We start from the raw sequence: 224,497 nt of genomic DNA on the forward strand, positions 1-224,497 counted from the left end.
TGGTCTCCGAGGTCGCGCAGCGCGTGGCGGTGATGTACGCGGGCGAGATCATCGAAACCAACCGCGTGCCGGATATCTTTGCGCGTGCGCATCATCCGTACACGGAAGCGCTGCTCGCGGCGATTCCCGAGCACAACCAGGGTGCGGCGCGTCTGGCCGCGCTGCCGGGCATGGTGCCGGGCCGCGACGATCGTCCCACAGGCTGCCTGTTCGCGCCGCGCTGCAAATACGTGGTGGACGACTGCAACCGCAAGCGCCCGACGCTCGACGCGGTGGCGGACGCGAGCGGCTGTGCGCTCGTGCGCTGCATCAAGCCGCTGAACGTGGCGACTGAAACCCTGAACGGAGGCGCGCGATGAACGCAGTCCAGCAATCCGCGGCTCAACCGGGCCGGCACGATGAAGAAAAAGTGCTCGTTGCGCACGATCTGAAGAAGCACTACACGGTCAGGCGCGGCATGTTCGGCACGGGCACCGTGAAGGCGCTCAACGGCGTGTCGTTCTCGCTCACGCGCGGGCGCACGCTCGCGGTGGTGGGCGAGTCGGGCTGCGGCAAGTCCACGCTCGCGCGCCAGCTCACGATGATCGAGCCGCCCACGTCCGGCACGCTCACCATCGACGGCGAAGATGTGGCGAGCGCGGGCAGCGCGCAGATCTCAGCACTGCGCCGACGCGTGCAGATGGTGTTCCAGAACCCGTTCGCCTCGCTCAATCCGCGCAAGACCGTCGAGCAGACGCTGGGCGAGCCGCTCGCGATCAACACCAAGCTCACGGCCAGCGAGCGCGCGGACCGCATCGCGCACATGATGCGCATCGTCGGCTTGAGGCCGGAGCATGCGAAGCGTTATCCGCATATGTTCTCGGGCGGCCAGCGTCAGCGTGTGGCGATTGCGCGCGCGATGATTCTCGATCCGCAGATCGTGGTGGCGGACGAACCGGTGTCCGCGCTCGACGTGTCGATCCAGGCGCAGATCCTGAATCTGTTCATGGATCTGCAGGAGCAGTTCCGCACGAGCTATGTGTTCATCTCGCACAACCTGGCCGTGGTCGAGCATATCGCTGATGACGTGATGGTGATGTATCTGGGCGGTGTCGCGGAGCTGGGCGACAAGGCCACGGTGATCGGGCGGCCGCGCCATCCGTACACGCGCTCGCTGCTGTCGGCGACGCCTGCGATCTTCGAGGCAGATCGCCGCGTGAAGATCAAGCTCGAAGGGGAATTGCCTTCGCCGCTGAATCCGCCTTCGGGTTGCACGTTCCATCAGCGCTGCCCGTATGCGGTCGAGCGATGCCGCCAGGAAGTGCCGCAACTTCGCGAAGTCGATGGCCGTCAGGTATCCTGCCATCGTGCAGAGGAGGTGGGGGAATCGGATGCTTGAAGCGACGGCGGCGCGTCGTTTTGCGCGCCGCCAACGTCCTGGGCTTTCGCGGGGCCCAGGACGATGCAGAATGGCTGCGCGATGAACCGCTAGCTGCAACGGACTGCATATCTAAGCGTATTCGCGCGCAGTGTCAAAGATAAGGTATGCCAAGGAATAAGTCCTGCGAAGCTCGCGCTGGGCTTTTGAGTCCCATGATGTGGTGGCTCTCAGAAGAGGTTATCTCCGGGGATCATGCCGTATTGACTGTGTGCGAAATGGCGGTCGGCTTGATTACGGGCTGCGGTGTGGACGTTCTGACTAGATCAGCGGGTGCGTACCCGGCTGGGGAGCGCACATCAGCAAGTGTTTTCCCGTTTGCGCAGATTGGAAAAGCACCTGTACGTAGCTGTTTGCCTGAGCGTAAGGCGCAAAGAACTGGTCCAGAATCCGGGAAAACAGACTTAATGCATTGTTGCGCATTGCGTTTTCGTCAAGCGTGATGTGAATCTCCACGCCGCGCACGAACGATGGAAACCGGCAGGCAAGCGACATCCATCGAAGCGCAGGCCGATATTCCAGTCCAACGATCGCATCGATAGTGCGTTGCGAACTGCTCGTGCGAGGTGCGTGCAGCTTCAGGAATTCCTTGAGCGCCGCGAGTCCGGTTTGAGGTCGATCGAATGGGCGTTGGGCCAGGCCTGCAATAACACGCCATAAGGCGTCTTGCCCTTGTGGCAGCGCGCCAGGCAAGGTTGGTCGCGTGAGCAGGCGGATCGGGCAGGTTAGCGCTGCGCCCTCATGCAAGAGATCGCTAGCCGGGGTGCCAATCGACATATGTGATGGCTGATCGCCATTGGTTGCCGTGACCTCGACGTCCATTTGCTGCTGGCTTACGCGCGCGATTTCTCCGTTCAAGTCGACGAGCGATATCAGTAGCTGAGCCCTTGATGCGTCGCCGGGATGGTCGGGATCGCGAAACGCGGTCCAGTAGGTCGTGCTTCGATGGAGAGATTCGCCGTGGGTCAAGGTTCGGTAGGGGCTGACTTCGACTCGCTGCGTCGGTTGCGCATTTTCGCGTTCCGATTGCATTCGATCATTCAGATGGACGGCGTCGATCGAATACACGTCGAGTGCAGATTCGCTTTGCAACGGCACAGGCGTCACGGGATAAGCCGTGTCGGAACCCGTCAACGGGATGGGCGACGCATCGCACCTGAACAGATTCACAATGGGCGAGCAGAACAATTTAAAGGCCGATGCATCCAGACCGTTCAGTGCTTGTGCGGCGATCGAATCCATCGGTATATCGCGAAGCGCAACGTGTAAAGTCAGTAACCTCGCTTCTGGAGAATTGGCCGCACGTCGAATTCGCCCGAGATCGATGTTCAGGAAATTAAACTTCTCGGGAAACGCGAAATATTCACGCAAGCTTCGCGGGGCACCCGATGTACGGGCTGCTTCCGGCGGCAGCAGGTGCTCGTCTTCGCTGAAGCCAGCCATGTCGACTGGGACTTCGTCGAGTGCGAGCCAGTGGCCGCAATGATCGACTTCTACAAATGCAGCACTCGCATGTAGCAGCAGGGCATCCATTGTTGAATTCACGAGCGCTCGTTCGCCGAAGATGTGAGTGCGTATGGAGCCCGCGGGTATCGTAGCGTCGAATATTCCGGAAGCCGTTGCACTGGCGAACGTGACCGAAAGTGTGCCCGTGGTATCGGTTGGCAGGCGGACTGCCGACGGTGCGAGTGTCGCCGGTGCATAGCGGGCGGAATGAATGAGCAGAGGTGACAGCGCGATGTCGTACACCGTGCGGAACCGGCACGGTACAGCGATCCCATCGAGCGTGGTTCCGCGCGGCACAACCAGCGGAGCCGTCAACTGGCCAGAGATCGCGGTGGGATCGAATTGAGCGATCGCACAGGCCGGTACGGTGCGAAGGAACTCCGGGTAGAGCACTTCGAGTAGCGCCTGCGTGAATTCTGGAAAGCTGTCCTCGATTTTTGCCTCGACGCGCGCGGCCAGCAGGGCAAACGTCTGGATCATCCTGTCCACATGCAGATCGTCCATGCCGTTCGAGATTCCGAGCCTGGCGCCGATCTTCGGGTGACGCTGGGCGAATTCGTTCAAGCCGCGCGATAGCAGGCCGATCTCGTATTCGTAGTGAGGCAGCAGATTATTCATTCATCTTCCGCTTATATTTAATTCGATATGCGAAGCGAAGTATCTGAAAATCAAAAAGCCGATTTATCCAGATGCGATGCAGATTCAAAATCCGCCGACGAATAATATCCTGTCACTCTGAATACGAGGTTTTTAGGCTGTCATAAAAATGTTAGATATCGCAAGTTTTTGAAATTAAAAAGTGACGCGTGTGCTACTCGCGGCGTCGGCAATGTCATCGACGGTAGTGGCCACGTAGCCGTGCGAAACAGACAATTCGCGTCTCCTCCTTCTGGCGTTGTCGTTGGTTTTGACGCATGGCCGCAACGATAACGCCATCGTGTGTGTACCAGAGAACGAGCGCTCTAGACCTGAACCAGAAATGCTGGAATTTGTGCCGAATCGATATATTCGTCGATACGGGTGATCCGGTTGTCTTTCACCTCGGCGATCAGCGCAGCGGTGAGGCTGACCCGAACTCCATCCTTGCGCACACCGCTCAGAAGATGCTGCTGCACAAAGCCGCCTGAAAACGGCACGAGCCGCCGGTTCGAGTAACGTCGATCGCTAATTCGTTCGATCATCCCCGCCAACGTGGGGACAATTTTCGTCCAGTGTTGTTCGAGGTCGTCGAAGTTGTGCCACACAACGGCATCATGCGAAAAACATGCTTCGACATCCTGAACGTTGCCTGTTTCGATCGCGTCGAAAAAACGCGTGGCCAGTTCGCAGATAGCAGTGGCTTCGGACATAAACGGCTCCTCAAGGTTTGCATGGAAAGAAGACGCCAGTATTCGCCATGGCGTACGACGCGACTCAAACCGTCGCGACCGGCGTGACCGGCGAACCCATCGCACCGGGCAGGCGCAGTGGCGGAGCGGTCAACATGAAGCGCGTTCGACGGTTGTCTCGCAGCCAGTCGGCCAACTCGCGCAGATACCAGAGTTCACCCAGCGGCAGGCCGAGCTTGAACAGACAATGATGGTGCAACGGGAGCAACGGATACTGCTTTTCGTCCCGCGGCGCGGGGCGGGCAGGGAAGCGCTCGACAGCGTTGTTATCCGCGATCAGCGCGGCGATACCCGAATCGCTGATCCAGTTCAGTAGCCGCTCGTCGCGCCCGTCGAGTGCGCAGCAGCTTTGGTGCAGGCGCTCGGGATCGGGATTGCGCTGCATCGAAAGAACGACTTCGGCAAAACCGGTGCGCAACAGCAACATATCGCCGGGCTCGATCTGGACGCGCTGCGTCTCGCAAGCGCGCATCAGTTCGTCGTAGCCGATGTCGCTCGCGCCGAACCCATAGGCATGCGCGAGATCGACGAGTACGCCACGACCCTGCATGCCTTTAACCGCGAGATTCTCGATGCCGAGCGCACGTGCCTCGCTGGTGCCCGTGCCGCAGCACGCGTGTGGCGTGAACGGCGGGGCGTCGTCGTAGGTGACCGAACCGATGATGTGCTCGTTGGCGCGATAGCCGTTGTAATAGACGCGCTCGGCCAGCCCGTCACCGTCGGCGTCGAACAGCGCGCCCACGTGCGCGAGCGAATCCCATTGCGTCGAGTATTGCAGTGACAGCACAACCTGATCGTCACAGACTACGTCGGTGGCGTGCGGGTCCATGCGCGCCACCGGAAAGTTCACGAACGGCTCGCCTTCGCGATAAAAATTCGGGCGCAGAACGGGTGCGTGTCGCGGCGGGTTGAGCTTGTTTTCGCCCGGATAGTCGAGTGGCAAGGACAGACAGAAACTCTTGCCGGCGAGAATTTCGCGCGCGCCTTTCACAACCTGTTCGGGGCCGATCAGATTGACCCGGCCGAGTTGATCGTCGGGACCGAAATCCCCCCAGTTGGAACCCTGCGGACGTTGCTGCCAGCGCATGGTGTTGTCTCCGTGTTGTGTTGTCAGTCGAGAGCGATGCGAATGACGCCTTTTATCGCGCCCCTTCACGCCTGGGCGTTTCGCGAATGCTCATCACGGCCAGCACCGTCACGACGCAACACACCAGCATGTACCAGGCGGGCGACATCGGATTGCCGGTTCGCGCCAGCAACCACGTCACGATGAACTGCGACGAGCCGCCGATCACCGCGATTCCCACGCTGGAAATCACTGAAATGCCGCTAGTGCGCACCTCGATCGGCAGCGTCTCCATGATGCCGAGAAAGAGCGGCGTCATGCCGAGGTTGATGCAGGCGGTGAGCAGCGTGGCAAGGCAGATGACGAGCGGCACGCTGGGATACGTAGTAATGAGCCAGAAGGCCGGATAGACCGCGAGCATGCTCAGCGTCAGCGATGTCAGCACCAGCGGTTTGCGGCGCGCGAGACGATCCGTGAGACGACCCGAGACGAGCGCGGCCACGGTCACGGTCGCGCCGGTCACGCAGCCGGAGAGCAGGGAGAGCGCCGGCGGCAGATGCAGCACGCGAATCATGTACGTGGGCATGAAGAACACCACGAGATACATGGTCGCGGTGCCGGCCGCCGTCGCCATGATGCCCTTGATCACGAGGCCGCGATGATCGCGCCATAGCATGCGCAGCGGGCTCGGCCCCTGCTCGCGCGGCTGGTGTGTCTCATCCAGATGCGAGCGGATGTAGATGCCTACCGGCGCAATCAGCAAGCCGATCAGGAACGGCAGGCGCCAGCCCCAGCTTTCCAGCGCGGCCGTGGGGAGCGCAGCGTGCAGTGCCGCTGCGCAAAGCGCGCCCACCACCGACGCGATGCCCTGGGTGGCGAGCGTCCAGCTCACGCGCCAGCCACGACCTTGCTGATGACCCGATTCCATCAGCAGCACGGCGGCAGCGGCAAATTCGCCGCCGACGGAAAAGCCCTGTAGCAAGCGGCCGGCGAGCACCATGAGCGTGCCCAGCACACCGGCGCTCGCGTAGGACGGCGCGACGGCGATGCACAGCGTCCCGGCCACCATCAGCGAAAGCGTGAGCGTGAGGGCGGCTTTACGGCCGCGCCGGTCCGCATAGTTGCCGATCACGAAGCCGCCGAGCGGTCGCATCGCAAAGCCGATACCGAACGTCGCCACCGATAGCAGCAGCGAGATATAAGGATTGCTCGACGGGAAGAACAGCTTGCCGATCAGCAGCGCAAAGAAGCTATAGATCGTGAAGTCGAAAATCTCCAGCGCGTTGCCAAGCGAACAAGCGGCAATCAGGCGAAACTGGCCGCGCGTTCGCGGCGCATTCGTGGCCTCGGCCGAGTGGGGTGCGGAACTGAAGGCGGTATCGTTCATCGGGAAGTCTGCGCGAGAAGAGGGATTCGGGGGCGCTCGATCGAAAGGCGCCCGTTCAGAGGCGTTACATGGGCCTTGCACGCGAGAGCGGTCAACCCGCCGCACGCGCGATCTTGTTCGGGCCCATATAGCCGAACAGAAAGCCCGCGACCTTGCGCTTCTGGATTTCCTCTGCGCCTTCCGTGATGCGGTAGCGGCGATGGTGGCGATAGATATGCTCGAAAGGCTTGTGCCGCGAATAACCCAATCCGCCGTGCACCTGCATGGCCGTATCCGCAGCTTCGCAACACAGCCGGTTCGCCCAGAAGTTGCACATGGAGACTTTGTCGGAGAGCTGGCGCTCGACTTCGGGCTTGGGCATCTGATCCATTTCCCAGGCGGTTTTGCGGATCAGCAGACGCAGCATTTCGATCTGCGTCGCCAGTTCGACCAGCGGAAACTGGATGCCCTGGTTTTGCGCGAGTTCCTGACCGAAGGGGCGTCGTGCGCGCGCATATTTCACGCTTTCGCGGACGCAGTAATCGGCGGCGCCCAGGCTCGACGCTGCCTGACGGATGCGGTTCTCATGCACGAAGTGCTGCGCGATTGCGAGCCCGCCGTCCAGCGGCCCGAGCAACGTATCCTGTGCGACCCAGACATCGGTGAAACTCACGCGGGGGTGATCCGTGGGCATGTTGAAAGTCCACAGATACTCTTCGATCTTCACGCCGCTGGCTTGTGCGGGCACGAGAAACGCGCTGATGCCCGCGGCGTCGCCGTCGTTGCCGCTGGTACGGGCGAAGACCAGACAATGCGTGGCCACGTGCATGCCGGTGGTCCACATCTTTTCGCCGTCGATACGCCAGCCGGCCAGGCCGTTGCGGGTTTCGCGCACCGCGCGCGTTTCCATATGCGTGGCATCCGAACCGTGCTCGGGCTCCGTGAGGCCGAAAGCCAGCTTCACACGTTCGTCGAGCATGCCGGCGATCAACTGGTCGCATTGCTTCGGCGTGCCGAAGTCGCGAATCACCAGCACGAAGGGATTATTCGCGACGATCGAGTGCTCGTTCTGCAGATCGTTGTGCAGCCCCAGCCCTTTGGCCGCCAGATGCTCGCGGATCACCGCCATCCAGAGATTGCCGCCGTCCTTGCCGCCGAATTCGCGCGGCAGCGCAAAGCGCAGATGCCCGGCGCGATCGGCCCTGCGGCGCGCCTGGGCAAGCAGTTCTTCCCACTCGTGACGCGGCAGCCCGCCATTGTCGAAGTCGGTGCGCGCCCATTCGCGGCGATGGTCGAAGAAGCGTTCGTTGTCGTCCTGCGCCTGCAGCGGCACGATTTCATCGGCGATAAAGGCATCGAGCTCGGCCAGATAGGCCGTGAGCGCATCGGGTAGATTGAAGTTCATTTCAGGCTTCCTGTTATTCGGTGTCGTTGCGGGCGAGGGCAGCGCGGTAGGTGTCGTAGCCGGGCTGGTCCACGGCCAGCTTGTCCAGCGTGATTTGCCACAGGAACGTGGCGACGCCCGGTGTGTCGAGATCGATCGCATCGTTGGCGATGCGCTCGCAGAGCGTGCGTGTCAAAGCGTCTGTCGTGCCGCTGCGTTCGCCAAGCAGCTCGCGCAACGCCTGTTCTTCGCGGACTCGCGCATCCGGAGCGAGCACGAGTTCGCGTCGCACGATGTCGAGCATGCTTGCGGCCACGCGCGCCTTGTAAGCGGCCGCGCCCTGGAGTGCGGGCAGCGCTTCGTCGCGCAGAAAAGCGCTGACCGCTTCGAGCAGCTGCCCGGCGCTGGGGGGATTCACCATGAGGCGGCTCCGGTGTGGGTGAGCATGGCGAGCAAATCGATTTCCGCCTCCGAGGTACGGCGGCCAATTGCGGCTTTTTCGATTTCGCGTTCCGTACCGTCGAGCCAGCCGTAGACCATGCCTTCGCAGACGATGCCCCACTTCAGCGTGCCGAACACTTCCCAGAAGCGAACCCGTTGCAAATCGACCTGACCGCCGCCCGCTTCATATGCGGCGAACAATTGCTCGCGCGTGCCGAAACCGCCGACTGGTTTGTCCGCATTGCCGAAGCGCCAGGCGTTCACGCAAAGCCAGCCGAGATCCTCCATCGGGTCGCCGATATGGGCGAGTTCCCAGTCGAGCACGGCGCGCAAGCCTGCTTCGGTGACGATCAGGTTGCCGTTGCGAAAATCGCCATGCACGAGGGTGCAGACGCGCGGCGCGGGCGGTAGATGACGGCGCAACCATTGGAACGCGCACTCGAATACCGGGTTCGCCATGCCGTAGGCCCGATGCTGACCGAGCCAGTAGGCCATTTCCACGTCGGCGGGGGCGACGCGCAAACGCGGCAAGGTGCTCGGCTCGATCGCGTGGATGCGTGCGAGCGCTTCGCCGCACTGCGCCGCGAGCCGCGTGCGGGCGTGTGCGAGGCGCGCGTCGCGCACGATGCGCTTGCCAAGCGTCTCGCCTTCGACGTGCTCCATCACGAAGCCATCGCCGAGTCCGTCCTGCGGTCGCAGCACATGGACCACATGCGGAACGGGGACACCCGCTGCGGCAGCCAGTTCGAACAACAGTGCCTCCGCCGCGAAGCCCACGTTGGCGCTGCCGCGATGCCCGGCGTCAGGCTGGCCGCGCCGCAGAATGCGTGCGTGTTCCCCGTGTTGTCCAGCAACGGTGAACGCCCACGTTTGCTGGCTTGCGCCACCGGATAGACGCCGCAGATTCGCCACGCGCGCGCCACCGCTCGCAAGACGCGAGACGATGGCCTGCAACCCGTCAAGCAGGCGCGCGCTTTCGTTCGCAGACGCCGCGTGCGCGCCTGCTGAATCCCCTGTTAATGCATTGTCCGTGCGCGCCAAGGCGGCCTCCTTTTTCATGACGGAGTCGCGCTCACAGCGGCGCGCGTTCTTTCAGCCAGGGCACGACTTTCGCGGCCTGGGCGAGGGCGCCTGCGTTGTCGTCCTGACCTTCGTCCGGCTCGAAGTAGTGAAGCTGGTCCGCAAACTCCACGAAGGTTTTGTCGTCGCTGCCGAACGCGTCGAAGATGGGCCGCGAGTGCGTATTCAGGTAGCAGTCCAGATCGCGTCCCGCATGAACGAAGATCATCGGCACCTTGATGGACGGCGCGTTCTTCAGCAGGTTGGCGTTGCTCGACAGGCCCGACCAGGTCGAGAGCCACGCATCGGGCGTCAGCACACGCGCAAAACCCAGCAGCTGAAAATTCATGAGATCCGGGCGGTCGCTCAGCAGGCTGCCGTAGCCGCGATTGCTCGGATCGATGGAGTTGTCCGTGTAGTGCAGATTCGCCATCGTGCGGTAGATCGTCATCACCGGCTGGAACGCCGCGCGCTGCAGGATCGTGCGTTGCTGGGCGGGCGCCAGCGAGGAGAAGCCCGGCGCGGCGGACGTCAATTCGGCTTCGCGCTGGTCGGCGATCATCGCGCGCGCCTGCGCATCGAGGCGTGCCACACGGGCGAGCTGCGCCGCCCGATAGCGCTGCTGGAACTCCGGCGTATAGCGCGACCACTCGGGCGCCGGCCGGAAGCCATTGGCGGGGTCGTACATGTCGAGGCTTGCGTCGGTGAGCAGCGGGGCATGTTCGTCGACCACGGAAGGATCGATCGTCTCGTTCAGGATCAGCCCCTGGCCGCTGTGAGCGGCGAGCACGATCATCGCGTCGAAGGTCGGCATGACGGCGCTGCGCAAGGTCGTGGGACGCCCGCCCGGCGTCAGGGCGAGACGTTCGGCAGGCGGCAGTTGGGCTTGCGCCTGGTAGAAGCCGCCGAGCGATCCGCCGCCCGAATTGCCCAGCCAGATCACCTGTTCGACGCCGCACTCCTCCTTGAGCCACTGCACCTGGGCGGCGATGTCGAGGATGATCTGCTCGTGTATGCAGGTCATGTCGTTGCCGGTGGTGCGCACGTTTGCGCCAAGACACGCGTAACCCGCGCGCAGCAGTTGCGGGAACAGATAGTGACGGCTGAAGTCCACACGCGGATGTCCCGCCACCACCGCGACGCGCGGGCGTGGATTGCTTTTGGGCGTCCAGTACAGGCCGCGGCTTTGTCCGCCGTCGTTCGCGTAGGCGGTGACCTGCTGGCAATCGGCAAAGTCTTCCACGGGTTCCCGGAACTTGATCCAGGTGCCATTCCAGTAGGTTTTCGCGATCAGGCGCATGTCGATGATTCCTTGGTTGGTTGCCGGTTCCGGCATTGCATTAAAAATTGACCTGCAGACCCACGGTCGCGCCCACCTGACTTTTCTGGCCATCGGCAAGACCATTGGCCGTGCTGGCGTTGCCGTAGCCGAGCGCCGTGCCGGTCTGCAGCAAGGTGTCGTCGTCGAGCGGACCGTTGTGCGCATAGGCCGCCGCCGCGTAGAGCGTGGTGGTCTTGGATAGGCTGTACGTCGCCATCAGGCTCACCTGGCTGAAGTTCGCAAGGTTCATGTTGGCGCTGGTCGAGGTGAGTGCCGCGCGTTTTGCGCGGTCGTAGTAGTAACCGCCGATCAGATTGACCGCCGGCGTAAGCGAGACCTTCACGCCCGCCCAGTAGAAGTCGTCGCGAATCTGCGTGACGCCGTTTCCGAACGTCGAATTGCGCCACCGGTAGCCGCCCATGAGACGCACACGTTCGAACTGATAGCTCGCGGCCAGATAGGCGAGGCGCGCGACCCCGGTTGGCGCGGTGGCGCTCGCGGTGGGGTTGGTCTGGTCGTAGCCCGTGCCGATCCCGAACGAATTGCCCAGGTAGAACACGCCCGCGCCAATACCCGACTGCGCGCGTAAATTGCCCGGCACACCGCCATCGGGAATGCTCGACACCTGCGATCCCTGATACGCGAAGCCCGTGCCGAACGAGTAGTGCGCCGCGACGTTGATACCGCTGAATTTTCCGGTGTACTGAATCGTGTTGTCTTCCGTGTAGCTGCCACCGCCCGCCACGATGCCAGGTTCGTACGCGATGCCGGTCACGAACGGCATGAAGCGGTACATGCCCCAGTAGAGGCTGGTGTACTGGCGGCCGAACGCAAGCTGGCCCCAGTCGGTCTGCCGCAAGCCGACTGCCGACTGGCGCGAGAACTGCAAGCCGCCCGCGAGCGAGCCGTTGCCGAGCTGGAAGCCGCTTTCGAGCCAGAAGAACGCCTGCAAACCGCCGCCGAGGTCTTCCTGACCCATCAAGCCCCAGCGCGACGCCGAAAGGCTGCCGTAGTTCTGCATGCCAAATTTGCTCCCCGCGCTGCTTGCGCTGGAAACACGGTTGACGAACTCGATGCCGGTATCGGCAATGCCGTACAAGGTCACGCTCGATAGCGCGTGGGCTGGGGTGCTTGCCATGCCGAGCGCGCAAGCGGCTACGGCTGAAGCGATGAGAGCTTCTTTCATTGACGTTTTGTCTCCGGGATTTTTTATTTTTGTGGTTTAGCGATCTGATGCCGCAATGAAACCAGGAACCTCTTACGCCCGATCAACTGGGCGCATGTGCGCTCGCGCTTGTTTCGTAGCTCACGTCCTGCGCATTGAGCTCGCGCGTCCAGCACGCGAATTCGAGGCACACGCCGTCGGGATCGAAGAAGTACACCGAGCGCAGAAACACGTCCTTGTTCATCGTCGCGCTGATCTGCGCGGGCGAGTTGTCGTGATTCATCACGCGGGAAATCTGCACGCCTTTTTCGACAAGACGTTCGACATAGGCGTCGAATTTATCGGCGGGAATATTGAAGGCGATATGGTTGAGCGAACCGTGCGCCGAAGTGATCGAGCCGTGGCCGGGCAGATGCGCCGGCGCCGCAATGCCAGGATGCGCCTGCGGCGCGTTGGGAAACCAGAAGAAGGCGATGGCGTCCCCATTGCCGATGCCGAAAAAGAAGTGCTGTCCCATGCCCGCCGGAAGATCGATGGTCTTGATCAGCGGCATGCCGAGTACGTCGCGATAAAACGCCACCGTCTTCGCCATATCCTTGCAGACGATGGCCATATGGTTGACACCGAGGATGTCGAATTCGGTGTTCGTCTCTCTGGTCATGCTGACGTCTCCTTGTCTGTGTGATTTTTGTCCAGTGCGCTAGAAAATCAAAGGGCTTCGCGACGTTTGGCGCGCTCGCGCCGCAGCCATGCGCTCGAGCGCCCGCCAAGCGGTTTCTGCAACTGCGTTTCGGCGAAATCGACGGCGTCGAGCAGGGGATCGAGTGAAATGCCGCTTGCGAGGCCGCATCGTTGCGCCATCAGCACGAGGTCTTCCGTGGCCAGGTTGCCCGCCGCGCCCGGTGCGAACGGACAACCGCCGATGCCGCCCACGCTGCTGTCGAAGCGGCGCACGCCGGCTTCCAACGCGGCCCACGCATTGGCGGCGCCCAGACCGCGCGTGTCGTGCAGATGGACCGCGAGGCGTTCGAGCGGCACCGCGTCCCGCAGCGCGCTCAAGCGTTGCTTGACCTGTAGAGGCGCAGCGGAACCGATGGTGTCGGCGATAACGATTTCGCCGGCGTGCGCCTCGGCCATGCGCGAGGCAAGACGCAGCACGACCGCAAGCGGCGTTTCGCCTTCGAACGGACAGTCGAAGGCCACGGCCACATAGGCGCGCGTGCGCAGACCGAGCGCGCGAGCCTGCGCGAGCGTCTGCTCGCACACGTCCAGCGCGGCATCGAGTCCCATGTTGATGTTCTTGCGGTTCATGGTTTCGGTGGCGCAGAGTACGACGGCGATTTCCCGGGCGCCAGCCGCGTGAGCACGCTCCAGTCCCTTGAGATTGGGCACCAGCACCGAATTGCGCAGTTGCGGCCAGCGCGCCTGCACGTGGCCGGTGAGGTCGCTGGCGTCGGCCATCTGGGGCACGGCCTTCGGCGAGACGAAGCTCGTCGTTTCCACGCTGGTCACGCCTGCCTGCACGAGATGCCAGATCAGGCCGAGCTTCTCATCGGTCGACAGATGCACGGCCTGATTCTGCAAGCCGTCGCGCGGGGCGACGTCGGTGATATGAATCGTGTCGGCTGTCATCGTCGGCGGCCTCAGGCGATCGTGCCGGCGGCGCGCAATGCGGCGATGCGGGCTTCGGTGTAGCCCAGCCAGCCGCTGAGAACTTCAGTGGTCTGTTCGCCCACTTGCGGCGGCGTGCCGTAGGCGCGCGGCGCGGCGCCGGAGAGCTTGATCGGATTGCCGGGCATGCGCAGACGCTCGCCCTGCGGCAGCGTTACCTCGACCACCATCTCGCGCGCGAGCACCTGCGGGTCCTGCAGCGCCTGCGCGAAGTTGTTGACCGGACCGCAGGGAATGCGCGCCGCGTTGAGCCGGTCGAGCCAGTAAGCCGTCGAATGGCCGCGCAGCGTTTCGGCCACGAGCGCGTCGATCTCGGCGCGCGCCGCGTAGCGCACCGGTTGGGCGAGATATTCGGGCTTGCGCAGCGCGGGCAGGTCGATGCATTCGACAAAGCGCTCGAAGAACGGATCGCCGATGCAGGCGATGATGATGTGGCCGTCGGCAGTCGGAAAGCAGTTGTAAGGCACATGCACGAAATGTCCGTTGCCGATGCCTTGCGGCACGTCGCCCGACATGAAGTACATCGTCGCCATGTAGTTGAGCAGCGAGATCTGCACGTCGAGCATCGACACATCGACATGCTGGCCGCGCCCCGTGTGCTCCCGTTCGACCAGCGCGGCGAGCACGCCCATCGAGCCGAACACGCCGCCGCCCAGATCGCCGATGGGGATGCCGCTGCGCGTCGGCCCCGATGCGGGCGTGCCGGTAATCGACATGCCGCCGCCCATGGCCTGCACGACCTGATCGAAAGCCGGACGTTGCGTTTGCGGGCCGGTCTGGCCGAAACCCGTCACCGAGCACGTGATGATGCGCGGATTGATCTGCGAAAGCGTGTCGAAATCGATGCCCAGGCGCTGCGTGACGCCCACGCTGAAGTTGTCGTAAATGACATCGGCGCGACGCACGAGATCGAGGAAGACTTCGCGCCCGGCTTCGGTCTTCAGATCCACGCAGACGCTTTCCTTGTTGCGGTTGAGCGTGAGGAAGTAGGCGCCCATGCCGTCGCGCGAATAGTCGGGATCATGTTCGAGCAGGCGTCGCGTGCCTTCGCCGCGACCCGGCGGTTCGACTTTGATGGTGCGTGCGCCCAGGTCGGCCAGCAACATGGTGCCGTAAGGGCCGGACAACATGTGGGTCAGATCGAGGACAGTAATGTGTTCGAGGGCCAAGGTCGATGTCTCCAGTGTCTTTGACTTCTGCGTAGATAAAGGCAAGACATATGCCAGTCACGAAACCCTGCGTAAGCGCTTGATTTGATTCGATGTCGATGGAGCGGCTCGAAAATGCCTTGTTTCATGGCACAATCGTGAAACGTCGGCCACGTTTCAATGAGACAACGTTATGCATCCGAATGCTGCTGCGTACTTCCGGACGGGACGTCCTCGTCTGTGCTTTCTCGGCTACCGGCAGATACGCGAACTGGCGATGCCGGTGGTCGCCGAATACACGGGACGCGCCGACATCGAACTGGTCGACGGTTCGTTCGACGAAGCGCTGGCGATCGCGCGCGATCGTATCGAGCGTGGCGCGGTGGACGCCTTCGTGAGCGCGGGCTCGAACGCGAGCATCCTGCGCGCGGGGCTGCAAACGCCGGTCGCCACGATCCAGGTCACGGGTTTCGATCTCTTGCAGGCCTTGATCAAGGCGCGCGAGGTGGCGGCGCGGGTGGGCGTCGTCATGTACGGCACGACGATTCCCGAACTGGACGCCGTGAAAGATCTGCTGAATATCGAAGTTCGTCAGCATGCCTATCGAACGCCGGACGATGCGCGCATCCATTTCGAAGCGCTGCGCCGCGCGGGTTATGAGGCCATCGTCGGATCGAGTCTCGTGGTGGAACTGGCGCAGGAGGCCGGTTTGCACGGCTTGCTGGCGTATTCGCCTGCGAGCATCCGCAAGGGCTTCGACGACGCGCTCGAATTGGCGCGCGTCGCACGGCTGGAGGCAGGACGCTACGAACAGTTGCACAGCGTCCTGCACAACCTGCAGGAAGCCGTGATCGCGGTGGACCGGCAGGAACGCATCATCGCGGTGAATCCGCCTATGCAGCAGTTGCTGGGCGGGCAGGGAGAGCGGCTCGAGGGCCGGGTGCTGCAGAGCGTGGAGCCTGCGCTGTCGCTGCGTGCCACACTCGACAGCGGCCAGCAGGAGCGCGCCGTGGCGCAGCGGTTCGCGCAGCGCAACTGGGTTGCGCATCGCACGCCGATTCGCGAGCACGGCGAAATCGTCGGCGCGGCGCTGACGCTCTACGACGCGCGCAACATCGAAGCCGCCGATACGAGCCTGCGCGCCATGCAGCGCCGCCAGCAGCACGCGGCCCGGCACAGCTTCGACAGCATTATCGGCACGAGCCAGGCGCTGCGCGATGTGATCGCCAGCGCGCGCCGCTTTGCGCGTACCGACCTGAACGTGCTGATCACCGGCGAAAGCGGCGTGGGCAAGGAAGTGTTCGCCCAGGCGATGCACAACGAGAGCGACCGTGCGGGACAGCCGTTCGTTGCGGTGAATTGCGCGTCGTTTCCCGAGTCGCTGCTCGAAAGCGAATTGTTCGGCTATGACGAAGGGGCGTTCACCGGCTCGCGCCGCGGCGGCAAGCGTGGACTGTTCGAGGCCGCACACACCGGCACGCTTTTTCTCGACGAGATCGGCGATATGCCTTTGCCGTTGCAGACGCGTCTTTTGCGCGTGTTGCAGGAGCGCGAAATCATGCGGCTCGGCGGCACGGCGCCGATTCCCATCGACATCCGCGTGATCGCCGCAACGCATCAGCCGTTGACCGAGTTGATTGCCGAACGGCGCTTTCGCCAGGATCTCTATTACCGGCTCAACACCTTGCGTCTCGCGCTCGCGCCGCTGCGCCAGCGCCGCGAGGATATCGCCGCGCTCGTTCTGCCCATCGTGATGCGTTGTCTGGCGCGCTTTGGTTCGACGCTCGACGCCCGCCTTGCGCTCGCGCCGCTCATGCAGCGTCTCACGGCTTACGAATGGCCGGGCAACGTGCGCGAACTGGAAAATCTTTCGGAGCGCATCGCGGTTTTTCTGCTGCAGTTTGCGACACTGGACGAGGTGCCGTACGACGCTTTGAGGCACGACTGCCCGGAACTCTTCCCGGACGGCGAGCCGACTGCCGACGCCAGCGACGTCGATCCTGCCCGTCGTGCAGAACGCGTGCGCGATGCGATCCGCCGCGCCGGCGGCAGTCCGACCGCAGCGGCGCGCGAACTCGGCATCAGCCGCTCCACGCTCTGGCGCTGGCTGAAGGAACTGGAGCAGCCGGAGGCGCTTTCAGGCGACGCGTGAGCGCAGCGACGGCGGCGGCGAAAAGCGCGCACCGTGCGCGGCCGCCAGCGTTTCGCAGGTGGCGATGAAGCGCGCCACGCCCACCGTCTCGATCAACGAGAGCGGGCCGCCCGTCCAGGACGGAAAGCCCAGCCCGAGGATCGCCCCGATATCAGCGTCGGCGGGCGACGTGATCACACCTTCGTCGAGACATCGCACGCTTTCCAGCGCCTGGATATACAGCAGGCGCTGCTTGACGACCTCCACGTCGGGCTGATCGGCCTTGAGCGGATATTCGCCCGCGAGTCCGCTCCACAGGTGTTTTCGCCCGCCTTCCGGGTAGACGTAGAAGCCCGCTGCGCACTTGCGGCCGGTGCGGCCAAGCGCGTTCATCCGCGCGATCACGGGGCGTGCGTGGCTGCGCAGAAAGCGTTCGTCCAGGCCGTCTTCGATCGCCTGGTTCACCACGCGCAACTGGAGATCGAGCGAGACTTCGTCGAGCACCGCAAGCGGGCTCGCGGCCATGCCGGTCATGCGGGCGGCGTTCTCGACAAGCGCTGGCGCCACGCCCTCGGCGAGCATCGCCATCGCTTCGTCGACATAGCTGCAAAAGATGCGGCTCGTGAAGAAGCCGGGGCTGTCGTTCACCACGATCGGCGTCTTGCGCAGCGTGCGCGCGAGATCCATCGCGCGGGCCAGCGTTTCCTGCGAAGTTTGCTCGCCCACGATGATTTCCAGCAGCGGCATGCGCTCGACCGGCGAGAAGAAATGCATGCCGATAAAACGGGCAGGGCGATCGCTGAGCGTCGCGAGGCCGCTGATCGGTAGCGTCGACGTATTGGACGCGAGGATCGCATTGCCATCGAGCACTTCGGAAACACGTCCCAGCACCTCCGACTTCACCGCGCGAGTTTCGAAAACCGCCTCGATCACGAAATCGCATTCACTTAGATCCTCGTAGCGCGCGGTCGCCGCAATGCGCGCGTCGCACTGCGCTGCGGCCGCTTCACCGCCCGCTTCGCCGCCCATGCGACGCGCGCTCTCCACGGCGCGCGTCTTGCCTGCGCGGGCCTGCCCGGACGAAGCATCGAGCAGCACCACGGCCAATCCCGCCTGCGCGGCGCTGCACGCAATCCCGACGCCCATCATGCCCGCGCCCAGCACGCCGAGCTTCATCACCTTCGAAGACGGCACCGCGGCCGGGCGCGAAGCCAGCCGTTCGCAACGTGCGCGATTGACGAAGAGCGTGCGCACGAGGTTGCGCGTCACGGGATCGACGGCCAGTTGCGCGGCGTAACGCGCGTCGACTGCCGTGCCTCGCTCCAGCGGCAATTGCGTGCCTTCGTAGACCGCCGAGAGCAGCGCAAGCGGTGCCGGATAGTTGTCGTGCGTGCGGCTGCGCACCTGCGCCATGCCCGCGTAGAAGCTGCGCGGCGCGTGTTCCGCCAGCGCGCCTGCGCCGCCCGGAATGCGCCAGCCTTTGCGGTCCCAGGGCTGGCTTGCATCGGGATGCGCGAGCACCCAGGCATGCGCATGAGCGAGCAGATCGGCGCGCGGCACGATGGCATCGACGATACCGAGTTCGCGGGCACGCGTTTGCGGTACGGCGTGGCCGTCCAGCAAGATCGGCAGCGCGGCCTCGATGCCGATCAGGCGCGGCAGACGCTGCGTGCCGCCGCTCGCGGGCAGAAGGCCGGTCTGGATGGCGGGCAGCGAGACGGCGCTTTCTTCGGCATCGGCAATCACGCGGTAGTGGCAGGCGAGGCACAGTTCCAGCGCGCCGCCGCTCACTGCGCCATGCATCGCTGCCGCAACCGGCTTGCCAGCGGTTTCCAGTGAGCGCATCAACTGGTTTTGCGCGAGGAATGCGGCGACCGGCGGGCGGCCTTGCGTGCTGGCGGCTTCGATGAACTGACCGAGGGCTTCGATATCGCCATCGGGCGTGCCGTGCCCGTCGTCCCATGTGATGACGGCGCCCACGATGGCCGGGTCCTGGCGGATGCGCTCGACGACCTGCTGCATGTCGGCCATGAACGCGTCGGAAGGCACATGAGCAGGCAGGCACGGGCGGCGCAGCGTGACGAGCGCCACGCCCGCCGGGTCCACTGCAAGGGAGAGTGTGTTCATAGTCGGAGAAGATGAGGTTGAATTCACGCGGCAATCAGGCGGGTTCAAACGCGCTCGATCAAGGTGGCCGTGGCCTGGCCCGCGGCCGCACAGAGCGTGACGATGCCGCGCCGAAGACCGCGGCGTTCGAGTTCGTCGATCATCGTGCCGACCAGCATCGCGCCGGTGGCGCCGAGCGGATGCCCGAGCGCAATCGCGCCGCCATTCACGTTGACCCGTTCGGGGTCGATATCGAAGGCCCGCTGGTAGGCCAGCGGCACGACGGCAAACGCCTCGTTGACCTCGAACAGATCGATGTCGGCGATAGTCAGACCGGCGCGCGCGAGCAGCTTGCGCGTGACGGGAACCGGGCCGCCCAGGCTCATCACCGGGTCGCTCGCCAGCGACGCGAAATGGCGCAGCCGCGCGCGCGGCTGGAGGCCGTTGAGCTGGCCAAAGCGCTCGCTGCCGATCAGCACGGCGGCCGCGCCGTCGACGATCGCACTGGCATTGCCGCTCGTATGCACATGCGCGACGCCTTCGAGCGCGGGATGCCCGCGCAGTGCGATCGCATCGAAGCCCAGCTTGCCCGCAGCGGCAAACGCGGGCGCGAGCTTCGCGAGTTCGGCCGGGGTCGTTTCCGCACGAATGGCTTCGTCCTGAGCCAGCACGATTTCGCCGAGCGTGTTGCGCACGGGCACCAGCGAGCGGGAGAACAGCCCTTGCGCGCGGGCCTGGGCGGCCCGGTGCTGACTCTGCGCCGCGTAGGCGTCGATAGCCTCGCGCGTGAAACCTTCGAGCGTGGCGATCAGATCGGCGGCGACGCCGTTGGGCATGTACGGGTAATGGCGAGTGATGGCCGGGTCCGTATAGATCGCGCCGCCGTCCGAGCCGATCGGCACGCGCGACATCGACTCGACGCCGCCGCCGATCGCGGCCTCCGTGAGGCCCGCCATGACGCTCGCGGCGGCCTGATTGACGGTATCGAGGCCGGAGACGCAGTAACGATTGAGCTGGTAGCCCGGCACCGTGTCGCCGAAGCCGGCCGCCAGTACCGCCGTGCGCGCGAGATCGGCGCCTTGCTCGCCGCAGGGCATCACGACGCCCAGGCCGACGTCTTCGATCGCGCGAGGATCGAAGCCATTGCGCTCGCGCAGCGCCTGCAGCGTTTGCGCGGCCAGCGAGACCGGCGTGATCTCGTGCAGTGCGCCGCTGGGGCGTCCTTTGCCGCGCGGCGTGCGCACGGCGTCGTACAGATAAGCGTCGTTCATGGTGATCGAAAGGGATGTGGGGTTCGCAGGCCAGTATGGTCAGCCGCCGCCGCGCGCGCCTCATTCGATGGGATGAATTCGCAGCATCTCGCGGCGCTTCATCAAGCAGGCAGCCGTATTTCATCCCAACGAATGAGGCGCGATGCCTGGCTTGCTACCCATAATCGGTGAGCCGATCCGGCAAGCACGGCATGAGCACATCAGCGCATCACCACATCACGATGAGAGGGAAGGCAATGTTCGAAGACCTGCGCGGCAAGCGGGCCCTGGTCACGGGCGCGTTCGGCGGACTGGGCAGTCATTTCGCCACGGTGCTGGCGGCCGCCGGCGTGCATGTCGCGCTTGCCGGGCGACGCCTGGAAGCGGGCGACGCCCTCGCCGCGCGTATCGCGCAAGCGGGCGGCAAGGCGTGTGTGGTGTCGATGGACGTGACGCAGGCCGCTTCGGTGAGCGGCGCTTTCGATGCGGCGCGGATGCAACTCGGCGGCGAGGTGCAGATCGTCGTGAACAACGCGGGTGTTGCGCTGACGCGTCCCGCCGTGGCGTGTAGCGAAGACGACTGGAGCCAGGTCATCGACGTCAATCTGAACGGCGCGTGGCGGGTCGCGCAGACGGCCGGGCAGCGCATGGTGGAGCGCGGCGCGGGCACCATCATCAACATCGCGTCGATCCTGGGCCTGCGCGTGGCGCAACAGGTGCCCGCTTACGCGGCCGCCAAGGCGGGGCTCATCCATCTCACCCAGGCGCTTGCGCTCGAATGGGCGCGTCATGGGGTGCGCGTCAATGCGCTTGCACCCGGCTATATCGAAACCGAACTCAACGCGGCGTTTTTCGCTACCGATGCGGGCCAGGCGCTGATTCGCCGCGTGCCGCAACGCCGGCTCGGGCAGGCACGCGAGCTGGATGCGCCGCTGCTGTTGCTGGCCTCCGATGCCTCGACCTTCATGACCGGCTCGATACTCGCCGTCGACGGCGGGCATCTCGTCTCTTCTCTTTGACTGGCTGACCTTGCTGCGAGCGGCTGATATGTCCTCTTCGTCCTGCGTTTCCAACGCACTATCGACTTCCTCGAGCGCTGCCGGGCGCGGCGTGCCGGACCTCGAACGACTCGCCGCCTGGATGCATCAGGCCGGCATCGACGCGCAGGATCTGGCCGTGCGCCCCTTGTCGGGCGGCCAGTCCAATCCGACCTTTCTGCTGGAGACCGCCAGCGCCGCGTTCGTGCTGCGCAAACAGCCGCCTGGCGCGTTGCTGCCGTCCGCGCACGCCATCGACCGCGAGTACCGGGTGATGCAGGCGCTGGCCGGGACCGGCGTGCCGGTGCCGCGCATGGTGACCTGGTGCGACGACGCAGCGTGGCTGGGCACGCCGTTTTTCCTGATGGAATTCGTGCGTGGGCGCAGCTTTATCGATCCGACCTTGCCGGGGCTGTGCGCAGCAGAGCGCAAGGCGATCTACGCCGATATCAATCGCGTGCTGGTCGCGCTGCATGGCGTGGATTACCGTGCGGTGGGACTCGACACGTTTGGTCGGTCAGGCAATTATTTCGTACGCCAGATCGATCGCTGGAGCCGGCAGTACCGCGCCTCGCAAAGCACGCCGATCGACGCGATGGACGCGCTCATGGCCTGGCTGCCCGCACACGTGCCCGAAGGCGACGAGACCCGCATCGTCCACGGCGACATGCGCATGGACAACCTGATCATCCATCCGACCGAAGCGCGGGTCGTGGCCGTGCTCGACTGGGAGCTTTCCACGCTGGGGCATCCGCTGGCGGATCTTTCGTACTTCTGCATGTCGTGGTGCGTGCCGCCCGATCTGTGGCGCGGCGTGGCGGGCGTGGATCTGATGGCGCTGGGCATTCCGCAGGAACATGCCTTCGTCGAGGACTATTGCCGCGCACGCGGCATCGACGACATCCGCCATTGGGACTTCTACCTTGCCTATAACCTGTTTCGCATGGCGGCAATCCTGCAGGGTGTGGCGGCGCGCGCGGCCGGCGGCAACGCCTCCGCGGCAGACGCGGCGAGCATGGCCGACAAGGTCAAGCCGCTGGCCGAACTGGGCTGGCGGTGTGCCCGCCGCAGCAGGACCGGTTAAGCGCGATCAGCCGCCAGGCGCAGAAAAGCGGGGCCGTAGAACAGCCCCGTCCAGGCACTGACGATGCGGTTCAAGTGCCCGCGAGCAGCTTGCGGCCGAGACTGAAGCGGTGCACTTCGCTCGGGCCGTCGTAGATGCGGAACGCCCGCATATCGGCGAAGATGCGCGCGACGATCGTTTCGCCCGTCACGCCCTGGCCGCCGAGAATCTGCACGCTGCGGTCGACCACGCGCCATTCGGCTTCCGAACAGACCACCTTGGCGCGGCTCGATTCGAAATTGCAGCGCTCGCCCTGATCGAGCAGCCACGCCGTATGCCAGATATGCAGGCGCGCGGTGTGCAGGTCCATCTCGTTGTCGGCGAGCATGAAACTCACGCCTTCGTGCTGGCCGAGCATCTGCCCGAAGGCCTGGCGGTTGCGCGCGTGTTCGAGGCAGATCTCGTGAGCGCGTCGCGCCTGGCCGAGCCAGCGCATGCAGTGCGTGAGCCGTGCCGGGGCGAGCCGCACCTGAGCATAGCGAAAGCCTTTACCGGGTTCGCCCAGCACATCGCTGGCGGGCACGCGCAGATCGTGAAAGCGCAAAACGCCGTGGCCGCCCGTGAAGCAGGTATCGAGCGCGTCCATGGTGCGCACATGCTCGATGCCGGGCTGGTTCATATCGGCGAGAAACATGGAGGCCGAGCCGTCTTCCATCTTCGCCATGACGATGACGAACGCCGCGCCCTGCGCGCCGGTGATGAACCACTTGGCGCCGTTGATCACGTAGCTGTCGCCGTCGCGCACCGCCGTGGTGGCGAGCATGGCCGGGTCCGAGCCCGCGCCGGGCGGCGGCTCTGTCATGGCAAAGCACGAGCGGATGCGGCCCTGTACGAGCGGCACGAGCCAGCGCGCTTTCTGCGCCTCGGTGGCGACCGCTTCGAGCAGGTGGATATTGCCTTCGTCGGGTGCGTGGATGTTCATCGCGGTGGGACCGAGCGTCGAATAACCGGCCTCCTCGAACACGATGGCCTTGTCGACATGCGAGAGGCCAAGACCACCCAGCTCGCGTGACGCGTGCGGCGTCAGCAGACCCGCCGCGCGCGCTTTTTCGACGAGTTCTTCGCGCAGCGCCTCGCTGGGTCCGTGGGGCGTGATCCGCGGGTCTTTCTCCAGCGGAATGATCTGCTCCGCGATGAAGCCGCGGACCTTGTGCTGCAGCGCCTGTTGCGCGGAAGTCAGGGAAAAATCCATAAAGAGTCGATATGAGCGGATGAGAGGCGGGACAGCGGCCTACTTGCGTGCGTTCGCGGCCAGCAGGGGCGTGGTGACTTCCCGCGCGTAGCTGAAGGTATGCGTGACGTCGAGTTGCTGGATGCGCCAGGCGTGATCGTCTTCGCGCTTGAATTCGCAGGTGACGTCCACCATCAGGAAAGGCGTGGAACCCGGCACCGGCAGGCTCGGCTGGGAGCCGTCGTCATAGAGATGCAGAACCAGACAATACACCGCGGTAGCGCTCGTTGCGTCCTGCCTGAGCACGGCAAAATTATTGACGACGTGGCGCGCGACCTGGGTGGGCGACTTCCTGCGCACCGACGCCTCGATCTGCTCGCGGCCCTGCAGCAGCACGCCGCCGCGCTCCCAGAGGCAGCCCGGCGTCACCTGCTCCATCGCGAGCGGATAATTGTTTCGGTCGAGCGCGTAGTAGAAGCGCAGCACGGCTTGCTGGCAGGCGACGAGGCTTGCAGCGGATTCGGTCGGGGTCATGGCGGTGGTGTCGTAAGGAGTAGAAACGAAGCCCGCGCGGGTGTTCGCACCCGCTGCGCGGTCAAAAAAATTATGTGGCTCGCCATCCCGCGCTGCGCCGTTCGAACGGATGAAATCCCGCCGCGCCGGGTCAATACCGGCTCGCTTGCGTCTCGCAATTTCATCACTTCGAATGAGGCCTGCCTGCCCACGCATGGCGATAATCGATCGCAGGCTGCCATGCGCAGCATCACTCTCACGATGACGAGCCGGAGCACGTATGAGCACCCGACGCAGGATCTTCGAAGCCGAACACGAGCTGTTTCGCGAATCCGTGGTTCGCTTTATCCAGAAAGAAGTCGCGCCCCAGGTCGACGCGTGGCGCGCTGCAGGCTGTTGTGACCGTTCGGTGTTCGAAGCGGCGGGCGCGCAGGGTTTGTTGCTGATGTGGGCCGACGAGGCGTACGGCGGAGCGGGCGTGAACGATTTCCGCTTCGAGCAGATCGTGTACGAGGAAATGATCCGCCACGGCGATATCGGCGTGTATCTGACCTTGCATTCGCGGCTGGTTGCGCCGTACATCGCGCGCCTGGGCACCGACGCGCAGAAGGCGCGGCTCTTACCCGAGGCCGCGCGTGGCGAGCGTATCCTCGCCATCGCCATGACGGAACCCGGCACCGGTTCCGATCTCGCGGGTATCCGCACGCACGCGCGCAAGGTCGAAGGCGGCTGGCGGCTGAGCGGCGCCAAGACCTACATCTCGAACGGCATCAACGCGGACACGGTCATCGTGGTCGCGCGTACCGACCCGCAGCAGCCGCGCGCATTCGGGCTCTTTCTGGTCGAGCGCGGCATGGCGGGTTTCGAGCGCGGCCGCCGCCTGAATAAACTGGGCCTCGACGCCCAGGACACCGCCGAGCTGTTCTTCGACGAGGTGTTCGTGCCGCATGCCAATCTGCTCGGCGAGCCGGACAAGGCGCTCGCCTATCTCGCCGAAGGGCTCGCCGAAGAGCGCCTGTTGAGCGCCTGCCAGTCGGTTGCGCATGCGCAGGTGGCGCTGGACCTTACGCTCGACTACGTGAAAGAGCGCCGCGCGTTTGGGCGGCCGGTCGGCGCGTTCCAGAACACACGCTTCGTGCTGGCGCGCCAGCACGCGGAACTCGACGCCATGCAGACGTGGATCGACACGCTCGTGATGGAGCACAACGCCGGGGGGCTCGATGCGGCAACGGCGGCTTCGGCAAAGCTGCTGACGTCGGAGCTCGAAGGCCGGCTCATCGACGCCTGCCTGCAGTTGCACGGCGGCGCGGGCTATATGGAGGAGTACCGCATCAGCCGGATGTATCGCGACGCGCGGGTTTCGCGCATTTTTGCCGGGACGTCCGAAATCATGCTGGAGATCATCGGGCGTTCGCTGGGCCTGCGCGAGCACATGGACTGACGCGCGCGTAGGGCAGAGGCGCAGGCGCGCGGCGCTTCAGGGCAGCAGCCCCGCCTTGCGCGCCAGCGAGACCGCATGCGTGCGCGAGGTGGCATTCAGCTTCAGGTTGATGCCGCGCAGATGGCTTTTGACCGTCGTCTCCGAAACAAACAGCTTTTCGGCCATCGCCTTGTTGCTGAGGCCTTCCGCGAGCAGCACGAGTACCTTGCGCTCGGAACGGGTCAGCGATTCGAGCAAGTGGGCCTCATTCGTCTGCGCCGGCGATGCGGCGGCGACTGTGCCCGCGCTTGCGTAACGCGCTTCGAGTGCGTCCAGCAACTGATACATGAACGCGGCCGCCGTCACGCTGCCGGTGACAGCGTGCCCCGGATACTGCGCAACGGTTTTCAGGAGACGAAGCATCGGCGTACCTTCGTCGAGGACCATGCTGACGAAGCCTTCGCTGGCGGCAATTTCGAGCGCTTCGAGACACTCGCGTCGCGCCGGCTCGATCTCGCCGTGTGCATGCAGGGCGAGCGCGAGCATGAGGCGCAGTTTCAGGGCGCGGCGCCAGCGCATTGCGCTTTGTGCCTGCGCGAGCGCAGCGCGGAGTTCTTGCGCCGCCTGGCCAGCGTTGCCGCAGGCAATATCAAGCCGCCAGCGCGCGAGGTCGAGGGTTTCGACGTCGTTGGCATGCGGCGTGAACGCGGCGCCGAACGACCACGCATTGAGCGCCTGCGCGGCGTCGAGTTCGGCGCGTGCGCCGGCGTGATCGCCTCGCAGCAGGGCAATGCGCGATCGCTCGAGCCGCGCGCAGGCCACCATGCGCAATTGACCGGTGCGGTAGCCCATCTGCTCGCAGTCGTGCAGCCACAGCATGGCGTCTTCGTCGCGCGCTTGTGCGAGTGCGCAGCGGCACAGCAGCATGAACGCGACGATGAGCGGATCGTTGTGCGCCGCCGCGCGAATCAGCGGCAGATAGGACGTGAGCAGATGCTGGGTTTCGGCGAGCTGGCCGCTTTCGTACAGCGCTTCCGCCAGATAGGCGCCGGCGATTTCCTGACCGTCGAAGCGCGCGTCCTGCAAACCGGGGTCCGGCCGGTGCGCGCCGCGATAGCGCGCCAGCGCCTGGCGCAGGCGCCCCTGGGTGAGGTCGATCAGCCCTTCGAGGCAATGCGCGACGCGCATGTTCGCCCCCGCGCCGTTCGCGCCGTGGACTTGCCGCCCACGATCGAGCATCTTGCGCGCTTCGTCGAAATGGCCGAGGTAGATGTGACAGCACGCATGCGAATTGAGCTGAATGCCGTACGGAAATGCGTGGGCCGGGGACAGCGTCGGCGCGCACGATTGCCAGGCCGCAAAAGCGCGGTCGAGCTTGTCGGTGAGCGCGAGAATGAAGGCATGCAGGGCGAGCATGTGAGCGGCGATTTCCGCGTCGCGCTCGCCCGCTTCCTGCATCCCTTCCAGCATTTGCAGCGCCTTGTCGCTGCGATGCAGAAAGGTCAGGGCCCATGCGTGGATCAGGCGCAGGCGCGGGCGGTTCGACAGGCTTTGCTCGGGCAACGCGTCGAACCAGCGCGCGAGCAGACGCACGCGCCCCTGCCAGAGAATTGCTTCGGCGTGCTGTTGCAGGCGGTCGAGCGCGCGGGGCGTATCGGCGCGCAGTGCGTGTTCGATGGCGCGAACCGGCTCGTTGTTATCGGCATACCAGTTGCCCGCCGTGCGGTGCATCTCGTCGATTTCATCGGCCTTGTATTCGAGCGCGAGGCGCGCCTGCAGAAAGCCCGCAAAGAGACTGTGATAGCGATAAGACTCGCTGGCAGCATCGACGCGCACGAGGAACAGATTTTCGTCGGCCAGTTGCGCGAGCATGCGCGTGCTGTCGCGGCGTGACGTCATCGCATCGCACAGGCTGGCGTTGAACGAGCGCAGCAACGAAGTGCGCAGCAGGAACTCGCGCACTTCGGGCGGCTGCCTGGCCAGCACGTCTTCGGCAAGATACTCGGCCACGGCCGCGTGGGAGCCGGAGAACGCTTCGATGAACTGCGCCGTATCCTGGCTGCGGGACATGGCGAGCACGCCCAGGCGGATAGCCGCCACCCAGCCTTCGGTGCGCGCGTGGAGCTTGCCGAGTGCCTGCGCGTGCAGCGGCTGGCTGACGTAGCGCGACCAGTACGCCGAGGTTTCTTCGAGCGTGAAGCGCAGGTCCTCGGCGCGGATCTCCAGCAGTTCTCCCTGCGCGCGCAGGCGCCCCAGACCGAGCGCCGGCACCACCCGCGAGCCGACGACCAGTTTGCCGTGAGCCGGCATCTGCGCCAGCAACTCACGCAGGTATTCGGACGATTCCGGATTGAGCAACGCTTCGAAATCGTCCAGAAAGATCGCGAACGGATCAGGCAGACGACCGAGACGGCTCGCGAGCGTATCCGCGACGTCTTGCGCCTCGATCGCGTGCGCCTCTGCGCCGCTCGTCTCCAGCAGATCGACTGCGCCATTGAGGGCTTTGAGGAACACCGGAAAATCGTTGTCCCCGGCGCCCAGCCGTATCCAGACGGTGCGCATGCCTTCGTGTGTCCAGGCGGCGTGAAGATCGAGCATTGCACCGGTCTTGCCGAAGCCCGCTGGCGCATGCATCACGACGAGGCGGATACCCTCGGCGCGACTGGCGGGCGTGATCAGGCGTTCGCGTCTCAGGTGCGAGGACTGCAACGGCGGCGGCTGGAATTTCGGCGGCGAGTACACGGTAGGCAAACGCGCAAAGGAATGGGTTGGGGATAACACGGATAAAGCGCGCAGAATCAGTAAGCGCTCGCAACGCCGTTGCGCTTTCTATCGCGAAGGAGCGTCAGCATTGTGGCATAGCGCGTGGGCTTTACGGGCGGGCAAAATCGTTCGACGCCACCGCGCGCATCTCGTAAAGTTCACGGTATTCACGCGCGCACGACGCACAACACAGTGAAGGAGACAAGATGCAACGCAAGCCGAATACGGAGTTTGAGTTTCGTGGCGTTCACCACGTGGCCATGGTCTGCAAGGATATGACCCGAACGGTGGCGTTCTATCGCGACCTGCTCGGCATGCCCTTGATCAAGACCATCGATCTTCCCGGCGGCATGGGGCAGCACTTCTTTTTCGATATCGGCAATGGCGATTCGCTGGCGTTTTTCTGGTTTCGCGATGCACCCGATGCGGCGCCAGGCGTCGCCGCGCCGGCCACGCTGCCGGGCGGCGGCGGGCTCGTTTCCGCGCATGGGTCGATGAATCATCTGGCCTTGAGCGTGCCGCCCGAGAAGTTCGATGCCTATGTCGCGCGACTCGTCGAGAAAGGCATCGAGATTTCGCGCGTCCTGAATCACGACGATTCGGCCTCCCAGATCAGCGAAACGGTCAGCGCCCACGTGTATGTGCGATCCGTCTATTTTTTCGATCCCGACGGCGTTTGTCTGGAGTTCGCGTGCTGGACTCGCGAACTCGACACGCGCGACGTCAACCGCAAATACGCCGCGCGCGTCAGTCGATGATTGCGGCTGACGCGCATCGATGACCGGGTGATCAGCCGAAAACTGGCGCGCGCTTTTCGCGGAAGGCAGTGACGCCTTCGCGAAACGCCGCAGATTCGATCAGCGTGCATTGCCGTTCGCGCTCGTAGTCAAGTTGCGCGCTCAACGAATTCGATTGCGAGTGTTTGAGCGCGCGCCTGAGTTCGAGCGCGATGCCGGTCGGCAGGCGCGCGAGCGTGCGGGCCATCTCCATCGCCGTATCGAGCAACTGCGTATCGTCGACGCATTGTGCGATCAGCCCCCACTGCGCGGCCTCCTGCGCGTCGAGCCGGTTGCCGAGCAGCGCAAGCGCCGTCGCGCGCGCGAGGCCGATGCGGCGCGGCAGATACCAGGTCGTGCCGACATCGGGAATCAGGCCGAGCTTCGGGCAGAAGCTGAGGATGAAGGACGCGGAGCGCGCCGCCACGGTGATATCCGCTGCGAGCGCGAGGCCCACGCCTGCGCCTGCCGCCACGCCATTGACCGCCGCAATGACGGGAATGCGCAGCTGGTCCAGATCGGTGACCCACGGGTTGAAGTCGTCGCGCATGGTGACGTCGAGTTGCTCGCCGGCCGACTGATTGGCGCTGCCGTTCAGGAACGCGTCCTTGAGTTCCGCGCCCGCACAGAAAGCGCGGCCAGCGCCGGTGATCAGCAGCGCACGGGCGCTGGGCGTTTCGTTGACCTGCGCAATGGCTGCGCGCGCATCGCGTGCCAGCGCCGGCGTCATGCTGTTCAACACGTCGGGGCGATTGAGTGTGAGGACGGCGACCGCGCCGTCAAATTCGAGTTCGACGTTGGTTTCGGTCATGTTGATGGTCTCGCTTCAGGCTGGGGTGTTGGGTGCCGGTGCAGGGTTGTTCACCAAGGCTTCGCGCAGCTTGTACTTGAGCAGCTTGCCTGCCGCCGAGAGCGGAAGCTCAGCGCGAAACGCGACGCTGCGCGGACACTTGTAGCCCGCAATCAGCTGGCGGCAATGGTCCCTGATTTCCTCCAGCGTCAGCTGGTGGCCCGCGCGCAGGACGATCACGGCATGAACGGCTTCGCCCCACTTTTCGTCCGGGATGCCGATCACGGCGCACGCCTCGACCGCTGGGTGCGCGAGCAGGGCGTTTTCGACTTCGGTCGAGTAGACGTTTTCGCCGCCGCTGATGATCATGTCCTTGATGCGGTCGGTGATGAACAGATAGCCGTCTTCGTCCATATAGCCGCCATCGCCTGTGTGCATCCAGCCGTTGCGCAGCGCCTTGGCGGTTTCCTCTGGCTTGTTCCAGTAGCCCATCATCACGCTGGGGCCGCGCACCGCGACCTCGCCGACCTGTCCCGTCGGCAGCGGCTCACCGGATGCCGGGTCCACGATACGGATCTCGCAGATGGGCGCGGGCCGCCCGGCGGATTTGAGCTTCTGGCTATCGGGCGTGTGACAGTGCGCAGGCAGGACGGCGGCCACTGGCGCAATTTCGGTCATGCCGTAAAGCTGCACGAACTGGCTCGCCGGCAGCTTGCCCAGCGCGCGCTGCAAGAGCGTGGAGTCGATCGGCGCAGCACCGTAGAGCACGCTTGTCAGGCTGCTGAGCTTATGAGTGGCGAAGCCCGGATGATCGAGCATCGCCTTGATCATGGTGGGCACTACGAAGGTCTCGTTCACGTGCTCTGCGGCAATGGTCTCGATGACGGTGCCAGGATCGAAGCCGCCCAGTACGACGTGCTTTGCGCCGCGCAGCGCGGCCTGGAACACCAGCGCCATCGCGCCGATGTGAAAGAGCGGCGCGGTATGGAGCACGGCCTGCACGACCGGACGCGACGCGGCGGCCAGGGCGCACAGCGCATTGCTGACCAGGTTGGCGTGCGAGAGCATGACGCCCTTCGGTACGCCGGTGGTGCCGCCGGTATAGAGGATGGCCGCGAGGTCGTTGCCCGAGCGCTGGGCGTCGGCGGCCGGGGTGGCACGGCCTAGCCAACCCTCGTAATCGTCGCCGTGCATCCCGGCGGGCGGCACGCCTTCGCCGCACCAGATCACGTGCCGCAGGACCGGGCAGCGCTCGCGAAGCGGCTGGGCAAGATGGGCAAACGTTTCGTCGATGAACAGGATCGCGGTGCCGCAATCGTTCAGCGAATAGGCGATTTCACTGACGCTCCAGCGCGTGTTGACCGGGTTGACGACGGCGCCGGCCCAGAGCGTACCGAAGACGTACTCGAGATAGCGATCCGAATTGAGCGCCAGGATGCCGATCCGGTCGCCATGCGCTACGTCCAATGCGTGCAAGGCCCCGGCAACACGCGACACCCGCTCGACGAACTGCGCGAACGTGGTCTTGCGCTGTCGAAATACGGTGGCGTAGGCATCGGGCTGCTCAAGCGCGGCCTTGTGGAAGCTCTGCGTCAGTTGCAAGTTCGTCTCCGGTTATGGCGCTGATGTGACTCTAATGGTCATGGCCTGTGCGTCGCCAGCGGCCCGGCATGGGGTCCTGCTGCGATCTTCTAGCATAAGGTACTGCTGTCCGGCCGCCGCCGATTCATCCGAAGGGATGAAATCGCGCGACGTCGGCGCAGTGCGGCTGGTCGCTCGCGCCTCGAAAGTCGCCGGACCTGCAAATTCATCACTTCGAATGAGGCACGCGTGCCGCCCTGTTCCGATAATCGGCAACATGGGCGGCCAGGCCGTGAGGCTTGTGTCCGCAGCCCCGCACCGGTATCCGGTGTGCCACTGCGATAAAACGATGAAGGAGAGAGGCATTGTTCCAGGGAGACACTATCGCCGTCACGGCGCTTGGCGACGGTTTCGTCGAGCTGACGTTCGAGCGCAAAGGGGACGCGATCAACAAGCTGGACCGGCGCACGATAGACGAGCTGGCCGACGCCACCTCGTCGATCGCGAATGACGCGTCGATCCGCGGCGTGCTGGTGACGAGCGCGAAAGACAGCTTTATCGTCGGCGCGGATATCAAGGAATTCGGCGAGTTCTTCGCGTTGTCCGCGCCCGATCTGATGGCGCGCACGGCTGCGTCGAACCGTGTTTTTTCGGCGTTCGAAGATATCGGTGTGCCCAGTGTGATCGCCATTAACGGCATCGCGCTGGGCGGCGGCCTGGAAATGGCGCTGTCCGGCGCGTTGCGGGTGATGGCGTCGACGGCAAAAATCGGCCTGCCGGAAGTGAACCTCGGATTGATTCCAGGCTTTGGCGGAACCGTACGCTTGCCCCGTGTCGCCAGCGTGGCGGTGGCGCTGGAATGGATCGTCAGCGGGAAGCCGGTGTCCGCAACCGCGGCGCGCGAAGCCGGTGTGGTCGATGCAGTCTGCGAGGCGGGCTCGCTGCGCGAAACTGCGTTGGGACTGCTGCGGCGCGCGGCCAATGGCGAGATCGACTGGCGCGCGGCGCAAGCGCGCAAACGCCTGCCGCTGGCCGTCGACGCGCAGTCGAACATGCAAGCCGAAACCCAGCTCGCCGCGCGCGCAGCACAGGCGAGCAAGCGTCATCTTCCTGCTGCGCTCACTGCCGTCGAACTGCTGCGCGAATCCATCCATGTGGCACGTGACGCCGCCATCAAACTGGAAACCGAGGCATTCGCACGCGTTGCGAAGACGCAGGCCGCCGCATCGCTGGTGCAGGCTTTTTTGAACGATCAGCAACTGAAAAAGCGCTACCGCGACATTGCAGGCACGACCGGAAAAGTGCGGCAGGCAGCGGTACTCGGTGCAGGCGTGATGGGCGGCGGCATCGCCTGTACCAGTGCGCTTGCCGGGGTTCCGGTCGCGCTCAAGGATATTCATCCGGCGCCGCTGGAAACCGGTGTGCAGGAAGCGGCCAATGTGCTCGCACGCCAGGTCAAGGCCGGGCGCATGAAGGACGAGGATGCCGCGCGCACACTCGCGACAATCTCGCCCCAGCTCGACTTCGCAGGGTTTCGTCACGTCGACATCGTCGTGGAAGCCGTGGTCGAAAACCTCGAGGTCAAGCGGCGCGTATTGAGTGAACTCGAAGCCCAGGTGCGCGAGGACACGGTGATCGCTTCGAACACGTCGAGTTTGCGCATCGACGATATTGCGGCGCCGCTGGCGCGCCCGCGCAACTTCGTGGGCATGCACTTCTTCAACCCGGTTCCGGTCATGACGCTCGTGGAGATCGTTCGCGGCGAGCAGACGAGCGATGCCGCGGTGGCGGCCGTGGTGAGCTATGCGCTGGCAATGCGCAAAACGCCGATCGTTGTCAAAGACTGCCCCGGCTTTCTCGTCAACCGCATTCTGACGCCCTATGTCCGTGCGTTTGTGCAACTGATCGAACAGGGCGCCGACTTCGAACAGATCGATCGCGTGATGGAGGCGTTCGGCTGGCCGATGGGGCCGGCCTGTTTGCAGGATGTGATCGGCATGGACGTGAGCAGCCATGTAGTGGATGTGATCTCGGCGGGCTACCCGGCGCGCATGCCCGCGATGCAACATGACGCCCTCGGATTGATGGCGAGTCGCGGACGGCTGGGACAAAAGAGCGGGCTGGGCTTCTATGCCTATACGCGCGATGACAATGGCAGGCTATGCAAGCGCGCGGCGGACGATACACGTGCGCTGCTATCGACCCTGCAAGCGGACGGAACGCGCGAATTCTCCGATCAGGAGATCGTCGAGCGCATGATGCTGCCGGTGCTCGTCGAAGCGGCTATCGCGCTGGAAGAGGGCGTCGTGGCATCGGCGGCGGAACTGGATACGGCACTGTTGCTGGGTATCGGCTTTCCGGCGTGGCTGGGCGGAGCGCTTAAATACGCCGACTGGCTCGGCGCGCAAGAGGTCGTCCGGCTGTGCGACCAGTATGCCTGCCACGGCGCGGCGTACCGGCCCACCGCAAAAATGAGAGCGATGGCAGCGAGTGGCGCGCGCTACCATGCCGCCGCTCATGCAGCTTGACTAAACCATCATGGAGACGCGCATGTCAGAAGCCTATATCGTTGCCGCCACCCGCACGGCGGGCGCCCGAAGGAATGGACGGCTTTCCGGATGGCATCCGGCGGATCTCGCCGCCGAGGTCTTGAACGCATTGCTCGAACGCACCGGCGCGGATCCGGCAATGATCGACGACGTGATCATGGGATGTGTCGGGCAAGCCGGCGAACAGGCGATGAACATCGCCCGCAACGCCGTGCTGTCCTCGCGTTTGCCGGAAACCGTACCGGGCACGACGGTGGATCGTCAGTGCGGCTCGTCCCAGCAGGCACTGCATTTCGCGGCGCAAGCGGTCATGTCCGGCACGATGGACATCGTCATGGCCGCCGGCGTGGAAAGCATGTCGCGCGTGCCCATGGGATTACCGACCACGTTGCCGTTGAAAAACAATCTCGGCTTTTACGTGAGCCCCGGCATGCAGCGGCGCTACCCGGATGTCGAATTCAGTCAGTTCATCGGCGCGGAGATGATCGCCGCGAAATGCGGCTTTTCGCGCGATATGCTCGACGCGTTTGCCTTCGAGAGTCATCGGCGCGCAATTGCTGCGACGAAAGCCGGCCGATTCGAGCGTGAAATCGTGCCCGTCGCGGTTCGAACGGCAGAGGGCGAAGGCGCAGCGTTGCCGCATACGATCGACGAAGGTATCCGCTTTGATGTCACGCTGGACGGTATCCGCGGCGTCAAGCCAATTCGCGAGGACGGCGTGATCAGTGCCGCATCGGCCAGCCAGATCTGCGATGGGGCGAGCGGTGTGATGGTCGTCAACGAAAGAGGTCTGAAATTGCTGGGTGTGACGCCGCTTGCACGCGTGCATCACATGTCCGTGACCGGACACGACCCGGTGATTATGCTGGAAGCGCCGATTCCCGCTACGCAGCGCGCGTTGAAAAAAGCCGGCATGTCGATTGCCGATATCGATCTTTACGAGGTGAATGAAGCATTCGCGCCCGTTCCGCTCGCGTGGCTGAATGCACTCGAAGCCGATCCCGCGCGTTTGAACGTCAACGGTGGCGCGATTGCATTGGGGCACCCGCTCGGCGCATCGGGCACCAAACTGGCAACGACGCTCATTCACGCACTGCACGCGGGCAATAAGCGCTTTGGCTTGCAGACCATGTGCGAGGGGGGCGGTCTCGCCAACGTGACGGTGTTCGAAAGGCTTTGACCTGCTGACGCGATAGTCAGATTTCTGCGCGCAACTTCTGTGGGTTCGGTGCTGGATTTGCTTCGCGCACGCGGCGGTGGTATTGCGATGAACGATTTCGGCACCGGTTAGTCGTTGTTTAGCCTGCGCTCGCGCGCGTGAGGGATGTACCGGTCATTGAAGAGCAGTTCGCGGATTGGCTTGTTTAATGGCGGGGCATTGGGCGTTTAACCACGTCTGGCTCTGGAGCGCGATGTCAATCTTTGTCGTGGGAATGCTTGTCGTACTGATCCAACAAGGCATTCAGTTTTTCATGAGCGCCGATATTCTCAAGTTTGCCATCGTGCCCGGACTCGCTTTCTGGCTGCTGATTTCCGGGCTGATCGCATTGCGCATTTCACGGAAATTCATGGGCTTCGTGAAAATCGCCGAGACCGTATTAAGACTTTTGGTTGGCCCGACGTCGAGAATATCGATCTGCGCAAGACGTCCAGGGAGGCACGCGGCGAGAACAAGCTGCCTGACTTTGGCGTTCTGTATTTCCGCTACAAATAATACCGAATCATTTTCGAAGAGCTGAAAATTGATCAATCTGCTTCGTGTCGACGACGACACCGACCACGGCGGAGAAGTCATCACCGGCTCTTCGAGCATGCATGTTGAAGGACGTAACGTGGCACATAAAGGCGATCAAGCAATCACCAACGACAAACTACGCAATACTTTCGCTTTTTGACGGCGATAAGCGAGCTCAGGCGGTGGTCGACGCCACATTCGATCGACTGGACGCGATTTACGATCAGATCGAACGCCTGAAGGCATCCGTGCCCAGGTCGAACACCCATCCCGAGTCCTCAGGCAGCAAGTTTGACGACACAAAGACCCGGTATCGTGGCTTGATGAAGAACACCGCCCAGATCATGACGCTGTTCGCTCTGGGAAATCTGTGGATGATGAACCGAGCTCTGCGGAAAGCCTGAAACACCTGAAGTTGGAAGCTCTGAATCTCAGCGAGCGTCGCCTTGCACGCCAAAAACGGGTTATGCAGACCTTCCCTGAATCCGGTAATTCATTCCTGATAATCGACGGCACGCTATTCGAATTGCTGTTAATTTTTCCGAAGTTAATCGTCTCTGCCACCGCTTACCCGTGCGTGGCGGCGCACGGCGATTTTTCCAATGCAAATTGAATTAATGCCCTTGTGTTGTAACAATTGTTGCATTTAATCGTGCTTCCATAGGTTTTTAACCGCGCTATTTTCGCCTACAGTAGCGAGGCCCCTGACCAGGGATCCGGTTAATCGGATAAAAACTTGAGATGAACAAGGAAGAACGATGAGTTTCGCCTTTAATGGCGGCTTGCCTGGCGACCTGAGCGGTGGATCCTCAGGCGCATTCAGCATGCTCGGCGGGCTGACGAATTCGGCCGCATCGGCCATCTCCGGCAGCGCCGGACCGCTTGCCGGCCTCGCTGGCCACCTCGACACGATCCAGCGCGCGCAGCAACTCGCGCAGACCGGTTTTTCGCTGCTCGGCAAGACGCCGGGCGCGGTCGCGCAGGCGATCAACAGCGCCGCGGGTGATTCCGCGCTGCTCACGCAGATGAACCGCTACGTGACGATCGAGACGCCGCTTGGCAGCGATGTGCTGCTGGTGAGCACGCTGGTCGTCGACGAGCACGTGAACCGTCTGCCCGAGATCCATCTGGATCTGCTCTCGCATCGCCACGATCTGAAGCCCAGCGATCTGATCGGCCAGCAGGTAAAAATCCAGCTCGACCAGAATGCCTCGGCGTTTTCGATCGAGCGCGTGGTGGCGAGCGCGGCGGGCGCGGACAACACGCGCTATTTCGACGGCTATGTCGCGTCGTTCGACCGCGCAAGCAATCCGGGGCGCGTCACGCAGTATCAGATGACGATCGTGCCGTGGTTCTGGTTCCTCACGCGCTCCACCGACTGCCGCATCTTCCAGAACAAATCCGCCCAGGACATTCTCACCGAGGTGTTCCAGGAGCACGGTTTCGCAGATTTCGTGTTCGACATTCACGGTGCTCAGGCGCCGCTCGAATACGTCGTGATGTACCAGGAATCGTATTTCAACTTCTGCGCGCGGCTGATGGAGCAGGAAGGCTTGATCTGGACGCATCGCTACCAGAAGGACAAGCATCTGCTGGCGATCGGCGATTCGAATCTCATGTTCCGTCCGATCGATGGACTGTCTGTTGTGCCGTTCGCGGACAGCGTGTCGAGCGAGTTCAACGGCATCGACCAGTTGCACGAGGGCGGAAATTTTGGCCTGGGCAAGGTCACGTATCGCGACTTCAATTACCACAACCCGACTTCACCGCTGATGCTGGTGGAAGCCGAATCGCAGACGATCAAGCACGCGCGGCTCGACTCGACGGAACGCTTCGAGCATCAGTCGCTCTACGACCGCAGCGACGACGGCAACCGCTACGCGCGCTACGCGATGGAAGCGGAAGAAGCGCAAGCGCAGCGCTATACCGGTGCGGGCTTCGCGTGGCGCATGACCACTGCGGGTAACGTGACGGTCACCGGCCATCCCGTGATGGCGATGAATCGCGAATACGTGATCCTGCGGGTGCGCCATGAAGCGGTGAACGATTACGCGCAGCACGAGGTCAAGCTGCCGTACCGCAACTCGTTTGCGCTGCTGCCCAACAAGGTGCCGTATCGCGCGATGCGCACCACGCCCAAACCGCTGATTCAAGGCACCCAATCGGCGATCGTGGTGGGGCCGAAGGGCGAGGAAATCTACACCAACGGCAGCGCCGTGAAAGTCCACTTTCTGTGGGACCGGCGCGGCAAGATGGACGGTTCGGATTCGATGTGGATCCGCGTTTCGCAGCCCTGGGCCGGTGCGGGCTGGGGCGCGGCGGCGATTCCCCGCATCAACCAGGAAGTGCTGGTGGCGTTCAATCAGGGCGATCCGGACAATCCCGTGATCGTCGGGCGCGTGTATAACGGCGACAACGGCAATCCGTATCACGGCGCGGCCGGGCAGACCATGGGGATCAAGAGCCAGACCTTCAAGGGACAAGGCTCGAATGAAATCCGCATGACCGATACGAACGGCCAGCAGGAATTCTTCCTGCACGCCCAGAAGGATCTGAATACGGTCATTCAGGATACCGAAACGCATCGCGTGGTGGGCGGCGCCCGCATCGTCACGCTCGACGCGGGCGACGAAACCAAATGGATCGCCAAGGGCAACCTGACCGAAACCATCGCCCAGAAGCGCGGCACCACGGCCACTACCGTCGAAGTGCTCACGCCCGCGAAGGACGGCGGCGGTGGCACGCAGCAATACGAAGCCGAACTCGGACTGATGCTCAAGGTGCAGAACAGCTTCATCGTGCTCGCGCCCGAAGGCATCACGCTGCAGCACAACGGCTCCGTGATCCGCATGGATGATTCCGGCGTGACGATCAACGGCCAGCGCATCGACCTGAACAAATAAACGACCATCCGCCATGCACTACGCGATTCACGAAGGCAGCTTCGTGCTGCCTGATACGGCGCTCGACCGCACCGTCAATATTCTCATGCTCAACGAAGGCCCCGGCGGCCTGAATCTTGTCATCTCGCGCGGGCGGGTGCGCGAGGGCGAGAATCTCGATGGGTTCATCGCGCGCGAATGGGCGCTGGCGACGCGCGAAGCACCGCAACTGACCGAACGCTCGCGCACGGCGGTGACGGTGGGCGGCCGCGCTGGCGTGCAGATCGAAGCGACGCACGAACAGGAAGGGCGTCTGCGTCATCAGATCCAGACGGTGTTTCCGGGCGACGATAGCGGGCGCGTGCTCGTAATGACGCTCACCAGCGCCGCGCCGTTTACGGACGAACAGCGCGCGATGTCGGCGCGCATGATCGACAGCTACCAGCCGCGCGTGGCGCGGCCAACCTTGATCGAGTCGCCGGACGGCGCATCGTGAGCAGCGAACAATTCGCGGCCGCGCGCAAGGACGATCCAATCAGTCATACGAGCCTGCTCGGCGATTTGCTGAGCATGGGGGGCTCGCTGCTCGGTGGCGCGGCGATCGGCTGGGCCTTGACGACGCTCGTGGAAGGCGCTGTTTTCGCGGGACTGGGCGCGCTCGAAGTGGCGACGGCGGGGATTGCGACGCCGCTGGTGATCGGCATTGGTATCGGCGTGGCGGCGGCGATGGAAGGCTCGGGCCTGAACGAGAAGATCGATGACACCGCCCATGCGCTGGGCAACGCCATCGCGCCGCCCGAGATCAAAGGCGCGATCACGAGCGGATCGGGCAACGTCTACGTCAACAACCAGCCGGCGGCGCGCGCGGCGAGCCCCGGCGATAGCGACACGGTGACCTGCCACAATCATTCTGGCCCGCAGATGATTGCTCAGGGCTCGGGCAACGTCTACATCAACAACCAGCCCGCCGCGCGCGTGGGCGACAAGACGACCTGCGACGGCAGCATCGCCGTGGGATCGGATAACGTCTTTATCGGCGGCGGCACGCAGCAGGTGCGCGACATCACCCCAGCCCGCAAGTGGGTGGCGTGGCTGGGCAGCGCGATTGGCATTGCGCTTGCCTCGTGCGGGCGCGGCAAGATGAACTGGGGCGCGTTCAGGTCCGCGTTGCCGTGTCTGGCGGTCAACCTGGCGGGCGGGCTGGTCGGTACGGCGCTTGGACACCTGTTCCGGGTGTCGATGGGCCACCCGGTCAACGTGATCACGGGTGGCAAGATTCTCGACGGCGCGGACGACACCGACTTCGTGCTGCCGGGACCGCTGCCGCTCGTCTGGCAACGCTTCTACAGCAGCCACGACGATCGCGCGGACAGCCTCTTTGGGCGCGGCTGGAGCGTGCCGATCAGCGTCGAGATCAAGATCGCACGCGACGCGGCCGGCAAGATCGCATCGATCACGTACTGGGACGAACAAGGGCGCGATATCGTGTTCCCCGCTGTCGCGCCTGGCGAGAGTCACTTCAGCGTGCCAGAAGGTCTCTATCTGATTTGCACGGCTGGCGGCCACTACGTGGTCGAATCGGTGGACGGCATCTATCGCGACTTCGGCATGCCGATTAATTCGGATGCCGAAATAGAAGTGCTGAAACTCTGGCGACTCGAAGACCGTAACGGCAACTGGATCGAAGTCGCACGCGACCATGCCGACGGAAAACCGCAGCGCCTGCTGGATGCCACGGGCCGCGTGCTCGCGCTGAATTACGCTGAAGCGCATCCATCACGTGTCGCCAGCATCGACCTCGTGTGCGGTGTGGACGGCGAGCAGGCGGACACGCTGGTGCGCTACGCCTATAGCGCGGATGGCGAACTGGCCTCGGTCACGGATCGCAGCGGCCATGTGGTGCGCAACTTCGCGTACACCGACGGCCTGATGACGATGCACACGCTGCCCGGCGGCCTGCGATGCTTCTACGCATGGCAGGGCGCGGGCCGCGACGCGCGCGTGGTGCGCCACTGGACCGACGACGGCGAAGCCTATACCTTCGCTGCCGATCCTGAACAGCGCGTCGTCACGATCACCGATCAACTGGGCCGCGTCACGCACTGGAGCTGGAACGAAGACCAGCAGCCGCTGAGCTACACGGACGCCGAAGGGCATAGCTGGCGCTTCGAATGGAACGCGCTGCGCCAACTGCTGAGCGCCACGGATCCGGCAGGACACACAACGCGATTCGAATACGACGACCGTGGCCGCCAGATCGCCCGCACCGATGCACTGGGACAGAGCGAGCGCACGGAATGGAACGGCTACTACGACCTGCCCGTCGCAGAAACCGATGCCGCGAATGCCCGCTGGACCTATCGCTACGACGCGCGCGGCAACCTGACGATGACGCGCGATCCCGCAGGCTTCGCAACCGAGTACCACCGCGACGAACGCGGACTCGTACACACCGTGCGCGACGCGCGTGGCGGCTACAAACACCTCGAATGGAACGCGCGCGCGCAACTGACGGCGTACACGGATTGCTCCGGCAAGACCACGCGCTTTGCGTACGACACGCGCGGCGCGCTCGCACGTGTGACGGACGCGGCGGGCCAGCAGACTGTCTATGAAGCCGATGCGATGGGGCGCGTCACGGCCGTCGTGAGCGCCGATGGTGCGCGCCAGGCGTTCCGTTACGACGACGCGGGCCGTCTTGTCGAAGTCGTCGATCCGAATGCACGCAGCACGCGCTACGAACTGAATCCGCGTGGCCTGCTGCTGGCGCGCACGGATGCAGCGGGGCGCGTCGTCCGGTTCAGCTACGACGAAGCATTCCGTCTGGGCACGCTGACCAACGAAAACCGCGAACGCTACAGCTTCCGTTACGACCGCCGCGATCAGCTGGTCGAAGAGATCCGCCTCGACGGCAGCCGCCGCGCGTACGAGTACGACGCCTGCGGCTTCGGCGTGGCGCTGCATGAAGGGCGACTGCATACGCGCTACGAGCGCGACGCGGTCGGCCGACTCATCGCCAAGGAGGCGGGCCGCGAACGTTGCGCGTATCTCTATGACAAGGGCGGGCGGATTGCATCGGCGGAGCTGTATGCCGTCAACGCGAACGGCCCGGCGTTGAAGAATCGCGTGAGCCTGAAATATGGAGCGCGCGGTGAAGTGCTCGAAGAATTCACGCCTACCGGCTGGCTAACGCACCTCTACGACGAACTTGGCAACCGCACGCAGACGACGATCTCGGGTGAACGCACGGTTGACTGGCTCCACTACGGCTCCGGCCATGTGCACCAGATTCGCATGGATGGCGCGGAAATCGCCGATATCGAACGCGATGATCTGCACCGTGAAGTGCTGCGCACGCAGGGCAAACTGACGAGCCACATCGGCTACGACAGCGTGGGGCGGCGCGCGCGCCAGAGCGCGATGCGCGGGGCCGCGCCGGATCCGCTGCTGGCCAAGCAATGGCATTACGACCTGGCCGGCGACATGATCCGCAAGCAGGATCTGCGCTACGGAGCGACTTCGTATCGCTACGATCCGACCGGGCGCATCGAACAGGCGATGGGGCCGGGACTGCCTTCGGAAGTGTTCCGCTGGGACGCGGCGGCGAACCTTGTTTCGGGCGATCATCCGGGTGGTTATGTCGAGCACAACCGGCTGAGGATGTTCGAGGACAAGCGCTTCGAGTATGACGCGTATGGGCGTTTATCGCGCAAGCTGAGCGGGCATGGGCCGACGAAAGAGCAGACTTTCGAGTATGACGACTGGCATCAGTTGACGACGGTGGTGACGAAGGATCGGTTGAATCTTTCGACAACGCATTTTGAGTATGACGCGTTTGGACGGCGTATTCGCAAGCTGAATGGCGGTTATGCGAGCACGGATTTTCTGTGGGACGGCATGCGTCTGGTGCAGGAGACGTATCACGACCGGCGCGGTGTGGAGGCGCTGACGTATCTCTACGAGCCGGATAGTTATGTGCCGCTGGCGCGTGTCGATCATCGTGCGCCGGCTGCGAATGATGCGAGCGGTGGTGCGGGGCGCGATGCGGTTTATTATTTTCATAATGACGTATCGGGGATGCCGGAAGAGCTGACCGATGCGCAAGGCGATCTGGTCTGGCAGGCGCGTTACAAGGTGTGGGGCAATGCGGTGCAGGAGGAGTGGGTGCAGCGCGAGGCGCCGCGTCCGCAGAATCTGCGCTATCAAGGGCAGTATTTGGATCGCGAGACGGGGCTGCATTACAACACGTTCCGGTTTTATGATCCGGATGTGGGGAGGTTCATCAACCAGGACCCGATTGGGTTGAATGGTGGGTTGAATCTTTATGGGTATGCGCCGAATCCCATTTCGTGGGTTGATCCGTGGGGGTGGGAAACGTGCCGACTAACGGCAGCGCAGAAGCGGGACATGGGCCCAGCCCCAGCTGCGATGGAGAATCCGCACTATCACCATATTGTTCGTGAAAATGCGCCTGGTAACTGGAATGCTACGAGTCGTCAACATATCCTCGATTCGCAAGCAATACTATCCAAGCATGGCATCGGTCTAAATGATGATCCGAGGAATTTCACATGGGCGCAGAATGGTGGCGGTAATCATAGCAAAGCGGCTGCGGAAAAAGTCTTTAACACCCTAAGCGCTGCCGATATATCGGGGGGGAAGGCTGCCGTCGAAAGTGCCCTCAAGAATATGGGTGAATTGATGAAGCAAGGGAATTTCTAAGTTCATGGAACAGAAAACTGCATACTATTCAGACACTGGAAGCATCGGCGATCTAGTGAACTTTATTGCTAAGAATCCAGAGCTGTTTCGGATTCCTGAGCACGGCATGGAAGGCGGCCGTACGCTTCTGCATATCGCAGCATCGTACGGAAGTTTAGAGGTATGTGAGGATTTAATCGGGCGTGGAATCTCAATTAATGCGTCTGCGAGGTCATCCGGCGGTAAGCTGCCAATTGGCGAAGCTGCAGCAAAGGGGCACGTCAATTTGGTTAGATGGCTGCTTGAGAATGGCTCCGCGGTAGATGGCCCACCAGAGGCAGTTACTACGCCGCTGATGGATAGTGCTATCAATGGTCATGAAAGCGTCGTCGCACTACTACTTGAACGCGGTGCTGATGTAAATAGATTACATTTGAGGTTAAACCAGACGCCACTTGATCTTGCGCTCATCTATAAACAAGAGGGGGCGGCGCATGTCTTGCGGAGCGCGGGCGGAAAACTCTCGATTGAGCCGATTGATTTTTCGACCGAGGGGGCGGGGATACTGGAACACATCGAAGAGCGAGTTGGTAGCATTCTCTCTGGGAAACCTAAACACGAATTTGCTTCCTTGAAAATTGAATATCTAACCGCACTCATTCGTGGAGCGAAAGACTGCAAGTTATTCTTCTCGTATGGGGTTCATCAAGTTGCGCCACGCGTTGAATTTGTATTCTGTCTTCAATCCGATTGGCCACTGAGTAATGCTGGGTTATCTAGTGAGAATTTTGTCTCCTTTCCGTTTCGAATTTTGCTTGAGCTTACAAAACGTCGGTTAGGTGGTAGCTCTATAGAGGAGGGGGATGTTTTCGATCGTAGTACGCTATCTGGCGGTGAGGTATTCTGGCCGGACGGAATCGACGCAGTCGTCGCAATCGACTATCAGTTTGATCATGTCGAGTCCAAAGAACGAGTGGAAGGTGACGTGAAAATACTAGCGCTTGTGCCGATTAAATATACAAAATCGGGGCGGCCCGTTGGCAAAAAAATGACGGATTTAGTTGCTAAGCTTCGTACGTCTTCGTGGAAAAAAATATCTCTGCGAACATCAGTCGGAGGCAAGAGCTGAGGCGTTTTGGCTTGATGTGGTTAGTCGAGTGAATCACGTGAGCCACGAAATACAGAGCGCGCGATGAATCGCTCGAAGAATACGTGCCGATTGACTGGCTCACGCACACCAGCGATGAACTTGGTAACTGCACGCAGACGACCGACCATCTCGCGCGAACACGCGGTTGACTGGAATCGGCGGCAGATATCCGCAAGCTGAATGGCGGTTATGCGAGCACGGATTTTCTGTGGGACGGCATGCGTCTGGTGCAGGAGACGTATCACGACCGGCGCGGCAAGGAGGCGCTGACGTATCTCTACGAGCCGGAAAGGTGACCGCAGTGCAGGTTCCAGTATCGGTAACGCGTTGTCAGACCGCCAGATCGTATTCGAATTAAGGTGGAGGGCTATGATGAATGAATCTACGACTCAAACCGTTGACCTACTGATATCGCATAGCCAGATACTTCTCAGATCTCGTGCATACAATGAGACCATTGAGCCAATGGGGGCGGATAACACGACGATTTGAGCAACTTTTGCGACCCACCTCTCGAACCCTATAGCCCGCCAAAGCGCCCACTCGTATCTCCATTGGAGCGCAACAAAAACCGATCGTCATTAGTCGGCGCATGGTGCAAACGCGCCGGCGCGAACGGCATCGCAACGCAATTGCGTTCCAGGCCGAGTTTGTACGCGACCGGCGCATTCAGGTTCCTAGCCGAGATTTTTCCAGAACGTTTCGGCCAGGCTCGAACCCGTACTCAGGAAATTATCGGTTTTGGCCTGATCCAGATTCCCATCTGCGTCTCGTGTATAAGAATCCAGAAGATCGTTGAACACCTGGTTTCCGCTCGAAATGCTCTTGTTCACGCCCGTCACGAATTCGGTAAGCGAAACCAGACCGTCGTCCGACGTGTCGAAGCTGCGGAAAAGCTGCTTGGCGTCGTCGGCGCCTACACCGGCGCGCGAGAGTTGAGCCTGGAATTCGTCGAGCGACAATGCATCGTCGTTGTTCTTGTCCCCTTGCACGAACATCTGGGGCGCCCATGCAACCGCGAGCGGCGTCGCGCGCAGTGTCTGCGTTTCGGCGGCGCCGGTACTCGTATTGATGGCCGTTACCGTTTTCTGGGTCGAAAAGCTGTTGAGCGTGTCGCGATCGGGCGAATCCGACGAAGAGGACTGCTTTTGCGCGAAGTTGAAATAGGCCTCGTAAGCAGAGTTCGAACCGTTCACTGAGGATATGGACATCACAGAATCCTTTGACGAAATGTGTAGTAGGGGGCCGCAAAATAACTGACGGCCGTGCAGACATTCACTCGGGATTACGGATGCATTTCATCTGACTTTAGGTGTTGTACAAAACTCTACAAATCCATGCCGCATCCCACCGCTACCGGCGCGGATGCAACTATACGAACGTATGCCCCATCTATACGAAATCACTAAAGAAATCACGCGACCGTAGAATTCTCATCATTTTTTATGCGAGTTAATCTGGAACTCAATTCCAATAAGAAGCTGCGATATGGAAATCACCCGGATTGACGACCAGAAAAATCGCAACAAGCACGAAACGCCGTGGACACATACCGTACGCGGTCTGGTTCATTCATCCGCGTCGCGAGCGGTCAAGCCTGAGCGCGCGCGGCACGGCGTCACCCAGTGGGAGGACAACGCGTTTGGGCGATGCACGGTCAAGGTGGAAGAGCGATTGACCGAAGCCGCTTTCGCGCTGTCGTGGAGCGATTCGACGCGCTGCCATTACCGCGAACAGATCTGGAAACGCGCCACTGCGCGGCGATCTGGCATCTGCGTCCTGTCCGGCGAGGCCATCAGACGGGGCGACGCGGTGTTCCGTCCGCTCGCTACGCGCTTCAAGATCCCATTGAATTCACGCGCGATGATCCTCGCCGTTTCACTCGAAACACGCGCCGATTGTCCGATTGAAGCGTGGTCGTGAAACACCGTCTCCACTGTATTCAGCGAAATCGTTTAAAGCTCATTATTTGGGATTTTCGGCATTAAATGCTAATGTTCCAAAGATTGGCGCGACAAGCCGCGCGGAGTCGCCTATGCTCCGTTAGCGCGCGGCGTGAACGACCTCGTTCAGCATGCTGCCAATCCGCACACCGTAATCCGCGAAACAAATATTCCCAGATGTCAAACATAGAGACGGCCCGATCGATTTGCCCTGATACCCATCGCATTACGGGAGTCGTCTATATCGTCGATGATGACGAATCGGTGCGCAGCGCGCTGGTGAGTCTGCTGCGCACGGTCGATCTGGAGGTCGAAGCGTTCCATTCGGCGGAAGAGTTCCTGGCCGCGCCAAAAGGCAACGGCCCGGCGTGTCTGGTGCTGGACGTGCGTTTGCGCGGGCAGAGCGGGCTGGCACTGCAAAAATCGTTATTGACGACGGCACGCGATGCCATGCCCGTGATTTTCATGACGGGTTATGGTGACATTGCCATGACAGTTGAGGCGATGAAGGCCGGTGCCATCGACTTCCTCACCAAGCCGTTTCGCGATCAGGACATGATCGATGCCGTAGTGGCAGCGTTGCAGCGCGACGCAGAGCGCCTCGAAGCGACTCGCTCGCTCGTCGAAACGCGCGAGCGCTGGAATGCACTGACGCCCCGTGAAAGGGAGGTGCTGTCCAACGTCGCGGCAGGGCTGATGAACAAGCAGATTGCAGCCCGTATGTGTATTGCGGAAGTCACGGTCAAGATTCACCGTGGTCAGGCCATGCGCAAAATGAACGTGCGCACCGTGGCGGATCTCGTGCGCAGCGTCGTTGCACTCGGTATCGAAACCCGCGCACGTTAACGCGTAAGGGCGATCGCTGTGGGTCTCCAGCCTGGTCTCACGCTCTCACGTGAGATTCGATGCGCCCGCAACCAGATTGCAGGATGTCCGGAAACGTCCGTGCTGTTGCGACGTTTATTTTCACATGGGATAATTTCCCAATTCCCTGTTTAAATCGCTTAAACCACCTTCAATGCAGGCTTTTACGAATCCTCGCGAGTTCGGTGCCTGCTCACAAATATCAGAACGATGATGGCGATGATGGGATTGGCAATGGATCTAGGCGTCATGCTGGATGGGCTCTTGACCATTGCCTGGACCGCTCGTCCCGACGGTTCGGTCGATTTCGTGAACCGCAAATGGGTCGATTACACCGGCCTCGGTATTGACGCGTCATCGGGCGGGCAATGGCAGGACGCCGTCAGTCAGGACGATCTCGCGCCATTACTCGAAGGCTTCGGCGCTATTCGGGTTTCCGGGCAGGGCGGTGAAATTCAGGCACGTTTGCGACGCGCGGATGGCGAGTATCGCTGGTTCGTCATGCAATTCAACCCGGTTCGCGACGCTGAAAACCAGATCGTGCGCTGGTGCGCCTTGTGCAACGATGTCGACGATTTACACCAGGCAAAAGACGCACTGAAACGCCGCGAGCTCGATCTGCAGTTGATTGTCGAGAGCATTCCCGTGCCTGTTACGGTCACGTCGCCCACCGGCGAAGTCGAAAGTCAAAACCAGCTGACGCGTGACTATTTCGGCAAATCGGTCGAAGAACTCAAGGCGTGGCGGGGCGACGAAGTCGTGCACCCGGAGGATCTCGGTCCTGCGGTGGCGGGTCTGGAGGCATCGCTCGCCAACGGCACGACGTACAACGTCGAGAGCCGGCATCGCCGCGCCGACGGCACGTATCGATGGACCAATGTGCGCGGTTTTCCGCTGCGTGACCGTGACGGCAGCATCTTGCACTGGTTCCTGTTGTCGATCGATATCGAGGATCGCAAGCGGGCGGAAATCACGCTCGCGGAGAGCGAGCGCCACCTCAACGAGACCATCAGCGCGCTTCCCGCCTTGATCTGGTCGGCGCGCCCGGACGGCACCGGCGAGTTCTATAACCGTTATTACCTCGACTATCTCGGCCGCACCTTCGAGCAGGTGCGCGACCACGAATGGACCAAGGCCGTGCATCCCGAGGATCTTCCCGGCCTGATGAGCGTCTGGAGCGACATTATGGCGAGCCGGATGCCGGGCGCTGCAGAAGCGCGTATGAAGCGCTACGACGGCCAATACCGATGGTTTCTGTTTCGCACGAGTCCCTTGCGGGATCAGGACGGCAACGTCATCAAATGGTATGGCATCAATATCGATATCGACGACCGCAAGCGTGCGGAAGAAGAGTTGCGTCGCAGCGAGGCGTTTCTCGCCGAAGGCCAGGCGCTGGCCAGAATGGGCAATTTCTCGTGGCAGGTCGATACGAACGAGATCGCGTGGTCGGAGCAGCTCTATCACATCTTCGGCATGGAGCCGAATGCGCAGGTGACGCTCGAACAGATTATTGCTCGCTGTCATCCCGAGGATTTGCGCTTCGTTTCGCAATTCGTCGAACAGGGACAACGCGGCGATACCGATATTGAATGTCAGCATCGGATTGTGATGCCGGACCAGTCTATCAAGCATCTTCATCTGATCGCGCATCGGGCAATCGATCAACCCGGGCGGCACGAATATATCGGCACGACGCTCGATATCAGCCAGCGTCGTGCTTCGGAAGAGGCGCTCGACAAGGCGCGCTCGGAGCTTCAGCACGTTTCGAGAGTCATGAGTCTGGGCGCATTGACCGCTTCGATCGCGCACGAAGTCAACCAGCCGCTGGCCGGCATCGTGACGAATGCCAGCACCTGTTTGCGCCTGTTGGCGGCGGTGCCGCCCAATATCGAGGTCGCGCAGGAAACCGCGCGACGCACGATCCGCGACGGCCATCGCGCTGCGGATGTCATTGCGCGGCTACGCGCGCTCTTCAGCAAACGGAGTGCCACGATCGAGGCGGTCGATCTGGCGCATACCGCGCGGGAGGTTATCGCGCTGACGCAAAACGATCTCGATCGCGCCCGCGTCATCGTGCGCACGGATTTTGCCGTCGATGCAGCGCTTGCGGGATGCGATCGCGTTCAGGTTCAGCAGGTCATCATGAATCTTTTGCGCAATGGCGCGGATGCCATGCGCGAAGTGAATGACCGGTTGCGCGTCATGTGGGTCAAGACCACAGCCGGTCAGGATGGCATGGTGCGTTTGACGGTCTGCGATTCGGGCATCGGTTTCGATCCCGACGATGCGGAACGGCTGTTCGACGCGTTCTATACGACCAAGGAGGACGGCATGGGTGTGGGCCTCGCAATCAGCCGCTCCATCATCGAAAACCAGGGCGGCCGCCTGTGGGCCGAAATGCCCGCGGATGGCGGCGGCGCTATTTTCTCCTTCGACCTTCCTGTCTACGCCGCCGGTTAGCCGCCGCAGTCGCACTGATGGAAAGCCACGCAAACATACTTCTGTATGCTGGACGCCGCCGGTGGAATCGGGCATCGTTCGGTGTTTGATCCAGGGTCAAACGGCGTCGCCATTGAATGATTGAGCGACGCCGCCTGTCTCAGGCAGTTTCCGCGGGGCAAAGATGCTGGTTACGTTGGTCGATGATGACGAAGCAGTGCGGGAGTCGCTTCCCGATCTGGTAAGCGTGTTCGGATATACCGTGAGCGTATTTGCGTCCGCGGAGGCGTTTCTTGCGTCCGATATTCCCGATCAAACCGATTGCCTGATTCTCGATCTCAACATGCCGGGTATGGGCGGCGCGGGACTATTCCGCGAATTGAAACGGCTCGGTAAAGGCATTCCGGTGATTTTCATCACGGCACATCAGGATGAGGTGCAGCGTGAGCGCCTGCTCAACCAGGGCGCGATCGATTGCCTGTACAAGCCATTCAGCGATACGGCACTTCTTGCTGCACTCAAGACCGCGTTAGGCGAAAGCTGAAGCACTGATTTCAGCGCGCTTTCCGCGTGCGCTTATACCTGCGTATAGGGTTCTAAACCGACCGTTGTATGGTGCGGCGTGCACGCGCAATGCTACGCTCGGGCTGCATGCTATTTTTCGGGTGCTTCCGCGCAAAGTGGATCCCATCAAAAATATTTTGCATTACGAATTAGACATCCCCAGAGAAATTAAACGCGAGAATAAACGAATGAATTGCTTTCGACCTGGCGCACGGTTCTTTGCTCCGATGGTGCTGCTCCTGAGCGCTGCGAGTCAGGCTGCCATAGCGGGAGGCGAGTCGCCCATTTACGGCGTGACCATACCGCAAGGCTACCGCGAATGGCAGATGATTGCGCCCGCAGCAGAAGCCGCGCCGCTAGACGAATTGCGCGTCGTGCTGGGCAATCCGCTTGCCATCAAGGCGATCAAAAACGCCACGCAGCCGTTCCCGGACGGCACGATTCTGGTGAAGCTGGCGTATAAAAAGAAGCAGTCCGACGACTTCGCACCTGCAACTGTGCCGGGCGAGCCCACCACCGTGCAGGTCATGGTGAAGGACTCGCGCCGTTACGCGTCGACGGGAGGTTGGGGGTTCGGCCGGTTCATCAACGGTGTGCCCGCCGACCTCGCGCAGCATCAGACATGCTTCGCCTGTCACGCCGCGCGCGTGAAGGATCGCGATTACGTATTCACGCGATACGCGCCCTGAAGCGCGAAAACGGCGTCAACGCGTCCCGCTGCGTACCGGCAGGCTCGTGACGCCGCGCAGATTGTTGCGGCGGTGCCAGACCAATCCCTCCAGATCCACAGCTTGCATCGCCGGGAAGCGCGTCAGCAGGCATTGAATGGCGATCTCCATTTCGAGCATCGCGAGCCTTGCGCCCAGGCAATAGTGAATCCCGGCGCCAAACGACAACGAAGGCGCACTCGTCGCGCGTGCGAAATCCAGCGAATCGGGTTGCGGGAACATCGCCGGATCGCGGTTGGCCGCGCCGATCAGCATGAATACCACGGAGCCGCGTGCGAGCGTCACATCTGCCACGCTCAGATCTTCGAAAGCGGTGCGCACCAGCATTTGGACTGCGCCGTCGTATCGGATGCACTCGGCAATCGCGCGCGGCAACAGGCTCGCGTCCTGCTTCAATGCCTCTAGCTGCGACGGGTGCCGGAACAGCGCAATCATCATATTGCCGATCATATTCGACGTCGTTTCATGCCCTGCAATGAAAAGCAGAACGGCGTTCGAGACGATTTCTTCGTCGCTCAATCGCGATCCTTCATCCTCGACGCCCAGCATCGCCGAAACCAGGTCGTCGCCGGGATGGCGGCGGCGCTGCTCCACGATTTCGCCAAAGTAGCGCTCGAGTTCTAGCGCGGCTTCGTCCGCAGCGCGCAGGGCGTTGGCGTCCAGCGGCGCGAGATCGAATGCGGCAACGAGCCGCCCTGCCGCTTCGCCCAGTATGGTGGCCTGAGCAATGGGGATATCGAGCAGACGGCAGATAATCCGCACCGGCAGCGGATACGCGAAGTCGGCAACCAGATCGAATTCGTCGCGCGAATCAATCCGATCGAGCAACTCATGCGCGGTCGCTTCGACAATCGAAGTCATTTTTTCGATTTGCCGCGCATTGAAGGTCTTCATCAACAACGCACGCAAGCGCGTATGCGTTGGGGGATTCATCATCAGCAGCGTGCGGTTCAGCGACTGGAAAACCGGTTGCGCCGTTGCCTCCGTGCCGTAGCGGGCGCTGACGCTTTGCAGGTAGGTCTTTCCCATTCGCGGATCGCGAAGCAGGGCGTCGACCACGTCGAAGCGACCGGTCACAAAAGCATTCGGGGCCACGGGCAGCAAAGTCCCCGCCGCGCGAATCTTTTCGTAAAGCGGGTAAGGGTTGGCGAAAAATTCGGGCGAGGAGAAGTCTGAGAATTGCATGATGACAATGAAGTAGTAATCGCGTCAGGAGAGAGAATGGGGCTGAGCGGTCGCTTGTGCCTTTCCCTGGAACACGCGGGACCGCGAGATTATTCCACGAAGGTTTCGTGACAGACCGTGACTGTTGCCGAAAGCACATAGCCTTCGTTGCGCAGCGTCTTGATGTAGCGCGATGCGCGCGCGGTGTCATTGAGTTTTTGCCTGAGCCTGCTGACCAGCAGATCAATCGAACGGTCGAACGAATCGGCGTCGCGGCCCTGGGTGAGATTCAGCAACTGGTCGCGCGTCAACACACGTTGCGCATGGTCGAGAAACACGCGCAACAAGCGATATTCCGCGCCGCTGAGCGTCACGACCGTATCGTCGGATTCGAGCAGTTGACGCGTACTCGTGTCGAGACGCCACTCTCCAAAGCCTAGAATGCAGGCATCCTCGAGCGAAGGTGACGCAGGCGGCAGCGCACGCGTGCGGCGCAGCACCGCACGGATGCGGGCGAGCAGTTCGCGCGCCTGGAACGGCTTGGCCATATAGTCGTCCGCGCCCATTTCCAGCCCGATGATGCGGTCAGTGACGTCGCTGCGGCCCGTCAGCATCAGAACGGGCACCGAGCGATAGCGACTCTCGCGCAGTCTGCGGTAGAGCGTGAGTCCGTCCTCGCCGGGCAGGATCAGATCGAGAAGAATCAGATCGGGCACGTGCCTGTCCAGACTATGGTGCATTTCCCGTCCATTCGCCGCGCTGGAAACCAGCATGCCGCTACGTTCAAGATAGGTCGTCACCACCTCTCGTAATCCGCGGTCGTCGTCGACGACCAGTATATGGTCGATTTTTTCCATGATCGTCATAAGCAATGCCGCGGCGCATCGAGGCCGCCTGCATCAGCTTAACGGCAGCGCCATACGGTTGCTATTCGATGATGGATTGTGAGAGCCGGTGAATAAGGATAGGGCGACTCATACTTTGGTATATCCGTGTGCCACGCCGTTGCGCCGCGCAAACCCAGGTTGAAGCCAACCTATACGTTCATATACTGGCGAGCGCATAGGGCCATGGCCTATTCTGACGCTGCCGGGCAGGACGAATTCCCTCGTGCTTCTCGATGCAGGCGGCCGGCTGCCTGTCCATCGCGCGTTCCCGTCCCGTGTGAATCGGCCTGCACAGGAGAACGGCTATGAACGCCAGTGTTATCTATCCGCCTGAATCATTCAATGCCCACGCAAGCGAGCGCAGGTATTGGCCATTTACCATTGCCTCGCGAGCCTTATGGGTCCTGCTCGCGCTCGCCTGCCTCTACGCCTCGTATGCGACCCAGGCGCTGAGCTGGAAATGGCTTGTTTACAAGGGTCTGCCGCTTGCGCTCCCCGCGATGCTCGCGACCGCGATTGCGGTACTTAAAGTCGTCGAATTGCACGTGCATCTGCAGCGTATGGCAGCATCGTTCGAGCAAAGTACGAGCGATGCCACAGAGGCCATTTTGCCCGACCGCATAGAGCCGACGGTGATCGAACGTCTTGCTCGTGCAATCAACGTCTGCGCTCACCATCGCAGCCGACGCCAGGCGGAATTGCTCCATGTCCTCGCTGCCTATGCGCATGACTTGCGCACGCCGCTTACACGTATGAGCATGCGTAGCGAACTCGTGGAAGACACCGCCCTACGAAGCGCGCTTGCCCGCGATCTCGCCGAAATGGCCGAACTGGTGGAGGGCAGTCTCTCCTGCGCGCGCATGCAATGTAGTGCGGAGGAGCCGATGCGCGCGATCGACGCCGATGCCTTGCTGAATACCCTGATTGCCGATTACCGGGACGCTGGCCGCATCGTGAGACTCGAAGGGCAGATTGGACGCACGGTGGTCACGTGTCCTCATGCGCTGCGCCGCGTGCTCATGAACCTTATCGATAATGCGTTGCGCTACGGTGACGATGTTCGTCTCGATGTGAAGGTCGAAGCACAACGGCTCGTGCTCTCGGTGCTGGATTCGGGGCCGGGCATCGTGCCGGCACGCCTCGACAAAGTGTTTGCTGCCTGGTATCGCGGCCCCGAAACGCCCGGCGAAGCACCCGGTTGCGGATTGGGCCTGGCGATTGCACGCCGCCTCACGCTGGCGATGCGCGGTGAACTCGAACTTGCCAACCGCCGCGTCGGCGGGCTGGAAGCACGGCTGACGCTGCCGCTTTCGAGCGCTTGAGTACGTGAGCGCCGAATAAGCCATGAGAAGGCGTTCGTCTATTCTCAGGCGCCAATTTTATTGCGGGTCGCTTCGGCTTTTTCACGCTTCTCACGCCTCGCGTTCCGATCGGTGAACAGCGCGCTGATGGTCTGGCGTGCACGTGAAAGCCGGCTCATGATGGTGCCGACGGGAACGTCGAGGACTTTCGCGGCCTCGCTGTAGCTCAATCCTTCAAGCGCCACGAGCAGCATGACAACGCGCTGCGTTTCGGGCAATTGCTGCACGGCCCGGATGATCTGACCGTTCATGGCCTGTTCTTCGGGCGTGCTCGCAGAAGGGTCCGGGACAGTTTCCAGCAGCCCCTCGTCCCACTCCATTCCCGCCCGGCTACGTACGCCGCGCGCGCGAATTTCGTTTAACCACGTGGACTGAACGATGGCGAACATCCAGCTCAATGGCGACGTGCCCGCGTGTAGTTGGTGCACGCGCTCGAGCGCACGCACACAGGCGCGTTGCACGAGATCCTCGGCATCGTGCTGATCGCCCGAAATGCGCAAGGCGAATGTCGAAAGACGAGGAAGCATGGACGGCAGCAGCGCGGACAGTTCGGCGGGCGTCATCGTCCTGATTGAGTTCATGATTGACGATAGGATTGAGCGGCGAAACCGTCGCCTTGAACAGACCACCCGGCGGGTGAATGACATTCGGTCTGCGGCGGTTTTTGCTGACTTCGAACGGTGAAGTGCATGCAGTTGTAAAGCGCGTGGCAGACAGCTGAATTAAAACGATTGGAGTTATCCGCGATATGTCCGGCAAGGCGCGTATTGAAAACTTATGTATCGAGGCCGCCGCCAGATACAAGGTGAAACAAACGATTGGCGCACGGATTGGAATGGAATCGGCAGGCTGGGTGTTCTGGAAGAAGACGCGATGTCTGGTTTCGCTTTCTCTCACTTTCAGGAACACAAGACCCCTATGCAAAATCAGCAAGCCGATATTCAGCGTGACAGCGAGACCGAGACGGCCGTGATCCGCAAGCTGGGAGCGACCGAACATTTATTCTGGTTGATCGATCGGAACCGCCCGATTCACTTTTCGCTCGTCGCGCAAATTGACCGGATCTTTACGCACGATGCCTGGCGTGCCGCTTTGCACACGCTACAGCAGCGCCATCCCTTGCTCAGTGCACGTATTGCGGTGAACGCCGGATCGTCGCCAGTTTTTCATCACGATTCCGATGCGCGAATTCCGCTGCAAATAATCGACGACGCACGGCTGTCGTGGCAGGAAGAAGTCGCGCGTGAAATGACAACGGCAGTCAACTGGTGGGACGCGCCGCTGGTGCGTGCAACCGTATTACAGGGCGCCAGCGAGTCGACACTGATTCTTTGTGCTCACCATGCCGTGCTCGACGGTATGGGCGGCGCTTATCTCATCGAGGCTTTGCTGCGTACGCTTTCGGAAAATTCATTCGACCATAGGCCGCTTGTACCATCGCTTGTACCTTCGTTCGAAACGCTGTTGAGTACGCAAATGCAGGCCGCTGCCTTGCCTGGCGCGATGGTCCCCGCGCCTGTGCCCCGCGAATTCCGCCCAATGTCAGGTGCACGCGCCGAAGTCGCTGCGCTCGCACTCGACGCACCGCTCACGCAGGCGCTGGTCGAACGCGCCCGCAAAGAAGGAACGACCGTACACGGTGCAGTGGCTGCGGCGGTGCATGAGGCAGGGCGGCGCCTGTCGCCGGCGTGGCGCTCGCGGCCCATTCGCACGGTGACACCGATTGACGTGCGTAAAGCGATCGACGGAGTCGGTAAAGCGTGCGGCGTATATATCACGCAGACCATTACGATCGACGACCGCAAGCTTGGTGCGCCATTCTGGCTGGCGGCCCGTGAAGTCAAGGCCTTGCTCGCACCCGCGCAAGTTCACCAATCCGTTGTGAGCGAAACTAAAGCGCTGGATGCGTTCATGTCGTCGAATCCCTCCGTTGACGACGCAGCGGGCTTTCTTTCGCATGTGCTGGCGTTCGACGTACTGTTGTCGAACCTGGGCAGCGAGCCGATTGACACGACATACGAAGGCGTTTCTCTGAAGTCGCTGTGGGGACCGTTCGTGAGTTCGGGCTTCGCGGACGATCAGGTGGTTGGCGTATGCACGCTCGGCGGCATATTGCGTCTTTCCCATACGAGCTACGACGCGCTGCCGGGTTTGCTCGACGAAGTCCATCGTGTGCTGCGCGAAGCGGTGAACGCTTGATGCCATCGTGAAGTTGCGAGCGACGTGCGCGAATAGAACCGGCGCACGTCGATTCAGATGAACCCGATAAGATCAGGGTGCTGCGTAGAGCGTCAGTTTGGTGGCGACCGTCTGGACACCCGGCACTTTCGATGCGGCATCCTGGGCGATCTGGTCCTGCGATTCATCGAGAATCGTGCCGGCCAGAATGATCTTGCCCGTGCGCTTGTTGGCAAACACGGCGATATCCGTGTCGTTCAGATCCTTGTTCTTGTAGAGGGCTTCGCGAACCTGCTTCGCGAGCGCGTGGTTGGCCGCGCGGTCTGCGCGCATTTCGGCACGCAGTTGCGCCTTGGTGGGAGCGGCGGTGTCGCCGGTCGTCGCCGCTGCGGGCGTGGCGCTCTGCGCGAGGGCGGCTGAGGAGAACAGCACGGCAAGCGCCGCGGCAACGACATTGGAACGAAGCGTCATGAAATCACCTGTTGACTGGATGAATGAACGGAAAGTCTTCGAAACAGGACTTACCCGCCGGAAAGCATAGATCGCCTTCTTTCCCGTCTCCATCAGACGTTCGGTGGCTCGCACTATACGAATGTCAACAGCGCGATATACGGTGGATGATCGAATCGGGGGCGCAGTTATTGGGCGATGGCAGTGGCAACGGCATCGGCAAGATCGTTGCCCCGGACCGGTTTGATCAGGAAAGCGCTGGCACCGTTTTCCAGTGCCTGATTCTGCAACTCGGGCATGGGGTACGCGGTGATGAAAATCGTGGGAATGCGGTAGCCTGCGCCGATCATGCGCAGGAACATGTCGACGCCGCTCATGCCCGGCATCTGGACGTCCGAAATGATGCAGCGTGGCGGCGGCGTGCCGAGGGCAGCCAGCATCTCCAGGCCGGATTCGAAAGTCACCACGTCGTAATCGAACGAACGCAGAAAGCTGGACAGGCCGGCGCGGACCGAAGAGTCGTCGTCAACCACCCAGATCATTTGTGGCGTACACAATGCATGTCTCCCGTGGCGTGCTGGGGTGCGGAATGGCGAGGCGCGGTGTCGTGATTCGTAGTCGCGACCCATCGCGTGTACGCGGCCCGAGCTTACAGGAGGCATCCATTCGCTAAAACTATACGGAGGTATAGATAGGGTTTGCCGCCATCCATCGGTAATATCCAGTAAGGATGGCGCCACCAGGCTCACGCGTGCAGTGCGGCGCAAGACCATGACAGAACGATTGCAAATATCGCGCTTGCCGGCTGCGAGGCATTGCCTTTGGACGCAAGCCTGGAATCAGACACCGGAGGAGTTTGGCATGTACCCCATCGACGGCAATCGCCCATCCGGCCGCCACGCGATCAATCACCGCGCAAAGCAATCTTTTACGCCGATGCGAATGGCAGAAAAGCTTCCGTTCGATCGAAGCTACGCGGAACCCGCTGAATCGAGAGTGTTTGTCGTCGACGATGACGCGTCGCTCCAGGAAGCGCTCAAGGGCCTGCTGGAATCGGTGGGTTTTACGGTCGAAACTTTTCCCTCGACGGCCAGCTTTTGCGAGCGCGCGCGGCCCGATACGCCAAGTTGCCTGATACTCGACGTTCGCCTGAAGGGCGAAAGCGGTCTGGAATTCCAGAACTGGGCCGCGGCCAATGATCTTGCGATGCCGATCATATTCATGAGCGGATATGGCGATATCGAAATGTCGGTGCGCGCGATGAAAGCCGGCGCGGTGAATTTTCTGGCCAAACCCTTTCGTGACCAGGACATGATCGAGTCCGTCGCCGAGGCGTTGGATCGCGATGCCCATCGCCTCGCCCGATATCGTCAAACGCGTCAGCTAAGGGAACAGTTCGCAAGCTTGACGCCGCGCGAGCGCGATATCGCCATGCTGGTTGCCGCCGGGTATATGAACAAGGCGGCGGCGAGCAAACTGGAGCTGAGTGAAATGACGGTCAAGATTTATCGCGCGCGTGCGATGAAAAAACTCGCTGCACGCACGACGGCCGAACTGGTGAGAAAGATACGCACGCTGCAGATCGATAATGAAGCGCAGGCCGGAAGCTGTGCCGTTGCTTGATCGATCGTCACGCTCAACAATATGAAAGCAGCGCAGCGGACTGCATGGAGCCCGTAATGGAGAACGACGATACCCGGATTGCCACGCCAGTCGAAGAAGGCATCGTTTATATCATCGACGACGACGTGTCCATCTGTGACGCCCTTTCGAGTCTGCTTCGTTCATCCGGCTTCAGTGCCCGCACGTTCACGCGAATCGACGACTTCCTGCGTGCCCCCAAAGAGGATCGTCCGGGTTGCCTGCTACTGGACGTGCGCCTGCGCGGCGAAAGCGGACTGAGTTTTCAGCAAAGCGCCAGCCGATATGAAATCGACATGCCGATTGTCTTTATGACGGCGCATGGCGATATTGAAATGTCGGTTCGAGCGATGAAGGCGGGCGCGATCGACTTTCTCACCAAGCCGGTGCGGGAGCAGCGCGTGATCGACGCAGTCTCGACGGCGCTTGGCCGTCACGCGGCGTGGCGCGAGCGGACACGCGCGCAGGCATCGTTGCGGGCACGCTACGATCTGTTGACTTCGCGCGAACGCGAAGTGGTCTTCTACGTCGTAGAGGGACTATTGAACAAGCAGATTGCGGGCGAATTGAAACTCAGCGAAATCACCGTCAAGATCCATCGCGGCTCGGCGATGCGCAAACTCGAAGCGCAATCCGTTGCGGACCTCGTGAGAAAGATGGAAGTCATCGGCATGGCGCAGCATGCGGGCAATTGAGCGCCCTGAATCGTTCACTGCGCCCCGTACAAAGACAGTTTGAGGAGAGGTATGGCAGCAGGTGCGGAGCGGCTCATATGCGCCGATATTCCCGGTTGGGAGGCGACGGGCGCAGCGGAAAGTCACGGGCGTATTCTCACCGCCGAGCTTCTCCATCACACAGACGACGTGTCGATGTATCGCGTCACGACCGACGCCGATACACGCCCAATTGTCGTTAAAGCGCCAACTGGGGAACGCGGATCGCACGCGCTGCTTGCTTCATTTGAAAACGAATATGGCCTGCGAGAGGCAATCGACGCGCATTGGGGGCTACGTCCGCTAGGCCTGTTCCGTTCCGGCAGCCAGTTTCTCCTCACGCTGCAAGATTGCGAGGGCGCATCGCTCTGCGATAGCTCGTTAGCGGCCCTGACGCAGCGGCGCTTTCTTCTGCTCGCCGCCTCGCTGGCGGCGGCGCTCAAAGCCATGCATGCGTGCGGTATCGTCCACCATGATCTGCGCCCCGAGAATCTGTTGGTCGACGCAGATGCACGCGTATGGATAACCGGATTCGGTAGCGCCTGCCGCGCGGGTGTCAGGCAGCCCAGCCGCAACGAAAGCGGCGTCGTGCCGCTGTGCCAGCTTCCTTATCTCGCGCCCGAACGCACGAGCGCCCTCAGCCAGCGTGGCGATCCGCGCAGCGACCTGTATTCGCTCGGCGTGGTGCTATATCAATGGCTCTGTGGGCGTCTGCCGTTCGACGCGTGCGGGCGCGACGAGTGGATCTATTCGCATCTCGTCACCACGCCACGGCCTTTGAGCCAGAACGGTGCGCCACTGCGGCCGGAAATCGAAGCCATCGTCAACAAGTTGCTCGCCAAGTTCGCTGATGACCGCTACCAGAGCGCCGCGGGCGTCGAGGCGGATCTTCAGCTTTGCCACGAGGATGTTGCGCAAGGGGCGGACGTCTCCCGTGCGCGGAGCGACCTCGCCGATCGCCGTACACACGCCGCGTTCCCTGTGCGGGCTTATGGCCGACAACGCGAACTCGAACAGCTTCAGGATGCGCTCGCGCGAGTACGGAAATCGGGCGAAGCGGTTGCGGTGATCGTCGAAGGGGAACCCGGTGTCGGCAAGACTTTTCTCATCGAGGAATTCAGGCGCACTATCGGCACGGCAGGCGTGCATTTCACGCTGGGGAAATTCGATCAATTCAACGATAACGTCCCTTATGCGGCTTTCGCCCAGGTGCTGCGCGGTCTCGTGCGGCCGTTACTGAGCAGGACAGGCTCCGAGATCGCACGATGGAAACAGCGCTTTGAAGAAGCCGTCGGCAGGAGCGGCGCGCTGATCGTGAGTCTCGTGCCGGAAATTGCGGCCGTGGTAGGCTCGCAGCCCGAGGTCGAGGCATTGCCGCCTCAGGAGGCGACCAACCGCTTCATGATGGTTCTGAAGCGCTTTCTGATGCTGTTTTCGGAACGGCAACGGCCACTCGTGCTCATGCTGGACGACGTGCAGTGGCTCGACACCGGCACGCTGGAAATTATCGACGGGCTGGCGTCGGATACTGAAATCGGTCATTTGCTGCTGGTGCTCGCGCATCGCAGCGTCGATCCAGGCCGTTCGCGAGTCGCCAGCGAGCGGCTGAACAGCATCTTGTCGGCACGCAAAGCGACCGGGAAGATTGCGCTGCTGCCGCTCTCTTGCGCCGACGTCGGCGCGCTGATCTCAGAAGCATTGGGCGCGCCACCCGAAGCAGTCACGCCTTTGGCTGCCGCGATTTTCGAAAAGACGGGCGGCAATCCGTTCTTCACGATCGAGTTCCTGCGGGAGTTGATGCAGGAGCGTCTGATTGTTGCGACGACGCCCGGCGAAGGCTGGACATGGGAAATCGGCAGGATTCTCGACAAGGGATACACCGATAACGTCGTCGACTTGTTGACGTTGCGGCTTACGCGTCTGAACGCGGAAACAAAGCGGATTCTGGCCATTTTTGCGTGCCTGGGCGCGTCCACGCGAATCGACGCACTTGCGCGCGTGACCGGCGGCGACACCCGGCAGGTGCTGAGAACGCTGCGCGAAGCCGAAAACGCGGGTCTCGTCTCGCGCAAGGGCGACGTGTACCGCTTTGCGCATGACCGCGTTCAGGAAGCTGCGCATGCGATGCTGGACGACGCTGCCCGCGAGCGTGCACATGCACAGATCGGCGCGCATTTGCTGAATGCCATGCACGATACGGCGGACGCAGCGGAAATTTTCGCGGTAGTCGGGCACCTCAACCGTTCGCAGCGCATGCTCGGCCGGGACGACCTGACACGGCTCGCCGAACTTGACGTGATGGCAGGCAAGGCAGCGCGCGAGGCTGCCGCGTGGAGTTCGGCGCGTGACTATCTGGCTCAGGCGGAAGCGCTCATTGTCGAGTATGGCGTGGGCCTGACGACGGTGGACCGCTTCCGTCTGCTGCTCGATCTGGCCGAATGCGAATATCTCACCGGCGGCTTTGGCGCTGCCATCGAAACGGCCTGCAAGGCGGGGCGACACGCGGCAGACCTGTTGCAACGCGTGAGTGCGCGGCGTATGGAAATCCGTATTCATCAAGCGTCGGGCGATTATCGGCGTGCTGTCGATACGACGCTTGAGACGCTCGCCTTGCTGGCGGTCGACGTAGAAGATGAGTGTCGGGGCGATGGGTCTGTTGCACAGAAACTCGCGGCGTTGCGCGCGCTTTGTCCGCCGCACGAAGTCGGCGCGCTGCTGACGCGAGGCTGCGTGGAAGGCCCGATGCACGACGCCGTGATCGGGCTGATTGTCGACGCGATACCCAGCGCCTATATCTGCAGGCAGGCGCTATTTCCGCTACTCGTAATCAAGGCCACGGAATTGTGCCTCGCGCGCGGCAACTCGCGCCTGGCGGGTTATGTCTACGCTATTTATGCATTGCTGCTGGTGGGGCGCTCACGCGATTTCGATCTCGCGTTGAGATTCTCGGAGCTTGCGCTTGCAGTGAACGAGCGGTATGGGGAATCGCGTCTGACTGGAACGCTGCTGCATCTTCACGGCGACCATATTCTGGTCTGGAAGCAGCCATTTCGCGCGGCCATTCCCATCCTGCGCCAGGCCATGAGCCGATGCGTAGAGGCCGGCGATTTCATCTACGCCGGCTACATTGCATTCGAAAGTATCTGGCAAGCCTACGAGCGCGGCGAGCACCTCGACGAAGTCATCCGGCTTTGCCGCGAGAGCTTGCGGCTCGCGGGCGAATTACGTAATCGGACGCTTTGCGCCACCATCGAAATCGAATGGGAGTTTTTGCTGCAACTGCAAGGCGTCGCAGCGGCGGACGCGGGCATTACATCGACTCGCGAGCAGCGGCTTGCGCATTTGCGCGAGACGCAGTTTGGCTGCGGTCTTGTCTTCGCGGCCATCATGGACATGAAGCTGGATTTCCTGCGCAACCGTTTTGCCGATACCGTTGCGCGCGCAAGGGAAATCGAACCGCAGCTAGGCGCCGTTATGGCCATGCCAATCGAGGCGACTTTCTATTTTCTGCGTGCGCTCGCGCTGATCCGGGTACTCGAAAACGAGCCCGACGATGCCGGTCGCAGCGATAACGAACGCGAACTCGGCGATGCCATCGAGCGGCTCAGGGCATGGGCACAGAGCGCACCGGAGAATTACGGCAGCCGGTGCTCGCTGGTGGCCGCCGAATATGCGCGGCTCACCGGCGACGCAATCCAGGCGGAGCAGGAGTACGAGCGCGCCATCGCACTTGCACGTGAAAACGGGCAAGCCCACTACGAGGCCATGACGCGCGAATGTGCGGCGAGGTTTTATCGGCGGCGCGGTTTGACGTCGGTGGCCGAGGCGTGTTTGCGCGCGGCCCGCGATGCCTACGCGCAGTGGGGCGCGGGCGCAAAAGTGCGCAGCCTGGAGCAGGAATTTCATGCTCTGCGGGAAAGCGCGCATACAACGCGCCATGCCGCGAGTCAGTCTGCACTGCTGGGTACGGTCGATGTGGCGGCGATGATGCAGTTGTCCCAGGCGGTGTCCAGTGAAATCGATCTCGGCAAGCTGGTGCAGGCGTTCATGGAAATTGCCGTGCGTCACAGCGGTGCGCAGCGCGCACTCCTCATGCTCTGGTCCGATGAACGCCTTCATATTGCCGCGGAAGCCGGCTTCGACGGTAACGTCATTACCGTCGAAGCACAGGAAATGGAGCTGAATGAGTCGATGGCGCCGCCTTCGGTGATCCGTCATGTCATGCGGGCTCATGAAACGGTTGTGATCGACGACGGCGCGGAGCCGAACGATTTTCGCGAGGACCGTTATCTGGTTGACGGTCGCTGCCGCTCGTTGCTCTGCATCCCTTTGCTGCGGCATGCAGGCCTCGTGGGCGTGCTGTATATGGAAAACAGCGTCACGCCTTTCGTGTTCGACAGCGCGCGGGTGAAACTGATGAGTATGCTGACCGCTCAGGCGGCCATATCGATCGAGAATGCGCGGCTGTATTCCGCACTCAAACGGGAGAATGTCGAGCGCCGTCTTACCGAACAGCGTCTGCGGCGCAGCGAAGCCTTTCTGGAAGAAGGCCAGCGCATCAGCAAGACCGGGACGTTTATCTGGAATACCGTGACGGGACGCCTGTTGTGGTCACGCGAGAATTACGAACTCTGGGGCGTGGCGTTTTCCTGCGAGCAGCCGACTATCGAAATGTGTCTCGCACGCGTGCATGTCGACGACCATGCGCGCTTCAAGGAAATTTTCGTCGAGGCCATCAACCAGGACGCTTTATATCGTTTCGAATTCTCGACCGTTCAGGACGATGGCAGTCTGCGCAGATTGCAGGTCATTTTCCGCCCGTGGTCGGGCGGCGAAAACGGCACGCGCGAATATATTGGTTCGACGACCGATATCACCGAGCGGCGCACTTTCGAAGACGCCTTGCGACGCAGCGAGATGTATCTTTCGGAAGCGCAGCGGCTCAGCAATATCGGCAGTCTGGGCTGGAATGCGGAGTCGCGCGAGATGACGTGCTCCGCGCAAACGTACCGTATTCTGGAGATGGACGAACCGCCGCGGCCTCACATGGATCTCATGCTGGAGCGCATTCATCCCGACGACGTCGATCAGGTGAGACGCGCGCTGCGCGATGCGGAAGAAGGCGCGTCCATTATCGAAGTCGAATATCGCGTGCAGGTCGCGACCGGCGCGCTCAAATATCTGCGGATGGTGGCGCGGCCGATTGCTTCGGCTTCGAAGGCGGTGGAGTACGTGGGCGCACTCGCCGATATGACGGAGATCCATCAGGCGCAGAACGCGCTATTGCGCGCGCAAGCGGAACTGACTCACGTCACGCGGGTATCGACGCTGGGCGAATTGACCGCGTCGCTCGCGCACGACCTGAAACAACCGCTCATGGCGATCATCACGCACGGGGAGGCGGGGATGCGATGGCTCAATCGCGCGGTGCCGTCGATCGATGAGGCGCGCCACAATCTCGCGCGCATTGTGAGCGATGCGGATCGCGCGAGCGAAGTCATCAATCGCCTGCGTGCGCTTGTACGCAAGGAGCGCTCGAATCGTGCGCCCGTCGATCTGACGCAAACCGTTACCGAAGTGGCCACGCTCGTGCGGCAGGAGATGGAGAAGCACGATATCCGCCTGCGCGTGATGGGCGGCGAGCATCTGCCGAAAGTGGCCGCCGACAAGATCCAGATTCAGCAGGTGGTCATGAATCTGGTCGTCAACGGCATGCATTCGATCCTGCGATCGTCGCACGGGCCGCGCGTGCTGACGATATCGGCACAGAGCGTAGAGGGACAAGCCGTGCGTGTCAGTGTGAGCGATTCGGGCACGGGTATCGCCGGCGGTATCGTCGAAAGACTGTTCGAGCCGTTCTTTACAACGAAACCGGATGGCATGGGGCTTGGGCTTTCGATCTGCCGCTCGATCGTCGAGGAACATCGCGGCACGATCTGGGCCTTCAACAACGAGGATGCCGGCGCGACATTCTGTTTCGAGCTTGGTGCTGTGGGGTGTGATAAGGGCTGAGTAATGCGGGCTGACGCTATTCGCAGGACGGGACCGCAGTCGCGAATTTCATTCGCGACTGCCACGAGCGCGGCGATTCTCCGACAAATCGCTTGAATACACGGCTAAAGTGCGCCTGATCGCTGAAACCGTATTTGTGGGCGACATCCGACGTTTTCAGGGGCTGATTGATCAGGTCGCTTTGTGCCGCTGCAATGCGTTGTCTTAGCCGCCATTGATGCGGCGTATGGCCCACCTTTTCCCGAAAGGCTCCGAAGAAATGCGCCTTGGACATGCGCACGCAAGCGGCGACATCCGCTATCGCCAATGCGTCGCTTAAATCGGCGCCGAGAAGATGCAGCGCGACGGAGACCCAGCAGTCAGAGGCGGGCGGGCGAGTTGGCGCGCCGACGGTGGTGGAGTATGCGGATTTCACGGGTGCGCTTGTTGTTCTGTTTCATAAGCCGTTGACCGTCAAACTCTGCCCGACCTGCTGCCATGCGTAAAGCGTCCGCCGATCAAAACATACTTGCCCGGAAATCAAGAACGCCCGCCTGAAAAGGACTCCGCTCAGGCTTATGCCGTACGAAATGCCGCCACGGAAGCCATCAAATCGTGCGCCTGGCCACGCAGACAATGCGCGGCCGCGGATGCCTCTTCGACTAGCGCAGCATTTTGCTGGGTGTTCTCGTCCATCTGTGTGACGGCCTGATTGACCTGATCGATGCCGCGGCTCTGTTCCTGCGACGCGGCCGCAATCTCGCCCATCAATTCCGCGACTCGCGCGATCGCGCCGCGTACCCGCTGCATCGCGTCGCCGGCGAGCACGACGGCATCGTTGCCTTCGCGCACGCTCGACGCGGAACTGCCGATCATGGCACGCACATCCTTGGCCGCCGCCGACGAACGTTGCGCCAGAGCGCGGACCTCCGAAGCGACGACGGAAAACCCGCGTCCCTGTTCGCCCGCGCGCGCGGCTTCGACCGCCGCGTTCAGCGCGAGGATATTGGTCTGGAACGCGATGCTCTCGATCATGCCGATAATCTCGCCGATGCGCGCGGCGCTGCGATCGATGTCGCTCATTGAATTCACCACGCGCGTGACGATCTCGCTGCATTCGAGCGCGACTTCGTGCGCGCGCGCAGCAAAGCCGCTGGCGGTCTCGGCGTTGGTCGAATTCTGCTGCACGGTCGAGGTGAGTTGCTCCATGCTGGCGGCCGTCTGTTCGAGCGCTGCTGCCTGAGCTTCGGTGCGGGCGGAAAGATCGGCATTGCCCGCGGCGATTTCATCGGTCGCGCCCACAATGGAGTCGGCGGAACGCTTGACGGCGTCGATGGCCGCCGAGAGACGCTCCTGCATGGTCCGCACCGATGCCACCAGGCTGCGCGTGTCGCCGTCGCGCGGCGTGACCGGGACGGTCAGATCGCCCTGGGCGATGCGCTCGCACAGACGCGCCACAGATTGCGGATCGCCGCCGAGCGCGCCGAGTACGCGGCGAATGATGCTGCCCATGACGAACGTGAGCGCGAGACCCACGGCGCAGACCACGGCGAGTTCGCGCACGAGCCGGGCATAAAACGCGCTGTCGATGTCGTCCACGTAGGCGCCGGTGTAGACGTGCCAATCCCAGTCCTTGAGATAATCGCCATAGGCGATTTTCGGTTCGGCGCGTGTTTGACCTGGCTTCGGAAAGCGATAGGTCGTGATGTGGGTTCCGTCGATGCCATGCCGGACAATTTCGGCGGTGAAGTGCTTGCCGGTTTCGTCGATGAGATCGTTGATGCGGTTTTCGAGTTCGGGGCGCACGGGATTGAGCAATTGCAGCATCGACGAATCGACTACCAGCAGATAGCCATTCGCGCCGTATCGCACGACGCGCAATTGCGCGAGCGCCCGCCGCTTCGCTTCTGGCGTGGAAAGCGTGCCCGCCTGGGCGGCAGCGCGATAAGCATTGACAATGCTCAGTGCCGATTGCACCTGTTCACGGAGCGCGGCCTCGCGGTCGCGCATCATGAGTTCGCGCGTCTGGATGGCGTTCGTGACGGAAAGCGCGATCAGGCTCAACCACACGAAAAAGACCGTGCTCCACAAGGTCGTCTTAAAGCTGATTCTCTGCATCACGTTGCTGTCTCCGAACTGTTATTTGCTGATCGCGATCGCCATGGACCGCGGCGCGCGTCAGCGTTTTATCGTCCGGAATCACGCGGGCTGAAGGGTGCCTCAGCCCGCGATAAGCGATTCGCAAGTCACTGCCAGGGAATCAGATGGCGCACGGGTTCAGGGCTCCTGACTTGCCCCTTTTCCCTTGGGTTTAAACGCCCGGCAGCTACAGATAAGCAATGGCCGAGCCGCCGTCGACGCGGACGCATTCACCGTTGACGAACGAGCCTTCGTCACTGGCCAGAAAGCAGGTCGCATTGGCGATGTCTTCAGGCTGGCCCAGACGCGGCATCGGGGTCTTTGCCTGGCGCAGCTTGCGCGTTTCTTCGCTGACGTTTTTGGCCACGCCTTCGGTCTCCGTGTAGCCCGGAGCAACCGAATTCACACGAATGCCGCGCGGGCCCAATTCCGCAGCGGCCGCGCGCATCAGCCCGAGCACACCGGCTTTCACGCCGCAATAGATAAGCGCCTTGGGCAAGCCAATCAAACCCGACGATGAAGCGATGTTCACGACCGAGCCGCCTTCTTTCATGTAATGGGCCGCAGCCTGAATGCCCCACACCACCGAATTGAAACCTGTGCCCGTCATCATCGAAACGTCTTTCTCGGTGATCTCGAGAACGGGCGCATAACGAACCCACATCGCATTGCTCACGATGACGTCGATGCGACCGGCAGCGTCGACCAGACCGCCCGCCGCGTTGAAAATCGTTTCGCGTTCGGCCACATTACCGCCGAAAGCGTAGGCGGTGCCGCCCTGAGACTTGATTTCATCGGCGGCGGATTGGGCCTTGTCGAGGTCACGATCCAGAATGCCAACGATAGCGCCCTCACGAACGAATTTATTGACGATGGCGCGACCAATGCCTTGAGCGCCGCCCGTCACAAGCGCGATTTTTCCTTCCAGCTTTTGGGTCATTTCTATTCCTGAATATTGTTTAATGGATTCACTGGTCTTTAAACCGGCATTCCGGCAGGCCGCGCACGCCACTGCCCGTGACCGCGACGACTGCGCCCGCATTCGGGTTGTCGCTCTTGAGAGCGTTTCCGCTATTGCTGATGCTGGTCACAAAGATCGTGTCGAGTTGCGCGCCACCAATTGCCGGGCAGGTCGGATAGACCGTCGGCAAGTCGATCAGAAGATCGAGTTGGCCGTCAGGCGCGAAGCGGGCCAGCTGGCCCGAGATCACCATTGCCGTCCAGAGATTGCCGTTTGCATCGATGGTGGCACCGTCGGGACCCGATTTCAGCGACGTTGTGTCGACGAACAGTGTGCGTTCGCTCATCGTCGCGGAGGCCGAGTCATAGCGATAGCGGCGCAACTGGTGGCTGAGGCTGTCTGAAAAGTAGAGGTGCTCGCCATTGGGACTAAAGCAGGTGGAATTGGTGACGCAAATCCCCGTTTCCAGAACCTTCAGATTGCCGTGGCGGTCGAGTTGATACAGTTCGCCCACCGGCTCCCGGCGTCCGAGCGCCATCGAGCCAACCACAAAGCGGCCTTCACGATCGACGCGACCGTCGTTGAGCCGCATACCTTCTGCGGGATGCACGACATCGACAAAGTGCGTGATGTCGCCGGTTTCGGGATCGAGAAAGCAAAAGCTGTGAGCGAGTGCGACGAGAATGCGGCCGCTTTCGCATAAGGCGATGGAGCCGATCTGTGCGGGGAGTTTCCATTCGCGCACGGATTCGGTTTTCGGATCACGCGCTTTTACCTGGCATGCGTGGGAATCGATCCAATAGAGGATTTGCCTGCGATCATCCCATAGCGGGCACTCGCCCAGTGCATCGCGGGATGTTCCGATAACGTCGATAGAGTGATTGGTCATTGTGCCTGCTTGCCGGTGCTTTCCACTTCCACTGCATTGAGCGCCAGAAGATCGGCGCGCGCTTCATAGAGCGTATCTGCCGGATAGCGCGACCCCAACGGACGTCGAGCTGTGCCAAACATTTCAGTTTCGGTCTTGGCTTCGATAGGCGTCGTGCGGCTCCAGTCGTAGACGACGGTGCGTGCCGCGACTTTCCATTCATCGCCGCGCTTTTCGAAACGATCGATATAGCGCCCATAGAGCACGACTTCCGTGGGTTTATCGGCGGTCTTTCGATCTTCCTGAACGGCGTGAAAATAGCTTTCGGCCAATGCGCGGTCGCCGTGCAATTCGATCATGATGTTGCCGATCATATGGACCATACGACCGGCGGTTTTCAGCGATTCCATTGCCCAATCGCAGAATCCCGATGCTGTGCCTTGATAAGGACCATGACGGTCCGTTGCATCGTTCCAATAGGTTGCGCGCAGGGCAATTTCGTCGCCTCGATCCACGCCACGACAATAGCGATAGAGGCATTCGCGAATCGCTTCGCGGTCAAGCAGCGCTTGCACGGCTCGATTCGGGAGTTCAGATTGGCTCATGTGATTCCTGGCGTGGGAGGAGAATGGCCGCTTTTTCGTGCGGCCACGTGCGCAGCTTTAAGGAGAAGTTAAAAGCAGATTAAAGCGCCGCTTCAGGATGCTTGATGATCACAGCGTCGAGCACTGCGGCACTGGCTTCACGCACGACCAGCGGATTGACATCCACACTCATGACTTCCGGGTGATTCAAGGCGAAATCCGAAAGTTTGATCATTGCCGTCACCAGTGCGTCCATGTCCTTCGGCGCCGAGCCACGCCAGCCTTTGAGCAATGCCGTTGCCTTCACCTTGTCGATTGCCTGACGTGCGCGTGCCTGCGTGAGCGGGGCAGAGACCAGCGACACGTCTTTATAGAGTTCGGTGTTGACGCCGCCAGCGCCCACGAGAATCATCGGGCCAAAGGTGGCATCGTTGTTCACGCCGAGGATCATTTCCGTGCCGCCCACGATCATCGGGCACACGAGCATGCCGTCGATCTGTGCGTCGGGTACGTGGACACGCACGCTGTCCAGAATCTGTTGGTGCGCTGCGCGTACCGCGTCGGCGTTCCTCACGTTCAGGACGACGCCGCCGACCTCGGTCTTGTGCACGATCTGCGGACTCACGATCTTGAGCACCACGGGGTAGCCCATTGCATCGGCCGCGGCAACCGCCGCATCGGTGTCGATCGCGAGAATGTCCTGTGGCACCGGCAGACCGGCTTCGGCCAACGCTTCTTTGGCCAGCGCTTCCGTGCTCACGTCCCCGAGCTTATAAGCCTCGCGCTTCGCATCGGCGGGTTCGTAGAGATTCGCCCAACGCGCGCGGATCGTTGCCGCTGCGCCCAGTGCGAGCGTGGCGCGCGTGGCGTCATTGAAAACCGGAATGCCGATCTTTTCGAGTTCGCGGTCGACTTCGGGCACGGAAAGCGTGACCACGATGACATCGCGTTGCGGGTGCCGGGCCTTGAGTTCGGCAAACGGCTGCTCGTAATTCGTCTTGAACGATGCAGGCGCGAGGCCCGCCGATGCCAGATACGCCAGCGTGGTGCCGTAGCCGCTATTCGAAAGCATGACGTCCAGCGCGCGAACTGTGCCGTTCTTCACGGAGGTGATTTGCGCGGTCACATCCAATGGGTTCGCTGCGACGGCAAACGGCAGCAGTTCAAGCATCGCCGTCCTGGCAGTTTCGGGCAGGGCCGGCATCGTGAGGCCGGAATCCCCGCATGCGTCTGCAACCATTACGCCGATACCGCCGGACGACGTGAGCACGCCCAGTTCGTTATTGACCGGCAAATGACCCGTGGTCGAGATCAGATACGCGATGTCCAGCATCGCTTCCTGCGACGGGGCGCGATACGCACCGCACTCGGCGAACACGGCGTCGTAGGCTGCGTCGTTGCCAGCCAGCGAACCCGTGTGGGTTGCAGCCGCCGCGGCTCCGAGTTCGGAGCGCCCGACCTTCATGATAATGACCGGCTTCTGCGCTTTGGCCGCTTTGAGGAGGGCGCGGCGCAGCTTCTGACCGTCTTTCGCCGATTCGAGCGCGGCCATGATGACCCTGGTGGACGGATCGTCGGCCAGATAGTCGATGGCTTCCGCGACATCGACATCGGCTTCGTTGCCGGTCGCCACAATCTTGCTGAAGCCCATGCCGCGCAGCGTAGCCGCACCGTACAACGCCGAACCGAAGGCGCCCGACTGCGTCGCCAGCGCGATGTTGCCGGGCTTCGGGCTGATGCCGTAGAGCACGACCGAGAAGGTGGAAAGCAGACGCGATTCGACGTTCAGTAAACCTAAAGAGTTCGGCCCGACCATGCGAACGCCGGAGGCCTTGCACATCGCCGCCAGACGGTCCTGAACGGCGCGGCCTTCCGCGTTGATCTCGGCGAAACCCGCGGTCAGGATGACGACGGATTTGACACCCTTCTGGATTGCATCGCCCAATGCGGATTCCACGGCGCCGGTTGGAACCACGATGATCGCCTGATCGGGTACTTCGGGTGTATCGAGGATCGACGGGTAGGCCGCAAGGCCCTGAATTTCCGCGCCGCTGCGGTTAATCGGAAACAATGTGCCTTGATAGCCGGATTCGCGAAGGAATCGCAGTACGCGACCGCCAATGCGGTCTGGATCGGACGATGCGCCGATAACGGCAACCGATCGTGCGTCGAACAATGCGCTGAGAGTGGAAGAGGTCATGGTGTGCGAGTAAGGTCGAGTGCTCCCCGGTCACGCCGGGGAGCCTGAATCAAGCCAGCTTCAGACGTGTGCGACGAGCCAGTCGAGACATTGGCTACGGTTGCCGAACCGTTCCGCAGCCGTGCGAGACTGCATGCAAAGCTGCGTGGCCGGCATTTCCACCGTCATACCCATGCCGCCGTGCATCTGCATGACCGCGTGGCCCACGTCCTTCGCAACGCCTGCGCAGAACATTTTGCTTAGTATTACCAGGCGGTCGATCGCGCAGTCATCGCTGCCGTTGAAGCCTTCGATCAGGCGCGCGACTTGACCTTTGATACCTTCGTACGCCACATAGCAATCCACGACGCTATGCTGCAGCACTTGATGAACCGCCAGCGGCTTGCCGAACTGCACGCGGTCGTTGAGATACTGGATCGTCTGCTCGACCTTGGCGCCGACGGCGCCCACGATCTGCACGCATGAGAGCAGTGCGCCGATCTGCAGGGCCTGATTGACCGCGACATGGGCGGCGGCGCCGACCAGCACGATTTCGTCTTCGCTCACTTCGAGGCCGTCGACCGCGTAGTCCACGGTCACCGTGCCGTCGATACCGCCGAAGAACTGGGCGCGATCAGCCAGACGCGAACGTGCGATCAGCACCACGGCCTGACCGTCGGCGGTCGACGCGTTGAAGATGACGTGCGTGGCCGGTTCGCTTTCGTTCGAACCGCGGATTGCACCGCGCAGGATGTTGCCCTCCAGGCTGACCGAAGCGGCCTGGAGCGGTGTGCCCGATGCCGATTGAAGCACCGGCGACACCGAAACTTCGCCGCTGAGCAGTTGCTCGAGCAGCGGGCCCACGATCGGTGCCGCAGCCGCGGCTTCGAGCAGAACCGGCGCGACGGCGCAACGCTCGACCAGCGGCGCCACGTTGGTATAGCGCGAGGCCGCTTCAACGATGCCAGCGAGGTCTGTGAGCGTCGCGCCGACGCCACCGTTGTCTTCCGAAACCAGCACCGACTGCCAGCCCAGTTCGAGCGCCTGTTGCCATTTGCCGGAGGCTTTGCCGTCGACGGCATGGCCCTTCTGCGTTTCGTCAGCAGCGGCAAGGCGCGCCGACGAGTCGAACATATCGCCCTGGAACATATTGCTCACGGCATAGCCCACGCCCATGATCGATTTCGCGATGATGTTCTTCTGGACTTCCGTCGAACCGCCCGCGAGCGTGCGCGAACGGTAGAACAGGTAGGTATGGACGAAGTTGCGTTCGAGATTCAGTTCGTCTTCGGCCGTTGCCAGCGGCAGCAGCGGGAGGAGGCGGGCCGCGTACTCGGGACCGAGTACGTCCATGGCAATCGACGTCACTTCCTGGCTCTGTTTCGAGCATGCCATTTTCAGCGCGGACGACTTGGACGACTGAAGCGTGCCGGCCATGTCTTCCTTAATCGCCGACAGGAGGATTTCACGCGTACCGTAGGCACCGGCTTCGACTTCGAGCAGACGATCGACGGCCTTCAGCAGCGAAGGCGTCGCGCCTTTTTCCTTGATCTTGTCCTGAACCAGTTCGGTCACCTGCTGAACGTGACGCAGCAGCCGCGGCATCAGCGCCGGGCTCAACCGTTCGCGGTCGAGCAGAAACTTGCCGTACGACCAGCCCTGGCCCTCCGCGCCGATGCGATTGAACACGGGCACCTTGACGTCTTTCAGGAACACTTCGTTGACGTGGTGCCACTGGTCGATCGTGTGAATCGGCCGAACTTCGATACCCGGCGTGTTCATCGGAATCAGCAGCAGCGTGATGCCTTCCTGACGCTTGCCTTCGTTGCTCGTTCGCACGAGCGTGTACATGATGTCCGCTTCCTGAGCGTGCGACGTCCAGATCTTCTGGCCGTTGACGATGTAGTGCTCGCCGGTATCGTCCAGAACCGCAGCGGTCTTGAGCGAGGCCAGATCGGAGCCCGCGCCCGGCTCCGAATAGCCCTGGCACCACCATTCTGAGCCGTCGATGATCGGCGGCAGGAAGCGTGCTTTCTGCTCGTCCGTGCCGAATGCCTGGATCACGGGACCAATGTGGCCGATGCCGTGGTGATACAGCTGCGGGCAGTCCATTGCCGCCGTCACTTCTTCGAAGATCAGGCGCTGCATCACGTCCCAGCCCGGGCCGCCGAACGCCGTGGTCCAGCCCGGCGCCGAATAGCCGAGCCCGCCTTTGGCCATGGCCGCGGTGTATTGGCTCAGAAGTTCGCGACCCAGCTTCTTGTTGGCGCGCGTTGCAGCACGCACCTCGGCAGGAACATACGCTTCGATGTGATCGGCGATTTCTTTGCGGAACGCCGCATAAAAAGCTTCGTCCCGTACTTGATCCATTTCACTCATAAATAATTAGCCTTACTAAATCAAATTGGGCGGCCGGGCCGGTCGCAGGGCGCCACAGATCGTGTGGCTGCCCGTTCGATTAGCGGCCGACGTACACCGGCTCGCGCTTTTCGAGGAAGGCGCGCTGTGCTTCCTTCGAGTCTTCGGTTTTAGAGAGAAATTCGGTGTTGCCCTGCTCGTAGCGATAGGCTTCGCGCAGCGGCATGTTCTCGGTCATACGCGCCGCTTCCTTCGCAAGACGCAGCGCCACCGGCGATTTCGAGGCGATTTCCCTGGCGATTTCCATCGCGAAGGGCAGCAGTTCTTCCTTCGTCGTGCACGCTTCCACGAGGCCGAGGCGATACAGTTCATGACCCGAAACTTTCATGCCCGTGTAGAACATGCGGCGGGCGCGCGATTGCCCGAAAATGCGGTTCAGGAACGAGACGCCGCCAGCCAGGCCGACGTTGATTTCCGGCATCGAAACATAAGCCTCTTCCGACGCCACCCAGATATCCGAATTCATGACGATGCCGAAACCGGCGCCCATGGCCGCGCCATTGATCGCGGCAATGATGGGCTTCGGGCATTCGCGGATCGCATACGCCGATTCGCGGACGATACGGTGATGCTTGGGGAACGCGCCAGGCTTCGAAAGATCTTTGCGATCGCTGATGTCGGCACCGGCCGAGAACGCGGAACCCGCACCCGTCACCACGATGACCGACACGTCTTCACGCGCGCCGAGCACGTCGAAACAATCGATGATCTCATTGCGCATTTCGGCGTTCTGGGCGTTGCGCTTTTCCGGGCGATTGAGCGTAACGAGGGCGATCTTGTCTTTGATTTCAACGAGGAGGGTATTGAATTCCATTTTCCAGATTCCTTTATAAAGTGCGAGTGCTGCGCATTCGATGATTCAGACGCGCGGAATATTTGCCATCACAACCTGGCTCAAACCTCCATCGATCAGCAGGTCTTCGCCATTGACATAGCTGGACCGATCGCTGGACAAAAAAAGAATCGCCTCTGCCATGTCTTTCGACGTTGCAATCCGGCCGCTGGGTACCGCTTCATTGCGCGCGCGCAATCGAGCTTCGTCCTGGTAATAAGCCTCGCTCATAGGCGTTCGAACCAGGCCGGGACTCACGCAATTGCTGCGAATTCCGTATGGGGCGAGTTCCAGACAAAGCTGTTTGGACAGCATCAGAACGCCGGCTTTGCTCACGCTATACGCAATGCCTTTGGGAATGGCGATATCGGCGCCGATAGACGCCACATGCACCATGGTTCCGCCTTTGCCCGCGTCGCGCATGTGCGCGCCGAACGCCTGTGCGCAGAGAAACGCGCCCGTCAGATTGATCGACAGCAGACGCTGCCATTCGTCGAGCGTTGCATCGAGCAGCGCGACACGCCCGCCACCGCCAATCCCCGCGTTGTTGACGAGAACCTCAGCGGGGCCGAATTCGCGGAACACCGTTGCCGCGGCAAGCGCGACAGACGCGGCGTCGGACACGTCACAGCCGACGGCGATCGCGGTGCCTCCAGCCAATTGAATTTGGTTCAGGACGTCATGGCAGCTTTCGCGGGTTCGATCCAGGATGGCGACTTTCGCGCCCGCGGCCGCCATTTGCTTCGCGGTTTCCGAACCGATGCCGCCAGCCCCGCCCGTGACCACGCAAATGCGTCCAGAGAGCCCCAGCCAGGACAGGGAATTTTCACTGCGACTCATGACTTTTCTCTTCGACCGATTCGATGATTTCGTTAAGAGAGACAGCACCCAAGGCAGTGCCATGCACCGAAAGATGCGCGCCAAGCTGAATCACCTGGAGAATTTCAGAAGCGGATATGCCGGTATTCAAAGCTGCACGAATATGCAGACGCACAGCTTCGGGATTAAACGCAGTGAAACAGGCATTCAAAGCGATCTGAACGAGTAGACGTTCGTTAGCGCTCAAACCTTTGCCCGTGCCGCCGAATTGCATGAAGTCCGTCACAACCTGGGCGTACTCCGCGTCGAACTGCGCGAGATATTCGATCGATGACGCTGCTACCGGATAAGCGGCCTTGAATGCCTCTCCAGCCGGAATACCGGCGGATCGGCGCTCCCCCGGCAGTTGCGAGTCAAGTTCCTGGCCAAGAATCGCCGTACTGGCAAAGACCGCTTCCAGGCCCTGCATCGCCACCAGATGGAGCACATCGAGTACATCAGAAGGTGTTGCTCCCGTATTCAAGGCACCCTTGAGATGGGTCGAAAGACCCGGCCCATACATATGAGCCGACGAAGCATCGAGCGCGACGTAAACAAGCTCCACCATCCGTGGACTGAGCGGGCCCTTTCTTGCCGGCTGACCCGCATAGTCCGCATACCGTTCGAGAAAGTCGGGATGGAGTTTCAGAATGGCATCGGTCCACGGGCGCCAGTAACCGCGTGCGGCGATAAACTTTTGCTTGATCCGCTCTTGTTCCACTGATTGCGCCATCAGCGTCTCCGTTTGTTATTGGATTTCTGCCAGTCCAGAGGCCATCGTCCACGCCTGGCCCGTCAAAAACTGTGCTGCCGCGCTCGCCATATAGCGGGCAATGGGCTGCACCTGTGAGACGGAGGTATGGGCGTGAACTTCGAGCGAATTGATGCGCAGACCTTTTGAACCCCATTCGCAGGCCTGTGTCGCGACGAACATCCGCGCTGCCGCTTCGTCACCGCAGGTCGCCCAGTTTTGCGTCTGCGTGGGCAGCAGGAGAGTCAGGCTTGCGTTGTGCGTATGAGCGAGCGCAAATCGCTTTGCCGCTTCATGCACCGCATTCAGGCGCTCGCCATCCCGCGCGTTCAGCACGGATGCGTCAATCACCGCCTTATAGCGGGCTTCCTTATGGTCGGTTTGCAACGACATCCAGTTTTGCTTCGCGGCCGCCGCGACGCCCACGACGTCGATGGCGGTTTCTGCATCCATGGGCAGGACCTCGTAGGCGGCCGGGGCGCACTGGATCGACCCGCCGTAGACCGACGCCGCGCCATCCACCGACACAGCGGCGCCGGAGAGCGGGAGCGCGCCTTCGCTCGCGAGGAAGAACAGGGCTTCAGCCAGTTCGACCGGTTCCGCAATACGACCGAGCGGCGTCTTGCCTGCCGCGCGGACCGGATCGAGGCGCCCCGATTCAATCAGGCGGCGCACGATTTCGGTACGCACAAAACCCGGGCACAGCGCGGTCACGCCGAGATCCGGGCGTGCCGCGGCCAGCGCTTGCGTGAAAGCGATAACGCCGGTCTTGGTCGGTGAATACGCGCCACGAAACGGGATCGCATGCAAACCAGCGCCCGACGATACATTGACGACACGGCCGTGCGGTTTGAGCCGCTTTTCCAGCGCCTGGAAAATCAGCCGGGGTGCATCCAGATTCAGCCGGACGAGGGGCGCAAACTGCTCCTGCGTCATTGCCGTGAGCGGCAATTGCGTGCTATCCGACATGCCCGCATTGTTGATGATCGCGTCGAGATAGGGCATATCCGCAGCCAGTGCCGCGATGGCTGCAGGCTCCATCAAATCGACGACGCGAATCAGATGCGGCTCGGCCGCTCGCGCCATTTTCCCGATCAAGTCCTGTAATGCTTCGGCCTGGTGATCCACCAGCACACAGCGCCAGCCATCCCTGGCGAAGCGCAGGGCGCTTGCATAGCCGATACCGGAAGCGGACCCAGTGATAAGAACGGTCTTCTGGGAATGCATATGCCTATCCTCAAGCATTCTCGACATCGGTGGAAAACCTGAAACTCTCGAATTGCTTGCGCAGCGGAACCTTGTAGAGCTTGCCGGTCGCGGTGTGGGGGAGAGAATCAGCGAACACCACGTCATCGGGAAGCCACCACCTGGCAACGTAATGGCGCATGTGTTCCCGCACTTCGTCAGCCGTCACGTCCATTTCCTTGCGCTTCACCGCGATGAGTAGCGGGCGCTCTTGCCAGTGCGAGTGGCGCAGACCAATGACAGCGGCTTCTTCAATCGCAGGATGGCTGAGCGCTGCGCTTTCCAGGTCGAGAGACGAAATCCATTCACCGCCCGACTTGATCACATCTTTCGCGCGATCCGTGATCTTCAGATAGCCGTCGGCGTTCAAGCTCGCCATGTCGCCGGTTGCGAACCAGTCATCCGCATCCCATGCGTCGTCCTCGTGCTGGTAATAGGCGCGGGCAATCCAGTGGCCGCGTACTTTCAATTGACCGGTGGTCTGGCCATCGTGAGGAAGGCGATTGCCTGCGTCGTCGAAGATCTCGATTTCGGTGCCCGGCAGCGCGCGACCGGCAAGCATCTGAAGATCGAAGCGTTCTTCGAGCGTCAGATCGTGGTGCCTGGGCAGCGGAGTATTGACGGTCACGACCGGACTCGTTTCAGTCATACCCCATGCCTGACACAACCAGACGCCGAAATACGCCTCGAACTTTTCGATGATTCGACGCGGCGCAGCAGACCCGCCCGAGAGGAAGCGGGTGACGACGATGTCGCGCCGACGCTGTTCCGCATCCACGCCTTCTGCGTACTCGAGCAGCGACATCCAGACGGTCGGGACGCCGCAGGACACGGTGCATTGCTCGTCGCGCAGCATCGAGTACACATGCTCGCCAGACAGTTGTGCGCCCGGAAGAATGACTCTGGCACCGGCCATTGCCGACGAATGGGGAATGCCCCAGCCGTTCACATGGAACATGGGCACGATCAGGAGGATGCTGTCGCGCGCACTGATCGCGAAGCTATCGGCCATGCAGGACGACATGGCGTGCAATACCGTCGAACGATGGCTATACAGCACGCCCTTGGGTTTGCCCGTCGTGCCCGAGGTATAGCACATGGACGATGCGCTATTTTCGTCAAATTGCGGCCACGTATAGACATCGCTGCTCCCGGCCATCAGCGATTCATAGCAGGCGAGGCCGGGAACCACGATGTCGGGCATCTGATCCGCTTCGCACAGGGCGATAAAGCCTTGAATATGCGGGCAGTGTGGCGCGACCTGCGCCACGAGCCGGGCCAGGCTCACATCGAACAACACATGGGTGCTTCCCGAGTGATTCAGGATATAGATGATCTGTTCTGCGAACAGTCTTGGGTTCACGGTGGTCAGGACTGCGCCGGTGCCGCAAACCCCGTAATAGAGCTCGAGGTGGCGATGGGTATTCCACGCCAGCGTGGCGACGCGCTGGCCTGCGGTCACACCCAGCGCCTGGATGAGGTTTGCAACCTGTTTCGAGCGGCGACAAGCGGCAGACCACGTATATCGGTGGACTTGACCCTCGCCCAGATGGGACACGATCTCTTGATCGCTATGGTTGCTGGCCGCGTGCTCGATCAAATCGGAGATCAGAAGCTGCCGTTGTTGCATCAGTCCGTTCATTGTCGTCCTGTTTTATTTGTCTAAATAAAGTCTCACTCCATGAGCGCGGTTTGTCCGATCAGGAAAACCGCGCCGCAACGCGCCATATACAGGAAACCTACTGCTCAACCATTGGGGTTAATGCCGAATTTGCACCGGAAATATCCCTCCCTGGGCGAAATCACTTTACTACACAGAAGCGCCGCAATTGGCCGGGTATTGATGTCAAATCCGCAATACAGAACGAGAAAATTTTCGATTGTGTGATGTTCGATGAACTGCTTAGAATCCGCTTCAGACTGAGTTCCAGGCAGTAAATCACTTACCATTACAACGGAGATGCCATCTTGGAATTTGGGGTATTTCTTCTCGCGCAACAGCGCAGTTACGCTCAGACATCGCAGAGCGTCATTCACAACACCATCGAGCAGACAGTCGTGGCCGAGCAGGCGGGTTTCGACGCCGCCTGGTACGCCGAGCACCACTTCAACAATTACTCGCTGTCGCCGTCGCCGCTGATGACGATTGCTCACGCAGCGGCCAGGACGAACAAGATTCGCCTTGGTTCGGCGGTGTGCATTCTTCCGCTCTACCATCCTGCTCGCCTGCTGGCTGAAATCGGTCTTGCCGACACGCTATCCGACGGCCGTCTGGAGTTGGGTATCGGCTCGGGCTACCAGCAATTCGAATTCGAGCGCTTCGGCTCGGATCTCCCGACGTCGGGCGAAATCTTCCACGAAATATGGGACATCATTAACCGCGGGCTGAACGAGAAGGTCTTCGAGTACAAAGGCAAGCATTTCGAAATGCTGCCGACCTCGGTGGCGATCCGCACCATTCAGGAAAGGGTGCCGCTGTGGATCACGTCGATGAATCCTGGCACGTTGGGGCGCGCATTCAACGAAAGCGCCAACCTGTTCACGACGGTGCTGCACGGCGGCAACGATGCACTGCGGGGGCTGCGCGGCCGGCTCGAAGATGTGGCTTCGCAACTGGGCAAGGATCTCAGCAAGACGAAGATTGGCTTCCTGCGTTGCGGCTTCGCATCGGATAGCAAGGCCGAAGTCGATGCGTATCTGGATTCCGCACGCTGGGCGCGTCGTATTTCCGAATCGCTGAAGGATCGCCGCATGGACGTCGACGACGGCTACCTCATCAAGGAAACGCCATGTGCCGTCGACATGACGCTCGACCAGCTGCGTGAGAATTTGCCGGTTGGTTCGGTCAACGAAGTCGTGGACAAGCTGCTGCAGGAAATTGAAATCCTGAAGCCGGATCACATCGCACTGCAGACGCAACTCGGCGACTGTGACCAGAAGACGATGCTCAAGCAGATCGAACTCTGGGGCGACAAGATCATCCCGGCAGTGCGCAAGGAACTGGCGCGAAACGAAACAGCAACGGCCTGATCCAGCAGCAAGCAATCAATCCGGGAGTCATGGCATGCGTCTGCATTTGACGAATAGTGGCGCGATTACGCTGATTGCGCCGTCGCATTTCAAGCAGTTCGAGATCCTGGTGGACGAGCAGCCCGCGGCCTTGCTGGATCAGTCGATTGCACGCATTGGCGAAAGTGCCGACGAAGAGCACCTATGGGTGAATCCGCAGGTTATTCGCTTTCTCTCGGGCAAGGCTGGAGACGCTGACTGGGAGGCCGACTTCGAAGCCATGGTGGGTTTCGCCAGGAAATTCAACTGGGTTAGCGAAGCGGGCCTGCTCAGGGCGCACATTGTTCGCAATGAAGATTCGGCAGGAAGTTCCGTCGATGATTTCAAGGCTGCAATGCGTATGTTGCCCGCTGGCGTGTCGGCGATCACGACGGGCGATATCGAAAATCCAAACGGGATGGTGGTATCGAGCCTGACGTCTATTTCGGCGCAGCCGCCGCTGGTGGGATTCTTCGTGCACCGGGATTCGTCGATGCTGACTCCGCTGAGAAGCAATGGCAAGTTCGTGGCCAATATCCTGGGGCAGTCGCACCATGAAGTGGTGACGAATTTCCTGCAGGCGCAGCAGGGCAGCGCCCGCTTCGCCAGCGGTCGATGGAGTTCTGGCCTCGACAATATCCCGATCCTGGTGGACGCATTGGCGAATGTCGAGTGCGACATCATCCACACGACGACCCTTGGCACGCACGAACTGGTCGTGGGAAGAATACGCAAGACCACAACCGACGACGCCGGATCGCCAATGGTGAACTTCAACGCCGCCATTCGAACGCTTGCATCCTAGCCGCAGAGACGATTCTGTTTTACGCGCTGTGGGATGCCGCGCACGCGCTAATGGTTAGTACACCGATTATTGATTGAGCGCCGCAACGGCGTGAATTCAACGCCGTGCACGGTGAACGCACGGCAGGCAATGCGTATCAACGACGATTGACGAGCCGTTTCGAGCATCGCAGCCGTTGTGTTGTTTGCAGGGCACATCAACGTGTCGTTTTACAAGACGATTTGCCGGACGGCAGGTTGGTGTAGTAAGCATGTATCACGATAAATAAATAAAGAAATAAGCGCGCGAAAGCGCGTCTTCTGATTTTGGAGACTAAATGAAGACGAAAATACTTGCGGCAGCCGTTGCCGCAACATCCTTGACATCCGTTGCACACGCGCAATCGTCGGTCACGATGTATGGCTTCATCAGTGACGGCGTTCGTTACGTCAACAACACCGCAGGCGGCTCGACATTCCAGATGTCCAATGCGATCTCCCCGGAACGTTGGGGCCTGTTCGGATCGGAAGACCTCGGCGGTGGCAACAAAGCGGTCTTCCAGCTGGAAAACTATTTCAACATCAACACCGGTGCCATGACTTCGGCGAATACGCTGTGGTATGGCAAGGCCTACATGGGCATCGACAGCCAGCAGTTCGGCCGTCTTACGTTCGGTCGCCAGTACGCAACGACGGCACTGCGCGCGATCATGATGGACCCGATCTATATTGGTGGCGGTATCGCCGCAATATGCCCGCTCGGCCAGATCCTGACCGACGTGTGGACGCGCGATTCGCGGACCAACAACAACATCGTCTACACGAAGCACATCGGCGACTTCGCACTGAGCGCGAGCTACAATCCTTCGGGCGTGGCCGGCGCATCGCGTGCGGGCGTGAACTACTCGGGCGACATTTACTACGCGGCGCACGGCCTGGAGGCGGCTGTTTCGTTTCAGCGGCAATACAGCCCCGATGAAACCGGTACGCAGGACAACTGGTGGGTCGGCGCTACCTACACGTATGGCAGTCTGAAGGGCTACCTGAACCTGGTGACGCTGCGTCTGACGACGATCGACGGCGCGGCGGGTCCGGCTCGCCGCGACTACGTGACGACGATCGGCGCGCGTTACCAGCCGACCCCGTACCTGACGCTGATCGGTGCCTACTATATCGACGTGGCGAGGAATCTGTCGAATGTCGATGGCGCAAACGGCAACAAAAACACGGCATACATCGAAGCACTGTACTCACTGTCGAAATCGACATCGCTGTACCTGGAGGCCGACCGCAACTGGTTCACGGGCGCCTACAAGTACGACAAGTACAGTACCCAGACCCTGCTCAATATGTCACCGGGTTCCTCGGCTCAGCTCGGGGTTTCTATCGGTCTGGTTCACAACTTCTGATTGAGGTTTTTAAAGTTACCCAGTGTTGTAAAAACCTTGTTGCCAAAACTTACAGGCTATCAAACTGGAAATGAAAACGATCAACGTCCAGTCGTTCATCGACGAACGACCGCTTAAACCATTCCATGCCATTCTATTCGTGCTCATGTTTCTGACCATTCTTCTGGATGGTCTCGATGCAAGCGCAATGGGTCTGATTGCTCCGGCGCTGCTAAAACAGATGCAGGCAACCAGGGCCGATCTGGCGCCGGTGCTTTCGGCGTCGTTGATCGGCATCGGCGTAGGCGCGGCGCTGGGCGCGCCGTTCGCCGATCGCGTGGGCCGCCGTCTGGTGCTTATTCTCAGCGTTGCGCTATTCGGCGGCACCACCATCTGGTCGGCACAGTCTTCGACGCTGCACGAACTCATGTGGTCGCGCTTCTTTACCGGCATCGGTCTGGGCGCCGCCATTCCGTTGTGCGCGACGATGATGAATGAATTCCTGCCCTCGCGCATGCGCAGCCGTGCCGTCAATGGGATGCTCTTCGGCTATGCGGTGGGGGGCGGGATTTGTGGTCCGCTCGCGCGCTCCGTGATTCCGCAACATGGCTGGCAAGGGTATCTCATGGTTTGTGGTGTCGCTCCCTTGATCGTGGCCGTTCTCCTGCTGTTTTTCCTGCCGGAATCGGTTCGATATCTCGCGACGGCCCAAAAGGACAGCGCAAGGATCGCCGGAGTTCTTTCGCGCATTGACCCGACAGTCGACTTTTCCGGTGCCCAGTTTATTGCCGACGCGAACGGCGCCGCAAAAAAACACCGGTTCTCGTTTGTCGAACTGTTCTCGAAGGAACTCGCGGTCCCGACGCTGCTCCTCTGGGTTGCGTATATCTGCTCGACGGTCGTGCTCTACGTGCTGCTGATGTGGACGCCGACGATCATGAGCGCTGAAGGCCGTTCACTGGCCGAAACCGCCAACGTGATGATGGCATTCAACTGGTTCTCGGGCATCGCCATTCTCCTGGGCGGAATACTGATGGACAAGTTCGGCTCGCTGCGCATCATTTCGATCTACTTCGCGATCTCGGCTGTTCTGGCGGTTGTTGTCGGCATCACGGGCGTGCATGGCGACGCATTGCTGTGGATGCTGGTGTTGACGGCCATGGGCAACAACGGTGCCTGTTCCTCGATGTCCACGCTCGCCACCCAGATGTATCCAACTACGTCGCGCGCGACGGGCGCTGCCTGGGTGCTGGCTGTTGGCCGCTTTGGCGGTGTGGCCGGGACCTTCCTGGGCGCCACGCTGATCGGTCTTGGCTGGCCGTTGACGACCATCGTCGCCGCGGTTGCGCTGCCGACCGTCATCGCTTCGATCGCGATCATCTGCATTGGTTTCGGCATCCCGTCGCTGCGCCATCGAAACGATGCTGTCGAAGCCAAGGCGGCGTTCCACGGATAGCCAGGCGAATCTGGCTCCCGTCACAAAGCCGCTGCCAGCATGCAGTGGCTTTGTGTTTTTTCTGGTCAAGTCATTCCAGAATATGCAATGATTACGCATACCGAATACAAAAAAACGGAGACTTCGTGGACAGACTTCGTGCGATGGAGTTATTTCTTTCTATTTCCAGAAATAAGAATTTTTCAGAAACTGCGCGCCAATTTGGTACCGCCGCGGCTTCGGTTTCGAGAATGATCCTGGATCTCGAGCATGAACTGAAAGTCAAACTGTTCACTCGAACCACACGCAATGTGACCCTGACCGAAGCAGGGGTCGAATATGCAAAGCATGTCGAAGGTATTCTGCGAAGCATCGAAGATGCGCAGCGCAGCGTCACGTCGATCACTTCCACACCCTCAGGAACGCTACGGGTTCATTCCCGGGTTATGTTCGGCGTAGGTGTATTGCCAACGCTGATTGCAGAATTTTCGAAGCTTTACCCGGAAATCCAGATCGAGTTGACACTGAGCGAGTCCATCGCCGATCTAGCCACGGATCAAATCGATATCGATTTTCGGATTGCACCACCGCTTGAATCAGGCATCAAACGCCGAATTCTCTTCAGAAGTGATCGCTATCTGGTGGTGTCTCCCGCTTACTTCATTGGCCGAAGCCCCGTTACGTCGCCTGAACAACTGAAGGCTCATCAATGTGTCGCTTATTTCATGCCGGGAACCAGCTATTCCTGGCGATTCCGCAAAGACGACGTTGAAACCGAAGTGCAGTTTCATCCGCGCCACGTAAGCAATAACGGCATCGCCTTACTCGAATTCGCGCGCATGGGCGAGGGTATCGTCCTTCTGGATGACTACACCGTTCATAAGGATCTGATCAGCGGAAGATTGGTTCGGCTGCTTCCTGAATATCAGGTGACCAATACGAGTTTCGAAGATGGTATGTACGCGACCATTGTCGATTCGCCTGCCATTCCTGCCAAGATTCGCCTGTTCATGGACTTCGTTGCGTCTCGCGTCTCTGGCTCGGAACTGCGATTCTCGGCTTATGAATCTAGCGAAGTCACCATGTCTCGCTGATGCAGATATTGAGGGGGCATTTGGGCTTCTTGTCGTGCAAGCCCAAATAGCCCAAATGCCTTTTCAGCGCCCGCCCGCAAGATCTAGCGTCGCCGCCGGCACTATTGCTTAAATGTTGGTGAAGGTGATTCCGCCATCGACAGCCATCCACTGCGCGGTGACGAACCCGGCATCGTCGGAGGCCAGATACACGATTGCCCTGGCGATATCGTCGACGTTGCCGAGGCGGCCCAGCGGCGTCGTCGCCACGCGCCTGGCATCGCGTTCTTCGTTGCGATTTCGAATCGTACCTTCGGTCGGAACGGCAGAAGGGCAGACCGCGTTGACGCGGATATTGCGGGCCCCCAGTTCTGCCGCTGCCGCACGTGTGATCCCCAGGATGCCGGACTTGATGCCTGAGTACACGATGGAGTTCGCCGCCGACCGCAGAGCGGCTGTTGAGGCCACGTTGACGATGGCGCCGCCGCGTTCGGGTTCCATGACCGCGGTTGCCGCCTGTATCCCCCAGATGACGGCTTTGAAACCAATGTCGAGCATACGATCGACCGTCTCGGGCGCGATCTCCAGTACCGATTGATAGCGAACCCACGCGGCGTTATTGATCAGGATATCGAATCGACCGCCTTTTTCGAAGACGATATTCACGGCCTCGGTCATACCTTCGCGTGTCGAAACATTCTTCACGACGGGAAATGCGTGGCCGCCGGCAGCCCTCACGGCCTCGACGGTATCGCTGACCAGTTCATCCTTCAGGTCGTTGACGCCAACGATAGCGCCACGGGCGGCGAGCCTGAGCGCGGTCGATTTTCCAATGCCGGCGCCAGCTCCGGTCACAAGGGCATAACGCCCAGCCAGATCTTGTTGCATAGTCGCTGTCTATTTCCGGTTAATGAATTATCGACCCTTGAATACAGGTGCGCGCTTCTCCAGAAATGCCATGCGGGCTTCCTTGGCATCCTCCGTCCTGGCCAGCATCATGGTGATGTCCTGCTCGTGACGATAGGCCTCGCGCTGAGGCATCTGGTCGGTGAAATTGGCCGCTTTCTTTGCCTGGACCAACGCGGTCGGCGATTTGCCGGCGATGCGGCGAGCCAGTTCCATAACGTGGGGCAGCAACTGGTCGGAGGGGAGCACGTCCTCCAGCACATTACGGCGCAGCAGATCCTGAGCCGTCAACTTATCGCCCGTAAAGAACATGCGGCGCACAGTCGATCGACCGAACAACGTACGCAGCATCGACGCGCCGCCGGCCAGGCCGACGTTGATTTCCGGCATGGCAAATACGGCATTGTCTGACGCGTACATGATGTCGCAGGCGGCCATCAAGCCCAGACCGGCACCCAGCGCCGCGCCATTGACCGCGGCGATCACGGGCTTTGCGCATTCTTTGATCGAATTGCCGGTTTCGCGAGTCCAACGGTTGTGATCGAGGAAGTCACCTGGGACGTCGGGGTCCGGGCGATCGCGCAGGTCCGCGCCCGCGCAAAAAGCCGTACCGGCGCCGGTCAGCACAGCGCAGCGAATATCGTCGCGAAGGCTGATTTCGTCAAATACGGCAATGAGACGGCGACGCATGGCGCGCGACAGCGCGTTCTTGACCTCGGGACGATTGAGCGTGACCAGGGCCACGCCATCCTGAACTGCCAGGGTCACCGTTGTTTCGGCGCTCTCTTGTACGTCTGCACTCATGTCTCCGCTCCGGTAGTTGTCTCTTGATTTAGGGTGCCAAGGTGTTCAAGAGATTCTACCGTTGCCAGCCTGGATGATTTTCAATCAAAAACCAAGGCTGATTCATTCAGATCATGGGTAATCGAGAATGCGTGGCAGGTCTTATGATGATCAGTCGATTGCGTTCTTCACTTCGTGCGACGCGTAGGCGGAGAACCTGAGTTCCGAACCGGAGACGCGGGAGGCGACGAAGTCCAGAAACAGGCGGATCTTGGTGGGGATGGACGGAGAATCGATGATCGTCGCGTACATTCCATCTGCGAAAGAGGAATTGGTGACCTGATATTCGGGAAGCAGCCGAACCAATCTTCCGCTCATGAGGTCTTTATGTACGGTGTAGTCATCCAGCAGCACGATGCCTTCACCCATGCGTGCGAATTCGAGCAGGGCAATACCGTTATTGCTCACATGGCAGGGCTGAAACGGGACTTCGGTTTCGACATCGTCTTTACGGAATCGCCACGAATAGCTGTTTCCCGGTCTGGAGTAGGCGACGCATCGATGAAGTTTCAGGTCTTCGGGCGATGTGGGCTGGCTCCGGCCAACGAAGTAACCAGGAGACACCACCAGATAGCGGTCACTCCTGAAGAGAATCCGTCGCTTGATCCCGGATTCAACCGGAGGGGCAATGCGAAAATCGATATCGATCTGATCCTTGCCCAGATCGGCCGCGCTTTCGCTCAGCACCAACTCGACTTGAATATCCGGGTAAAGCCTGGAGAATTCGCTGATCACAGTCGGTAACACGCCCACGCCAAACATCACACGCGAGTGAATTCGAAGCGTTCCCGAAGGGGCCGTGGTAATGGAAGTGATGCTCCGATGGGCATCCTCGATGCGCCGCAGAATGCCTTCGACATGCCTGGCGTATTCGAGCCCCGCTTCGGTCAAGGCGACATTGCGGGTCGTGCGGGTGAATAGCTTGACCTTCAGTTCATGCTCGAGGTCCAGAACCATTCTCGAAACTGAGGCAGGGGCAATGCCGAATTGGCGGGCAGTTTCCGAAAAGCTTTTATTCCTGGAGATGGAAAGGAAGAATTCCATCGCACGAAGTCTGTCCACGACGCCTCACTCTTTTGCACTCGATAGCAATTAAGTATTGCACAGTTCTAACGGAAACAACCAGAAAACACCGAGGGCTTCCGTCGAGGAACAGCAGGTTTGCGGGTAGCAGTGTGCGAGCGCCAAGCCTGCACGCTGCGCGCTTGACCTGATTCGTCTTGCTGAACCATTGGGGTTAATACTCAATCCGAACCCTTCATATCCCTCCACGCGCGAAACGACTTTACTACACACGAGCGCTGCAATCCGGTGAGTATTGATGTCAAACGCGCAATACAGAACGAGCGTTTCGTGGATTGTGTGATGTTCGCTGAACTGCCTAGAATCCGCTCCAGATTGCGATTCCGGTATCGACGAGGGCCGCGTGCCCGGCCACCTGGCGCGCCCGTCTGGTCTCGCGCAATGGAAAAAGGAACGATTCAATGGCTTCAGAAAACAGGGCGCTTCCGCTCGACGGTGTGCGCGTGCTGGATCTTTCACGCGTGCTGGCTGGCCCGTGGTGCGCCATGGTGCTGGGCGATCTGGGTGCGGAAGTCATCAAGGTCGAGCACCCTGGGCGTGGCGACGATACACGCGACTGGGGCTTACGCATTGGCCGCACGGAAACGGCGTATTTCAATAGCGTGAACCGGAACAAACGTTCGCTCACGCTCGACCTGCAAACGCCGGAAGGCCAGCAGATCGCGCGCGATATCGCCAGGACTTCCGATGTCGTGATCCAGAACTTCAAATTCGGAGGCGCAGAGAAACTCGGCCTCGGTTACGAGCAGTTGAAACGCGAAAACAGCAAGCTCGTTTATTGCTCGATTTCTGGCTACGATCGCGCCGGCCCGGAAGCGGAGCGCCCCGGCTACGATTTGCTCGTGCAGGGTGAAGCGGGCTTGATGGCGTTGAATGGCGAAGCCGAACGGCCGCCGCTCAAATTCGGCGTTGCGGCCGTCGATCTTTTTACCGGCATGTATTCGGCGCAGGCGATTCTCGCCGCGCTTTACGAACGCGAGCGCACGGACGTCGGGCGGCACATCGAAATGGCGCTGTTCGACTGCGGGCTGATGATCACGGCCTATTACGGACTCGAAGCGCTCGTGGCCGGAGAAGACCCGCCGCGCTTCGGCAACGAGCATCCGTCGATCGTTCCATATGGCGTGTTCGAAGCCGCCGACGGCCCGCTCGTGGTCGCAGTCGGCAATAACGCCCAGTACGAGCGCTTGTGCCGCGAAGTGTTGCTGCGCCCGGATCTTGCCGACGACGCGCGCTTCAAGACCAATATCCTGCGCTCGCAAAACCGCGCCGCGCTGCTGCCCGTCGTCCGCCAGGCCATTGCGGCCGAAAAGCGCGCCGCGTTGCTCGACAAACTCGCGGGGGCGGGCATTCCATGTGGAGAGGTGGCGGGGCTGCGCGAAGCGCTGCTTTCACCGCGCGCGGCGCAAGCAGGGCTTCTGACCACGCAGCCTCATCCGCATACGGAGTCGGGCACCACGCCCGTACTCGCGCCGCCCTGGCGCTTCGACGGCGAACGCATGCCGGTGCGGCGCGCGCCGCCGCAACTAGGCGAGGGCACCCGCGAAGTGTTGCAGGACCTGCTGGGCTACAGCGCCGAACGCATCGACGATCTGGCGCGCCGGGGCGTGGTGTGATCGGGTCTTAGGCGGCGAGTGCGAGGAGCGACGCGCCGCTAATTTCATCGATCAAAATCTATGGCATATCGCTTTTGCGCAGGCGTACTTTACTACGAACGAGAAGCGCAATTAGACGCGGATTGATGTCAAATCCTTAATACAGAAGCAGAGGTTTTTGGATTGTGCCGGATTTGTCGAACTGCTTAAATCGGTTCCAGTGGAGATGCAGCCAGCTAACCATAACAACGGAGACGTCATCATGGAATTCGGTGTATTTACTTTGGGCCAGCAACGTTCGTACGCACAGACTTCGCAGAGTGTCATTCACAACACGATCGAGCAGACGGTTGTTGCCGAACAGGCTGGCTTCAACGCCGCGTGGTACGCAGAGCACCATTTCAATAACTACTCGCTCTCGCCGTCGCCCTTGATGACGATCGCACACGCGGCTGCTAAAACGAAAAAAATCCGTCTGGGCTCCGCGGTTTGTATCCTGCCTTTGTATCACCCCGCGCGTCTGCTTGCTGAAATCGGTCTCGCGGACACGTTGTCGGAAGGGCGTCTCGAACTGGGTATCGGCTCTGGCTACCAGCAATTCGAATTCGAGCGTTTCGGCTGCAACCTCGCAAACAGCGGCGAGATCTTCCACGAGATGTGGGACATGATTAACCACGGGCTGGGGCAGAAAGTCTTCGAGCACAAGAGCAAGCATTTCGAAATCCCGCCCACATCGATTGCAATCCGCACGGTGCAGGAAAAGGTGCCGCTGTGGATCACGTCGATGAACCCCGGCACGCTGGGTCGCGCATTCAAGGAAAACGTCAATCTGTTCACCACCGTGCTGCACGGCGGCACCGACGCGCTGCGCGGTTTGCGCGCTCGCCTGGAGGGGCTGGCCACGGAACTCGGCAAGGACCTTTCCACGACCCGGATTGGCTTTCTGCGCTGCGGATTTGCTTCGGATAACGAATCGGAAGTCAGGTCATATCTGGATTCGGCGCGCTGGGCGCGTCGTATCTCCGAGTCGCTGAAGGATCGCCGCATGGACATGGACGACGGATATCTCGTGAAGGAAACGCCTTGCGCCGCCGACATGACCCTCGACCAGTTGCGCGCCAACCTGCCGGTCGGCTCGATCAACGAGGTTATCGACAAGCTGCTCGAGGAAATCGAGATCTTGAAGCCGAACCACATCGCACTTCAAACGCAGCTGGGTGACTGCGACCAGAAGATGATGCTCAGGCAGATCGAACTCTGGGGCGACAAGATCATCCCGGCAGTGCGCAAGGAACTGGCGCGAAACGAAGCAGCGGTATTGGCCTGATCATCGAGCAAGCAAGAAATACGGAGACCTGCAATGCGTCTGCATTTGACGAATAGCGGTGCGATTACGCTGATTGCGCCGTCGCACTTCAAACAATTCGATATCCTGATCGATGAGCAATGTGACACGTTGCTGGATGCAGCCATTGCGCGAGTCGGCCAGCGTTTGGATGAGGAGCACGTCTGGGTCAATCCCCAGATCATCCGATTCCTGTCCGGCAAAGCTGGCGAGCCAGAATGGGAAACCGGCTTCGAAGCCATGGTGGGCTTTGCCAGAAAATTCAACTGGGTCAACGACGACGGCCTGATTCGCGCGCACATGGTTCGCAATGAGAACGCGGCAGCGAGTTCTGTCGACGATTTCAAGGCGGCCATGCGCATGCTTCCGGCGGGCGTGTCCGCCATCACCACTGGCGATATCACGAATCCGGGCGGCATGGTTGTGTCCAGCCTGACGGCGATTTCGGCTGAGCCTCCGTTAGTCGGCTTCTTCTTGCACCGCGATTCGTCCATGCTCGCGCCGCTGAAAACCCATGGCAAATTCGTGGCCAACGTTCTGGGCCATACACACCATGACGTGGTGGCGAAGTTCCTGAAAGAGCCTCAAGGTTGCCCCCGTTTTACGAATGGGCAGTGGGATGCGGGTCTGGACGGCCTGCCGATCCTCGTGGGTGCGTTGGCCAATGTCGAATGCGACATCATCCATACGACGACCTTGGGCACGCACGAGATGGTCGTTGGCAAGATCCGCAAAACGACTACCGACGATTCGGGTTCGCCGATGGTGAACTTCAACGCCGGGATTCGCGGTCTGACACAGTAACCGGAGATCGAAATGCTGACTCAGGAAAGGAATAGCCATGCCGCCCAGCAGCGGGGGAACGCGATCGCCGAAGATCGCCGGACTGCCGTCGTATCCGCATACGCAAGCCAGAGAGATTATGGGCGCGATCTGTCCATCTATTTCAGTGACAGTGCTGTGGAGCTGGTGAACTGCCGGGTGCAAGGAAAGAACTGATTACTGAATCAGGATTCACGCTAAAGCCCTTCTGGATTTGTAATCAGAAGGGCTTTGATGAATTAAGTCGATAACGGCCTGATCCAGTTCATGAAGGCCTATCCGCATCTCGGCGCGGTCGAAGTCGCGCAGCGATGGGCGGGTTATATGGACGTCACGCCGGATGCCATTCCGGTGATTTCCGGTGCTGCCGCGCTGCCGGGATTGTTTATCGGCACGGGTTTTTCGGGGCACGGTTTCGGCATTGGCCCGGCCGTGGGCAAGTTGATTGCCGATCTTGTCACCAACGACACGCCGCTGGTGGACCTGCATCTGCTCCACCGAATACTGTTTGCGTTTCATCGTCAACCTCCCGTCTCAACGGGGAAATTGCTCCGAAACACTAACACTCATCCCCGTCCAGGATTTCTGCAGCAGATCAGTATGGGGCGCTTGATTGAGGGGGGGCAATCAGACGAACGCCAGTTCAGGCGCTCCCAACTGAGGCTCGCCGCAATAGAGTTCCGCTCCCTGCTCTGAAACGATCGATAGCTCCATGCAATCCCAACCGGCGTATCGCAGGAAAAACCGCTCCATCAGCCGCGCAAATGTGTAAATGGCGTGGCCGACGAAGGCGGTTTCGTCGATCGTCAGCGTGATGCGCATGCCCGGCACGAGCGTCGGCGTCGGAAGAGGATCGACGTGCATGGCCCGCTTGACGGGGCGCGCGCTGAGCGCAGTGATGCCCGCCACGTAGCGGACGTTATCGGGAGAAGCCGGCTTGGCAAGCTGATAGAGCAACTCGCGCAGTTCGTTCAGGCCCGTCCGCGCGATCGAGACATGATTGGGCGAAAGCGTCGATATCAGGCGCCAGAGCGCGCGGTCGTCCGTGGGCGGTTGTGCGCTCGCGCTGGGCGTGACGAGCATCGTGATCGGGCCGCCGATGTTTTGCGTCTCGCTTTCCAGGTCGCCCGCCGTTGCACCGATACGGATTCCCGACGGCGCCGTGCCATTCGTGCAGGTCAAGCCGACGGCAAGCCTGCGCGCGGCGGGAGTGACCGGCTGTCCGTCGGCGTTGACGAGCTGTATGGCGGTCTCGTTGCTTGTCGTCAGGCGGGCGCCTGGGTCGGCCTGTTTCAGGCTCCAGAACACGTTGAGCGGCGTCCAGTGTCGTAACGAGCGGTACGGCGGTATCTGCGCGCTGGGCGTGCCGCGTTCATCGCTAATGAGGCGCACCGAATCTACCGAATGGATGACCACGGACGGCGCCTGGGTGTCGGGTACGCAGAGCAGATAGACGGACGTGTCCGCAACGACATCGACGGGCTTCGCCTCGCACTGAAACACATTGATGACGGGCGTGCAGAAAAGCTGCAGATGAGCGGCATTCAGCTGGCCGAGCCGCTCAAGGGTCACGGGATGGGCGATATGAGCCGCGACCGGAAAATGCACGGTCAGTCTGTCGCAAGGACCGGCTCTGCGCAGAAGCGCTTCAAGATCGACGTCGACGAAACCAAACTTGTGCGCAAATGTTGCGTACTCGATCAGCATCCTTAATGCCGGCTGCTGCGTATTCGCGGGCTCGGCGAGCAGGGCGTGGGCATCGTCGAAGCCGACCGGGGCGCAGGGATGGGCGTCGAGCGCAAGCCAGGCGCGGCTGCCATTCGCTTCCACGAAGGCTCTGTGAGGGCGAAGCAGGAAAGTGTCGATGAGTGCCGCGGACAGCGTCCGGTCCGCATGCAGATAGATCCGCAGGGTTTGCGGAAATAGCGTGCTTCCAGCGCGCAGTTTGTGTCCCGGCGCAGCGAATTCGATGGACACAATGCCCGCAGCGTCGCTGGAAAGCAGTCCTGCCCTGAGCGTCGGCGCTTGCGTTGGCGGGGAAAATTGCGCGCGTGTGATGGCGAGTGGCGCAAGCGTGACATCCCAGGTCGTACGGAATTTGCAGAGCGAAGCGTGATGCTCCAGTTCGGTATCGCTGGCGATGACGAACGTGCTGGTCAGCCCGTCGAACAGATGTCCTGCGGCGAATCTCGCAATGGAGCACGCGGGAATCGGCTGCAGATAGGCAGGGAAAACGGATTCGATCAGCGCGCGAGATGATTCGGAATACTGATCGACAATGCGCCTGGATGCGCGTGCATTGAGCCAGGCTGCCGATTGCAGGATGCGTTCGACGTGCGGATCGTCGCTCTGGCCGCCCGACATCGACAGTCTTGCTGCGGTTTTAGGGAAGGTATGCTCGAACTGAAGCAGGTCGTGCCGGAACTGGGCGAGTTCACGCTCGAAATAAGGCAGGAGTTTTTCGAATTCATCCATGACTGGAATGGCTTGCCACTTCTTCGGGGCCTTATTTCGAGCTGTTGCTGTTCACAGTGCGGCGCTGCGTTGTTGACGCAGCAGCCACCAGAACGTGAGTCCAATCACGATGAACGGTACGCAAATCGCCGCGAGCACGGCCGTCAAGTGCAGGAGATTGCCGTTCGCGAGCCACGCGGCGAACCAGTCGGAGCGAATCAGCCCGAGATAATAGCGCAGCGTTATGGCGATCGCGATCAGGGCGCGAATTACCCAGCCGCCGACGCCGATTTTGATGGGCACGGCGCTGGCGCCCTTGCCCAGGTTCGGGCGTGCCGGCAACTCCCACTCGAAAGGCAACGACTTCGGATCGAGCCAGCGCACACGCGCGAATTGTCGATAGACGATGATGAAAGCCGGTATCTGGAGTACGGCGAGCAACACGAAGACGAAGCTGAAGGCCGGATCGCGAGCCGGGGTGCCCGTCGCGAACCAGACCGCGCAGATGGCCATCGCTATGAACAGGCATGCAGCAGCGTGGGTGCTCCATCGGAAAAGCCGGATGGCCCAGAGTTTGCCGGACCGGCAGCCCATTCCGATCAGCAGCATCAAAGCGGCAGCTATGCCGATCTCCTCCAGCATATATTGCTCAAATGGGAATCCGGCAAAATCGGCGAAGCACGAATAGACTTCCACGAGCGTGCCGCCGGCTGCGAGGAAGAATGCGCCCGCCGCGATTGCCGCTCCCCATGGCGCACCTGGTGGCCGGTTTCCCGGGCGCTCGCCTTTCGCGGAATGCGTGCTTCGTACGTGTCCAGCGGCGTCGCGACGGTGTTTTGTCGTCGTCATTGTGTCACTTCCGTTTTAGGGCGCACCGCGACCTGGAACTGCATCATGGGGTGGGCGATTCCTGCGACTTGCGCGGCGGTTTGGGCGGGCACCAGCAACTGGGCTGGATGATGTGGGTCTGGCGTGGGAGTAGGCGGTGGAAGCCTGTCGTGCCACGCCTTTTCGCTTGCCTGCAAACCGTCGCTCAGGCTGGGAGGATCAATGCCGTAGACGCTCATACCATAGATCGTACCTGCATAGGCTGGCAATCCAATCGTTCGCAGTACGACAAGTTTGCGACTGGCAACAGTGAGCTTGGACTGGGCGCGAAGCAGATTCTTGTCCAGCTTGTTGGCTTTCGCCCGCATACGCTGGATTTTGGTCGTGATGTTGGACTGATTGAGCTTTGTCGCATGTGCCTGGCTATAGGCATCGATCGCTTCACGCTGACTGGCCAGACGCGCCGTTGTTGTCTCGATCCGGTTGGAGGCGGCGGCAACGGTTCGCGCAGTCTGACCGGCTTCGCGCACCGTTGAGAGACCACTGAGCGCGAGATCAGGAAGTGCAAGCCACGGAGCAACGGCTTCGACCATCTGGTAGTGCCAGGAACTGGCGAGTTCCCGTTTGCGCAATTCGTTGCCCGTGACCTCGTAATAGAACATCCTGCCATCTTCGCTCAGTAGTGCAAGTGCGGCGGCACCCGCCACGATGCCGAGCACCGCGGGTGCAAGCGCGACCGTTCCCGCAAGGAGCGAGGCCATTGCTACAACGCCCGACAGGACGCCGAGCACGTCGACTGCGGTGGCTGCACCATCGAATGCCGTTTTGTGGTTCTCGACGAATTGGGCCGCCGATGACCGCGCCTGACCAAGGTCGGCGAGCACGCGGCTGGCCGTCTGTGCGATGGCATTTCCGCCGCCGCGCGGGTTTTGCTGTGCGGATCGCGCTGTAGACCCCCCTGCAAAGCCAACGGGGAAAAACGGCGGACGTTGAATCGACACGACGAGGTCCGTCGTATCGCCGTCGTTGTCGGGTATTGCACTTTTAAGGCGGGTCGCGCCGGAGCCATCGAAAAAAATCACGCCTGCGTGATGACCGAGCACGCTACCGGCAAAATTTGACAGATGGGCCGCGGCATCTGGCCTGTGACAGTACGGCTCCCAGCGGGACGGGGCATTCGGCATGGCGATAATGGAGTCGTCACAGAAACTGAAGGCCGCGACCCACTGCAAACCGGAAAGCGGGCATACCTATACTCGCGGGGAGGAGTGGAATATACGCGAGAATGCGGGGATCAGACAATGGCCGCGATTTTAATCGCAATTATTTCCTTAATATTCGATTACAGGAAATAATTTCCTGATTCCAGAAAATGTTAAACGTCGATGACTTAAATCAATTCGCATAATAAATCGTATTTTGGAATTTTACGTAGTTGATTGGAGATTGTTTCCGTTAATATTGCGCGATTTCCTTGCGCGATATCCCGGGGCATCTCATGCAAATGTCCGACCTCTCGAGCTTCGTCCAGCTTCAGAACAATCGCCTGTTTTCTATCGACGCCTCGCCGGAAGGACTGTCGCAGCTGGTGCTCGTCGATTTTCACGGCACCGAAGGCATCTCGCAGCTATTCGATTTCCACCTGCATCTCGCCTCGCAGGACGCGAATATCGAACTCAAGAAAATGATCGGCGAGCCAGTTACCGTGACGCTGCAACTGACCAGCGCCATCGCAAGTTCTGAAGAGCGATATTTTCACGGATACGTCACAAACTTCTCGCATCTGGATACCGATGGCGGCCTTGCGACCTATAGCGCAACGATCCGGCCGTGGCTCTGGATGCTTTCCCGCCGGCAGGACATCCGCATATTCCAGGAACAAAACGTTCAAACAATTCTTTCGAGCGTGTTTCAGGAATACGGCACGATTGCCTCGTATGATTTTCAACTTGCCAGGGAAACACCTGTTCGCAGTTACTGCACGCAGTATCGTGAAACCGATCTGGACTTCGCGTTGCGGTTGATGCAGGAAGAGGGCTTGTTTTTCTACTTCGAGCATTCAAGGAACGCTCACAAACTCATCGTGACCGACAGCTCGACCAATGCGAAAGCGATCGATGGCACGAGCGCGCAATTGACGTATTCGCAGGGCGATACGCTCGATGACGTGGACGTCGTGACGTCCTTCGTGTCGACGCGGGAACTGGCGCCGGGCAGCGTCGCGCTGAAGGCGGCTGATTACAAGGTGCCGGGCGCGCGGCGGCTCCAGTCGAGCAAGACCGGTGTCGATCAGGGCAAGGTGCCTTCCTATGAGATTTACGACTACGTCGGTCCGCAAGGATTTGCGAACAGCGACCGGGGCCAGGAACTCGCAAGCTTCCGCGCAGAAGCGCTCGCTGCCAACAGCAAGATATTTACCGGCGCGAGCAACAGCCGCCGGCTGATGCCGCTGCGTTATTTCCAGCTCGAAGATCACTACGATCATGACGACACGCAGCCCGAGGACCGGCAGTTCGTGCTTCTCGCGGTCAACCATTCCGGCCAGAATAATTACCAGGCGGGTTCGGGTTCGGCGTCGTATGGCTGCAGTTTTACCTGCATGCGCAAGAAGATCCCCTACCGGCCGCTATTGAACGTCGCGCGGCCGACGATCCCCGGTCCGCAGACGGCCGTTGTGGTGGGGCCGAAAGGCGAGGAAATCTACACGGATTCGCTGGGGCGCGTGAAGGTCCAGTTTCATTGGGACCGGCTGGGCGAGAACGATCATCGTAGCTCCTGCTGGGTTCGTGTCGGGCAGCAATGGGCGGGAAGCGGCTTTGGGATGATCCAGATTCCGCGGATCGGCGAAGAGGTGGTCGTGTTGTTTCTCGATGGAAATCCTGATCGGCCACTCGTCATCTCGCGCGTCTACAACGCCCAGAATATGCCGCCCTGGAGTTTGCCCGCGAACGCGACGCAAAGTGGCATGCTCAGCCGTTCCAGCAAGGGCGCGACATCGGCTAACGCCAATGCGATCCGCTTCGAAGACAAGATGGGGCAGGAGGAAGTCTGGATTCACGCGGAGAAGGATCAGCGCATCGAGGTCGAGAACGACGAATCGCATACGGTGGGGAACGACCGTAGCAAGACCGTTGAACATGATGAGACGGTGCAGGTCGGTAATAACCGGACGGAGACGGTCGGGAATAGCGAGACGATCGCGGTCGGCGTGGATCGGACCGAGACGGTTGGCAATAATGAAACGTTGACGGTCGGTGGCAATCGCACGGAAATCATCAAGGGGATGGAGAACCTCGTGATCGCGCTGACCTCGACGGAGACCGTGGGGCTTGCAAAGGCATTGACGGTAGGTGGTGGCTACCAGGTGACGGTAGCGGGAGCCGTCAACACGTCTGCTGGCCTGGCGAGCGCAGAAGAGGTCGGACTGTCGAAGTCGACAATGGTGGGGAAAACCTACACGATCACTGCCGGAGACCGCATTGAACTCAGGACCGGTAGCGCCTCGCTGATTCTTGAAAGCAGCGGACAGATTACCTTGCGCGGAACGCAGTTGCTGATCGAAGGCTCCGGGCCGGTACAGATCAACGGCAAGGATGTCGATATCAACTGAGCCCTCTCGCGATGGAATTCGTCAATCACACGCCATTTCCCGCGCTGGCATTCGAGGGAGTCGATCAGCACGATCAGCAGTTTCACGTCGTTGTCCTGCGCCAGACCTTCGATCTCACGGAAGATGGCCCGCTATACGCCGACGAGCAGTCGCCTTTGTCTGTCGAGGACACCTGGTTCGGAGAGCCTGGTCGCAGCGGCGTGCGGGAAGAGAGTGACCTCTGCCAGTTCAAGCCGAAATGCGATGTCATCGTCAACGGCGCAGCGTATTCCCCAGCCAGCCGCGCGATGGGGCGCTTTCGTGTCGGACTGGTCGTGCGCGCGCCCGACGCGCCTGAGCGCGCGCTTCCCGCGTCGCCGCAGGGGCTGAATCCGCTGTTGCCGCCGTCGCCCGCGGCAATGGCGCAATGGGAGCAGGAGTGTGCTGCCGTGCGTGGCGTGACGCAATCTGGCGTCACGCTGATCGACAAGGTTCTCGACGTCACGGGTGAGCGTGTTCTCGTGAGATCGGCCTTCGCGACGTCATGGTTGGCACGGATCTGCCGCGGGTTGACGCTTGGCTTGATGCGACCCGTCCCGTGGTCGTTGTCCAGGCCTGTTCCGTGCCGCTCAATTCCATTGCGACCCGAACTGGCATTTGGCGGCGAGTGTCGGGTGTCGGCTGGTTCCCCGGTCGCCGCCAGGGTGCCGCAGCGACACCGCTTTCCTGACGCACAGGGCGACATGGGGCCGGTCGCTCATACCGCATTTCCAGAGAATCCCATCGGTGCCGGTTGGTCAGAGGGTTGGTATCTGGATGCCGCCCAGATCAAGACCTTGAAAGCGCCGCAGTTCGAGTGGCCGGATGCGCCGTTCGATCTATCCGTTTTCGAGCAGGCAATATCGGGGCGACCGTTGCCAAAGCAGCAGCGCGTCGCCTGCCTTGGCGTGCGCGCCAAAGGGCATCCGGAGCGAGCAAAGCTTGTGGGCACGATCGACGAGTCCTTCGTTGCGAGTAGCCGGTGGCTCCCCGATGACTTCGATTTTTCGGTCTGGAATGCGGCGCCGCCTGACCAGCAGATCGCGTATCCCCAAGGCGCTGAAGTGTTCGAATTGACTAACCTGTTTCCAGCGGATGCCACGGGTGTCACGCTCGACGATCAGGGCAATAGCATGATGCGATTTGCGTTGCCCGAACATCTGGCGTTCGTGCGGGTGCGGCTGGAGAGTGGCGCCTGGTTCCGGCTGCCGATGAATATCGATACGGTATCGATCGACACGGAACGCAGGCAGCTCTGCCTGGTGTGGCGGAGGATCGTTGCGAAGACCCGTGAAGCGCCGATTCGTGTCCTTGAGGCAGGCATTCTTTCTGCCGCGCAGCGTCGCGAGCGAGAGCGGCTGTTCACCGAATTCGACGCTCAGGCACGTCGCATGGAGGCGCGCTATGCCTAAACCCGGCGCGCACAAGATCGGTGAATTCAAGGCTGTATCGACCGCTCCTTCGATAAACAAGACCCAGGTGGGAAGCAGCGTCGTACCTTTGCCGTATCCGACGACGCAAGACCTGGGCAGTAGTGTCGGCGTTGTGCCGAGCGTTCGTTTTCGAGGTACGCCAGCCTATGTGCTCGATCAGAGCACGCAGCCCAGTTGCACGGGTGACAGTGCCGGCGCGCTCAAAGGCGTGAAATCGGGCACGGTAAACGGCGAGGTGAAGCCAACCAGCGCGAGCGCCACGGTGCGTGCAGGTGGAAAGTATGTGGTGCGTGCCGGCGATAGCAATACGATGAACGGCGGGAACAACCCGGGGATCTATGTCGTTGCTCCGGGACCTTCCGGTGCATCAGCCAAATCAGCGGCTGGCGGCGCGGATCAGTCACGCCAGCCTGATGCCACACCTGCTGAGCAGTCGTTTGCCGACAAGGTCAAACAGACCGCGAAGGAACTGGCTCAAGGCTACAAGGAGAATGTGTCGCCTTTGCTGCACGAAGGCGCTGAGAAGGCCATGGACGCCGGCGGCAAGGTCGCGGGCGCAGGCGGTGTAACGATGCTGGCAGGCGCCGGCGTCGCTGCGACGGGCGTGGGCGCGCCGGTTGCCGCCGGGATGGAAGTGGTCGGTGGTGCAGGCGTAACAGTGGGTGGTGCTGTCGGCACGGTTGGCGGCATCACGGACGCCGGAGCCAGCACGATGGATACCGCGGCCGACTGGATATTGACAGGCAAGACGCCTGACTTTGTCGGCGCTGCTATGGGCATCGTAGAAAACGCGGTGATCAATCGCCTCACATCGATGATACCGGGAAGCAAAGCGGTCGTTTCTGAGGCGAAGGCGCTTAAGGCTGAGGCAAAGACAGAGGCGGATGCTCTCAAACGGGAAGAGAAGCAGGCTGAGAGGACGGCGAAACGCACGGAGCGTTCTGGTGGCAAGGACAACGTGAACGTGCCAGGTCGCGGCAGCGACGCGGGTCGTTGTCGACTTCGCCCTTATCGCGAGGGCTGCCCTAACGGTGCTACGCCGCACCACGTAGTTCCCGACCATTGTTTCAAGCAACCGGGCGAGCAAGGCGAATATTATCGTGGCGCGATCCGGCATGCCGATGGGCTGTCCGTTTGCGTGGATGGGAAGACGAAAGCGAGTGCTGCGAATGGGGCGACGGTCAAGCAGAACGGCAGAAGACTTGTTCAGTATTATCGTGAACTGGCTCAGCATGGCCAGATACATGCCCGCTTCGATATTATCGAAGCTGGGCTTGGCAGGATTGGCACTCCGCGCGGTACCGCGACGCTGGGGCAACTGGAGGATATCGGTGCCGGTGTGGTGTCGCAGGTTACCGGTTGCAAGAAGGAAGATCTGAAGCGTCAATTGCGTGAATATCATCAATCCAAAGGGCTGTCGCCAGCTACGAAACTGCGGGCGGATCCGTTTGGCAGGGCAAAGAATCTGAACCCCTCGAATATGGGTGTGCCAGACCAGAACGGCGGTGGCTTCGGGTTCTAGGCGTTTTGCAAGGGAGCAGAAAAATGATAGGTACAGAGGTTTATTTCATCTCCGGGTGTGCAGTCGAAAGCGATATTGTTTACCTCGCAACTCAGCTTGAGGATGTCGATTCGTCCGAATACACCCATACCCGGATGAGTGCCTATGTCGGGCGTCTGGAGCCCGGTCGGCAATGGTTCTATCACGACGTCAACGCAAATATCGTATCTGTGTGTCAGAAGGCACAGAGCGCAACCGAATTAAGGCAATTGGTTGCGCTCTCGAAAGAAGGCGAGGTCGAACTATGGACTAGCAAAGATGGTTCATCTTCCATGGAGAAGATACCTGATGCTGGCGTGCGCCACGGTGATCTGGGTTATCTGCGCTCGATTCGTGAGATAGGTAATACGCTGTTTGCATGTGGGTTCAATAGTCAGGTGTATAGGCGACAAGGCGGTGCCTGGATATCGCTTGTATCGGCGCCGTTGAAGCATCATCACGCAGCATCGAACGATTATATTGTTTTCAATCAGATTGACGGATTTTCTGAAGAGGACGTGTATGTTGCTGGATCGAATGGAACGCTGTATCACTGGAATGGCCAGGCATGGAAAAAGATCCCATTGAAGACCGATGAAAATCTTGAGTGTATCCGTTGCTATGGTGTTGATGATGTATGGATCGGTGGGGCGAATGGGACGTTGTTGAACGGTAATGTGACCAGCGGTTTCAAAGACGTTAGCGATGTGGCAGACAACGAGACGTTCTGGTCGCTTGCGAAATTCAAAGACAATATCTATCTCGGAACAACCCAAGGCCTGTTTGCATACAACGGCCGCGCCATTGAGCGTGTGGTTACGGGACTCGTTCCGGAAGTCGAGACTTATACGGTCGATTCGACTGAGGACGCAATCTGGTCGATCGGGGCCAAGGACCTGGTCAGATTTGACGGTGAGGTCTGGACACGGATCAACCATCCGGATAACCCGCCGATTCAACCGTAAGAAGGCCACGATGAGCGAAATGGAACTCGGCACAGAAATCGCGTTGCGCGTGGGATGCTACGGTATCGGTGCATGGCTGCTTGGATTGGCGAAAGAATTCGCTATTGAGTCACAGGACTTGATGCCTGTTCCCGTGGTTGATTCGAAGATCGCTCTGGTTTCCAGTATGGGTCTGAGGCTAACGTTGCATCACCCGCATGCGGGTCACGTTGACGACGGCGACCTTGATCGATGGGTCCTAACCGATGCGGAATTCGGGTTCGCTGGACAGCTTGGGGGGAATTGGTCGTTGCCAGCGCCGTTTGGTATCGAACCGGCAACATGCACGCCTTCCATCGTTTCGGCAGCATTGGGGGATGTTCTCTCAGGCGTTACGCCGAATGACCTTTCCGCAACGAGTCTGGAGCAGACCTATTTTCTGAAAGACGATCGTGCCGTCGGTATGACGTGGCGGTCAACCTTGATTGGCATCGAATCGATGCATGTTGTCAGGCTTGGAATTCCAATGGAGTATGAGAATTGATGTCTTGTGCCTGCGTTGAAGGACAGAAATAGACACGACCAGATCATCCCGACAATTCCCCGCTCGAACGTAGTCCTCTCTCCCCCCCACCAAAATAATCGGATAGCAAACGGCGAGTAGCCGGATAGCCCCGATGATTTTGCAGGTATCCAATGCTCTCAACCCCAAACCCCACAGACAGGACACGTCATGTCAACACGAGAGAGCATTGCGAGCGCGCGGGACAATCCGGCTCAATGGCGCGAGTTCATCGACGGCTGCGTCGATTTCCGTCCGGTGGAAGGCGTCTATCGCATCGCCCGCGAGATGTTCACCGAGCCGCAACTGTTCGATCTCGAGATGGAATTGATCTTCGAGAAGAACTGGATCTATGCCTGCCACGAGAGCGAGATCGCGAAGCCGCATGACTTCGTCACGATACGCGTGGGGCGTCAGCCGCTGATCGTTTCGCGCGACGGCAACGGCGAACTGAACGCGATGATCAACGCCTGCCAGCATCGCGGTGCCACCCTCACGCGCATGACCAAGGGCAATCAGTCCACCTTTACCTGTCCGTTCCACGCGTGGTGCTACAAGAGCGACGGCCGGCTCGTCAAGGTCAAGGCGCCGGGTGAGTATTGCGAAGACTTCGACAAGGCCACGCGCGGGCTGAAAAAGGCCCGTATCGCGAGCTACAAGGGATTCGTATTCGTCAGTCTCGATACGCAGGCGACCGATTCGCTCGAAGCGTATCTCGGCGATGCACGTATTTTCTTCGACATGATGGTCGCCCAGTCGCCCACCGGCGAACTGGAAGTGCTTCCCGGCAAATCCACCTACAGTTTCGAAGGCAACTGGAAGCTGCAGAACGAAAATGGCCTGGACGGTTATCACGTCAGCACGGTCCACTACAACTACGTGGCGACGGTGCAGCATCGTCAGGAAGAAAACGCGAAGAAGGGCGGCGACGACGGCTCGACACTCGACTACAGCAAACTGGGTGCAGGCGATGCCGAAACCGACGACGGCTGGTTCGCGTTTCGCAACGGCCACACCGTACTGTTCAGCGACATGCCCAACCCCGCCGTGCGGCCCGGCTATGCCAGCGTGATGCCGCGCCTCGTCGAGGCCTATGGGCAGGAAAAGGCCGAATGGATGATGCACCGCCTGCGCAATCTGAATATCTATCCGAGCCTGTTTTTCATGGATCAGATCAGTTCGCAGTTGCGCATCGTGCGGCCGGTGGCCTGGAATAAAACCGAGGTGATCAGCCAGTGTATCGGCGTGAAGGGCGAATCGGATGCGGACCGCGAAAGCCGTATCCGCCAGTTCGAGGACTTTTTCAATGTCTCGGGAATGGGCACGCCCGACGATCTCGTTGAATTCCGCGAGCAGCAGCGCGGTTTCCAGGCGCGCCTCGAACGCTGGAGCGATATTTCGCGCGGCCATCATAAATGGCAGGAAGGCGAGACCGCGAATTCGCGCCTGCTGGGCATTCGTCCGGCCTTGACCGGCACCGAGTTGACGCATGAAGGTCTTTACGTCAATCAGCACGGCGCGTGGCGCGACTATCTGCTCAAGGGGCTCGACAAGCAAAACAGCCGTGGCGGGGAGCAATAAATCATGCACGCACAACAACATTCGGTCGAGCAGTTTCTCTATCGCAAGTCGGAACTTTGCGACCTGCAAAGCTGGGACGCGTATCTCGAACTATTCGATGAAAACAGTGAGTTTCACGTGCCGCAATGGGATTCGGAACACGAATACACGACGGACCCGAAACGCGGCATGTCGCTGATCTATTACACGAATCGCAGCGGTCTCGAAGATCGGGTGTTCCGCTTGCGCACGGGTAAATCGGCGGCCTCCACGCCCATGCCGCGCACCATGCATGCGATCAGCAATGTGCGTATCGAAGCCGCCGATCAAGGCGCGCCCGGCGAGATCGACGTGAAGGCGAACTGGACCACGTTCTATGCGCGCCATGGCGTGGCGGAGCATTTCTTTGGCCGCGCGACCTATCGGCTGCGCCCCGATGGCGATAGCTGGAAGATCATGCGCAAGCACGTGCTGCTGCTCAACGACACCATTAACGCGGTGCTCGACTTTTATCATCTGTAAGTGAGACGTGCGATGAGCCATAAGATCGCCTTTAATTTCGCCGACGGCAAGACGGCATTTTTCAGCATCCGGCCCAACGAATTGCTGCTCGATGCCGCGTTGCGAAGCGGCATCAATATCCCGCTCGATTGTCGCGAGGGCGTGTGCGGGACGTGCCAGGGGCGCTGCGAATCGGGCGCCTACACGCAGGAGTATGTCGATGAGGAAACGCTGTCGCCTGAAGATATCGCGCAGCGCAAGATCCTCTCGTGCCAGACGCGCGTGCAATCCGATGCGTCGTTTTATTTCGACTTCGATTCGAGCCTGTGCAGCGCGGCGGGCGCGAGCGTCGCGACGGCCCGCGTGGTCGATTTGCGTCAGGTGTCGGAAACCACGGCGATCCTGCATCTGGACGCCAGCGCACACGCGCAGCAACTGGATTTTTTGCCGGGCCAATATGCGCGTCTGAAGATTCCCGGCACCGATGTATGGCGCTCGTATTCGTTTGCGAATCGTCCGAATGCAGAAAATCAGCTGCAATTCCTGATCCGCCTGCTACCCGATGGCGCGATGAGCAACTATATGCGCGAGCGCTGCGAAGCCGGGCAGTCCATTGAATTCGAAGCGCCTTTTGGTGCGTTCTATCTGCGCGAGATCGAACGTCCGATCGTGATGGTGGCGGGCGGCACGGGTCTGTCGGCTTTTCTCGGCATGCTCGACGATCTGGCCGATCGCGGTGGTTGCGCCCAGCCGGTGCATCTTTACTATGGTGTGACGAATGCCCGTGATCTTTGCGAAGTCGAACGGATCGAAGCCTATGCGGCACGTATTGCGCAGTTCAGTCACGATATCGTCGTGATGAATCCGGCACAGGAATGGCAGGGAAAAACAGGGCTGATTCCCGATCACCTGCCGCGCGAACAACTCGCGGCCACGCCGTTCGATATGTATCTGTGCGGGCCGCCACCGATGGTGGAAGCCATCCGCACATGGTTCAAGGATGCGGGGATTGTCGATCACCGGCTCTACTACGAGAAATTCGGGGACAGTAACAGCCGCCAGTAGACGCGCAGAAGCAGGACGCACAGACGAAGCCGTCGAAAATAATCCGGTTGAAGGGCAGACGCTCTTCGACCGGAATTATTTTTTTGGCGCGCTTCGGCTTACTATGGAAGCTTCGACAAATAGTGCTTATCGCCATGCTCCCCCACACAGCAAGCGAGCTCAATGGCATTCACGCCTCGCGTCACGACTTCGAGGGCGCGCGCGACTGGATGGCCGCAATCTGCGGGCCGCACGGACTGCAGGTGCAAAGGCCGCGCAAGATCCAGTTCAATCATTCCGGCACCGTGCTGCGCGCGATGGCGAGCACGCTCGGCTATGTCGAGTACGGGACCGATGTCACTGTTTCGGTCAGCGATGCTGCGCCGCTGAATTGCTATAGCCTCAGTCTTCCGTTGAGCGGCGAGCAGGAGCTTTCCGCGCGTGGCCAGCTATGGCGATCGGATCAGGATAAGGGTCTGATTGTTTCCCCGCATGAGGCGCAAGACCTGGCAATTAGCGGCAATTGCCGCAAGCTGATCGTTTCGATCCCGCGGCAGGCTTTGCAGAATGTGCTGGAATCGCTATTGCGCCGGCCAGTAGACGCACCCATTGCGTTTCAGCCCGGCATGGACGCCGCCAGCGGCGAGCAAGCCGCGTGGTGGCGGATGGTGAAGTTTTTTGCCGGTGAGATGGATCGCTCCGGTGGCTGGCTCAATCATCAGTTGATGGCCGCCGATCTGGAACAGACCTTGCTGAAGGGTTTGTTGCTCGCGCAACCGCATAATTATTCCGATGCGCTGGCCGAGGCGATGCGCCCGGCCGTTCCCCACTATCTGCAGCGCGCGCAGCAGTTTATTCACGAGCATGGCCGCGACGATATCGCACTCGAAGATATCGAGCAGGCCGCGGGCGTGTCGCGCTACAAGCTGTTCGAAGCGTTCAGGGAGCACTTTGGCCAGCCGCCGATGGCGTATCTCAAGCGTTACCGGCTTGAAGCGGTCCGTCGCGATCTGCTTGCGGACCGCTCGACCGGCAGCATCTCCGCGATTGCGATGGGCTGGGGTTTTTCCCATCTCGGCCGCTTCTCGGGCGAATATAAGGCGCTCTTTGGCGAAACGCCTACCGAAACATTGAAGCGAAGCGTCGCCCGGCCAGCCTGACGCTATTAACGCAAAGCGGGCGCCTCGCGCCCGCTGTCGATCAACCAATATCAATCGATATCAATCGATACGAGCGCGCCGTCATTGATGAGCGGCGCGGCCCGCTGGTTCAGCCAAAGTGGTGCACATACCGAAGCACTGCGCGCGTGCCTTGCGGCCGGTTGCGCGCATCGCGCTCGAAGTACGCGTTGAACATCAGGTGATCTTCCGGCGAAAAGCTGTACATCGCGCCCGGCCCGATCGCCCATACGCCTTCGCGCGTGCCCGATACGTCCTGTCCGTTCTCTTTCATGTCGGTAATCTGGCGCAACCAATAGCCGTTGAGGCCCAGACGCAAACCCGGCCGCACCTCGTACTCGGTCGCAAAGTTCGCGTGGATCGCCTGGCCCGCCTGCGTGGAAGTGACGTCCGTGCCGAGCGCGGTGGACGGCTCGTGGTTGGTCGCGTTCCACAAATAGTGCAGACGCCAGGAAAGCGTCCATTTCGGCGTGAGCCAGACCGTTGCGGCTCAATACGGATCGAATGACCAGAAGTGACTGCCGGGATTGACCGCTCGCGATGGATCGTAGGCGCCGGTCGGCACGATGAACTGAAGCTCGACGCGCTGGGCAAAGCGTGGACCGGACGGCCCCATCACCGGATCGGACTGCACGAATGGCCCAATCACCAGATCGCCGAAGCCCGCGCGGCCATTGAGCGCCCTATTGTTCAGGCCGTCGTCGGTGTGCGCGGACGCCACCCACGGCAGGATGACGTCGATGCCAGGATGCAGCCCGGCAAATTTCACCGGCGCCTGATACACCAACTGACTCAATCCCGCGAAGACATCGACGGATTGCTTTGGCAAGGCCACGCGATGACCCGCGTTATCGTTGATGCGCGACGCGCTGTAGTACTCCAGATACTGCGTGCCATACCAGCCCGATCCAGCAGGCGGCAGGCCGTCGAGAAAGCTCGTGAAACCAAGATTCAACGAAGGCAGATCGGAAGCCGTGGCGGTGCCGCACGCGGCAAACGCGAGTGCAGCAACGGCGAGTTTTCGGATGCGATGTTTCATGGGAACGCCCCTTTATCGATTGGGATGCCTAATTGTTATGCCGGCGATAAAGCCGGATGTTCGATGAGTGCCCGATACTGGCCGCCGTGGAAAACAAGCGGCGCCTTGCCGAATACATCGAAATGCTCGATCTGGCCGATAAAGATCAGGTGATCGCCGCCCTCGTACTGACCGACGTTGCGGCAGACGAGCCGTGCGCTGGTGCCTTCGAGACAGGGCACGCGTGTCAGCGTCGAGTGCGTGCAGGGCACGCCATCGAATTTATCTTCGGCGGGCGTGGCGAAATGGCGTGAAAGCGCAATCTGGTCGTGCGCGAGGATGTTGATTGCGAAGCGTCCCGCGTGCTGGAAATCCAGGCAGCTTGGCGCGGCCTTGCGCAGACTCCAGAGGACCAAGGGCGGGTCGAGCGACAGGGACGAAAAGGAATTCGCGGTCAGGCCGACGCGGCGCCCATGCTCTGTCAATGTCGTCACAACGGTGACGCCGGTTGCGAACTGGCCGAATACCGCGCGCAATTGCGCGGGGTCGAGCGCCGGTGTATCGGCGTGTTCAATCTCAAGCGGTGCATTCATGGCAAGGATTCCCGTGGCGTTCATGCGGCGCAGGCCGTGTGTTCGCGAATCTCCGCGGCGCAGGCCTGCGGGTCGAACCACCACGGCGAGAATTCGCGTGGATCGTCAAAGCCATTGACGATGCGCGCCGCCAGCGATGGCGAGTTGCCCGCCGCGCCCAGCAGATCGAGCAGATGCGGCGAAGGCGGCGTGAGCAGCGAGTTGGTCCAGCGCACCACATGCTGCGCGTAGGACCAGTAGCGCTCGAAAGTGGCCTGCATCCAGTCCTCGCCGAACGGTGCTGATTCGTGCGTGAGGATCGCGTCGAGATAGACGCTGGCGCATTTAGCCGCGCTGTTGGAACCCTGGCCGGTGATCGGATCGTTGACGACGACGGCATCGGCCATGCCGAACACGGCGCGGCCCGAAGGCAGGCGGAACGACGGATTGCGCACGCCCGGCGTGAAGCGGCCGGCGAGCGTGCCGTTCGGGTCGCTCAATGCGACGTTGCGGCAGCGCTCGGCTTCCCACGGCAAATACTGGCGCACGATCGACAGGCTGCGTTCGAGATGCTGCTCGGGGGTCTGCACGTCGCTCCAGCAGTCGAGCGGGCCACCCGGAATCCCTTCGAACACCATGATCTCGCAGGGACCGGAAAGCGTGAGCGCGGGAAAGACAAAGTATTCGCCAATGCCCGGCAGAAGATTGAAACGCACCCGCGAATAGGGCGTGCTCGGCGTCATGCCGGTAACGTAGGTGAGGGCGAGCGCGCGCTGGGGGCGCTCGAAAACCGATCGCACAGGATCGCGCCCGAACTGATTGACGATTTCGCCCTTGCCGGCCGCGAGCAACACAAGATCGTGGCTTTGCGCGAGCGTTTCCAGTTCGGCAATGCCCACGTCGCCGATCTGCACCTGAGCGCCACGGCGTTCGGCTTCATCGAGCCAGGCCGACATCTTGAGGCGCTGATCGACCGATTGCGCGTAGCGCGTCAGCCGCGACGACCATTCGATCGCCTTGTTTCCCTGGCCGTCGGGCGACACGACGGTCAGGCTGATGCCTTCCACGGACGGGCAACTTTCCTCCCAGTGGTTAACGCCCAGATCGCGTTCCAGTTGCAGCGCGGAGTGGAACATGCACTGGCTCGACATGACCTTGCCCGCGCGGATCGATTGCGCATCGCGATTGGTCGCGAGCGTGACGTGATAACCCTGGTCGAGCAGGGCGAAAGCGAGTTGCAGACCAGACTGACCTGCGCCGACAATAGCGATTCGTCTCATTGGGAATCCTGATTGATTGAACTGGATGATCTTGCTTTTGAATAACGGACGCTCTATTCAGCGAGTCGAGGAATAGCCGGCTCGGCCTGCTCGGGGCCCATTGCGGAATAACCGCCATCGACGGCGTAGTCGGCGCCGGTGACGAAACTCGCCGCGTCGCTGCACAGGAAAGTGACGACGCGCGCCACTTCCTCGGGGTCGCCCACGCGGCCGAGCAGGTGATAAGGTGCGGCTACGCGATCAGTCTTTGCGCGGTCGCCGTGTGTGAGGTCGTCCATCACGCGCGACCACGTCCAGCCCGGCGAAACCGAGTTGACGCGAATGCCGTCGCGTGCGAAATCCATCGCCATGCTGCGCGTGAGCTGGCGGATGGCCGCTTTGGAAGCAGGGTAGAGCCAGCGCCCCGTTTGTGCGCAGCTTGCGGAAATCGAGCTGAAATTCACCAGCGCGCCGCCGCCGCGTTTCACCATATGAGGATGGACCGCCATGCTCAACATCACGGCGGACACCACGTTGACATCCATGGCGCCAAGCCAGTCGTTGCGGCTCGCCTGCATGCCGTTATCGACGTAACTGCAGGCCAGGTTGACGAGCAGATCGACGCCGCCAAAGCGTTCCACCACATCGGTCACGGCATGATCAAGCGCACGGTCGTCGGTGATATCGACGCGCAGGAACAGCGTGTTTTTACCGATAGATTGCGCCACGCGCGCGCCGTTGGTTTCATCGATATCGAAGATGGCGACACGTGCGCCCGCGTGCGCGAGATCGCGCGCCACCGCCGCGCCGATTAAGGTCGCGCCGCCGGTGACGATCGCCACCTTGCCATTGAGATCGGTCATGAAGGTTCTCCGTGAAGCGAATCAGTGAGTGTCGTGAGTGGCGAACGCGTATTGCCAGTTCGGCATGAGCCGGTTGGACGGCACGGTTTCATCGAGAAGCTTGCGGGCGGTTTCCACGCCCGCAACCGGCAAGCCAGCAGGATCGAGCAGACCGATCTGCACCAGCACGCTGGCCTGATCCCAATAGATATGTTCGTGATAGAGCTTGTCGCCGCGAAACTTGACGATTGCGACGAGCGCAATTTCGACCCGCTTGCCGGTGGGCGCGATGCCCGGCAGCATCCAGTCGATTTCGGTGGTGTGCGTGAAACTGAACAGCAATTCGTCGACGACCTGGGTGGCGCCAATCGTGCGAGAAACCGGCGTGATGGTGGTATCCGGCGGATTCGCGTGGACGAAATGATGCGTATAGAAGTGCTTGAGTTCGTCGTGGCCAACGCCGCCCGTGAGAGTGGGAATGTGATTGACGTAGGGTTCGGCGACCATCGTGGCCATGGTTGCGTCGACGTTGCGCGTATCGAATTCGTGCGCGAGATGAACCTCCCATAGCGCGGAAAGATCGAGGCGCGGGCCGAGCGTTTCGCGCAATGCAGTAACGGAGCGCTGATGCGCCATCGCGGCCGCAGCCTTGTCCCAATGCGCGCTGCCGGTGCGCGCGAAAGCGTGATCCGCGCCGGGGTAGGTATAGAGTTCGACACCGCTGCGACCCGCCAGCGTGCGCGTAATCTGCTCGCGCGCTGCGGGCGGGCAGAAGCAGTCCTCGCCGGCCAGATGCAGCACGACGCGGCCAGTGAGTGCGTGTGCCTCATCGAGCGCCAGTTCGATGCCCACGCCGTAATAACTCACGGCGCAAGTCACTTGCGGCAGACGGCAGGCGGCGAGCCACGCGAGCTTGCCGCCCAGGCAATAGCCCAGCACGCCCGCGCCGCCGCTGCATTCAGGCAATGTTGCCAGCGTACGCAGCGTGGCGGCAATATCGCCAACGCCGAGGTTTTCGTCATACGTTTCGTAAAGCGCCATCGCGCGTGCCATATCGTCGGGCGAATCGCCTAGTTCGATGCCCGGCGCGCTGCGCCAGAACAGATCGGGCAACAGCACGGTATAGCCTTCTTCGGCGTAGTAATCGGCGACTTCGCGCATGTGCACATTGGCGCCGAAAATCTCGTGACACAGCACGAGCCCAGGCCCTTTACCGCTCGCCGGTGTGCTCAGATACGCGCGGAAGCGCTCGCCACCGGGCGCTGCGATTTCGATGTTTCGCCCTTTCATCAGGTCCCTCCAATTAGGTTGGTGTTGGACCTAGTATTGGTGGCCGAAACGGCGCGCTCTATCCGTTTCATGGAACCCTTATCCGCCAATTCCAGAAAATCGCGGCTCGCGCGCGCGACCTGGCAATTGACGCGGGTTTATTCGGATGTAGACGGGCGAAGCGCTCTTCTACGATGCACACAGGCAGGCACGCAGGCCCGCTTTTTGCATTTTTCTGTCGTGAACCGTCTGGATTGCCGCATTGTCCAGAAACTCGCGCGACTATCCGGATACTCCGTGAGTAGCGCGGCGCGGTTCACCACAACAGCAACAGATGCACTCGAGCGGTGCAGGTGAGCGGGATTGGAGATCTTCGATGGCGCAATATGTCCCTGGGAATCGTCTTGCCGACGCCCAATGGTTTAACTACGGCAATCTGTTGATGCAGTCGACCGATTTCGACGAAGTGCGTTCATCGGTGGCCGATGTGTTCAAGCCACATCGATTGACTGTCACAGGCCGCGCGAGTGAGTTGCACAGCCGTTTGCATCACACGCGCTGGGGCAATCTCTCGCTGAATCTGCTCGACTACGGCAGCGAAGTCATCATCGAACCCGACCTGCTCGAAGACTTCTTCCTGCTGCAGATTCCCCTGCAAGGGCAGGCGGAAATCGAATGCGGCGCTCAGGCGTTCGTATCGTCGCCACTGGCGGCTTCGCTGGTGTCGCCCACGCTGGCGCTGCGCATGCGGTGGGGCGAAGCCTGTCCGCAGGCGATTCTGCGTATCGAGCGCACGGTGCTGGAGCGTCATGCTCAACGTCACTTCGGCGATGCCGCGCGCGGGGCCCTGGAATTCGCGCCGGAATTCGCGCTGACATCACCGCAAGGACAGTGCGTGATGCAACTCTTGCCGATGCTCGCGGAAATCATGAGTACGGAAGCGCATCCGCTGCGCAATCCACTCGCTTTCGAGCAATTCGAATCGACGCTGTTGAATGCGCTGATCTACGGTCAACCGAATAGCGTGCGCAACAGCCTGACGCGCGAACGCCGGCCACTCGCGCCGTTTTATGTGCGCCGCGTGGAGGAGTATATTCGCGCGCATTTGCAGGAGCCGCTCACCATCGAGCGCCTCGCGGAGTTCGGCAATGTGAGTCCGAGCACCTTGTTTGCCGCATTCAAGCACTGCCACGGCGTAACGCCAATGGTATTCGTGCGTCAGTTGCGGCTCGAACGCGTGCGGATGGATCTGATCGGCGCAGAGGCCGTGACGGGTCCGGGGCGCTCGTCGGTCACGGATATTGCGCTGAAATGGGGCTTCGCCCATCTGGGACGTTTCTCGATGGAGTACAAGCGCGCATTTGGCGAGTCGCCTTCGGAAAGTTTGAGGACGCGGCGCGAGACGCTTTAAGGATTTTTTTGCTCGCGCTGCGGCCTCGTTGACGCTATTTAAGCGGCTTCCAACGCGGCGCTTGCCGCAGCGCGCGGGCGCTGGACGATCTGGTTGTCGCGGCCTTGCAGCAGCGGCGTCAGAACGACATCGAATTCAATGTGCTTGTACGCGTCGGCTTTCAGGCCCAATGCTGCACCGCCGGTTTTCTCGACGACGTGCGGAATGAGTTCTTCGCGCGTGGCATAAGCGAAGTCATCCCAGATCAGCGGATCGCCTTCGATATTGAATTGCGTGGTGAGCTTGCGGTGATCGCCGCTCGAGATAAAGAAGTGCACGTGTGCCGGGCGGTTGCCGTGGCGGCCCAGACCGTCGAGCAGTTGCTGCGTGGCGCCGTGCGGCGGGCAGCCATAACCCACCGGCATGAGCGTGCGGAATTCATACACGCCGTCTGCGCCCGTTTTCGCTGCGCCGCGCAGATTGAAATCGGTTTGCGCGCCGGTCGGGTCGAAGTGCGAATAGAAGCCATTGGAATTGGCGTGCCAGCATTCGACCACGGCGTTGGCGATAGGCTTGCCGTCCGTGCCTTTGACCGTGCCGCGAATGATCAGCGGGCCTGCGTTCGCGTCTTCGTCGAAGTCGATCTTCGCCACGCCGTCGCGCACCGGCGCGCCGGCCACATAGAGCGGGCCTTCGATCGTGCGCGGCGTGCCGCCGTCCAGACCAGTTGCCTTGTCTTCCGCGTCCATGCGTACATCGAGGTATTTTTCCAGACCGAGACCTGCTGCAAGCAGCGCCGCTTCGCCGTCCTGACCCAGCTTGTTCAGATAGTTGACGCCGGCCCACACTTCATCGGGTGTGATGTCGAGATCGTCGATGGCCTTGAACAGATCGCCCAGCAGACGATGAATGATTTGCTGGAAACGCGCGTTGCCGGTATTGCCGGCATGGTCGTTGAAATTCGCAGCGGCTTTCAGCAGATCCTGCACTTCCTTCGTATCGAATACTTTGACGCTCATGATTAGTGTCTCCACACATGTATTTTGGGGAACAGCGGCAAGGCAGTGAAAATGTCGTGCGTTTGCGCGTTGCTTTTCACATCGTTCTACGCCATTGAATACCGCTCAGGAATGACACGCTATCCGGCTACTCGAAGTTCGCTATCCGTTTCTTTTGAAGCGCATCGACCTGTACAAAAACGACGGCGATTTGTCCTTTTGCGTCAATGGCGCATACGTTCCTGCTCGATGCCGTTCTTCTTCTATGGCACCGGAAAATGGTGACATCTACTGAGGCGGTCGGCAGCGTTGCGCCCCGTGGCGCTGCCGTTCTCACCCAGAGGACGTCATGCGAACTGCTTCCGCTTCCCCGTCAACGGACACGCGCGCAAGCGCTGCGGCGCGGCTGGAGCGTCTGCCGCTTTCCGGCTATCACAAGCTGATTTTCACCATCATCGCGCTGGCGTTCTTCTTCGACTCGGTCGATCTGGGCACGATGACTTTTGTGCTGGGCTCGATCAAGAAGGAGTTCGCGCTCACGAATGCGCAGGCCGGGCTGGTGGCGAGTTCGAGCTTCTTCGGCATGACGCTCGGGGCGGCAGTGGCGGGCCTGCTGGCCGATCGCTTCGGCCGTCGTCCGGTATTTCAATGGAGCATGGTCCTCTGGGGCGTGGCGTCGTATCTCTGCTCGACGGCGCACGACATGAACTCGCTGATCGTCTATCGCATCCTGCTGGGCTTCGGCATGGGCATGGAGTTTCCAATCGCCCAGGCGCTGCTGTCCGAATTCGTGCCTGCCGCCAAACGCGGCCGTCTGGTTGCGCTGATGGACGGCTTCTGGCCGCTCGGCTTCATCACGGCGGGCATCGTTTCCTACTTCGTGCTGCCCGCGCTCGGCTGGCGCACCGTGTTCGCACTGCTGGCGATTCCGGCCGTGTTCGTGCTGGTCGTGCGCCGGATCGTGCCCGAATCGCCGCGCTGGCTCGAACATCGCGGCCAGGCGGCGGAAGCGGACCGCGTGGTGTCGATGATCGAGGCGCGCGTGATGCAATCGACCGGCCTCAAGAGTCTGCCCGCGCCCGCGCGCATCGTGGAGGCTGCGCCCACGCGCGGGCGCAGTGCGTTGCGCGAAATCTGGAGCCCGGCATACCGGCGTCGCACGGCCATGGTCTGGGCGCTCTGGTTCTTCGCGCTGCTCGGCTTCTACGGCCTCACTTCCTGGCTCGGCGCACTGCTGCAGCAGGCCGGTTTCGCGGTCACGCAGTCGGTGTTCTACACGGTGCTGATCTCTCTGGGCGGCGTGCCCGGTTTTCTCTGCGCGGCGTGGCTCGTCGAAGTCTGGGGCCGCAAGCCCACCTGCGTGGTTTCCCTGCTGGGCGGCGGCGTGATGGCCTATGCGTACGGCCAGACGGCCTTGCACGGCGCGAGCATTCCGCTGTTGATCGGCACCGGCCTCGTCATGCAGTTTTTCCTCTTCGCGATGTGGGCCGCGCTCTACACCTATACGCCCGAACTCTACGGCACCGGCGCGCGGGCGACCGGCTCCGGCTTCGCCTCGGCGATCGGGCGAGTGGGTTCGCTGATCGGCCCTTACGCGGTGGGCGTGGTCTTGCCGCTGTTCGGACAAGGCGGAGTGTTCATGCTCGGCGCGCTGTCGTTCGCCGTGGCGGCGCTGGCCGTGTGGGTGCTGGGCGTGGAGACAAAGGGCCTGTCGCTCGAAGCATTGACTTCATCGGATGACTCCGGCGCCGCCTTGCCGCTGGCGGGCAGCGAAGTCTGGGAAAAACGGGTCAATTGATACGCGTTGGCCCTGGTGGATTCCCCAGGAACCAGATGGGCCGATATTTTTGAAAACTGCTTGTGATGGAACCAGTGTTGGCATACATTGGTTTCTCCAAAACCAATTTGAGAGTTCACGCGATGCGTCATCTCATGACTGTTCTGGCCGCAGTCGCGGCCTTCAGCGTTGCCGCCGCGCAGGCGCAGGAAGTCGTCGTTATCGGCCATTCGGCGCCGCTGACCGGGCCGCAGGCCGCGAACGGCAAGGACAACGAGAACGGCGCGCGCCTTGCCATCGACGAATTGAACAAGCAGCCGATCACCGTCGCCGGCAAGACGGTCACGTTCAAACTGGACTCGCAGGATGACCAGGCGGACCCGAAAGTAGGCGTGCAGGTGGCCCAGAATCTGGTCGATCACAATGTCATCGCGGTGGTTGGCCCGTACAACTCAGGCGTGGCGATTCCGGCTTCGCGCGTCTACAACAACGCGGGCATTCCGATGCTGCCGGTCGCTTCGAATCCGGCGCTCACGCAGCAGGGCTTCAAGACGATCTTCCGTATCGGCGCGAGCGACGAGCAACTGGGCGGCACCATGGCCGAGTTCGCCGTGAAAACGCTCAAGGCGAAGACCGCGGCGATCGTCGACGATCGCACGGCTTACGGGCAGGGCGTGGCGCAGCAGTTCGAGCAGGTGGCGAAGGCGCGCGGCCTGAAGATCGTCGATCACCAGTTCACGAACTCTCAGGCCACGGATTTTCTCGGCATCCTCACGGCCATCAAGGGCGAAAACCCGGACGTGATCTTCTTCGGCGGTTACGCGGCGCAAGGCGCGCCGATGGCCAAACAGATGCGTCAGCGCGGTCTGCGCGCGAAGCTGCTGGGCGGCGACGGCATCTGTTCCGCCGATATGGGCAAGGTGGCGGGCGACGCAGCATCGATCGTCTATTGCGCCCAGGGCGGCATCGCGCTGGACAAGAGCGCCGCCGGCCGCGAATTCCTCAAGAAGTACCACGACGCCTATCACGCCGACACCCAGGTCTATGCGGTCAGCTATTACGACGGCGTGAAGATGCTCGCCGACGCGATGGTCAAGGCCGGCACGACCACCGACAAGGCAAAGCTCATCGACCAGCTCGCGAAGGAAGACTATAAAGGCGTGGCCGCAACGTATTCGTTCGATGCGAAGGGCGATCTGAAGGGCGCGCCGACGACCGTTTATGTCATCCGCAACGGCTTGCCGGTTCCGTACGGGCAATGAGCTGAATGCGCGCTGTTTATACGTTATCGAAACACTGAATCATGAAACCGACCCGCACCATTTCCACCGTCGAGGTTCACACCGGCGGCGAGGCCTTTCGCATCGTCACGAGCGGTTTGCCGCGCCTGCCCGGCGACACGATCGTCCAGCGTCGCGCCTGGCTCAAGGACAACGCCGACGATATCCGCCGTGCGCTCATGTTCGAACCGCGCGGCCACGCGGATATGTACGGCGGCTACCTGACCGAGCCGGTCTCGCCAAACGCCGACTTCGGCGTGATCTTTCTGCACAACGAAGGCTATAGCGACCACTGCGGTCATGGTGTGATCGCGCTCTCCACGGCCGCGGTCGAACTGGGCTGGGTGCAGCGCACCGAACCCGAAACGCGCGTGGGGATCGACGCGCCTTGCGGCTTTATCGAAGCTTTCGTGAAGTGGGATGGCGAGCACGCGGGCACGGTGCGTTTCGTGAATGTGCCGTCGTTCCTGTGGCAACGCGACGTGACGGTGGACACGCCCACCTTCGGCAAGGTGACCGGTGATATTGCCTATGGCGGCGCGTTTTATTTCTATGTCGATGGCGCGCCGTTCGATCTGCCGGTGCGCGAGGCGGCGGTCGAGAAGTTGATCCGCTTCGGCGCGGAAGTGAAGGAAGCGGCGAACAAGGCCTTTCCCGTACAGCACCCGGAGATTCCCGAAATCAACCATATCTACGGGACGATTATCGCCAACGCGCCGCGTCACGCCGGTTCGACCCAGGCGAACTGCTGCGTGTTCGCGGACCGCGAAGTCGATCGCTCGCCCACGGGATCGGGCACGGGCGGGCGCGTGGCGCAGCTGTATCAGCGCGGCGAATTGAAGGCGGGCGAAACGCTGGTGAACGAGTCGATCGTCGGCACGGTGTTCAAGGGGCGCGTGTTGAAGGAAACCACGGTGCAAGGCATCCCGGCCGTGATTCCCGAAGTCGAAGGCGAGGCCTATATCTGCGGCTTCGCGCAGTGGATCATCGACGAACGCGATCCGCTGACCTACGGTTTTCTTGTACGTTAGTCTCCTCTACATCCCGGTACCAGGGATTTGCTGCGCGCGCCGGGATGTTCCGCGCGCGCTTTTTTTCGCGCTGCGTGTAGCATCGTGCGCAATGCGATCAATGGAATGGACTGGCCGGCAATGAATCTCGACCTCCTTTTTACCGAACTGTGGCGCTGTCTTGCGAACGGCACGCTGGCGGGGCATCAGCCATTCAAGGTCATGCAGGCGGCCACGATCGCACTCGACGGATCGCCCGATGTGCGCAGCGTGGTGCTGCGCACCGTGAGCGAATCTGAGAACCTCATCACGTTTCACACCGATCTGCGCTCGCCGAAGATTGCGCAATTGCGCCAGCGGCCGCGCATCGCGCTCGCGGGCGTGGATGCCGCGCGCAATGTGCAGATTCGTGTTGCGGGCGAAGTGCGTATCGTCGATGAAGGGGACGCGCGACGCGCGGCCTGGCAACGCAGCCGCCAGCAGAGCCTGATTGTGTATCGCACCTTGCTCGCGCCCGGCACGCCCATCGACCAGCCCGCCGATGCCTTCGCAAAGCCGCAGCCAACGCCCGATGCCGATGCCGGCTTCGAGCACTTTTGCGTGGTCGACATCAGGCCGGATGCGCTGGACTGGCTCGATCTATCGGCGGCGGATGGACATCAACGCGCGCGCTTCGTGCGCGAAAGCGGGCGCTGGTCCAGTGGCTGGGTCGCGCCATGATCGCGCGGTGATCGCACGTAGACCGCGCGTTGATCAATCAGCTTGGCGCGATATCGCGCTGGACGCGGTGAATGTGCTGCTCGACGTAAAACGCGGCGGCATCGGCGTCGCCGGTCACGATCGCTTCGTAAATCAGGCGGTGTTCGGCCACGTAAAGGCGGACGCGCGCGGGATCGTAAATGCCATCGTCCTTGATGCGCTTCCACAAGGACTGATCCATGGTATCGGCGATTTCCTGGGCGATTTTGACCAGCAGCACGTCGCCGGTCATCACGGCGAGCTGGCGGTGAAACAGCCGGTCGCTGTTATTCCAGAGCGCGCGTTGCTCCGGGTCGGCCACATCCGTGAGCGTTTCCATCTGCTGCAGATAATGCTCGGCAAGCGGATCGCGTTTCTTGTGAGCCGCCGCGCGCCGGGCGATGGCGGGCTCCAGAATCAGGCGCACGTCGAGCGTGGCGGAAGGGCTGTAATCGGCTTGCAGCGTGTTCGCATCGCCGCTGGCGGGCACGACCGCGCGCGCCAGGATTGCGGGAGCGTCTTCGGCCACATAGGTGCCCGAATTGCGGCGCGTGACGACCAGCCCTTCGTTCTGCAACGCGCCGATGGCTTCGCGCACGGCCGGCCGCCCGACGCCGAACATCGCTGCAAGCTCGCGTTCGGAGGGCAGGCGGGATTCCGGCAGATAGCGCCCGGCGCGAATTTCGGCCCGGACCTTTTCGGACACCTGTTCGTAGATCTGCAGCGGGCGAAAGTTCGCCGGGAAGTCGGTACGGGCGGAAGCCATGAGAGAGCCTTGTTGGAGCCTGGTGATGCGTCTGGTCCTGAATATACCACTCCAGGCGCTGGCCGAAACCAGCACGGTCGGATTCACGCGCCCGGGAAGCATTTTTGGTTTTGATTCAGAGCCAGATTGGCGGATGTAACGTTCGAACTGGATTGCCATTTATCCATAACTGGTTTACTTTTATACCAGTTAATACCATCGCTCACTTGCCATGACCCACGCCATGAAATCGTTCGACGCCAGCGCAACCGCCGCCTTGCTCGACTACCCGACACTCGTGAACGTTCTGCGCGACACCATCCTCGACTACGCCGACGGCAAGATCGTCAGCCCGGAGCGGCTGGTCGTGCCGCTGCAGGCGGGCGGCGTGATGCTGTCGATGCCGTCGAGCGCCGCGGATATCGCCATCCATAAACTCGTGAACGTGTGCCCCGGCAATCGCGAGCGGGCGCTTGCGACGATCCACGGCCAGGTCATCGCCTGCGATCCGGTCACGGGCGAAATGCTGTTCGTGCTCGATGGCCCGACCGTCACCGGACGCCGCACGGCCGCGATCAGCGCGCTCGGCATACTGTCGCTGCACGGCGCTGCGCCGAAGGAGATCGTAATCGTCGGCACGGGCAAACAGGCGGCGAATCATGTCGAGGCGTTTGCGGTGCTGTTTCCCCAGGCGCAACTGCTGGCCAAAGGCACGACGCCTGCGTCGTCGCAGCGCTTCGTGGCAGGGCTCGCGCATCTCGCGCCGAATCTGCGCGCGCTGGAAGGCGAGATCGCCGATTCGGTGGATGTCGTCGTGACGTGCACGACCAGCAAAACGCCGGTCTACGACTTGCCCGCGCGCGCGGGGCGTCTGATTGTGGGTGTGGGCGCGTTCACGCCCGACGCGGCGGAAGTGGGCAAGGCCACCGTGGACAGCAGCTTTATCGTCGTGGACGATCCGCTGGGCGCGCGGCACGAAGCGGGCGATCTGATTCAGGCGGGTTTCGACTGGACCACCACGCACACGCTCGCGCAGTCGATCCGGCAGTCGATCACGCCCGATGCGCCGGTCTTCTTCAAGAGTGTGGGCTGCGCGGCCTGGGATCTGGCGGCTTGCCGGGCGGCGCGCGCCAATATCCAGGCTTGAGCGTTAGCGGCGCGAGCCATGCCGCGCGTGGCGGCGCTGCACGCCGGGCGAGACGCCCACCAGTTTGAGAAACACGCGGCTCAAATGGCTTTGATCGGCGAAACCGCATTGCGCGGCGATTTCCGAAAGCGTCATTTCGGTGCGTTCGACGAGATCGCGCGCCTGGGCGATGCGCTGTTCGAGCAGCCATTGATGCGGCGTGCGCCCCGTCGATTTCGAAAACGCGCGAATGAAATAGCCGCGCGAGAGATTGCACTCGCGCGCGATATCGGCAATGGAAATGCCCTCGCGCGGCCGCTCCAGCAGCAGCGCTTTGGCTCGCGCTTCGTCATTGGCCGAGAGCGCGCCTTTGATGCGTTCGCTCGCCGCGCTGAAATTGCCATATTGCCGCGCCACGTGCGAGCCCATCGCAAGGCCAATCTGTTCGACAAACAAGGCATTGAGCGAGCCGGCGATTTCCAGATTCGCCGCCAGCGCACGGGCAAGATGGCCGAGCACGGGGTCTTTCTGTTCGGCGTCGCAAGTCAGGCCGCTGATGAGCGGCATGTCGTGCTCGTTAGCAAGCCGATCAAAAAACGGGCGTGACAATTCGACAAGCACGAAATCGAAATTGCCATACATGTCCGCCTGATATTCTTCAGAAAAATCGCGGATATAGATCGAATCTGTTTCAAATCGTCTATCGAATGGCCTCGCGCCACGGAATATCTTTCGGCGGTGCGCATTGCCCAATGAAACACCGGTCAAAAAACCGCGTTCGCATGCGGGCATGGCCACGCGCCCGAGATCCGGTTCCGCCATGCATTTGCGGTAGAACGTGATATCGCCGCTTTCGACATGCACGTCTTTTTGCAATTTGCTGGAAACGCAGCCGAGATTGTCTTTGGGCGCGGCAGAAACCGTTGGAGTGATTGCTCGCGAAATCATGGGCCGTGACCTCGTGCCGGTTCGTCTGGAATGTTCCCGCCGTTTGCCGGGAACAATGGAAAGGTGCCGCTGAAACGCCGCTGTAACCGGATCGACAGTTTCGAGGTGACATTTATACCATCGGGACTAAACAGCGGCAACGCGCGCCATGCATTGCGCTTATTGGACTGAATGCCCGCCGGGCAGCCGATTGCGCACATTATCCCTCTCCCGATCGGCGGAAAAATAATTCCTTCGTGAGCGTGCGTGCGCCAGATATTGAGCTTGGCGCCGTCGCGCGCGAATTATTGTTCAAGACGACTTTATTGCGGCTCATTACACTGTCTTGCCAGAAATAGAGGGAAAAGTCGATATTCGATGAGAGGAGGCGCGATATTGGTTTCGAAACAAGGCGATGAGTGCGTTTCGAATGGCGGTGTTCAACCAGGTGCGTGTGCGCTGATGTGTGAGCACGCAAATATGTCCTGGAGATGACCATGATTCAGATTGGCACATTGCGGGTCAGTTTCGAGCAGCGCGAAATCCGGCGCAATGGCCTCGTGGTGCCGGTTGGCGCACGCGCATTCGATGTGCTCGAAGTGCTGTATCGCGCGAATGGCGTGATGCTCTCGAAAGAGGCGATCATGGATGCCGTCTGGCCCGGCTCGATCGTCGAGGAAAACCGTCTGCAGGTGCATGTGGCCGCGCTGCGCAAACTGCTGGGCGTGGAGCGCGATCTCATCAAGACCGTGGCGGGGCGCGGCTATGTGCTGGTTGCGCAGCGCATGCAGGGCGGCGGCGCGCAGACAGAACGCACGCTCGTCCCCGGCTTGTCAGCCGCATCGCCAGCCGCATCGCCGGGCGCGGCGCCGTTGCGGATCGCGCCGCTCATCGGACGCGAAGCCGAAATCGCCCGCATCGTCGAGCAGTTCGAACAGGTGGCGGTGACCACGGTGGTGGGCGCGGGCGGTATCGGCAAGACCTGCCTGGCGCGCCACGCTGCGCGCGAAATCCAGCAGCGCCATGGCCGCGCCGTGCGCTTCGTGGAACTGAACAAGGCCAATTCGCGCGAGAGCGTGCTCGCGGCGCTGGCCGAATCACTCGGTCTGCAGGGCGAGCCGGGCGTGTCCTGCGAAGACGCGATCTGCGCGGCCGTTGCAGCGTCGAATTGTCTGCTCGTGCTCGATAACGCCGAGCATGTGATCGACGTCGTGGCGGGTTTTGTCGATACGCTGGTGACGCGCCATCATGCCGCGCGCCTGCTCGTCACCAGCCGCGAGCCGCTGCATATCTGGGCCGAAGCCGTGCTGCGGCTCGAACCGCTCGCCGTGCCCGAAAGCGGGCTGCCGACTGACGCGATCCTCGCGTATTCCGCCGTCGCGCTGTTTCTGACCCGCGCCCGCGCGCTGGCGCCCGATTGCGCGCGCGACGACGCCAGCATCGCGCTCGTCGCCGAAATCTGCCGGCGCCTCGAAGGCTTGCCGCTGGCCATCGAACTGGCCGCCGCGCGCGTGGCCACGCTGGGCGTGGAAGGCGTGGCCTCGCGTCTGGACGACCGCCTCGATCTGCTCACGGGCGGGCTGCGTTCCACCTTGCCGCGCCATCAGACGCTGCGCGCGACCTTCGAGTGGAGCTATATGCTGCTCGACGCGGCGTCGCGCATCGTGTTCCGCCGCTGCGGCTGTTTCGCCGGCACGTTCACGTTCGACGCCGTCTGCGCGGTGACGGCCGAACCCGGCATGTCGATCGCCGTGATCGTGTCGAGCCTCTCTGAACTCGCGACCAAATCGCTGCTGAACGTGGAGTTTCGCGGCGCGATCGCCGTGTATCGGCTGACCGAAAGCACGCGCGCCTATGCACTCGAAAAGCTGCGCGACGAAGGCGAATCGCAGTCCATCGCCACGCGTCATGTGCGCTATATGCGCAAGCGCATCGAAGAAGGCGGCCCGTTCGTCGCGCAGCCGGAGCACGATTGCGCCGATGTGAGCGCGCGTCTGTCGCTCGACGATGCGCGCAGCGCCTACGACTGGGCGTTCTCCGACGATGGCGACAAGGCGCTGGGCGTCGCGCTCGCGGGCGCGCTGGTCGGCACCTTGCTGAGCGCCTCGCGCGTGCAGGAATGCTGCCAGCGTGCACAACGCGCGCTGGCGGTGCTCGACACGCTGCCGGCCGGTTCCGTCGATGCCGTGTGCGAAATGAAGCTGTGCGCGGCCTACGCGAGTTCCCTGCTGCACGTGGGCGACGACATGGGCCAGGCCGTCGCGCTGTGGGAGCGCGCGCTGCGCCTTGCGCGCGCCGCCAGCGACAGCGAGTTCGCCGCCGACGCGCTCTGGGGCCTGTGGAACACCATGCAGTCGCGCGGCGATATTCACGCTTCGCTGCGCTATGCCACGCGTTTTCAGCACGCGGCGGCAAGCGGCGACTCGCCGTGGCGGCGCTGGCTCGCGGAGCAGACCATCGCCATTTCGCTGCACTGTTTCGGCGAGCACGATCAGGCGCGCGAGCGGCTGGAACGCACGGTCGAAGCCTTCACGACGATCGGCGTCAACGCGCCGTCGCACGGCTGGCTCACGGTGTATCCGTTGATCTACGCACGCGGCACGCTCGCGCGCATCGCGCTGATTCAATGTCAGCCGGCGAAGGCGATGCAGCTGGTCGAAAGCACGCTCGAACTGATTCACGGCGATACGCTGGAACCTTCGCTGAGTCATGTGCTGGCCGCGGTGGCCGTACCGATCGCGCTCGATTGCGGCGCGCCGCAGGCGGACAACTATCTGGCGCTGCTGCGTTCGCAGTCGGCGAGCCATCGGCTGGATATCTGGCTCGATTACGCCGAATGCCTCGCGGCGAAGCGCGACATGCTGGCGGGCCACGCACAGGTTGCGCTCGAACGGCTCGAACCCGCGTTACAGCGGCTCGCGTCGCGCGGCTTCCGGCGCGTGGTCACGCCGTTTGTCGTGCTGCTCGCGCAGGCGCTTGCGCTGGCGGGCCGCTTCGAGGAAGCGCGCGTGCGGCTCGACGATGCGCTCGTCAACGCACGGGCCAACGGCGAGCGCTATTTCGCGCCGGAGTTGCAGCGCGCGCGTGGCTGGCTCGAATTGCGGCGCGCGGCGCAGCGCGGCACGCCCGTCGAGGAAATCGCGCGGCGCGAAGAAGCCGGCCGCCGTTTGATCGACGAAGCCATTGCGATGGCGCGTGCCGATAGCGCGCCGTTGTGGGAGTTGCGCGCCACGCTCGATCTCGCCGCGTATGCGCTGGAGCAGGGCGACGCGGCGCGGGCTTCGGCATTGATCGACGCTCTGCAGGCGTCGGGCATCGCGCCCGATGACGATGCACGCGCGCCCGATTTTCAGCGCCTCGCGACCCTCGCGAAAGCCGTTCAATCGCACCGCACGCCACGTGTGGAACGGCTCGCGCCGCAGTAAGTCTCCCTCTTTCGCCTTTCCCGTTTGCAGCGCATCGCGGTCCATCACGGACCGCGATGCCGCTTGCGTCTGCGCGTTCTCCACGCTTGCCCGGTATTTGCGCCTGAATTCAGGACTTTTCAGCTTCCGACAAGGACTTCAGGCGCACGCCTGCCTAATCTGTGCCCACGCATTGCGGCGCAGCTTCATGACTTCTCGCCTGCCGCATCGCGCCGATAACAGCCTGACTACAACGCGCAACCTCATCGCTTTTGCGTACGCAGCGATGCTTCGACGGAGATCCAGCATGAACACGCAGCAAATCGACACGTCCATTCCTTCGGCTTCGCGCCGCCGCATGTTGTCCGCCAGCGCGGGCATGGCCGGCGCCATGGCCGCCATGTCGAGCCTGTCGGCCAGCGCCGCGACCACGGCGGGCGGCGCTTCGCACGCGCATGCCACGGGCCATCATCACGGCGGCGGCTATGTGAATGCCAAGGACGGCACGCCGATCTATTTCAAGGACTGGGGCACGGGCACGCCGGTGGTGTTCTCGCACGGCTGGCCGCTGAGCGCCGACGCGTGGGACGCGCAGATGCTCTTCCTCGTGAATCAGGGCTATCGCGTGATCGCGCATGATCGCCGCGGCCATGGCCGCTCGGGCCAGCCGTCCGAGGGCAACGACATGGACACCTACGCCGACGATCTGGCCGCCGTGCTCGACGCGCTCGACGTGAAGGGCGCGATGCTCGTGGGTCACTCCACGGGCGGCGGCGAAGTGGCGCATTACATCGGCCGTCACGGCGAGAAGCGCGTGGCGAAGGCCGTGCTGATCGGCGCGGTGCCGCCGCAGATGGTCAAGTCGGCGAGCAACCCGAACGGCCTGCCGATGCAGGTATTCGACAACATCCGCGCCGGTGTGGCCGCGAACCGCTCGCAGTTCTATCTGGATCTGGCGCAGCCGTTCTACGGCTTCAACCGCCCGAACGCGAAGGTCTCGCAAGGCCTCGTGCAGGACTTCTGGCGCCAGGGCATGGCCGGTTCGATCAAAGGCCAGTACGAGTGCATCAAGCAGTTCTCGGAAGTCGATTACACCGACGACCTCAAGAAGATCAGCGTGCCCACGCTGATCCTGCACGGCGACGACGACCAGATCGTGCCGATCGACGATTCGGCGAAGCTCTCCGCGAAGATCGTCAAGAACGCGACGCTCAAGGTCTACGCAGGCGCGCCGCACGGCATGTGCAGCACGCACGTCGAACAGGTCAACGCCGATCTGCTCGCCTTCCTGAAGGCCTGATTCGGGTCATTCGGCATCCTGATCGATTCGATTATCTGAATTGAGCCGATTCAGAAAAATTTCAGGTATCGACAAGGACACGATGGCGCGAGCCGCCTAAGCTCGCCGCCATCGATTCACCTCTACACGGAGCACCACATGGCATACGAACTGTTGACCCCCGACACCTGCGCACTCGCGCTGATCGACCACCAGCCGCAGATGTTCTTCGGCACGCATTCGCACGAGCGCACCACGGTGCTGCATAACGTGCAGATCCTCGCGAAGGCCGCGAAGCTCTTCAAGGTGCCCACGGTGCTGACGACGATCGCTTCCGAATCGTTCAGCGGCCATCTGCTGCCGGAAGTGCAGGCGGTGTTTCCGCAACAGAAGCCGATCGACCGCACCTCGATGAACTCGTGGGAAGACGCCGGTTTCCGTGAGGCGATCAAGGCCACCGGCCGCAAGAAGATCGTGATCGCGGGTCTGTGGACCGAAGTGTGCGTGACTTTCCCGACCATCCAGATGCTCGCGGAAGGCTTCGAAATCTATGTGCCGACCGACGCGTGCGGCGACATCACCGAAGAAGCGCACGAGCGCGCCGTGCAGCGCATCGTCCAGGCGGGCGCCGTGCCGATGAACTCGCTGCAGTTCATGTGCGAGCTGCAACGCGACTGGGCGCGCGGCGAGACCTACGAAGGCTGCATGGACATCTTCAAGGCGCATAGCGCGTATGGCATCGGCGTGCGTTACGCGAAGCAGATCCTCGGCGAACACGCAAGCGAAGCCGCCTGAGTCTGAACGCGCGCGAGGCGGCTTTGAAACACGCCGCCTCGCGCGCCAGCAACACCACTATCCATCGCAACGAGAACACAGGAGAGCGTCGATGAGCGCACCCGATCAACCTGCCCGCGTCGCCGACCTGGTGATCTACAACGGCAAGATTGCCACCCAGGACGAACGCCGCTCGTTCGTCACCGCGCTGGCCGTGTCGAACGGCAAGGTCGTGGCGACGGGCAACGAGCGCGACGTCATGCAATGGGCCCGCGACGACGCGCGCCGTATCGACCTGAATGGCCGCACCGTGATTCCGGGTCTCAACGACTCGCACCTGCACGTGATTCGCGGCGGTCTGAACTTCAATATGGAATTGCGCTGGGACGGCGTGCCGTCGCTAGCCGACGCGCTCGACATGCTGCGCCAGCAGGTGGCGCGCACGCCCGCGCCGCAATGGGTGCGCGTGGTGGGCGGCTGGAACGAATTCCAGTTCGCCGAAAAACGCGGTCCCACGCTCGAAGAACTCAATGCCATCGCGCCGGATACGCCGGTGTTCATCCTGCATCTCTACGACAGCGCGCTGCTCAATGCGGCCGCGCTGCGCGCGGTGGGCTACGACCGCGACACGCCCAATCCGCCGGGCGGCGAAATCCAGCGCGACCGGCGCGGCAATCCCACCGGCATGCTGATCGCGCGTCCGAACGCGGGCCTGCTGTACGCCACGCTCGCCAAAGGTCCGAAGCTTCCCTTCGACGACCAGATGAATTCCTCGCGCCAGTTCATGCGCGAACTCAATCGGCTCGGCGTGACGAGCGCCATCGACGCGGGCGGCGGTTATCAGGCTTATCCCGACGACTACGCGGTCATCATGGAACTGGCGAAGCGCGACCAGCTCAGCATCCGCATTGCGTACAACCTGTTCACGCAGAACGCGAAGCGCGAAGTCGAGGATTTCGCCAAGTGGGTCAAGGCCACGCGCCCCGGCGACGGCGACGACTTTCTCAAGGTCAACGGCGCGGGCGAAATGCTGGTGTTTTCGGCCGCCGATTTCGAGGACTTCCTGGAGCCGCGCCCCGATCTGCCCGAAGGCATGGAGCAGGAACTCGAAGACGTCGTGCGCCTGCTGGTGCAAAACCGCTGGCCGTGGCGTCTGCACGCGACCTACGACGAATCGATCGACCGCTTCCTGAACGTCTTCGAGCGCGTCAACGCCGATACTCCGTTCGACGGCCTGCGCTGGTTCTTCGACCATTGCGAGACGATTTCGGAGCGCAATATCGAGCGTATCGCGGCACTGGGCGGCGGGATCGCCGTGCAGCATCGCATGGCGTATCAGGGCGAATACTTCATCGCGCAATACGGCGCCGAAGCCGCCGCGCACACGCCGCCGGTGCGCAAGATGCTGGAAGCGGGCCTGCCCGTGGGCGCGGGCACCGACGCCACGCGTGTGGCGAGCTACAACCCGTTCGTCTCGCTCTACTGGCTGGTGTCCGGCCGCACCGTGGGCGGCACGCCGATGTACGCGCAACGCGACCGCCTGGAGCGCATGGAAGCGCTGCGCCGCTACACCGTGGGCAGCGCCTGGTTCTCGAACGACGAGACGAAGAAAGGCGCGCTGGTGCCCGGCCAGTACGCCGATTTCGCCGTGTTAAGCGACGACTTTTTCACTGTCGACGAAGCCTCGATCAAGCATCTGACTTCCGTGCTGACCGTGGTGAACGGCCGCGTGGTGTACGCCGATGCCGAATTCGATTCGATCGCGCCGCCCGCGCTGCCGGTCAGCCCGACGTGGTCGCCGGTTGCGGAATTCGGTGGCTATGCGCGTTATCGGCCGGTGGTGGCGAACGCCGTCAACGCGATGAACGACGCCGCGCTCGCACAGGCGTGCAGCGATGCCTGCGTGAACCTGTGCGGCGTGCACCAGCATGCGCACGGCCGCGCGTGGCGCAGCAACGCGCCGGTGTCGGACCAGAACGGCTTCTGGGGCGCGCTCGGCTGTAGCTGCTTCGCGTTCTGAACCGGGAGCGCGCCGCCATGAAACGCATCGATACCGCCGACGCCGCGCTGCTGTTCCTGCGCGTGGCCGCGAGCCTGCTCGTGTTGTTCGTGCACGGATTGCCGAAAGCGCTGCACGTGCACGCGCAACTGGGCGCGATCGAAGATCCGCTGCATCTGGGCAGTGCTTTTACGCTCAGTTTCGCGATCTTCGCCGAAGTCGTGTGCCCGGTGCTGATGATCCTCGGCGTGTATACGCGGCTGGCCGCGCTGCCGATCCTGGTCGTCACGGTCGTCGCGCTGGGCCTCGTGCACCCGGACTGGACGCTCGAACAGGGGCAGTTCGCGTGGATGCTGCTGATCCTGTTCGGCACCGTGGCGATCGGCGGAGCGGGGCGTTATCGCCTGAGCTGGCCGCTCGCCGCGCAGCAGACGCATCGCGCGTGAAACCTGCGGGTTTGGGGTTTCATCGCGCCGGGCGATAACAACGCAAAGAACAACACATGGGAGAGGGGGCATGCGGGCAGCGTCATGGAGCGCGCGTGGGGTCGTGGGAGAAGTGGCGGGCGTGCGCATTCCGTGCACGCCGGTGGCCATCGCCGCCGCCGAATGCGCGCACGCGGCGCTGCCGCCGGTGCTGCTCGGCCACGCGAGCCGCGTGTTCGTGTTCGCGGCGCTGAATGCGCGGCGCGGTGGCCTTGCCTGCGACGAAGGCACGCTTTACGTCAGTTCGATGTACGCGAACATGGGTTTGAGCGCGGCCTACGCGCATTCGACGGCGCGCTACGAACTGGATAGCGCCGACGCCGCGCGCGGCCTTCTGCAACGGCATGGCGCGAGCGTGCGCGACCAGGACGAAGCGTGGCTCGCCATTGCGATGCACACCACGCCGGGCATTCCGGCGCGTGTTTCGCCACTTGCCGATGTGCTGGCGGCGGCGGTGCGCACCGATCTGGTCGCCGAACGTTTCGATGCGTATTCGGGCGGCGAGCGCGCGGGCGTGCTGGCGGCGTATCCGCGTGGCAAGGGCTTCGAGGAAGAGCTGATCGGCGCAATCGGGCGCGGCGTGGCCCACCGGCCGCACACGACCTTCGGCACCGTCAGCGCCGATGTGCTGGACCGCGTCGATGCCGATTATTGCCGCGTGAACTACTGCGGACAGATTCTCGGTTCGCGCTGGCAGGAGATGAACGCGGGCGTGGACGGGCGCATGCGCCGCCGCGCCTGGTAGTCGAGCAGTACCGCGCGCCACGCGCACACCGCGTCGCGCGCGGCACAGAAAGGAGAAGCAGAGATGTCATATCTGATTTCGCTGGGAGCGGGCCTCGTGGTCGGCTTCCTCTATTACTTCGCGCGGGTGCAGTCGCCCGCGCCGCCGTTGATCGCGCTGGCCGGGCTGCTGGGCATCGTGATCGGCGAACACGCCATTCCGTTCGTGCAGGCGCAACTGAAGCCGCCCGTGGTGCAGACGCAGGCTGCGCCGCCCGACCTCGCCACCATCGCAAAGGCCGCCCCGACATGCGGCAACGAGCCTTGAGTCCCGCAGCCGTTCTCGCGCCGTTGCGCGGCGAAAACGTGGTGCTCGCGTTCGTCGCGGGCTATGTCGATACGCTGGGTTTCGTCGCGCTGTTCGGCCTGTTCACGGCGCACGTGACCGGCAATTTCATTCTGATCGGCTCGGGTCTCGCGGGCGCGGGTAGCGGGCTGCTGATCAAGTGGCTCGCGTTCCCGGCCTTTATCGCGGGCATCGTGGCGGCGCGCGTGCTCGACAACCATCTGCGCGAGCGCTCGCACGGCATGCGCGTAAGCGGTCTCTACGCGCTGCAGATCGCGCTGCTTGCGGCGTTCATGATCGCGGGCCTGCTGGCCGCGCCGATCACCCATGCCGATGCGCCGCTCACCATCGTGTGCGGGCTGCTGGGCGCGGCGGGCATGGGCGTGCAGAACGCGCACGCGCGGCTCACCGCGCGCAGCGTGGTCGCGAATACGGTCATGACCGGCAACGTCACGCAAGCCGTGATCGACGTGTTCGATCTGCTGGTTCCCGGTCACGCTCGCGTCGATCGCAGCGAAACGCGCGAGCGGCTCGCGCGCACGCTGCCGCCGGTGCTGGCGTTCGCGCTGGGTGCGGGCGGCGGCGCGCTCGGCTGGCTCAGTGGCTCGTTCTGGGCGCTGGCCTTGCCGCTCGCGCTGCTGGCGATGCTGGCTGTCTCGGCGTGGCAAAGCGCGCAGGCCGAGACGGCCGCCTGAACTCTCTACGTCGTAACTTCATCAGGAGCTTTACGTGAATCTTGCTTGCATTCAACGTCCCGCGCGCGTACTGGTCGCCGCGCTTGCGGCACTCGGTTTCATGCTGCCCGCCACGGGCGCCTTCGCCGACGACGCGCAGTATCCGAGCGCCGCGCAAACGCCCGTGGTGTCCGTCGGCCCGCAATACGACACCACGCACGTCTATGTCGCGAATGACGATATCGACGCTTTCGTCAACAGCTTCCTCGCCACCTTCGGCGGCAAGGCCTCGCCGCGCGCCGTGTTCACGGTCACGCCGACGCCCAGCAAAACCGCCTCGCAATACGTGCAGACGCCGGTGGGCATGCTCTCGGTGTTCGCGTTCCAGACGCCGGTGCCTTACCCGTTCGGCAACGAGCGCACCGGCTATCTGGTCACCGATATCGACAAGGCCGTGCGCGCCGCACGCGCTTCGGGCGCGGACGTATTGGTTGAATCGTTCGACGATCCGATCGGCAAGGACGCCATCATCCAGTGGCCGGGCGGGCTGACGATGCAGCTTTACTGGCACACGAAGGCGCCGTCCTATGCGCCGCTCGACTACGTGCCGGACAACCGCGTCTATGTGTCGAAGTACGAGGCGCAGAATTTCATCAAGCGTTTCCTGCGCTTCTCGCACGGCAAGATCGTCGCCGATAACCATCGCGCCGATGGCGCCGAGATCGGCAAGCCGGGCGAAACGATTCGCCGCGTGCGTATCCAGTCGGGCTTCGGCAACATGCTGGTGTTCGTGACGGACGGCAAGCTGCCTTATCCGTATGGCCGCGAGACCACGGGCTACGACGTCCCCGATCTCGATGCCACGCTTGCCAAGGCGCAAGCCGCCGGCGTGAAACTGCTGGTGCCGGCCGCGCAGAACGCGGAAGGCCGCACGGCCATGGTCGAGTTCCCCGGCGGCTACGTGGCCGAACTGCATCAGCGAGCGAAGTAAGCGGCATGCACACGAGCAAGAGAGTCAGGAGTGCGCGCGTGCAGGCTTTCACGTGGCGGCGTGCTGCGCTTGCGGGCGCGGTGTTCGCCGGTTTGAACGCGGGCGCGGCGCATGCGCAGACGGCAAGCGCACCGGCATCGGCGGCCTGCAATGCGCAGCGTCCGATCCCATCGTTCAACCGCTGGCAGGAAGACTGGAGCGCGCTGGCCAATCCGTGCGTGCCGCGCAAACCGCTCGATACGCTCAAATACATTCCGCTGTCGAGCGATCCGTCCTGGTATCTCTCGCTCGGCGCGAATCTGCGCGAGCGCTTCGAACTGAACAACACGCCGCTGTTTGGCCTCGGCGCGGCCAAAGCCGATAGCTGGCTGATCCAGCGCGCGCAGGTCCATGCCGATGCGCGCTTCGGCGAGCATGTGCAGGCGTTCTTCCAGCTCGAGGATGCGCGCCCGTATGGCAAGGATGCGGTCACGCCGGTCGATAAAAATCCGCTCGATATCGAGCAGGCTTTTGTGGCTTTCGTCTATGGCGTGGGCGGCGGCACGTTCAAGGCGCGGGTCGGCCGCCAGGAAATGGCGTTCGACTTGCAGCGCTTCATTTCCGTGCGCGACGGCCCGAACGTGCGTCAGGCCTTCGATGCGCTGTGGGCCGACTACGAGATCGGCAAGTGGCGCTTTATCGGCTATCTGACGCAGCCGGTGCAATACCGCGACGTGGATACCTTCGACGATGTCTCGAACGGTCATCTCATGTTCAGCGGCGTGCGCGTGGAGCGGGCGAGCGTCGGGCCGGGCGATCTGTCCGCGTACTGGTCGCGTTACGAGCGCGATAACGCGCGCTTTATCGATGCGAGCGGCAACGAGCGGCGCGATGTGTTCGATGCGCGCTATGCGGGCAAATCGGCGCCGTTCGACTGGGACGTGGAAACGATGTTCCAGACCGGCCGCGTGGGCGCCGATACCGTGAGCGCCTGGGCCTTCGGCGCGCTGGGCGGCTATACGCTGGCGGCGCTGCCCGGCACGCCGCGTGTGGGCCTGCAGGTCGATGGCGCGTCGGGCGACCGGCATCCGGGCGATGGGCGGGTGGGCACTTTCAACCCGCTGTTTCCGAACGGCTATTACTTCACGCTCGCGGGCTATGCGGGCTACAGCAACCTGATTCACGTCAAGCCCTCGCTGACCTTCAAGGTCACGCCGAAGGTGACCTTGCTGACCGCGCTCGGTTTTCAGTGGCGCGAGACCACCGCCGACGCCATCTACGGCCAGGGCATGGCAACCGTGCCGGGCACGGCGGGCAAGGGCAGTAGCTGGACCGGCATGTATGCGCAGGTGCGCGCGGACTGGATCGTCAACGACAACGTGGCGCTGGCGCTCGAAGCCGTGCATTTCGAGGTGGGCGATTCGATCCGCGCATTGGGCGCGCGCAACGCGGATTACGTCGGCGTGGAAGCGAAATTCGGCTGGTGAGCGATAGGAAACAGGGGAACGAGATGGTCAAGCAGATGCATAGCCTCGAAGTCGCGCGGCTGACTGCCGCCGCGCGCGCCAACATCGACGATGCGCGCCTGTGGCGCTGGTACGCCGATCTCATGGAAGACGAGCGCGTGAGTTGCACGCGCACGCGGCACGGCTGGCAGATCACGGTGGATGGGCGCTGCACGGTCGAGGACGAATCGTTCGATTCGGCCGTGCGCCGCGCCGTAGAGGCGTGGAGCGATATCGCGCAGACCCAGGTGAAGCTGCTGCGCCGCCGCAAGAGCGCGGCAAAGCTCAATCTGAATAGTGCGGGCGCGTTGCCGCAATTCTGGTGAAAAACGAAAGCGGTGGGTGTCGATTATGCGGCGCCAACCGCTTTTTTTCGCCTGGGCTTCGATGCGCGCGACGGTTTCTGAAGCGCAACAAGCGCTTCTTTCAGCAGCGCCAGCCAGTTTTCCTCATAGCGAACGCCCGCCTGCAACACCAGATGATGCAGCGCGGTTTCGCGATCTGCCGGCTCCGCAGGAAAGTCGCGCTCCTCGATTTCCCGATACAGCGCGAGCTTCGCTTCATGCAGGCCGATCCGCCGCCGGATTTCCCGATCCAGCCCCGTGGGCCCGACCGCCGCTTCGGCCCGCAGGCGCACCATGAATTCGTCGCGCAGCGCGGCGGGTTCATCCTCCTGAGCGATCCAGTCCTTCAATTGCGCGCGCCCGGCCGGCAGCACGCGATAAGCACGCTTGCGCCCGCGCGTGTTTTCTTCCGGCAGCGATTCGATCAGTCCGGCTTCCTCCATGCGCGCCAGCTCGCGGTAAATCTGCTGATGGGTCGCGTGCCAGAAATAGCCGATCGAGCGGTCGAAACGCGCGGCCAGTTCCGATCCGGAGCAGGACCGTTCGACCAGGGCAGTGAGCAGGGCGTGCGGGAGTGACATCGGCGATATAGAGGAAGTTTTCCAAATTTTCGCATCCGCTTGACTCTCTATGCAACTGGTTGCATTATCGGCTGCACCTTCGTGCAACCAGTTGCATAAACATGACAACACACTATCCCCACTTGCTGCGCCCACTCGATCTGGGCTTCACGACCTTGAAGAACCGCGTGCTGATGGGTTCCATGCACGTCGGTCTGGAGGAGGCGCCCAATGGCTTCGAGCGCATGGCCGCGTTTTACGCGGAGCGTGCGCGCGGCGGCGTAGGCTTGATCGTCACGGGCGGCATCGCGCCGAACGAACGCGGTCGCCCGATGCACGGCGGCGCCATGCTGAGCACCGAGGAAGAAGCCGGACACCATCGCACGATCACGCGCGCCGTGCATGCGGAAGGCGGCAAGATCGCCATGCAGATCCTGCACTTCGGCCGTTATTCGTATCAGCCGATGCTGGTTGCGCCCAGCGCGTTGCAGGCGCCGATCAATCCGTTCACGCCGCACGCACTGAGCGATGACGAAGTCGAGGAAACCATCGGCGACTTCGTGCGCTGTGCGGCGCTGGCGCAGCATGCGGGTTACGACGGCGTCGAAATCATGGGCTCCGAGGGTTACCTCATCAACGAGTTCATTGCGATGCGCACCAACCAGCGCACGGATCAGTGGGGCGGCAGTTACGAAAACCGCATCCGCTTCGCGGTGGAAATCGTGCGCCGCGTGCGCGAGCGTGTGGGCCGCGAATTCATCATCATTTACCGGCTTTCGATGCTCGATCTGGTGGAGGGCGGCTCGACGCTGGAGGAAGTGATCCAGCTTGCCCAGGCGATCGAACAGGCGGGCGCGACCATCATCAATACCGGCATTGGCTGGCACGAAGCGCGCATTCCCACCATCGCCACCAAGGTGCCGCGCGGCGCGTGGGCGTGGGTCACGCAGCAGTTGATGGGCAAGGTCTCGGTGCCGCTGGTCGCCACCAACCGCATCAATACCCCCGAACTCGCCGAGCAGTTGCTGGCGGATGGCGTGTGCGACATGGTGTCGATGGCGCGCCCGTTCCTCGCCGACGCCGATTTCGTGCGCAAGGCCAGCGAAGGCCGCGCCGATGAGATCAACACCTGTATCGGCTGCAATCAGGCGTGTCTGGACCATACGTTCGCGGGCAAGGTCACGTCCTGCCTCGTGAATCCGCGTGCCTGCCACGAGACGGAAATCGTGATCGAACCGGCGACGCGGCAAAAGCGCGTGGCGGTCGTGGGCGCGGGTCCGGCTGGGCTCGCCTGTGCGGTGACGGCGGCGCGCCGTGGGCATCGCGTGACGCTTTTCGAGGCCAGCGAGGAGATCGGCGGCCAGTTCAATATCGCCAAAAAGGTGCCGGGCAAGGAGGAGTTCTACGAAACGCTGCGCTACTTCCGCCGCCAGATCGAATTGACCGGCGTGGAGTTGCGTCTGGGCACGCGCGCGAGCGCGCAGGCGTTGATGCAGGAAGGGTTCGACGAAGTGGTCGTGGCGACCGGCGTGCTGCCGCGCGAGTTGCGCATCGAAGGCGCCGGTCACGCCAAGGTGCTGGGCTATCTGGACGTGCTGCGCGATGGCAAGCCAGTGGGGCGGGATGTGGCGATTGTCGGTGCGGGCGGCATCGGATTCGATGTGGCCGAATATCTCGTGCATGAAGGCGAATCCGCGAGTCTCGATGCGCAGAAGTTCTTCGCCGAATGGGGCGTAGATACCGGTTACGCCGAGCGCGGCGGCTTGCGCGAGGCAGCGGTGGGGCCAGCGGCGCGGCGCGTGCAGCTGCTGCAACGCCGTCGCTCGAAGGTGGGCGAAACGCTCGGCAAGACCACCGGATGGATTCACCGCACGGCGCTCAAGGCGCGCGGCGTGGGTATGACGTCGTCGGTGGAGTATCGGCGGATCGACGATGAAGGGTTGCACGTGACTATCGACGGTCAGGCGCACACGCTCGCGGTCGATAACGTGGTGATCTGCGCGGGCCAGGAACCGCTGCGCGAACTCGCCGATCAGTTGCAGGCCGCAGGACGTACGGTGTATGTGATCGGCGGCGCGGCAGAAGCGGCCGAACTCGACGCCAAGCGTGCGATTCACGAAGGCACGACGCTGGCCACCTTGCTCTGAGCGCGTGGCTTAATTCCTATTGATACGGACTACCTATGAATAACGATGCATTGAATCTGACGCCCGCCGTTGCGCGCTCGCTCGCGATCTGGCATGACATGGTGGCCAGCAAGGACCTCGGCAAACTCGAGTCGATTGTTCATCCCGAAGCCGTGTTCCGTTCGCCGATGGCGTTCAAGCCCTACGGCCCCGCGCCCGCCTTGCTGATGGCGCTGCGCACCGTGATCACGATCTTCGAAAACTTTACCTATCACCGCCAGTTCAGCAGCGCCGATGGCCTGGACATCGTGCTCGAGTTCAGCGCGACGGTGCAGGACAAGGCGCTCAAGGGCATCGACATGATTCGTTTCGACGCAGCCGGTCTTATCGTCGAATTCGAAGTGATGATCCGGCCGTTCAACGCCTTGCAGGTGCTGGGCGCCGAAATGGGCGCGCGGCTCGCGCAGTTTTTGCCCGCGTATAAAGTCTGATCGCTTCAGGCGTGGGGTTGCTGCAACCACGAACGCGCGTGCGCCGCTGAGGTCGTGAAAGACCATTCGAGGTCGAAGGGCGCGTTGGCCACGCCGAATTGCTGCGTCAGCAGACCGGTCGCGCGCACGCTGTAGGTGGTGTGCGGGCGCAGCGGCGAAAACGGCGTGCACACGGCGGTATTGCGGCCGGCGTCGGCGGCGGTCAGCGGCGCGATCTGGCAGCGCACTTTCTTGCCATGCGGGTCGCGCAAGTCGAAGGTGGCCAGTTCGATATGCGCGTTGGTGCCGCCGCTCAGGGTGATCGGATAGCCGAGGATCGCGCCCCGGTAACGCGTATCGGGGCCCATGGGGTCGGGCTGCTCGATGTCCTGCCACGCGAGCGGCGCATCCTTTTGCCCGTTGTAGGGATAGGCCACGAGTTCGGTGGCGCCGATGGCCGGCTGCGGATCGGCGAAATCGACCACGACGATCTGGCTATTGCCCGATGCCACGGCTTCGCCCGCGCGGCCCCAGTCGTAGAGCATCGCGCCGCGATGGTAGGGCGAGTCGAAAATTTCCTCGATGGGCAGCGCTGGCGCGCGCTGGCCGCCGTAGACCGCAAACACCTCGCTGGCGCCGGCCGTTTGCGTGTGCAGACGCACGCGCGCGGTGACATCGGCGGCGGAAAAGCCGGGCAGGCCGGCGCGTTCTTCGTGGCCCGCCGCGCGGTTCACTTCGAGATAGGACGCGTGCGCCTGCGCCGCTTTGGCAATAAGCGGGTCGGATGCCAGCGCGCTCAAACCCAGCTCCGCGCGGCGCGCGTTCAAAAAGGCGATGGCGCTCGTCGTCCTTTCGTCAGACAGATCGGCGATTGCGTTAGTACCGGGCGCGGCGTGCAGCGTGATGCGCGGCCCGGTATAGGGCGCAGCGGCTGCCTCGCTGGCGGTGTGGCGCGTCGCGCACCCGCAGAGGTGCAATGCGGTGATCGAAAACAGGGCAGCGGAAAACGTCTTGCGGTACATCGTGTGAATGAATGATGGCGACGCATTCCTGCGTCCAGAACTGCATATCGGCCCCAAATCGGTCGAATTTAGGGCCGTTTTTGCGACTTGCCGTGCGTTGGGTTGACTTGCCTTGTGGGCGCGAACAGACTCGGGTGAGCGTCGATCCGCAACAGAGCGAACCTGGTGAACCGGATTCTCCCCGATCGTGAGCGCAGGACCGTGCGTGTTATCGCCGCGCAGGCCAGCCCGTGCGATGAACTCGTCATCCACGCCCAGCCCACGGCGCTCGACCGTCCGTGCCGGCACAAGCGGCTCGCGCTTGCCGCGACGATCCTCGGTTCGAGCATGGCGTTCATCGACGGCTCGGTCGTCAACGTCGCCTTGCCGTCCATCCAGCGCGAACTGGGCGCGAGTGTGGCGGCGATGCAGTGGGTCGTCAATGCCTATCTGCTTTTTCTCGGCTCGCTGGTGCTGGTGGGCGGGTCGATGGGCGACCGGCTCGGGCGCCGCACGGTATTTATCGCGGGCATTGCGCTGTTTACGCTGGCGTCGGCGGCTTGCGGGTTCGCGCCCAACGCCGCCGCGCTGATCGCGGCGCGCGCGGTTCAGGGCGTCGGTGCCGCGCTGCTGGTGCCCAGCAGCCTCGCGATTATCGGCGCGGTCTTCGACGATGCGTCGCGCGGACGCGCCATCGGCACCTGGGCGGGGGTGGGTGCGATCACGTCGGCAGTGGGGCCGGTGGCGGGCGGCTGGCTCGTCGATGCGTTTTCGTGGCGCGCGATCTTCTTTCTGAACCTGCCGCTCGCGGCGCTCACGATTGCGCTGGCGATATCGTCGGTGCCCAACAGCCACAAGGCCGATGCGCCGCGCCAGCTCGACTGGGCGGGCGCTTTTAGCGCGGCGGCGGGGCTGGCGGCGCTCACGTTCGGTTTGACCCAGGCGTCGGCGGGCGGCTTTGCGCATCCCTGGGTGCTGGGCGCGATGGGCGCGGGCGTGCTCGTGCTGGCGGTATTCGTGCTGATCGAAGCGCGCAGCGCGAACCCGATGATGCCGCTCGACGTGTTCCGCTCGCGCGATTTCACCGCCGCCAATCTGGTCACGCTGCTGCTGTATTTCGGGCTGGGCGGCGCGTTCTTCTTCCTGCCCTTTACGCTGATTCGCGCGCACGGTTACAGCGCGACTGAAGCGGGCGCGGCGCTGTTGCCGGTGCCGGTCGCGATTGGCTTGCTGTCGCGCTTCACCGGCGGACTGACGAACCGCTTCGGTTCGCGCGCGCTGCTGACGATCGGGCCCGGCATCGCCGGAATCGGCTTTCTGTTGCTGGCGCTGCCGCTCGTGCGCGGCGGCTATTGGAGCGGCTTCTTTCCCGCGCTCGCCGTGCTCGGCCTGGGTATGACGATCACGGTTGCGCCGCTCACCACAGCCGTGATGGGCGCGGTGTCCGGCGAGCGGACCGGCGTGGCGTCCGGGATCAATAACGCTGTCGCGCGCGTGGCGGGTCTGCTGGCGATTGCGGTGCTGGGCATTGTGTTCGTGTGGTCGCACGATGCGGCGCTGGCGTCCCGGCTGGACGCGTTGCATGTGCCGCAGGATGCGCGCCGCAGCGCGCAGTTGCTGGAAGCCGATGAGCACGCTGCAAGTGCGGCCGCAGGCGCGTATGGTTTGCCCGCCGCGACGGCGGCGCAAGTGGAGGCCGATGCCATCATCGATGCGTTGCGTGCCGTTGCCGCCGTGTGCGCGGTGTGTGCGTTTGCCGCGGCGGGGATCGCGGCGGTGGCGATCAGCCCGCAGGCGCGCGCGAGGGACGCCGGTGCGAGCTGATTACCTCAACTCAATTTCACGTCAAACCAGTTCCCCGCGCCGCGCAGCAAAACTCAGCGCCAGCACCGCAAAAATCAGCACGCCCGTGGCCACCTGCTGCCAGTAAAAATTCCAGCCGATCAGCAGCAAGCCATTGGCCACAAGACTCAACAGCAGCACGCCCAGCAGCGTACCCGGCACGTTGGGCCGCCGCGCGCGCGAAAGCGTGGTGCCGATAAAGGTCGCGCCAATCGCGTTGAGCAGATAGCCGTTACCGGCTTGCGGCACATACGCTTTCACCATCGACGAAAGCAGCAGACCCACGACGCCATAAATTAATGCGCCCGCCACGAAGGTCGCCACGATAATCGCCGCAACCGGCAGCCCCGAATAACGCGCGACGCCCGGTTGCGTGCCGAGCGCCGCGCTATGGCGCCCAAACACCGAATGCGCGAGCGCAACGTGCACGATCAGCGCGAGCACGGCCACGATCCACAGCGGCACCGGCACGCCCGCGAAAGTGCCGTGCGCGAGCGCGCCGAACAGCGCCGGCAGATCGACGCCGAGCAGATAGACCGGCTGCCCGCCGTCGGTGGCGAGTTGCTGCAAGGTCTGGCCGATGAACAGCGTGCCGAGCGTGGCGAGAAACGGCGCAATGCCCAGCCCCGCAACCAGCACGCCATTGAACACGCCCACCAGCAAGGCCGCAGCGAGCGCGGCCAGCGCCGCCAGCGGCACACCGACGTGATGCGCGCTCAGGATCACAAACACGAGACTGCTGACGTCGATTGCCGTGCCGATCGACAGATCGACCGCGCCAATCGACAACGCCAGCGTCATGCCCAGCGCGGCAATCGCCAGCAGGGCGAAGTTGTTGAGCAGGACATCGGCGAGATTGCCGGGTCGCGCGAAACCCGGCGAGCACAGCGCGAAGAACACGCTGACGGCCAGCAAGGCGCCCGGCAGCGAGAAGCGCTGAATGCGCGCGAACCAGTCAGTCATGAGCATGAGTTCCGAGATGACGGCGGCGCAGCAGCGCCGTCGTGGCGACGACGAACAGGATCAGCGCGCCTTCGACGCCATTGACCCAGTAGCTGGAGACGTTATCGAGCTGAAACCCGTTGCCGACGACGCCGATAAAGAGCACGGCCAGCAGCGTGCCGGGCATGGTCGGCACCATGCGTCGCGAGAACACGACGCCGAGCAGCGCGGACGCCACCACGGCCAGCAGGTTTTCGCCCGCGCCGGGCGAACTGCCGCTCAGCAGCGCCGACGAAGCCAATGCAGCCAGCGCGGCCGCCAGCCCGCCGAGCAGATAGCTCGCGGCCACGTAGCCGCGCACGTTCAAACCCGCCGCGCGGGCGGCCTGCGCGTGTTCGCCGCTGGCGCGCAGGCGCAGCCCGAACGGCGTGTTGTGCACCAGCACGGTCAACACCGCGGCGACGGCCAGCAGAGCGGTGGCGAGATGCGCAATGCCGAACGCGCCTTCATCGATCAGGAACGCCATTAGCGGCGAAGCCGCCGGCACCGAGGTGTTCTGCGTGAGCACGAGTTCGAGGCCCGCGCAGAGATTCATCGTCGTGAGCGTGGCGAGCAGCGGCAGGATGCGCAGGCCGAGCACGGCAAACGCGTTCAGCGCGCCGACCGCCACGCCCGCCGCCAGCGCGAATCCCACGGCCGCTGTGGCGGGCGCGCCCGCGCGCAGGGCAACGGCATGCACGGCGGCGCACAGCCCCATATTCGCGGCGATCGAGAGATCGAGACCGCCTTTGATCGGATCGGCGCCGCCGCCAATCAGCACTGCCGTGAGGCCCAGGCCAAGCACGCCGACCACGGCCGATTGCTGCACGATATTCGCGAGATTCGCGAGCGTCAGAAAGAGCGGCGAAGTGGCCGCGAAAACTGTGAATACCAGTGCGAAGGCCAGCACGGCGCCGCCGCGAACCCAGAATTGCGCGCTCGCGCCGCTGCCGGAATGCGTCGTGCCGGGATCGGCGCGATCGGCTGCATGGTTGGCAGGCAGCGCATCGACGCGCCCGATCAGCTTGCCGGTCATGCCGCGTTCTCCTGTTTCGCTACGCCCGAATCCTCCGAATCACCCGCATCACCCGCATCGCCCGTGCGCGCGAGCGTGGCCCACGCCAGCAGATCCTGTGTCGTGACCGCATGCGATGGCACGTCCTGCACGATCGCACCGCGCGCCAACACCAGCACGCGGTCGGTCACATCGAGCAGTTCGTGCAGATCGCTCGAAAAAATCAGCACCGCCGCGCCTTGCGCGACCAACGTGTCGATCAGCCGGTAGATATCCGCTTTCGCGCCGACATCGACGCCCACCGTCGGTTCGTCGAGGAGATAGATGGCGGCGCCGTCGTCAGTCGCGCAGCCCAGCCACTTGCCGAGCGCCACCTTCTGCTGGTTGCCGCCCGACAGATGCCGCACCGGCGCCAGCGGGCCGGGCGTGCGCACGCCGAGCGCGTCGATCAGCGCGCGGGCCGCTGCCGTTTCGCGACGCGTGTCGATCAGACCGAAGCGACTGAAACCGCCGAGCGCCGGCAGCGAAAGGTTGTCGCGCACGGGCAGGGCAGTCGCCACGCCCTGACGGCGGCGATCTTCGGGTACGAAGGCGATGCGTTCGCGCACCGCATCGGCGGGACGACGCAGGCGCACGGTCTTGCCGCGCACGCGCAATGCGCCCAGCACGCCGCGCTCCAGACCGAACAGACTGCGCACCAGCGGCTTGCCGCCCGAACCGACCAGCCCAGTCACGCCCAGCACTTCGCCCCGCCGCAGCGTGAACGAAAGCGGCCCGAAACGCCCTGGCGCGTGCAGATCGCGCGCCTCCAGCACGACATCCTGCAACGCGGCCGACGACGACGCCGACGTGCGGCGCGCACGCGCCTCGGGCTGCGCGCCGATCATCGCCGAAACCAGCGTTTCGATGGGCGTTTCGCGGGCGTCGAGGTGTGCGACATCGGCGCCATCGCGTAGCACCGTCACGCCGTCGCACAGCGAAGCGATCTCGTTCAGATAGTGCGAAACATAGAGAATCGTCAGGCCGCGCGCACGCAGTTGATCGATGGTCCGCAGCAGGCGATCGACTTCGCGGCTCACGAGCGCGGCCGTCGGCTCGTCGAACACCAGAATGCGCGGCGAGCGGATCAGCGCGCGCGTGATCTGCACGATCTGCTGCTCGGCAACGCTGAGTTCGCCGATCAGCCGGTCCGGCGGCAAGGCGATGCCGAAATGTTCGTCCAGCGCCTCGACGGCACGCTGGCGCAGGCGGCGCACATCGAGCGGGAGCAGGGCGCGCAGGCCTCGCGCGCGCGGCGCGACCGTGGGTTCGTCGCCGAGCGCGAGTGCTTCGGCCACGGTGAAGGTCGGCGACAGCAGCCGCTCCTGATGAATGAAGGCGATCCCGCTGCGCGCGCCGGCGTCGATCTGCACGCCATCGACGCGAATCTCGCCTGCGTCCGCTCGCTCCAGCCCCGCGAGAATCTTGATGAGCGTGGACTTGCCCGCGCCGTTCTGGCCGATCAGGCCATGCACGGTGCCGCGCGCGGCGCTCAAGGACGCACCGCGCAGCGCCTGCACGCCGCCATATTGCTTCACGAGCCCGCGCAGTTCGAGCGCAGGCGCGCCGCCGTTCGATGTACTCATGCCAGCGCGCTCACTTCGACGCCAGCTGGCCGGTCTGCGCGCCCTGGCCGAGCGTTTTCTGCACGTCGAGCGCGTTGTCCTTGGTCACGAGAATCGACGGCACGTAGGTGTAGGGCGGCAGATTGCGCTCGCCGGCGAGATAGCGCGCGACATTGTCGACGGCCGTTTTGCCGATCAGCGCGGGCTGCTGCGCGACCACGGCGGCGGCGCTCGACTTCGGGTCCTTCACGAGCGTGACGACGTCCGGGCTGCCATCGACGGCATAGGTGCGGATCTCGGTGCGATGCGCCGCATCGACGGCCTGGGTCGCGCCCACTTGCGGCACGTCCCACGCCGCCCAGATCGCCGAAATTTGCCCCTTTGGATATTTCGCCAGCAACTGGCTCACCTGCGCGTAAGCGCTTTGCACGGTGTTCGGAATCACATCGCGCAACTCGGGCTCGATGATATGCACCTTCGGGTAGTACTTGAGCACGGCCTTCAACTGGTCATAGCGGATCGCGCACACGGGCACGCCGTAAAAGCCGTTGAAAACGAGAATATTGCCTTCGCCGTGAATATCGTTGACGAGCTTGAGGGCCAGTTGCTCGCCGATAAAAAAGTTATCCGAAGTGGTGTCGTTCAGGCTCGACGGCGACGCCGTGTCGATCGTGAACAAGGGGATGCCGGCCTGGCGGATTTTCTGCAGCCACGGCTCCAGCACGGTCGCGGTGCCGAGCTGTTCGACGATGGCGTCGGGCTTCTGTGCGATCAGCGTCTGAATCTGCGCGATCTGGCGATTGTCGTTACGCCCCGCATCGAGCGCGATGGGCGTGCCGCCCAGACGCTTCACCTCGTCGATGGCGCCCTGATAGGCCTTCAGATCCCAGTAATGATCGGTGCCGACCGCCGTGATGCCGATGCGCTTGCCTTTGAGCGAAGGCACATCGGCGTCGCCCTGGGCGTGCGCTGTGGCGCTGAAACCGGCCAGTGCGCCCAGCGTCGCGACTGCGATGGCGAAGGTGACAGCGAAGGTCACGGCGCGCGCCGTGGCGGCGCGTTTGAAGGGGGCTTGCGGGCGGAGTGTCTCGTGGCTCATGTCGTCGTCGATTCGTTGTCACGGCGTTTCCGGCGGGAGGGCGGAAATCGCGCTGTGCTGCGAATCTAAACGGCATGAGCCTGCCGGTAAAACATTGAATCGAGCTAAGGATAGATCGCCCGATGTGGATTGCTTCCAGGCGAATCCGCTCGTGCTGCGACCTCAGGCCTTCAGCCGATAACCGGTCTTGAAGATCCAGGCGGTGATGCCCAGAAAGAGCGCAAGAAATGCCGCCGTCATGCCCAGACTCACGCCGACCGCGACATCGGCGAGCCCATAAAAACTCCAGCGAAACGCGCTGATCAGATAGACGATCGGATTGAACAGCGTAATCACGCGCCAGGCCGGCGGCAGCATATCGACGGAATAAAAACTCCCGCCGAGGAACGTCAGCGGCGTGATGATCAGCAGCGGCACGATCTGCAGCTTCTCGAAGTTATCCGCCCAGATGCCGATGATGAAGCCCAGCAGGCTGAACGTGACCGCAGTGAGCAGCAGGAACAGCACCATCCACACCGGATGCAGGATCTGGACCGGCACGAAAAGCGCGGCCGTGGCGAGAATGATGAGCCCGAGCACCACCGATTTGGTGGCGGCCGCGCCCACATAACTGATCACGATTTCGAAGTACGAGACCGGCGCGGACAGCAGTTCGTAAATCGTGCCCGTGAAGCGCGGAAAGTAGATGCCGAACGACGCATTCGAAATGCTCTGCGACAGCAGCGACAGCATGATCAGACCGGGCACGATGAACGCCCCGTAACTCACGCCATTCACTTCCTTGATGCGCGAACCGATCGCGGAGCCAAACACAATGAAATAAAGCGAAGTCGAAATCACCGGCGCGACGATGCTCTGCATCAGCGTGCGCCGGGTGCGCGCCATTTCAAACCGGTAAATGGCGCGGATTGCGTGGATATTCATCGGGAAATCACCTGTTCCTTGCAGTTTCTACGACCGGTTTTCGACGACCGGCGGCGTGGCGGATTGCGGGACTTTGCCCACCAGGCTCACGAAAATGTCTTCCAGCGAACTCTGGCTGGTTTTCAGATCCGTGAAGCCGATGCCCGCGTCGCTCAGATCCTTGAGCAGCGTGATGATGTCGTTGCGCTCGTTTTCGGCGTCGTAGGTGTAGGTGAGTTCGGTGCCGCTGTCGGCCAGTTCGAGACGCCAGGCGGCGAGTTCAGGCGGAATCGCGCTCAGCGGCGTGGGCAATTGCAAGGTCAGCTGCTTGCGGCCGAGCTTGCGCATGAGCGCGTCCTTGCGCTCGACGAGCATGATCTTGCCCGCGTTGATCACGCCGATCCGGTCGGCCATTTCTTCGGCTTCGTCGATATAGTGGGTTGTCAGGATGATCGTCACGCCGTTGGCCTTGAGGCCGCGCACGAGTTCCCACATATCGCGGCGCAGCTCGACGTCCACGCCCGCGGTGGGTTCGTCCAGAAACAGGATCTGCGGCTCGTGCGCGAGTGCCTTCGCAATCAGCACGCGGCGTTTCATCCCGCCCGACAGCGTGAGGATCTTGTTGTTACGCTTTTCCCACAGCGAAAGATCGCGCAGCACGCGCTCGACATAGGCGGGATTGGGCGGCTTGCCGAACAGGCCGCGACTGAACGTGACGGTTGCCCAGACGGTTTCGAACGCGTCGGTTGTCAGTTCCTGCGGCACCAGGCCGATGAGCGAGCGCGCGGCGCGGTAGTCGGTAAGGATGTCGTGACCGGCAACACGCACATGACCTTCGCTGGCATTGACGATGCCGCAAATGATGCTGATCAGTGTGGTCTTGCCGGCGCCGTTCGGGCCTAGCAGCGCAAAAATTTCGCCGCGCTCGATATCCAGATTGATGCTCGTGAGCGCGTGAAATCCCGATGCGTAGACTTTCGAGAGATTCTCGACGGAGAGGATCGTTTGCATGTGCGAGACATTACCAGAATTGGGGATGAGGCATTGAAGTGGCCTGATTCCGCGGTTTGGGGGGGGGCTGGTTGGAGGTGTTTTTTGTGTGATAAATCTCCGGTTATGTCATGGACCTTGACGGGAACGAGTTCAGTCCTGACTACCGGGGATGTGGACAAAATCTTGGACTACTTTGGAGGTAGTCCATGTATTCATACGAAGACCGTGTTCGGGCATCGTCGGTGTGCGCGTCGCGCTCGGTGGCCCGTGCGCGCCTGGCGAGGGCCACCGAGCTGTCGATTAAATCGACCGTACTGGGTACGAAAGTTTCGAGCTGGTGCGGTCGGTTACTCGACGATGATTCACTGGAAAATAGCGGTGACGCGGCGTCAAACGTCGGCCACGCTGTTCCCAGGAATCACGAGAACCACGCCACGCTCCAGGGGATCGCCAAGCGACGCTGCAAATGTCGGCTGCAGTGTCTGATTGCAATGGGCTGCGGCCGCCACTACCGTGCCAAGCGCCAGTGCAGCGTTGCTGCTGCCATTGGCGAGGCCAAGATGGCAGCAGCGAAGCCGGCTATCCGTGTCGGGCCATGCTTGCTGCGCGGTATTGGCCATTTCCGCTCGGCGGCTGACGCGTTGATCCGCGTCGCTCACCAGCGCGCAATCCATCAAGGTCAGACCTGCAGTCGAAGCGTGGCCGCAGGCGCTTTCCAGCAGTTGCACCAAGGTGGCGGACTGTTGCTCTCCGGACAAGGGCGCCAGTTCTGCATGCGTCGTGCGCGCGGCGCTAGCAAGCCGGTGTACCTGCGTTGCACCTGCTGCCGCAGGCGGCGCAAGCAGCAAAGCGCAGGCGCCTTCGCCCAGCACCAGGCCGTCAGGCCGATTGTGGGCAAAGAGCAGACCGGCATCGTCCAGTGCGTCCACCGTCGCTTGACTGAGCGACGAATCGCAGGCCAGGAGAATATGGCGGACGGACGAGGGCTGCGCAGCAAGCTCTACGGTCAGCGCATCGAGTAGGGCGAGCGCGCCGACAGCCCGTGCCGCGAACGCCGTCGTTGCCGGCTCCACCGCCGGCAACCAGTGGCCGCGCGCGAGATGACGGTCGAGCCAGGCCGCGCAAATCACCGCATCGGCGCGCCAACGCTCAGGCAACAACAGGTGCAGTTTGAACCGCGGCGCGAGCGCGTGCATCGTTTCGGCAGTTGGGATGACCGGTGTGGTTGCATGCCGCTCAAGTAATTCGTCGATCGTCTCTGCGGCAAGCACTATTGCGCGGCGCTGCTCATCGTTAAGCCTCGGGTCGACATCGAGCGCGGTAAGGGCGTCTTCGAAATCGTCGTGCCAGATCGACGCTGCGGCGTTGGCAAAGGCCTTCGCGCCGTTACGCAGTAGCAACGACGGATGCAGTCCGACGACCTTGCCTTCGCGCGCCACTGCAAGCACTTCGTCGACGTTCATGCCTGCCGGCAGTCGCATGCTGGCGTCGAGAAGGGCAATCTTGGCCGTGGGCTGCGAGGTGTTTTCGCTGCCGCTCCCCGATGGCGCAGCTTCAACAGGATCGAGGGGCGATGCTGCGCCTTGCGACGGGGCAAACAACCCCTTGCAGATTCCCGCAATGCCTATGACGAGCAGAAGCGGTACGCCAATGCCGTTCAGCAGCAATTCCGTGCTGCTGGGCACGTGCTGGATGGATCGCCAGTAGAGGGCCAGGGCCGCCCAGACCGCAATGAACGAGCAGGCAATCCATAACGCAATACGAAGCGGCGAGCGTCCACGTATGGCGGGCGACGGGACAGGCGCCGCGCTCATTCGCAGCCCGTATTCGACTGGCTTGCAATCAAGATGGCGCCGCAATGAGTTTTATGTCCATCGCGCGCGGCGGCCTGATTTTCGATAATCGCCGAATCGTCGCCTTCTGTGATGTGATTCGAACCGTGAAGCGGGCAGCTGACCGTATCATTGCGACGCGCGATGCCTTTGCCGTCGATTTTTGCAATCGACGATGCGCTCGTCACCGTGCCGCCGTGGCTATGTTGATCCCCGAGAACTATAAATGGGCGCGTCATACCGGCTTCCCCTTTTTACCATAATTATGCGCTTCGAATGATTCGGTAATTCGTGCCTTTTCAAACGGCAACCAATTTCTATTGACCGGTACTCAATACCGTTTGTTTTTTTCGAAGCAGGTCATTTTTTCATTACGTTGGAACGCAAATCGAAAACAGGTTGTGAAAAATACATTGCAAAGGTCAGTAAATCTAAATTGAGTTTACTTTCGCAATCCTGACAATGATATTATGATGTGAATATCAAGTCGTCAAATCGTAGTTGATGACATGGTTGAATATCACGAATTTTACGGTTTAGTGTCACCGGATAAATGCCTTACGCGGGGAGCATATCGGGGGTGGGAAAAACGTCCCGGCTTTTTGCGTGGTAGCGCTTCCAAATAGAAGAATGCATAACCGGAGAGTGGGACCCGATGGATGCCGCCTCGTCGCTGACTTCCTTATTTAGCGCCTCAAATCGCCTCTACACCCTTGAAGGTCCCGACTCGCTCGCGTCGTTACAGATCGAGCGCTGGAGCGGCAGTGAAATGCTTTCAGGGATTTACCGCTGGGACGTCTATGCGCTGGGCGCTAGTCCCGCGTTGGATCTCGATGCGATGCTCGGCCAGCCTGTCACCATCAAGACGGCGTTGTCGGATGGTTCCAGCGCCTCGCGCAGCGGTCTTGTCGCTCAAGCCGGATGTGTCGGCTACGACGGCAGTATCGCTCGCTATCATCTGCAACTGGTGCCCTGGCTGGAGGCGCTCGCGCACGGCCGTGATCAACGCACCTTCGTGAACCGGACGGTGGCGCAGGTGCTCGACACGGTATTTGCCGACTACCGCGAGACAGCCCGCTGGCGCCTCACGCCCGACGCCAATCAACGCGTCGAAGCGCTCGGTCCCTGCGAATATCGCGTGCAATATCGAACGCACACGCATCTGGACTTCGTCCGTCATGTGCTGGCTGAAGCCGGCCTGGGTTTCTGTTTTGTCGAAGACGCTGACGCGCCCGCTGGTCATACGCTGCTCGTTTTCGACGACAGCGCGCAACTCGAGGAGGACGACACTTCGGCGCGTCTTGGCGGCCTGCCGTTACGGCTGAACGGCACGGCAGGCGCGCAGAGTGACGTAATCCTCGGCATGGGACAGCTCGTTTCGTTGATGGCCGACCGGATCACGCTGATCAGCAGCGACTATCGCAGCCACCAGTCGACAACGGCTTCGGCGAGCCTCGGAAGCGCTGCCGGTTCCCTCGAACTCTACGACGATGTCGGTCCCGAGGCGTTCGGCACGTTTCGTGCCGCCGAAGAGACGGCGCGCCGTCAGGCGGACGCGATGGTGTCGAGCGCGCATCGCTGGATTGGCAGCAGCACGTTGCATACGGCGAGGGTCGGGCGGGCACTGCGGATTGCCAACGCACCGTGGCGCGCGATGAGCGGCGCGCAGCGGGCGCCCGACAGCTTCCTCGTGACGGAACTCACGCATATCGGCATTAACAATCTGCCCAGCACGGTCATGCAGGCGCTGGAGCAAACACTCGGCATGCCGCCGACGGTGGCGCTGGACCCACGCGTGCTGAGAGAGGCGAAGTCGGGCGGTTACGCGAACAGTTTCAAGGCCGTGCCGCGCGAACAGGTATGGCGCCCCACGCTGGACGACGGTACAGGGCAGCGTCTGAATCCCGTGCCGACGGTGCCCGGCGCGCAGACTGCCATCGTGGTCGGGGCGCAGGGAAAATCGCAAGCCGACGCACAAGGACCCGTTCACACCGACGCACTGGGGCGGTTGAGATTGCGCTATCACTGGCAGGCGGAAAGCGATACGGGCACCTTTGCGACGCGTGCCATGCAGCGCCTCGCCAGCGATGGTCATGGCATGCAGCAGACGCAGCGCATCGGACAGGAAGTGCTGGTGCAGTTCATGAACGGACTGGTCCATCGGCCGGTCATCCTCGGCGGCCTCTTCAACGGTCGCGGCGAGGGGGGCGAGTCACCTACGCCGGGTGGCGAGGCGGGTCGACAAATCGACGAATCGGTCTATGCGCAAGCTGCCGATCATGCGGCGAGCGCCCAAGGCAATCAGGCCGGCGGTTACAGCCCGATGTGGCATGGCGCTGGCTCGGGTGGACAACGGCACAACCATGCCGGCGCACTGTCCGGCTTCAAGAGCCAGGGTTTCGAAGGCGACGGGTACAACCAGCTGGTCATGGATGACAGCGACGGCATGGGCCGCTTGCAGATGGCGACCACGCATGCTGCCACCCAGCTCAATCTCGGTCATCTACGGCATCAAGCGGACAACTATCTCGGTAGTTTTCGTGGTCAAGGTGTCGAGATGCGATCGGATGCATATGGAGCCGTGCGCGCGAGCCGCGGCGTGCTCATATCGAGCTATGCGCCAGTGCAAGGGCAAGCCGTCGGCGATGTCTCCGCGCTGAAATCGTTGCTCGCGCAACAGGTCATGCTGGCGCGCACATTCGATCAGGCCGCCGCCACACACCAAACCTTGCCGCTGGCTGCGCAACGCGGTGTGCGCAATGCGGCCCAGTCGGCGCTCGACAGCAAGGCCGCGCCGCTCGCCTCGCTGTCGCAGAGTCTCGCGACCACGGTGAGTGCCGAGGGATTCGATCAGGCCGCCGCAGACGCATCGGCCCGCGCAACCGACAAGGCGTTGCCGCATACCGGCGACGCCCTGCTTGGGATCGCCGCGCAAGGCGGCCAGGGCCTGCTGGCGGGACAGGCGCTGCAATGGGCCGCAGGCGAGACTTTGACCGTCGGCAGCGGCGCCGATACGAATCTCGCGGTCAGCCAGACGTTGCGCGTGCATAGCGGTCAGGGCATCAGTTGGCTGGCGGGCGCGATCGGCACTGGCGGCGCGAGTTCAGCGGGAGCTGGCCTTAGCCTGATCGCCGGCAAGGACAACCTCGATCTGCAGGCGCAACACGGCACGCTGGCCTTGCGCGCCAAGGATGACCTGTCGGTGGCGTCGCTCAAAAGCGATCTGGAAATTGGCGCGGGAAAGGGTTTGCGTCTCGCGGTGAGCGGCGGCGCGGCACTGCTGATCGAAGACGGCAATGTGACGTTCGAATGCCCGGGCAATCTCACGGTCCACGCAGCCGCGCATCAATTCGAGGGACCAACGGATCTCGACAAGGCGCGTGGCGCGTGGGGTGATCAGGGCTTATACAACGAATATTACTGGCTGCGCGATACGCAGACAGGCAGCGCCGTGAAGAATCTGCCTTATCGTCTGGTCGGCGAGAGTGGTGACAAGATCGAAGCGCTTACAAGTGCCGCGGACGGCCGCACGGCGACTTATTCGACCAAGGCCGCGACCAAGCCGATTCGGGTGGAATACGCCGGCAACGAGGATATCGATCATGGCTGGAGCTGAAGTCATCTCCGCCCCGAAGCTGCTGGCCCAGACCGACAGCACGCCGATGGCGCAACAGGATGGGCACGCGATCACTGTTCCCATGGTCAAGCTGGCTCGCTACACGGTCAATATCCGTTCGTTTCATCCGAACAAGCACTTCGAGCCGCTCGGGTTCCGGTTCCACGGTGATACGCGCGGCTTTTCTCTCGGGGAGAGTTTCCATCCGAGCTATCCGTCGCAGCCGACTGGCAGCGTCACGTCGCGCGTGTGGCAGCTCTACAAGTGTGATCTCGCGGCCGCCAGCCGTCAGAAGTTTCAGGACAAACTCGACGAGTTGCAATACGCAGCCTCCAATACCTCATCGGGACCCTGGTGGGCTTCCGATGGCCCGGAACCTTATACGCAGAAAAAATATCAGCCCGCTTCGACGGTCGAAGCGAACGATTTCGCGAGCGAACATGCGGGTGAGCAGATCGCCGAAGTGACCTCATGGTATGGCGGCAAGAATTTCGCCTTCCTGGGTTCGAGGCTGGACTGGAACACGCTTCACACCACGGTGGTGCCTACGCTCGATACGCGCGGTCATCTGTGGATCAAGGTCGAGCGGGTGCGTCGCTGGATGGACATCTGCATGTTGGTCTATGGCGACGGCTTCCCGAACTGCGAGGCGTTCATCGAGGATCCGGGCGGGAACAAGATATTTCTCGGCACACACGTGCGTATCGGCACGCCGGCGACCCACCTCGCGGGCGACAACAAGCGCATCATGTTCGCCAATGTACTGCGCGTGGAGCTGACGCGCGAAGGTCTATTCGGCTCGAAGCTGTGGATATTCACACAGGTTCTGGGTGGGACGCCCGACCGGCGCGACGACTATCCTGCGACTCGCGATATCGCATTGCCGGCGGGTTCGCCCACGCGCCGTATGAGCGATCAGGATGAGTCGGGCTGGTCTGGCGTGGCGGGAGATGGACCGCCCGTCATCCTGCCGGGCATGGACGTGGTGTCATGGCCCGCCGATTCGCTCAGCAGGATTGGCGACGGCGTGAGCGGCGCATTCGGCAAGCCATTGCATATTTCCGCCTACGAGGATGTGAGCGCCGTCTGGCAGCGGCTGCGGGGCAGTTTCAAACACCCGCCTGCGACGCGCGACGCCACCGTGCAGGCGTGGAACGACTACCACCTGCATCGCAACCCTAACGAGGGGCGCGCGCCCGACAGCGAAGACCTGGACTCCAGCCTATGGAAGAAGTAGTTCCGCCTCAATCCGTGCAGCGCCGCGTCAAGCGGCGCCACCTTGTTTTGCTCGCCGTGCTGGCTTTCGCAGCAATGGCGTTTGCATTCGACCGGAGCCAACGCATGCCGCTGATTTATGTGATTCCCGAAAGCTACGTGGGGCCGGTCGTCGCGCTGTTCGATCAGCCGGACGGGGTTGAACCGCTCCATACGAAGGACGGGCTTGAAGTTCGCGTTCCCGCCAATGGCATTGTCAAGATCCGGGGCAATCCCACCTTGGGGCATTCGTCGGCTTTCCCTAAAAGCACCGTGGTGTTCGAACTGGAGAAAAGCGACGGAAGCCGCACGATTCTGCGGGAGGCCGTCAATCCGTGGCAGGACTACGACCAGAACGACAATCCGCACTGGAAAGTCGGCATTCGGGACGCGCAAGGAAATCTGCGCGTGATTGCGGTTTCCGGCAAAAAAGACGGTTTCGTGTTCGACGATTTTCCCGCCGAAGACAGAAAGCGGCCCATGATCTTCTGGCACGAATCCTGTCAGGATCGCGTATTCAGGCCGGACTGGAAGCTGTACACCTCCGGCGAGAAAACCGCCGAGGAACTGCACGTGCCGCCGTGCGGCGAATTTCACGTAGGAACCGTGGATCGCGTGCGCGAGTGGCCTGCATGGATGTTTCTGCGCGGCAAGGGCAAGCAGGTGACAGACGGCATCGTGAACCCGGTCTACACATCCATCCAACAGCTCGTGGATGAAGCTAATGCGCGAGTGACGCGCAAAAAGGCAGAAGGCATAGATTGATCGAAGCCGTATCGACGATCGGATATGCAACGCATTTCGCGTAACGCAAGAGGACGGAATGGATATCGCTGCTGCATTGAACGGCTATTCGCAGGCCACTCGCCAGATCCAGATGGATACGACGATGCCGGGAGCGTTCGTGGTCGAACGCTTCCATGGGCGCGAAGCGGTCGACGAATCCTTTCGCTTCGAAATCGACGTGTTGTCGAGTGCGCCGTTTCTCGATCTCAGTGCGCTGCCCGGCACGGCGATGCGCTTGCGTCTGGCGACTGGCGCGGGCGAGCGTTGCTGGAATGGCTACATCACATGTGCCGCGTATAGCGATAGCGACGGCGGCATCACGCGCTATCGGCTGACGATGGAATCCTGGCTTGCATTCCTGCACTTGCGGCGCAATTGCCTGTATTTCGTCGATCTGGACACCGCAGGCATCTGCGAACGCGTATTCGGCGACTATCTACAAGCGCGCCGACGCTACCAGATCACGGAGTCGCTGCACACGTTCGGTTTGCGCGGACAATACCGCGAGACCGATTTCGACTTCGTCATGCGCCAGTTGTCCGAGGCCGGACTTTCGTTTCGTATCGAACACGCGCAGGACGCCGGCGAGACGCCGTCGGGCAATCACACGGTCATCGTGTTCGACCGCAAGGCGCAGCCAGGCACAGGCAGTACGGTACCGTTCAAACTCCAGGACGTCGGCGACCCGGATGGCGTGATGACCTCGTTCACGGCGCGCCATCAACTGGTTCCGGACCGCGTGAGCGCCGCGAGCTGGAAGGCAGACAACCTGCTCGCACTGGCGGGCCGCTCGCATGCGCAAGCCGACGAGGATGCTCCGGCGTTGCCCGCGCGCGAGGTGTTCGACGCGCAGCGCGCGGGCCGCTTCGACACTACCGACGAGGCGCAGCGTTACGCGGATCAACGGCTCGATGCGTTGCGTCTGGCCAAGGCGATGTACTACGGCGGCGGTTCGTCGCGTACGCTCGAAGTCGGCAAGATTCACACACTAAGTGGATATCTGGATCGGACGACAGACTTCGTGCCGCTGTCGCTTGAGCACGAAGCGGCCAACAATCTAGGCGCCGAGATCGCCCAGTTGCTCGCGCAAAGCGAGCTCGAAAACGGGCTTTATCGCAACCGCTTTGTCGCGGTACCACCGGGCGTGCCGATCGTGCCGCCTCATCGCGATCGGCCCGTCGTGCATGGCGTACAGACTGCGATCGTGGTTGGCGAGCCGTCCAGCCGGGTGAGCAGCACGCGGGACCATCAGGTGCGCGTGCAGTTTGCGTGGATGCGCGGCGAGGCGCCGCTGACTGGTGGACTGACCGACACGGCGAGCCGTTCGAATCCACAGGGGCACGCGCCGGGCAATCATAAGTCAGGCGTGCTGGCCCGCATCGCGGAGCAATCGGCGGGGCCCAACTTCGGTCATAGCTTTACGCCGCGCGTGGGTGCGGAAGTGGTGATCGGCTTCGATGCGGGCAATGTCGACATGCCGGTCGTGCTGGGCCAGGTCTATGGCGGCCGGGCACAGCCACCCTTTGCAGCTGGTGACGGTAGCGGAGCGAATCATTCGGGGGTGCTCACCGGCCTGCAAACCCAGACGCTCGACGGGCAGACCGGTAGCCGTTGGTTGATGGACGATTCCTCGAGCCAGTTGCGTCACGAACTCAGCAACAGCGTGGCGAACAGCCGCTTTGCGCAGGGTTATCTGATCGATCAGCAAGGTACCGTGCGTGGCGCGTATCGCGGCGAAGGGTTCGAGCTTGCGACTCAAGGCTGGGGCGTCGTGCGCGCAGGCGAGGGCGTGCTGGTGTCGGGCACCGCGCGCACGTCGGCGGTCTCGACGCAAATGGATCTGGGCGAGAGCGTCGCACAGCTCAAGCAGGCGGTGAAAACCGCTCAGGGCCTGGATCGGGCGGCGCTTGGCGCGAGCGCCGGCGGACTGGCGGGCAACGATGCGCAGGCTGCCTTCCTGAAAGCAATCGATCCCACTCAGGATGGCCGGTACAGCGGCTCGGTCAACGGCCAGAGCGCGACCAAACCGGTTTCCGGCGATCCTGTCGAGCGCTTTGCTGCGCCCGCGGTTGTGTTGGAATCGCCGGAAAACGTCGTGCTGAGTACATCCAATAGCGCGGTTGCCTATGCAGAACAGCACGTGCACGTGACCGCGCAAAGCGATGCGCATCTCGCTGCCGGCGCGACCGTGGCGGGCATGTCAGGCGACGCGACGAGTCTCTATGCCGCTGCTGGCGGCATCAAGGCCATCGCGAATCAGGGCCCGGTGAGCGTCGAAGCGCATGGCTCGTCGATGCAGATTATTGCGGATCAATCGGTGCGGATCGCTTCGACTGACGAACGTGTCGAGGTGCTGGCAAACGACGCCATCGTGCTCCAGCAGGGGCCGAGCCGCATCACGCTCAAGGGCGGCGACATATTGATCGAGACGACGGGGCAGTTCGCGGTCAAGGCGGGCTCGCACGCTTTCGTCGGGCCAGGCTCGCAGTCGCCGCTGCTGCCTGCGTTGCCCGTGGCCGTACCGCTCGCGCTCTACGACGAGCAATTGCATTTCGTCAACGCGCAAGGCGCGCCGCTCTCCGGCGTGTCGTATCAACTGAAGCTGGCCGATGGCACGGCGGCTTCCGGCGTGACCGACGATGAAGGCAAGACCGAACGCGTCGCGACCCAAACGCCGGTGGCAATCGAATCAGCCGTGTTGACGCCGCCGCAGATGGCGGCCTGCTGCACGCGGATGGCGAATGCTTCGCCGGAGCAGGTGGAAGTCAAGACCGATGGTGTCCAGACGAACGATGTGAACGTAGGGAGTTCAGTGAAAACGGTGACGATCAAGGGACACGAGCGCCCATTGACGGCTGGCGAGATCGAAATGGCGAGAACGGTCTTCCAGGACAGTATCGACTACGACAAGGTGCGGGTGCATAAAGGCAGTTTTATCTGGTTCGACCTGCAAAGCAAACGTACCGCCATTACGCCCAACGGTCATATGTATTTCCGTGAGGAAGACTTTGAGGAAGATTTTTCGGCGAAGTCTGTGAAGGCGTTCAACCGGGGGTGGTTCATGCACGAGATGACACATGTCTGGCAGTATCAGCTGGGCTATACCGTGTTACTGCATGGCTTGTTTGTCTCCATTCGCGGAAAGAGCGCATACCGATATTCGATCGATATCGACAACGTATTCCACGACTACAACATGGAGCAGCAGGGCGATATCCTGTCCGACTATTATGCGATCCACGTCGCAAAGAACTATCAGATCATTTACCACGATGGTCCGGTCGGGACGCCTGGCCAACTGAAGTGGGTAATGGAGCCATTTCTACGGAATCCTAAGAATGCAGACAATCTGCCGAAATAGTCTGATCGCAGTGCTGTTGTGCTGGTTTTGCGCGTCCTGCGTGAGTGCGATGTCGCAAGGATCTATTGATCTGGATATCAGGCAGGTTGACGGAAAGCCAGCCTTCTGCCTGCCCGCAAGCGACGACACCGGTTCCAATCCGATCCAGATCAGGCGTGTTGGCGTGAGCAGGTCGACTGGCGTCACGACTCCAGCGGTGACTTACTGGAACGCGACCTTACCTGACAGTGCGCCGCCTGTTTATCTGAAGCGTGGTGAATGTCTCGTCTACGGCCAGACCGTATCGGGCGCAATTGTCGACACGCCCGCAAAGCCCTTGAATGCGAACAACTACTACGACGTCACGATCATGCATGCAGGCGAGACCGGTGCTGTTTATAGCTCGATATTCTGCGTGCTCCGCCAGGCCGACGGCTCCATCCGCATTGCCGTGCCTGGAAAGCAACACAATCCGTGCGCCTCGCTGGGCGATTGACCGCGCCGCTTTCCTGAACGAAAGCCTAAGGATTAAAACAAATGCAGACAATCTGCCGAAATAGCCTGATCGGCTTGACGTTGTGCTGGTTCTGCGCGTCTTGCGCGACTGCCATGTCGCATGGGCCCATCGATCTCGACGTCAAGGAAATCGACGGAAAGCCTGCTGTCTGCCTGCCGGCAAGCGACGATACCGGTTCCGATCCGATCCGGATCAGCCGGGTGGGCGTGAGCCGGGAAACAGGCGTTGCTTCGCCCGCGGTCGACTACTGGGACGAGGTCGTCCCTGCCAGCGCACCGGCCGTGTATCTGAAGCGTGGCGAATGTCTGGTCTACGGCCAAACCGTGCCGGGCGCAATCATCAATACGCCCGCCAAACCTCTGGACGCGAACAATTACTACACCGCAGCGATCGTTCCTGTTGGCGAGTCGGGACCCGTTTATGGCGCCATATTTTGCGTGCTGCGGCAGGCCAATGGTGCCAACCGCATTGCCGTGCCTGGAAAACAACACAATCCGTGCGCCTCGCTGGGCGATTGACCGCGCCGCTTATCAGTTCGGACGAAATCATGGCTGCCACTTTCGACACCCTCCAGAAGTTGATGCAGGGATGGTCGCAGAACAACCGCTTCCTGTGGGTGACGACACCGCTCGGCGCCAATGTCTTGGTCGCCGAAAGTTTCCACGGCTGGGAGGCAATCGATCACGGAGGCTACCGTTTCGAGCTGACGGCCTTGTCGGATAACCCGGCACTGTCGCTCGATCGTCTGGTCGGCGCAACGATTCTGGTCGAATGGCTCGCCCAGGAAGGCAGCGATATACGTCGTCCGGTTCACGGTCACATTACCGCGGCGGAGCTTGCCGGATACAACGGCGGGCTGGCGCGCTACCGTCTGCAAGTCGAGCCGTGGCTCGCGCTATTGCGTCAGCGCGTCGATCACTACAGCTTCCAGAACGCGAGCGTGATCGATATCAGCGAGCAGATTTTCGGCTATTACGCTGCCGGCGCAGTGACTCCCGCCTGGCGATGGACGCTGGATCAGGCATCGCAATACCGCAAACGCAGTTTGACGACGCAAGCGGGAGAGTCCGACTTCGACTTCCTGCATCGCCTGTGGGCCGAAGAAGGTCTGTTCTACTGGTTCGAGCATACCGGCGATACGAACGCGTCGAGCCTTGGCGCACATACGCTGGTATTGGCCGATTCGAATCGGCGCTTTACGCCAGATGAGCCGGAAATCATCGGCTATCACCAGGATAGCGACGGCGATCCCACCGGCAATATCCAGAATTTCATGACGGCGCGGCGCTGGCGTATCGGCCAGGTATCGCGCGCGTGTTGGGACCATCGCACGCTGTCTACCCGGCCGGTGCAGGTGCGCACCGACGAAGTCGCGATGGCGGGCGAGGATCGCGACGTCGCGGGGCCGTACGCGTTTCATACTTCGGCGCTCGGCGAGCGCCGCGCGTGGCAGCAACTCGACGCCCAGCGCGTTGCCGTGCAGCGCAGCGAGGGGCGGAGTACGCGTCTGACGCTGCGTGCGGGCCTGCGTTTCGCCATGCGCGATCATCCTGTGCTGAAGGTGTCGGAAGCATTTGTCTGTCTGCGCGTGCAGCATGACGTGCGCGCCAACGTGGACGCCGACGTGCAGGCCGCGATCTTGCAGACCGTCGGCCCGATCCCGCAGCCGACCGACCTCGAAACAAACGAATATGGTTTCGCCAACGCCCTGCATGCCGCGCCGGGCAGCGCAGCTCAGCATACGGCGCCGGTTGCCGGCAACGACGCCGTGTATCGCAATGCGTTTCTAGCGCTGCCGGTCGATCAGAACTACCGGCCGTTGCTCGAGAACGGCCATGGCGCCCGCTCGCATGCGACGGCTGCGGTTCAGGGGGCGCAGAGCACGATTGTCGTCGGCGCGGGGGATCCGCTTCATACCGACCGCGATCATCGTGTGCGCATCCAGCACCATGCGCAGCGTGGGCAGAACGCCGCAAGCCGCGAGGAGCATCCCCACGCAGCCAACGCGCCAGCCGACAGCAACGCGGGCACGTGGACGCGCGTCATGACTCCGGTAGGCGGCGATAATTGGGGCGGTGTGAGTCCGCCGCGCGTCGGTCAGGAGGTCTGGACCGAATGGCTGGAAGGCCAGCCGGACCGTCCGGTCGTGGTGGGTTCGCTCTACAACGGTCAGGGCAATGCCGATGCCCAGCACAATGCCCAGACCGGCGGCCCAGCTAACAGCACGGGCAATGCGATCGCCTGGTTTGAGGGCAACGACCACGCTGCTGCGCTCACCGGCATCAAGACGCAGGACCTGGGCCTGAGCCAACAGGGCACCGGCGGCTATCGGCAGTTGCTCGTCGACGATAGCGCGGGCGAGGCCAGCGCGCGTCTTTATACGACCGATCACAGCAGCGGGCTGACGCTTGGTCATATCAAGCAGATCGAGGACAACGTACGTCAGGCCGACCGGGGCTACGGCGTGGAGCTGGCGACCAACGCGTCGGCTGCGCTGCGCGGCGGCTCAGGCATGCTGATCAGTGCGGCGCACGGCGTGAGCCAGATGGATGCGAGTGCCGCAAACCAGGTGCTGACACAGAACCGTCAGCTACTCGACGGTCTCGCGGACGCGGCGCGCAAGCAGGGAGCGGAGCCTGTAGCGGCTGCAGCAAGCTCGGGCACGGACGCGGATGGGGCGGGCGGCGCTTCATCGGCACAACTGGCCGCGATCGTCGGTTTGCAGAAGAGCGAAACGGACTTGAGCGCGCAACGTGACGGCCGTGCGTCTGCGGAGAGCGGCGGCGGTGGTAGTGCGACCGCGTGGACCCGTCCGCACGTCGTTGCGCACGGGGCGGACGGCATCGCGGCGGTGACGCCAAAGAGCCAGGTCTGGGTGTCGGGCAAAGAGACCGTGTTGAGCGCGGGCCTCGATCTCCAGTGGACCGTCAAAGGCAAGACGAGCATGACGTCGGCGCATGGCATTGCGCTTTATACGCAGGGCGCGGCAGCGAGCGAGCGTCCCGTCTCCGGGCAAGGCATTGCGCTACACGCCGCAACCGGTCCGGTGAGCTTGCAGGCGCAGAACGCCGGCGCGCTCGGTGTCGCCGCGCAACGCACGCTTACGCTGTCGAGCAGCCAGAGCGCCGCGAATCTGCAAGCGCCGAAGCGCGTGCTACTGAATGCCGCGAAGGCCTATCTGAAGATGGAGGGCGGCAATATCGAAGTCGGTGCGCCGGGAAAAGTGGAGTTCAAATCGGCGCGGCGCGAATTGACCGGACCACAAGGCGCGAGCATCCAGTCTTCGCTGGCAGGCAACAGTGCGAAGGATTGCCAACTGAAATTGTCGGCGGCTAGCGCGAGCCATGACAGTATCGTCATGCTGCCGGTGGTCTGACGATGGAGCGCATCGACATCGCCGCGCTCGAGCTCGATACACGCCATTTCCTGCTGCTCGATCCATTGCAGATCGACAGCGAGGCAGCGCTATCCTGGCAAAACCTACCATTGCGCGCGTTGGCTCCGCCCGGCTTCGAGGCACAAGCGCAACAACTACCGTGGCTGCTCGCCTGGCAGGATCTGGACGCAGAACAACGCGCGTTGGCGATGTGTCTGCTGACTGACCCAGACGAGATCAGCGCCGCGCCCATGTGCGTTGCCTTGTTGCGGGCAAGCGGCGAGGCCGCGTTTGTGCGTCGCCATTTGCGCCAATTGCTGGTGCCGCATTTCCCGGGCGGCGGCCGCGGTGTCTTTCGCTTCTACGATCCGGTTGTGTTCGTGCATCTGGGCTGGATGCTTGACGACAACGAACGCACGGTGCTCTTCGGTCCGATTTCCAGCTGGAGTTTCCCGTGGCATGGCGAGTGGTTCGAGCAGACCACGCCGTCGCCCGGATCCCGCCATGTGCTGTTCGCACCCGGCGCAGCGGCGTGGCAGCGGATCGGACGCATCGGCGCGCTTTATGCCGTGCTCGAAACCGATTCTTCATGGCGCGCAGAACCCATGCGCTATGGCCCACAGGTCGAAGCGTGGCTGATCAAGGCGCAAACGCACGGTCTCGACGAGCGCGACGATGTCGTCGCGTTTGCCCGGCACGGGCTGCTGAAACACGCTCGCTTCGATACACATCCGAAGGTGATGGACACACTGCAGCAATGCGCGGGGCACCCCACGCGTTATCGGCGTCTCACGTCGCTCTGGAGCGATGCTGACTGGCAGACCATCGCGCAGGAACTCAACCGATCCATGGACGCACAGCAGGCATCGCCCGGCAACACCGACTATTGGAAGCAAGGAGCCAACTGATGGCGACCCCGTGTCCCTTCTGCGAGAAAAAAGGCTTGCCGATCCTACCGATACGTTACGGCATCGCTCCGACAAAGACGTTTGGGGACTATCAGGTCACGCATGAGCCGCCCGACGCGACCCGGTTGCTGGGCGCGGCCGAAGTGCCGTTGAATGTCCCCGACACGGTTTACACCGGGCGGGTTCTGCGCGCCGGATACCTGTATGTGTTTTACGAGAGCCATCAACATTGGGAGGCCTACGCGGTCGACGCCACGGGCTGCCTGTCGATTTTGCCGCTCGTCGACGACACGCCGCCGGGCGGCAACCGTTTTCATGAAGACTGCAAGCGTAACGCCAGCAAACTCGCGAATGCGTCGGTCGTCACCATCCAGGATCCGGCGACGGCGGGCAAGGTCTGGTTCGGCTTCTCCGATGCGTGGTGGACCAAGGCCATTCGCGACCGCAATGCAGGATTGTCCGCGAAGGAGCGGGCGAAATTCATGCGCGTGATCGATATCGAGGCCTGGTACAGCCAGGGAAAGCCGGGCGCGCCGATGCCTGAGCACGCATTCCAGATCTATCAGGTGGACATGATCGTCGCGGAATACGCGATGTCGCTGGTGGACGAGGTTAGCGCACTGGGCTGGAGTCCCTTCTTTTTCAAGGACATCATCTCGGCGGCAAATCTGAAAACGCAGTGCGACGCGCTGGCGCCTGCGAAAGGACTGGTGCTGGCCTTGCAGGATCCAGCGGGTCTCGCGCAGGAAATACCGCCGTATATAAATGCGCGCTGGGCGGACTTCTCGAAGCCGTGGCAGAGGCAAATCGATCTGGACAGCAATCTGACCAACTTGCAGATCGCCGTAGAGCGCCAGGCCGAGACGAATCTGTATGACGATCGGGCAAAGCAATCGCGCGATAACTACCGGCAACTGCTCAATAGCGGCGGCTCCGCATACATGCTTGAAAGCTACCGGAAGCAGATGCAGCCGCTGCTCGACAATGCGCAACGCGTCACGCTTACCGCCGAAGAGCTCGAACATGCGCGAAACGATGCCTGGGGCAAATACGACAAATTGATCGACCCAGGCAAGCGCAACGGATATTTAACTGGCTATACGAGGGAGGCCGACGCCTATGACAAGAAGTTCATGCGTCCCCTGGCGGAGGCTCACGCCGGCTGGATGCAAAGCGCTGGCTTGAGCAACGTATTCGAGTATCACTTCGATGCCAACGACATTAATACGGGAGTCGGATTTACCGCTTTGTTCGGTGCGTGCGTGTTGGGGACGGGCAGTTACGCGCCGTGTCTGACGCTTTACGACAGGTGGCTGCGCGACGGCATTTCGGCACATAACCTCCTATGGAGATCGAGTTTCTTCAATTCCCCCGACCTGAAATCTCTCGCAGCGCAAGTGAGCGGCGGCTCAACAAAGAGCGAGGGAAAAGACGATGGCCCAGCAAACGATCTGCCGAATCCGGGCAAGTGGGCAAAGCTGTTTTCGCTCTACAAGAGCGTGATCAGCAAACTCAAGCTTGCCGGCGAAAATGCCTTCAAAACGATCGACAGCAAAAGCGCAATGCCGGAAATTCTCATGGAGTTGGGGCCGAGCATGGTGCGCGTGATCCGGGATCGCGGGCAGGCCGGCGACGATCTGCAGGTTTTGCTGGGCATGCATGCAGGTATGCCGGTGCAGCGCTTGCAGGTAGTCGGGACACGGTATGACGTGTATCGCGCGATGTATGACGCTTTGGAATCGCTCCAGCCAGCTGCGGGCGGACTGGACAAGGCCGACCGAGCTGTCGCGGCACAGGCGCGTATGGCCATTCTCGAAGCCGAGGCAAAGAAGGCGGGAATCAGTCTGGATGAGAAGGTGCGATCATGGAGTCTGCTGCTGGATTCCAGTAAAGCGGATCCTGATGCGCTATATCGCCTGAGCTCCGATACGCAAGGCGGGATTGCCGCGAGCCGGATATTGTCATTGGGGAAAACAACAGGACCGCAAGTCGTCACCACGATTCCGGTGGAGAGCTATATGGGACGCGTGATGCAATATGCGCGATCGCCCGGCATGCTTTCATCGGTGTCGCTGGTGTTTTCGACGCTGGGTTGGGCGAACGCGCAGGATGCGGAAATCAAGGCGCTTAAAAGCGAGGCGGGCCGGGTGGCCTGGGCGTTTCGCGCCGCGACGACCGGGTTGATTGGCGCGGCGCTGGATCTGGCCAGTACAGGCATCAAATCGGCTGGCGTCAGAAAGTTGCCGTTGCTCGGGCCAATCGCCAAGGCGCTGGGCGGCGCTTCTCTGCGTTATATAAAGCTCGGCGGTGCGGGCGCAGGTGCGGTGGGGATGTGGATCGCGGTGGGCGCGGATGTGGTGAATGTGACTGAAGCGTGGCATCAACGTGAAGGCGGAATGTTCCTGCTTTATTTTTCACGCATGTCGGGAGAAGCATATCTGGCTTTTGGCCTCACTCGCACACTGTTTATCGCGATTGTAAGCGGGGCGGAGGTCGAGGCATTGGGGCCACCCGCATGGATCGTTACAGCGATAGTTCTGATATTGAGTGTGGTGATCGATATTTTTAAAGATCCACCTACCTTGACATGGACCCGGAATTGTCTTTGGGGGCCTGACAATAGCTACCAGGACGGAAGTGAAGAACAGCGGGACTTTGAAAAAGCCATGCCGAGGTAACGAAGATGAGTGACGATTCGTCGATCAAGACATACTGGGGGCAGTTGTTCAACAAGCGCTATTGGCGCGAAGTGGAATTTGGTTTGCCGCCTAAGGATCCATGGACGCCGACTTCCGAAATGCTCGCGTATCAGTTCAATACTGAAATACCAGCGAAAATTGCCGGAGAACCATCGTCGCAAAACATGGCTGTATTGCAGAACGCGGCTTACCTGGAAGTGGCAGACGGTCGCTATGCACGTCGCGGATTTGGTGGAATGATGTTTTCGTTCCTCTTGATTCCGCTTTTATTTGCAGATGGGTTGGCATTGCTGGCTGTTTTGAGCAACAGATTTAATTCCGTAATTTTCTCGCTGTTTATGATCGTGTTTCTTGTCGTTATCAGCATTCCATTGCTGTTTATGATTGGCTATCAATGGAAACAGGAAATGTGGGGTTACACCTATAAGCCAATCAGACTGGTCAGATCCACACGCAAAGTTTATGTTTTCCAACACAACGGCCCAGGTGGCGTATGGTCGCTGGACTGGGACAAGCTGGTTTTCTGTGTGAAAAAAGGCGGCTTGTTATGGGGCATACTGGGTTATCTTCCTGACGCGAACGGACAGGTCACACACGCATTTTATCTAGGCGCACACCTACCAGCCGGGTCGAATGGCGTCGGACCGGATGAGCCTGTGCTCGCACATTGGGAATACTTCCGCCGATACATGGAAGAGGGATCAGCAAGCGTGCCGACACCGGAAATGCTTCTCCCGATCAATCATCGCCGGGAGCCATTCCTTTACGGGGTTCAGCGTTTGTGGGGGATGTTCGGGCCTTTGTCTGTCGTGTTTCTGCCGGTCACCACACTGGCGGGCGTGTTCCGCTGGATCGCAATGCGATTGAGCCGTCTGCCAAGCTGGCCCGCCGAAGTCGAAGCCGAATGCTGCGTAGCACCCGACGATGCCATGCCACAACCGGTTCCGACGCGAGCAGCAGCGACCAATGGTGCTTACGTCGGTATGTGCACCGTCCTGATACTGGCGCTGGACATAGTATTGCTGTGGTGGTTGCTTACGCGCGTGTTTGGCATCGAACGCCTATTCACGGGTGGTTAAACATTTGAGCGAGGCGATTGCCCACGATCGTGATGAGCGAAAACACGGGGCATTTACCATGCGATAACCCGCCTGCGCCCGCCATGCGACCGAACCTCCGGCATTGACTGAATCTGGGGAGCGCTAACGGTGTAGGTCGCGGCCACCCCGCCAATTATCGACATCAACTGGCCCATGCTGACGGCATCGGTAGAATTGACGCCGTCAGCTACGTTGGTAATGCGTCGCGTTTGAGACGCCGAGCCGACGGAAAACATAGACCGCTGGCCACCGTTGTTGCTGTTTGCGCCAATCGCAACGGACTTGATCCCGGGAACGCTCGCGCCTGTCCCAATCGCCAGACCGGAGCCTTGTGAGTTCGCACCCTGACCGATCGCGATGCCTGCGCCACCCGTGTAAGCGCCCTGGCCAATGATGGCGACGGTGCTTCGCCGACGTGCTCCTCAAGATGGATCTCCGAAGCCGTGGCCGCTATCCCCGAAAGCAGCTAACCCGTTGCGCAGTTGCATGGCGCCGACATTGATTCATGTCAGTTTCTTTCTGCCGCGACGAGTGTGTTTTAATCATCGGTGCTGCCACGTTCACTCACGGAGTACCTTTCTCTTGAGTTGCGCGATCGGGGTAACGCACTCATCGAGGAAACCCGAGGGCTGAACAATGTTTTCGCTGGTCATTCGATAAAAGCCGCGACCGCCATCCTCTGGTTCGATGTTTCGCTCCTGGATCTGAAGGAGCGCGTACTGAAGTGGACCGAGCAGGTCATGGTCCAAGTCCTCTACCGGGTGCGTCATCGCATCGCCAAAGATCCATTCCGGACGTACCTCGAACTTTCTAAAAGGCTCCTTGCGCCAATGGATCAGGGCGTCGCGCATGGGCTGACAGGCTGTATCAGCTTGCTTGGGACAGAGCAATTGACTGCATGGCCTATATGCTGATCAACGGTTGCGTTCTCCAACCGGGACAAGTTCGGCTACGCCATGGTTCCGACCCAACCCATAGATCCATCATTGAGTCCAAACCAACGGTTCCGCAGAACGCATTGCGATGACGCAGACGACGCGATTGCGATCGAGCAGGGGCTTCAGCTTATTCAGGAAGGCCTGCATGTGAGGGGCGGAGCATTCATTCAATCCGTCGCAAAGCAGCAATATCCTGTCCGGAGCGCTTCTGTGAAGTGGTAATTTTTAATTCTTCGAGTTGTTATGTTTCTTTATCATGCCTATTCTCGCTCAGCGAACAACTTGCCTTTGTCAATTCATCGGTCGTAACGCAAGGAACGGTCGTTAAGTTGGATTACGGGGAGCGTCATCCTCAGATTTCATTTGTGACGAAAGCGGGCGAGCGCGTGGCGTTTCCGGGGAGCTTTGTGTCGGCGAAAGTCGGGGACAATGTTCGCGTTCGCTATAACCAGAATAATCCGCTGGTGTCGGCAGAAATCGACTCTTTTTATATCTTGTGGATAGAAATTATTATTTCCGCTGTATTTGCAATCGCCTTTCTTTGCGCGGGACTGACGGGTCAAGAATTCCGATCGAGGTATGAATAAGCCATGATTTTTCTATCGCAAAACTCACTGTACCAAGTTAATCTCTGCTCCGTATGACGCAAAAAACTGATCCAACACACGCGCGACAGTTTCAGTGCGATATTGCGTAGCGCGCTTTCCTCGACGATTTGCAGAGTGCGCAGGGAACAATTGACATCTCATCTGGCTAATAATGTCAATGTGCCGGGTAGCGGCAATAGTGAAGACGGGCGTTGTCAATTGAAGCGTTACGCGAATACCATAATCGCGAATTCAAGCGCAGTGAGGACAACCTCGTGCGTGCTTCCAAACGGAAACTCCCCGAGGGGGCCGAACATCAACTCGGCAGACCGGCAACCCGAATGAAGACGAGTAGTGGAAAGAAGGGGTGATAAGGTGAATGAGGTCAGTGACGATGCAGCGGTGTCATTTATCGACGGGATTGTCATTGAGGAAGATTATCTGAAGCTGGTGTCCTGCCTCGACAGTGTTGATCCCTGGGAAGAAGAGTTTGCGCGTGTCTGCTATTACGACGGGCAGGACGCTGACCCGTGGCGCGCATACGATCTAGATTGGCACGTAACCAGTGCTTGCCTTTGGGTGGGTACTGAAACGCGTCCGCGCAGCTACGTCCTCCTCTCGGTCGAGGGGCAGGTTGAGATCCAGGAGGCCGGCGTCGATGGGTGCCGGAGCGAGGTCATTGGGGACGCTGGCTTGCATGTCGACTGGTCTGCCAACTTCGGATATGTCTTTGCAATCAGACAAGTTGGCGAGACGCTCTACGTTTGCGGCAGTAATCGCCAGGTTTACCGCCGGACCGCAGACGGAGTTTGGGCCCATGCCGATCAAGGTATTTTGCTGCCGGAGACTGATACCTCAATGCGATGTCTGATGGATATCGCTGGGTGCTCAGAAGACTCGATTTACGCTGTTGGCTACCAGGGGGAAATTTTTTATTTCGATGGAAATGTCTGGGCCAAAATAGATGTGCACCTTGATGAAGATTTATTCGCAATCAAGATCGTCTCGGAAAACGAAGTGTATATCGTGGGTGCAAACGGCACTCTATTGAAAGGATGTTATCGCAGCGGGTTCAAGAATCTCTCGACAATCGAGGGCAACCAGCGCTTCAGCAGCGTCGAGTTTGTCAATGGAACGCTGTTTCTGGCATCAAATCTCGGGATATTCGTGTACGACAGCGTTCAAAACAAAATCGTGCTTTACAAAACGAATCTCCCACGCGACCTTGTTGACTGTCACGTTCTAAGGGCACGCGACGGGGTTATGTGGTCAATTGGCTATAAGGATCTCGCGTGCTTCGACGGCAAGACCTGGAAACGCCTGGATCATCCCGACAACCCACCGGTGGGCCCTTGAGGACGAAGCGATGTCGCACAACGAGATTGCGGATCAGATCTTTGCGAGGATCGGATGTTGCGGCATGGCACGACTCCGCTTAGGCGAAGGCGTTGCCGGAATGACTGGGCGCGATATCTCTGCCGGGGAGCGCAGGCAAACGTGGATTCTTGATGATGGACGCGCGATAGAAGTCACGTGGAACGAAGGGTTTGGAGTGGCGGCTATCGGCGTGCGGGCCCCTGCTTACCGATGTCCGGCACCGGATACAGATCGGCGTCCGCTTAGTTGTTGAAAGTCGAATTGCCACTACGCATCGTAATCAGGAACATGATGTCGACGAAGAGCAGAAACACGGTGGTGACATGCAGGACAATTGCGGTCCAGGGGCGCTCCGCGCGGTAGGCTGCGCGCACGAAAAAGAAGTATGCGATCAGCCAAAATGGCGTGGCGACAAGTGTAAAGAAGAGCAAAAGGATGGCCATTAGGCGTATTCCTCATCCTCATCATCGATCGTCGTGAAGCATGGAATTCGTTTCTCCCAGGTTAGTGCAGAGTACGCCCGAAACCGGCTTGTTCGTCTCATTGTCGATTGCGGTGTAGTGCACACCAGTTTTTTCATTCCAGTCGCATACTCCTGGTGCTGGGCCGCCAATCTTGGCGTCGTGGATGGGATAGGCTCGCAGTGCGTACTCGGCGCTGCTGTTCGATACGCAGGCCGAGAGGGCGGTGCAGCTTGTGATCAATAGCGTGGCTCGAAGCAATCCGGTCTCCTTTGAAAAACACGAATCCTTTGAACAGTCGCGGTGATCGCGACGATCATTATAGTTTATAGAGACTTCGATTCTGTTTCGATAGACTCACCGCGGTGGCTGTCGAACGTTCGATGCGAGGCCCGATGAACAACGTCGCGATAGATGGAAATAGCGCCCCCTTGCGCGAGTTTCGATGCACGACCGAGGCTTAATCGAATTAAGGATTATCCTAATGGCCATTGTATTTTCTGATTTCTCGCGAAAACTCGACCGCCGCTCACGCAAGCAAAGATGTGTCTATGTTCCAAGTAAAATTTTGTCCAGCCCCGAGGGCTGCCATTTCCCGCGAAATTTTTCCGTCACTGTGAGAACGTTGACTGGAAATTCGCATAGCTTGCTCACATCACCATCAATCGGCTGTCTGCTTTGTTTCAACGCAATTTCAAGACGTGCAGTGCGACACAGCACTACTTGCATGGACGTTCGTCGATGAACACCATATCGCTTGCAAAAGAAAATCTCTCCAGCCTTTAACCCGCAGGCCTGAGCGGGAATTTTCGCGACCCAGCAAGACAGACACAAGTTGGCTTTGTGAACGACCGCGCACACAACTAAAGTTGTTACGTGCGACCTGAAAGTCGCGTGAGTTTATGTTTCACGCGAGAAGTGATGACTTGATGAAACCGGTTGTTCCATCAACCGTTCGCGAGCTTGCGCGTCAGGCTCCTGGAGGTTACAGGTCAGACGGTCAAGACAGCGTTTGCCAATCAGCGTTATACCGGCGAGGAGCCGGCGCAGGCCGCTCTCGATGAAGGAATCGGGCTTGAGGTAATCAAGCGGCCGGAAGTAAAAAAGTTTGTTCTGTTGCCACGTCGCTGGGTGGTCGAGCGCAGCTTCGGCTGGCTGAACCGTTTCCTCCGACTGGCCAAAGACTACGAGCGATTGCCCGAACCCCTGGCCGGCCTGCATTTCGTCGTAATCACCATACTTATGCTTGTGCACTTCGCAGCCCTCAACGAAAGTGCCTAACACGCTCTAACACTATTCACGATCGCTGATGGGATTGATCGGTTGGGCCGACCACTCCCGTCGGGGGACTGTGGGAGTATCTATGATCGAAAACCTCGTATCTCGCTGACGCGCGCGCTTGCAACGCACCATGCAGGAGTACCGCAATCGTCGAGGCGGGGACGCGATATCGGGCATCTATGATTGCCAGTCCGAGTGGCGTTTGCAACTGAATGCCATGTTTCGTGGGCAGAGGATGCCGGCCACATGCAATACCGGCACTAAGCGGCGGCCATGGTCATGTTTCCGCCCGGACGATATGACTTTCCGGGCGTGCGGCGCTCAATGACCGATAGCGGCCGAGTGAGACAAGAAGCATACTCGCCGTAATCAGCAACACTGGCGCGATTCGAAGCGGCAATTCGAAATTGCCGTAGGTGTCCACATAACGTCCCGCTGCAAGCGGCCCAAAAACGGCGCCAAATGCATAGCCGGCGAACGCAATGCCATAGTTTCGGCCAAACTTCTTCATCCCGAGATAGGCACGTACAAGGTACGAAAGCAGATCGCCCTCGGCACCGATGGCAAGGCCTGTGAGGCAGGATGCGACGAGTGCCGACTGAAGGGATGCGGCATTCAACAGGAGAAGCGTTCCGCAGGCGCCCGCAAGCAAAAATGTGGCGCCAACAAAGGGAGCATGAAAGCGGTCCATCAGAAAACCCGACAGGAGGCGACCGATCAGGAGGCCGATGCCAATAGACGATGCGCACTTCGCGGCAGCTGCACTTGACAAACCGCGATCCATCAGCAGCGCAGGCAGATGCGGATTCAGTGAGAGTGTTGCGCTCGAGGCAAGAAACGCGACCAGGAAGATCACGCCAAGCTTCATGGGAGAAAACGGCAGATCGACTGCGGGCATATCGCCATGTCGTGTAGCGTGTGTGCCCGTCAGCGACGAAGGCGCGCGCTCTTTGAGAAGCGACAGCGCGAGCATCGATCCCACAAACGACACGCCAGCCAGAACCTGATAGGCGTGCCTCCAGTGCAGCATCGAAATCAGCTGGTGAGCAGCGGCCGGCGCGGCGGCAGCGCCCGCACCGAGTCCGATCATCGCGAGGCCCGTCGCAAGGCCAAGCCGTTTGTCGAACCATTGCGGCAGGATCGCGAGATAACCGAGCACGGACGTCGCAGCGCCAAAAATGCCGATGATGACCGACAGCGCGATCCAGGTACTCCTGTCACCGGTCTGAAGCCCCATGCATACGAGTCCCAGACAATACACAATGGCCGAAACCAGAATGACGCGTCGTACTCCGAAGCGATCCATCAACACGCCGATCAGCGGACTGGCAATCGCCAGGCCAGCCATCGAAGCCGCGTATGACGCGGCCGCCTGCTCGTGCGTCCAGTGAAACTCCTGCAAAATCGCGGGTGCAAAGATCCCGGCGGTCGCATTGAATAACGGCGCATAGCCAAGCGCCATGCCGATAGCCGCGCCCATAACGATCGCGGCGAGCTGCCATTTTGAGGGCTTGTCCGCAGCCTCGCTGGCGTAGGGGTTGGGGGGGCTCGCAGTCACTGTTGTCTCCTCTCACATTTCGATCACAGCTTTGTGTTTTTTGCCTGCGGGTGCTGTGTTAGTTGAGTCCCGAGTTGTCGCCGAGATACGCACCCGCGCCCTTGAGCACCGGGCTAAGCCCAAGCAGCTTAAGCATTTGCCGCACGGTACATGCGGCGGTCGACGTAACGGGAATGCCGAGATCTCGTTGTGCCAATTGCAAAGCCGGCAGGGATGGCATTTGAACGCACGCGGAAAGCACTACGGTATCGACACCCCGTGTATTCAGGCGTTTCACATCGTCAAGCAGCCGAAGCGGATCGCGCGCGCCGACGTCCAGGTTGTCCTCGATTGAAAAGTTGATTGCATCCTGCACTTCAATGCCTTCGGCCTCGATGTAGTCGACTACGCGTCTCGTGAGTGCGTCGCTGTACGGAGCCATCAGTGAAATGCGTTTCGCACCGAAGCTCTTGAGTTCATCGACGAGTGCGCCCGCCGAGGTCATCACTTCCGGTTGCGCGGTGTTGACGTCGATTGCATCGCGCAGCGCCTGCGCGGCGGTACGATGATAGCCATGCCCCATGCACATGATCGCGACGAGGCATGCGGTGCTGAGAACGTCGACGCGGGCATCGGCGAGTTCGACGGCGCAGCGGCCCATATCGCGATTCATGCGTTCGAGTTCCTCGGCGACCACCTTATGCATGCGCACGCGGCTCGAATGAAACGTAAAGGCGTGTTCCGGGTGGTCGTTCATGTACGACGCAAACATCGCGGGAATTTCCTTTTCCATCGTGATGTTAGAGCTGGGCACGATCTGCCCGATGCGGTAATTCATGTCGTTTTTACCTTGTTGTGGCAACGCGGCCATGGCGCGCCAATGTCGCGCGCAGGGGCGCGGGAATGTCCGTGCTTTCACGCACGTCGGCGTGAACGCAGATGGGGGAGAAGCGGGCGCTGAAAACGGGCTCGCCGTTTGATCGTTTCCCCTCGCAGTGAAAGTCGAAGCTGCGTGTGCGGATCTCACCGACATAGCATTCGAGATCGACAACGTCGTTGGGCCAGAGCGTTCCCGAGAAGTCAAAGCTCATGCCGCGACAAGGAAAGCCCACGCCGTACGCTTGACCGAGAGAGTTCCCGGCACCGTCTGCGATGTGATCCTTGAAGAGCGAAAGAGCGCCAAGGAGATAGTCCGGAAAACGTCCCGTATAGACGACGCCTGCCGGGTCGCAATCGCCCCAACGCACAGTACGCCGCACGACGAATGGCGAGACGTTGAGCACGTACTCGTAGCTCTGTGTCATTGCAGCGCCTCGCCAGCCGGCAAAGCGCCAGCATTCGCGAGCTCCTGCATGAGCGCAGGATATTGCTCGCGCAGCCGCGCCGCGTCGACGCGGCCCGTGCGCGTCATGAAGTGGTACACGAACTCGTGCGGCGTGTAGGACTCCATCCATTCACGGATCTGCTCGTACCATTCATACGAGGCCTCGGACGCGCCGATCAGGCGATCCTTCGCTTCGCGCCGCGTCGCGACGTAGGCACGCAGCGCTGCCTGTGCGTCGTCGGTGTTCGCGGCGATCGATTGCGCGAGCGCGATCGAATCCTCCATCGCGATGCGAGTGCCCGAACCAATCGAGAAATGGGCACTGGCCAGTGCGTCGCCGATCAGCACGCGATTGCCGCTGTACCAGTTGTCATTGCGAATCACCGGAAACTGCCGCCAGTTCGAGTTGTTCGAGACGAGGCCGTGGCCATCCAGTTCGGGGGCAAAGACGCGCTCGAACAGCGTCCGGCGCTCGTCCGCGCAGGCGTTTTCGAGTCCGAAATGTTGCCACGTTCGATCGTCGCATTCGGCCACGAACGTACTCATTCCATCGGAATAAGGGTAGTAGTGTGCGACGAAATAGCCGCCTTCGTGGCGGCGAAACACCAGCGAAGGACATGGAAAAGCCTTCTGCACGCCGAACCACGCGAAGTGATTGCTCAGATCGCGTCGCGTCGTACCGAAACCGGCTTCGTCGCTCGTCCGCACGAGCGAATTAACCCCGTCCGCGCCCACGACGATGTCACCGGTGAGCGTTGCAATGTCGAGTACGCGCGATGACCACGTCACGCGGATGCCAAGGCGTGCAGCATGTTCTTGCAGAATGGACAGCAGACGCAGCCGTGCGATCGCTCCACCGCCCTGGCCCGGACGCTGCACCGTGAGCGCGGTCTCGCCACTGACGATAGTCTGCTGGGTGCTGAACTTCATCGCCTTGATCAGATCGGCGCACACGTCGGGCGCGGCGTCACTGAGCCGGGCAAGGCCCGTATCCGCGAGGACGACACCAAACCCGAAAGTTGCATCGGGCGCATTTTGTTCGAAGACTTCGATTTCGACGCCGGGCGCGTTCTTTGCGAGCAATATGGCGAGGAAGAGGCCCGACGGACCACCGCCAACGATATCGACTTTCATGATTGCACCACAGGGCTGATCACGAGGCTGTCAGTGTCGAACTGCTCGATGTGACCAGCCAGACCGCCCGTGAGCGCACCGTACCAGACCGCGGGCTTGAAGCCGAGCGCCTTGCGCTTAAACGTGATGCCGGGATTGCCGTCGATGCGGATGTAGCCGTTGTCAATGGCTGTTGTGGCGTAAGCGCCGGACTCTCGCGCGGAATCAATGAGCGGACGGAATTCGGGTACGTCGAGAACAAACACCGAAGCGACACTCGTATCAGCCGAAGCCTGCATACGGCTCGCCTTGCGCTGCCACACGGGATCGATCGAGGCGAACGGTTCGCCACGCTCGCCGCGCTGTTCCATCTCGATGGCGGCTTCGATCGTGCGCGTTGCGTCCGCAGCGTCCATCGCGTCGAACGGGCGCGTCTGGTAGGTGATTTCGATCGGATAGCCGTTCGGGTCGTTGAAGTAAATCGATTCGATGACTTCGTGGCGCACCTGATAGCGCAGATCGATGCCAGCCTGTTCGACGCGCGTACGCCATGCAGCCAGTTCGACCGCATCGTTGACCTGCCACGCGGTATGCGTCGCGCGCACCTGATAGTGATCGCTCGGCGCAAGCTGCTCGGGGCGAACCGTGCCGATGTAGTAGAAGAACGCGATGGTGCTGCCGTTACCGCTGTCGAAGAAGAAGTGCAGAAAATCGGCGTGATCGGCCGGCCCCCAACCGCGCGCCGAGATGGCATGCACGAGTGGCAGGCCAAGCAGATCCCGATAAAAGTGCACGGTCTCTTCGAGCTTCCACGTAGGACGGGCCGTATGATGCACACCACGCAATACGGGGCGCGTGAGCAGCGACGAATGGATGGGCTGATTCATGTCTTATCCTCGATTGGCGGCGTGGGCCGCGCCTTCGTTCTGGAGGCGCTCGATGAGTTGCTGGCGCAGCAGGACCTTGCTGCGCTTACCGGATGCGGTGACGGGGAATTCGTCGATCAATTCGAGCCGTTCGGGCCACTTGAACTTCGCAAGACCTTCGGACTCCAGAAAGCTCGTGAGCTTCGCGAGGGTGAGTGGCGTATCGTCCGGACTGGGAACGACGAACGCGCAGACCCGTTCGCCATAAACCGGATCGGGCATACCGATGACCGCCGACGCATGCACGCTCGGACAACGGTTGATGACGTTCTCGAGCTCTTCTGCGTTGATCTTTTCGCCGCCGCGGTCGACCACGTCCTTCGTACGGCCGCGGAAGAAAAAGTAGCGCTTGCCGTCGATGACCTCGGCCATCATGAGGTCGCCCGAACGGTAAAAGCCGTCGGCGGTGAAGCGATGCACATCTTCTTTTTCAGACTTGTAGTAACCACGGATCGTGTAGGGGCCGCGGAAGATGGCTTCACCGGTCTCGCCGTCGGGCACTTCCGTTTCCCCGCCAATCTCGACGATCCTGACTTCGTCCCACGTCGAAACCGGGCGGCCCACAGATTCATCGAGCGCGTATTGCGGATCGCCTTCCTGTGCGAACATGATCACGCCTTCCGTCATGCCGAAGATGTGATAGCAGGGCGATCCGAGCATCTCGCGCAGCCGGGGGGCATTCTTGGGCCCGATCATCTTGCGCTTCGCCTTCGTGGCGGGCGTCGCGCGCTTCATCTGCTCCGCCACGCGTGAAAGGATCGGGCCGGCGAGGCCGTACCACGTCGGCTCATAGCGCTCGATCGTGCTGGAGAGCGTTTCCGTCGAGATGTCGGGGCACACCGTTACGCGCCCGCCTGAGAGCAGAATCGGCCCAAAGAAGCAGACCATGTTCATGTTGTGCATGAACGGCGTTGGCATGAAGAGCACGTCGTCGCTTGTGTAACGATTCCACGCTGCGACGGCCTGCATGTTATAGAGGTATTCGTTGTGAAAGCGCGGGATGATCTTCGGCACGCCCGTCGTGCCGCCGGAGAGCTGGAAGACGACTGCCTGGAAGGGATCGTCTTCGACGCGGGCGAGCAGTTCGAGCGCATCGCTTGTGGGCATACCGTCGATCAGGGACCACAAAGTGGCGGCCTCGCCGCGTTGCGTGCCGCGCGCCTGGACCGTGATCTTCAGCGACGCAACCTGTGCGCGCATCTCCGCGGCAAAGGCGACGTCGTCGAATTTCGCATCATCGCCTTGAACCAGATGCACCGCTGCTTCGCAGAGATTCCCGAGATAGCCGATCTCGTGCTTGCGGAAGGCCTGAAGCGCGCAAAGCGGAATCAACGACGCCTTCAGGCAGCCAATAAAGGCAATCAGCAATTCGTTGCAGTTGCCGCATTGCAGGATCACGCGATCGAGAGGTTGTGCGCCGAGACGAAGCAGCGCCGCCCCGAAACGATCGGTGAGATCGTCGAGCTGTGCGTAAGTGTATTCGCCTTCGGCACCGACGAGTGCAGGCTTCGCGGCGTGTTTCGCGAACGCTTCCCGAAACGCTGACGTCAGCGATTGGGTGCCGAGCACGCCGGCTTCCAGATACGTGCGCAGTCTCGCTTCGTCGCGATATCGAACGCCCGGCAGTGCAACTCGGGGCTGGGTTGGTTGTGCTTGCAACGTTGTCTCCATCATTGTGTGTAAGCCGGCATTCAGTTGGCCGGGAATCGTGCGTTCAGCCAGTCGACGATATGGCGCCCCGCGACCTCGCGCCCGGACGGTTCATCGCGCTGAAGGGCCATACCGTGGTGGTTGCCGCGCACGCGCACACGCGTTTTGTCGCGTGCACCTAGACCGTTGAAGATTGCCTCAAGATCTCTGGGAAAGGCACACTGGTCGCCCGTGTATTCGAGCAGGAGCGTTGGCGCGACGATCGATTCGGCACATTTTTCGAAGGATGCGCGCGTCGAGAGCCCCGACCACGTAGAAAGCCACGACTCCGGCGTGACGATGCGACCGAAGGCGACGCTGCCCCAGTTCGATACGAACGGATCATTGCCCCATAGTGACCCCGCCTTGCGGTCTGACGGATCGATGGAGATGTCCCATGCGCGCAGGTCGGCGTCGGTGCGCCAGATCTGGAAGATCGGCGCATGGGCGGCGACGCGGCGATCGGCGAAAGAGGGCGCGTCGCCTTTCAGGCGGCGCCGTGCCTCCAGCTTCTGCTGGATCAGGCTGCGAGCCTTCTCGTCCAGTCGCTGCGCACGCAGCCGCTGCGCGACGCGATAACGTTCGGCAAATCCAGGCGTGTAACGTGCGGTGCGGGTAACGGGGTCGTAGCCGTTGTCGGGAGAAAACGGATCGAGCGACGCGTCAACCGCCATCGGATCGTTTTCATCAACAACACTCGGGTCGAGGCTATTCAGCAGAATTGCGCCTTGTCCCGGATGCGGCGAGACGAGAATGAAGCCGTCCGCGCAGGGCATGGCGGCTTCGGCCAGTCCGGTCGGCCTGCCTGCTGGCGTCTGCGTCAGTCGCTCGGCAGGCGCCATGCGCGATTGCTGGTTGTAGAACGCGTACAGCGCGCCACCCCCAGAATTGCCGAGCAAAACGATATCGCGGTAACCGAGTTCGCGCAGATGCTGCATGCCGGCCGCAACGTCGAGCAGCGCCAGCTCGTGCTCGAGCCGCAGGTCGTTGCCGATCGAGCGCGGCCCCTGCACCCAGCATGCACAGCCCGCGTCGAGCACGGCAGGCACGAGATAGTGCGTCACCGACATCTCGCGCGGATGCATGATCGACACGACCGTCTTTTCGTTGCCTGATGCCGTGAAAAGAAAGCCGAGGGTCTTCTGACCGTCTGCGGTCTGCAACGACCAGGGTACGACCTTGTAAGGGCGGCGCATCAACGCGGGATCCCAGTTTGCGCCGCGCAGTCCCGCTGTTACGGTCGCTTTCTCTACCTGTTCCACGACGTCTCCTTCAACAGTAATTGAATCTGATGGAAAACAGGTTATGGATTAATTGACATATCGTCAATTAATATTTGACGGTAGACTGTCGGTACTTTCCCGACCGACGCCGCTGATCGATGACTGCACGCCCCCCCAAAAAGCCCGAACCTCCTGCGCAAGCCGCACCGCGCCGACGCGGTCGGCCACCGAAAGCCGCGGCGGCAATTGGTGCGGAAGCCTTGTTATCGCGCAACGTGATCATTGAGCGGGCCAGTGAAATGGCGAAGACGGTGGCGCTCGATCAGGTGTCGATCGCCCAGCTTGCAAAGGATTTTGGCGTTGCGCCCGGTTTGATTCATTACTACCTCGGCAACCGCGACGACCTCATCTCCGGCGTGCTCAATCGCTATTACCGGCGCCGTCTCGAAGCGCTACCCGCATTGACCGGGGATTGGCGCTCGGACGTGGAGATCATTTCGCGTTCATCCTTCGAACTCGCGTGCGAGATTCCGGGTGTCAGCATGTATGTGGCGTCGCACAACCGCTTTCGTCTGTTCCAGTCCGTGGCGCCGGGCGAGATCGACTACGGGATGGCGCTGTTCAACCATATAACTTCCGCGTTTCTACAGGGCGGCTTCTCGCCGGACCAATCGGCGCTTGCTTATCACCTGCTTGCGCAATACCTGCTTTCGTCCAGTATTTCGGCGGCAGGGCGGCAGTCGCCAGCAGAGCATTCGAGTTATCTGCGCGGCAAGTTCGATTCAATTTCCGACACTCGCTATCCGGCGGCAAAGATCGTCGGTGCAGCGTTTTCGGGGCTCGGTGCTGAATACGCGTTCGACGCGGGGCTCAAGTTGTTGCTCGATGGATTTGCCAACTGGCAATCGAACGAGGTGGCGGAAGTTGGGAAATCTCAAGCGTCGCGCGCGCCCCGCAAGCCAAGGGGCGCACGCGCGACCTGACGGCTCAGAATTTGTGTCGAATGCCGATGCGAACGCCAATCTGCTTGTCGGTGGTGGAGGGGCTAAAGCCCGCGATCGAGGCAACGGCTGGGTGTGCCAGCGAGTCGGTTCCCATCGCGCGCTGCAAGACCGTCAACAGATAGAGGTCAGTGCGTTTGGAAAGAAAGTAATCGGCCGCTAGATCGAGTTGTAGATACTTCGCGCCGTCATCGCCTTTGACTGAGTTCCGGTGTGTGTAGTCGATACCGCTGCCCAGTTGAAGAAACGGCGTAACGTTGTAGCGCACGTTCAAATCGATGCTGGTGAACACGGCATTGCCGCTGTAACCGAGCGGATTCGGGCCCGACGATGAGCCAAGGTGATCGAAGCGCGTGTTGGTGGCGGCAAGAGAAAAGACCGCGCCGCTGAGTGTGTATGAAGTTCCCGCGCCGAGGATTTCAAGTGTCCTGGCGGAGGCATAGCCCGCATACACGGGATACGACTGCGGGCTCGTGGCGCTGCCCCCCGAGCCGATATTGTTGGTCGTAGCGGTTCCCTTGTTGGGCGTGTTGCCGTAAAAGGAGACGTTCGGGTCGCGCGCGTTCAGGTAGCCCGCTCCGAATGCGAAGCTTCCGCCGGTATAGCCTGCGCCGAGCGACCATATCTGGTTCTGCGTGGCGTTGCCTGCAATGCCGCCGAGACTGTACAGCGCGCCGGCACTGAAGCCGCCGAATTTTGCCGTGGTGATCTTGACGGCGTTGTTAATCCGGTTGGTATTGGTCAGGTTGTCGAGATCGTCGGGGTGCGCCCCCATATAGCCAGCCCACGAGCCGGAAGCCGCGAACGACTGCACGAAGTCGATGAGCGGGTCGTACTGCCGGCCTGCTGTGATGCGACCCAGCGGACTGGAAAGGCCAACGTAGGCCTGCCGACCGAACTCCGCGCCTCCTTGCGCCAGCGCGCCGCTGTTAGCCAGGAAGCCATTCTCCAGCACAAAGATCGCGCTCAGTCCCGCACCTAGGTCCTCCGTTCCCCGCAGCCCCCAGCGGCTCCCGCTGAGACCCGTCGCATGCGCGTCGGTCAAAGCAAATTGCGGTCCCCCGACCGCTGTTTTGTTCACCACGCCAGTCTGCGCATTGTTCGCGTAGCTCACGCCAATATCGATAATCCCGTAGAGCGTGACCGAACTTTGCGCGTGCGCGGGTATAGCCAGTACAAGGGAAAACGCGCTGAGTGCTGCGTGCCTCCGAAGCATGTTATGTCTCCAAATATGGTGTTTTATTGATCAAGAGCCGGATTCGTCGTTCCGGATTCGCTGCGTTGTTGCACTTATTGATGTGCAATCAATTTAGCGAAGAATCGACGATAATTGGCGCTAAGTCAATAAATTTGACCACCATTCGCGTAGGAGTTAACCCGTTGCGGGCGCAACGTCTTGTGCGTGGGACGCGGAAATCGGGGGACAGGGGCGCGTGTTTATCGCTTCGCCAACCGAGGAAAGAGTGCTTCGGCATTCGTGCGATAAATCGCTTCGCGTTGGGCATCGCTCAGCGGATAGGCCTCAAGCTGTCTCGTGAAATTGACCGAGCGTTCCTTGTTTGCATAGGGCCAATCGCTGCCAAAGGTAATGTGGCTCGGATCGGCGAAAGCGAGCAGAGCGGGGAGCGCGTAGGGGCTGCTGGAGAGCGCAGTGTCGAAATAGAACTGCTTCAAGCGCGCCAGGCCGCCTGCATTCTTGCCGTCCGGAGACACGATCCGCGCGATGCGTTCTGCTGCATACGGCACGAATCCACCCGCATGTGACAGGATGATCTTGACGTTCGGGAATCGCTCCAGCCAGCCGGACCTGGCGATATTGATGGCCGCGCGGGTGGTGTCGAGCAGGAAGTCGGCCGCGAACGGCGGGATGCCGGGCACAGGCTCGCAGGGCAGGTCGCCGGGATGGACAAACACAACCGCGTGCCGATCGTTCAGCTCCTCGAAGAGCGGCGCCCACGCTTCGTCGCCCAGATAGGTTCCACGAACGCTGCTGATCAAGACAATGCCATCGGCGTTAAGAGTATCGAGCGCATACCGGGCTTCGTCGATGGCGCCTGCGACGTCCGGAAGCGTCAACGTGGCGAAAAAGCCGAAGCGCTCTGGATATTGGCGGACGACGCCAGCGGCAAACTCATTGACTTCGCGTGCCTTTTCTCGGGCTTCAACGTCGTCGCCCAGATGGACGCCCGGCGTCGACACGGAGAAAATCCCCGTCGCCGTGCCTTCGGCATCCAGAAGATCCAGCGCGCCTTCGGTACTCCAATGCGGGATTGCGAGCCCACCCGCAGTAATGCCGCGCTGCTCGAGCCAGGTGGCATAGGCGGGAGGAACAATGTGGTGATGGGTATCGATCTTCGTGGTCATGTCTACACTATCCTGATAGCTGGGTCGCTCCTCGTCCGACAAACCTGTTGGTTGTATGCGCAACCTTATTTGCGCATGGCGACAGGAGCCGGAGGTTGGCTCCGTCGTCGGGGTTGTCGATGGGAGGATTACAGCGACTAAGTGCCGGAGGGTTTCTTCGGATTGGAGAATCCATCGGCGACAGATGCATTTTGCGGCTGCGAATTTAATAGGTAAAATGAATAATTAGCGTATTAAATATTCATATGTAGAATATTTAGCGAGCGCGTAAGCAGATCAATGCTTGCAGGGGCGCCGGCAAGGAGCGTTTGAGTGAATTTTTCCGCGGTGGAAGCTTTTCTCGCGATCGTGCGCAGCAATGGCGTCAGTAAGGCCGCGGAAGTGCTATGCCTCACGCAGCCGACAGTGAGCAAGCGCCTGAGCCTTCTGGAGGCAGAGTTGGGCGTTGTTTTGATCGAGCGTGGGCGGGGCATCCGGGACGTTCGGCTGACCGACGCTGGCGAGGCGTTTCTCGATGTCGCCGAGCGATGGATGACGCTGCACCGCGAAACGCTGGCGATATCCAGCCACGCAGAACGTTCGTCTTTGCGTATCGGTAGCGTGGCGGCGATTAATTTCGAGCTTCTTGACGATGTGTACGAACGACTCTCGCAGTTGGATCTGCCACTTCTCATTTCGATTCAGTCAGGACGGTCGCGAGAACTCTTTGACAAGGTTGCCCGCAGTGAGCTTGACGTGGCCTTCACGCGGCAGACATTCGCACACGATCAAGTCATCACCCGCAAGCTCTATAGCCAACCTGTCGTTGGGCTTTGCCTGCCGGCGTCTCCACTTGCCGGTAGGCGCGACGTCGATGCTGGCGAGCTACGCGGCGAACATGAGATATTCGCGAGTTCCGACGAAGAGTTCCTGGCGTGGCACGCTACGCGCTGGACTTCACGTGTGCAAGGCAGGCTCACTGTCGATACGATTCATTTGACGCTTTCTCTTCTCCGCAGCCCTGAGCAGTGGAGCCTGGTACCGGCAAGGGTGGCCCAGGTCGCCTGTCTGCGACGTGGGTTTAGCTCTTTCTCCTTGTGGGGACCCACGCCGCAACGATCGTGTTTCATGATCACGCACGCGCGAAAGCGTCGTGCCGCGACGGAAGCAATGAGGGCGCTCAACACCCTGATCGATCGCGCGCTCAGCAACGATCCACAGTGATGGTGCAGCGTCTAGTGGTGTATCAGCGGGATTGTGGCTTGCGATCGCGCAGCCGTCGCTCGACAGATATCTCATGCACCGGGATCTATCGGTCACGCCCTCGCACTGGCAGCCTGCCACACCGCTTGTCGCGAGACCGGAGGACCTCTGCGAGCCAATGGCGGCAGACCAGCTTTTCCTGGGCGCTCGCCCTTGCCGCTCACATGCAGCCAGTGGTCACCGCGATCGTCTGTTTCAATGTTCCCTAACGTCGCGCCGACCAGCTCTGCCGCCCGTAGACCGGTCGCATTTGTATCGCCCACCAGAAGCCTTAACCGCTGTGCTGCCGGTTCGCTCCAGCCGTATGACCATGCGAGTCCATCCGCAACAGTTCGAAGATGCCGCCCGTCGCTCTCGGTGAAGCTACGGCTCACATCGATCCCGGCTCGCGCCTGCCCACGCACCGTTATGCCAGCGAGTGGATTGGCGAAAACGTATCGTTGCTCGACCAGCCATCGATACATCGTGGACAGGACGGTCAGTGCATGCGCGGTTGATCTTGAGGAGGGGGCGCCTGCGAAGAAGCGCCATTCGATGCTGTTGCGTCGACGCGGTGGGCCTGTCCAGCGGTGCGCGGGCACCGGTCGCCGCAGAAACCAGCGGCCAGATCCAAGCGATGGCGGCTTTTCGCGAAAGCAGTCAACTTCAGGCGGATGCGCGCACGCGTCTGGCGGGCGGAGCGATCGGGCGTCTGGCGGTGCCCGAGCTAGCGCTCGATTGCCTCGCGTGCGTTCACACCGGCATACCAGCTGCGCAGCGCGGCCAGTTCCGCGTCGTCTGGAAACGCACCGGCGTACGAGGGAACGGCTTCAGACTGATGCGTTTTCATGACCGCCAAACGGGGATGCCGACGTTGCCAGACTGACAATGGCAGTTATCGCAATGGCGCGGTCGTGATGCGGGTCTTCGATGGACACTTGATCGCTCGCACTACGGAGGTCATGTCGATCGGCCTCGGTAGCTTTGGACCTAAAGTCTTTAACGCCCCAGCTGAACAGCGCTACTCTGACTGTCGAGAAATTTGCACTAATACGTTCAACGACAGGGTACACCAGGACCGATTCCACGCGAATAAAATAGGTCAAAGCTCCGTGTCGTTTGAACGGGTCAGACGCATTGAAATGGAAAATCGCTCGGCCGGATGGACGGTCACGGTCACCTCAAACGATTTTCCCGATGCGTCGAAATACTGGCGCACCACGCGCAACGCGGCCGTGCCCGCATCGACAGCCAGGCGCATGGCCATATCCGGCGCGAGAATCAGCGCGCTCACATCCTGGCGAATCTCCGCCACGCGCCGTCCGTAGCGCGTCTCGATCAGCGAACTGATCAGCGTGTCCGGTTCGGTGCGCGCGTGGTCGGCTACTTCCCGGTAGGCGGGGTCGATGTAGACGTCGGTCCAGCCGACCGGCACGGCGGGCACGCCCCGCGCGGATGCCCGCGCTGGCTGCGCATTGCGTTCCACGCGCAGGCTCGAAATACGCAGCCAGCGCTCCCCCTCGTCGCATTGCAGTACGTCCGCAAGCGCGGTGTCGGCGACCACTTCCTCCACCGACTGCACCTCGCGCAGATTCTCGCTGCCGAACTGCACCAGATCGTCCACTGAAGCGAGCGTCGGTCGGAAGCCGTTGCGCGGCTGCGCTGACTCGACGCGCGTGCCCGCATTCTTGCGGCGCGAGACGAAACCAAGCTGCTGAAGCTCGTGGAGCGCCGCACGGATTGTGTGGCGGCTCGTCTGGTACTGGTCGCGCAACTCCAGTTCGGTCGGCAAATAGCTGCCGACCGGAAAACGGCCAGAGGCAATGCCCTCGGTCAGTTCGCGGGCGATTTCGGCAAAGCGGGGTCTGTTCATGTAGGGAGTTTAAGGCGCGCACGTCGAGCATAGGGGTATATCACCACTTGCTCAATATGTTCGAACATATTAATCTAAATATGTCCGGACATATTTCGCGTTGCGACGACAGTCCGTCCCCTGAATTTCTAGCCAGATACCGAACCATGATCCGCAGCCAGATGCCCGCTTCCAGCACCGTCGTCGATTCCATCCTGTTTCGCGACGCCTTCGGCACCGCCAAAATGCGCGCCGTTTTCTCTGATACCGCGCTGATCCAGCGCTACATCGACGTCGAAGTCGCGCTGGCCAAGGCCGAGGCTCGCTGCGGCGTGATTCCGCTTGATGCGGCCGACGTGATCGCCCGCGAGTCGCAGATCGAGCGGATCGATTTCGACCATATGCGCGACGAAACCGACATCGTCGGCTATCCGATCCTGCCGCTCGTGCACCAGCTCGTCGGCATGTGTGGCGAAGCGGGGCGCTACGTGCACTGGGGCGCCACCACGCAGGACATCATGGATACGGCAGTGGCGCTGCAGGTGCGCGACGCGCTCGATTCGGTCGACGCCGATATCCGCGAACTGCGCGGCATTCTGGGCGACCTAGCGAAGAAGCATCGCGACACGCCGATGGCGGGACGCACGCACCTGCAGCAGGCGCTGCCCGTGACGTTCGGCTACAAGGCCGCGATCTGGCTGGCGATGTTCGACCGCCATCAGCAGCGCATTGCGCAACTGCGTCCGCGCGTGGCAGTGGTGGAGTTTGCGGGCGCGGCAGGCACGCTCGCGTCGATTGGCGACAAGGGCTTCGAAGTGCAAAAGGCGCTCGCGCAGGAGCTGGGTCTGGGCGTGCCGGCCACGACGTGGCACGTCGCTCGCGACGGTTTTGCCGAAGCCGTGAACCTGCTTGCGCTTGTGACCGGATCGCTCGGCAAGATCGCCACCGACATCATGATCATGGCGTCCAACGAATTCGCCGAAGTCTACGAGCCATTCGTGAAGGGCCGCGGCGCGAGCAGCACGATGCCGCAAAAGCGCAATCCGATTTCGAGCGAACTGATGCTCGCGGCGGCCAAGGCCGTGCGCCAGCACGCGGGCCTGATGGTCGACGCGATGATCCAGGACTTCGAGCGCGCGACCGGCCCGTGGCACGCCGAATGGATCGCGATTCCGGAGAGCTTCATCCTCGCTTCGGGGGCGCTGCATCAGGCGAAGTTCGCGCTGGGCGGTCTGATCGTCGATACAGCGCGCATGAAGCACAACCTTGGCATCAGCAAGGGCTTGATCGTCGCCGAGGCCGCGATGATGCAGATGGCGCCGTTCACGGGCCGTCAGCAGGCACACGATCTGGTCTATGACGCGTGCCGCACGGTGAACGAGCAGGGCGGCACGCTGGCCGACGCGCTCGCCGCGCTGCCCGCCGTCACGCAACACTTCGATCGCGCCGCCATCGACCGCATGACCGATCCGGCCAACTATCTGGGCCTCGCGCCGCAGATGGTCGACCGCGCGCTCGCCGCTTCGAGCGAGATCTGATCGTACGCAACTGGAGGAGACGCATCATGAACGAGAAGATCCTCGAAGACGGGGCACACCGAGTCCACGAGGCGCACGACGCACTCGATCCGCTCGCGCCGCGCGCACGGCAACCGTGGTATCGGCGGTTGGGCATGCAGGTGATGATCGCGCTGGTGCTGGGCATTGCCGTGGGCCTGGTGTTTCCGGGCTTTGCCTCGCAGCTGAAAGTGTTAGGTGATATCTTCCTCGCGCTGATCAAGGCGGGCGTTGCGCCGCTCGTGTTTCTCACGATCGTGCACGGGATCGCGTCGGCGGGCGATGCGCGCAGCGCGGGCCGGGTGGGCTGGCGCTCGCTCGTCTATTTCGAGGGCGTTTCGACGATTGCGCTCGCCGTGGGACTACTCGCAGGCAACCTGTTTCAGACCGGCAAGGGCATGACCGCCATTGCGCCGCACGCGGCAGCCAATGCAGCGGCCGTCGCCAAGGCGCCGCCGCCGCAAACCTTCAGCGCGTTCGTGATGCATCTCGTGCCCGATAACTTCATCGGCGCGTTCGCGAAGGGCGAGTTGTTGCAGGTGGTCGTACTCGCGGTGATGGTCGGCATCGGCATTCTCGCGATTCCCGAGTCTCGACGCGTGCGTATCAGCGAGGGGCTCGATCTCGTTTCACAGGTGCTGTTCGCGTTCATTAACGTGGTGATGAAGCTTGCGCCGCTGGGAACATTCGGTGCGGTGGCATTCGCGGTGGGCAGCAACGGCACGGCTGTGCTGATCGCGCTCGCGCAACTCGTGCTGAGTTTCTATGCAGTGATCGCGCTGTTCGTGTTCGTCGTGATGGGGGCGATCGCGAAGCTAGCGGGCTTCAGCATGTGGCGGTTTCTCCGCTATATCAAGGACGAAATCCTGATCGTACTGGGTACGGCTTCGTCGGAAAGCGCGTTGCCGCGGCTGCTCGTCAAGCTCGAACGGCTGGGCTGCGCGAAGCAGACGGTTGGCCTCGTGCTGCCGACCGGTTATGCGTTCAATCTGGACGGCACCTCGATTTTCATGTCGATGGGCGTGCTCTTCATCGCGCACTCGTACAACGTGCCGCTGACGTTCGAACATCAACTTGGCATTCTGCTGCTGATGCTGCTCACGTCGAAGGGCGCGGCGACGGTGTCGGGCGGCTCGTTCGTGGTGTTCGCGGCGACTGTCGCTTCGACGGGCGTGCTGCCGGTCGAGGGCGTGGCGATCATCTTCGGCGTCTATCGCTTCATGTCGATGGCGATTGCCACCTGCAACACCATCGGCAATGCACTGGCGACCGTGGTGGTCGCGAAGTGGTCGGGCACATTCGATCAGAGTGTCGCCGATGCCTGGCTGAGCGCGCGTCCGGAAACAAACGGAAACGTTGTTCAAGTCCGTAAATCCGGCGGGCCAACGCATTGCGATTAGGATCAAGGAGCGTATCTTTTAGCCAATCGCGCAGTTGGTTGCAATAGCAACTTTTTGTTCAGCGCGGATACGTGATTTTCTCAAGCAAGCGGTAAAGCCCGCACAATCGCTGTCTCCAGGCTGGGTGGGGCAGTGCCCACCCAGGTTTCCGAAAAGCTACGCGAGTGCTCGCGGAACTCCGAGCACAGCGCGTCCGTATCAGGGTATTTCGCCCCCCAATGCTGGTTCCAGTCTCAACCTGCGACGGATTCATTCACGATGCGGCACTCGTCGACGACAGGGTTTAAAACGAGAGGTGCCAGGGATTCTCCAAAGGCAATCAAAACATTTGGAATCCTATGTAATATGGCGGCGAAATTATCCCTGGCTTCCGAGCCGGAGCCCGAATCAGGGACGATACAAGCCAGGAGGTCGTTTGATACTCGCGCAAAGCGAGCGACATCGACAAGCGACCGATGTCCCAGATGAAACCTGAAGACCAGCGCAACGGCGTGGCCGTATGAACCTGAGCGGGCAGTTGCGCAGCCCATAAACGAAGGGCCGAGATTTGCGTTGGTTGGGGGAGTGCGTGGGACCGGTGCTGGGGGACTGCGACGTGTATTTCCGCGACTCCGAGGCCAACCAGATTGGCGTCTGTCTTCACGAGGTAGCGCCTGAGTAGCGCTATCGGCGCGGACGGCGTTTCAGAACCGATGGCGCATGCCGATGGTGGCAATGGTTTGCGTATTCGTCGACGATGCCCTCCAGCCCGCGATGTTCGCGACCGCAGGCAAGCCGCGTGAATCGGTGCCGGTCGCGTGCTGGTAAAAGCCCATCGCATACAGGTCGGTTCTTTTGGACAGCAAGTAGTAAAACGCGATATCAACTTGCTGATAGATCGCGTGCGTCGCCCCGCTGCTACGCGTGTACGACCACGCGGTACCCAACATCCATGCCGGTGTGAACCGGTATTTGAAGTTGATCTCGCCGACATTGAACGCCTCCGTGCCGCGGAAGGCTCGCTCCTTCGCGCTCAGGCCACTCACGGCCACGGTGCCCAAGTCGGTGAAGCGGCTGTTGCTGTAGTTGAGCCCGATCGTCGCCTCGCCAACGGCGTAAGTCCCCGCGAACGAGAAGATATTCTGCGCCCCAGCCGATGCGAAGCCGTAATCGACATACGAGGTCATATTAATGCCGGTCGCGCTGTCATTGGCCTTGTTGCCGAACAGCGAGAAGTTCGGCCGGTTCGCGGACTGGTATCCAATGCCAAGGGTCAGTGGGCCGTTCGTGTAGCCAGCGCCGACAGCCTTGACGCTGTTCGTGTTGAACGAGCCGGCTTTGCCGCCGAAGCCGTACATCGCCTGCATCGAAAATCCGGCGAAGTTCGGTGACGCATACTTGATCGCGTTGTTCACGCGGTTGAATGTGTCGAGGTTGTCGACATCGCCCGGATGTGCGCCGAAGCCTGCGCCGGCCGCCGCCCAACTGCCGCCAGCGGTCAGATACCCGGTGTACCAATAGGCGCTCGAATACTGGCGACCGACTGTCATCGCGCCGGGCGCCCCCGATAGCCCGACCCAGGCGGTCCGCCCGAAGAATGTGCCGTTTTGCGACACTGCGCCCGTCGCGATGTTGTAGCCGTTCTCCACGTTGAAGATCGCAGCATTGCCGCCTCCGAGATCTTCGGAACCCTTCAGGCCGAAAGCGCTTGAACTGGCTACGCCGCTCGTCAGCGTGTACGCCTTTGACCCCAGGTAGTTCGGCGTATAGACCATCCCGGCGTCCGCGACGCCATACAACGTAACGTTCGATTGGGCATGAACGGCGCTGTAGGCCACCATCCCGAATGCGACAACCGCCAGTTTGCGCTTCTGCATTGCTGATCTCCAAGGAACGTTGTCTATCGATAAACGGAATATCGCGCACGGCCTGCGCGAGCGAGGTCACGCGCCTGTGCACGAAGCACAGGCGCGGGAGACTCTTGTCTTGCGGGGGATGTCCGGTTGGCCCGGTCAGGTCAGATCAACTGTGCAGATACGACTGCACGAGCGATATCCAACAGGCCGCACCGATTGGAATTAGCGCGTCGTTGAAGTCGTAGCCGTCGTTGTGCAACGAACAGCCGTGCCATTCGCCCTGGCCGTTGCCGAGCGAAAAGTAGCAGCCGGGCACCTGTTCGAGCATCCACGCGAAGTCTTCACTGCCCAGATGCGTACCGGGCGCAACGCTGATGACTTGCGCTTCGCCGAGGATGCCGGCCACAGCGGCACGGGCGACGGCCGCTTCGTCAGCCGTGTTGTGGATCGCGGGCACGAGCCGGTCGTAGGCGATATCCACCTCGACGCCACATGCCGCTGCCTGGCTCGCGATCACGGTCCTGATGCGCGTCTCAAGCAGGTCGCGTACGGCGGCCGTGGCTGCGCGTACGGTCAGCTTAAGTGTGGCGGTCTCGGGAATGATGTTGTACGTGCTGCCCGACGAGATCTCGCCGACGCTGATCACGCCTGCATCGGCCGGTGCGAGATTGCGCGACACGATGCCTTGCAGTGCAACTACCGAGATACACAGCGCCAGCGTCGGGTCGGTGGCGCGATGCGGCATTGCGCCGTGTCCGCCCTTGCCACGAAACGTCACCGTCACGCGGTCGGACGAGCCGCCGAGCGGACCGGCCTGCACCACGGCCTTGCCCAGCAGCAGACCCGGCGCGTTATGGAAGGCGAAAATCGCGTCACAGGGAAAGCGGGTGAACAGGCCGTCGCGCATCATCTCCGCAGCGCCGCTCAAACCTTCCTCGTCGGGCTGGAAAATCAGGTTCAGCGTGCCGTCGAAGTCGCGCGTGGCCGCGAGGTGCTCGGCAGCGGCGAGCAGCGTGACGGTATGCCCGTCGTGACCGCAGGCGTGCATGCGGCCGGCAATCGTGCTTTGCCACGGCAGGCCGGTACGCTCCTGCATCGGCAGGGCGTCCATGTCGGCGCGCAGCCCGAGGCGACGCGTACCATTGCCGATCTTGAGTTGTGCGACGATGCCGTCGCCACCGATGCCGGTGTGCACGTCGTAGCCCCATTCGCGCAACAGGCCGGCTACCAGCGCGGCGGTGTCGGGTACCTGGGCGCCGATTTCCGGGTGCGCGTGCAAGCGACGCCGCAGGGCGGCAAAGCGCTCTGCCGACGCGAGCAACGGTGCTGGCAGGGCCTGGGCAAGCGTGTCAGGGAGTGTCAATGCCATCGGGTCGTGTGCCTTGGGTGGTTCGTCGTAATTCGTGTCGCTCAGTCGCGGCCCGGATGGCTGGGATACAGCAGCATGGCGATGAAACTGATGATCATGGCGCTGTACGTGTAGCCCAGGGGCGCCATGCGGCTGCCGGTCTCGTTGATGAGCCACGTCACGACCAGCGGGGCGAAGCCACCGAACAGGGTCACGCCGACGCTGTACATGATCGACATGCCGGTGGCGCGGTGCTCGCGCGGCAGCGCCTCCATCATCATCGCGGTGCCGGCGCCCGTGCCGAGCGCGCTGAGCGTGCCGGAGATGGCCACGCACATCGCCACCAGCGGCAGGCCGGGCCCCGACGATAGCAGCGTGAAGTTCGGAATCGCGATCAGCATCGAAAGCACGCTGTTGCAGATCAGCAGCGGCTTGCGGCGCTTGAGACGGTCGGCAAAGCGGCCGAACAGCGGGGCCAGCGCGAGCAGCGTCAGCCCGGAGACGCAAGTCGCCGCGTAGGCTGTGACCGCCGGCATGTGCAAGGTACGCACGAGGTAGGTCGGCATGTAGAACACAGTCACGTACATCGATGCCGTGCTGCTCGCCATCAGAAACACGCCGAGGATCAGCGTGCGGGCGTTCTCGCTGAACACCTCGCGAAGGCCGGTGAGAGCCGTCTTGCGGTTGCCTTCGAAGGTTTCCTTCAAATTGCGGCGCATGTACAGCCCGATCGGCGCAATCAGCAGGCCGAGCAGGAACGGCAGACGCCAGCCCCACGCGTGCAGGTCTTCCGGCGACAGACCGGCGGAGAGGGTCATGCCTGAGAGTGCGTCGAGCAGGGCCGCGCCGCCTTGGGTGGCGGCCTGCCAGCTCACGAGAAAGCAGCGGCGCTCCTTACCGCCGGACTCCAGCAGCAGCGCCGACGCCGCGCCGATCTCGCCTCCTGCCGATAGCCCTTGCAGTAAGCGGCCGATCACGACGAGCACGCTAGCCGTGATACCGATAGTGCCGTACGACGGCGTAAGCGCGATCAGCGCCGTGCCGATCGACATCAGGGCGATGGTCAGCGTGAGGGCCGCCTTGCGCCCACGCTGATCGGCAATGTTGCCGATCAGCAGCGCGCCGAGCGGACGCATCACGAAGCCCGCGCCGAACACCCCGAACGACAGCAGTAGCGACGTAAGGGCGTTACTGCTCGGAAAGAACAGGTTGCCGATCGTGGCGGCGAAAAAGCTGTAGAGCGTGAAGTCGTACATTTCCAGACCGTTGCCGATCGCGGCAGCCACGATGGCGCGACGGCCCGGCCTGAATCGTGCGGCAGAGGCCGACGCGGTGATTGCGACGTCTGGCCCGAAATCGCTGATCGGGCGATGCAGTTCGTTCATTGCTGTCCTCTCTCTTGTTCTCGTCTGCCCAGTGTCCTGGCTGGACGGCTGGCGCAACGTCAAGGTCTTGCTCGGCCGCGTAGTCGATTTGAATATTGCGAGGCCAGTGTCGGAAGCCAAAAAGAGTGCGACAAGCGAGGAAATTTCAAGCAGTTGCCGTTTGGTGATAACAACCGCCAGAACGAAACGTAGCAAGGACTTGCGCGTAGGGAAGTCGGGCGTTACCGCCCGGTGCGAATCAAGGGCATAGACTTGCGGAGTACCGCGACGTTCGTGATCGAACTCGATCCGTTTACGCTTTGCGATGGAGAACCGATGCTCACTTGCCGCAATGGCGAGGCGCATCGCTCGATTGTGTTGGTTCGGTATTTCGGAATGCGTCGCAGGAACTCGCCGATCCAGTTCGTCTTGTGCCCCGTTGGAGGCGGATTCATCAACAGCGGCGCGTCCTGGCGGAGCATCCTGCGAAGACCTTTGAAAACCGTCGCGCGGCTGTTCCCGATTTCGGCATTCCTGGCGGACAACTGGCCGCCATTGGCGAACGAAGGTTCTATCGCCGCCTGGCGATGACGCTCGATGACAGTCCAGTGCGAACGATCTCTCCCAGCAGCGTTGCGAAACGCGACAAGGTTAGCGTTTCGTCAAAAATGCAGCGAGCAGTATTTAATATCGAACTCGAATCGACCGGGTATTGGCTCGTGCATGTGCCGCGGGAATTTGCAGCACCGTGCGGCGGCGCGGGTACACTTATGCGCGCATTCACAACGTCGTCAAAGCCGGTCAGCAATGAAACTCAATCAATTGAGAGCACTCGTCTCCGTCGCCGAAACAGGCAGCATCCTGGAGGCATCGCGCAAGCTGCATGTCACGCAGTCCGCGCTTAGCAAGACGCTCAAGGAACTCGAGACAAACGTCGGTGCAACGCTCTTCGTGCGTTCCAGTAAAGGGGTTCAGCTGACGGCATATGGACAGCGTCTCGTTGCACACGCACGTTTGATCGGTGAAAACGTGCGTCGCGCTCGTGACGACATCGAAGAGATGAAGGGCAACGTCGTCAGCGAAATCAGCATCGGCGTAACGCCGGTGACCGCGTTGTTGCGTCCGCTTGCCGAAATCCTGTCGCGATTCCGCAAGGATTTTCCGCGCGTACGCCTGCGTGTGCAGGAGCTGCGGCCGAATCAGTTGCTGGAGCAGGTTCGCGAAGGTACGATCGATTTTGGCATCACCTCACAGCAGATGCCGCCGGATGGTGCCCTCGATTGCACGTCGGCGCTGCGGATGGCGACGCTCGTTGCTGCGCGAAAGGGTCACCCGCTGCGCGCCGAACGCTCACTGCAGGCGCTGCATGAAGCGGACTGGCTGGTACTCGATCCTCTCAGCGATCCGAATACGCCGTTCGTGCAACTGTTCGCGAGGCACGGCATCGAGCAGCCGTCACACGTGATCGAGTGTTCGTCGATGTCGCTCGCGCTCGCGATGTGTTCGCAACTCGACACGCTGATCCTCTTGTCCGCCGAGTCGACCAGCAGCCGTTTCATGCGCGACACAATGGATTTTCTCGAACTCGATGAGTCGATGCCAGAGCGCGTCATTTCCCTTGTCACCCGCGATCGGCATACCTTGCCCGAGTCGGCGGCGCGTCTATATGTGTCCATCGTCGACGCGCTACGCGATTACGACCCCCTTAATCTTCCCGCGCTGAAGCCTTGATGGCAGGCGAGTCCACTCCTGTTAGCCGCTCCGTTCGACGGGTGACAGCCTTCTGAAGGCTCGCCATGGCGAGGCTGCCGCAGACGAGCGGGCTTTTTTCTTGGTTCGGAAATTAAGAGAATATAATTAGAAAACAGAATCAATTATCATGAACTGAATCAGCGAATTTCTTTCGCCCTTGTTTGTGACTTGCCATTTTGGCTCTAGAAATCATGAGCAAATCAAGGGGGAGGGGTTCGTCACATGGACGCGGTTTTAGGCGGCGGGATCGAAGGACTGTCTTAATATTTGTATTCCAGATCGATTGGTCGCAGACGGATCGGCAAGATTGGGGAATTGCGCAGCGTGCGCATTTGCTTGTCCCGCTCTTGAATACCTAAGCACGCTGATGGTCGCTTAACTCCCACGGAAGGCCCCAGTGATGGCAGATGGCACTATCATGTTTTCGGTCGCCTCGGGTCAACGCAGTAAGAAGGTTGTTCTATATAACCTTAAGTTTGTGATTTGCAGACATTGTTTTAACTAAAATCAGGCTCGGACGCGCGACTTCTGCGGGTCATAAAACACCGGTGCGGCCACGCGTGCGTCGATGCGCTTTTGCTGGCCATCGAGCTTGCTGATCTGTACCCGCGTGCCGGGCTCACGATAACGCGCGTCCATGCGGCATAGCGCGATCATGCGCCCGAGCAGCGGCGAGCGCGCCGCGCTCGTCACTACGCCCACCTGTGCGCGCCCGACATGCACGCAGTCGCCGTGATGCACCGGCTCGTTGCCGTCGATCTTCAGCCCCACCAGCGCATGGCGCGGATGGGCGCTGCGCTCCAGCAGCGCCTCGCGGCCGATAAAATCGTCGGCCTTGCTCTTGAGCGGCACCGTAAAGCCGATGCCGGCCTCGAACGGATCGGTTTCGTCGGAGAACTCGTGCCCTGCGAACACGAGCCCCGCCTCGATACGCAGCATGTCGAGCGCGTCCAGCCCAAGCGGCGAGATACCGTGTCGCTGCCCGGCCTGCCACACGCGATCCCAGACCGCGCACGCATCGCGAGGATGGCACCAGAGTTCGTAGCCCAGTTCGCCCGTGTAGCCGGTGCGCGTCACCATCAGCGGTGGCCCGTCGTGCGCGCCAAGCCGCCCGGTCAGCAGCCGGAACCAGCCTAACTCCGCGAGCGCGGGCTGCGTGGGCGGCGACCAGACGATCTCGCGCAGTAGCTCGCGGCTCGCCGGCCCCTGCACGGCGACATTGTGGATATGCTCGCTCGCCGACTTGATCCACACTTTCATGCCGAGCGCGGCGGCCTGCTCGCGCAGCCAGATGCCCGCGTAGTCCTCGCCGCAAATCCAGCGGAACGCATCGGGGCCGAGGCGCAGCAGCGTGCCGTCGTCGAGCATGCCGCCGTGCGGGTAGCACATCGCCGAATACACCACCTGGCCCACCGCAAGCTTGCGCACGTCGCGCGTGAGGCAATGCTGGAGCAGCGCTTCGGCGTCCGGGCCCAGTACTTCGAATTTACGCAGCGCGCTCAGGTCGATCATCGCCACGCGTTCGCGGCACGCGTGGTATTCGTCGATGGCGCCGTGGTTGTCGTAGGCGCTCGCGAGCCACCAGCCGCGGTATTCGGTAAAGCGGCGCGTGAGTGCCGAAGTCCGCGGATGGAAGCCGCTTTCGCGGGTGAGGACGGGATCGGCGTCCGGGGTGCTGCGCGTGGCCATGGACACGGAAATGCGCTCCTTGTCCGCGTAGGTGCGGATCTGGATATCGGTGGGCTGCCAGCCGTTGGCCGGGTCTATGTCGTCGGGGCAGGACGTGCTCACGCACACGAGATCGGTGAGCGCGCGCAGCAGCACGTAATCGCCGGGGCGCGACCACGGTTCGTCCACGGCGATCTGCTGTTGCGCGCCAATCGACGTGTTGAAGAAGAAGTTGATCGCGGGCCAGCCGGGGCGCGCCTGGACGCCGTAGGGCGCGAGCGCCGCGCTCATGTTGTCGCTGCAATTCGCGTGGCCGAAATAGCCCTGCGATTCGTAGTAGCGCGCCGTGCAGGCGAGCGCGAAGGTGTCGTGGCGGCCCACGGTGTCGCGCACGACTTCGAGCATCGGCTGCATGTTGCGGTCGAAAAACTTCGCGTAGAGGCCGGGCAGCGGGTAGGCGTTGCCGTTGAGCGTGCGCGTGACGGTGGGGTCGAGGTCGAGCGTCAAGCCGCGCTCCAGCGAGGCTCGCTCGAAGGCCACGAAATCGGAGCACTGGCGGCCGGCGACGTCGAGCACCTGGATGTATTCGCCCGCGCGCAAGGTGTAGGCGCGAGCGGTGCCGGGAGGGATCGTGAAGTCCGCAAGCGGATCGGCGAGCGGGTCGGGCAGCGGCGGCGCGCTCACGAGCGCCGGATTGGCGCGTCCGATCGTCAGGCGCAGATCGGTGGGCGCGTGCTGCGTATCCACCGACGCCTCCAGCGCTGGCGCGGCTACGACAACCACGAGCGCCTGTTGCGCGACGAGGCGGCGCGTGTGGCCCGGCGGCGTGTCGTGCGCCCAGAGGGGCGCCGCCGCGTTTGGCGCGCACGCATCGACACCGCGCCGTGCGAGCGCGCGGCGGGTTCGTGTCGCATCGGGCGTCGCACCGCTCAACAGTTCGGCGATAAAGCGTGCGTGCGGCGCTGCCTGCAAGCCGAGCGCGCCCGGCAGGGCGTTGCCGTGGGTGGCGTCGAAGGCGGCCAGTTCGGCAGCTTGCAGGCCTTCGACATCGACGATATCGAGCGTGTCGCCCGCATGCAGCGCGACGACGGTGCAGCCGCCGCCCGCGACACGATAACGCTCGTGCGCGGGTGCGCGGGCAAACAGCGCGGGTTCATGGGGCCGCGTGACGACGGGTGGGCGGATCAGCATGCGGGTGGCCTCCGGTTCTTGCGGCTCAGGCGGGTTGCTTCGCGGTGGGGGCGGTAGCACACGCAGAAGGCTCGCCAAGATACGCCGCCATCGAATCGTCGAGCGCCTTGATCCACGGCGTGTGATGCGGCGGCGACTGCGTGCCGGTCATCAGCGAGCGATAGGACTTGTTGCGATAGCCCATGATGTCCTCGTGCTTGTCGTGCTTCCACGCGAGGAAGGTGCGGTTCACGCCAGCGATATCGAAGCTCGGATAGTCGGTCGCGTCCACCAGTTGCTCGATATAGCTGCCCTGGAATTCGAACATTTCCTGATTGGTCGCGAGCGTTTCTTCGCGCGCGCGCCAGGCGAGACTGTGCGCTGTCATCGCATCGCGCGAGGGCAACGCGATGCGCCCGAGTATCGCGTCGCGTGCGTACCAAGCCTGGGCGTCGAACATGTTGAACGAGTACCAGAGATCCTGCATGCCCAGATAGATGAGGCGCGGGTTCTCTTCCCAGAAAATGCCTTGATACAGGCCGAGCGGCCAGAGACGGTTATTCGTCTTCAGACGCAATGCATCGGGCAGAAAGGGGAAATGATGCTTGTAGCCCGTGCAGAGAATGATGGCGTCGATATGCTTGACGCTGCTGTCCGCGAAATGCGCGACGTTGCCGGCCATGCGCTGAAGCAGCGGCTTTTCTTCCCACGTGGCGGGCCAGTGATAACCCATCGGCGCACTGCGGTAGCAGCTCGTGATGCTGCGTGCGCCATATTTATAGCATTGCGAACCAATATCTTCCGCGGAATAGCTGCTGCCGATCAGCAACACATCCTTGTTCTTGAATTCAAGCGCATCGCGGAAGTCGTGCGCGTGGAGAATACGCCCGCCGAAGCTTTCGAAGCCCGCGAAAGTGGGCGCATGCGGCGTCGAAAAATGTCCACATGCGTTCACGACGTAATCGAACTCTTCCGTGCGCGCGACATCGTGGGCGAGGTCCTGGCTCGTGAGCGAAAACTTGCCGCTGGCCTCGTCGTAGCGCACGTCGCGCACAACGGTATTGAAGCGGATGTAATCGCGCACTCCCGCCTTTTCCACGCGGCCCTTGATGTAATCCCACAGCACTTCGCGCGGCGGATACGAAGCGATCGGCTTGCCGAAGTGCTCCTCGAAGGTGTAATCGGCGAATTCCAGACATTCCTTCGGGCCGTTCGACCAGAGATAGCGATACATGCTGCCGTGCACTGGCTCGCCGTTTTCATCGGTGCCGGTGCGCCAGGTGTAATTCCACATGCCGCCCCAGTCAGCCTGTTTCTCGAAGCAGACCAGTTCGGGAATCTCCACGCCCTGGTCGCGCGCCGATTGAAAGGCGCGCAGTTGCGCCATGCCGGAAGGGCCGGCGCCAATGATGGCTACACGTTGCGTCATGGTGGTTTACCTCGCGAGAGTGAGCGGAGTGGGGAGAGAAGCCGCCAGATGGCGCGCGGCCTGCACGGTGTTACGCATGAGACAGGCGATCGTCATGGGGCCGACGCCGCCGGGCACGGGCGTGAGGGCAGCAGCGACTTGCGCGACGCTTGCGTGATCGACATCGCCTGCGAGACGCGTCTGTCCCGTGACATCGGCGACGCGGTTGATCCCTACGTCGATCACGACCGCGCCGGGTTTGATCCACGAGCCGTCCACGCAGCCCGCACGGCCGACGGCCACCACGACGATATCGGCGCTGCGGCATAGCGCGCGCGCGTTCGTGCTGCGCGAATGCAGCACGCTCACCGAGCAATGCGCGTTGAGCAGCAGCGCGGCCATGGGTTTGCCGACGATGTTCGAGCGGCCCACCACGACGGCGTGGTTCCCGGTGAGATCGCCCAGCGTTTGTTGCAGCAGGAACAGGCAGCCTTGCGGCGTGCATGGCACCAGCGATGGTTCGCCGAGCGTCAGCCGTCCCACGTTCTCGCGATGAAAGCCGTCCACGTCCTTGTGCGGATCGATAGCCGCGAGCACGGCGGCGGCGTCGATCTGGGCGGGCAGCGGCAGTTGCACGAGAATGCCGTGCACCTGCGGGTCGGCGTTCAGGCGGGCGATGAGAGCGAGCAGCGCCGCTTTGCTCGTTTCCGCGTGGAGCCGCTCTTCGATCGAGCGAATACCGACCTCTCGTGTGCGGCGCACCTTGTTGCGCACGTACACGTCGCTGGCGGGATCGTCGCCGACCAACACCACAGCCAGGCAAGGTTCTATGCCCGTCTCGCGCAGCGCGGCGACTTCGTCGGCCACATCGTCGAGCAGCGCTTGTGCCGCCGCGCGCCCGTCGATCACGCGCGCCGCGCTCATCGGAACACCACCGTGCGGTTCTGGTTCAGAAACACGCGATATTCGGTGTGATAGCGCACGGCGCGCGCGAGCGCGACAGTCTCGGTATCGCGACCGATGGCGACGAGGTCGTCGGAGCGCAACGCATGATCGACGCGCTGCACTTCCTGCTCGATGATCGGGCCTTCGTCGAGATCGGAGGTCACATAATGCGCGGTCGCGCCAATCAGCTTCACGCCGCGCTCGAACGCCTGGTGATAGGGTTTCGCGCCCTTGAAGCCGGGCAGGAACGAGTGGTGAATATTGATCGCGCGGCCCGCCAACTGCTGGCAGAGATCGTTCGAGAGGATCTGCATATAGCGCGCGAGCACCACGAGATCCGTACCGGTTTCGTCGACGAGGCGCAGCAGCTCCGCTTCCTGTTGCGCTTTGGTGTCGGCGGTGACGGGCAGATAGATGAAACGGATGCCTTCGCGTTCGGCCATCGGGCGCAGGTCGAGATGGTTCGACACGATCGCCGTGATGCGCATGCGCAGTTCGCCCTTGTGATAGCGATAGAGCAGGTCGGTCAGGCAATGGTCGAATTTGCTCACCATCAGCAGGACTTTCATGGGCTCGCCCGCGCTCGCGAGCTTCCATTGCATGTGGTAGTCCTTGGCGACGCTCGCGAAGTCGCGGCGCAGTTTTTCGATATCGCCACGTGCGGCGTCGTTGAAGCGGAATACCGCGCGCATGAAGAAGGTGCCGCTGGCTTCGTCGTCGAATTGCGCAAGCTCGCTGATATAGCAACCCGATGTGGCGAGATACGACGTCACGGCCGAGACGATGCCGGACGTGGCCGGGCAACTGATGGCCAGAATGAATTGCTGGGTCACGATCTGGACTCCGTATTGATTTAACTGGTTGAAGCAGCCGGATTTACCTGGCGGACCGGCATCGCCGGTTAGCCAACGGCGAGGCGCTTGCTCTTTTGCGGATCGTCGAAAGGCAGCAGCGCGGCGCGCGCGGTAGTTTCCATGCTGCCGCGCACTTCCAGCGCGAAGCCCGGTTGCGCAGCCTGTACGTCCAGACGCGCGATCGCGAGCGAGCGTCGCGTCAGGCGCGAGTACATCCCGCAGGTCACGATGCCCACCTGCTGGCCCGCGTGCCACAGTGTGTCACCCGCCTGCGCCGCCTTGCCCGCATCGAATTCCACGCCGTAGATCCGGAAACGCTCCTTGCCTGCAAGACGCGCGTGCTCACCCGCGCCGCAAAATGCGGTCTTGCCCGGCGACACCGTGAAATCGAGGCCCAATTCCCAGAGCGTGTCGCCGGCTTTCTCGTCGGCGAAGGGGTACATGTCCGAGTTGTCGTAGGGGAAGAACAGCAGATAGCTTTCGACGCGCAGCCAGTCGAGCGCCGTGAACGCGCAAGGGACGATGCCGAACGGCGCGCCTTTGGCGAGAATCGTGTCCCAGATCAGTGGCGCGTCGGCGGCTTTGCAGAAGATTTCGTAGCCGCGCTCGCCCGTGTAACCCGTGCGCGAGATCATCACGGGACGGCCGAACAGGCGCGTCTGCATATGGTGGAAATAGGGCAGATCGCGAATGCCTGGCACATGCTCGGCGAGAAAATCCACGGCGGCGGGGCCTTGCAGCGAGAGGTCGTGCAGATCGTCGTCGAACAGCACAGCCACCTGCTTGCCTTGCGCCGACGCCACCAGCCGTTCATAGCCGTTGCCCGCGCCGTGCACGACCATGAAAGCATTCGGCCCGGTGCGATAGACGATGCAATCGTCGATGAACTTGCCGTCCTCGTTGAGCATGGTCGCGTAGACGGACTTGCCCGGATAGAGTTTGCCGATATCGCGCGTGGTGGCCCAGTCGAGCAGGCTTTCCGCATGCGGGCCCACGTAGTGGACTTTCTTCAGGCCCGACACATCCATGAGCCCGGCCTTCGTGCGAATGGCTTCGTGGTGATCGGCGAGATCGCTTGCATAGGTCCAGGCCGTGCCCATGCCGTTCCAGTCTTCGAGCTTCGAACCGAGTGCGCGATGGCGCTCGGCAAGCGCGGAAATACGCCATGAATTTGCCATGATTTTTGCTCCGATAAAGATGTTATGGAATGCCAATATTTATGGTGGTCAACGATCGAACTGGCTCAACCATTCGACAAGTGCCGCGCGGTAACGCGTCATGCCCTTGTAGTCGGCAATTGGCTCGGGCAGATCGCGCAGCACGCGATGCAGGCGCTGCGCCCATGCCGGATTGGTACAGAGATCGGCAAAGCTGCACAGATAGGTCCGGATGCTGAACATCAGCGCGTTGCTGCGCGGCAGCCGCACCATCAGTTGCAGTTCCACACGCAGATGCATGAGTTCGCCCGCGTTGGCCGCCGTGATGGTGCCGCGGTCGCTGCCCCATGTGTGATACGTCTCCGGCGAGGTATCCAGACGCGGATTCACCGTGAGCGTCCAGTTCAGCCGCCGCACAGGCGCGCCCGCCTGGACGCCGAGCAGGTACTTGAGCGCGCGGTCGAACACGCCCATCTGATGCGCGAGCGGAACCGGCGCGTGCCATTGCTTGAAGCTCATGCCCGCGTCGAACGCCAGCGACCAGTCGGCGGGGCCGGTGATGACGCCTGCGTCCATATATAGATCGCCGTCGCGCTGGTCGAGCAGCGCAAAGTCGCCTTGGGTCTGCCGCACGATGTATTCGAGCGGTGCATAAGGCAGCGTGCTGTCGTTGCCGAACTCGAAGCTTTGCTCGATCCCCAACGCCCGGTTGGTCCACTGCCAGCGCATGCCGTCGCGTTGGAGCGCGAACCAGTCCGGGTAATCGGCGGCGAGGTTTTCCATGATCAATTCGAGCGCGTCCCACGAGGCCGTTTGCATATGCGGCATCTGGATCGAGCGGCGAGGATCGCTTTCGAGCACGAGCGCGCGTTCGGCGATTTCGGAGCGGTAGTGTTCGTCGATGTCGAACCAGTGCTCGAATACCGACCCCGTTTCGCGCGGCGTGGCGGGTTCGATGTTCACCGAGTACTGATAGCAGTCCTCGGGAAACGGAAACGGGAAGCGCGCGATGGCTTTCGCACTGTTGTCGAAGCTGAAATCGCCGCGATAGGTTTGGGCCGGTTTGATCAGGACGCTCATGGAATCGGGCTCACAGGTCGAGGGAAAGCGTGGCGCCGCAGGCACGCGAGACGCAGGGCATCAGATGCGTTGCGCGTTCGCCAGCGTCGAGGAAGTGATCGCGATGCTCGACATCGCCTTGCAGATGGCGCGTCGCGCACTGGCCGCAGACGCCGCCGCGGCACAGATTGGGCACCGCTACGCCCGAGGCTTCGAGCGCTTCGAGCAGGCTGCGATCGGCGGCCACTTCGATGCGTCGGCCGCTGCGCGCGAGCATGGCGGTGAAAGGCGTGCCGGGCGCGGGCGCGGCGAAGGCTTCGGCATGCACGCGTCGCGTGTGCCAGCCGAGCGCGCGGGCGCTCTCGTGCACTGCGTCGATCAGCGATTGCGGGCCGCATACATAGACGTGCGCGCCGAGCGGCTGCGTGGCGAGCACGCGCTGCACGTCGAGCCGTTGCGCCGCGACTGCGCTGCTGTCGTAGGCGTGAAAGCGCTGGCCCAGACGCGCGCGCAACTCGTGCGCATAGGCGTCGGATAGGCCGCCGCGCAGCGCATAGTGCAGTTCGAAATCGGCGTGACGACGCTCCAGTTCCGCGACGTGCGCAATAAACGGCGTGATGCCGATGCCGCCCGCGATCAGCACATGCCGTTGCGCCGTGGCATGCAGCGCGAACAGATTCGCGGGGCGTGTGACGCGCAGCGTCATGCCGGGTTCGATGTCAGCATGTACGTAGGCGGAGCCGCCGCGCGAAACATCGGCTTTACGCACGGCGATACGCCATGCGTGCGCGTCGGCGGGGTCGCTCGCGAGCGAGTAGGCGTTGCGCATTTCGCGCTCGCGTCCCTGCATGACCAACTGGATGTGACTGCCCGACGAAAATGGCGGCAGTCGACCCGACACGGCGCGCAGCGTGAGTTCGCGCACGATCGGCGTGAGCAGGCGCGCGGCGCTGACCTGGACTTCGAGCGTGCTCATGCGTGGGCCTCCGCATAGGGGCGGTCGGCATCGGCGCAGACACCGAGCCACGCGCCCATGCGCTCCGAAAAATGATCGCGCACCGACAAACGCACCTTGCAGCGCGCACAGGTCACTTCGTCGCTGGCGCTGTAGACGTGCGTGTTTGCGCAGTGCACGCAGTACACCGCGCGTTGCGTGCCGATTGGCGTCGCCGCGATTTCCTCGCGTTCGAGTCCCGCTTCGCGTGCGAGGCGATGCATGCGCCAGAGGAATGCTTCGTCGCCGGCGAGATAGAGACGTGTGCCGGGTGTGCACTGCGCGAGCGTGCGCGAGAGTTCGGCGGCCAGATCGTCTTCGTTCGGGCAGAAGGTCGTGTCGATGGCCAGCGGCGTGGCGCGCCCCGTGCAGAACAGGCGCGAGGGCGCGGCCAGTTGCGCGAGGCGCATGACGAAAGAATCGAGCGTTTCTAGCGCGGCAGCTTGCGCGACGAGCAGATGAAGATGCGCCTCCAGGCAAGGCTCGAGCGCTGCGTAGCGCGGCGCGCTGGTCGCGTGTTGAGTGGGTGGAGAAGCGGGTTGAGTAGCAGGCTGTGAAGCAGGCTGTGAAGCAGGCTGTGAAGCAGTCATGTGCAGTACCTGGGTCATGGGCGGCTCGGCTCAAAACAGTGCATAGGGGCGGCTTCGGTGCGGCTCGCATGCGTCATCGCGGGGCATTGGCACTGGCCGCCAGGCGAAGGCATTGCGTTTCTTTCTGTGCAACATCGTTTCCTGCCAGTAATCGGCACTCAATCCTGAAGAGGAGGTACGCCTTTTGAGGTAAGGAGCGCGAAAACCTGTGACGGCATGGAGCTTGCTTGATGGGGTGCATTTATTCCGGACAGGGCTCATGTCGGCGAGACGCGATTTCGGGCAGCTAGAGACGGCTGGCGCGTACGGCGCTGTGCGCGTGCGCGAAGCGCTGCTCGATTGCGCCGCCGCGCTGCTGGGCGGCGCGACCTGGCATGAGGCGACCCAGAGCTTGCTCGCGCGCATCGAAGCCGATATGCCCGGCGAGCGTGCCAGGCTGCACGACGATGCGCTGGGCAGCGCCGCGCAACTGCTCGAAGCCCTGCGCGACTTCGTCCCGGCCGGGCACAAGGAGGAGCGCGACGCCGCTCGCGCCCTCACGCGCGAACTGCACGATTCGGTTGCGCAGCAGCTAGGCGTGATCTCGTTCGTCGTCAGCCAGATCCAGCAGCAGATGCGCCGCTCGGAGGTTTCCGAGGCGCTGGTCGGCGAATTGCGCGCGCTCGTCACGCGTTTGCAGCGCCAGGTGCGTGAGCTCATCACTTCGGCGCGCCTCACACACGATGGCCGCTCGCTGCGCGAAGCGCTGGCCGGTTCGGTCGAGGAATTCGCGCGGCGCTCGAATGTCGTGTTCGAAATCGATAACCGCGTGCCGACGCTTGTGCTCGCGCCCGAGGTTGAGTTGCACGTGTTGCAGATCGTGCGCGAGGCGCTGTCGAACGTGGTGCGCCATTCGCATGCGCGCCACGCATGGATCGAACTGGCCGCGCAGACGCGCGGCACGTTGCGCGTCGCAGTCACCGACGATGGCGTGGGCCTGGCCGCAGCCGGCACGGTGGACGCGAGCCATCACGGCCTGAATATCCTGCGCGAGCGCGCGCAGGCGATCGGCGCGCATATCGACATCGAAACCGCTGGGGAGACGGGCGGCACGCGCATCTGTCTGAGCGTCCCCGGCCTCAAACTCGACGAGGAGCCACCGGGTGAGCCCGACCACGCTGCTGCTGATTGACGACCACCCTCTGTTTCGCCGCGGTCTCGCCGATTACTTCAACGCCAGCGGCGAGTTCGTCGTGGTCGGCGAAGCGTCGAGCGGGCGCCAGGGCATCACGCTCGCGGGCGAATTGCAGCCTTCGATGGTGCTGATCGACCTGCATATGCCGGGGCTCGGCGGCCTTGCCGTGCTCGACGAACTACGCCAGCTCGGCATGGCGTGCCGCAAGGTGGTGTTGACCGCGTCGATGGATCGCGCGGAGCTGCTCGCCGCGCTGCGGCTTGGTGCGGACGGCTACATGCTCAAGGAGACCGAGCCGGACGTGCTGCTCGGCTATGTGCGCAACTGCGCGAACGGCATGGTGGCGCTCGATGAAAGCGTGCGCGATCTGCTCGCGGATACCGGCGATGACGAAGAAGATGCGCGTCACGACGCCGCGTCTACCCAGGCGCAAGCGGTGGCGTTGGCACCCTCGCGGCGCGACCGGCTGACCGGACGCGAGGCACAGACGCTCGCGCTGATCGCGCAGGGCATGAGCAACAAGCTGATCGCGCGGCAACTGGGTATCAGCGAAGGGACTGTGAAGGTGTACGTGAAGAATCTGCTGCGCAAACTCGACGTGCGCTCGCGGCTGGAACTGGCGGCGAGCGTGCATCGCGACGCGCTTGCGCGGCACTAGAAGAGATCAGGAAGCACTATGGCATCGCTGGCAGGCGGTTTCGACGATATCGGCGCGATGGTTGGACTCGACGCGTTTCCCGTGCCGCTCCTCACGCTCGATCCGGGAGGCGTCGTGCTGTGCGCGAACGCGGCCTGGACGCGCGCCATGACGTTGCGGCCCGGCGCGCCGTTCGCGCGCGCCGTGCATCCCGAGGATCGCGCGCGCTGGCAGACGCTGCTGCAACGCGCGCGTGCGCATGAAGAGAGCGATGAGGGCGGCGAGGGCGGCGCTGTGCGCGCGCGTCTGCGTCTGCTGCATCCTTCGGGCGATCTGCGCTGGTTCGATTGCACGGTGGCGCGCGCGGGCGCGTCGTATGGCGTGGCGCTTGTGGACGCGACCCAGTCGCAGCGGCGCGAGGCTGCGCTGGAGGCGCGCCTGCGCGGCGTGCTCGGCCTGCTCGACGGCATGCCGGGCCTGCTTTATCGAGGCCGCAACAATCGCTCGTGGACCATGGAGATCGTCAGCGCGGGCTGCGAGGCGCTCACGGGTTATCCGCGCGAATGGTTCGTCGATAGCCACGAGCACAGCTTCAGCCAGTTGATCCTGCCGGAGTACGCCGATTACGTCTGGTACGGCGTGCAGGAGGCGCTGGCCGCGCGCGACGCGTTCGAATTGCGCTACCGGATTCGCGGCGCGGACGGGCGCGTCAAGGCGGTGCTCGAAAAAGGCGCGGGGATCTATTCGGAAGGCGGGGAGGTGCTGGGAATCGAAGGGGCGATTTTCGAGGTGGCGCAGGTGGCTTGAGTTGCTTGCCGGGTCGTAAAAGATAAAGGGCGCGCGAAACCTCCGCGCGCCCTCTGAAGATGTGAAGGCCGCCTGCGTTACGGCGCGATCCAGTGCATCGCGCAGACCACCACGACGCCCAGCACGATCGCGCCATACGGCAGCCAGCCGGCGCGCCGTTCGGGCGCCTTGAGCGTCGGCGAGGCGAGGTCCATTTCGTTGAGCATCGCATCGGGAAAGCGGCCCTTGTCGGTCACGTAGTGACGCCACAGGAACACCGGTACGATCAGCGCGGCGAACACCACGCCCGAGATCAGCGTGCCCTTGCCCCAGACATCGGCGCCCAGACCCATCAGCGCGAGATTCACGAACGACAGCAGCGTGCCGAGCGCAAGCACCCATTTCGGCGCACGGAACGGCCGTACCCAGTTGCTGCGGTCGAGCCGGTGAATCCAGGCGGCGTTGAGATTGAGAAAGTTGAAGATGATGTAGCCGACGTTGGACATCGCGAGCACGACCACGTAATCGGACATCAGCAGCAGGAACAGATTGAAGACGAGGTCGGTCCACATCGCGCGCGTGGGCGCGCCGTTGGCGTTGACGTGCGAGAGATACTTCGGCAGCCAGCCATCGACGGAAGCCTGATAGAGCGTGCGCGACGAACCGGCCATCGACGTCATGATCGCGAGCACCAGTGCGAATGCGAGCATCGGCTTGAGCAGGAACGCGCCCCACGTGCCCGCGTGGACGATCTGCGCCATCGCTTCGGCGACGCCCATGCCGCTGTAGATGCCCGGCGAAAGGATGCCGTCGTAGACGGCGGCCTGCGTGACGTTGCCCGCCGCATCCTTCACTTCGGGCGTGACGAGCTGGCCGAGACCGAGCGCGCCCTGGAACGCGAGCGGCACCATCGTGAAGAACACGAGGCATAGCAGACCGGAGTAGAGAATCGCTTTCACCGTGTCGCGGCGCGGGTCGCGGAATTCGCGCGTGTAGCAGACGGCGGTTTCGAAACCGTACGTCGACCACGCGGCGATGAAGAGGCCGCCCGCCATCAGCTGAATACCGCTCAGGTCCCACGCGCCGTCGATCACATGACCGGCCGCATCCTTCGCGAGCGGATAGAGCGGCAGCAGATGCGCGCGCGGCAGATCGCCCGTGAGGATTGGGTACAGGCCCACGAGCAGCAGCGGCAGCAGCGCGGACACCGCGAGAATCATCTGCAAGCGCGCGGCCTGAAGAATGCCGCGATGCTGGACCGCGAAGGTGGCGAGGAGAATGATCGCGCCGATGATAAACGTGGCGTTGATGCGCAGCGTGAGACCGCTCGCGAGCCAGCCCAGATCGACAAGCGTGAGTTGCCAGGTGTTGATCGCGGCACTGGCGGGAAACAGCATGCTGAGCACGTAGCCCGCGCCCAGGCCCGAGCCGATCGCCAGCACCGGCGACCACGCGAACCAGTTGCACCAGACCGACAGCGGTGCGAGCAGCTTGCTGTAGCGCACCCATGCGATGGCGCCGTAGACCGACGCGCCGCCCGACTTGTGCGGGAAGAGACCGGCGATTTCGGCATAAGAAAACGACTGGATCAGGCCAAAGCAGATCGACACGGCCCAGATAATCCACGACGGCTTGCCGACTGTCGCGGCAATCGAGCCGATCGAAAACAGCACCAGCGCGGGCACGCCGCTCGCGACCCAGAACGCCCCGGCCCAGCCGATCTTGCGCTGTAGCCCGGCGGCTTCGTGGGCTGAAGGCGCGAACAGATCCGCATTCCCTTCGTTGATTGAACTCATCGTCTTCTCCGTGAATGCGGGCTTTTGTCCACTACGAGACGATGGCTATCCAATAAACCTGCATCAACCGCCTTGAAGAGGTACCCCCACAATTGGCCATGGGTGCGGGATCGTGCTGGCGAGGCAATGGTACGAGGATGACTTGGAACCGTCGTTGTCCTTCTGTCACTTCGTGAGGCGCATATGGCCGGTGAAGCGCGGTTCTGCCGTGAAGTGATAAGGGAGAAGCAAACGACCGTTTTTGCTCTCTGAGTGCACTAGAAGCGTCACGTTGCTAAAGATCAAAATTTTTAGTTCTTTCGGCTTGCTCAAATAACAACTACCGAAATTAAATTTTGATAAATTATATTATGTTAACTAATATCTGGCCTCACTGCACACCTGGATACGAGAACTGGCGCCATTCGACCTTCCGCATCCGCTGCAGGATGCTACGCCAGGATCACTGCTAAGCTGCTGAATCGGACCACGATCCCAAAACATCTCTCACAGGTGGATTCAATGCGGGTGCTCCTATTCGAAGATGATCCGATGATCGGTGAGGCGATTGTCGATGCTCTACGCGATGCGTCCTACGCCGCCGACTGGGTCAAGAACGGGCCAAGCGGACTCACTGCCCTGAGTTGCCACACCTATGATGTCGTGCTGCTCGACCTCGGTTTGCCTGGCAAGGACGGACACGACGTTCTGACCCAGATCCGCACCGCGAACAATCCCGTGCCTGTCGTCATCATCACGGCGCGGGATGGGCTCAATGATCGATTGCGTGGGCTCGACGGTGGCGCAGACGACTATGTCCTCAAGCCGTTCGAGATGGCAGAACTGCTCGCGCGAATACGCGCGGTAGTGCGCCGCAAATCCGGCAACGCGACGCCCATGCTTGGCAACGGCATCGTTTCACTCGATCCTGTCACTCGTGAAGCCTCTGCGCATGGCGGGCCAGCCGTTTTATTGACCGGTCGCGAGTTCGCACTGCTGCAGGCGCTCCTCGTACGCCCAGGAGCGATCCTCTCCCGCTCGGATCTCGAGGACCGAATCTATGGCTGGGGCGAAGAGGTGGAAAGTAATGTCGTTGAATATCTGATTCACGCCCTTCGGCGCAAGCTCGGCAGCGACGTCATCAAAAACGTTCGAGGTAGCGGATGGATGGTCTCAAAAGGATCTTAGGGGAATCGCTACAGGTCAAACTGTCGTCTTATCTGCTTCTGGCGATCCTGCTTGTCGCCGGCATCGCGGGCACATTCTCGTTCATGACGGCCCTCGACGAGGCCCACGAGCTACAGGATGACGTTCTTCGCCAGGTCGCATCATTGGCTGAGGCTGACCCGCTCACGCAGCGTGGCATGCATGGCCTGCAAGGCGGCGAAGACGCGCCCCGGATATTTGTCCAGTCTCCAATAGACAAAGGGTCGCTGCCGATTCCCGTCATGATCGACAACGGCCTTCATACGCTCCAGATGAACGCTAAATCCTATCGTGTGCTAGTCCGCACGATGAGAGACGGATCGCGCGTCGCGGTGGCTCAAGATGCAGCCTTCCGCGACGAAATTGCGAGAGACGCGGCACTACGAACCATCCTGCCATTGCTTATTCTCGTGCCCATATTGGTATTCACCGTAGTGGTCCTCGTGCGTCGCATGTTTGCGCCAATCACTGCACTCGCCTCTGAAATCGACCTCAGAGCCGAAGAAGAATTGCACGCCATAGAAGCCCAACCACTGCCGCGCGAAGTTCGGCCATTCGCCCTCGCCATCAATCGCTTGCTAGAGCGTGTCGACCACGCCATGGCAACCCAGCGTCGATTTATTGCCGATGCCGCCCATGAGCTTCGCTCGCCACTCACGGCCTTGTCGCTCCAGGCTGAACGATTGGCCAACGCAGATATGCCAGCCACGGCTCGCGAGCGACTGGGCACATTGCGACGCGGTATTGAACGGACGCGCAACCTCCTCGAGCAATTGCTAACGCTTGCGCGGGCTCAGGCGTCTTCCGATACGGACGCCACCCAGGTTTCCGTACAACACGTATTCCGTAGCGTCCTCGAAGATCTCATGCCGCTTGCGGAGGTACGACGTATCGACCTTGGCATCGATGGCGTTCAGGATGCCACGATCGCTGCACGGGAGCATGACTTGTTCGTCATACTCAAGAATCTCGTCGACAATGCCATTCGCTATTCAGATGCCGGCGGCCTGGTCGACTTGTCGGTCCAGAAGACACCTCATTATGTCGAGGTCCGCGTCGTCGACAATGGCCCGGGCATTCCTGAAGCCGAACGGGAACGTGTATTCGCCCCCTTTTATCGCGCGTTAGGCAACGAAGTACCCGGCTCCGGGCTTGGACTATCGATTGTGCAAACGTTGGTGAAACGGATGAACGCGCAGATCTTTCTGACGCACAGCGACGAAGTCAAGCAGCGAGGCCTCTGCGTCTCTATCCGTTTTCCCGCTCCGGACACATTACAAACGTTGAAGCTGGACGGCAGCTAGCCGATCAACTCAGACCGAAGTTCGCGCCCTAAATAGCCAATACGTTGGCGAAGTTTCCACACGCTGAATAAAGGGACGCAGCAGCCATAGATGGCGCGGAAATCGCATCAAAGATGATGGGCCTAAGTGCCCTAAGTTTCAGATAAGTCTCACGCGGCATTCTGACGGTACTGGAGTTGCATATTCCAGCAATCGTTAAACACTGACTCGCAGAGGCATTCATCATGAAATCGATCTTCAAGACACTGGCCATTACCCTTGCATTGCTGAGCCCGGCACTTGCGTTCGCACAGTCGACAAATGGACCGGTCACCCGTGCGCAGGTCCGGCATGAACTGGTTCAACTGGAACAGGTTGGCTACAAGCCGTCGGCTAACAGCCTGAATTATCCCGATGACATTCAGGCCGCAGAGGCAAAGGTTGCTGCACAACCCTCGATGACCAAAGCCGTTGATACGGGATACGGTGGCACGTCCATCGGCGCCCAGCAATCCGGCAGCCCGATGACGGGTCACTTTCAGAACACGTTGTACGAACACCATTGATGCCATGTGTGCCGGCATGGTTCATGAGCGCACCAGCGACGGCGCTGCGCCGTCGCTCGCTGTTTCGCTTAGATCCGTGCTAAAGCGAATTCACGGATCGCTTCGCAAAGGGACGCAACGGCCTGCTCCGTAACCGCGTTATACAGCGACGCGCGAACGCCCCCTAGTGAGCGATGACCTTCAAGGCCGGTCATTTGCCGCTCGCCAGTAAATTCGATGAAGGCGCGATCGAGCCGCTCGTCGCCGAACGAAAACGCCACATTCATCCGCGAACGCCACGGCGCTTTTGCGTGAATACGCACGGCATCGCCCAGGCTTTCAAGCGCGCCGTAAATTGCGGCCGATTTCCGCTCGTTAATCGCGCACATCGATTGCAGACCGCCGATCTCGTCGCGTAACCATCGCGAAACCAGCGTCAGCACGTAGATGGCGAATACGGGCGGCGTGTTGTAGTTCGAGCGATGTTCGATATGCGTGCGATAGTCGAGAATCGCTGGAAGACCGTCTGGAACGCGTTCAAGCAATGAGCGCTTGACCAGCGCAACCGTGACGCCCGAAGGACCGAGATTCTTCTGTGCGTGCGCATAGATCATTGAATATCGATCGGTATCGATGGGCGCGGAAAGAAAGTCCGAAGACATATCCGCAATCAGCGGCACATTCGAGGGGCCTTCCTGTGCGCCAAATTGCAGCCCTTCCACCGTCTCGTTCGAAACGTAATGCAAATACGCTGCACGAGGATCGATATCCAGTTTCGTGAGATCCGGCAATTCGCTATAGCGCGAATGCACACCGTCCCATGCCACGGCGCATCGATAGACGCGTTGCGCTTCCGCCGTCGCGCGGCGGCTCCAATAGCCTGAACTGACGTATTGCGGCGGTGCCCATGCCTGTCCCGCGAAATTCATCGGGATCGTCGCGAACTGAAGACTGCTACCGCCCTGCATGAAAGCGATTTCGTATTCATCGGAAAGGCCCAGCAAAGCACGCAGATTCTGCGACGCTTCCTCAACCAGCGAAACGAACCACTCCGACCTATGGCTCATGCCCAGGACTGAAATCCCCGTTTCCGGCAACGTCTCGATTGCGCGCTGCGTCTGAAGCAAGACCGATGCGGGTAACGCGCCCGGTCCACCCGAAAAATTAAACTCGTTCCTGCGTGTCGTCATCGTGCTCTCGATTCATTTTTGCCTTGCGCTCGACCATCGCGCAGAACGCGTCGAAAAAGCGCTTCATTCGGGCAGGCTTATAGGGAAACGCCGTTGGGTCGTCCATATCGTGCACCACCATCGCTGTGGCGATTTCGAAGATCACGAGGCGACCGTCCGGCGTCTCCGCGCAATCGAGTCCGACATAATCCAGCCCGGTCGACTTCGCGACGGTCGCCAGTGCGTTGCGATGACGGTGCGCGAAATCCGCATCGAAGGTCGCCATAAAGCGCGCCTCTTCTTCGCGACGCTGCGCATGCGCGAGCATCTCTTCATAGGGGTAATGCACCATCCAGTGCACGGAAATACCCATGTGCGAGACGTAGGGCACACCGTCGATCAACGCAATGCGGTACTTTCTGAACAGGCCGTCCGCGCTGCGATAATCGATATACGAGGCCACATAAAATTCGTCGCGATCCGACTCGCGCAGGTATTGCGCCAGTTCGTCCATCGTCTGGACGCGCGCGAGGCCTTGCCCAGCGTGAGACCCTACCGGACGAATGATCATTGGAAAGTGCACGCCGGCGACGTCGTTGACACCCTCGGGCTCGTTAATACGCGCAACGAGCACCGCACGCTCGACGCGCACCGTGTTCGCCATGTGAATGCCCGCTTCGGCACCCAGCAGGTTCCAGGCAGCGTCACGGGTGGTGCATGGAATCCGATCCGGGCGATTGATGACCGGCGCGTCGGTCTTCTTCAACAACTCCGCGATGCGCGCCAAGGCCGCACGGTTTCCATCGAGCGCACAGGGGCCGACCAGAATGACATCGTGCTCGGGCAAACGGCAATCCGCATCGAGCGCCTCGTCCACAAACAGCACGTCGATCTGAAATCCCGTGTATGCCACGAGGCATTCGAAGGGCGTGTTTGTCATGAGATCGCCGGCTGCCTTGAAAACCAGCAGCTTCACTGGGTCGTGCGAAACAGCCTGGTGAATGCGATATTGGCGCTGCATGCTGATCGCCAGTTTCTGAACAGCCAGCGCCGAAGCACGCTCGAACTTCAATTCGAGCACCCACGCCAATTCCAGCAGTGCCTGCGGGTCATCGTGCGTGCGGCTATATTCGATTAAGGTGGCGCCCAGTTGGGTGAGATCGCCGCCATTCGATGCCAGCCGCAACAATGCCGAAAGACCCAGCGGCTGATAGGACGTTTCCTGAACTGTTTGAGCGTCACCCATTTCAGCGGGTCTCATCTTTCAACACTCGGGCAAGCATGGGAGCATCGCCGATGTAACCCACTTCCTCCTCAAAAGCCGGAATTTCAAATGGGCGTGGCGATTCGCCTTGTCGATCTTGCGCGACGGCTTTCCGTTTGAATTGATTGCAGTCGATCAGCACGAATGGATTCGCCTTGCGTGGCAGCTTGTTCAATGTGCGTCCTTCGGTTTGCGGTGCGAATTCGCACCGGTTCATCTGACATGAACCGAACGGAACAAAATGCCGAACGGAACGGCACGCAGACTAAGACAAGCCCGCTTATGAAATCCTTAACTTGTAGAAATACATTGCAACATCTTGGGAGTAATATCCGGTAATGAAATTCTCTCGCCAAAGATCATTGTGATAAGTGAAAAATAATTTCCCCATGAACAGATTTTCATGAAATTCGTGTGGCGACAGAATGCCGTCATGTCATGATGTTGCGAGCGAAATTTGATACGTCATCTAATATTCGCTTAAGGTAAGTTGGTACAAAATCGCGCGCGTGACTTTCGCGCGTAAGTTTCCTTATTCGCCAGACATCAGTTCTGCGCCTGCGCAGCAAAGCGCAATTGAACCTTGCAACCCGGCTCGTTATCGAGAATCTCCACGCTCGCGTCATGAACGCGCGCAATCGCTGCAACCAGACTCAAGCCCAATCCGTGTCCCGACGTCGAGTTTTCGAACGCGCGCCCGCGATAGAACAGCCGCAGTACCGCACTGCGCTCTTCCGGCTCGATGCCGGGGCCGTCGTCGGCAACGGTCAGCAACGGTTGCGCGCCGTCGAGCCGCACGCTCAAGGCAACCGCACCACCTTCGGGCGTGAACTTCAGCGCGTTGTCGACGAGGTTGTCGATCGCACCGAACAGCAAATCGAAATCGCCATTCACCTGCACGGGCGTCGCCGCGTCCACGCTGAACGCCACGCGGCGATGCTCCGCGAGCGGCTCATAAAGATCAGCGACATCGCGCATTACGGCATCGAGCGCAATCGCACGAAAGCTCGCACGGCGGCTGCCCGATTCGATTTCAGCGATTCTGAGCAGCGCGGAAAAGCGGTTGAGCACTACGTCCGCCTGACCGATCGCCACGTCGATCGCCTGCTCGAATGCCGGCGGTGTTTCAGCGCGCCGTCGCGCGCGTTCCAGCCCGGCGCGCAGCGACGTCATCGGCGTGCGCAAATCGTGCGCCACGCCCGCGCACACGCTGCGAACCTCGCCCATCAATCGCTCGATCTCGTCGAGCATGGCGTTGACGATGCTCGTGAGCCGGTCGAGATCGTCGTGACTGCCGCGCAGCGGCAAGCGCCGGCTTAGTTTGCCCGCCATGATCTCGCGTGCCGATTCGCCAATTGCAGCGATGCGCCGGTTCGCGTATCGATTGAGTACAACGCCGCACGCAAGCGCCAGCAAACTCGTCAGCGCAATACCCGCGAATAGCGTGTCGAGCAGCGTGCGATCGAAGTGGCGCACTTCGTCGATCGAATGCCCCACCACGATTCGCAGGCCGCTCGTGGTCGGAATGATGATGCCGCGATAATGCGCGAGCCTGCTGCGGCCGCCTTCGCTCAGCGTTTCCGTGTAATCGAACGGCTCGCGGTCTTCCTTGTCTGGAAGCGTCGAGACGTTGCCCGCGAGGCGCACGCCATGCGCGTCGAACACGCCATAGGGCCGCGAGGACGCAATATCCCGGCGGCTCAGTGCCGCGATCGTTTCGATGGCCTGCGTTAGGCCGATGGCGTGAAATTCAGCGAATTCGCCGCGCAAACGCTCATCGACTTCATGCAGCAGATAAGCGCTCGTGAGCCCGTAAAGCAGCGCGAACAATGCAATGGCCGCGCTCAGAAACCCCATCAGCAGCCAGCCCACGCCGCCTGATCTTCCGAGGCGCGCACGCAGCCTGCCGCTAGACCGAAACATGAATGATGTATCCAGAGTTACGCACCGTCACGATCATCGCCGAAAGCCGCCCGTTCAGACTGAGCTTGCGGCGCAGATTGCTGATGTGCATGTCGATCACGTTGGTTTGCGTGTTGAAGTGATAATTCCAGACCGATTCCAGCAGCATCGTGCGCGTGACCACTTCGCCCGCATGACACATCAGGAATTCGAGCAGGCTGTATTCACGCGGCTTGAGCTCGATGAGTTCGCCCGCACGCCGCACGGTGCGCGTCGCGCGTTCGAGCGTGAGCTCACCTACGCAGAGTGTCTGCGCGTCGCTCACCCCGTTGGCCGCGGCCTGGCGACGGCGCAGCAGCGCATTCAGACGCGCCGTGAGTTCGAGCCCGTCGAACGGCTTGACGAGATAATCGTCGCCGCCCGCGCGCAGACCTCGCACACGCTCGTCCACGGCGTCGAGCGCGCTGAGGATCAGCACCGGCGTCTGCTTGCCGATATTGCGCAACGTCGCGAGGATCGAAAGGCCGTCCAGATCCGGCAGCATGCGATCGAGCACGACGGCGTCGAACTCTGCATGCATCGCGCGCAGCAAGCCCTGCAAACCGTTAGGCACGCATTCGACGTCGAAGCCGTAGTCTTCGAGCGCCGAAGCAACTTCGAGCGCGGCGCCCGGATCGTCTTCGACGACCAGGACGCGCGGGTGGCTTGTGCGCGCGGTGTTCATCGCTTGCTCACGGGTTCGGGACGTTGCGGCTTGCGCTCGCGCCGGTCCACGCTGAATCGGGCAGCACCGCCGTGCCTTCCTGCGCCACCGCCTGCAACGCGCGCGGCGCCAGACCCAACGCGGCGAGCATCGTCGGCGCGACCTGCGTGGTCGAAACCGGCCACGTAACGCGCTGGCCCGCCGCCGCGAGATGCGGATTCGACACCAGCAGCGCCACGCGCGTGTCGTCGTCGTGAAACCCGCCATGCTCGGCGAGCTTGCCGTCGTGCGCATCTGCGAAGATCACGCCGTCGCGCGACACGACGACTATATCGGGCGTGCGGTTGTCGTCGCGCGGATTGGGAAAGCGCAGCGCGAGACGCTCGCCGCTGATGACGTCGGCAATCCCGAGCGCCTTTGCGTGAGCGCGTAGCGCGGCGGTCACAGCAGCCGTCGTCTTGGCGTCGCGCAGCCACACCAGCGCGCCGTGATCGACAGTCAACTGCCCGAGCGCGCCAGGCGCAGCGGCCTCGATCGCCTGTTGAAGTTTCGACGCGTCGATCTTCCTGAGGCGTGCGGGATCGACCGGCCCATTGCCGTGTTTCGCGCTGATCACAACGAGCGTGTCGTCGCGCAGATGATTGCGTTCGAGCGCATCCGCGAACGTGTGCAGCAAGCCGTCGACGTGCGCGAGCGCGTCCTCGACGTCGGGCGTGAGCGCGCCATCGGCATCGCGATAGCCATAGAGTTTCTGCGCGACGTTCAGCGACTGCAGATTCAGGCCGAACAGGTTCGGAACGGGCGCGGCGGCACTGCCGTCGTGATTGCGGCCGTCGATCTCGTTGACGAGCGCGCGCGCCTTCATGGCGTCGTAGGCTTCGGTGCGCGCGAGCGAACCCGTGATCTTCTGCACGCGCGCGGCACTGGCGGGATCGTCGAGATGCTCGTAGTTCGCGCCGATCTCCGGCAGGAACAGATCGTCGACGCCCTGTCCCGATGGCCCCTCGACCAGTTCGTAAGTCGGATGCTTGTCGATCCACGCGGTGTAGCCGCCCGCCTCGCGCACGGCCTCGAACACCGTGTTCACCCGCAGATACGCATGGGGATAAACCGGCGCGCATGCCTGCTGCGGATCGCGCGGCAGCTTCGCCGGATCGATTTCGTCGTGGCCGTGACCGTCATCCTTGTCGAGCGATTCATCGTAGCGCACGCGTGTGCCGGTCGCGCGGCAAGCGCCGCCCGGAGCCGCGAGCGAGCGGTCGTAGGTGTCGTCGTAGTACACGCCGGTCGCCGCGGGCGTGCCGCCCGTGACGAGTGCGAGCAGCCCGGGGAACGAGTCGGCGGGCGTGACGGTGCGGGCGTTGGTGTAGTCGACGCCTTGCGCGGCGAATCGCGCCAGCGTGCTCTGCGGATGCGCGGCGACGAAGCGCGCGAGATCGCTCGCATGCAGGCCATCGACGCTCACCAGCAGCACATGATGCACCGGCGCGTGCGCGGGCAAGGACGGCGCGGCATTGGCGGCGCACGCAGTGTTCGTCATCAGCGCCACGGCGGCGCTCAACGCGCCGGTCAGCGCGGTCAGAATTCGGTTCATTCTTGTTCGTCGAGATTAAAGTTGACCCAGAGTTGTTCGGTCAGGGCTTTGCCGGCGAAGGCAGGCTCGGGTTTCGGATAGTCCGCGTCGCGCACGGCGGCGAGCGCAGCGCGGTCCAGCAGCGCGACGCCGCTCGACACCACGACACGCGCCTCGGACACCACCCCATCGCGATACGTGAACGCGACGCGCGTGCGCCCCGCAACACCCGACATGCGCGCCGACTCCGGGTAATGGAGCGCGGCCTGGATCGCGGCGCGCAACTTGCCCGTGAAGTTCGGGCCGGGCCCGGCTGGCCCGGCTGGCGCGGCGGCCGTGGCGGGCTGTACGGGTGCGTGCGTGACGGGCGCGGGTTCGGCGGCTGTGGGCGCGGGCGCTGGAGCCGGTGCTGGTGCTGGTGCTGGTGCGGCCACTGGCGTCTTCTCGGGCGGCGGCGTCGCATGCACTACGCGATGCACCGGCTCTACGGGCTTCGGCTTTACCAAAGGTTTCACTGCGGGCTTCACCACGGGCTTCGGCTCGGGCTTCGTCACCGCAGGAGGAGAAGGCGTAGGCGCTGGCGCAGCCACGCTCGCAAGCGAGAGCATCGTCGGCTTGCGTTCGGGCGGCAGCGGCGGCGCGCTGCGATGCGCGAGCACAGCCCACACGCCGGCCATCAACGCGGCCTCCATGCACAGCGCCATCGCAGCGGCGCCCGCCAGGCGCACACGCCCGGACGACACGCGCGGCATCGGAATCATCGGCACGGTCGCCATGTCACTTCGCCACCGGCTGCGCCGCGAGCGCGACCTGCGTGACGCCCGCCGCGCGGCAAGCATCCATCGCTGCCACCAGGTATTGCAGGCGCGCCCCGCTCGCGCCCGCGATCGTCACGGCCATGTGTGCGGCATCCGGCTGTGCGGCCAGTTGCGCCGTGAGTTGCGCAGGCGTTAGCGTGTGGCCGTCGACGGACAGCGCGCCGTCGTCGGTGAGCGTGACGGTGAGCTTCGGCGGCGGCAACGACTGCGCGGTCGAGCTCGACGGCAGCTTCGTGGCGAGTCCGGCATTCGGAATCATGTGCAGCGTGATCATGATGAAAAACACCAGCAGGAAGAACATGATGTCGATCATCGGAATGATCTCGATACGCGCCTTGCGCGCTTCGAAGTACTTCATGTCACGCTCCTTGCGTCGCGAGCGATGCAAGGCCGCTCGCATGCTCGCGCGGCTCGGACAGCGGCTCCATCGCGCAACCGCACAAGCGATTCACGAGTGAAATCTTGAGCGTGTCGAGCTGATGCGCCGCGAGACGCACGCGGTTATGCAGGCCGTTGAAGAACAGCAGGCCGATCATCGCGACGAACAGGCCCGACGCCGTAGCCACCAGCGCCTCAGCGACGCCCGCCGTCACCTGTGTCGGCGCATTGCCCGGATTCGACAGCACCTGAAACGCGTGGAACATGCCGACGATCGTGCCGAACAGACCCAGCAACGGCGCGAGCGTGACGATGGTGTCGAGCACCCACAGGAAGCGGTCGAGGCGCGGCGCTTCGCGCATGACCGTTTCCTCCAGCATGGCTTCGACCTTCTCGCGGCTGCGCTCGCCGCTCATGCGCGCGGCCAGCGACAGCACGCGACCGGCCGGCAGATCGCGATGACGCAAAGCCAGCGTGGCGAGCGCGCTCGCATCGACGTGATCGAGCCGGTCGAGTTGCGCCTGCGCGACGTGGCCGCTCGCGTGAAGCCGGCTGAGAAACCAGCCGCGTTCGAGGATGACCGTCAAGGCGACGAACAACATGATGGCGATGACGTACAGAACGCCACCCGAATCGCTCGCGTAATGCATCAGGGTATCGACAGACATGGAAAGAAGCTCCGGTAAAAATCAGAAGTCAGTGGAAACGGTCGCGAACACCGCGCGCCCGGGAATCGTCCAGTAGAGCGGCGTGTTGTCCTGCGCGGTGTAGCCCGCGAGGCCGTCGATGCTCGTCCGGTTGAAGAGGTTGTCGATTTCGAGGCCGATGCGCGTATTGCGCATCCACGTCGTCGGCGATTTGATCGTGTAGGCGGCGGCCAGATTGGTGACCATGAAGCCGCCGATCGGCTGCTGATTGCCCGTGTCGCCGTATTGATGACCGACGAACTTCGAAATGAGCGAGCCGTGCACCGGGCCGCGGTCGTAGATCACGCCAAGCGCGGCGGTCTGGCTTGGCGCATTGGGCATCCAGTCGCCGGTGCTCTTCTGCTTCGCGGAATTGAACGTGAGGTTGCCGTAGAGGCTGAAGCCGTAGCCCGCGTAGAACGTGGCCTCGGTTTCGAAGCCCTTGTACACGGCGCCGCCCGCGTTCGAGAAGACGGTGTTGCCGCCCACCGTCGTACTCGTGACCGCGTTGCGGAAGTTGATGTAGTAGAGGTCGGCGGAGACGGTGAGACGGTCGGTTTTGTAGGTCGTACCGAGCTGGTAGTTGTCCGTCTGTTCCGGCGACGGCTGGCCCGACACCGAAGCGTTCGGCACGTAGAACACGTTCAGGTTCGGGGCGAGAAAGCCCTGCGCGTATTGCAGGTAGGCGCTCCAGTGCGGATCGATCTGCTCGTGCAGCGTGAGCGACGGCAGTACCTTCGTCCACGTATGGCTGAAATCAGCGGCCTCGCCGGACTTCTGATTCAGCGGCGAATTCAGGCTGCGACTGAACGACACGAACTTTACGCCCGGCGTGAGCGTGAGTCCGTACGGCAACTTCCACGCATACTGCACATAGGGCTCGAACGTGAGGAACGTATCGTTCATCGTGTAATTCATCTGCTGGAGCGCGAAATTGAGCGTGTCGTCCACGTTCATGTTGTCGCGGAAATTCGACTGGTGCGTGATCCAGCCGCCCAGTTTCAACGTGCCCGGGCCGAGTTCCTTCTCCGCGCTGAATACGTCGCCGAAGGCGCGATAGTTATTCGCCATCTGCGTACCCGGCACGTTGTCGGCGCCGAAGCTCGTGCCGTTCGGCGTCTCGCCGTTCGGGTCCATGCCGTTGAAGCCGTCGTGGTAATAGCCGTAGGTGTAAAGCTTGTTATCGAGCTTCCAGCCGCCCAGCACGGTCTGCAAGCCGATGTACTCGAAGTCCGTGTTGATACGGTCGAAGTTGTATCCCGAGTAGGCCTGGCTCGTGGGATCGCCATTGAGTGCGAACGAAGACCCGTACCGGCGGATCTGCGCCGCCGTCGCACCAACCGAGGTGTTCTGGAAAATCTTGTTGTAGTCGGCGTACAGCGTCAGCAACGTATCGTTGCCAAGCGGCTTTTCGAGCTTGAAGAAGACGTTGTCGCGACGCTGACCCACATTATCGAGCGCGCCATCGCTGCTCGAATGCGTGTAGCCGACCACGGCGCGCGCGTCGCCCCACTTTTCCAGGTCGCCCGTGTTGAGCGTTGCGCCCGTCACCCACGTATTCCAGCTGCCGTACGAGCCGAGCACCGAAAACGCAGGCGTGAGCGACGGCTCGATCGACGACACAGCCACCGTGCCGCCGAAGGTCGCGAAGCCAATTTGCGAGGCGTCGCCGGAACCGCGATCGACCGCAATACCGCCGATATTCTGAGCGGTAAAGAAGGAGGTGGAATGGTGCGTGAAATCATTCGAATCGCCGAACGGAATGCCATCGAATGTCACGTTGTACTGGCCGTCCTGGAAGCCTCGAATCGAGAGGCTTTGCGTCTCCATCAGACCAGGCCCGTTCGGATTGACGCTCGAAACGCTCGGCGCAATCTGCAGGATGTCGCTGTAATTCGATGTCGGCGCCGTGCTGTTCTGAATGTAATTCTTGTTGATAATCGATTTCGGCTCTGATGCCGTGAGCGATCCTTGCGTGGGCGCCTGCGCGGGCGCGGTTTGCGCTTTCGTCGACGTGGCGGCCCCGGTCGAGTCCGAGGTGGCCGTGCTTTGCACGGCGCCGAGATCGCCGCTCGACTGCGCAAAGGCTGCAGGCGCAGCCGCTGTGAACATTGACGCCAACATGAGTTGGGCGATCGGCCTTCTGCGAAGCCGCATCTGAACCTGCTTCATCCTTAGGTATCCTTTGCTTTTGATTGACGATCTGCGTGGGCAACGCCGCCATACTAGGGGCAAGGGATTAATTGGCCGTGGTGCGAAACTTACGAAGTTAAGCGGCGCGTCCTGATTCAAAACCGGCGGACGCGAGTGTGGACGCAGAACAACGTGAAATGAGGGGTTGCCGCGGAATCGCGTGAGAAACGAGGCGAAGGAAAATGGACATTCACGCGCCGGACACACCCATTTTCGGGTGCATCAGGCGCGTGATGATGGTGCGAACATGCGCAGACGGGGCGAACCGTTGCGCAATACGCTTACTGGCTCAGCGGCTTACCGCTCGCATCCTTGATTTTCAGCTTCCATTGCTGCTCGATTTCGCTCACAACCGATTGCGGCAGCGAGATGTAATCGAGGCTGTCAGCAGCCGGCGTGCCGTTCTTGAAGGCCCAGTCGAAGAACTTGAGCGTTTCCTTGCCTTGATCCGGCTTGTCCTGTGCCGTGTGCAGCAGCACGAACGTGGCGCCAACGACCGGCCATGCTTCCTTGCCCGGCTCGTTCGTCAGGATCTGGTAGAACGACTTCTTCCAGTCCGCGCCAGCAGCCGCTG

At 61.7% G+C, this 224,497-nt stretch carries 181 protein-coding genes and 8 pseudogenes; 90 read left to right on the forward strand and 99 right to left on the reverse strand.

Going from position 1 to position 224,497, the window contains the following annotated elements:
• Both G3N59_RS15305 and G3N59_RS15310 read left to right on the forward strand, forming a co-directional pair.
• Positions 1–359, forward strand: a 359-nt coding sequence (locus G3N59_RS15305) for an oligopeptide/dipeptide ABC transporter ATP-binding protein (protein ID WP_346777886.1), incomplete at its 5' end; no start/stop codon positions are given.
• Positions 356–1,378: a peptide ABC transporter ATP-binding protein gene (locus tag G3N59_RS15310; RefSeq protein WP_205983471.1), complete on the forward strand. Its 1,023-nt coding sequence runs from the start codon at positions 356–358 to the stop codon at positions 1,376–1,378. The genes G3N59_RS15305 and G3N59_RS15310, both read left to right, overlap by 4 nt.
• 300 nt (positions 1,379–1,678) lie before the next feature.
• Here G3N59_RS15310 and tssF (G3N59_RS15315) read toward each other — a convergent pair whose 3' ends face one another.
• The 12 genes from tssF (G3N59_RS15315) to G3N59_RS15370 all read right to left on the reverse strand — a co-directional run bounded on the left by tssF (G3N59_RS15315) (position 1,679) and on the right by G3N59_RS15370 (position 14,953).
• Positions 1,679–3,541, reverse strand: coding sequence for a type VI secretion system baseplate subunit TssF (gene tssF, locus G3N59_RS15315; RefSeq protein WP_205983472.1), 1,863 nt, complete (start codon positions 3,539–3,541; stop codon positions 1,679–1,681).
• Positions 3,542–3,885: 344 nt separating this feature from the next.
• Positions 3,886–4,272: a nuclear transport factor 2 family protein gene (locus G3N59_RS15320; RefSeq protein WP_205983473.1), complete on the reverse strand. Its 387-nt coding sequence runs from the start codon at positions 4,270–4,272 to the stop codon at positions 3,886–3,888.
• 64 nt (positions 4,273–4,336) lie between these two features.
• Positions 4,337–5,398 (reverse strand): cyclase family protein, encoded by a 1,062-nt coding sequence (locus G3N59_RS15325; protein ID WP_205983474.1) that lies wholly within the window; start codon positions 5,396–5,398, stop codon positions 4,337–4,339.
• 52 nt (positions 5,399–5,450) lie between these two features.
• On the reverse strand, positions 5,451–6,764 hold the full coding sequence (locus tag G3N59_RS15330) for an MFS transporter (protein WP_205983475.1): 1,314 nt from the start codon (positions 6,762–6,764) through the stop codon (positions 5,451–5,453).
• Between the two features lie 91 nt (positions 6,765–6,855).
• The gene (locus G3N59_RS15335) at positions 6,856–8,148 is read right to left on the reverse strand and encodes an acyl-CoA dehydrogenase (protein WP_205983476.1); all 1,293 of its coding nucleotides are present in this window, start codon (positions 8,146–8,148) and stop codon (positions 6,856–6,858) included.
• Between the two features lie 13 nt (positions 8,149–8,161).
• Entirely contained in the window at positions 8,162–8,548 is a 387-nt protein-coding gene (locus tag G3N59_RS15340) for a DUF6285 domain-containing protein (protein ID WP_205983477.1), read from the reverse strand.
• Complete coding sequence (locus G3N59_RS15345) at positions 8,542–9,609, reverse strand: phosphotransferase family protein (protein ID WP_241023465.1); 1,068 nt, start codon at positions 9,607–9,609, stop codon at positions 8,542–8,544. The genes G3N59_RS15340 and G3N59_RS15345 overlap by 7 nt, the downstream gene beginning before the upstream one ends.
• A gap of 31 nt (positions 9,610–9,640) precedes the next feature.
• On the reverse strand, positions 9,641–10,927 hold the full coding sequence (locus G3N59_RS15350) for an alpha/beta hydrolase (RefSeq protein ID WP_241023466.1): 1,287 nt from the start codon (positions 10,925–10,927) through the stop codon (positions 9,641–9,643).
• 40 nt (positions 10,928–10,967) lie between these two features.
• On the reverse strand, positions 10,968–12,134 hold the full coding sequence (locus G3N59_RS15355) for a porin (protein ID WP_205983479.1): 1,167 nt from the start codon (positions 12,132–12,134) through the stop codon (positions 10,968–10,970).
• A gap of 82 nt (positions 12,135–12,216) precedes the next feature.
• Positions 12,217–12,774, reverse strand: coding sequence for a VOC family protein (locus G3N59_RS15360; RefSeq protein ID WP_205983480.1), 558 nt, complete (start codon positions 12,772–12,774; stop codon positions 12,217–12,219).
• A 47-nt stretch (positions 12,775–12,821) separates the two neighbouring features.
• On the reverse strand, positions 12,822–13,745 hold the full coding sequence (locus tag G3N59_RS15365) for a hydroxymethylglutaryl-CoA lyase (protein ID WP_205983481.1): 924 nt from the start codon (positions 13,743–13,745) through the stop codon (positions 12,822–12,824).
• An 11-nt stretch (positions 13,746–13,756) separates the two neighbouring features.
• On the reverse strand, positions 13,757–14,953 hold the full coding sequence (locus G3N59_RS15370; RefSeq protein ID WP_205983482.1) for a CoA transferase: 1,197 nt from the start codon (positions 14,951–14,953) through the stop codon (positions 13,757–13,759).
• Between the two features lie 172 nt (positions 14,954–15,125).
• Here G3N59_RS15370 and prpR point away from each other — a divergent pair, with 172 nt between their 5' ends.
• A complete protein-coding gene (prpR, locus tag G3N59_RS15375) occupies positions 15,126–17,084 on the forward strand; it encodes a propionate catabolism operon regulatory protein PrpR (protein ID WP_205983483.1) in 1,959 nt (652 codons plus the stop codon).
• Here prpR and G3N59_RS15380 read toward each other — a convergent pair.
• Positions 17,070–19,190, reverse strand: a complete 2,121-nt coding sequence (locus tag G3N59_RS15380; RefSeq protein WP_205983484.1) for a 3-hydroxyacyl-CoA dehydrogenase NAD-binding domain-containing protein — start codon at positions 19,188–19,190, stop codon at positions 17,070–17,072. The genes prpR and G3N59_RS15380 overlap by 15 nt on opposite strands.
• Positions 19,191–19,234: 44 nt before the next feature.
• Entirely contained in the window at positions 19,235–20,440 is a 1,206-nt protein-coding gene (locus G3N59_RS15385; RefSeq protein ID WP_205983485.1) for an acetyl-CoA C-acetyltransferase, read from the reverse strand.
• 236 nt (positions 20,441–20,676) lie between these two features.
• Here G3N59_RS15385 and G3N59_RS15390 point away from each other — a divergent pair, with 236 nt between their 5' ends.
• Positions 20,677–21,438, forward strand: a complete 762-nt coding sequence (locus tag G3N59_RS15390; RefSeq protein WP_205983486.1) for an SDR family oxidoreductase — start codon at positions 20,677–20,679, stop codon at positions 21,436–21,438.
• A gap of 28 nt (positions 21,439–21,466) precedes the next feature.
• Entirely contained in the window at positions 21,467–22,540 is a 1,074-nt protein-coding gene (locus G3N59_RS15395; RefSeq protein WP_205983487.1) for a phosphotransferase family protein, read from the forward strand.
• Between the two features lie 70 nt (positions 22,541–22,610).
• Here G3N59_RS15395 and G3N59_RS15400 read toward each other — a convergent pair whose 3' ends face one another.
• Complete coding sequence (locus G3N59_RS15400) at positions 22,611–23,771, reverse strand: acyl-CoA dehydrogenase family protein (RefSeq protein ID WP_205983488.1); 1,161 nt, start codon at positions 23,769–23,771, stop codon at positions 22,611–22,613.
• Positions 23,772–23,810: 39 nt separating this feature from the next.
• Positions 23,811–24,284, reverse strand: a complete 474-nt coding sequence (locus G3N59_RS15405) for a nuclear transport factor 2 family protein (RefSeq protein WP_205983489.1) — start codon at positions 24,282–24,284, stop codon at positions 23,811–23,813.
• Between the two features lie 259 nt (positions 24,285–24,543).
• Between G3N59_RS15405 and G3N59_RS15410 the strand changes: the two genes are divergently transcribed.
• Positions 24,544–25,704, forward strand: coding sequence for an acyl-CoA dehydrogenase family protein (locus G3N59_RS15410; RefSeq protein ID WP_205983490.1), 1,161 nt, complete (start codon positions 24,544–24,546; stop codon positions 25,702–25,704).
• A 36-nt stretch (positions 25,705–25,740) separates the two neighbouring features.
• Here G3N59_RS15410 and G3N59_RS15415 read toward each other — a convergent pair whose 3' ends face one another.
• On the reverse strand, positions 25,741–28,392 hold the full coding sequence (locus tag G3N59_RS15415) for a LuxR C-terminal-related transcriptional regulator (protein ID WP_241023467.1): 2,652 nt from the start codon (positions 28,390–28,392) through the stop codon (positions 25,741–25,743).
• A gap of 260 nt (positions 28,393–28,652) precedes the next feature.
• Here G3N59_RS15415 and G3N59_RS15420 point away from each other — a divergent pair, with 260 nt between their 5' ends.
• On the forward strand, positions 28,653–29,204 hold the full coding sequence (locus G3N59_RS15420) for a VOC family protein (protein ID WP_205983491.1): 552 nt from the start codon (positions 28,653–28,655) through the stop codon (positions 29,202–29,204).
• A 31-nt stretch (positions 29,205–29,235) separates the two neighbouring features.
• Here G3N59_RS15420 and G3N59_RS15425 read toward each other — a convergent pair whose 3' ends face one another.
• On the reverse strand, positions 29,236–30,033 hold the full coding sequence (locus G3N59_RS15425) for an enoyl-CoA hydratase-related protein (RefSeq protein WP_205983492.1): 798 nt from the start codon (positions 30,031–30,033) through the stop codon (positions 29,236–29,238).
• 15 nt (positions 30,034–30,048) lie between these two features.
• Positions 30,049–31,614: a long-chain-fatty-acid--CoA ligase gene (locus G3N59_RS15430; protein WP_205983493.1), complete on the reverse strand. Its 1,566-nt coding sequence runs from the start codon at positions 31,612–31,614 to the stop codon at positions 30,049–30,051.
• Positions 31,615–31,958: 344 nt separating this feature from the next.
• Between G3N59_RS15430 and fadB the strand changes: the two genes are divergently transcribed.
• From fadB to G3N59_RS15480, 10 genes and pseudogenes are all read left to right on the forward strand, one after another.
• Complete coding sequence (fadB, locus tag G3N59_RS15435) at positions 31,959–34,121, forward strand: fatty acid oxidation complex subunit alpha FadB (protein WP_205983494.1); 2,163 nt, start codon at positions 31,959–31,961, stop codon at positions 34,119–34,121.
• Positions 34,122–34,143: 22 nt separating this feature from the next.
• Entirely contained in the window at positions 34,144–35,322 is a 1,179-nt protein-coding gene (locus tag G3N59_RS15440) for an acetyl-CoA C-acetyltransferase (protein ID WP_205983495.1), read from the forward strand.
• Positions 35,323–35,554: 232 nt separating this feature from the next.
• Positions 35,555–35,881 (forward strand): hypothetical protein, encoded by a 327-nt coding sequence (locus tag G3N59_RS37015; protein WP_241023468.1) that lies wholly within the window; start codon positions 35,555–35,557, stop codon positions 35,879–35,881.
• A 3-nt stretch (positions 35,882–35,884) separates the two neighbouring features.
• Positions 35,885–35,995, forward strand: a pseudogene (locus G3N59_RS15450) (PAAR domain-containing protein); the annotation flags it as partial.
• 126 nt (positions 35,996–36,121) lie between these two features.
• Positions 36,122–36,281: pseudogene (locus G3N59_RS37020) on the forward strand (IS5/IS1182 family transposase); the annotation flags it as partial.
• Positions 36,248–36,490, forward strand: coding sequence for a hypothetical protein (locus G3N59_RS15460; protein WP_205983497.1), 243 nt, complete (start codon positions 36,248–36,250; stop codon positions 36,488–36,490). The pseudogene G3N59_RS37020 and the gene G3N59_RS15460, both read left to right, overlap by 34 nt.
• 145 nt (positions 36,491–36,635) lie before the next feature.
• The gene (locus G3N59_RS15465; protein WP_205983498.1) at positions 36,636–38,780 is read left to right on the forward strand and encodes a type VI secretion system Vgr family protein; all 2,145 of its coding nucleotides are present in this window, start codon (positions 36,636–36,638) and stop codon (positions 38,778–38,780) included.
• 13 nt (positions 38,781–38,793) lie between these two features.
• Complete coding sequence (locus G3N59_RS15470; RefSeq protein WP_205983499.1) at positions 38,794–39,255, forward strand: DUF1795 domain-containing protein; 462 nt, start codon at positions 38,794–38,796, stop codon at positions 39,253–39,255.
• Complete coding sequence (locus G3N59_RS15475; RefSeq protein ID WP_346777887.1) at positions 39,252–43,481, forward strand: RHS repeat-associated core domain-containing protein; 4,230 nt, start codon at positions 39,252–39,254, stop codon at positions 43,479–43,481. The genes G3N59_RS15470 and G3N59_RS15475 overlap by 4 nt, the downstream gene beginning before the upstream one ends.
• A 4-nt stretch (positions 43,482–43,485) precedes the next feature.
• Entirely contained in the window at positions 43,486–44,589 is a 1,104-nt protein-coding gene (locus tag G3N59_RS15480) for an ankyrin repeat domain-containing protein (protein WP_205983500.1), read from the forward strand.
• 698 nt (positions 44,590–45,287) lie between these two features.
• Here the strand turns inward: G3N59_RS15480 and G3N59_RS15485 are convergent.
• Positions 45,288–45,821 (reverse strand): EF-hand domain-containing protein, encoded by a 534-nt coding sequence (locus tag G3N59_RS15485; RefSeq protein ID WP_205983501.1) that lies wholly within the window; start codon positions 45,819–45,821, stop codon positions 45,288–45,290.
• A gap of 277 nt (positions 45,822–46,098) precedes the next feature.
• Here G3N59_RS15485 and G3N59_RS15490 point away from each other — a divergent pair, with 277 nt between their 5' ends.
• The 5 genes from G3N59_RS15490 (at position 46,099) to G3N59_RS15510 (ending at position 51,109) form a co-directional block, all read left to right on the forward strand.
• Positions 46,099–46,533 (forward strand): DUF3331 domain-containing protein, encoded by a 435-nt coding sequence (locus G3N59_RS15490; protein WP_205983502.1) that lies wholly within the window; start codon positions 46,099–46,101, stop codon positions 46,531–46,533.
• A gap of 197 nt (positions 46,534–46,730) precedes the next feature.
• Positions 46,731–47,399: a response regulator gene (locus G3N59_RS15495; protein ID WP_205983631.1), complete on the forward strand. Its 669-nt coding sequence runs from the start codon at positions 46,731–46,733 to the stop codon at positions 47,397–47,399.
• A gap of 267 nt (positions 47,400–47,666) precedes the next feature.
• Complete coding sequence (locus G3N59_RS15500; RefSeq protein WP_241023469.1) at positions 47,667–49,877, forward strand: PAS domain-containing protein; 2,211 nt, start codon at positions 47,667–47,669, stop codon at positions 49,875–49,877.
• 175 nt (positions 49,878–50,052) lie between these two features.
• Positions 50,053–50,400: a response regulator gene (locus G3N59_RS15505; RefSeq protein WP_241023470.1), complete on the forward strand. Its 348-nt coding sequence runs from the start codon at positions 50,053–50,055 to the stop codon at positions 50,398–50,400.
• Between the two features lie 247 nt (positions 50,401–50,647).
• Positions 50,648–51,109, forward strand: coding sequence for a cytochrome P460 family protein (locus G3N59_RS15510; RefSeq protein WP_241023483.1), 462 nt, complete (start codon positions 50,648–50,650; stop codon positions 51,107–51,109).
• Between the two features lie 15 nt (positions 51,110–51,124).
• On the opposite strand, the gene G3N59_RS15515 is transcribed toward G3N59_RS15510, so the two are convergent.
• On the reverse strand, positions 51,125–52,333 hold the full coding sequence (locus G3N59_RS15515) for a cytochrome P450 (protein WP_205983505.1): 1,209 nt from the start codon (positions 52,331–52,333) through the stop codon (positions 51,125–51,127).
• Positions 52,334–52,422: 89 nt separating this feature from the next.
• Positions 52,423–53,169 carry a response regulator gene (locus G3N59_RS15520; RefSeq protein WP_205983633.1) on the reverse strand — a complete coding sequence of 249 codons (747 nt, stop codon included), beginning with the start codon at positions 53,167–53,169 and terminating at the stop codon, positions 52,423–52,425.
• Between the two features lie 335 nt (positions 53,170–53,504).
• Between G3N59_RS15520 and G3N59_RS15525 the strand changes: the two genes are divergently transcribed.
• Complete coding sequence (locus G3N59_RS15525) at positions 53,505–54,521, forward strand: HAMP domain-containing sensor histidine kinase (RefSeq protein ID WP_205983506.1); 1,017 nt, start codon at positions 53,505–53,507, stop codon at positions 54,519–54,521.
• 44 nt (positions 54,522–54,565) lie between these two features.
• Here G3N59_RS15525 and G3N59_RS15530 read toward each other — a convergent pair whose 3' ends face one another.
• Positions 54,566–55,123 (reverse strand): RNA polymerase sigma factor, encoded by a 558-nt coding sequence (locus G3N59_RS15530; protein WP_205983507.1) that lies wholly within the window; start codon positions 55,121–55,123, stop codon positions 54,566–54,568.
• Positions 55,124–55,337: 214 nt separating this feature from the next.
• On the opposite strand from G3N59_RS15530, the gene G3N59_RS15535 reads away from it, so the two are divergent.
• Positions 55,338–56,759: a condensation protein gene (locus tag G3N59_RS15535; RefSeq protein WP_241023471.1), complete on the forward strand. Its 1,422-nt coding sequence runs from the start codon at positions 55,338–55,340 to the stop codon at positions 56,757–56,759.
• 72 nt (positions 56,760–56,831) lie between these two features.
• On the opposite strand, the gene G3N59_RS15540 is transcribed toward G3N59_RS15535, so the two are convergent.
• Positions 56,832–57,209, reverse strand: coding sequence for a BON domain-containing protein (locus G3N59_RS15540; protein ID WP_205983508.1), 378 nt, complete (start codon positions 57,207–57,209; stop codon positions 56,832–56,834).
• A gap of 167 nt (positions 57,210–57,376) precedes the next feature.
• Complete coding sequence (locus G3N59_RS15545) at positions 57,377–57,730, reverse strand: response regulator (protein ID WP_241023472.1); 354 nt, start codon at positions 57,728–57,730, stop codon at positions 57,377–57,379.
• Positions 57,731–58,049: 319 nt separating this feature from the next.
• Between G3N59_RS15545 and G3N59_RS15550 the strand changes: the two genes are divergently transcribed.
• From G3N59_RS15550 to G3N59_RS15560, 3 genes are read left to right on the forward strand one after another with little or no spacing between them, the layout of a single operon-like run.
• Positions 58,050–58,811 (forward strand): response regulator, encoded by a 762-nt coding sequence (locus tag G3N59_RS15550; protein WP_241023473.1) that lies wholly within the window; start codon positions 58,050–58,052, stop codon positions 58,809–58,811.
• Between the two features lie 56 nt (positions 58,812–58,867).
• Complete coding sequence (locus G3N59_RS15555; protein ID WP_205983509.1) at positions 58,868–59,524, forward strand: response regulator; 657 nt, start codon at positions 58,868–58,870, stop codon at positions 59,522–59,524.
• A 51-nt stretch (positions 59,525–59,575) separates the two neighbouring features.
• Positions 59,576–65,554, forward strand: a complete 5,979-nt coding sequence (locus G3N59_RS15560; protein WP_205983510.1) for a trifunctional serine/threonine-protein kinase/ATP-binding protein/sensor histidine kinase — start codon at positions 59,576–59,578, stop codon at positions 65,552–65,554.
• A 16-nt stretch (positions 65,555–65,570) separates the two neighbouring features.
• On the opposite strand, the gene G3N59_RS37025 is transcribed toward G3N59_RS15560, so the two are convergent.
• The 12 genes from G3N59_RS37025 to G3N59_RS15620 all read right to left on the reverse strand — a co-directional run bounded on the left by G3N59_RS37025 (position 65,571) and on the right by G3N59_RS15620 (position 80,010).
• Positions 65,571–65,969, reverse strand: coding sequence for an AraC family transcriptional regulator (locus tag G3N59_RS37025; protein WP_205983511.1), 399 nt, complete (start codon positions 65,967–65,969; stop codon positions 65,571–65,573).
• A gap of 140 nt (positions 65,970–66,109) precedes the next feature.
• On the reverse strand, positions 66,110–67,651 hold the full coding sequence (locus tag G3N59_RS15570; protein WP_205983637.1) for a methyl-accepting chemotaxis protein: 1,542 nt from the start codon (positions 67,649–67,651) through the stop codon (positions 66,110–66,112).
• 208 nt (positions 67,652–67,859) lie between these two features.
• Complete coding sequence (locus G3N59_RS15575; protein ID WP_346777888.1) at positions 67,860–68,684, reverse strand: SDR family oxidoreductase; 825 nt, start codon at positions 68,682–68,684, stop codon at positions 67,860–67,862.
• Complete coding sequence (locus G3N59_RS15580) at positions 68,641–69,522, reverse strand: SMP-30/gluconolactonase/LRE family protein (RefSeq protein WP_205983512.1); 882 nt, start codon at positions 69,520–69,522, stop codon at positions 68,641–68,643. The genes G3N59_RS15575 and G3N59_RS15580 overlap by 44 nt, the downstream gene beginning before the upstream one ends.
• A complete protein-coding gene (locus tag G3N59_RS15585) occupies positions 69,519–70,106 on the reverse strand; it encodes a nuclear transport factor 2 family protein (RefSeq protein WP_205983513.1) in 588 nt (195 codons plus the stop codon). Before G3N59_RS15585 ends, G3N59_RS15580 begins: the two co-directional genes overlap by 4 nt.
• A gap of 79 nt (positions 70,107–70,185) precedes the next feature.
• Entirely contained in the window at positions 70,186–72,285 is a 2,100-nt protein-coding gene (locus G3N59_RS15590) for an acetate--CoA ligase family protein (RefSeq protein ID WP_205983514.1), read from the reverse strand.
• A 60-nt stretch (positions 72,286–72,345) separates the two neighbouring features.
• Positions 72,346–74,634: an acyl-CoA dehydrogenase family protein gene (locus G3N59_RS15595; protein WP_205983515.1), complete on the reverse strand. Its 2,289-nt coding sequence runs from the start codon at positions 74,632–74,634 to the stop codon at positions 72,346–72,348.
• An 88-nt stretch (positions 74,635–74,722) separates the two neighbouring features.
• Positions 74,723–75,496 (reverse strand): enoyl-CoA hydratase/isomerase family protein, encoded by a 774-nt coding sequence (locus G3N59_RS15600; RefSeq protein ID WP_205983516.1) that lies wholly within the window; start codon positions 75,494–75,496, stop codon positions 74,723–74,725.
• 45 nt (positions 75,497–75,541) lie between these two features.
• Positions 75,542–76,354 carry an SDR family oxidoreductase gene (locus tag G3N59_RS15605; protein WP_205983517.1) on the reverse strand — a complete coding sequence of 271 codons (813 nt, stop codon included), beginning with the start codon at positions 76,352–76,354 and terminating at the stop codon, positions 75,542–75,544.
• Positions 76,341–77,105, reverse strand: coding sequence for a carboxymuconolactone decarboxylase family protein (locus tag G3N59_RS15610; protein WP_205983518.1), 765 nt, complete (start codon positions 77,103–77,105; stop codon positions 76,341–76,343). The genes G3N59_RS15605 and G3N59_RS15610 overlap by 14 nt, the downstream gene beginning before the upstream one ends.
• A 15-nt stretch (positions 77,106–77,120) precedes the next feature.
• On the reverse strand, positions 77,121–78,350 hold the full coding sequence (locus G3N59_RS15615) for an SDR family oxidoreductase (RefSeq protein ID WP_205983519.1): 1,230 nt from the start codon (positions 78,348–78,350) through the stop codon (positions 77,121–77,123).
• A gap of 10 nt (positions 78,351–78,360) precedes the next feature.
• Positions 78,361–80,010, reverse strand: coding sequence for a long-chain fatty acid--CoA ligase (locus G3N59_RS15620; RefSeq protein ID WP_205983520.1), 1,650 nt, complete (start codon positions 80,008–80,010; stop codon positions 78,361–78,363).
• Between the two features lie 326 nt (positions 80,011–80,336).
• Here G3N59_RS15620 and G3N59_RS15625 point away from each other — a divergent pair, with 326 nt between their 5' ends.
• The 5 genes from G3N59_RS15625 (at position 80,337) to G3N59_RS15645 (ending at position 86,116) form a co-directional block, all read left to right on the forward strand.
• The gene (locus G3N59_RS15625) at positions 80,337–81,398 is read left to right on the forward strand and encodes an LLM class flavin-dependent oxidoreductase (protein ID WP_205983521.1); all 1,062 of its coding nucleotides are present in this window, start codon (positions 80,337–80,339) and stop codon (positions 81,396–81,398) included.
• Positions 81,399–81,432: 34 nt separating this feature from the next.
• Positions 81,433–82,221, forward strand: coding sequence for a flavin reductase family protein (locus G3N59_RS15630; RefSeq protein ID WP_205983522.1), 789 nt, complete (start codon positions 81,433–81,435; stop codon positions 82,219–82,221).
• Positions 82,222–82,537: 316 nt separating this feature from the next.
• Positions 82,538–83,608, forward strand: a complete 1,071-nt coding sequence (locus G3N59_RS15635; RefSeq protein WP_205983523.1) for a porin — start codon at positions 82,538–82,540, stop codon at positions 83,606–83,608.
• A gap of 70 nt (positions 83,609–83,678) precedes the next feature.
• Positions 83,679–85,043 (forward strand): MFS transporter, encoded by a 1,365-nt coding sequence (locus G3N59_RS15640; RefSeq protein WP_205983524.1) that lies wholly within the window; start codon positions 83,679–83,681, stop codon positions 85,041–85,043.
• 125 nt (positions 85,044–85,168) lie between these two features.
• On the forward strand, positions 85,169–86,116 hold the full coding sequence (locus G3N59_RS15645; protein WP_346777889.1) for a LysR family transcriptional regulator: 948 nt from the start codon (positions 85,169–85,171) through the stop codon (positions 86,114–86,116).
• Between the two features lie 108 nt (positions 86,117–86,224).
• Here the strand turns inward: G3N59_RS15645 and G3N59_RS15650 are convergent, their stop codons facing one another.
• The 3 genes from G3N59_RS15650 to G3N59_RS15660 all read right to left on the reverse strand — a co-directional run bounded on the left by G3N59_RS15650 (position 86,225) and on the right by G3N59_RS15660 (position 88,906).
• A complete protein-coding gene (locus G3N59_RS15650) occupies positions 86,225–86,983 on the reverse strand; it encodes a glucose 1-dehydrogenase (RefSeq protein WP_205983525.1) in 759 nt (252 codons plus the stop codon).
• A 27-nt stretch (positions 86,984–87,010) separates the two neighbouring features.
• Positions 87,011–87,805 (reverse strand): enoyl-CoA hydratase/isomerase family protein, encoded by a 795-nt coding sequence (locus G3N59_RS15655; protein WP_205983526.1) that lies wholly within the window; start codon positions 87,803–87,805, stop codon positions 87,011–87,013.
• 150 nt (positions 87,806–87,955) lie between these two features.
• On the reverse strand, positions 87,956–88,906 hold the full coding sequence (locus tag G3N59_RS15660; RefSeq protein WP_346777890.1) for a LysR family transcriptional regulator: 951 nt from the start codon (positions 88,904–88,906) through the stop codon (positions 87,956–87,958).
• 422 nt (positions 88,907–89,328) lie between these two features.
• Between G3N59_RS15660 and G3N59_RS15665 the strand changes: the two genes are divergently transcribed.
• The 5 genes and pseudogenes from G3N59_RS15665 to G3N59_RS15685 form a co-directional block, all read left to right on the forward strand.
• A complete protein-coding gene (locus G3N59_RS15665) occupies positions 89,329–90,543 on the forward strand; it encodes a CaiB/BaiF CoA-transferase family protein (protein WP_205983527.1) in 1,215 nt (404 codons plus the stop codon).
• A 241-nt stretch (positions 90,544–90,784) separates the two neighbouring features.
• Positions 90,785–91,849 (forward strand): LLM class flavin-dependent oxidoreductase, encoded by a 1,065-nt coding sequence (locus G3N59_RS15670; RefSeq protein ID WP_205983528.1) that lies wholly within the window; start codon positions 90,785–90,787, stop codon positions 91,847–91,849.
• Between the two features lie 33 nt (positions 91,850–91,882).
• On the forward strand, positions 91,883–92,671 hold the full coding sequence (locus G3N59_RS15675; protein WP_205983529.1) for a flavin reductase family protein: 789 nt from the start codon (positions 91,883–91,885) through the stop codon (positions 92,669–92,671).
• Positions 92,672–92,683: 12 nt separating this feature from the next.
• Positions 92,684–92,866, forward strand: coding sequence for a hypothetical protein (locus tag G3N59_RS15680; protein ID WP_205983530.1), 183 nt, complete (start codon positions 92,684–92,686; stop codon positions 92,864–92,866).
• 66 nt (positions 92,867–92,932) lie between these two features.
• Positions 92,933–93,172 (forward strand): annotated as a pseudogene (locus tag G3N59_RS15685) (FAD-binding oxidoreductase); the annotation flags it as partial.
• Positions 93,173–93,316: 144 nt separating this feature from the next.
• On the opposite strand, the gene tssF (G3N59_RS15690) reads toward G3N59_RS15685, so the two are convergent.
• From tssF (G3N59_RS15690) to G3N59_RS15700, 3 genes are read right to left on the reverse strand one after another with little or no spacing between them, the layout of a single operon-like run.
• Positions 93,317–95,164 (reverse strand): type VI secretion system baseplate subunit TssF, encoded by a 1,848-nt coding sequence (gene tssF, locus G3N59_RS15690; RefSeq protein WP_205983531.1) that lies wholly within the window; start codon positions 95,162–95,164, stop codon positions 93,317–93,319.
• 51 nt (positions 95,165–95,215) lie between these two features.
• Positions 95,216–95,992 carry a hypothetical protein gene (locus G3N59_RS15695; RefSeq protein ID WP_205983532.1) on the reverse strand — a complete coding sequence of 259 codons (777 nt, stop codon included), beginning with the start codon at positions 95,990–95,992 and terminating at the stop codon, positions 95,216–95,218.
• Positions 95,989–97,203, reverse strand: a complete 1,215-nt coding sequence (locus tag G3N59_RS15700; protein ID WP_205983533.1) for a hypothetical protein — start codon at positions 97,201–97,203, stop codon at positions 95,989–95,991. Before G3N59_RS15700 ends, G3N59_RS15695 begins: the two co-directional genes overlap by 4 nt.
• Before the next feature lie 266 nt (positions 97,204–97,469).
• Between G3N59_RS15700 and tssI the strand changes: the two genes are divergently transcribed.
• The 9 genes from tssI to G3N59_RS15745 all read left to right on the forward strand — a co-directional run bounded on the left by tssI (position 97,470) and on the right by G3N59_RS15745 (position 108,343).
• A complete protein-coding gene (gene tssI / locus G3N59_RS15705) occupies positions 97,470–99,581 on the forward strand; it encodes a type VI secretion system tip protein VgrG (RefSeq protein ID WP_205983534.1) in 2,112 nt (703 codons plus the stop codon).
• Positions 99,582–99,592: 11 nt separating this feature from the next.
• Positions 99,593–101,011 carry a DUF2169 domain-containing protein gene (locus G3N59_RS15710; RefSeq protein WP_205983535.1) on the forward strand — a complete coding sequence of 473 codons (1,419 nt, stop codon included), beginning with the start codon at positions 99,593–99,595 and terminating at the stop codon, positions 101,009–101,011.
• Positions 101,004–102,554 carry a DUF4150 domain-containing protein gene (locus tag G3N59_RS37030; RefSeq protein ID WP_241023475.1) on the forward strand — a complete coding sequence of 517 codons (1,551 nt, stop codon included), beginning with the start codon at positions 101,004–101,006 and terminating at the stop codon, positions 102,552–102,554. The genes G3N59_RS15710 and G3N59_RS37030 overlap by 8 nt, the downstream gene beginning before the upstream one ends.
• A 23-nt stretch (positions 102,555–102,577) precedes the next feature.
• Positions 102,578–103,537: a hypothetical protein gene (locus G3N59_RS15720; RefSeq protein ID WP_205983536.1), complete on the forward strand. Its 960-nt coding sequence runs from the start codon at positions 102,578–102,580 to the stop codon at positions 103,535–103,537.
• A 10-nt stretch (positions 103,538–103,547) separates the two neighbouring features.
• Positions 103,548–104,060, forward strand: a complete 513-nt coding sequence (locus G3N59_RS15725) for a hypothetical protein (protein WP_205983537.1) — start codon at positions 103,548–103,550, stop codon at positions 104,058–104,060.
• Positions 104,061–104,249: 189 nt separating this feature from the next.
• Positions 104,250–105,659 carry an anthranilate 1,2-dioxygenase large subunit gene (antA, locus tag G3N59_RS15730; protein WP_205983538.1) on the forward strand — a complete coding sequence of 470 codons (1,410 nt, stop codon included), beginning with the start codon at positions 104,250–104,252 and terminating at the stop codon, positions 105,657–105,659.
• Positions 105,660–105,662: 3 nt separating this feature from the next.
• On the forward strand, positions 105,663–106,160 hold the full coding sequence (gene antB / locus G3N59_RS15735) for an anthranilate 1,2-dioxygenase small subunit (RefSeq protein WP_205983539.1): 498 nt from the start codon (positions 105,663–105,665) through the stop codon (positions 106,158–106,160).
• Between the two features lie 12 nt (positions 106,161–106,172).
• Entirely contained in the window at positions 106,173–107,204 is a 1,032-nt protein-coding gene (antC, locus tag G3N59_RS15740) for an anthranilate 1,2-dioxygenase electron transfer component AntC (protein ID WP_205983540.1), read from the forward strand.
• A gap of 83 nt (positions 107,205–107,287) precedes the next feature.
• Positions 107,288–108,343 carry an AraC family transcriptional regulator gene (locus tag G3N59_RS15745; protein WP_241023476.1) on the forward strand — a complete coding sequence of 352 codons (1,056 nt, stop codon included), beginning with the start codon at positions 107,288–107,290 and terminating at the stop codon, positions 108,341–108,343.
• Between the two features lie 109 nt (positions 108,344–108,452).
• Here the strand turns inward: G3N59_RS15745 and G3N59_RS15750 are convergent.
• The 5 genes and pseudogenes from G3N59_RS15750 to G3N59_RS15770 all read right to left on the reverse strand — a co-directional run bounded on the left by G3N59_RS15750 (position 108,453) and on the right by G3N59_RS15770 (position 113,342).
• Positions 108,453–109,400: pseudogene (locus G3N59_RS15750) on the reverse strand (transporter).
• 35 nt (positions 109,401–109,435) lie between these two features.
• Entirely contained in the window at positions 109,436–109,972 is a 537-nt protein-coding gene (locus tag G3N59_RS15755) for a flavin reductase family protein (protein WP_241023477.1), read from the reverse strand.
• A 20-nt stretch (positions 109,973–109,992) separates the two neighbouring features.
• Positions 109,993–111,231, reverse strand: a complete 1,239-nt coding sequence (locus G3N59_RS15760; RefSeq protein ID WP_205983542.1) for a styrene monooxygenase/indole monooxygenase family protein — start codon at positions 111,229–111,231, stop codon at positions 109,993–109,995.
• Between the two features lie 53 nt (positions 111,232–111,284).
• The gene (locus G3N59_RS15765) at positions 111,285–112,073 is read right to left on the reverse strand and encodes an SDR family oxidoreductase (RefSeq protein ID WP_205983543.1); all 789 of its coding nucleotides are present in this window, start codon (positions 112,071–112,073) and stop codon (positions 111,285–111,287) included.
• A gap of 21 nt (positions 112,074–112,094) precedes the next feature.
• Positions 112,095–113,342: a dienelactone hydrolase family protein gene (locus G3N59_RS15770; RefSeq protein ID WP_205983544.1), complete on the reverse strand. Its 1,248-nt coding sequence runs from the start codon at positions 113,340–113,342 to the stop codon at positions 112,095–112,097.
• A gap of 355 nt (positions 113,343–113,697) precedes the next feature.
• Here G3N59_RS15770 and G3N59_RS15775 point away from each other — a divergent pair, with 355 nt between their 5' ends.
• Positions 113,698–114,732 (forward strand): AraC family transcriptional regulator, encoded by a 1,035-nt coding sequence (locus G3N59_RS15775; protein WP_205983545.1) that lies wholly within the window; start codon positions 113,698–113,700, stop codon positions 114,730–114,732.
• A gap of 38 nt (positions 114,733–114,770) precedes the next feature.
• Here the strand turns inward: G3N59_RS15775 and catA are convergent, their stop codons facing one another.
• A complete protein-coding gene (catA, locus tag G3N59_RS15780; RefSeq protein WP_205983546.1) occupies positions 114,771–115,730 on the reverse strand; it encodes a catechol 1,2-dioxygenase in 960 nt (319 codons plus the stop codon).
• A 328-nt stretch (positions 115,731–116,058) separates the two neighbouring features.
• On the opposite strand from catA, the gene G3N59_RS15785 reads away from it, so the two are divergent.
• The 4 genes from G3N59_RS15785 to G3N59_RS15800 all read left to right on the forward strand — a co-directional run bounded on the left by G3N59_RS15785 (position 116,059) and on the right by G3N59_RS15800 (position 120,496).
• Entirely contained in the window at positions 116,059–117,507 is a 1,449-nt protein-coding gene (locus G3N59_RS15785; protein ID WP_205983547.1) for an MFS transporter, read from the forward strand.
• 122 nt (positions 117,508–117,629) lie between these two features.
• Complete coding sequence (locus G3N59_RS15790) at positions 117,630–118,748, forward strand: branched-chain amino acid ABC transporter substrate-binding protein (RefSeq protein ID WP_205983548.1); 1,119 nt, start codon at positions 117,630–117,632, stop codon at positions 118,746–118,748.
• A 41-nt stretch (positions 118,749–118,789) separates the two neighbouring features.
• Entirely contained in the window at positions 118,790–119,797 is a 1,008-nt protein-coding gene (lhpH, locus tag G3N59_RS15795) for a trans-3-hydroxy-L-proline dehydratase (RefSeq protein WP_205983549.1), read from the forward strand.
• 120 nt (positions 119,798–119,917) lie between these two features.
• Positions 119,918–120,496, forward strand: coding sequence for a pyridoxamine 5'-phosphate oxidase family protein (locus G3N59_RS15800; RefSeq protein WP_205983550.1), 579 nt, complete (start codon positions 119,918–119,920; stop codon positions 120,494–120,496).
• A 37-nt stretch (positions 120,497–120,533) separates the two neighbouring features.
• On the opposite strand, the gene G3N59_RS15805 is transcribed toward G3N59_RS15800, so the two are convergent.
• Complete coding sequence (locus G3N59_RS15805) at positions 120,534–121,280, reverse strand: GntR family transcriptional regulator (protein WP_205983551.1); 747 nt, start codon at positions 121,278–121,280, stop codon at positions 120,534–120,536.
• Positions 121,281–121,491: 211 nt separating this feature from the next.
• Between G3N59_RS15805 and lhpI the strand changes: the two genes are divergently transcribed.
• The gene (gene lhpI, locus G3N59_RS15810; RefSeq protein ID WP_205983552.1) at positions 121,492–122,406 is read left to right on the forward strand and encodes a bifunctional Delta(1)-pyrroline-2-carboxylate/Delta(1)-piperideine-2-carboxylate reductase; all 915 of its coding nucleotides are present in this window, start codon (positions 121,492–121,494) and stop codon (positions 122,404–122,406) included.
• 3 nt (positions 122,407–122,409) lie between these two features.
• Here lhpI and G3N59_RS15815 read toward each other — a convergent pair whose 3' ends face one another.
• Positions 122,410–123,333 (reverse strand): helix-turn-helix domain-containing protein, encoded by a 924-nt coding sequence (locus tag G3N59_RS15815; protein WP_205983553.1) that lies wholly within the window; start codon positions 123,331–123,333, stop codon positions 122,410–122,412.
• A 476-nt stretch (positions 123,334–123,809) separates the two neighbouring features.
• Between G3N59_RS15815 and G3N59_RS15820 the strand changes: the two genes are divergently transcribed.
• From G3N59_RS15820 to G3N59_RS15870, 11 genes are all read left to right on the forward strand, one after another.
• Positions 123,810–126,737: a winged helix-turn-helix domain-containing protein gene (locus G3N59_RS15820; RefSeq protein WP_205983554.1), complete on the forward strand. Its 2,928-nt coding sequence runs from the start codon at positions 123,810–123,812 to the stop codon at positions 126,735–126,737.
• A gap of 286 nt (positions 126,738–127,023) precedes the next feature.
• The gene (locus tag G3N59_RS15825) at positions 127,024–128,016 is read left to right on the forward strand and encodes an alpha/beta hydrolase (protein ID WP_205983555.1); all 993 of its coding nucleotides are present in this window, start codon (positions 127,024–127,026) and stop codon (positions 128,014–128,016) included.
• 138 nt (positions 128,017–128,154) lie between these two features.
• Positions 128,155–128,790, forward strand: coding sequence for a hydrolase (locus G3N59_RS15830; RefSeq protein ID WP_205983556.1), 636 nt, complete (start codon positions 128,155–128,157; stop codon positions 128,788–128,790).
• 91 nt (positions 128,791–128,881) lie between these two features.
• Complete coding sequence (locus tag G3N59_RS15835; RefSeq protein WP_205983557.1) at positions 128,882–130,789, forward strand: amidohydrolase; 1,908 nt, start codon at positions 128,882–128,884, stop codon at positions 130,787–130,789.
• Positions 130,790–130,806: 17 nt separating this feature from the next.
• Complete coding sequence (locus tag G3N59_RS15840; RefSeq protein ID WP_205983558.1) at positions 130,807–131,214, forward strand: DoxX family protein; 408 nt, start codon at positions 130,807–130,809, stop codon at positions 131,212–131,214.
• Positions 131,215–131,284: 70 nt separating this feature from the next.
• Positions 131,285–131,998, forward strand: coding sequence for a phosphohydrolase (locus G3N59_RS15845; RefSeq protein ID WP_205983559.1), 714 nt, complete (start codon positions 131,285–131,287; stop codon positions 131,996–131,998).
• Between the two features lie 63 nt (positions 131,999–132,061).
• Positions 132,062–132,304, forward strand: coding sequence for a DUF1427 family protein (locus tag G3N59_RS15850; RefSeq protein ID WP_205983560.1), 243 nt, complete (start codon positions 132,062–132,064; stop codon positions 132,302–132,304).
• Complete coding sequence (locus G3N59_RS15855) at positions 132,286–133,017, forward strand: YoaK family protein (protein ID WP_205983561.1); 732 nt, start codon at positions 132,286–132,288, stop codon at positions 133,015–133,017. The genes G3N59_RS15850 and G3N59_RS15855 overlap by 19 nt, the downstream gene beginning before the upstream one ends.
• 100 nt (positions 133,018–133,117) lie before the next feature.
• Positions 133,118–133,987: a glyoxalase gene (locus G3N59_RS15860; RefSeq protein ID WP_241023485.1), complete on the forward strand. Its 870-nt coding sequence runs from the start codon at positions 133,118–133,120 to the stop codon at positions 133,985–133,987.
• A gap of 5 nt (positions 133,988–133,992) precedes the next feature.
• Complete coding sequence (locus G3N59_RS15865; protein ID WP_205983563.1) at positions 133,993–135,453, forward strand: alginate export family protein; 1,461 nt, start codon at positions 133,993–133,995, stop codon at positions 135,451–135,453.
• Positions 135,454–135,476: 23 nt separating this feature from the next.
• Positions 135,477–135,797: a hypothetical protein gene (locus tag G3N59_RS15870; RefSeq protein ID WP_205983564.1), complete on the forward strand. Its 321-nt coding sequence runs from the start codon at positions 135,477–135,479 to the stop codon at positions 135,795–135,797.
• A gap of 23 nt (positions 135,798–135,820) precedes the next feature.
• On the opposite strand, the gene G3N59_RS15875 is transcribed toward G3N59_RS15870, so the two are convergent.
• Positions 135,821–136,396 carry a PadR family transcriptional regulator gene (locus G3N59_RS15875; protein WP_205983642.1) on the reverse strand — a complete coding sequence of 192 codons (576 nt, stop codon included), beginning with the start codon at positions 136,394–136,396 and terminating at the stop codon, positions 135,821–135,823.
• Positions 136,397–136,497: 101 nt separating this feature from the next.
• On the opposite strand from G3N59_RS15875, the gene G3N59_RS15880 reads away from it, so the two are divergent.
• On the forward strand, positions 136,498–138,522 hold the full coding sequence (locus G3N59_RS15880; protein ID WP_205983565.1) for an NADPH-dependent 2,4-dienoyl-CoA reductase: 2,025 nt from the start codon (positions 136,498–136,500) through the stop codon (positions 138,520–138,522).
• Between the two features lie 35 nt (positions 138,523–138,557).
• Positions 138,558–138,992: a nuclear transport factor 2 family protein gene (locus G3N59_RS15885; RefSeq protein ID WP_205983566.1), complete on the forward strand. Its 435-nt coding sequence runs from the start codon at positions 138,558–138,560 to the stop codon at positions 138,990–138,992.
• A 5-nt stretch (positions 138,993–138,997) separates the two neighbouring features.
• Here the strand turns inward: G3N59_RS15885 and G3N59_RS15890 are convergent, their stop codons facing one another.
• Entirely contained in the window at positions 138,998–139,993 is a 996-nt protein-coding gene (locus G3N59_RS15890) for a CAP domain-containing protein (protein WP_241023478.1), read from the reverse strand.
• Between the two features lie 165 nt (positions 139,994–140,158).
• On the opposite strand from G3N59_RS15890, the gene G3N59_RS15895 reads away from it, so the two are divergent.
• Entirely contained in the window at positions 140,159–141,796 is a 1,638-nt protein-coding gene (locus G3N59_RS15895) for an MFS transporter (protein WP_205983567.1), read from the forward strand.
• 21 nt (positions 141,797–141,817) lie between these two features.
• Here G3N59_RS15895 and G3N59_RS15900 read toward each other — a convergent pair whose 3' ends face one another.
• The 8 genes from G3N59_RS15900 to G3N59_RS15935 form a co-directional block, all read right to left on the reverse strand.
• The gene (locus G3N59_RS15900) at positions 141,818–142,777 is read right to left on the reverse strand and encodes an ABC transporter permease (RefSeq protein WP_205983568.1); all 960 of its coding nucleotides are present in this window, start codon (positions 142,775–142,777) and stop codon (positions 141,818–141,820) included.
• Positions 142,770–143,831 (reverse strand): ABC transporter permease, encoded by a 1,062-nt coding sequence (locus G3N59_RS15905; protein ID WP_205983569.1) that lies wholly within the window; start codon positions 143,829–143,831, stop codon positions 142,770–142,772. Before G3N59_RS15905 ends, G3N59_RS15900 begins: the two co-directional genes overlap by 8 nt.
• Complete coding sequence (locus G3N59_RS15910) at positions 143,828–145,435, reverse strand: sugar ABC transporter ATP-binding protein (protein WP_205983570.1); 1,608 nt, start codon at positions 145,433–145,435, stop codon at positions 143,828–143,830. Before G3N59_RS15910 ends, G3N59_RS15905 begins: the two co-directional genes overlap by 4 nt.
• A gap of 10 nt (positions 145,436–145,445) precedes the next feature.
• On the reverse strand, positions 145,446–146,513 hold the full coding sequence (locus G3N59_RS15915) for a sugar ABC transporter substrate-binding protein (RefSeq protein ID WP_205983571.1): 1,068 nt from the start codon (positions 146,511–146,513) through the stop codon (positions 145,446–145,448).
• Positions 146,514–146,675: 162 nt separating this feature from the next.
• On the reverse strand, positions 146,676–147,437 hold the full coding sequence (locus G3N59_RS15920) for an ABC transporter permease (protein ID WP_205983572.1): 762 nt from the start codon (positions 147,435–147,437) through the stop codon (positions 146,676–146,678).
• Between the two features lie 27 nt (positions 147,438–147,464).
• Positions 147,465–148,427: an ABC transporter ATP-binding protein gene (locus tag G3N59_RS15925; protein WP_205983573.1), complete on the reverse strand. Its 963-nt coding sequence runs from the start codon at positions 148,425–148,427 to the stop codon at positions 147,465–147,467.
• 371 nt (positions 148,428–148,798) lie between these two features.
• Entirely contained in the window at positions 148,799–150,223 is a 1,425-nt protein-coding gene (locus G3N59_RS15930) for a hypothetical protein (RefSeq protein ID WP_205983574.1), read from the reverse strand.
• Positions 150,220–150,480 carry a PAAR domain-containing protein gene (locus G3N59_RS15935; protein ID WP_205983575.1) on the reverse strand — a complete coding sequence of 87 codons (261 nt, stop codon included), beginning with the start codon at positions 150,478–150,480 and terminating at the stop codon, positions 150,220–150,222. Before G3N59_RS15935 ends, G3N59_RS15930 begins: the two co-directional genes overlap by 4 nt.
• 416 nt (positions 150,481–150,896) lie before the next feature.
• Between G3N59_RS15935 and G3N59_RS15940 the strand changes: the two genes are divergently transcribed.
• From G3N59_RS15940 to G3N59_RS15985, 10 genes are read left to right on the forward strand one after another with little or no spacing between them, the layout of a single operon-like run.
• The gene (locus tag G3N59_RS15940; RefSeq protein WP_205983576.1) at positions 150,897–153,857 is read left to right on the forward strand and encodes a type VI secretion system Vgr family protein; all 2,961 of its coding nucleotides are present in this window, start codon (positions 150,897–150,899) and stop codon (positions 153,855–153,857) included.
• A complete protein-coding gene (locus tag G3N59_RS15945; protein WP_205983577.1) occupies positions 153,844–155,094 on the forward strand; it encodes a hypothetical protein in 1,251 nt (416 codons plus the stop codon). Before G3N59_RS15940 ends, G3N59_RS15945 begins: the two co-directional genes overlap by 14 nt.
• Positions 155,082–155,876, forward strand: a complete 795-nt coding sequence (locus tag G3N59_RS15950) for a hypothetical protein (protein WP_241023479.1) — start codon at positions 155,082–155,084, stop codon at positions 155,874–155,876. Before G3N59_RS15945 ends, G3N59_RS15950 begins: the two co-directional genes overlap by 13 nt.
• A 58-nt stretch (positions 155,877–155,934) precedes the next feature.
• On the forward strand, positions 155,935–159,258 hold the full coding sequence (vgrG, locus tag G3N59_RS15955; protein ID WP_205983578.1) for a type VI secretion system tip protein VgrG: 3,324 nt from the start codon (positions 155,935–155,937) through the stop codon (positions 159,256–159,258).
• Positions 159,236–159,733, forward strand: a complete 498-nt coding sequence (locus G3N59_RS15960) for a hypothetical protein (RefSeq protein ID WP_241023480.1) — start codon at positions 159,236–159,238, stop codon at positions 159,731–159,733. Before vgrG (G3N59_RS15955) ends, G3N59_RS15960 begins: the two co-directional genes overlap by 23 nt.
• A 41-nt stretch (positions 159,734–159,774) precedes the next feature.
• Entirely contained in the window at positions 159,775–160,272 is a 498-nt protein-coding gene (locus tag G3N59_RS15965; protein WP_205983579.1) for a hypothetical protein, read from the forward strand.
• Between the two features lie 29 nt (positions 160,273–160,301).
• Complete coding sequence (gene vgrG, locus G3N59_RS15970; RefSeq protein WP_205983580.1) at positions 160,302–163,130, forward strand: type VI secretion system Vgr family protein; 2,829 nt, start codon at positions 160,302–160,304, stop codon at positions 163,128–163,130.
• 2 nt (positions 163,131–163,132) lie between these two features.
• Positions 163,133–164,038: a DUF4123 domain-containing protein gene (locus tag G3N59_RS15975; protein WP_205983581.1), complete on the forward strand. Its 906-nt coding sequence runs from the start codon at positions 163,133–163,135 to the stop codon at positions 164,036–164,038.
• Positions 164,038–166,716: a T6SS effector BTH_I2691 family protein gene (locus G3N59_RS15980; RefSeq protein WP_205983582.1), complete on the forward strand. Its 2,679-nt coding sequence runs from the start codon at positions 164,038–164,040 to the stop codon at positions 166,714–166,716. Before G3N59_RS15975 ends, G3N59_RS15980 begins: the two co-directional genes overlap by 1 nt.
• A gap of 5 nt (positions 166,717–166,721) precedes the next feature.
• Positions 166,722–167,816, forward strand: coding sequence for a DUF6708 domain-containing protein (locus G3N59_RS15985; protein WP_205983583.1), 1,095 nt, complete (start codon positions 166,722–166,724; stop codon positions 167,814–167,816).
• Between the two features lie 581 nt (positions 167,817–168,397).
• Here G3N59_RS15985 and G3N59_RS16000 read toward each other — a convergent pair.
• Positions 168,398–168,688: a hypothetical protein gene (locus G3N59_RS16000; protein ID WP_205983585.1), complete on the reverse strand. Its 291-nt coding sequence runs from the start codon at positions 168,686–168,688 to the stop codon at positions 168,398–168,400.
• 302 nt (positions 168,689–168,990) lie between these two features.
• On the opposite strand from G3N59_RS16000, the gene G3N59_RS16005 reads away from it, so the two are divergent.
• Both G3N59_RS16005 and G3N59_RS16010 read left to right on the forward strand, forming a co-directional pair.
• Positions 168,991–169,362, forward strand: coding sequence for a DUF3592 domain-containing protein (locus G3N59_RS16005; protein ID WP_346777891.1), 372 nt, complete (start codon positions 168,991–168,993; stop codon positions 169,360–169,362).
• A 375-nt stretch (positions 169,363–169,737) separates the two neighbouring features.
• On the forward strand, positions 169,738–170,718 hold the full coding sequence (locus G3N59_RS16010) for a hypothetical protein (RefSeq protein ID WP_205983587.1): 981 nt from the start codon (positions 169,738–169,740) through the stop codon (positions 170,716–170,718).
• Positions 170,719–170,981: 263 nt separating this feature from the next.
• Here G3N59_RS16010 and G3N59_RS16015 read toward each other — a convergent pair whose 3' ends face one another.
• Positions 170,982–171,182 (reverse strand): hypothetical protein, encoded by a 201-nt coding sequence (locus G3N59_RS16015; protein WP_183733451.1) that lies wholly within the window; start codon positions 171,180–171,182, stop codon positions 170,982–170,984.
• A 1,092-nt stretch (positions 171,183–172,274) separates the two neighbouring features.
• Between G3N59_RS16015 and G3N59_RS16020 the strand changes: the two are divergent.
• Positions 172,275–172,481 (forward strand): annotated as a pseudogene (locus G3N59_RS16020) (transposase); the annotation flags it as partial.
• Positions 172,482–172,758: 277 nt separating this feature from the next.
• Here the strand turns inward: G3N59_RS16020 and G3N59_RS16025 are convergent.
• From G3N59_RS16025 to G3N59_RS16055, 7 genes are read right to left on the reverse strand one after another with little or no spacing between them, the layout of a single operon-like run.
• Positions 172,759–174,039 carry an MFS transporter gene (locus G3N59_RS16025; protein WP_346777892.1) on the reverse strand — a complete coding sequence of 427 codons (1,281 nt, stop codon included), beginning with the start codon at positions 174,037–174,039 and terminating at the stop codon, positions 172,759–172,761.
• A gap of 58 nt (positions 174,040–174,097) precedes the next feature.
• Positions 174,098–174,856 (reverse strand): aspartate/glutamate racemase family protein, encoded by a 759-nt coding sequence (locus tag G3N59_RS16030; RefSeq protein ID WP_205983588.1) that lies wholly within the window; start codon positions 174,854–174,856, stop codon positions 174,098–174,100.
• 7 nt (positions 174,857–174,863) lie between these two features.
• Positions 174,864–175,322 carry an acyl-CoA thioesterase gene (locus G3N59_RS16035; RefSeq protein WP_205983589.1) on the reverse strand — a complete coding sequence of 153 codons (459 nt, stop codon included), beginning with the start codon at positions 175,320–175,322 and terminating at the stop codon, positions 174,864–174,866.
• Positions 175,319–176,476, reverse strand: a complete 1,158-nt coding sequence (locus G3N59_RS16040; protein WP_205983590.1) for an FAD-dependent monooxygenase — start codon at positions 176,474–176,476, stop codon at positions 175,319–175,321. Before G3N59_RS16040 ends, G3N59_RS16035 begins: the two co-directional genes overlap by 4 nt.
• A complete protein-coding gene (locus G3N59_RS16045; protein WP_205983591.1) occupies positions 176,473–177,342 on the reverse strand; it encodes a VOC family protein in 870 nt (289 codons plus the stop codon). Before G3N59_RS16045 ends, G3N59_RS16040 begins: the two co-directional genes overlap by 4 nt.
• A 3-nt stretch (positions 177,343–177,345) precedes the next feature.
• Positions 177,346–179,040: an AMP-binding protein gene (locus tag G3N59_RS16050; RefSeq protein ID WP_241023481.1), complete on the reverse strand. Its 1,695-nt coding sequence runs from the start codon at positions 179,038–179,040 to the stop codon at positions 177,346–177,348.
• A 32-nt stretch (positions 179,041–179,072) separates the two neighbouring features.
• On the reverse strand, positions 179,073–180,332 hold the full coding sequence (locus G3N59_RS16055; protein WP_205983592.1) for an alpha/beta hydrolase: 1,260 nt from the start codon (positions 180,330–180,332) through the stop codon (positions 179,073–179,075).
• Between the two features lie 287 nt (positions 180,333–180,619).
• Here G3N59_RS16055 and G3N59_RS16060 point away from each other — a divergent pair, with 287 nt between their 5' ends.
• On the forward strand, positions 180,620–181,276 hold the full coding sequence (locus G3N59_RS16060) for a TetR/AcrR family transcriptional regulator (RefSeq protein ID WP_346777893.1): 657 nt from the start codon (positions 180,620–180,622) through the stop codon (positions 181,274–181,276).
• A gap of 4 nt (positions 181,277–181,280) precedes the next feature.
• On the opposite strand, the gene G3N59_RS16065 is transcribed toward G3N59_RS16060, so the two are convergent.
• The gene (locus G3N59_RS16065; RefSeq protein ID WP_205983594.1) at positions 181,281–182,510 is read right to left on the reverse strand and encodes a porin; all 1,230 of its coding nucleotides are present in this window, start codon (positions 182,508–182,510) and stop codon (positions 181,281–181,283) included.
• Positions 182,511–182,731: 221 nt separating this feature from the next.
• On the reverse strand, positions 182,732–183,658 hold the full coding sequence (locus tag G3N59_RS16070; RefSeq protein WP_205983595.1) for an amidohydrolase family protein: 927 nt from the start codon (positions 183,656–183,658) through the stop codon (positions 182,732–182,734).
• A gap of 312 nt (positions 183,659–183,970) precedes the next feature.
• Between G3N59_RS16070 and G3N59_RS16075 the strand changes: the two genes are divergently transcribed.
• Positions 183,971–184,861, forward strand: a complete 891-nt coding sequence (locus tag G3N59_RS16075) for a LysR family transcriptional regulator (RefSeq protein ID WP_205983596.1) — start codon at positions 183,971–183,973, stop codon at positions 184,859–184,861.
• A gap of 158 nt (positions 184,862–185,019) precedes the next feature.
• Here the strand turns inward: G3N59_RS16075 and G3N59_RS37040 are convergent.
• From G3N59_RS37040 to G3N59_RS16080, 3 genes and pseudogenes are all read right to left on the reverse strand, one after another.
• A pseudogene (locus G3N59_RS37040) lies at positions 185,020–185,502 on the reverse strand (integrase); the annotation flags it as partial.
• Between the two features lie 104 nt (positions 185,503–185,606).
• The gene (locus G3N59_RS37315; RefSeq protein ID WP_277397916.1) at positions 185,607–185,729 is read right to left on the reverse strand and encodes a hypothetical protein; all 123 of its coding nucleotides are present in this window, start codon (positions 185,727–185,729) and stop codon (positions 185,607–185,609) included.
• 252 nt (positions 185,730–185,981) lie between these two features.
• Positions 185,982–186,752 carry a GntR family transcriptional regulator gene (locus G3N59_RS16080; RefSeq protein WP_205983597.1) on the reverse strand — a complete coding sequence of 257 codons (771 nt, stop codon included), beginning with the start codon at positions 186,750–186,752 and terminating at the stop codon, positions 185,982–185,984.
• 146 nt (positions 186,753–186,898) lie between these two features.
• On the opposite strand from G3N59_RS16080, the gene G3N59_RS16085 reads away from it, so the two are divergent.
• Positions 186,899–188,269: an adenylosuccinate lyase family protein gene (locus G3N59_RS16085; RefSeq protein WP_205983598.1), complete on the forward strand. Its 1,371-nt coding sequence runs from the start codon at positions 186,899–186,901 to the stop codon at positions 188,267–188,269.
• A 134-nt stretch (positions 188,270–188,403) separates the two neighbouring features.
• Positions 188,404–189,687, forward strand: coding sequence for a cation:dicarboxylase symporter family transporter (locus tag G3N59_RS16090; RefSeq protein WP_241023489.1), 1,284 nt, complete (start codon positions 188,404–188,406; stop codon positions 189,685–189,687).
• 683 nt (positions 189,688–190,370) lie between these two features.
• Here the strand turns inward: G3N59_RS16090 and G3N59_RS16095 are convergent.
• From G3N59_RS16095 to G3N59_RS16110, 4 genes and pseudogenes are all read right to left on the reverse strand, one after another.
• On the reverse strand, positions 190,371–191,543 hold the full coding sequence (locus tag G3N59_RS16095; protein WP_205983600.1) for a porin: 1,173 nt from the start codon (positions 191,541–191,543) through the stop codon (positions 190,371–190,373).
• Positions 191,544–191,688: 145 nt separating this feature from the next.
• Positions 191,689–192,891, reverse strand: coding sequence for a M20 aminoacylase family protein (locus G3N59_RS16100; RefSeq protein WP_205983601.1), 1,203 nt, complete (start codon positions 192,889–192,891; stop codon positions 191,689–191,691).
• Positions 192,892–192,932: 41 nt separating this feature from the next.
• On the reverse strand, positions 192,933–194,255 hold the full coding sequence (locus G3N59_RS16105; protein ID WP_205983648.1) for an MFS transporter: 1,323 nt from the start codon (positions 194,253–194,255) through the stop codon (positions 192,933–192,935).
• A gap of 261 nt (positions 194,256–194,516) precedes the next feature.
• Positions 194,517–194,839: pseudogene (locus tag G3N59_RS16110) on the reverse strand (D-amino acid dehydrogenase); the annotation flags it as partial.
• 202 nt (positions 194,840–195,041) lie between these two features.
• On the opposite strand from G3N59_RS16110, the gene G3N59_RS16115 reads away from it, so the two are divergent.
• The gene (locus G3N59_RS16115; RefSeq protein ID WP_205983602.1) at positions 195,042–195,965 is read left to right on the forward strand and encodes a LysR substrate-binding domain-containing protein; all 924 of its coding nucleotides are present in this window, start codon (positions 195,042–195,044) and stop codon (positions 195,963–195,965) included.
• A gap of 528 nt (positions 195,966–196,493) precedes the next feature.
• Here the strand turns inward: G3N59_RS16115 and G3N59_RS16120 are convergent.
• From G3N59_RS16120 to G3N59_RS16155, 8 genes are all read right to left on the reverse strand, one after another.
• Positions 196,494–198,845 (reverse strand): aminomethyltransferase family protein, encoded by a 2,352-nt coding sequence (locus tag G3N59_RS16120; RefSeq protein ID WP_205983603.1) that lies wholly within the window; start codon positions 198,843–198,845, stop codon positions 196,494–196,496.
• A gap of 25 nt (positions 198,846–198,870) precedes the next feature.
• Entirely contained in the window at positions 198,871–200,253 is a 1,383-nt protein-coding gene (locus G3N59_RS16125; RefSeq protein ID WP_205983604.1) for an NAD(P)/FAD-dependent oxidoreductase, read from the reverse strand.
• Positions 200,254–200,259: 6 nt separating this feature from the next.
• Complete coding sequence (gene folD / locus G3N59_RS16130; RefSeq protein WP_205983605.1) at positions 200,260–201,156, reverse strand: bifunctional methylenetetrahydrofolate dehydrogenase/methenyltetrahydrofolate cyclohydrolase FolD; 897 nt, start codon at positions 201,154–201,156, stop codon at positions 200,260–200,262.
• A complete protein-coding gene (gene purU, locus G3N59_RS16135; RefSeq protein ID WP_205983606.1) occupies positions 201,153–202,010 on the reverse strand; it encodes a formyltetrahydrofolate deformylase in 858 nt (285 codons plus the stop codon). The genes folD and purU overlap by 4 nt, the downstream gene beginning before the upstream one ends.
• 68 nt (positions 202,011–202,078) lie before the next feature.
• Positions 202,079–203,209 (reverse strand): aminomethyltransferase family protein, encoded by a 1,131-nt coding sequence (locus G3N59_RS16140; RefSeq protein WP_205983607.1) that lies wholly within the window; start codon positions 203,207–203,209, stop codon positions 202,079–202,081.
• A 48-nt stretch (positions 203,210–203,257) separates the two neighbouring features.
• Entirely contained in the window at positions 203,258–204,268 is a 1,011-nt protein-coding gene (locus tag G3N59_RS16145; RefSeq protein WP_205983608.1) for a DUF3445 domain-containing protein, read from the reverse strand.
• Between the two features lie 10 nt (positions 204,269–204,278).
• Positions 204,279–205,223, reverse strand: a complete 945-nt coding sequence (locus tag G3N59_RS16150; protein WP_205983609.1) for a PDR/VanB family oxidoreductase — start codon at positions 205,221–205,223, stop codon at positions 204,279–204,281.
• Positions 205,220–205,831, reverse strand: a complete 612-nt coding sequence (locus G3N59_RS16155; RefSeq protein ID WP_205983610.1) for a dimethylamine monooxygenase subunit DmmA family protein — start codon at positions 205,829–205,831, stop codon at positions 205,220–205,222. Before G3N59_RS16155 ends, G3N59_RS16150 begins: the two co-directional genes overlap by 4 nt.
• 259 nt (positions 205,832–206,090) lie before the next feature.
• Between G3N59_RS16155 and G3N59_RS16160 the strand changes: the two genes are divergently transcribed.
• Genes G3N59_RS16160 through G3N59_RS16170 form a run of 3 tightly spaced genes read left to right on the forward strand, consistent with a single transcriptional unit; the run spans position 206,091 to position 208,449 of the window.
• Positions 206,091–207,002, forward strand: coding sequence for an ATP-binding protein (locus G3N59_RS16160; protein WP_205983611.1), 912 nt, complete (start codon positions 206,091–206,093; stop codon positions 207,000–207,002).
• On the forward strand, positions 206,974–207,663 hold the full coding sequence (locus tag G3N59_RS16165) for a response regulator (protein WP_205983612.1): 690 nt from the start codon (positions 206,974–206,976) through the stop codon (positions 207,661–207,663). Before G3N59_RS16160 ends, G3N59_RS16165 begins: the two co-directional genes overlap by 29 nt.
• An 18-nt stretch (positions 207,664–207,681) precedes the next feature.
• Positions 207,682–208,449 carry a PAS domain-containing protein gene (locus G3N59_RS16170; protein ID WP_205983613.1) on the forward strand — a complete coding sequence of 256 codons (768 nt, stop codon included), beginning with the start codon at positions 207,682–207,684 and terminating at the stop codon, positions 208,447–208,449.
• Positions 208,450–208,526: 77 nt separating this feature from the next.
• On the opposite strand, the gene G3N59_RS16175 is transcribed toward G3N59_RS16170, so the two are convergent.
• Positions 208,527–210,224 carry an APC family permease gene (locus G3N59_RS16175; RefSeq protein ID WP_205983614.1) on the reverse strand — a complete coding sequence of 566 codons (1,698 nt, stop codon included), beginning with the start codon at positions 210,222–210,224 and terminating at the stop codon, positions 208,527–208,529.
• A 501-nt stretch (positions 210,225–210,725) separates the two neighbouring features.
• Between G3N59_RS16175 and G3N59_RS16180 the strand changes: the two genes are divergently transcribed.
• The 3 genes from G3N59_RS16180 to G3N59_RS16190 all read left to right on the forward strand — a co-directional run bounded on the left by G3N59_RS16180 (position 210,726) and on the right by G3N59_RS16190 (position 213,258).
• Positions 210,726–211,391, forward strand: coding sequence for a response regulator transcription factor (locus G3N59_RS16180; protein ID WP_205983615.1), 666 nt, complete (start codon positions 210,726–210,728; stop codon positions 211,389–211,391).
• Positions 211,367–212,713 carry an ATP-binding protein gene (locus G3N59_RS16185; protein WP_205983616.1) on the forward strand — a complete coding sequence of 449 codons (1,347 nt, stop codon included), beginning with the start codon at positions 211,367–211,369 and terminating at the stop codon, positions 212,711–212,713. Before G3N59_RS16180 ends, G3N59_RS16185 begins: the two co-directional genes overlap by 25 nt.
• A gap of 224 nt (positions 212,714–212,937) precedes the next feature.
• The gene (locus G3N59_RS16190) at positions 212,938–213,258 is read left to right on the forward strand and encodes a DUF4148 domain-containing protein (RefSeq protein ID WP_205983617.1); all 321 of its coding nucleotides are present in this window, start codon (positions 212,938–212,940) and stop codon (positions 213,256–213,258) included.
• Between the two features lie 68 nt (positions 213,259–213,326).
• Here the strand turns inward: G3N59_RS16190 and serC are convergent, their stop codons facing one another.
• The 11 genes and pseudogenes from serC to G3N59_RS16245 form a co-directional block, all read right to left on the reverse strand.
• Complete coding sequence (gene serC / locus G3N59_RS16195; RefSeq protein WP_205983618.1) at positions 213,327–214,427, reverse strand: 3-phosphoserine/phosphohydroxythreonine transaminase; 1,101 nt, start codon at positions 214,425–214,427, stop codon at positions 213,327–213,329.
• Positions 214,402–215,667 (reverse strand): RimK family alpha-L-glutamate ligase, encoded by a 1,266-nt coding sequence (locus G3N59_RS16200; protein WP_205983619.1) that lies wholly within the window; start codon positions 215,665–215,667, stop codon positions 214,402–214,404. The genes serC and G3N59_RS16200 overlap by 26 nt, the downstream gene beginning before the upstream one ends.
• Positions 215,654–215,845 (reverse strand): hypothetical protein, encoded by a 192-nt coding sequence (locus tag G3N59_RS16205; RefSeq protein ID WP_205983620.1) that lies wholly within the window; start codon positions 215,843–215,845, stop codon positions 215,654–215,656. The genes G3N59_RS16200 and G3N59_RS16205 overlap by 14 nt, the downstream gene beginning before the upstream one ends.
• Positions 215,846–216,216: 371 nt before the next feature.
• Positions 216,217–217,593: an ATP-binding protein gene (locus G3N59_RS16210; RefSeq protein WP_205983621.1), complete on the reverse strand. Its 1,377-nt coding sequence runs from the start codon at positions 217,591–217,593 to the stop codon at positions 216,217–216,219.
• Entirely contained in the window at positions 217,580–218,296 is a 717-nt protein-coding gene (locus G3N59_RS16215) for a response regulator transcription factor (protein WP_205983622.1), read from the reverse strand. The genes G3N59_RS16210 and G3N59_RS16215 overlap by 14 nt, the downstream gene beginning before the upstream one ends.
• 7 nt (positions 218,297–218,303) lie before the next feature.
• A complete protein-coding gene (locus tag G3N59_RS16220) occupies positions 218,304–219,869 on the reverse strand; it encodes an alkaline phosphatase family protein (RefSeq protein ID WP_205983623.1) in 1,566 nt (521 codons plus the stop codon).
• The gene (locus G3N59_RS16225) at positions 219,866–220,624 is read right to left on the reverse strand and encodes a TonB family protein (protein WP_205983624.1); all 759 of its coding nucleotides are present in this window, start codon (positions 220,622–220,624) and stop codon (positions 219,866–219,868) included. Before G3N59_RS16225 ends, G3N59_RS16220 begins: the two co-directional genes overlap by 4 nt.
• Before the next feature lies 1 nt (position 220,625).
• Positions 220,626–221,024, reverse strand: a complete 399-nt coding sequence (locus tag G3N59_RS16230; RefSeq protein ID WP_205983625.1) for a biopolymer transporter ExbD — start codon at positions 221,022–221,024, stop codon at positions 220,626–220,628.
• A 1-nt stretch (position 221,025) separates the two neighbouring features.
• A complete protein-coding gene (locus G3N59_RS16235) occupies positions 221,026–221,712 on the reverse strand; it encodes a MotA/TolQ/ExbB proton channel family protein (protein ID WP_205983626.1) in 687 nt (228 codons plus the stop codon).
• Positions 221,713–221,733: 21 nt separating this feature from the next.
• Positions 221,734–223,842, reverse strand: a complete 2,109-nt coding sequence (locus G3N59_RS16240; RefSeq protein WP_205983627.1) for a TonB-dependent receptor — start codon at positions 223,840–223,842, stop codon at positions 221,734–221,736.
• 362 nt (positions 223,843–224,204) lie between these two features.
• Positions 224,205–224,497: pseudogene (locus G3N59_RS16245) on the reverse strand (phosphate ABC transporter substrate-binding protein PstS); the annotation flags it as partial.

Origin of the sequence: Paraburkholderia sp. Ac-20340, from assembly GCF_017104965.1 — a bacterium.
Lineage (GTDB): Bacteria > Pseudomonadota > Gammaproteobacteria > Burkholderiales > Burkholderiaceae > Paraburkholderia.

Coding starts and splice junctions, on each gene's coding strand:
- G3N59_RS15350 (WP_241023466.1), bottom strand. CDS start 10,927: ATGCGCCTGATCGCGAAAACCTACTGGAATGGCACCTGGATCAAGTTC.
- G3N59_RS15710 (WP_205983535.1), top strand. CDS start 99,593: ATGGAATTCGTCAATCACACGCCATTTCCCGCGCTGGCATTCGAGGGA.
- G3N59_RS15485 (WP_205983501.1), bottom strand. CDS start 45,821: ATGTCCATATCCTCAGTGAACGGTTCGAACTCTGCTTACGAGGCCTAT.
- antB (WP_205983539.1), top strand. CDS start 105,663: ATGCACGCACAACAACATTCGGTCGAGCAGTTTCTCTATCGCAAGTCG.
- G3N59_RS15840 (WP_205983558.1), top strand. CDS start 130,807: ATGAAACGCATCGATACCGCCGACGCCGCGCTGCTGTTCCTGCGCGTG.
- G3N59_RS16070 (WP_205983595.1), bottom strand. CDS start 183,658: ATGACCACGAAGATCGATACCCATCACCACATTGTTCCTCCCGCCTAT.
- G3N59_RS15650 (WP_205983525.1), bottom strand. CDS start 86,983: ATGCAACAAGATCTGGCTGGGCGTTATGCCCTTGTGACCGGAGCTGGC.
- G3N59_RS15670 (WP_205983528.1), top strand. CDS start 90,785: ATGGAATTCGGTGTATTTACTTTGGGCCAGCAACGTTCGTACGCACAG.
- G3N59_RS16115 (WP_205983602.1), top strand. CDS start 195,042: ATGAAACTCAATCAATTGAGAGCACTCGTCTCCGTCGCCGAAACAGGC.
- G3N59_RS16085 (WP_205983598.1), top strand. CDS start 186,899: ATGATCCGCAGCCAGATGCCCGCTTCCAGCACCGTCGTCGATTCCATC.
- G3N59_RS15800 (WP_205983550.1), top strand. CDS start 119,918: ATGAATCTCGACCTCCTTTTTACCGAACTGTGGCGCTGTCTTGCGAAC.
- G3N59_RS15420 (WP_205983491.1), top strand. CDS start 28,653: ATGCAACGCAAGCCGAATACGGAGTTTGAGTTTCGTGGCGTTCACCAC.
- G3N59_RS15865 (WP_205983563.1), top strand. CDS start 133,993: ATGCACACGAGCAAGAGAGTCAGGAGTGCGCGCGTGCAGGCTTTCACG.
- antC (WP_205983540.1), top strand. CDS start 106,173: ATGAGCCATAAGATCGCCTTTAATTTCGCCGACGGCAAGACGGCATTT.
- G3N59_RS15525 (WP_205983506.1), top strand. CDS start 53,505: ATGAACGCCAGTGTTATCTATCCGCCTGAATCATTCAATGCCCACGCA.
- G3N59_RS15725 (WP_205983537.1), top strand. CDS start 103,548: ATGAGCGAAATGGAACTCGGCACAGAAATCGCGTTGCGCGTGGGATGC.
- G3N59_RS15495 (WP_205983631.1), top strand. CDS start 46,731: ATGTCAAACATAGAGACGGCCCGATCGATTTGCCCTGATACCCATCGC.
- G3N59_RS16155 (WP_205983610.1), bottom strand. CDS start 205,831: ATGACTGCTTCACAGCCTGCTTCACAGCCTGCTTCACAGCCTGCTACT.
- G3N59_RS16225 (WP_205983624.1), bottom strand. CDS start 220,624: ATGGCGACCGTGCCGATGATTCCGATGCCGCGCGTGTCGTCCGGGCGT.
- G3N59_RS15945 (WP_205983577.1), top strand. CDS start 153,844: ATGGCTGGAGCTGAAGTCATCTCCGCCCCGAAGCTGCTGGCCCAGACC.
- G3N59_RS16240 (WP_205983627.1), bottom strand. CDS start 223,842: ATGTTCACAGCGGCTGCGCCTGCAGCCTTTGCGCAGTCGAGCGGCGAT.
- tssF (WP_205983531.1), bottom strand. CDS start 95,164: ATGGATGAATTCGAAAAACTCCTGCCTTATTTCGAGCGTGAACTCGCC.
- G3N59_RS15330 (WP_205983475.1), bottom strand. CDS start 6,764: ATGAACGATACCGCCTTCAGTTCCGCACCCCACTCGGCCGAGGCCACG.
- G3N59_RS15915 (WP_205983571.1), bottom strand. CDS start 146,513: ATGAGCCACGAGACACTCCGCCCGCAAGCCCCCTTCAAACGCGCCGCC.
- G3N59_RS16160 (WP_205983611.1), top strand. CDS start 206,091: ATGTCGGCGAGACGCGATTTCGGGCAGCTAGAGACGGCTGGCGCGTAC.
- G3N59_RS15985 (WP_205983583.1), top strand. CDS start 166,722: ATGAGTGACGATTCGTCGATCAAGACATACTGGGGGCAGTTGTTCAAC.
- prpR (WP_205983483.1), top strand. CDS start 15,126: ATGCATCCGAATGCTGCTGCGTACTTCCGGACGGGACGTCCTCGTCTG.
- G3N59_RS15935 (WP_205983575.1), bottom strand. CDS start 150,480: ATGACGCGCCCATTTATAGTTCTCGGGGATCAACATAGCCACGGCGGC.
- G3N59_RS15570 (WP_205983637.1), bottom strand. CDS start 67,651: ATGCAGAGAATCAGCTTTAAGACGACCTTGTGGAGCACGGTCTTTTTC.
- G3N59_RS15335 (WP_205983476.1), bottom strand. CDS start 8,148: ATGAACTTCAATCTACCCGATGCGCTCACGGCCTATCTGGCCGAGCTC.
- G3N59_RS16215 (WP_205983622.1), bottom strand. CDS start 218,296: ATGAACACCGCGCGCACAAGCCACCCGCGCGTCCTGGTCGTCGAAGAC.
- G3N59_RS15760 (WP_205983542.1), bottom strand. CDS start 111,231: ATGAGACGAATCGCTATTGTCGGCGCAGGTCAGTCTGGTCTGCAACTC.
- G3N59_RS15355 (WP_205983479.1), bottom strand. CDS start 12,134: ATGAAAGAAGCTCTCATCGCTTCAGCCGTAGCCGCTTGCGCGCTCGGC.
- lhpH (WP_205983549.1), top strand. CDS start 118,790: ATGAAACCGACCCGCACCATTTCCACCGTCGAGGTTCACACCGGCGGC.
- G3N59_RS16000 (WP_205983585.1), bottom strand. CDS start 168,688: ATGCGCGACGCCCTGATCCATTGGCGCAAGGAGCCTTTTAGAAAGTTC.
- G3N59_RS15385 (WP_205983485.1), bottom strand. CDS start 20,440: ATGAACGACGCTTATCTGTACGACGCCGTGCGCACGCCGCGCGGCAAA.
- G3N59_RS15905 (WP_205983569.1), bottom strand. CDS start 143,831: ATGACCGGCAAGCTGATCGGGCGCGTCGATGCGCTGCCTGCCAACCAT.
- G3N59_RS15965 (WP_205983579.1), top strand. CDS start 159,775: ATGCAGACAATCTGCCGAAATAGCCTGATCGGCTTGACGTTGTGCTGG.
- G3N59_RS15510 (WP_241023483.1), top strand. CDS start 50,648: ATGGTGCTGCTCCTGAGCGCTGCGAGTCAGGCTGCCATAGCGGGAGGC.
- G3N59_RS15540 (WP_205983508.1), bottom strand. CDS start 57,209: ATGACGCTTCGTTCCAATGTCGTTGCCGCGGCGCTTGCCGTGCTGTTC.
- G3N59_RS15680 (WP_205983530.1), top strand. CDS start 92,684: ATGCTGACTCAGGAAAGGAATAGCCATGCCGCCCAGCAGCGGGGGAAC.
- G3N59_RS15975 (WP_205983581.1), top strand. CDS start 163,133: ATGGAGCGCATCGACATCGCCGCGCTCGAGCTCGATACACGCCATTTC.
- G3N59_RS16190 (WP_205983617.1), top strand. CDS start 212,938: ATGAAATCGATCTTCAAGACACTGGCCATTACCCTTGCATTGCTGAGC.
- G3N59_RS15545 (WP_241023472.1), bottom strand. CDS start 57,730: ATGATCTGGGTGGTTGACGACGACTCTTCGGTCCGCGCCGGCCTGTCC.
- G3N59_RS16210 (WP_205983621.1), bottom strand. CDS start 217,593: ATGTTTCGGTCTAGCGGCAGGCTGCGTGCGCGCCTCGGAAGATCAGGC.
- G3N59_RS15910 (WP_205983570.1), bottom strand. CDS start 145,435: ATGAGTACATCGAACGGCGGCGCGCCTGCGCTCGAACTGCGCGGGCTC.
- G3N59_RS15465 (WP_205983498.1), top strand. CDS start 36,636: ATGAGTTTCGCCTTTAATGGCGGCTTGCCTGGCGACCTGAGCGGTGGA.
- G3N59_RS15980 (WP_205983582.1), top strand. CDS start 164,038: ATGGCGACCCCGTGTCCCTTCTGCGAGAAAAAAGGCTTGCCGATCCTA.
- folD (WP_205983605.1), bottom strand. CDS start 201,156: ATGAGCGCGGCGCGCGTGATCGACGGGCGCGCGGCGGCACAAGCGCTG.
- G3N59_RS15500 (WP_241023469.1), top strand. CDS start 47,667: ATGCTGGATGGGCTCTTGACCATTGCCTGGACCGCTCGTCCCGACGGT.
- G3N59_RS15550 (WP_241023473.1), top strand. CDS start 58,050: ATGTACCCCATCGACGGCAATCGCCCATCCGGCCGCCACGCGATCAAT.
- G3N59_RS16065 (WP_205983594.1), bottom strand. CDS start 182,510: ATGCTTCGGAGGCACGCAGCACTCAGCGCGTTTTCCCTTGTACTGGCT.
- G3N59_RS16125 (WP_205983604.1), bottom strand. CDS start 200,253: ATGACGCAACGTGTAGCCATCATTGGCGCCGGCCCTTCCGGCATGGCG.
- G3N59_RS15825 (WP_205983555.1), top strand. CDS start 127,024: ATGAACACGCAGCAAATCGACACGTCCATTCCTTCGGCTTCGCGCCGC.
- G3N59_RS16030 (WP_205983588.1), bottom strand. CDS start 174,856: ATGAATTACCGCATCGGGCAGATCGTGCCCAGCTCTAACATCACGATG.
- G3N59_RS15395 (WP_205983487.1), top strand. CDS start 21,467: ATGTCCTCTTCGTCCTGCGTTTCCAACGCACTATCGACTTCCTCGAGC.
- G3N59_RS15830 (WP_205983556.1), top strand. CDS start 128,155: ATGGCATACGAACTGTTGACCCCCGACACCTGCGCACTCGCGCTGATC.
- G3N59_RS15530 (WP_205983507.1), bottom strand. CDS start 55,123: ATGACGCCCGCCGAACTGTCCGCGCTGCTGCCGTCCATGCTTCCTCGT.
- G3N59_RS15695 (WP_205983532.1), bottom strand. CDS start 95,992: ATGACGACGACAAAACACCGTCGCGACGCCGCTGGACACGTACGAAGC.
- G3N59_RS15480 (WP_205983500.1), top strand. CDS start 43,486: ATGGAACAGAAAACTGCATACTATTCAGACACTGGAAGCATCGGCGAT.
- G3N59_RS15635 (WP_205983523.1), top strand. CDS start 82,538: ATGAAGACGAAAATACTTGCGGCAGCCGTTGCCGCAACATCCTTGACA.
- antA (WP_205983538.1), top strand. CDS start 104,250: ATGTCAACACGAGAGAGCATTGCGAGCGCGCGGGACAATCCGGCTCAA.
- G3N59_RS15405 (WP_205983489.1), bottom strand. CDS start 24,284: ATGACCCCGACCGAATCCGCTGCAAGCCTCGTCGCCTGCCAGCAAGCC.
- G3N59_RS15340 (WP_205983477.1), bottom strand. CDS start 8,548: ATGGTGAATCCCCCCAGCGCCGGGCAGCTGCTCGAAGCGGTCAGCGCT.
- G3N59_RS15360 (WP_205983480.1), bottom strand. CDS start 12,774: ATGACCAGAGAGACGAACACCGAATTCGACATCCTCGGTGTCAACCAT.
- G3N59_RS16100 (WP_205983601.1), bottom strand. CDS start 192,891: ATGGCATTGACACTCCCTGACACGCTTGCCCAGGCCCTGCCAGCACCG.
- G3N59_RS15520 (WP_205983633.1), bottom strand. CDS start 53,169: ATGGAAAAAATCGACCATATACTGGTCGTCGACGACGACCGCGGATTA.
- G3N59_RS16185 (WP_205983616.1), top strand. CDS start 211,367: ATGGATGGTCTCAAAAGGATCTTAGGGGAATCGCTACAGGTCAAACTG.
- G3N59_RS15515 (WP_205983505.1), bottom strand. CDS start 52,333: ATGCAATTCTCAGACTTCTCCTCGCCCGAATTTTTCGCCAACCCTTAC.
- G3N59_RS15675 (WP_205983529.1), top strand. CDS start 91,883: ATGCGTCTGCATTTGACGAATAGCGGTGCGATTACGCTGATTGCGCCG.
- tssF (WP_205983472.1), bottom strand. CDS start 3,541: ATGAATAATCTGCTGCCTCACTACGAATACGAGATCGGCCTGCTATCG.
- G3N59_RS15560 (WP_205983510.1), top strand. CDS start 59,576: ATGGCAGCAGGTGCGGAGCGGCTCATATGCGCCGATATTCCCGGTTGG.
- G3N59_RS15665 (WP_205983527.1), top strand. CDS start 89,329: ATGGCTTCAGAAAACAGGGCGCTTCCGCTCGACGGTGTGCGCGTGCTG.
- G3N59_RS15885 (WP_205983566.1), top strand. CDS start 138,558: ATGAATAACGATGCATTGAATCTGACGCCCGCCGTTGCGCGCTCGCTC.
- G3N59_RS15590 (WP_205983514.1), bottom strand. CDS start 72,285: ATGACCTCTTCCACTCTCAGCGCATTGTTCGACGCACGATCGGTTGCC.
- serC (WP_205983618.1), bottom strand. CDS start 214,427: ATGACGACACGCAGGAACGAGTTTAATTTTTCGGGTGGACCGGGCGCG.
- G3N59_RS16120 (WP_205983603.1), bottom strand. CDS start 198,845: ATGCTGATCCGCCCACCCGTCGTCACGCGGCCCCATGAACCCGCGCTG.
- G3N59_RS15410 (WP_205983490.1), top strand. CDS start 24,544: ATGAGCACCCGACGCAGGATCTTCGAAGCCGAACACGAGCTGTTTCGC.
- G3N59_RS16045 (WP_205983591.1), bottom strand. CDS start 177,342: ATGAATCAGCCCATCCATTCGTCGCTGCTCACGCGCCCCGTATTGCGT.
- vgrG (WP_205983580.1), top strand. CDS start 160,302: ATGGCTGCCACTTTCGACACCCTCCAGAAGTTGATGCAGGGATGGTCG.
- G3N59_RS15580 (WP_205983512.1), bottom strand. CDS start 69,522: ATGACCAATCACTCTATCGACGTTATCGGAACATCCCGCGATGCACTG.
- G3N59_RS16180 (WP_205983615.1), top strand. CDS start 210,726: ATGCGGGTGCTCCTATTCGAAGATGATCCGATGATCGGTGAGGCGATT.
- G3N59_RS16140 (WP_205983607.1), bottom strand. CDS start 203,209: ATGGCAAATTCATGGCGTATTTCCGCGCTTGCCGAGCGCCATCGCGCA.
- G3N59_RS15620 (WP_205983520.1), bottom strand. CDS start 80,010: ATGAACGGACTGATGCAACAACGGCAGCTTCTGATCTCCGATTTGATC.
- G3N59_RS15600 (WP_205983516.1), bottom strand. CDS start 75,496: ATGGAATTCAATACCCTCCTCGTTGAAATCAAAGACAAGATCGCCCTC.
- G3N59_RS15820 (WP_205983554.1), top strand. CDS start 123,810: ATGATTCAGATTGGCACATTGCGGGTCAGTTTCGAGCAGCGCGAAATC.
- G3N59_RS15870 (WP_205983564.1), top strand. CDS start 135,477: ATGGTCAAGCAGATGCATAGCCTCGAAGTCGCGCGGCTGACTGCCGCC.
- G3N59_RS15440 (WP_205983495.1), top strand. CDS start 34,144: ATGTCAGAAGCCTATATCGTTGCCGCCACCCGCACGGCGGGCGCCCGA.
- G3N59_RS15785 (WP_205983547.1), top strand. CDS start 116,059: ATGCGAACTGCTTCCGCTTCCCCGTCAACGGACACGCGCGCAAGCGCT.
- G3N59_RS15845 (WP_205983559.1), top strand. CDS start 131,285: ATGCGGGCAGCGTCATGGAGCGCGCGTGGGGTCGTGGGAGAAGTGGCG.
- catA (WP_205983546.1), bottom strand. CDS start 115,730: ATGAGCGTCAAAGTATTCGATACGAAGGAAGTGCAGGATCTGCTGAAA.
- G3N59_RS15610 (WP_205983518.1), bottom strand. CDS start 77,105: ATGGCGCAATCAGTGGAACAAGAGCGGATCAAGCAAAAGTTTATCGCC.
- G3N59_RS16220 (WP_205983623.1), bottom strand. CDS start 219,869: ATGAACCGAATTCTGACCGCGCTGACCGGCGCGTTGAGCGCCGCCGTG.
- G3N59_RS15755 (WP_241023477.1), bottom strand. CDS start 109,972: ATGAATGCACCGCTTGAGATTGAACACGCCGATACACCGGCGCTCGAC.
- G3N59_RS15805 (WP_205983551.1), bottom strand. CDS start 121,280: ATGGCTTCCGCCCGTACCGACTTCCCGGCGAACTTTCGCCCGCTGCAG.
- G3N59_RS16175 (WP_205983614.1), bottom strand. CDS start 210,224: ATGAGTTCAATCAACGAAGGGAATGCGGATCTGTTCGCGCCTTCAGCC.
- G3N59_RS15835 (WP_205983557.1), top strand. CDS start 128,882: ATGAGCGCACCCGATCAACCTGCCCGCGTCGCCGACCTGGTGATCTAC.
- G3N59_RS15960 (WP_241023480.1), top strand. CDS start 159,236: ATGCAGACAATCTGCCGAAATAGTCTGATCGCAGTGCTGTTGTGCTGG.
- G3N59_RS15875 (WP_205983642.1), bottom strand. CDS start 136,396: ATGTCACTCCCGCACGCCCTGCTCACTGCCCTGGTCGAACGGTCCTGC.
- lhpI (WP_205983552.1), top strand. CDS start 121,492: ATGACCCACGCCATGAAATCGTTCGACGCCAGCGCAACCGCCGCCTTG.
- G3N59_RS37015 (WP_241023468.1), top strand. CDS start 35,555: ATGTCAATCTTTGTCGTGGGAATGCTTGTCGTACTGATCCAACAAGGC.
- G3N59_RS15390 (WP_205983486.1), top strand. CDS start 20,677: ATGTTCGAAGACCTGCGCGGCAAGCGGGCCCTGGTCACGGGCGCGTTC.
- G3N59_RS15425 (WP_205983492.1), bottom strand. CDS start 30,033: ATGACCGAAACCAACGTCGAACTCGAATTTGACGGCGCGGTCGCCGTC.
- G3N59_RS16040 (WP_205983590.1), bottom strand. CDS start 176,476: ATGAAAGTCGATATCGTTGGCGGTGGTCCGTCGGGCCTCTTCCTCGCC.
- G3N59_RS16095 (WP_205983600.1), bottom strand. CDS start 191,543: ATGCAGAAGCGCAAACTGGCGGTTGTCGCATTCGGGATGGTGGCCTAC.
- G3N59_RS15850 (WP_205983560.1), top strand. CDS start 132,062: ATGTCATATCTGATTTCGCTGGGAGCGGGCCTCGTGGTCGGCTTCCTC.
- G3N59_RS16145 (WP_205983608.1), bottom strand. CDS start 204,268: ATGAGCGTCCTGATCAAACCGGCCCAAACCTATCGCGGCGATTTCAGC.
- G3N59_RS15490 (WP_205983502.1), top strand. CDS start 46,099: ATGGAAATCACCCGGATTGACGACCAGAAAAATCGCAACAAGCACGAA.
- tssI (WP_205983534.1), top strand. CDS start 97,470: ATGCAAATGTCCGACCTCTCGAGCTTCGTCCAGCTTCAGAACAATCGC.
- G3N59_RS15790 (WP_205983548.1), top strand. CDS start 117,630: ATGCGTCATCTCATGACTGTTCTGGCCGCAGTCGCGGCCTTCAGCGTT.
- G3N59_RS15630 (WP_205983522.1), top strand. CDS start 81,433: ATGCGTCTGCATTTGACGAATAGTGGCGCGATTACGCTGATTGCGCCG.
- G3N59_RS16230 (WP_205983625.1), bottom strand. CDS start 221,024: ATGAAGTACTTCGAAGCGCGCAAGGCGCGTATCGAGATCATTCCGATG.
- G3N59_RS16105 (WP_205983648.1), bottom strand. CDS start 194,255: ATGAACGAACTGCATCGCCCGATCAGCGATTTCGGGCCAGACGTCGCA.
- G3N59_RS15890 (WP_241023478.1), bottom strand. CDS start 139,993: ATGTACCGCAAGACGTTTTCCGCTGCCCTGTTTTCGATCACCGCATTG.
- G3N59_RS15640 (WP_205983524.1), top strand. CDS start 83,679: ATGAAAACGATCAACGTCCAGTCGTTCATCGACGAACGACCGCTTAAA.
- G3N59_RS15855 (WP_205983561.1), top strand. CDS start 132,286: ATGCGGCAACGAGCCTTGAGTCCCGCAGCCGTTCTCGCGCCGTTGCGC.
- G3N59_RS15555 (WP_205983509.1), top strand. CDS start 58,868: ATGGAGAACGACGATACCCGGATTGCCACGCCAGTCGAAGAAGGCATC.
- G3N59_RS16170 (WP_205983613.1), top strand. CDS start 207,682: ATGGCATCGCTGGCAGGCGGTTTCGACGATATCGGCGCGATGGTTGGA.
- G3N59_RS37315 (WP_277397916.1), bottom strand. CDS start 185,729: ATGAAAACGCATCAGTCTGAAGCCGTTCCCTCGTACGCCGGTGCGTTT.
- G3N59_RS15400 (WP_205983488.1), bottom strand. CDS start 23,771: ATGGATTTTTCCCTGACTTCCGCGCAACAGGCGCTGCAGCACAAGGTC.
- G3N59_RS15770 (WP_205983544.1), bottom strand. CDS start 113,342: ATGAAAGGGCGAAACATCGAAATCGCAGCGCCCGGTGGCGAGCGCTTC.
- G3N59_RS15720 (WP_205983536.1), top strand. CDS start 102,578: ATGATAGGTACAGAGGTTTATTTCATCTCCGGGTGTGCAGTCGAAAGC.
- G3N59_RS15900 (WP_205983568.1), bottom strand. CDS start 142,777: ATGACTGACTGGTTCGCGCGCATTCAGCGCTTCTCGCTGCCGGGCGCC.
- G3N59_RS15925 (WP_205983573.1), bottom strand. CDS start 148,427: ATGCAAACGATCCTCTCCGTCGAGAATCTCTCGAAAGTCTACGCATCG.
- G3N59_RS15655 (WP_205983526.1), bottom strand. CDS start 87,805: ATGAGTGCAGACGTACAAGAGAGCGCCGAAACAACGGTGACCCTGGCA.
- G3N59_RS15815 (WP_205983553.1), bottom strand. CDS start 123,333: ATGATTTCGCGAGCAATCACTCCAACGGTTTCTGCCGCGCCCAAAGAC.
- G3N59_RS15615 (WP_205983519.1), bottom strand. CDS start 78,350: ATGCATTCCCAGAAGACCGTTCTTATCACTGGGTCCGCTTCCGGTATC.
- G3N59_RS37030 (WP_241023475.1), top strand. CDS start 101,004: ATGCCTAAACCCGGCGCGCACAAGATCGGTGAATTCAAGGCTGTATCG.
- G3N59_RS16090 (WP_241023489.1), top strand. CDS start 188,404: ATGCAGGTGATGATCGCGCTGGTGCTGGGCATTGCCGTGGGCCTGGTG.
- G3N59_RS15765 (WP_205983543.1), bottom strand. CDS start 112,073: ATGACCGATCTCAATGGCAAGGTGGCGATCGTCACCGGCGGCGCGACC.
- G3N59_RS15775 (WP_205983545.1), top strand. CDS start 113,698: ATGGCGCAATATGTCCCTGGGAATCGTCTTGCCGACGCCCAATGGTTT.
- vgrG (WP_205983578.1), top strand. CDS start 155,935: ATGGATATCGCTGCTGCATTGAACGGCTATTCGCAGGCCACTCGCCAG.
- G3N59_RS15325 (WP_205983474.1), bottom strand. CDS start 5,398: ATGCGCTGGCAGCAACGTCCGCAGGGTTCCAACTGGGGGGATTTCGGT.
- G3N59_RS15470 (WP_205983499.1), top strand. CDS start 38,794: ATGCACTACGCGATTCACGAAGGCAGCTTCGTGCTGCCTGATACGGCG.
- G3N59_RS16015 (WP_183733451.1), bottom strand. CDS start 171,182: ATGGCCATCCTTTTGCTCTTCTTTACACTTGTCGCCACGCCATTTTGG.
- G3N59_RS15535 (WP_241023471.1), top strand. CDS start 55,338: ATGTATCGAGGCCGCCGCCAGATACAAGGTGAAACAAACGATTGGCGC.
- G3N59_RS16235 (WP_205983626.1), bottom strand. CDS start 221,712: ATGTCTGTCGATACCCTGATGCATTACGCGAGCGATTCGGGTGGCGTT.
- G3N59_RS15320 (WP_205983473.1), bottom strand. CDS start 4,272: ATGTCCGAAGCCACTGCTATCTGCGAACTGGCCACGCGTTTTTTCGAC.
- G3N59_RS15365 (WP_205983481.1), bottom strand. CDS start 13,745: ATGACAGCCGACACGATTCATATCACCGACGTCGCCCCGCGCGACGGC.
- G3N59_RS15950 (WP_241023479.1), top strand. CDS start 155,082: ATGGAAGAAGTAGTTCCGCCTCAATCCGTGCAGCGCCGCGTCAAGCGG.
- G3N59_RS15860 (WP_241023485.1), top strand. CDS start 133,118: ATGCTGCCCGCCACGGGCGCCTTCGCCGACGACGCGCAGTATCCGAGC.
- G3N59_RS15605 (WP_205983517.1), bottom strand. CDS start 76,354: ATGAGTCGCAGTGAAAATTCCCTGTCCTGGCTGGGGCTCTCTGGACGC.
- G3N59_RS15940 (WP_205983576.1), top strand. CDS start 150,897: ATGGATGCCGCCTCGTCGCTGACTTCCTTATTTAGCGCCTCAAATCGC.
- G3N59_RS15310 (WP_205983471.1), top strand. CDS start 356: ATGAACGCAGTCCAGCAATCCGCGGCTCAACCGGGCCGGCACGATGAA.
- G3N59_RS16080 (WP_205983597.1), bottom strand. CDS start 186,752: ATGAACAGACCCCGCTTTGCCGAAATCGCCCGCGAACTGACCGAGGGC.
- G3N59_RS15920 (WP_205983572.1), bottom strand. CDS start 147,437: ATGAATATCCACGCAATCCGCGCCATTTACCGGTTTGAAATGGCGCGC.
- G3N59_RS15880 (WP_205983565.1), top strand. CDS start 136,498: ATGACAACACACTATCCCCACTTGCTGCGCCCACTCGATCTGGGCTTC.
- G3N59_RS16200 (WP_205983619.1), bottom strand. CDS start 215,667: ATGAGACCCGCTGAAATGGGTGACGCTCAAACAGTTCAGGAAACGTCC.
- G3N59_RS15380 (WP_205983484.1), bottom strand. CDS start 19,190: ATGAACACACTCTCCCTTGCAGTGGACCCGGCGGGCGTGGCGCTCGTC.
- G3N59_RS15585 (WP_205983513.1), bottom strand. CDS start 70,106: ATGAGCCAATCTGAACTCCCGAATCGAGCCGTGCAAGCGCTGCTTGAC.
- G3N59_RS16035 (WP_205983589.1), bottom strand. CDS start 175,322: ATGACACAGAGCTACGAGTACGTGCTCAACGTCTCGCCATTCGTCGTG.
- G3N59_RS15930 (WP_205983574.1), bottom strand. CDS start 150,223: ATGAGCGCGGCGCCTGTCCCGTCGCCCGCCATACGTGGACGCTCGCCG.
- G3N59_RS16150 (WP_205983609.1), bottom strand. CDS start 205,223: ATGAGCACGCTCGAAGTCCAGGTCAGCGCCGCGCGCCTGCTCACGCCG.
- G3N59_RS15595 (WP_205983515.1), bottom strand. CDS start 74,634: ATGGATCAAGTACGGGACGAAGCTTTTTATGCGGCGTTCCGCAAAGAA.